The sequence below is a fragment of the Burkholderia sp. MSMB1588 genome, from assembly GCF_001546925.1.
Lineage (GTDB): Bacteria > Pseudomonadota > Gammaproteobacteria > Burkholderiales > Burkholderiaceae > Burkholderia > Burkholderia humptydooensis.
Genome location: NZ_LNJS01000001.1, coordinates 847,030 through 1,076,208, shown reverse-complemented (window position 1 = coordinate 1,076,208; position 229,179 = coordinate 847,030). Strand labels below are relative to the sequence as shown.

Below are 229,179 nucleotides of genomic sequence, written 5' to 3'. Positions count from 1 at the left end.
GTGGCTCGAACCGCTGCTCGACGGCGCGATCCGCTCGGCGTTCCTGATGACGGAGCCCGAAGTCGCGTCGTCGGATGCGACGAACATCCGCACGAGCATCGAGCGCGACGGCGAGAACTACGTGATCAACGGCCATAAATGGTGGTCGTCGGGCGCGGGCGACCCGCGCTGCAAGCTCTACATCGTGATGGGCAAGACGGACCCGGACGCGCCCCGCCACGCGCAACAGTCGATGATTCTCGTGCCGTCGGACGCGCACGGCGTCACCGTGCACCGGCCGCTGAACGTATTCGGCTACGACGACGCGCCGCACGGCCACATGGAGATCACGCTCGAGGACGTGCGCGTGCCCGCGTCGAACCTGCTGCTCGGCGAAGGACGCGGCTTCGAGATCGCGCAGGGCCGGCTCGGGCCGGGCCGCATCCATCACTGCATGCGGCTCGTCGGGCTCGCGGAGCGCGCGCTCGAGCTGATGTGCCGGCGCGCGTCGGAGCGCATCGCGTTCGGCAAGCCGGTCGCCGCGCAGACGGTCACGCAGGAACGGATCGCCGAGGCGCGCTGCATGATCGAGCAGGCGCGCCTGCTCACGCTGAAGACCGCGTACATGATGGACACCGTCGGTAACAAGGGGGCGCGCGGCGAGATCGCGATGATCAAGGTGGTCGCGCCGAGCATGGCGTGCCAGGTGATCGACTGGGCGATCCAGGCGCACGGCGGCGGCGGCGTCAGCGACGACTTCCCGCTCGCCTATGCGTACGCGAGCGCGCGCACGCTGCGCTTCGCGGACGGGCCGGACGAGGTCCACCGCAACGCGATCGCGAAACTCGAGCTCGCGCGTCACGCGCCGCGACCGGCCTGACGCGCGCTTCGCGCAGCGCACTCGCGGGGGCCGTCACGCGCCGGCCCCTCAAGAGCCCGATGCGGCGGCGCCCGCCTTCGCCGCGGACGACGTCGGCGCATGCCGCAAGTACTCCCGCACCTGCGGCATGCGCGCGACGTTCGCCCCGGTGATCGTCAAGCCGTCCGTCGCCGAGCAGCCTGCCGGCGACGCCAGCGCGGCGCCGTCCAGCGTATTCGACGCGCACACGATCTGGCCCGCCGCGCAGCTCGGCGCCTGTTGCAGCGCGATCGGCGTGCCGCCGACCGACGCGAGCGCATTGCGCGACACGCGCAACTGGCAGACGTTGCCGAGCGCTCGCACGCCGGCGTACTGAACTCGGGCAATCCGGTTGTCGGTCACGGACACGCCGGCCGCCTTGCCCGACCAGGTATTGACGTCGATCGCGGCCATGTAGGTCGGCGAACGCGTGTTGTTCGGATCGGGCAATTCGATGTCCGACACCGTGTTGTTCGACACGATGACGTTCCGCGCGTCGTAAGTGTTCGCGCCGTCCTCCTGCCCCACGAGGATTCCGGCCGCCTTCTGCACGTTCCGCACCGTGTTGCCGGTGATCGTCACGTCCGCGCCGCCGACCACGGTCGCACCGCGCCCCCAGTAGTTGCCGAGCAGCGTGTTGTTCTGGATCAGCACGTTGCTGCTGAGCTTGCCGTCCCCCTTGTAGCTGACGACCGCGACCATGTCGTCACCGGTGTGCTGCACCGTGTTGTCGCGCACCAGCACGTTGCGCGAGCCGTATGTCGTATGGATGCCGTCGGCGAGCGTGTCCTGAACCGTGTTGCCGACGATGGCGACGTCCGCGCCGCCGAACACGAAGATGCCCGCGCTCGCGCCGCCGCGCACCTTGACGTCGAGAACCTGGACGCCCGCGCCCGTCACCTCCACCTTCGTCGATTCCGGCGTCGTGAGCCGCGTCGTGCCCGCGCCGACCAGCGCGACGCCGACGAGCGTCGAATTCTGGCCGCGCATCTCGATGGTCTGGTCGGCATCGTTCGTCGCGACGAGCGTCGCGCCATAGCCGGACACCACGACCTGCGGATTCTTCACGAGCAGCGAACGCCCGACGACGTACTGCCCCGGCGCGAGCACGAGGCGCTGGCCGGTCTGCAACGCATCGAGCGCCCCTTGCAGCGCATCGGCCTGATCGCTGCCGTTGCCCGCCGGATAGACGGTGACGTCGGCAGGCGTGGCCCATGCCTGCGCCATGCCGCCGGCGGCGAGCGCGCACGCGGCGGCGAATGCGGCGAAAACTGGCTGTGATCGGTTCATCGTCGTCCCCTTCCGGTCGTTGTAAGGGCACGATAAGTTTCCGAAAGGTCGCGCGTCCGTGCGCGAGGCCACACATGCATCCGCCGCGCGAACCCCGCTCAGAAATAGTGCAGCGTGATGAACTCCGCCGAGCAGGCCGGCACCGGCTGGCCGCCCAGTTCGACCTCCACCGACACCGTCCAGACCGCCTGCACGCCGCCCTGCTTCGCTGGCCCCGTCTCCTTCACCGCGAACAGCGCACGCACGCGCGAGCCGACCGGCACCGGCTTCAGGAAGCGCACGCGATTCAGGCCGTAGTTCACGCCCATGCGCTGTTCGAAGCGCAGCGCGCCGGTCATCAGCGCCGGAATCAGCGACAGCGTGAGAAAACCATGCGCGATCGGTCCGCCGAACGGCGACTCGCGCGCGGCGCGCTCGGGATCGACGTGAATCCATTGACGATCGCCCGTCGCATCGGCGAACCGGTCGACGCGCGCCTGGTCGACGTCGATCCAGCCGCTCGCGAACGGCGCCGCGCCGACCCGCGCGCGCAGCGCGTCGGCCGACGCGACGACCGGCAGTTCGTTCGCGCTCGCCGTCATGCGCTCCCCTGCGGCGAACGCAGCCCGAAGATCACCTTCGAGCGCACGGTGATGACGATCTCGCCCTGCTCGTTGACGCCTTCCCATTCGGTCGTCACGATCCCGCGATCCGGTTTGCTCTCGGACAGCCGCTTGTCGAGGACCTTGTTGTACATCGTGATCGTGTCTCCCGCGCGCACCGGCTTGATCCAGCGAATTCCCTCGATGCCGGGCGAGCCCATGCTCGTCGAGCCCTGGAGCACGTTGCGCACGAGCATGCCCATGAACACCGAGCACGTATGCCAGCCGCTCGCGACGAGCCCGCCGAACATCGACGACCTCGCCGCTTCCGCGTCGACGTGGAAAGGTTGCGGATCGTAAGCCTGCGCGAACGTGACGATCTCGTCGGCCGTGAATCGATGCTTGCCGACTTCGGTTCTACCGCCGACTTCCAGGTCTTCGTAACTGATACCCATCGAGCTTCTCCGTGAAATGAAACGGGCGGGCGCCGCCCGCTCAGGCATCCTGCAGCGCCGCGAAATCCGGCAGCGACGCAAAACGTGCGAGGTGGTGATCGACGTCGCCGAGCGTGGTTTCGATGATCGACAGACGCTTGAACAGATGCGCGGCCGCGACCTCGTCGGTGACGCCCATCCCGCCGTGCAGTTGCACCGCCTGCTGGCCGACGAAGCGCGCGGCCTGCCCGACGCGAGCCTTCGCCGCCGACACCGCCTTGCGGCGCGCGTTCGCGTCGCCGCTCGCATAGCGCACCGCGGCGAGATAGGTAAGCGAGCGCGCCTGCTCGGCGTGGATCAGCATGTCGACCATCCGGTGCTGCAGCGCCTGGAAGCGCGCGATCGGCACGCCGAACTGCTCGCGCGTCTTCGTGTAGTCGAGCGTCGCGCGGTTGAGCGCGTCGAGCGCGCCGATCGCCTCGCCGCACAGCAGCACGACGCCGTAGTCGGCGATCTTCTCGAGCGCGGCGGCGTCGCGCTCGCCGCCCGCGAGCGCGCGAGCGGGCGTGTCCGAGAAGCGGATCGTCGCCGCGCGCTGGCCGTCGATCGTCCGGTAGTCGACAATATCCGCGCCCGCCGCGCCGCGCGCGATCGCGAAGAGGCCAATCGCGCCGTTCGGCAGCCGCGCGGGCGCGATCAGCACGTCCGCCTGCGCGCCGTGCCGGACGACCGACTTGACGCCCGTCAGCACGAATCCGTCGCCGCCTGGCCGCGCGAGCGTCTCGATCGCGAACAGATCATGGCGCGCGTGCGGCTCGTGGAACGCGACCGCGAGCTTCGCGTCGCCCTGCGCCACGCGCTCGAGGAGCGCCGCATCCTCGCCGCCGCCCGAGCCCGCGACGCGCAGCGCCTCGATCCCGACTGCCGTCGCCCAATAAGGCTCGACGACGAGCACGCGACCAAGCTCCTGCGTCGCGACGAGCATGTCGACGGCGCCGCCGCCGAAGCCGCCGTGCGCTTCGGGCACGGGCAGCGCGGTCAGGCCCAGCTCGGCCAACGCGCGCCACTGGTCGGCGGACACGCCCGCGTCCGAATGGACGATCGCGCGCCGCGCGTCGAAGCCGTAGCGCTCGTCGAGATAGCGGCGCAGCGCGTCGGCGAATTGCTGTTGTTCTTCGCTGAAGGTGAAGTTCATGGCGCCGCTCCTCACAGGCCGAGAATCATCTGCGCGATGATGTTCTTCTGGATTTCGTTCGAACCGCCGTAGATCGACGTCTTGCGGTAGTTGAAGTAATACGCGGCGAGCGGCGCCGCGTCGTCGTCGCCGGCGACGCTGTGCTCGCGCTCGCCTTCGAGGAACGCGGCGTCGAACGGCGCGGCGAGCGGCCCGATCGCGTCGACCATCAGCTCGGTCAGCGCCTGCTGGATCTCGGTACCCTTGATCTTCAGCATCGACGCCTCCGGCCCCGGCCCGCGCCCGCTCGCCTCGCTGCTGACGACGCGCAGCACCGTGACTTCGAGCGCCATCAGCTCGATCTCGAGCGCGGCGATCTTTGCGGCGAACACGGGATCGGCGATGAGCGGCTTGCCATTCTTGCGCTCGCGCGACGCGATGCGCTTCAGGAAATCGAGCTCGCGCTTCGATGCGCCGACACGCGCAATGCCGGTGCGCTCGTGCCCGAGCAGATACTTCGCGTAGGTCCAGCCGCGATTTTCGTCGCCGACGAGATTCTCGACGGGCACCTTCACGTCCTCGAAGAACACTTCGTTGACTTCACGATCCTCGTCGAGCGTGACGATCGGGCGCACCGTGATGCCGGGCGACGTCATGTCGATCAGCAGGAACGAGATCCCTTCCTGCTTCTTCGCGTCGGGATCGGTGCGCACGAGGCAGAACATCATGTCCGCGTACTGGCCGAGCGTCGTCCAGGTCTTCTGGCCGTTGACGACGTAATGATCGCCGCGGCGCTCGGCGCGCGTGCGCAGCGACGCGAGGTCCGAGCCCGAGCCGGGCTCCGAGTAGCCCTGGCACCACCAGTCGGTGCCGTCGAGGATGCGCGGCAGATAGCGGCGCTTTTGCGCGTCGCTGCCGTACTTCATCAGCACCGGCGCGACCATCGACACGCCGAACGGCAGCACGGGCGGCGCGCCGATCCGCGCGCACTCCTCTTCCCAGACATGGCGCTGCGTCGCGTTCCAGCCGGGCCCGCCGTACTCGGCGGGCCACGCGGGCGCGGACCATCCCCGCGTGCCGAGCAGCCGGTGCCAGCTCGCGAAGTCGTCGCGATTCAAACGCTTGTGGTTGAGAACCTTCTCGCGCAGCGCGCGAGGCAGATTCGCCTCGAGCCACGCGCGGACTTCGGCGCGGAACGCGTCGTCGGCGGGGGAATAATCGAGATCCATGCGCAGTGTCTCCTCTGACCGCGCCGGCCGCCCGCGGGCCGCGCAGCGATCAGCGATCAGCGGTCGATCACTGCAGAGGCTCTTTCAGCGCGGCGGGAACCGGCAGCGGCATCACGTCGATGCCCTCTTCGGCCAAGGCTTGCGCGTCTTCGGGCGTGGTCACGCCGCGAATACCGCGCGCGGGCGCTTCATTGTAGTGAATGCGCCGCGCTTCCTCGGCGAAGCGCTCGCCCACGTTCTCGGTCTTCGCCAGCACCTCGCGCAGCGCGCGCAGCGCCTGCGCCTGAAGCGCGCGCGGATCGGCCGGCTGCGCCCGCGTCGCGCCCGACAGATTCAGGCGCGGCGCGGACGGCATGCGGCTGACCTCGCTCGCCCCGCACACCGGACATTCGACCAGCTTGCGGGACAACTGCGCTTCGAACTCATCGGCCGACGCGAACCAGCCTTCGAACCGATGGCCATGCGGGCACTGTAAATCGAGGACCTTCATGCTGAATCAGGGCGTGCTGCCAGTGTATCGCAAATGGAAATTTTTTGAACGGTCGTGCTAAATTCAGTCGAAAAAAGTACACGACCGAGCCGACCGACGGCACCGATTGTATCCCTTCGCAAAACACCCCGCTCGGCGCGGCGCTACGGCCGGATCACGTCGCCGAGCGGCCACGCGCCCGACATCGCCTTCTCGAGCCACATCGTGCCGATAATCGTCTTGACGTCGCTGATCTGGCCGGCGCGCACCCATTCGAGCAAGTCCGGCAGCGTCGCCGTAAACGTCTCGAGAAACTCGCCGTCGTCGAGCTTGCGCTCGCCCGCCGTCAGGCCGCGCGCGAGATAGATGTCGATGAATTCGGTCGAATACGAAATGATCGGATGAATGCGCGTGAGGAACACGTATTCGCGCGCGGTGTAGCCGGTTTCCTCGCGCAGCTCGCGAACCGCGCAGGCGAGCGCGCCTTCGTCCGGATCGAGCTTGCCTGCCGGGAATTCGGCCATCACCTTGCCGATCGGATAGCGATACTGGCTCTCCATCAGCACGCGGCCGTCGTCGAAGAGCGGGATGACCATCACCGCGCCCGGATGCGTCACGTATTCGCGCGTCGCATGCTTGCCGTCCGGCAGGCGAACCGTGTCGCGCTTGACCTTCAGGAACGAGCCGTCGTAGACGGACGCGCTTTCGATGCAAGTTTCCGTGAGGGTGGCGTCGTGATTCGGCAAATCGGCCATCGGCGGCTCCGCAGTGGGGCGCGACGGCCTACGCCGTCAGCGCCGTTTGACGAGATACTGGAACGTGAAGCCGGGAAACGCGAACACCACGAAAAGACTGAAGGTGATCGCGTAAAACTGCCAGCCCTGTTCGAAGCGATTGCCGGCGCGCGATTCGAGCCAGAAGCCCAGCGCGCCGACGATGAAATACAGCACGATCATTTCGCCGATCCGGAGCCACGCGCTCTTTTTCGCCGTCGCTCCGCTCTTCAGCGGCACGACGGCGAACAGGCGCTGATTCAGGAACGGCAGGTTGGCGCCGACGAGCGCCAACAGCACGATGAACCAGCCGGCGGCCGACATTACAGCGGCAGCGTATGGCTGATCGCCTGCAGGCAGACCGTCATCAACGGGCCCGGCACGATGCCGAGCACGACGACCGCGAGGCCGTTGAGCACGAGGATCGTGCGCTTGCACGCATCGCCCGCGATCGGCGTCGTGTCCTGCGGCGCATCGAAGTACATCAGCTTGACGATGCGCAGATAGTAGAACGCGCCGAACAGCGACGTGATGACGGCGAGCACCGCGAGCCACGTGAGGCCGGCGTTGACCGTCGCCTCGAGGACCGCGAGCTTCGCGTAGAAGCCGACCGTCGGCGGAATGCCGGCGAGCGAGAACATCATCACCATCATCACGAACGCGAACACCGGGCTGCGCTTGTTGAGGCCCTTGAAGTCGTCGAGCGTTTCGGCTTCGAAGTCGCGGCGGGCGAGCAGCATCACGACGCCGAACGAGCCGAGCGTCGTCACGAGGTAGACGATCGTGTAGAACATCGCCGAACTGTACGCGCTCGCCGCCGACGACGGATTGCCGCCCACCACGCCCGCGAGCAGGCCGAGCAGCACGAAGCCCATGTTCGAGATCGCCGAGTACGCGAGCATCCGCTTGATGTTGCGCTGGACGATACCGGTGATGTTGCCGACGATCAGCGACAGCGCCGCGAGGATCACGAGCATTTCCTGCCAGTCGACCGCGAGCGGCAGCAGGCCCATCACGAGAAAGCGCAGGCCCCACGCGAATGCCGCGACCTTCGGGCCGCCGCCGACGAACAGCGTCATCGCGGTCGGCGCGCCCTGGTAGACGTCCGGCACCCACATGTGGAACGGCACGGCGCCGAGCTTGAACGCGACGCCCGCAACGATGAAGATCACGCCGAACAGCAGCACCGCGTCGTTGATGTGGCCCGATGCGACCGCCTTCAGCACTTCGTTCAGCTCGAGCGAGCCCGTCGCGCCGTACAGCATCGAGATCCCGTACAACACGAAGCCCGAGGCGAGCGCACCGAGCACGTAGTACTTCATCGCGGCTTCGCTCGACTGCGTCGCGTCGCGACGCAGCGCGATCACCGCGTACAGCGACAGCGACATCAGCTCGAGGCCGAGGTACAGCGTGAGGAAGTTGTTGCCCGAGATCATCACGAGCTGGCCGAGCAGCGAGAACATGCCGAGCAGGAACACGTCGCCGCGGAACAGGTCGCGATCCTCGAGGTACTTGCGCGAGTAGACGAGCGTCACCGCGAAGCCGAGCGACACGACCGCCTTCATCGCGCTCGCGAACGAATCGACCACGACCATTCGCGAGAAGACGTAGTACTGCTGCGGATCGAAGGCTTGCAGCGCGAACCACACGCCCGCCGCCGCCGATGCGACGACCGCGATCAGATACGTGAGGCGGCGGCCGGCTGCGCCGACGAAGGTGTCGTTCAGCCAGGCGACGACGATGGCGGCCATCACCAGCGCATCGGGCAACAGGACATTCATAGGTGCGTTTTGCATGATCTTTGTATCCTCCGCTCGGGCTTACTGGGCCAGCGGCAGTTTCGACTGCGCGACGTGGGAGAGGAGGTTTTCCACGGAAACGTGCATCACGTCGGTGAAGGGCTTCGGATAGAGGCCCATCAGCAGCGTGAACGCGGCGAGCACGGCGAGCATCGTGAATTCGCGACGGCTGATGTCCGACAGCTTCGCGACCTTGTCGCTCGTCACCGCGCCGAAGTACACGCGCTTGTACATCCACAGCGTGTACGCCGCGCCGAGAATCAGCGTGAACGCCGCGCCGAACGCGATCCAGAAGTTGTACTGGACCGACGCGAGGATCACCATGAACTCGCCGACGAAGCCCGACGTGCCCGGCAGGCCGCAGTTGGCCATCGAGAACAGCATCGCGAACGCGGCGAACTTCGGCATCACGTTGACGACGCCGCCGTAGTCGGCGATCTGGCGCGAGTGCAGGCGGTCGTACAGCACGCCGATGCAAAGGAACATCGCGCCCGACACGAAGCCGTGCGAGATCATCTGGACGATCGCGCCTTCGACGCCGAGCTGGTTGAAGATGAAGAAGCCGAGCGTGACGAAGCCCATGTGCGCGATCGACGAATACGCGACGAGCTTCTTCATGTCCGCCTGCACCATCGCGACGAGGCCGATGTAGATCACCGCGATCAGCGACAGCGCAATCACGACGGGCGCGAAGAAGTGGCTCGCGTCCGGCGTGATCGGCAGCGAGAAGCGCAGGAAGCCGTACGCGCCGAGCTTCAGCATGATCGCGGCCAGCACGACCGAGCCGCCCGTCGGCGCCTCGACGTGCGCATCCGGCAGCCAGGTGTGCACCGGCCACATCGGCACCTTCACCGCGAACGCGAGGAAGAACGCGATGAAGAGCAGCACCTGCGGCGTCATCGCGATCTTCGCGTTCTGCCACGTCGCGAGATCGAACGAATGCGTCTGCGTGTACAGGTAGATCAGCGCGACCAGCATCAGCAGCGAGCCGGCGAGCGTGTACAGGAAGAACTTGAACGCCGCGTACACACGGTTCGGGCCGCCCCACACGCCGATGATGATGTACATCGGGATCAGCGTCGCCTCGAAGAACACGTAGAACAAGAGGCCGTCAGCCGCCGAGAACACGCCGACCATGATCCCCGACAGGATCAGGAACGCGGCGAGATACTGCGACACGTGCTCGGTGATCACCTCCCAGCCGGCGATCACGACGATCACCGTGATGAGCGCGGTCAGCACGACGAACCACATCGAGATGCCGTCGACGCCGAGGTGATACGTGATGTTGAAACGTTCGATCCATGTCGATTGCTCGACGAACTGCAGCGCGGCGGTGCTCGAGTCGAAGCCCGTGATCAGCGGAATCGTGACGGCCAGGCTCGCGAGCGAGCCGATCAGCGCGATCCAGCGCGCCGCGCCCGGATTTTTATCGGAACCGACCGCGAGCACGACGAGGCCGAATACGATCGGCAACCAGATCGCGGTACTGAGAATCGGAAAAGAGTGCATTAGTCGTCCCCGCCTTATTTGCCGCCGAGCGTTACAAACAGGGTCAGGAGCCCCAGCATGCCGATGATCATGGCGAACGCGTAGTGATAGATGTAACCGGATTGGAGGAAGCGGATCACGCCGGCGAACCAGCCGATGAAGCGCGCGCTGCCGTTGACGAGGCCGTCGATCACCACGACGTCGCCTTCCTTCCACAGACCGCGGCCGATCGCGATCGAACCCTTCGCGAACACGACCTCGTTGATCTTGTCCATGTAGTACTTGTTGTCGAGCAGCGTGTAGATCGGGCCGAACGCGCGACGGATCGCTGCCGGCAGACCCGGGCGCTTCAGGTACAGGAACCACGCGACGACGACGCCCGCGAGCGCGAGCCAGAGCGGCAGCGACGAGATCGAGTGCAGGCCGAGCGCCGCCCAGCCGTGGAACTCCTCCGCCATCTCGGCGAGCGCCGGGTGGTTCTGGCCGATGAAGATCACCTTGTCGAACGCGACGCCGTGCTGGAAGAAATCGCCGTACAGCATCGGGCCGATCGCGATCGCGCCGATGATGACCGACGGAATCGCGAGCAGCACGAGCGGCACCCAGACGACCCACGGCGTTTCGTGCGGCTCGTGCGCGTGGCCGTGACCGTGGTCGTCGTCATGGCCGTGATGCGCGGCCGATTCGGCGCCGTGGTTGTTGCCGAATTCCTTCGGATGACGGAAGCGCTCTTCGCCGTGGAAGACGAGGAAGTACATCCGGAACGAGTACAGCGCGGTGACGAACACGCTCGCGACGACCGCGAAGTACGCGAAGCCCGAGCCCGGCAGGTGCGACAGCTTCACCGCGTCGATGATCGAGTCCTTCGAGTAGAAGCCCGAGAAGAACGGCGTGCCGATCAGCGCGAGCGAGCCGACGAGCGACGTGATCCACGTGATCGGCATGTACTTGCGCAGGCCGCCCATGTTGCGCATGTCCTGATCGTGGTGCATGCCGATGATCACCGAGCCCGCGCCGAGGAACAGCAGCGCCTTGAAGAACGCGTGCGTCATCAGATGGAACACGGCGACCGGGTACGCGGACACGCCGAGCGCGACCGTCATGTAGCCGAGCTGCGACAGCGTCGAATACGCGACGACGCGCTTGATGTCGTTTTGGACGATGCCGAGGAAGCCCATGAAGAGCGCCGTGATTGCGCCGATCACCGTGATGAACGACAGCGCGGCGTCGGACAGCTCGAACAGCGGCGACATGCGCGTGACCATGAAGATGCCGGCCGTCACCATCGTCGCCGCGTGAATCAGCGCGGAGATCGGCGTCGGGCCTTCCATCGAGTCGGGCAGCCACACGTGCAGCGGGAATTGCGCGGACTTGCCCATCGCGCCGATGAACAGGCAGATGCACGCGACGGTCAGCAGGCCCCACTGGGTGCCCGGGAAATTCAGCGACGCGAGCTCCGCGCGCTTCGCGAACACTTCGCCGTAGTTCATCGAGCCGGCGTACGCGAGGATGAGGCCGATGCCGAGCAGGAACCCGAAGTCGCCGACGCGGTTCACGAGGAACGCCTTCATGTTCGCGTAGATCGCGCTCTCACGCGTGAAGTAGAAGCCGATCAGCAGGTACGACACGAGACCCACCGCTTCCCAGCCGAAGAACAACTGCAGGAAGTTGTTGCTCATCACGAGCATCAGCATCGAGAACGTGAACAGCGAGATGTACGAGAAGAAGCGCTGGTAGCCGTCCTCTTCCGACATGTAGCCGATCGTGTAGATGTGCACCATCAGCGACACGAACGTGACGACGACCATCATCATCGCGGTCAGCGTGTCGACGAGGAAGCCCACCTCGAGCTTCAGCGAGCCGACGTTCATCCATTCGTAGACGGTCGCGTTGTAGCTCGCGCCGTCCAGCACCTGGAAGAACACCAGCGCGGAAAGAACGAACGAGACCGCGACGCCGAGAATCGTCACGCGATGCGCGCCCTTGCGCCCCACCGCGTTGCCGAACAGCCCCGCGATCAGCGAGCCCGCCAGCGGAGCGAGCGCAATCGCCAGCAGCAGGTTTTCATTGAGTGTCGTTGACATAACAGCGTTGCCTGAAATTAACCTTTGAGCTGATCGAGATCCTCGACATTGATCGTGTCGAGCTTACGGAACAGAGTCACCAGAATCGCGAGGCCGATTGCGGCCTCCGCCGCCGCGACCGTCAACACGAAGAACACGAAGATCTCGCCGTGGACGTCGCCCAGGTAATGCGAGAACGCGACGAAATTGGTATTCACCGCGAGCAGCATCAGTTCGATCGCCATCAGGATGATGATGATGTTCCGGCGGTTCAGGAAAATCCCGACGATCGCGATCGCAAACAGGATCGCGCCGAGCACGAGGTAATGAGCCAAGGTCAACATAGATTCTTCTCCTCTCGCTTAGCCGTTGTTCGAGCCCGACGCGGCGTCGCTCGCGGCGGTTTCCGGCTGCGGCTTGTCGGCTTGCATCTTCACGAGACGCACGCGATCCTCGCGGCGCACCTTCACCTGCTCGGACACGCGCTGGCGCTTGCTGTCCTTGCCCTTCTGCGCGGTCAACGCAACCGCGGCGATGATCGCAACGAGCAGCACGAGGCCCGCGATCTCGAACGCGAAGATGTAATCGGTGTAGATGACCTTGCCGATCAGCTTCGTGTTCGGCATGCCGGCCGCCGCGCCCGCGGCCATGTCGTGCACGGGCGAGCCCGTCGCGCCGTAGCCGCGCCACAGGATCAGCGCGGTCTCGACGACGATGATCGCGCCGACCACGGTGGCCATCGGCACGAAGCGCCTGAAGTCGCGGCGCAGCACGTCGATGTTGATGTCGAGCATCATCACGACGAAGAGGAACAGCACCATCACCGCGCCCACGTAGACGAGCACCAGCAGGATCGCGAGGAACTCGGCCTCGAGCAGCATCCAGATCGCGGCCGCGTTGAAGAACGCGAGCACGAGGAAGAGCGCAGACGCCACCGGGTTGCGCGATGTGATCACCTTCAGCCCCGACACCACGAGGAGCAGCGAGAAGATGTAGAAGAGTACGGTCGTGAAGTCCATGATTACCGGTTCATCATTAGGCCATTGTCAGGCGCGGTTGGCTGGCACCGCCGGGCGTGCCGCGGCGCTGCCGCGACTCGCCGGCCCGGCGAGCGGGCCGGCGCATCGGGTTATCGATACCGAGCATCGGCGGCCTTCGCGGCCGCGATCTCCTTCTCGTAGCGATCGCCCACCGCGAGCAGCATGTCCTTCGTGAAGTACAGGTCGCCGCGCTTCTCGCCGTGATATTCGAGGATCTGCGTCTCGACGATCGAATCGACCGGGCAGCTCTCTTCGCAGAAACCGCAGAAGATGCACTTCGTCAGGTCGATGTCGTAGCGCGTCGTGCGACGGGTGTTGTCCTCGCGCGTCTGCGACTCGATCGTGATCGCCATCGCCGGGCACACCGCTTCGCACAGCTTGCACGCGATGCACCGCTCTTCGCCGTTCTCGTAGCGGCGCAGCGCGTGCAGCCCGCGAAAGCGCGGCGAGATCGGCGTCTTTTCCTCGGGGAACTGCACGGTGAACTTGCGCTTGAACGTGTAGCGTCCGGTCAGCGCGAGCCCCTTGAGCAGCTCGGTCAGGAAGAAGGTCTTAAAGAAGTGTTGGATTGCCGTCATGATTTCGTCCGCCCTTTATTTCCAGATATTCAGCGGCGACATCATCCAGAAACCGACCACGATCACCCAGATCACGCAGACGGGCAGGAACACCTTCCAGCCGAGGCGCATGATCTGGTCGTAGCGGTAACGCGGGAACGTCGCACGGGCCCAAATGAACACCGACAGCAGCGCGAAGACTTTCAGCACCAGCCAGAAGATGCCCGGAATGAACGACAGGAATTCGAACGGCGCGTCCCAGCCGCCGAGGAACAGCGTCGCCGCGAGCGCCGAGATCACGATCATGTTGATGTACTCGGCGAGGAAGAACAGCGCGAACGCCATCCCCGAGTAGTCGATCATGTGACCCGCGACGATCTCCGACTCCCCTTCCACCACGTCGAACGGGTGGCGGTTCGTTTCGGCGATGCCCGAGATGAAGTAGATGACGAAGACGGGCAGCAGCGGCAGCCAGTTCCACGACAGGAAATTGACGCCGTGGCCCGCGAAGAAGCCATGCTGCTGCGAGCCGACGATCTCCGACAGGTTCAGGCTGCCCGCCGTCATCAGCACGAGCACGAGCGCGAAGCCCATCGAGATTTCGTACGACACCATCTGCGCGGCCGCGCGCATCGCGCCGAGGAACGCGTACTTCGAGTTCGACGCCCAGCCGGCGAGAATCACCGCGTAGACGCCGACCGACGAGATCGCCATCGCGTACAGCAGGCCGGCGTTGATGTTCGCGAGCACGGCGCCCGCCTGGAACGGGATCACCGCCCACACCGCGAACGCCGGCACGACCGTCATCACGGGCGCGATCAGATACAGCCAGCGGTTTGCCGCCGTCGGATGAATCACTTCCTTGAGCAGCAGCTTCAGCACGTCGGCGATCGGCTGCAGAAGACCCGCGGGGCCGACGCGGTTCGGACCGAGACGCACATGCATCCAGCCGATCAGCTTGCGCTCCCACAGAATCAGGTACGCGACGCACAGCAGGATCACGACGGCGACGACGAGGATGCGCACGAGCGCCCACACCGTCGGCCACGCGAAGCCGAGAAGCTGGGCTCCGCCCGAGTTGATCGTATCGAACAAGCTCATTTACGCCTTCTCCACCACCAGTTCACCGGACAGGCTGCCGAGCGCTGCGCCGGCAGGCGTGGCCGCCGACACGCGAACGACGGCTTCCGCAAGATTCTCCTCGCGCACGGCCGGCAACTGCACCGTGCGATCGCCCTGGCGCACGCGCACCGCGTCGCCGTTCTTCAGGCCGAGCTTGTCGAACAGCGCGGCGGGCAGGCCCGCCTTGTGCGCCGCCTTCGACGCGGCCGTCAGGTGCAGCGCGCCCGCGCGGCGCGACAGCGCGTCGGCATGATAGATCGGCACGTCGGCGAGACGCTCGAGCGCGCCGTTCGCGGCCCGCGCGGCTGCGCGCGCGGGCGCCGCCGCCGTCTTGTTCGACAGACGCGGCGCGATTTCGCCGTCGCCGAGCGCGGCGAGACGCACTTCTTCCGACGTCTCGTACTCGAAGTTCGGCAGGCCGAGCAGACTGCCGAGCACGCGCAGCACCTTCCATGCGGGACGCGTGTCGCCGAGCGGACGCACGACGCCGTTGAACGACTGGGCGCGGCCTTCCGCGTTCACGTATGTGCCGGCCGTCTCGGTGAACGGCGCGATCGGCAGCAGCACGTCCGCGTAGTCGAGGCCGTACTTGAACGGCGACAGCACGACGACCGTCTCCGCCTGCTTCAGCGCAGCGAGCGCCTGCGCCGGATCGGCGGTGTCGAATTCGGGCTCGACGTTCAGGAGCACGTAGCCCTTGCGCGGCTGCGCGAACGCGTCGCGTGCATTGAGGCCGTTCGCGCCCGGCAGCGCGCCGACGAGGTGCGCGCCCACCGTGTTCGCCGCTTCCGTCAGGAAGCCGAGCGTCGCGCCCGTGTTGTCGGCGATCCACTGCGCGATCGCGTGGATCTGCGCGAATTGCGGATGCTGGACGACACCGTTGCCGAGCAGCACGGCGCGGCGCTCGCCGTTCGCGAGCGATTGCGCAACCGCCCGTGCGGCGTCCGACGCTTCCACGCCCGCCAGCGCATCCGGCAGCGCCACGCCGCGCGCCTGCGCGACGGCGGCCGCGATGCCCGCGAGCGCGTCGAGCCATGCCGACGGCGCGGCGACGATGCGCTGCGCGGTCGGGATCAGCGCGTCGTCGCCCGTCGCGTGCAGGAAGTGCAGCTTCGCGCCGCCCTTCGCCGCCTGGCGCAGGCGCGCCGCGAAGAGCGGATGATCGCGGCGCAGGAACGAGCCGACGACGAGCGACGCGTCGACGGCCGACAAATCGGCGATCGGCATGCCGAGCCACGGCGCGCCTTGCGCGGCGGCGGAGAAATCGGCCTGGCGCAGACGGAAGTCGACGTTCGGCGTCTTCAGTTCGTGGGCGAGCTGCTTGAGCAGGAACAGTTCCTCGACCGTGCTGTGCGCGCTCGCGAGCGCGGCGATCGCAGCCGGGCCGTGCTCGTCGCCGATGCCCTTCAGGCCGCGCGCGACGTATTCGAGCGCCGTCTGCCAGTCGACTTCGCGCCACTCGCCGCCCTGCTTGATCATCGGCTTCGTCAGGCGCTCTTCGCTGTTCAGGCCTTCATACGAGAAGCGGTCCTTATCCGAGATCCAGCACTCGTTGACGGCTTCGTTCTCGAACGGCAGCACGCGCATCACGCGGTTGTTCTTCACTTGCACGACGAGGTTCGCGCCGACGGAATCGTGCGGGCTCACCGACTTGCGGCGCGACAGCTCCCACGTGCGGGCGCTGTAGCGGAACGGCTTGCTCGTCAGCGCGCCGACCGGGCACAGGTCGATCATGTTGCCCGACAGCTCGGAGTCGACCGTCTTGCCGACGAACGTCGTGATTTCCGAATGCTCGCCGCGGCCCAGCATGCCGAACTCCATCACGCCGGCGATTTCCTGGCCGAAGCGCACGCAGCGCGTGCAGTGGATGCAGCGCGACATCTCTTCCATCGAGATGAGCGGGCCGACTTCCTTGTGGAACACGACGCGCTTCTCTTCCGCATAGCGCGACGCCGACTTGCCGTAGCCGACCGCGAGATCCTGCAACTGGCATTCGCCGCCCTGATCGCAGATCGGGCAGTCGAGCGGATGGTTGATGAGCAGGAACTCCATCACCGACTGCTGCGCCTTCACGGCCTTGTCAGAGTTGGTGTGGACGATCATGCCGGCCGACACGGGCGTCGCGCACGCGGGCACGGCCTTCGGCATCTTCTCGACTTCGACGAGACACATCCGGCAGTTGGCCGCAACCGACAGCTTCTTGTGATAGCAGAAGTGAGGGATGTACGTATCCGCCTTGTGCGCAGCCTGGATCACCATGCTGCCTTCGGGCACCTCGACCTTCTTGCCGTCTATTTCAAGTTCAACCATGATGGTGAATGGTCCTTAACCTATTACCGCTCGCCCGCGTCCGCTCGACCGGGCGCTCGAATTCTGCAATCGGGTTGCGCCGTCAGGCCGCGGCCGCATGCGCGTGGCCGCCGACCATGCAGTGCTTGTGCTCGACGTGGTACGCGAATTCGTCCCAGTAGTGCTTGAGCATCCCGCGCACCGGCATCGCCGCCGCGTCGCCGAGCGCGCAGATCGTGCGGCCCATGATGTTCTCCGCAACCGAGTTCAGCAGGTCCAGGTCTTCCTGGCGGCCCTCGCCGTGCTCGATGCGGTTCACGACGCGATACAGCCAGCCCGTGCCTTCGCGGCACGGCGTGCACTGGCCGCACGACTCCTCGTAATAGAAGTACGACAGGCGCAGGAGCGAACGCACCATGCAGCGCGTCTCGTCCATCACGATCACCGCGCCGGAGCCGAGCATCGAGCCCGCCTTCGCGATCGAATCGTAGTCCATGTCGGTCTGCATCATGATGTCGCCCGGGATCACCGGCGCCGACGAGCCGCCCGGAATCACGGCCTTGATCTTCTTGCCGCCGCGCACCCCGCCCGCGAGCTCCATCAGCGTCGCGAACGGCGTGCCGAGCGGAATCTCGTAGTTGCCCGGGCGCTCGACGTCGCCCGACACCGAGAAGATCTTCGTGCCGCCGTTGTTCGGCTTGCCCATCTCGAGGTAGTTCTGCGGGCCGACGGCCAGCAGGAACGGCACCGCGGCGAACGTCTCGGTGTTGTTGATCGTGGTCGGCTTGCCGTACACGCCGAAGCTCGCCGGGAACGGCGGCTTGAAGCGCGGCTGGCCCTTCTTGCCCTCGAGCGATTCGAGCAGCGCCGTTTCCTCGCCGCAGATGTACGCGCCGTAACCGTGGTGCGCATGGAGCTGGAACGAGAAGTCCGAGCCCATGATCTTGTCGCCGAGGAAGCCCGCGCGGCGCGCTTCGTCGAGCGCCGCCTCGAAGCGGCGATACACTTCGAAGATCTCGCCATGAATGTAGTTGTAGCCGACGGTGATGCCCATCGCGTACGCGCCGATGGCCATGCCTTCGATCAGCGCGTGCGGGTTCCAGCGCAGGATGTCGCGATCCTTGAACGTGCCCGGCTCGCCCTCGTCCGAATTGCAGACGAGGTACTTCTGCCCCGGAAACTGGCGCGGCATGAAGCTCCACTTCAGGCCGGTCGGAAAGCCCGCGCCGCCGCGGCCGCGCAAGCCCGACGCCTTCACGTCGGCGATCACCTGCTCGGGCGGAATCTTTTCTTCGAGGATGCGGCGCAACTGCTTGTAGCCGCCGCGCGCGACGTAATCTTCGAGACGCCAGTTCTCGCCGGTGAGGCCGGCGAGGATCAGCGGTTTGATGTGACGATCGTGGAGGGACGTCATTTCGAGAGCTCCTCAAGCAGCTGGTCGATCTTCTCGCGGCTCATGAGGCTGCACATTTTATGGTTGTTGAGCAGCAGCACCGGCGCATCGCCGCACGCGCCGAAGCACTCGCCTTCCTTCAGCGTGAACTTGCCGTCCGGCGTGGTTTCGCCGAAATCGATGCCGAGCTTCTGCTTCAGATAGGCGGCCGTCGCCTCGGCGCCGCCGTGCGGCCCGAGCTGGCACGGCAGGTTCGTGCAGAGCGTGATCTTGTGCTTGCCGACGGGCGCGAGCTCGTACATCGTGTAGAACGTCGCGACTTCCTGGACCGCGATGGCCGGCATGCCGAGATAGTCCGCGACGAACTGCATCAGTTCGGGCGACAGCCAGCCATGCTCTTCCTGAGCGACGGCCAGCGCCGACATCACAGCGGACTGTTTCTGATCGGCGGGATACTTCGCGATCGCTCGATCGATTTCTTTCAGGCCTTCAGCTGAGATCATTTTCAGACACGACTCTTTCAATTCCTACCGCACGAACAACCTGCCGCATGACCGATGCGGCAGACCTGGCGCTCACTGTTGACAGCTTGTTGCGACGGCGCGCTCGAATGCGCGCCGCGTGTGACTCGCCGCTCGCCACCCGGCCGGGCCGGCGAGCGGCGCGACCGTCAGCGGTCGATTTCGCCGAACACGATGTCCTGCGTCCCGATGATCGTGACGGCGTCGGCGATCATGTGCCCGCGCGCCATTTCGTCGAGCGCGGACAAATGGGCGTAGCCCGGCGCGCGAATCTTGAGCCGGTACGGCTTGTTCGCGCCGTCCGACACCAGATAGATGCCGAACTCGCCCTTCGGATGCTCGACGGCGGCGTACGTTTCGCCCTCGGGCACGTGAAAACCTTCCGTGAAGAGCTTGAAATGGTGGATCAGATCCTCCATGTTCGTCTTCATGCCGACACGCGAGGGCGGCGCAACCTTGTGATTGTCGGTGATCACGGGGCCGGGATTCTTGCGAAGCCACTCAATACACTGTTTCGCGATACGCGTCGACTGGCGCATCTCCTCGACGCGCACCAGATAGCGGTCGTAGCAATCGCCGTTCACGCCGACGGGGATGTCGAAGTCGAGGCGGTCGTACACTTCGTACGGCTGCTTCTTGCGCAGATCCCACGCGATACCGGAGCCGCGGATCATCGGGCCCGTCAGGCCGAGTTGCAGCGCGCGCTCCGGCGACACGACGCCGATGCCGACGAGACGCTGCTTCCAGATCCGGTTGTCGGTCAGCAGCGTTTCGTATTCGTCGACGCACTTCGGGAAGCGCGTGAAGAAATCGTCGATGAAATCGAGCACCGAGCCCGAGCGCGCCTCGTTCATCTTCGCGAGCGCACGCTCATTGCGGATCTTCGACGCCTTGTATTGCGGCATCGCTTCCGGCAGATCGCGATAGACGCCGCCCGGACGGTAATACGCCGCGTGCATGCGCGCGCCGGACACCGCCTCGTACACGTCCATCAGGTCTTCGCGCTCGCGGAACGCATAAAGGAACACCGCCATCGCGCCGACGTCGAGCGCGTGCGCGCCGATCCACATCAGATGGTTCAGCACGCGCGTGATTTCGTCGAACAGCACGCGGATGTACTGCGCGCGCTCCGGAACGTCGATGCCGAGCAGTTTCTCGATCGCGAGCACGTAGCCGTGCTCGTTCACCATCATCGACACGTAGTCGAGACGGTCCATGTACGGCACGGACTGGATGAACGTCTTGTTCTCGGCGAGCTTCTCGGTCGCGCGGTGCAAGAGGCCGATGTGCGGATCGGCGCGCTGGATCACTTCGCCGTCGAGCTCGAGCACGAGGCGCAGCACGCCGTGCGCGGCGGGGTGCTGCGGACCGAAGTTGAGCGTGTAGTTCTTGATTTCAGCCATGACGCCCCCTTAATGTTTCAGACCGCCATAGCGATCCTCGCGGATCACGCGCGGCGTGATTTCGCGCGGCTCGATCGTCACCGGCTGGTACACGACGCGCTTCTCTTCCGGGTCGTAACGCATTTCGACGTAGCCGGAAACCGGGAAATCCTTGCGGAACGGGTGACCGATGAAGCCGTAGTCGGTGAGGATGCGGCGCAGGTCGGGGTGGCCTTCGAACACGATGCCGTAGAGGTCGAACGCTTCGCGCTCATACCAGTTCGCCGAGCTCCAGATGTCGACGACCGACGGCACGATCGGCAGATCGTCATCCGGCGCGAACACGCGCACGCGCAGGCGCCAGTTGTTCGCGACCGACAGCAGGTGCAGGACGGCGGCAAAGCGCGGGCCGTCGTAGGCGCCGTCGCCGTAGGTTTGATAGTCGATGCCGCAGAGGTCGATCAACTGCTCGAAGCCGAGCGAGCGATCGTCGCGCAGTTGCTTCGCGACTTCGAGGTAATCACTCGCCTTCACGACGAGCGTGAGCTCGCCAACCGCTTCGACGAGGCTCACCGCGCGCGCGCCGAGCGCGGCTTCGAGGTTCGCCTTGAGGGTCTCGATTTTGCTTGCCATGTTGTGGGGTGCTCGATGCTTTATTGACGGGCGATGGTGCTCGTGCGGCGGATCTTCGCCTGCAACTGGATCACGCCGTAGACGAGCGCCTCTGCGGTCGGCGGGCAGCCGGGAACGTAGACGTCGACGGGCACGATCCGGTCGCAGCCGCGAACCACCGAGTACGAGTAGTGGTAGTAGCCGCCGCCGTTCGCGCAGGACCCCATCGAGATCACCCAGCGCGGCTCGGCCATCTGGTCGTAGACGCGGCGCAGCGCGGGCGCCATCTTGTTGCAGAGCGTACCCGCGACGATCATCACGTCGGACTGGCGCGGGCTCGGACGGAACACGACACCGAACCGGTCGAGGTCGTAGCGGGCGGCGCCCGCATGCATCATTTCCACTGCGCAGCACGCGAGCCCGAACGTCATCGGCCATAGCGAGCCGGTACGCGTCCAGTTGATCAGCTTGTCAGCCGTGGTGGTGACAAACCCTTCCTTCAAGACCCCTTCGATACTCATTTGCTTTCCACTCCAGACAGGCGGCGACGCGTGGCCGCCCATGCAAACCGGCGATTAGCCCGTCACTCCCAGTCGAGGCCGCCCTTCTTCCAGATATAGGCAAAGCCGAGCAGGAATTCGAGCAGGAAAATCATCATTGCGACGAAACCGGGCCAGCCGATTTCGCGCAGGGCGACGCCCCACGGAAACAGGAATGCGGTTTCGAGATCGAAGATGATGAACAGAATCGCAACGAGGTAGTAGCGCACATCGAACTTCATGCGCGCGTCCTCGAACGCCTCGAAGCCGCACTCATAGGGCGCGTTCTTCTCGCTGTCGGGCTTGTTGGGACCGAGGATCTTGCCGATGCTGACCAGCGCTATACCTAAACCAGTGCCCACCAGGAGGAACAACAAGACGGGGTAATAGGCTGCGAGGTTCAAGGCTATCCTCTATTGGTTGGTTCCGAGCGTTCCGGAGAATAACACCGTTCCGGGGAAAGGATCATTTCGGACTACCGGAGAACCCAAGCTGAGCGCAAGGGTAGCCCAGAAATGAAAAATGCCAGCCACACGAAGCGGCTGGCATTAAGTAACTTTGGTGCCGACGGCGAGACTCGAACTCGCACAGCTTTCGCCACTACCCCCTCAAGATAGCGTGTCTACCAATTTCACCACGTCGGCACTGCATGCAACCCGGGAGGAAACTTCGTATCCCGCGAATCGCTTCAAGAACAAAATTCTAACCCGGTTCCCTGAATTGTTCAACGCACAAACGCGTTTTTTTTAAATTTATTTCGGCACGTCCTGACCCGGCGCAGACGCAGCCGACACGGCAGCCGGCGCGGATGCGGCAGGCGCCCGCGATGCGGCGGGCGCCGACGCGGCGGGCGCGGGCGCTGCGCCGAGCACGCCGACCGACGGCGCCGACTTGTACGAGCCGAGGTAGGTCAGCGCGAGCGTTGCGATGAAGAAGATCGTCGCCAGAACCGCCGTCGTGCGCGACAGAAAGTTCGCGGAGCCGGTCGCGCCGAAGAGGCTGCCCGAGGCGCCGCTGCCGAACGCCGCGCCCATGTCGGCGCCCTTGCCATGCTGCAGCAGCACGAGGCCGATCACGCCGAGCGCGGACAATAATTGAACCACAATGATCAAGACTTTCAGATACGGCATACATTCACCTGTTTGGTTTCAGGCAACCGGCGCATCTGCCGGCCACCCCGATATTCTTCGTTCTTCGCGCGCGGCCCGCGAACGCTTACTGCGCTGCCCGGCAGATCGCCAGGAAATCCCCGCTCTTCAACGACGCACCGCCGATCAGGCCGCCGTCGATGTCCGGCTGGCCGAACAGTTCGACCGCATTGTCGGCCTTCACGCTGCCGCCATACAACAGCGACACGTGCTCCGCGCCCTTCGCCGCGAGCCGTCCGCGCAGGAACGCATGTACCTGCTGCGCCTGCTCGGCCGTCGCGCTCCTGCCCGTGCCGATCGCCCATACGGGCTCGTACGCGACGACGATGCGCGCCGCCTCGTCCGACGACAGCACCGCGAGCACCGCGTCGAGCTGCGTGCCGACGACCTGCTCGGTCGCGCCCGCTTCGCGCTCGGCGAGCGTCTCGCCGACGCACACGACGGGCGTCAGCCCCGCGGCGAGCGCGCGCTGCGTCTTCGCCGCGACCGTCTCGTTCGATTCGCCGTGATACGCGCGGCGCTCCGAGTGCCCGACGATCGCATAGGCCGCGCCGAACTCCGCGACCATGCCGGCCGCGACTTCGCCGGTATAAGCGCCCTGCTCGTGCGCGGACACGTCCTGCGAGCCCCACGCGACACGCCCGCCGTGAAGCTGAGCCTGCGCCTGCGCGAGATACGGGAACGGCACGCACACGCCGATGCCGACGTGCTCGCGCACCGCTTCCGCGCCCTGCGCGACTTCGTTCAGCAATGCCTGGTTGCCGCTCAGGCGACCGTGCATCTTCCAGTTGCCGATCACCCGCTTGATTCTTTGTTTCGACATCGTATGTCTCGTCGTGGACGCGCCGAAGCCGGGCGTCGTGTTCATCTGGCGAAGCGAACCCGCGATTTTACTGCGACGCTAGAGAACCGGTCAAACGACCGATGTCAAGCGTTCGCACCCCAATCGAGCACGATCTTGCCGACGTGCTCGCTGCTTTCCATCAGCGCATGCGCGTCAGCGGCCTGCGCGGCCGGCAGCGCGCGATAGACGACGGGCTTCACGCGCCCGTCCTCGACGAGCGGCCACACGCGCGCCTTCAGTTGCGCGGCGATGCGCGCCTTGAATTCGACGGGGCGCGGCCGAAGCGTCGAGCCCGTGATCGTGAGGCGCCGCCGCAGGATCTCGGCCACGTTGATTTCCGACTTCGCGCCGCCGAGGAGTGCGATCACGACGAGCCGCCCGCCGTCCGCGAGCGCCGTCAGTTCGCGCGGCACGTACGCGCCCGCGACCATGTCGAGAATCACGTCGACGCCGCGATCGTGCGTGAGCGACTTCACGACCTCGACGAAATCCTCAGTCTTGTAGTTGATCGCGCGCTCCGCGCCAAGCGTTTCGCAGGCGCGGCACTTGTCGTCCGTGCCCGCAGTCGCGAACACGCGAAAGCCGAGTGCATGCGCGATCTGGATCGCCGCCACGCCGATGCCGCTCGAGCCGCCCTGCACGAGGAGCGTTTCCTGCGCGCCGCCCTCGCCCGCGCCCAGTTGCGCGCGATCGAACACGTTGCTCCAGACGGTGAAGAACGTCTCGGGCAGCGAAGCGGCCTCGATGTCGGTCAACCCCTTCGGCACCGGCAGACACTGCGCGAGCGGCGCCGCGACGTATTGCGCATAGCCGCCGCCCGCGAGCAGCGCGCAGACGCGGTCGCCGAGCTTCAGCCCGAACGGGTTCGCCGCGGGATCGGACAGATCGCCGCCGACGATCGCGCCCGCCACCTCGAGACCCGGCAGATCCGATGCGCCGGGAGGCGGCGCATAAGCGCCCTTTCGCTGGAACACGTCCGGGCGGTTGACGCCGGACGCCGCCACCTTGATCAGCACCTCGCCGCGCTTCGGCTCCGGCTGCGGCCGCTCCGTCAGCTTCAGCACGTCCGGCGCGCCGAATTCGGTGATTTCGATCGCTTTCATGCACGTCGCTCCAAGATCGTGACGGGTTTGCGCGTGCGATGCCGCACCCCGCAAACCGGTCCATCCTGTGAAAAACGGCCGGCGCGCGTTCGCGCTGCCGGCCGTCGCCTTGCCGCTTACTGCTGCGGCGGCGTGTCCGTCTGGGCGGCCGCTTCGTTCAGCAGCGCCTTCGCCGACAGGCGCACGCGCCCCTTCTCGTCCGTCTGGATCACCTTGACCTTCACCTGCTGGCCTTCCTTCAGGTAGTCGTTGATGTCCTTCACGCGCTCGTTGACGATCTCGGAGATGTGCAGCAGACCGTCCTTGCCCGGCAGCAGGTTCACGATCGCGCCGAAATCGAGGAGCTTCAGCACCGTGCCTTCGTACACCTGACCGACTTCGATCTCGGCCGTGATGTTCTCGATGCGCTTCTTCGCCTCGGCCATGCCTTCGCTGTTCGTGCTCGCGATCGTCACGACGCCGTCGTCCGAAATGTCGATCGTCGTGCCGGTTTCTTCCGTCAGCGCGCGAATCACCGAACCGCCCTTGCCGATCACGTCGCGGATCTTTTCCGGGTTGATCTTGATCGTGATCATGCGCGGCGCGAATTCGGACAGTTGCGTGTTCGCACCCGCGACCGCTTCCTTCATCTTGCCGAGGATATGCATGCGGCCTTCCTTCGCCTGCGCGAGCGCGACCTGCATGATTTCCTTCGTGATGCCCTGGATCTTGATGTCCATCTGCAGCGCGGTCACGCCTTCCGCCGTGCCCGCCACCTTGAAGTCCATGTCGCCGAGGTGATCTTCGTCGCCAAGGATGTCGGTCAGCACCGCGAACTTGTTGCCTTCGAGGATCAGACCCATCGCGATGCCCGCGACGTGCGCCTTCATCGGCACGCCGGCATCCATCAGCGCGAGGCAGCCGCCGCACACCGACGCCATCGACGACGAACCGTTCGACTCGGTGATTTCCGACACGACGCGGATCGAGTAGCCGAATTCGTCGGCGCTCGGCAGGCACGCGACGAGCGCGCGCTTCGCGAGCCGGCCGTGGCCGATTTCGCGGCGCTTCGGCGAGCCGACGCGGCCCGTTTCGCCGGTCGCGAACGGGGGCATGTTGTAGTGGAGCATGAAGCGGTCGCGGTACTCGCCTTCGAGCGCGTCGATGATCTGCTCGTCGCCCTTCGTGCCAAGCGTCGCGACCACCAGCGCCTGCGTCTCGCCGCGCGTGAACAGCGCCGAACCGTGGGTGCGCGGCAGCACGCCCGTGCGGATCTCGATCGGACGCACGGTGCGCGTGTCGCGGCCGTCGATGCGCGGCTCGCCGCCCAGGATCTGGCCGCGGACGATCTTCGCCTCGAGGTCGAACAGGATGTTGCCGACGGTTGCCTTGTCGGCCGCGACCGTGCCGGCCGCCAGCGCGTCTTCTTCCAGCTTCGCCGACGTCGCCGCGTACACTTCCTTCAGCTTCGTCGAGCGCGCCTGCTTGTCGCGGATCTGGTAGGCGGCGAGCAGTTCCGGCTGCGCGAGCTCGGTCACGCGCGCGTTCAGCGCCTCGTCCTTCGGCGCCGGCTGCCAGTCCCACTCGGGCTTGCCGCCTTCGCGCACGAGCTCATGGATCGCGTCGATCGCGGTCTGCATCTGCTCGTGGCCGAACACGACCGCGCCGAGCATCACGTCTTCCGGCAACTGATCCGCTTCGGATTCGACCATCAGCACCGCACGCTCCGTTCCCGCGACGACGAGGTCGAGGCGCGACGCCTTGATCTGCGCGCGCGTCGGGTTCAGCACGTATTCATTGTTCACGTACGCGACGCGCGCGGCGCCGACCGGGCCGTTGAACGGCAGGCCGGACACGGCGAGCGCAGCCGATGCGCCGATGAGCGCCGGGATGTCGGCCGGAATTTCCGGGTTCACCGACAGAACGTGAATCACGACCTGCACTTCGTTGTAGAAGCCCTCCGGGAAGAGCGGGCGCAGCGGCCGGTCGATGAGGCGCGAGGTCAGCGTCTCGTGCTCCGACGGACGGCCCTCGCGGCGGAAGAAGCCGCCCGGGATCTTGCCGGCCGAGTAGGTCTTCTCGATGTAGTCGACGGTGAGCGGGAAGAAATCCTGGCCCGGCTTCGCCGACTTCGCGCCGACGACGGTCGCGAGGACGACGGTGTCCTCGATGTCGACGACGACGGCGCCGCTAGCCTGGCGCGCGATTTCGCCGGTTTCGAGGCGCACCTTGTGCTGGCCCCATTGGAATTCCTTCACGACTTTATTGAACAGAGACATGGTCGCTCCTTTTCGTTCGTTATCGAACGCCGTGCGCGGACGAGGCCGGCGCGGCGATGGCGCGACCGGGCCACATGGGAAGAGGTGTGTTTTTTATGCCATTCCAGCGCCTTGCTCGCCGCCCGGCGTCGTGCGGGACGCGAACAGCGCGCTGGAATGACACAAAGCTCAACCCTTGTGCGCCTGGCCGGTTGTGGGCTTCGACAGCCCGGCGGCAAGCATCGTGCATGCCGCGAAAAAACAAAATGCCTGTATCAGCAGACTGACACAGGCATCTTGCTGGAGGCGAGCAACGCCCCGATTACTTGCGCAGACCCAGCTTCTCGATCAGCGCGCGGTAGCGGTCGGCATCCTTGCCCTTGAGGTAGTCGAGCAGCTTGCGGCGGCGGCTCACCATGCGCAGCAGGCCGCGGCGGCTGTGGTGGTCCTTCGCGTGGGTCTTGAAGTGACCCGTCAGTTCCGTGATGCGCGCCGTCAGCAGTGCGACCTGCACTTCGGGCGAGCCCGTATCGTTGGCGCCGCGCGCGAACTGAGCAACAACTTCCGACTTCTTGATATCAGCAACAGACATTTGATTTCCTTTCGACTGAACAGGCGGACACGGAAGAAAGGCCGTGCCGTGATTTGCAACCGGCGCGCATTGTAGCACAAGTCGCACGGCCGGCGAACCCCGCCTTCACGGGCGTTTCATGCGGCATGCAGCGGGCGCCGCGTCCCGCGCGGGAGGCAGCTCGTGCACCGTCCGGAACCCGTAGCCCGACCCCGCGTTGTCGAAACGCACGCCCGGCGCGCCGGCGCGATCCATCTCGATCACGTAAAGGGGTTGGATCAACTGGTGATCGGCCGCGCGCATCTGCGCCGGATGGAATCCGTCGTCGTATCGCATTCCTTCGAGCGCCTTCGCAACCGCGACCGGATCGGCCGAGCCCGCACGCGTCATCGCCGCCGCGACCATCTCGACCATCTCGCTCATCCGCCGCACCGGATAATCGTCCTGCGGCGCCGGAAAGCGCGCGCGGAACGCCCGGTAGAACGCATCGGACTGCGCGCCGCCCGCGTTTGGATGCCAGTCGGCGACCGCGAGCACGCGCTTCACGCCCGCGTCGCCGAGCGCGGCGGGCGCGTCCAGACTGTTGCCGTAGAACGTGTAGAACTTCGTCGCGAGCCCCTGCTCGCGCGCCGCCCGCACGAGCAGCGTCAGATCGTTGCCCCAGTTGCCCGTCACGACCGCGTCCGCGCCGCTCGCGCGAATCTTCGCGACATACGGCGCGAAGTCCTTCACGCGCCCGATCGGATGGAACTCGTCGCCGACGATCTCGATGTCCGGCCGGCGCGCCTTCAGCGCGGCGCGCGCGAGCGTGCTGACGTCGTGCCCGAAGCTGTAGTCCTGATTGAGCAGGTAGACCTTCCCCACCGCGCGGTCGCGCGCGAGCACGTCGGCGAGCGCGTCCATTCGCATGCCTGCGTGCGCGTCGAAGCGGAAGTGCCAGAAGCTGCAGTCCCGGCCCGTCAGCGCGGGATCGTCGGCCGAATAGTTGAGGAACAGCGCGCGGCGCCCAGGGTCGCGCGCGTTGTGCTTGTCGAGCGCGGCCACGAGCGCCGCCGCGACGGCCGAGCCGTTGCCCTGCGCGATGAAACCGATCCCCTTGTCGGTCGCCGCGCGCAACTGGACGAGCGCGTCCTCGACGCCGCCCCTGCTGTCGAGCACGACGAGCTCGAGCGGATGGGCGCCGTCGCGCAGCCGCACGCCGCCTTGCGCATTGACGCGCTCGACGCCGAAGCGCAGATTGCGCTCGACCGCCGCACCCGCGTTCGCGAACGGCCCCGACATCCCCTCGACAAGCGCGATCCGGATCGGCTCGGCCACCGCAGTGAGCGCCTCACCGGCCGCCGCGAGCGACGGCGGCATCGTCAGGGATAGCGCCGCCGAAGCGGCGGCGGCAAAACGCATCCAGTAGGAAGACATCGCGTGGTTTCCTGCGCAGTCCGTTCGTCGAGCGCAGGATCATAGGCGAGCGCACGCCGGACGGGCAAGCCGCGCGGCGCGCGGTCGCATCGGCGGACACGTCGCATGACGGGTGCTGGCGCGGATATCGGTCGCCCGGACGGCCGGCCAGCCGATTCGATCGGGTCTGCCGTTCCCGCCCCGCCCGCTCGCGATTACGATGCACGGCCCGCACCGGGCGCCGGGTCCGCCGAACCGCACCGGAGCACCCCGCCCCGCGAGCGCCGCGGCGCAAACTTTTCCGGGCCGGCACGCGCACGCGAACGTCCGCCGTGATAAAACGTCGCCATTCCCGCCTCATGGAGAAACGCATGTTCGCTCGTCTCCCGGTTCTGTTCGCTTGCGCGGCGGCGCTTCTCGCCGGCTGCGCGCAACCGTGGCAGCAATTTCGCGCCGGTGATGACTCGTCGGCGATCGTCGCCCGAATGGGGCCGCCGCGCGAAGTCTACGATCTGCCGAACGGCGGCAAGCGCCTGATGTGGCCGACGCAGCCGATGGGCGAAGTCACGACGGCCGCCGACATCGACGCCCACGACCGCATCGTCAACGTGCGGCAGGTGCTGCAGCCGCTCGAGTTCTATCGCGCCGAGATCGGCAAGTGGACCAGGACCGACGTGCTCGTGAACTTCGGCCGCCCTGTCGAGACGTCGTACTTTCCGCTGATGAAGCGCGAAGTGTGGACGTACCGCTACCTCGAAGACAACGTCTGGTACATGCTCTACAGCTTCTACTTCGACGACGACGGCATCCTGCGGCTCACGCAAAAGACACCCGACCCGCTGCACGACCCTGATCGCCGCACGCTGTTCTGAGATCTCCCGCCGCCGGCCGCCCGACCGGCGCATCCTTTCAGAAAGTCTACGGAAAGTCATTTGGCGCGCACGGATTCTCAAATGACTTTTTTATCATTTTCTCATTAGCTTTTTAAAATTCTTGTCATTTTTCCTGACGCGCCAATATCCATTCCGCCGCGTCGACGAAATCAAGAACAAAACATCCACCCCTCCCCGCCAGCCCCGCTGGATGGGCGTCTCACGCCCATTTCGGTGCGACATGCACCCTTTGCGGCAGCTCGACATTCATGATTGGTGCAATCGTCCGAGCCTCGAAAACAAATTGCAACAAAATATTTCAAGTTGAACTTCCGATTACGAGTTACCCCTAATATCACTCGCAACAACCTTTCAATCTAGAAAGCAATCAGTTCCGCGCCGATGCATCTTTGCGTCGCCGCCATCGCACGCATAGGAAGGAATCCTCAATGAATCGCCCGAAAAGCATGCTCGTCGCCAACATCGCCTGGGCCTGCGAGACGTCCGAGCGCTCGCCCGACTTCTTCGACGCGCTGTCGCGCGGCCAGAACCCGCGCGTGCTGTGGATCGGCTGCGCCGACAGCCGCGTGCCGGCGGAGGCCATCACGCAGAGTGCGCCAGGCGAACTATTCGTTCACCGAAACATCGCGAACATCTTCCAGCCCGACGACGACAACTGCGCAAGCGTGCTCGAGTACGCGGTCAAGGTGCTGAAGGTCGATCACGTGATCGTCTGCGGGCACTACGGCTGCGGCGGCGTGCGCGCGTCGCTCTTGCCTCCGTCGCCCGAGCTGCCGCACGTGAACCGCCGTATCGCGCCGCTGTGCGCGCTCGCCGCACGCCATCGCGCGGAACTCGACGGCGTGCCGCCCGACGAGGCCGCCGACCGGCTCGCCGAGCTCAACGTGCTCGAGCAGGTCCGCCTGCTGCGCAGCTCGCCGATCATCCGCGGCGCCGATCCCGCCCCGCTCGTGCACGGCTGGATCTTCTCGCTCGCCGACGGCCGCCTCAAGGAACTGGCGTCAGGCTACGCGGCGCCCGAACGGCCGCCGCGAGCCGAACGCGCAGAAGCCGCGGCCGCCTGACCGGCCGGCGCCGCGGCACCGCCACCCGGCCTCAACCCGTTTTTCCTCCGCTCACTATGAAGACTCTACGCGCTTCCTTGTCCACGTTTCCGCGCGATTTCGTGGCCGGCACCGTCGTGTTCCTCGTCGCGCTGCCGCTCTGCCTCGGAATCGCCAACGCATCCGGCGTCGAACCGTTCGCGGGCCTCGTGTCCGGCATCGTCGGCGGCCTCGTCGTCGCCGTGCTGAGCGGCTCGCCGCTGTCCGTCAGCGGCCCCGCGGCGGGCCTCGTCGTGATCGTCGTCGACGGCATCGCGCAGCTCGGCAGCTTCCAGGCGTTCCTGCTCGCCGTGCTGCTGTCGGGCGTCATCCAGTTCGGCTTCGGCCTGCTGAAGGCCGGCCGGTTCGCCGCGTACGTGCCGTCGCCCGTGATCAAAGGGATGCTCGCCGCGATCGGCATCCTGCTGATCGTCAAGCAAGCGCCGTTCGCGCTCGGCCTGTCCGGCGACGGCGACGCGCCGGGTCACGCGATGTTCGCGTCGGGCGCGATCGCGCTCGCGTCGCTCGCGCTCCTCGCCGTCTGGGAAACGCGCGCGATGCGCCGCTTCGCGTTCGTGCGCGTCGTGCCCGCGCCGCTCGCCGTCGTGATTCTCGGCATCGGCGCCACGGTCCTGCTCGGCTTCGTGTCGCCGAACTTCGCGCCGCCCGCCGAGCACCGGGTCGCGCTGCCCGAACTCGCGTCGCTCGCCGCGCTCGGCGACGCGCTGAAGACCGTCGACCTCGGCCCGAACTTCGCGTACCTGCTGAGCCCGGACGTGTGGCGCATCGCGATCACGATTGCCGTCATCGCAAGCCTCGAAACGCTCTTGAGCCTCGAAGCGGTCGAGCAGATCGACCCGAAGCGCCGGCCGTCGCAGCCGAATCGCGAGCTGAAGGCGCAAGGCGTCGGCAATCTCATTTCGGGCGTGATCGGCGGCCTGCCGATCACGTCGGTGATCGTGCGCAGCTCGGTCAACGTGAATGCGGGCGCGCAGAGCCGGATGTCGGCGATCGTGCACGGCGTGATGCTCGTCGTCAGCGTGTTCGCGCTCACCGGGCTCCTGAACCTGATCCCGCTCGCGAGCCTGGCGGCGATTCTAATCCACACGGGCTTCAAGCTCGCGAAGCCGGGGCTCTTCACGTCGGTCGCGAAACAGGGTCCGGGCGCATTCCTGCCGTTCGCGGCGACGATCGCGGGCGTGCTCGCGATCGATCTCCTCGCCGGCATCGCGCTCGGCCTCGCGTGCTCGGTGTTCGCGGTCGCATGCGCGAACCTGCGCAGCCCGGCGACGCTCGCGCAGCACGACGACCACTATCTGCTGTCGTTCCGCAAGGACGTATCGTTTCTCGGCAAGGTCCAGATCAAGCACTATCTCGCGCAAATCCCGGATCGGGCGGTCGTCATCATCGACGCGACCCGCGCCGACTACATCGATCACGACGTGCGCGAGCTGATCGACGCGTTCGTCGCGGAAGCGCCGCGGCGCGACATCACGGTCGACTATCGGCGCCAGGTTCATCACGTGCGCGGCGCGGGCTTGCGCTGGTTCTTCCGCAGCCCGACCGCGCAGTAAGCGGCGCAGCGTGCACATGAGCCGGCGCGCGCCGGCTCGTCACGCCGCAAGCAAAAACGCCCCGCGAGGCCTTCGGCCCGCGGGGCGTCGTTCATCGCGGCGCGGCGGCGATGCCCGCCGAGCACGCGCGGGCGCGACATGCGCTACGCGCGTTGCGGATTCAGCTTGTCTGCGTTCGAGTGCAGCTTGTTGAGCGCGGCGATATACGCCTTCGCCGACGCGGCGACGATGTCCGGATCGGTGCCGACGCCGTTGACGATCCGCCCGCTCTTCGACAGACGCACCGTCACCTCGCCCTGCGCCTGCGTGCCCGTCGTGATCGCGTTGACCGAATACAGCAGCAGCTCGGCGCCACTGCCGACCTCGGTCTCGATCGCGTTGAACGTCGCGTCGACGGGACCGTTGCCGCTCGCCTCGCCCGCCACCTCATCGCCGTCGACGGCGAACACGACCTTCGCCTGCGGCCGCTCGCCCGTCTCCGAGCGCTGCGCGAGCGACACGAACTTGTAGTGCTCGTGCTCCTGCGCGAGCGCCGATTCCTCTTCGGTGACGATCGCGATGATGTCCTCGTCGAAGATCTCGGCCTTGCGGTCGGCGAGATCCTTGAAGCGCGCGAACGCCGCGTTCAGCTCGGCTTCGCTGTCGAGCGACACGCCGAGCTCCTGCAGGCGCTGCTTGAACGCGTTGCGCCCCGACAGCTTGCCGAGCACGATCTTGTTCGCGGTCCAGCCGACATCTTCCGCGCGCATGATCTCGTACGTGTCGCGCGCCTTCAGCACGCCGTCCTGGTGGATGCCCGACGCGTGCGCGAACGCGTTCGCGCCGACCACCGCCTTGTTCGGCTGCACGACGAAGCCCGTGATCTGCGACACGAGCTTCGACGCCGGCACGATCTGCGTCGTGTCGATGCCGAGATCGAGGCCGAAGTAGTCCTTGCGGGTCTTCACGGCCATCACGATTTCCTCGAGCGACGTGTTGCCCGCGCGCTCGCCGAGGCCGTTGATCGTGCACTCGACCTGGCGCGCGCCGCCGATCTTCACGCCGGCGAGCGAGTTCGCGACCGCCATCCCCAGATCGTTGTGGCAGTGCACCGAGAAGATCGCCTTGTCCGAATTCGGGATGCGCTCGCGCAGCGTCTTCACGAGGTTGCCGTACAGCTCCGGCACGCCGTAGCCGACGGTGTCCGCGATGTTGATCGTCGTCGCGCCCTCGGCGATCACGGCCTCGAGCACGCGGCAGAGGAAATCCATGTCCGAGCGGCTGCCGTCTTCCGGCGAGAATTCGATGTTGTCGGTGAACTTGCGCGCGAAGCGCACCGCGAGGCGCGCCTGCTCGTACACCTGGTCCGGCGTCATCCGCAGCTTCTTCTCCATGTGCAGCGGCGACGTCGCGATGAACGTGTGGATCCGGAAGCTGTTCGCGGGCTTGAGCGCATCCGCCGCGCGCTGGATGTCCTTGTCGTTCGCGCGCGCGAGCGAGCAGATCGTGCTGTCCTTCACTTGCGACGCGATCGCATGGATCGCGTCGAAATCGCCGTTCGAGCTGGCCGCGAAGCCGGCTTCGATCACGTCGACCCTCATGCGCTCAAGGTGCTTCGCGATGCGGATTTTCTCTTCCTTCGTCATCGACGCACCGGGCGATTGCTCGCCGTCGCGCAACGTCGTGTCGAAAATGATCAGCTTGTCTGTCATGGGGACTCCAGGTGTCGAATGGGGAAACACACGTGATGAAGCTCGCGCCACCGCAGGCGACGCTAGACAACAGACGAAGCTCGACGGAGGGCGAAAACGGTCAGCGCGGCAGGCGCGCCAAGGCTAGCGCGCGTAGCGGCGCACCGGCTAGAAGAAGGAAGAGGCGGGAAAATGCGGTCATGCCGACGAATATAGCGGCATTCCCGGCCGCGCGCAATCGGCGCTTTTATCGAGGGCCGGAACGGCGCCCCGCGCGGCGGACGGGCAAGAAAAACGGCGGCCTTGCGGGCCGCCGTTCTCGGGACGTCCGGCGAGATCCGGACGCGCCTCCCGGCGCCGTTCCGGCCGGGAGGCGCCCGTCAGTGCTCGCGCTGCGACGAGCGCGCCGGATTCGCGCGGCCGCGCACCGCCATATAGGCCCAGAACACGTAGCCGGACAGCCCGTACAGCACGAAGAGGCCGAACAGCATCAACGGCGGATCGGACGACACGAGCACGAACGCGACAACGACGAGCAGGATCGCCGCGAACGGCACCCGGTGCCTGACGTCAAGCGCCTTGCCGCTGTAGAACGGCGCGTTCGACACCATCGTCACGCCCGCGTAGATCGTCAGCACGAATGCGACCCACGGCAGCCAGCCGAGCTTCATCGGCACGCGGTTGTCCGTCGCGAGCCACACGAAGCCCGCGATCAGCGCCGCGGCGGCCGGGCTCGGCAGCCCCTGGAAGAAGCGCTTGTCGACGACGCCGATGTTCGTGTTGAAGCGCGCGAGCCGCAGCGCGGCGCCCGAGCAGTAGACGAACGCGGCGAGCCAGCCCCAGCGCCCCAGATCCTTCAGCACCCACTCGTACATCACGAGCGCGGGCGCGACGCCGAACGACACCATGTCCGACAGGCTGTCGAACTGCTCGCCGAACGCGCTCTGCGTGTGCGTCATGCGCGCGACGCGGCCGTCCATCCCGTCGAGCACCATCGCGGCGAATATCGCGATCGCGGCGGTCTCGAAGCGCACGTTCATCGCCTGCACGACGGCGAAGAAGCCGCAGAAGAGCGCGGCCGTCGTGAACGCGTTCGGCAGCAGATAGATGCCGCGCGTCCTCAAAAACTGCTGGCGCGCGGCGCGCCGGCTCTCGACCGGCGCGACGTCCTGCGCGACCGATTTGTTGTGACGAAACGACCGCGGCCACGGGGCATTGCCGTTGCGCGGCCGGCGCGGTTTGAATGCGGCCATCGATACGTCTTCCCGATTACTGTTGTTCGGGCAGTTCGGCGAGGATCGTCGACGACGCGGACACCTTCTCGCCGATCGACACGCGCGCCCGGCTGCCCTTCGGCAGATACACGTCGACGCGCGAGCCGAAGCGGATGAAACCATAGCGCTGGCCGCGCGACAGCGGCTCGCCCGCGCGCACGTAGCAGAGGATCCGGCGCGCGACGAGGCCCGCGATCTGCACGGCCGTCACGGTGTGGCCCGAGCCTGTCTGGATCACGACCGCGTTGCGCTCGTTCTCGGCCGACGCCTTGTCGAGCGCGGCGTTCAGGAACGCGCCAGGGAAATATTCGACCTTCTGCACCGCGCCGTCGACGGGCGAGCGCTGCGAGTGCACATTGAACACGTTCATGAACACGCTGATCTTCAGCGCTTCGCGATTCGCGTACGGATCGTGCGCCATTTCGACCGCGACGATGCGCCCGTCGGCCGGGCACAGCACCGCGTTCGCCTGCGTCGGAATCGCGCGCGGCGGATCGCGGAAGAACTGGACCACGAAGACGAGCAGCAGCCAGAACGGCCACGCGAGGCCGAACCCGCCGACGGCGTGGATCAACAGCGCGACGACGGCCGCGATCGCGATGAACGGCCAGCCTTCGCGCGCGATGATCGGATGAGGATAGTTCATGGTTCGTTCTTCGATGAATTGCAAAGCCCGTAGGATAGCAAAAGCCGCCCTCGGCTCCGGTGCCTTCGGGCGGCTTTTTGACGCCGGCCCTCGATTCGAGGGCCGGATATCGATGCGCAGCTTAGTTCTTCGACTGGTCGACGAGCTTGTTCTTCGCGATCCACGGCATCATCGCGCGCAGCTTCGCGCCGACCTGCTCGATCTGGTGCTCGGCCGTCAGGCGGCGGCGCGACTGCAGCGTCGGCGCGCCCGCCTTGTTCTCGAGGATGAAGCTCTTCGCGTATTCGCCCGTCTGGATATCGGTCAGGCACTGCTTCATCGCCTTCTTCGTCTCTTCGGTGACGACGCGCGGGCCCGTCACGTACTCGCCGTATTCGGCGTTGTTCGAGATCGAGTAGTTCATGTTCGCGATGCCGCCTTCATAGATCAGGTCGACGATCAGCTTCAGCTCGTGCAGGCACTCGAAGTACGCCATTTCCGGCGCGTAGCCCGCTTCGACGAGCGTCTCGAAACCGGCCTTGATGAGCTCGACGGTACCGCCGCACAGCACGGCCTGCTCGCCGAACAGGTCGGTTTCCGTCTCCTCGCGGAAGTTCGTTTCGATGATGCCGGCACGGCCGCCGCCGTTGGCCGCCGCGTACGACAGCGCGATATCGCGCGCCGCGCCCGACTTGTCCTGCGCGACCGCGATCAGGTGCGGCACGCCGCCGCCCTGTGCGTACGTGCCGCGCACCGTGTGGCCCGGCGCCTTCGGCGCGACCATGATCACGTCGAGATCCGCGCGCGGGATCACCTGGCCGTAGTGGACGTTGAAGCCGTGGGCGAACGCGAGCGTCGCGCCTTCCTTGATGTTCGCGTGCACTTCCTGCGCGTAGACGGCGGCGATCTGCTCGTCGGGCAGCAGCATCATCACGACGTCCGCGCCCTTCACGGCTTCGGCGACTTCCTTGACCGCGAGGCCGGCGTTCTCGGCCTTGCTCCACGACGCGCCGCCGCGACGCAGACCGACCGTCACGTTCACGCCGCTGTCCTTCAGGTTCAGTGCGTGCGCATGGCCTTGCGAGCCGTAACCGATGATCGTCACCTGTTTGCCCTTGATGAGGGAGAGGTCGGCGTCCTTGTCGTAGAAAACTTTCATGATTGTTCCTTCGCTGATTCAGTGAAATTCGTAAGTGAGGCCGGGCTCTGACGGCGCACCCGGCGCGTTCGTCGCGGCGGCGTCAGACCTTCAGAATGCGCTCGCCGCGACCGATGCCCGAGCTGCCGGTGCGCACGGTTTCGAGAATCGAGCCCGCGTCCAGCGCCTGAATGAATGCGTCGAGCTTGTCGCTCGCACCCGTCAATTCGATCGTGTAGGTCTTCTCGGTCACGTCGATGATGCGGCCGCGGAAAATATCCGCCATCCGCTTCATTTCTTCGCGCTCCTTGCCCACTGCCCTCACCTTGATGAGCATCAGCTCCCGCTCGATGTGTGCACCGTCGGTCAGGTCCACCACTTTCACCACCTCGATCAGGCGGTTCAGATGCTTCGTGATCTGTTCGATCACGTCGTCGGAGCCGATGGAGACGATGGTCAGGCGCGACAGCGACTGGTCTTCGGTCGGCGCCACCGTCAAGGTTTCGATGTTGTAGCCGCGTGCCGAGAACAGACCGACGACGCGCGACAGCGCGCCCGGTTCGTTTTCCAGCAGGACGGAAATGATGTGTCTCATGTTCGCTTCTTCCAGAAATATCCCGTGTCGTTGCGTATCGCGCAGCACCCGCCGCGTGCCGCGCCGCCCTTCGTGAAGGCGGCCGCCCGCGGCCTCGGGCGCCTCGCGCCGTTACAGATCTTCCGATCCGAGCAGCATCTCGGTGATGCCCTTGCCGGCCTGGACCATCGGCCAGACGTTCTCGGTCGGGTCAGTCTGGAAGTCGAGAAACACGGTGCGGTCCTTCAGGCGCAGCGCTTCCTTGAGCGCCGGCTCGACGTCCGCGGATTTTTCGATGCGCATCCCGACGTGGCCATACGCCTGCGCGAGCTTCACGAAATCCGGCAGCGCATCCATGTACGAATGCGAATAGCGCTTGCTGTATTCGATCTGCTGCCACTGGCGGACCATGCCGAGATAGCGGTTGTTCAGCGAAATGATCTTCACCGGGGTGTCGTACTGCTTGCAGGTCGACAGCTCCTGGATGCACATCTGGATCGAGCCTTCGCCCGTGATGCAGACGACTTCGTCGTCCGGGTGCGCCATCTTGACGCCCATCGCGGCGGGCAGGCCGAAGCCCATCGTGCCGAGGCCGCCCGAATTGATCCAGCGGCGCGGCTTGTTGAAACGGTAGAACTGCGCGGCCCACATCTGATGCTGGCCGACGTCCGAGCAGACGAACGCGTTGCCGTCGGTGAGCTCCCAGAGCTTCTCGACGACGTATTGCGGCTTGATGATCTCGCTCTTGCGGTCGTATTTCAGGCAATCCTTCTCGCGCCAGCTCTCGATGTCCTTCCACCATTGCGCGAGCGCCTCGGTGTCCGGGCCGTGCTCGGCCGTCTGCAGTTGCTCGATCAGCTCCTTCAGCACTTCCTTCACGTCGCCGACGATCGGGATGTCGACCTTCACGCGCTTCGAAATCGACGACGGGTCGATGTCGATATGGATGATCTTGCGCGGACGCGACGCGAAGTGGCCCGGATCGCCGATCACGCGGTCGTCGAAGCGCGCGCCGATCGCGATCAGCACGTCGCAGTGCTGCATCGCCATGTTGGCTTCGTAGGTGCCGTGCATGCCGAGCATGCCGAGGAATTTCTTGTCCGACGCGCGATAGCCGCCCAGGCCCATCAGCGTGTTCGTGACCGGATAGCCGAGCAGGTCCGCGAACTGGTTCAGTTCGCGCGCCGCGTCGGCGAGGATGATGCCGCCGCCCGTGTAGATGTACGGACGCTTCGCGGACAGCAGCGACGACACCGCCTTGCGGATCTGCCCCGAGTGGCCTTTCGTGACCGGGTTGTACGAGCGCAGCGACACGCTCTTGACGGGCTCGTACTCGCACGGCGTCTTCGAGATGTCCTTCGGGATGTCGATGAGGACGGGACCCGGGCGCCCGGTGCGCGCGATGTAGAACGCCTTCTTGACGGTTTCCGCGAGCTCGCGCACGTCCTTCACGAGGAAGTTGTGCTTCACGCACGGCCGCGTGATGCCGACGGTGTCGCACTCCTGGAACGCGTCCTGGCCGATCGCCGCGGTCGGCACCTGGCCGCTGATCACGACGAGCGGGATCGAATCCATGTAGGCGGTGGCGATGCCCGTCACCGCGTTCGTCACGCCCGGGCCGGACGTGACGAGGCACACGCCGACCTTGCCCGTCGAGCGCGAGTACCCGTCCGCGGCGTGCACGGCGGCCTGCTCGTGGCGCACGAGCACGTGTTGAATCTTGTCTTGCTTGTACAGCTCGTCGTAGATGTAGAGGACCGAGCCGCCAGGGTAGCCCCAGATGAATTCGACGTTCTCGTCGGCCAGTGCCTTCATGAGCACGGTGGCGCCGATGGAGCCGGTTTTCTGAGGGGAAAGGGATTCCGACGTGGAGAATTCCGCGCTGGGCATGTTCATCTTGGACCTTTCGAATTTTCGGCAAAAAATTGATCGGGTGCTCTCTGCCGGGCTTGTGGCTCGGGTTCAAGCGGCGCGTCCAGTTGAAAGGCGGGCTTCATGGGCCAGCCTCAAATGTGACCATCACTCATGTTGCGAACTGGCAACGATAGCGGCTCGCCGGCGGGCGGTCAAGCGGAAAATCCCGCGGCGCATCAATCGCCTGCGAATCGCCTGCGAGTAGCGGCGGCGAACGCCCGGCCGGCGGCGGCGGCAAACCGCCGCGCACGCCCCTTCCGGCGGCCCAACCGCCCGAACTGGATGCCGTTCGCCGCGAAAATTTGTTAGCATCCGCGAGTTTTACGAATTTTTTCCGATCTTTTCACGCCGCAAGAACGCAGCGCAGACCTTTACGGAATGGCATCAGACAAGGAACTCGCGGACTTTCTGGCGGGCGTCGAAAGGCGCGCGTTCAAGCAGGCTGCGTACACGGTGCGCGACGACGACGCGTCGCTCGACATCGTGCAGGACGCGATGATTCGGCTCGCGGAGAAATACGGCGACCGCCCGGCCGCCGAATTGCCGCTGCTTTTTCAACGGATCCTTCAGAACGCGATCCACGACCATTTCCGCAGACAAAAGGTGCGCAACACCTGGGTCAGCCTGTTCTCGTCGCTGAACAACACCGACGACGACGAGTTCGACCCGCTCGAGACGCTCGAGTCGGCGGACGGCGACGGCGTCGAGAGCGGCGAGACGCGGCTCGAGCGCGAGCAGGTACTCGCCCTCATCGACGACGAAATCCAGAAACTTCCGGCGCGTCAACGGGAAGCCTTCCTGATGCGTTATTGGGAGGATATGGATGTCGCCGAGACAGCCGCCGCCATGGGGTGTTCGGAAGGCAGCGTCAAGACGCACTGCTCCCGGGCCACTCACACATTGGCGTTGGCGCTCAAGGCCAAAGGAATCACGCTATGAGCTCCGCTCCCGCAACGAAAGAAGAACTCGATTTCGCCCTCAAGGTGCGTCGCGCGCTCGACGAGCGCGCGGCCTCGCTGCCTGCCGCGACGACGGATCGGCTCGCCGCCGCGCGCCGCGCCGCGCTCGCGCGCAAGAAGCCCGACGCCGCGGTCGTGCTCGTGCCGGCGCTCGCCGGCAGCGCCGGCACGCTCGAGCTGCGCCCGCCCGGCGAGCCGCGCAAGTCGCTCGCGCGCCGGCTCGCGCGCGCGTGGCCGCTCGCGCTGCTGCTCGCGGGGCTCATCGGCATCGCGTACTGGGAAGACATGCAGCGCACGGCGGAGCTCGCGGACATCGACGCCGCGATGCTGAGCGACAACCTGCCTCTCACCGCGTACCTCGACCACGGGTTCAACGCGTACCTTTCGCACACTCACTAACGCCAACGCATCAAGAAGAGGAACGCACGGGTGAGTCAAAAACGGGGATTGGCTGTCTTTTTCGGTTGCGTGATCGCGCTCGTCGTCGCGTACGCCGCCACCTACCCGCGCTTTCACCCACAACCGGCCGCGGTGGCGGCGGCGAGTGCGCCCGCTATCGCATCGGCCGCGATCGCGCTGTCGACCGACTTCCCGCCGCTGCCGCCCTCGGGCCCGCTCTCCTGGGCGCGCCTCACGCCGCAGCAGCGTGTCGCGCTCGCGCCGTTCGCGAATCAATGGGATTCGTTCAGCGACGAGCGCAAGCGCAAATGGCTGAAGATCGCGGCGCGCTTCCCGAAAATGTCGCCTGATGCGCAAAAGCGTCTGCAGGAACGGATGACCGAGTGGGTCCGGATGACGCCCGAGCAGCGCCGCGTCGCGCGCGAGAACTATCTGGTGTCGAAGGACCTGTCCGCGCAGGCCCGCGAAAAAGCCTGGAAAGCTTACCAGCAGCTATCGCCCGAGCAGAAGGAAAAGCTCGCCGCGGCCGAGCGCCGGCGCCGGCCGACCGTCGTCAGCGCGCCGCCCACCGGCAAGACCGACCGCGACATCAACCGGCTCGTCAACGCGCACGACCGCCATCCGGCGAGCGCGCCCACCGCGAGCATCGCGCCGCCCGCAGCGAGCGCGCCGGCCGCGGCGCCCGTGCCGGCGTCGGCCGCAACGACGGGCGCCGCCACGCCGCCCGCGCCGACGCCCGTCTCGCCGTCCGAGGCGCCGTCGCTCTTCAACGGCTCGTAAGCCTCCTTCGTGACAGCGCCCGCGCTCCCGTCCGAGCCGCCGCCGCCGAGCGTGCGCCGCCGGCTTGCCGCCCTCGCGTACGAGGGCCTGCTGCTCTTCGGCGTCGTGTTCTTCGCGGGCCTCGCGTTCGGCGTGACGCTGCGGCAGCGCAACGGCCTCGATCATCACAACCTGCTCGCCGGATGGATCGCGCTCGTCGTCGGCGCGTACTTCGTCTGGTTCTGGACGCACGGCGGCCAGACACTGCCGATGAAGACGTGGAGGCTGCGCGTCGAGACCGCGCGCGGCGCGCCGCTGTCGGCGGGCCGCGCGCTCGTGCGCTACGCGCTCGGCTGGCTGTGGTTCCTGCCGCCCCTCGCGCTGCACCCGCTCGCGGGCTTCCCGGTGCCTCGCACGCTCGCCGCGACGGCCGTCTGGTTCGTGCTGTGGGCGCTCGCCGCGCGCCTGCACCCGAGCCGCCAGTTCCCGCACGACCGCCTCGCCGGCACCCGCATCGTCGACGCGCCCCGCCGCGGCTGAATCCCCGTAATAAGAACGTCTCGTGACTGTCACGGCACAGTCACGCCCGCATGGCGCAATGCCGATAACGTCAACCGGCGCGAGTCATGCATGGGCAAAAAAACGTCCGCGACCTCCTTCTTTCGTGATCCTGCTGGCCTGCACGCCGCCAGCGCTTTCCTGTCCGGCTCGGCGGCGAGCGACACGCTCGCGCCGGCCCGCCCTCCCGCCGCGAGCGCCACGCGGCACGACGACAACGAGCCCGCGTCGCACCGCTACCGGACGATCTGGCTGTCGGACATCCACCTCGGCACGAGCGGCTGCCAGGCTGGCTACCTGCTCGATTTTCTCAAGCACAACGAATCGGAGTACCTGTACCTCGTCGGCGACATCATCGACGGCTGGCAGCTCAGAAAAGGCTGGTACTGGCCGCAGGCGCACAACGACGTGGTGCAGAAGGTCCTGCGCAAGGCGAGGAAGGGCACGCAAGTCGTCTACATTCCCGGCAACCACGACGAAGCCGCGCGCCAGTTCTGCGATCTCGCGTTCGGCGAGATCCACGTGCGCGGCGAGGCGTTCCACACGACGCTCACGGGCAAACGTTTGTGGATCGTGCACGGCGATCTGTTCGACGGCGTGATCCAGCACGCGAAATGGCTCGCCTATCTCGGCGACACGCTGTACACGCTGATCCTCGTGCTGAACCGCTGGTTCAACCGGATCAGAAGCCGCTTCGGCTTCCAGTACTGGTCGCTGTCGCAATACCTGAAGCACCAGGTGAAGAACGCCGTGAACTTCATTTCGTCGTTCGAAGCAGTGATGACCGACGAAGCGCGCCGCCGCGGCTGCGACGGCGTCGTTTGCGGCCATATCCACAAGGCCGAGATCCGCGACATCGACGGCGTGCTGTACTGCAACGACGGCGACTGGGTCGAAAGCCTGTCCGCGCTCGTCGAGACGATGGAGGGCGAACTGAAGGTCGTCTACTGGACCGTGATGCGCACGCCGCCCGCCGCGCTGTCGCGCAAGACCAAAGCCGCCACCGCCTGATCCCCTCTAGGACTGCCTGCGATGAAAATCATGATCGTCACCGATGCGTGGGAGCCGCAAGTCAACGGCGTCGTGCGCACGCTCAAGAGCACCGCGCGCGAGCTCACCGCGCTCGGCCACCGCGTCGAGCTCGTCACGCCGCTCGAATTCCGCACGGTGCCCTGCCCGACCTATCCCGAAATCCGCCTGTCGATCCTGCCGTACCGGCGGCTGCGCGAGCGCCTGAGCGCGTTCGAGCCGGACGCGCTGCACATCGCGACGGAAGGCCCGCTCGGGCTCGCCGCGCGCCGCTACGCGCGCGCGCGCAAGCTGCCGTTCACGACCGCATACCACACGCGCTTTCCGGAGTACGTGCAGGCGCGCTTCGGCGTGCCGCTGTCGGCGACCTACCGCTTCCTGCGGTGGTTCCACGGCGCGTCGCTCGCGGTGATGGCGCCGACGCCCGTCGTCAAGGACGACCTCGAGCGCTTCGGCTTCGACAACGTCGTGCTGTGGACCCGCGGTGTCGATCTCGACGTCTTCCAGCCGATGGAATCGAAGGTGCTCAACACCGCGCGGCCGATCTTCCTGTATGTCGGCCGCGTCGCGATCGAGAAGAACGTCGAGGCGTTCCTGAAGCTCGACCTGCCCGGCTCGAAATGGGTCGCGGGCGAAGGGCCCGCGCTCGCCGAGCTCAAATCGCGCTATCCTGAGGCGAATTACCTCGGCGTGCTGACGCAGGCGGAGCTCGCCAAGGTATACGCGGCGGCCGACGTGTTCGTGTTCCCGAGCCGCACCGACACGTTCGGGCTCGTGCTGCTCGAGGCGCTCGCGTGCGGCACGCCCGTCGCTGCGTATCCGGTGACGGGGCCCGTCGACGTGCTCGGCAGCGGCGGCGCGGGCGCGATGAACGACGACCTGCGCGAAGCATGCCTCGAGGCGCTGAAGATCGCTCGGCCGCATGCGCGCGCGTGGGCCGAGCGCTTCTCGTGGCGCGCAGCGTCCGAGCAGTTCGCATCGCACCTGAAGCCGCTGCCGAAATCCGCCTGCCCACACACCGAAGGCGCAGCCGTTTGAAACCAGCCATGCGCGCGAAAGCGCCCCCTGCCGGCTCGTCGCGAAAGCCGGCCACATCTGCCGGCGCGACGCGTCCCGCCCACGTCCGCCTCGCGCCGTCTGAAACGCACGAGCCGCCCGAACCGCACGAGCCGCTCGGCCCGGACGATCCGCTCGCGCTGCCGCACAACCCGTACAAGGGCAATCGCGGCCTGATGCGCGCGTGGTACGCGCTCAAGAATTCATACAACGGCTTTCGCGTCGCGATCCGCGAAGAGAGCGCGTTCCGGCAGGAGCTCACGCTCGCGGCGATCATGCTGCCGATCGCCGCGTTCGTGCCCGTCGAGCCGGCGTCGCGTGCGCTCCTGATCGGCACCGTGCTGCTCGTGCTGATCGTCGAGCTGCTGAACTCGAGCGTCGAGACGGCGATCGACCGGATCTCGCTCGAGCGCCACGAGTTGTCGAAGCGCGCGAAGGATCTCGGCAGCGCGGCCGTCACGGTCGCGCTCTGCGCGTGCGTGGCCACCTGGGGCCTCATACTCGGCCCGCTCGTCTGGCACAAGCTCGCCGGCTAGACGGGGCGCGGCGTTTTGCGCTTGCGTGCGACGCAGCACCGCCGGGTATGCCCCGATGACGAAATACGCCGGACGCGCAAGGTAGCGGTTTATAATCGCCCGACAGCCTTCAAAACAGCAACCCGAGCCGGACTACGATTCACGCAGCAGTATTGGCAGCGCCCGCCTGTCCGGCAAACACAGGGCCGGACGACATGGAAGCGAAACCTCCCCGCCGCACGCGCGAACGGATACTTGAGTTGTCGTTGAAACTCTTCAACGAGATCGGCGAGCCGAACGTCACGACGACGACGATCGCCGAGGAAATGGAAATCAGCCCAGGCAACCTGTACTACCATTTCCGCAACAAGGACGACATCATCAACAGCATCTTCGCGCAGTTCGAACAGCAGATCGAACGGCGCCTGCGTTTTCCCGAAGATCATCGGCCGACGATCGACGAAACGTGGTCGTACCTGCAGTACATGGCCGACTTCATGTGGACCTATCGGTTCCTCTATCGCGATCTGAACGATCTGCTCGCGCGCAACCGCACGCTCGAAACGCACTTCAAGCAGATCATCAGCCACAAGGTCCGCTTCGCGCGCGAGATGTGCGAGCTGCTCGCGGCCGACGGCGAGCTCGTCGCGACGCCCGCCGAGATCGAGGTGATCGCGACCAACATGGCCGTGATCGCCACCTACTGGCTGTCGTATCAATACGTGATGCATCCGCGCAAGTACAACGATCAGGACGCGATTCGCGAGGAGCTGCATCAGGTCAGCATGCACGTGATCTCGGTGATCGCGCCGTATCTGCGCGGCCGCTCGCGGCAGATCTTCGACGATCTCGTATCGGGCAAGCTGCCGAAGCGCGAGTTCCACGACTACCTGCCGCCGCGCGACGGTTCGCCGCGCAAGGACGCGAAGCAATGAAGAGCGTCTGCGTCTATTGCGGTTCGGCCAACGGCGTGAAGCCCGTCTACACGGAAGCGGCGCGCGCGTTCGGCCGCGCGCTCGCGAACGCCGGCCTCACGCTCGTCTACGGCGGCGGGCGCGTCGGCCTGATGGGCGTGATCGCCGATGAAGTGATCGTGTCGGGCGGGCGCGCGATCGGCGTCATCACGGAGCTGCTCTACGACAAGGAAGTCGGCCACACCGGCTTGACCGAGCTGCACGTCGTGCCCGACATGCATCATCGCAAGAAGATGATGGCCGAGCTCGCGGACGCGTTCGTCGCGATGCCGGGCGGCGCGGGTACGCTCGAGGAGTTCTTCGAGGTCTACACGTGGGCGCAGCTCGGCTATCACCGCAAGCCCGTCGCGCTCTATAACGTCGACGCGTTCTACCAGCCGCTCATCGCGCTCCTCGAGCACACTGTCGACGAAGGCTTCATGCAGCGCACGTACTTCGACGCGCTGTGCATCGACGCCGCACCCGACGCGCTCATCGATCAGCTCGCCCGGTATCGTCCGCCCGCGCGCGACAAATGGACGTTCGTGTCGGAGCAGGACGCGTGAGCCGGCGCGACGCTTCGTGCACGCGCGAGGCGCCTGGGCCGAGGTCCAAGCAATGACGAATCCGTCCGCCAAAGTCGTTCTCATCACCGGCGCGAGCCGCGGCATCGGCCGCGCGACCGCGCTTCTCGCCGCCGCGCGCGGCTGGTCAGTCGGCATCAACTACGCACGTGACGCGGCAGCCGCCGACGCGACCGCCGACGCGGTGCGCGCCACGGGCGCGCAAGCGTGCGTCGTGCGCGGCGACGTCGCGAACGAAGCCGACGTGATCGCCATGTTCGACGCAGTGCAGTCCGCGTTCGGCCGGCTCGACGCGCTCGTCAACAATGCGGGAATCGTCGCGCCGTCGCTGCCGCTCGCCGACATGGACGCCGCGCGCCTGAAACGCGTGTTCGACACCAACGTGCTCGGCGCGTATCTGTGCGCGCGCGAGGCCGCGCGGCGGCTGTCGACCGATCGCGGCGGCGCGGGCGGCGCGATCGTCAACGTGTCGTCGATCGCCGCGCGGCTCGGCTCGCCGGACGAGTACGTCGACTATGCGGGGTCGAAGGGCGCGGTCGACACGTTGACGCTCGGCCTCGCGAAGGAACTCGGCCCGCACGGCGTGCGCGTGAATGCGGTGCGCCCGGGCCTCATCGCGACCGAGATCCATGCGAGCGGCGGCCAGCCCGGCCGTGCCGAGCGGCTCGGCGCGCAGACGCCGCTCGGACGCGCAGGCGACGCCGACGAGGTCGCCGAGTCGATCGTCTGGCTGCTGAGCGACGCGGCGTCGTACGTGACGGGCGCGCTGCTCGACGTCGGCGGCGGGCGCTGACGCGCAGGCGGCGGCGCGCCGCGCCCGCCGACGTCCGCCAGTCTTATCCTTTCCGGCAAGCCGCCGCGCCATCCGGGCCCGCAATGTTTCGCGCTACGAAAGTTCCTCGCGCCCGCATACAAAACTTCACAATTCTCTGCACTCTTTACAGATTTTCTCCACAATTTCCGTAAACGTTCGTAACAGTCCCGTGGTTTACTAACGGCGACTGCGGCGTATGCCGCGCACATCGCTCCCGCCCTCTCGCGGCCCGAAATCGGCCGGACCCACGCAGTCCGGCCGGCACACACGAAGAGATCACCCAGCATGCAGGGAAATGCCACGCCCGGCAGCCGGCGCGCGCCCGCTTCCGCACATCACGCCGGCCCGCCCGAAAATCACTCGCGCTCGCCGTCCGCCGTGGCGCTCGCCGCCGCCGCGCCCGGCGCCGCGGGAACAGCCGCCGGATCGCGCGGCGCGGCGGCGGACCGCACGCCGCTCGCCGGATTGCGCGCGTGGCTCGTCGCCGCGGCCGTGCTTTGCGCGTACTTGTTGCCGGGCGTCCTCGGCCACGATCCTTGGAAGCAGGACGAAACCTACACGTTCGGCATCATCCAGCACATGCTCGAAAGCGGCGACTTCGTCGTGCCGACCAACGCGGGGCAGCCGTTCCTCGAAAAACCGCCGCTGTACGACTGGGTCGCCACCGGCCTCGCGTGGCTCTTTTCCCGCTACCTGCCGCTGCACGACGCGGCACGGCTCGCGAGCGCGCTGTTCGCCGCACTCGCGTTCGGCTTCACCGCCCGCGCCGCGCGCATCGCGACGGGCGCTGCGCGCTGGCTCGAACTGCCGGTGGTCGGCGCCGTCGCGCTATGCGCGGGCTCGCTCGTCGTCATCAAGCATTCGCACGACCTGATGACCGACGTCGCGCTGATGGCGGGCACCGCGATGGGCTTTTGCGGGCTGCTCGAACTCGTGATCCGGCACGCCGGCGGCGCGAACGGCGCCGACGCCGCCCACCCGCCCGCGAACCGCTTCGCGGCCCCCCTCTTCGGCCTGGGCGTCGGCGTTGCGCTGATGTCGAAGGGCCTCTTCGTGCCGCTCGTGTTCGGCGCGACGCTCGCCGCGACGCTCGTTCTCTACCCGGCCTGCCGCAGCCGCGCGTTCTTTCGCTCGCTCGCGATCGCCGCGCTCGTGTGCGCGCCGTTTGCGCTGATCTGGCCGACCGCGCTGTTCCTGCGCTCCGAATCGCTGTTCCTCGTCTGGTTCTGGGAAAACAACGTCGGGCGCTTCTTCGGCTTCTCGGTGCCGACGCTCGGCGCCGAAAACGACAAACCGCTCTTCATCTGGCGCGCGCTGCTGACGCTCGGCTTTCCGGCCGCGCCGCTCGCGCTCGTCGCACTCGCGCGCGGCCTCTGGCGCGACTGGCGCGCGCCGCGCGTCGCGCTGCCGCTTGCGTTCACGGGCGTCGGAATGGTCGTGCTGCACATCTCCGCGACGTCGCGCCAGTTGTACATCCTGCCGTTCATCGCGCCGCTCGCGCTCGTCGCCGCGCAGGCGATCCCGCGCCTGCCGCAGCGGCTGCATACCGCGTGGGACTATGCGAGCCGGATGCTGTTCGGCATCGCCGCGGCGCTCGTGTGGATCGTCTGGTCGCTGATGTCCGATCACAATGGCCCGCGCGTCGGCTTGCAATCGCTCGGCCGCTGGCTGCCGCTCGACTGGACGATGCCGATCGAGCCCGCGCTCGTGCTGTCCGCGCTCGCGATCACGATCGGCTGGGTCGGCCTGCTGCCGTCGCTGCGGCTCGCTGGCAAATGGCGCGGCGCGCTGTCGTGGGCGATGGGCGCGCTCGTCGCGTGGGGGCTCGTCTACACGCTGCTGCTGCCGTGGCTCGACGTCGCGAAGAGCTATCGTTCGGTGTTCGAAGATTTGAATCGCCGGCTCGCGCTCGAATGGAACGACGGCGACTGCATGGCGAGCGTCAATCTCGGCGAATCGGAAGCACCGATGCTCTATTACTTCTCCGGCGTGCTTCACCAGCCTGTCGCGCAGCCGAATGCGAGCGCCTGCACGTGGCTCATCGTGCAGGGCACGCGCGCGAACCCGCCCGAGCTCGGCGCCGAATGGAAGCCGTTCTGGGCAGGCGCCCGGCCCGGCGACGATCAGGAAATGCTGCGTGTCTACGTGCGCACGCCGACCGCGGCAACCGTCGCCCATCCTTGATGCCCGCGGCGCGCGGCAGCCCATGCCGTCGCGCAGGATCGCCTCCCAGGCACGCGCGGCACGCGCCGACGCCGCACCGGCTAGGGCCTGCTCACGCTCATAACGGGCTTGCGCCTGCCCGGCCAGGTCTCGGCGGCAAGCCAGCCGGCCGCGATGCAGATCGCGTTCGCGACGAGCAGATAACCGGTCGGCGCCATCGGGTTGCCGGTGGTGCCGATGAGCCAGGCGACGATGCTCTGCGCGGTGCCGCCGAACAACGACACCGCGACGGCGTAGACGATCGAGAATCCCGTCGAGCGCACGCGCTGCGGGAAGCTCTCGGCGATCAGCACGATGAGCGCCGCGCCGCTCATGCCGTGCAGGCCGGACAGCACGGTCAGCGTGACGAGGAACACGGCGGGCGTCGGACGCGAGACGATCAATTGCAATGCCGGAAAGATCAGCAGCAACAGCAGCACGCGCGGCCAGATCAGGACCGCACGGCGGCCGACGCGATCCGACAGGCTGCCGCCCGCGAGCGAGCCCACGGCGAGCGCCGCGCCCGTCGCAAACGTCGCGAGCATCGCGACGCCGCCCGGCAAATGCAGTTCGGTCAACGCAAACGTCGTCATGTAGTTGAGGAAATACTGCGTGATCGTGCTGCCGAGCAGAATCATCAGGCCGACCGCGATCGGCCGCCGATGCCGCGCGCTCAGCTCGCGCAGGATGTCGCGCGTCGAGCCGTACGCGCGGTGCGCGTCGATCGTGTCGGACAGCCGGCGGCGGATGTAGACGCCAATCGGCAGCGCCAGCAGGCCGAGCGCGAACGGCACGCGCCAGCCCCACGCGTACAGGTCGGCTTCGGGCAGAGCGAGCGTCAGCGCATAGCCCGCGAGCCCCGCCGTGACCGCCGCGAAGCCCTGCGTCGCGACCTGCCAGCACACGTACGCGCCGCGCCGCCCAGGCGGCGCGGCTTCGAGAATGTAGGTCGTCGCGGGCCCCGCCTCGCCGCCCCATGCGAGCCCCTGGACCAGCCGCGTGACGACGAGCAGGATCGGCGCCGCGACGCCGATCGTCTCGTATCCCGGGAGCACGGCGATCGCGCCCGTGCCGACCGCCATCATCACGAGCGTCAGCATCATCGCGGGCTTGCGGCCCGCCCGGTCCGCATACGCGCCGATCACGAGCGCGCCGAGCGGCCGCACGACGAAGCCGAGCCCGAACACGGACACCGATAGCAGCAGGCTCACGAACGGGCTCTTCGCCGGAAAGAACGCGTGGCCGATCATCACCGCGAAAGTCGCGTAAGCGCCGAAGTCGAAGAATTCGACCGCATTGCCGAGCGCAACCGCCGCGACGTTGCGGCGGGCGCCGGCGCGCGTCGCGGCCGCGCCGGCCGCGTCGATCATGCCGGCCGGCCGCTCGGGTGCCGGTGGGCAAGCGGGTTCAAGCAGGTCTTCCATGAAGCGTCCTCGATCGAAGCGACGACGATACCGGCCGCGGGTGCGGCGCGAGCGGTGCGAGCGGCGCAAAAGGCATGGGCGTCAGAACCGCGGGCGGCATCACGATGAACAGGCGAAAAAACGAAAAAACGGCGCGGGAGCCGGCGAAAAGCGCGCGGCGGCACACGGCGCGTTCAGTCGCACCGTCGCGGCGGCGCCGGCCAGCGCGGCATCTCGCCGCGCCACGCCTCATACGCGCGGCCGAGCTGCAGCACGAGCCGGTCGGCGAAGCGCGGCCCGACGATCTGCAGGCCGATCGGCATCCCGTTGCGCGCGAAGCCGCAGTTGATCGACAGCGCCGGCTGCTCGCCCATGTTCCACGGAACCGTGAACGCGATGTGCTCGAACGGCCGCGCCGGATCGTCGGTCGGCCCTGCCCACTCGGCCGGGAAGCCGGCGACGACGTTGGTTGGCGACAGCACCGCGTCGACCGCCTGGAACAGGCGCGCGGCCGCCGCGCGCATCTCGAACGTCGCGCCGAAGCCGCGCACCGCATCGATGCCGGACACCGACGCGCCCTGCCCCGCCCACGCGACGATATACGGCAGGATGCGCTCGCGCGCCGCGGCCGGCAGCCGTTCGAGATCCGCCCATAGCCGCGCCTGCCAGAAACGGTCGAGGCCGTCGAGCATCGCGCGCGACAGCACGGGCGGCGCCGCGACGATCCGCGCGCCGTGCGCGGCGAAGTGCCCGGCCGCTGCTTCCACCGCGGCGACGATCTCCGGCTCCGGCGCGATTCCGCAGCCGGCGTCGAGCATCAGGCCGATCCGCATGCCCTTGACGTCCGCCGGCGCGATCGACCAGTCGATCGCCTCGGGCGGCAGGCTCGTCGCATCGCGCCAGTCCGGCCGCGACAGGAAGCGCATCAGCAGCGCGGCATCGTCGATCGTGCGCGTCATCGGCCCCGCGCAGCGGCCCGTGTAGTACGGATCGATCGGAATCCGCCCGTTCGACGGCTTGAAGCCGACGATCCCGCACCAGCCGGCCGGCAGACGGATCGACCCGCCGATGTCGGTGCCGACGTGCAGCGGCCCGTAGCCCGCGGCCGCCGCCGCGGCCGCGCCGCTGCTCGAGCCGCCCGGATTCAGATCGAGCCGCCACGGGTTGCGCGTGATGCCGTACAGGCTCGACAGCCCCGACGACAGCATTGCGTAATCGGGCACCGTCGTCTTGCCGATCACGATCGCGCCCGCCTCGCGCAGCCGCGCCGCGGCGGGCGCGTCGACAGTCGCGGGCGGTGCGTCGGCGGCCGCGGCCGAGCCATGCGCCACCCGATCGCCCTGCGTCGCGATCAGCTCCTTGATCGTCACCGGCACGCCGTCGATCTCGCTGAGCGGCGCGCCCGCGGCCCAGCGGCGCGTCGCCGCGAGCGCCTGCTCGCGCACTTGCGCCGGATCGAAGCGGCACAGCGCGTTCAGATGCGGCTCCCAACGGGCGATGTGGTCGAGCAGCGCGTCCGCGTAGTCGGCGGGCGTCGCGCTGCGGTTCTTGAACCGTTCGGAAAGCGAGCAAGCAGTCAGGTCGAGCAGCTCGGACATGGTATCGGCCTCGCAAGGTTGGAGGCGGGTGGTCGGGCCTTCGTCCGCGGCCGCCCGTCATCGGTGGAACTCACGATAGCAACGCAATAACGGCAATGAATCGCGCGATCGATGTCGAATCGCTCGCACATGCTTCGATCCCCCCGCCTCGCGGCGGACCGCGTCGTTCGCAGCGACAGCGGGCGGATCGAGTGCGCATCGGGCACGCGCCGCCGCGCTCGCGCTCACGGCGGCGCGCGCTCAGAATGACGAGCCGGGCTCCTTCAGGAACGCGACTTCCGCGTCGGTCGACGGCCGGCCGAGCAGCGCGTTCCGATGCGGAAAACGCCCGAAACGCTCGATCACGACCGCATGGCGCAGCGCGTAGCCGTGATAGCCGGCGCAGCCCGCTTCATCCTTGATCTGCGCGCAGAGCCGCACCGCCTCGCGCTGGCTGTCGGGCGACTCGTCGTGCTCGAACGGCAGATACGCGAACGCGCGGTGGTGCCCCGTCGGCAGCGCGCGGTCCCCGCCCGACGCGACGAGCGCCTTCGCATGCGCGAGCGCCGCGCGGTCGGCCGCGAACGCGAGCGGCGTGCCCCGATGGATGTTGCGCGAGAACTGGTCGAGCACGACGATGAGCGCGAGCGCGCCGAGCGGCGTGCGCGCCCATGCGTCGAGCTCGCCCGCCTTCGCCGCGTCGGTGAGCGCGCCGAATCGCTCGCGCAGTTGCGCGTCGAACGCCGGGCCGCCGCCGAACCACATCTTGCGCGCCGTGCCGAACGCCGGATCGTCGGGCGCGCCGAACCAGAAATCGAGCACGTCGCGCGCGCGGGGATCGAGCGACGCCCGATCGCGCGCCGCGGCTTCGCACACGCCGCCGCCCGCGTGCGGGGCCGTCATGCGAGCTCCAGCACGAGACGGCGCGTGCGCGCGCTTTTCTTCTCGAGCTTCGCGACGCGCAGCGCGCCGATCTCCGCCGTGTTGTGCACATGCGTGCCGCCGCAAGGCTGCAGATCGACGCCTTCGATCCGCAGCAGGCGCACGCGCCCGAGCCCCATCGGCGGCTTCACGCTCATCGTGCGCACGAGTTCCGGGCGCGCGGCCATTTCGTCGTCGGTGATCCATTCGGTCGTCACCGGATGCGCGCCGCCGACGAGTTCGGCAAGGCGCGCCTCCACGAGCTCGCGATCGATCGGCTCGACCGTCGCGAAATCGATCCGCACGTAATCGGCGGTCACGCTGCAGCCGTCGACCGGGTATGGCAGCACCGCGCACAGCAGATGGCTCGCCGTGTGCAGCCGCATCCGGCGGTGCCGCGGCGCCCAGTCGATTTCGGCGACGACCGCATCGCCCGGCCTCACGCCCGAAGCGAGCGGCGCCTGCCCCGGCGCGAGCACGTGCACCGCGTCGTCGGGCGTCGCGCCGTCGAACCTCGCCTTGCGCGTGTCGGCGACGGCAAGCGCCGCGCCGCCCGCGAGCGTCAGCGTGCCGGTATCGCCCGCCTGGCCGCCGCCGAGCGGATAGAACACGGTTCGATCGAGGTGGATGCCGGCTTCGTCGACGGCGGTGACCACCGCGTCGCAACGCGCCAAATAAGCGTCTTCGCGAAAGAGGGCTTGAGTAGCCATGGGGCGTCTCGGATGTCGTTATCGGTGATCGGGGCGATCAGTATGCGGTGCGCCGCGCGCGCCGCGACAGGCACAATTGCGCGCGGCGCGCACGGCAAGCGTACCGGAATTTCAACCGGGACGGTTTCGCATCCAGTCGGCCGTGTCGTGGAACGAGTGCATCAGCCGCTCGCGCAGCGGCTCGCCGAGCCCCACGTCCTGCATCGCCCACGCGATGCAGCGCAGCCACTGGTCGCGCTCGGCCGACGCGATCGGAAACGGCAGATGCCGCGCGCGCAGCCGAGGATGGCCGAAGCGCTCGATGTAGTGATCGGGCCCGCCGAGCCAGCCGCACAGGAACCAGAACAGCTTGTCGCGCGAGCCGTCGAGCGTCGGCGGATGCAGCGCGCGAATGCCGGCGAATTCGGGCTCGAGGTCCATCAGGTCGTAGAAGCGGTCGACGAGCTCGCGCACGCGCGCCTCGCCGCCCACGAGTTCGAACGCCGTCGGTTGCGACGGCGCGTCATCGGTGACATCGGTCATACGGAAATCGGTCGAATCGAAAAACAAATCAGGAAATGAACGAGCGGATCGCTCGAAGATACCGCGAGCGCGCGCTTCATGCATCGCGCAGCGACTGCAGCGCCGGCCTGCGCAGCACGCCGCGCAGGCCGAGCCACCCCGCCGCGCCCGCGCACGCGACGCCCGCCGCGATGCCGGCCGGCACGAGCCACGGGTCGGGCGCGAGCTGGAAATCGAACACGCGCGACGCGAGCACCGCGCCGACCGCGAGCGCGCCCGCCGCCGCCATCGCGCCCGCGAGCACGCCGACGACGGCGAACTCCGCGCGCTGCACGGCGGCGATCTGCCTGCGCGACGCGCCGAGCGCGCGCATCAGCGCGGCTTCACGCACGCGCTCGTCGCGCGAGCCGGCGAGCGCCGTATACAGCACGAGCACGCCCGCCGCGAGCGTGAAGCCGAACAGGAACTGCACCGCGCCGATCACCTGCAGCAGCACGCGCTCGAGCTGCGCGAGGATCGGCCCGACGTCGATCGCCGTCAGGTTCGGATACCGCGCGATCAGGCCGTCGAGCACGCGCTGCCGCGCGGCCGGCAGGTGGAAGCTCGTGATGTAGGTCGCCGGAAAATCGCGCAGCGCCGCGGGCGGCATCAGCACGAAGAAATTCACGCGGAACGTCCCCCAGTCGAGCTTGCGCACGCTCGTCACCGGCGCGTCGACGGTGAGGCCCGTCACGTCGAAGCGCAGCGTGTCGCCCGTCTTCACGCCGAGCGTCTTCGCGAGCCCCGCTTCGATCGAGATCTGCGGCACGCTCGATGCGCCGAACCAGTCGCCCGCGACGAGCCGGTTGTCCTCGGGCAGCCGTGTCGTGTACGACAGGTTGAACTCGCGGTCGACGAGGCGGCGCGCGTCGTCGCTCCGGTAATCGTCCGGATTCACCCGCTTGCCGTTCACCGACACGAGCCGCCCGCGCACCATCGGCGACAGCGCCGGATTCGCGATGCCGTTCGCCGCGAGATAGCGGACGACGTCGTCGCGCTGGTCGGGCTGGATGTCGATCAGGAACTGGTTCGGCGCGTCGGGCGGCGTCGACTGCCGCCAGCCGGCGACGAGATCGTTGCGCGTGATCGCGATGAGGAGCAGGCACATCAGCCCGAGCGCGAGCGCGGTGATCTGCAGCGCGCTCGCCGCGCCGCGCCGGTCGAGCGACGCGAGCGCGTAGCGCCAGCCGAGCCCCGCCGCGACGCGGCCGTCGCGCACGAGCCGCGCGAGCGCGAACAGCGCGAGCCGCGCGACGAGCGCGAACAGCACGAGGCTGCCCGCGAAGCCGCCCGCGACGATGAGGCCGAGCGTCAGGTTGCCCGCCGCCGCGATCAGGAGCGCCGCGAAGAGCGCGATGCCCACCGCGTAGCCCGCCCACGCGACGCGGCCGGCGTCGCCCCATTCGCGGCGCAGCACGCGCACGGGCGGCACGCGCGTCAACGGCGCGAGCGGCGGCAGCGCAAAGCCGAGCAGCAGCACGAGCCCCGTCGCGACGCCGATCGCCGCGGGCCACACCGAAGGCGGCGGCAGCACGACGTCGATCAGGCTGCCGAGCGCGCGCAGCAGCACGAGATGGCCGACGTAGCCGAGCGCCGCGCCCGCCGCGCCGCCCGCGACGCCGAGCAGCGCGAATTCGATCGCGAACAGCGCGGACAGCGTGCGCCGGCTCGCGCCGAGGCAACGCATCGCCGCGCAGCCGTCGAGATGGCGGCGCATGTAGCGCTGCGCGGCCATCGCGATCGCGACGGCCGCGAGCAGCGCCGTCAGCAGCGCGACGAGCGTGAGGAAATGGCGCGCGCGGTCGAGCGTCTGCCGCACCTGCGGCTGCCCTTCCTGCAGCGATTCGAGCGCGACGCCGCGCAGCTTGCCGCCGTCGACGCGCGCATGCGCGTAGCGCGCGAACCGCTCGACGGCCGCATCGTCGCCCGCGACGAGGAGCCGGTACGTGACGCGGCTGCCGTAGCCCGTGAGCCCCGTCGATTCGAGCTCGTCCGCGCGCAGCATCACGCGCGGCGAGAAATTGACGAACGAGAAGCCCCGGTCGAGCTCGCGGGTGATCGCCGCGCCGATCGTGAACGTGCGGCCGCCGACGCGCAGCGCGCCGCCGACCTTCAGATGCAGCGCGTCGAGCAGCGACGGGTCGACCCAGACGGTGCCGGGGGCCGGAATCGAACCGGCGGCGCGACCGGGCCCGTTCGCATCGGGCGCGATCTCGACCGCGCCGCGCAGCGGATAGCCCGTGGACACCGCCTTCACGGCCGCGAGCCGCACGGGCGGCGAGCCGCCGCTTGCGCCGGACGTACCGGACGCGGCGGCAGGAGAATCGGGCGGATTGGCCGCGCCGACCATGCTCGGGAAGATCGCGGTCGTCGCGGTCGCGAGGCTAAGCGATCGCGCCTCGCGCGCGAACGCCGGATCGACCGGATGATCGGCCCGCACGACGAAATCCGCGCCGAGCATCCGGCGCGCGTCGCGCTCGAGCCCCTGGCGCAGCCTGTCGGCGAGAAAGCCGACGCTCGTGAGCGCCGCGACGGCCAGCACGAGCGCGAGCGCGACGAGCGTCAGCTCGCCCGCGCGCCAGTCGCGCAGCGTCATCCGCCCCGCCTGGCGCAGCAGATCGGCGACGCCGAAGCGGCGGCCGGCCGGCATCGTTTTGCCCGCCGCCGTCAATCGCGCTTGCTCCCGATCGAATTCAGCCGCGACACCATGTGGTTCGCCATCCCGCGAAAGCCGCCCGACACGCCGCGCCAGAGGCGCGGCAGCGCCCACGCGGAGAACGCGAGAAAGCCGATCATCAGCGCGATGAACACGAGCGGCGCGAAGAACGCGAGCGCGAGGCCGCCGACCGTGAGCCCGTCTTCCGTCGTCGACGCGATCCAGTTCGAGATCGGCTCCGGCGACAGGTTGATGAGCGCGCGCGTGCCTGCCTTCGCGATGTGCGCTGAGCCGGCGAGCGTGCCGCCCGCGAGGCCCGCGGCCACGAGGAGCGCGGGATCGGCGTGGCCGAGCGACGCCGCCGCGAGCACGGCGCCCGCGGGAATCCGGATGAACGTGTGGACCGCGTCCCACAGCGAATCGAATGCGGGAATCTTGTCGGCGAGGAATTCGGCGACCGCGAGCACGGCGGCCGCGCCGATCACCCACGGCGACGTCAGCACCGCGAGCGCGTCGGGCAGGTGGATGAGGCCCGCGCGCGCGAACACGCCCGCGATCAGCACGGTGAGATAGAGGCGCAGGCCGCTCGCCCACGCGAGCCCCGCGCCGAGCGAAATGGCTTCGACCATGTGCCGCCTCCTTGCGCAATGCGCGCGGTTCGAGGGCGGACCGCGCCCGAGCCCGGGCGAAGCGGCCCATCGACCCGCCTGCCCCGCCGGTTCGCGCGCGGCGGCGGGACGTTGTCAAATGGATTTCGCTTCATTATAGACGCGCGCCGCGCGCAACCGCCGCAGCGCCGACGGCGGGGCAAACCCTGCGCTCAGCCCGCCGACGACAGCTTCAGGCCGACGAGCCCGACGACGATCAGCGAAGCGCTTGCAATCCGCGCGAACGTCGCCGCTTCGCCGAGCATCACGATCCCGAAAATGAACGCGCCGACGGCGCCGATGCCCGTCCAGACCGCGTATGCGGTGCCGAGCGGCAGCTCGCGCATCGCGACGGCGAGCAGGCCGAAGCTGCCGAGCGCGGTGACGATCGTGAAGACGGACGGGCCGACGCGCGTGAAGCCCTCGGACGATTTGAGACCGGCCGCCCACGCGATTTCGAGCAGACCGGCGATGAGAAGCCACAACCAAGGCATGCGGAGACTCTCCGTGAATCAAATGGGGTCGTCCCCGTTGGACATCGGCGGCCCAGGGTCGTCCCCGGGCCGCGAAAGTATAACAAGCGGCTTACAATCCTGCCGGCCGGGCCCGCGCCGGCCCGCTCCGTCACTTCGACGCGGGTTTCCTGTCGCGCTGCGCGATCGGCCAGCCGTGCGCATCGAGCTGCACGCAGCGGTCGTCGCGATAGAGCGCCCATTCCTCGCACTCGCGCCCGTCCCTGAACGCGCAGATTCCATACTGGCCGCGCGGGCCGTCGTGGATCACCACCTTGCCGCCCAGCTTTTCGCAATTCACCGACGCCGGATTCGCGAGCGTGGTCGACTGATTCGGCGGCAACGGCTGCGCGAGCGCCGTCGCGGCGGCGATGCCCAATGCGCAACCGAACAGTAGACGGACGAGCATGGCTGACCTCCTCATGTTGTTTGTCGAGCATTCAGCATAAGAGAAAAATGCTCGCCGCGGCGCCGGAAGAACGGGCGCGGCGGCGTCAGCCCGTGCCGACGAGCCGGTAGCCGACGCCCGTCTCGGTCACGATGTGCTGCGGCTGCGCGGGATCGGCCTCGAGCTTCTGCCGCAGATGCGCCATGTAGATCCGCAGGTAATGGTGGCTCTCGACGTGCGTCGGCCCCCAGACGTCGCGCAACAACTGGCGATGCGTGAGCACGCGGCCCGCGTGCCGCACGAGCGTCGCGAGCAGCCGGTACTCGAGCGGCGTCAGATGCACGATCTCGCCGCCGCGCCACACCCGCCGCAGCGCGAGATCGACGCTCACGTCGCCGAACCTCACGACCGGCGACTCGGCCGCGCCGCTCTGGTTGCGCCGCCGCAGGTGCGCGCGGATCCGCGCAAGCAGTTCGGAGACGCCGAACGGCTTCGTCAGGTAGTCGTCCGCGCCCGCGTCGAGCGCGGCCACCTTCTCCTCCTCGTGCGTGCGCGCCGACAGCACGATCACCGGCATCTCGGACCAGCCGCGCAGCTCGCGGATCACGTCGAGGCCGTCGCCGTCCGGCAGGCCGAGATCGACGATCGCGAGGTCGGGCTTGCGGGTCGCGGCCTCGATCAGGCCCTGGCGGCCCGTCTCGGCGTCGAATACCGCGATCCCCTCTTCCTCGAGCGCGCTGCGCACGAAACGGCGGATCTGTTTTTCGTCTTCGATCAGGACGACGGTAACGGTCGGTTCACTCATGGGCATGCGGATGTTCGTTGGCTACGGGTGCCGGTGCGCTGCCGTCGCATCGCGGCGCGGACGCAGGCGCGGCCTGGCCGGGCACAGCGCGGACGCGCGGGTCGGCGGGTTCGTCGGGCGCGCGATCGCCAGTTTCACGCGCATCGGCGGCGCGATCGCCGGGCGTGTGCTCGCCGGCGTCGTGCTCGCCGGCGGCCGCCTCGCCCGCACCGCCTGCCTCGTCCGCAGCTTCGCCCGCTTCGTCTTCCGGCACGTCTTCGCCGGCGCCGGGTTCGGGCGGCGGCGTGTCGACAGGCAGCGTGAACCAGAAGCGCGCGCCCTCGACCTTGCCATCCGGCCCGGGCCGGTTGAGCGCACCGATTTTACCGCCGTGCGCGTCGACGATCGCGCGGCAGATCGCGAGCCCGAGGCCGATGCCGGGCGTCGCCGATTCCTTCTCGCCGCGCGTGAATTTCTCGAAGATCCGCGCCTCCATGCCGGCCGGCAGCCCCGGGCCGTGGTCGTCGACGAACACGCGCACGAACGGCCGACTGTCGTCGATGATGCGCTCCGCGCCGATCTCGATCGGCGTGTCGAGCGGCGTGTACTTCGCCGCGTTCTCGAACAGGTTCGCGAAGAGCCGCTCCATCAGCACCGCGTCCATCTGCAGGAGCGGCAGGCCGGCGGGCAGCCGCACGCGCGCCGGATGACGCGCGAGCACGCGCTTGCACGCGGCGAGCGCCGCGCCGACCGTCTCCTCGAGCAGTGACCACTGGCGCTTCAGTTGCAGGCTGCCCGCCTGCAGCCGCGCCATGTCGAGCAGGTTCGTGACGATCCCCGTCATCCTGAGCGCCTCGTCGTGGATCGATTCGACGAGTTCGTCCTCGCGCGCGGACGAGGCGCCGCCGCCGCGCGCCGCGCCGCGCGCGTTCGCGAGCATCGACGACAAGCCGACGATCGCCGTGAGCGGCGTGCGCAGATCGTGCGAGATCGCCGACAGCAGCGAGTTGCGCAGCCGCTCCGATTCCATGTTGACGAGCGCGTCGCGCGCGATCTCGACGTAGTGAACGCGCTCGACCGCCAGCGCGATCTGCGCGGCGAACGCGTCGAGCATCCGCTGCTGCTCGGGCACCTCGAGCTCGCCCGGGTCCTTCGTGACGACGGCGAGCACGCCGCGCGTGCGCATCGGCGCCTTCAGCGGCAGATAGAGCGCGGTGGCCGCGGGCAGCGTGTCGGTGCCGTGCCCGGCCGGCTTCTGCTGGTCGTACACCCATTGGCCGACGTCGATGTCGAGCGCCGCGCCCGTGATCGTCACCGCCTCGTCGGGGTTCTCGATCTTCTGCTGGACCTTGTCGCCGCTGTCCGGCAGCAGGATCGCGACGCGCGCGCGGAACACCTCGGACACGTGCCGGCTGCCGATCTCGACGATCTGCTCGGCCGTGAGCGCGGCCCCGAGCTCGCGCGCCATCGCGTACATCGCGCCCGTGCGGCGCTCGCGCCGCTGCGCGAGCGCCGCGCCGCGCGTGAGGCTCGACGTCAGATGGCTGATCACGAGCGACGTGAGCAGCATCCCGAAGAAGGTCAGCAGGTACTGCGTGTCCGTCACGGAGAACGACATCCGCGGCGGCACGAAGAAGTAGTCGAACGCGGCGACCGACAGGAACGACTGCACGACGCCCGGCCCGCGCCCGAGGCGCACCGCCGAGAACACGACGCCGAGCAGGTACAGCATCACGAGGTTCGTCAGGTCGAGATGGTCCTGCAGCAGGTTCGCGACGCCCGTGATCAGCGCGCAGATCGCGGCCGCGTAGCCGTAGTTGCGCGGCGCCGAGCGGCCGACGACGACGCTCGAGAACGCGTCGCGCCACGCGCGCGCGCCCGGGTCGAGCGGCGTGCGCGCGTCCTCGCCTGCCGACGCGCGGATCAGCATCAGGTCGACGTCGCCCGCGCGCTCCGCGAGCTGCTCGCCGAACGGGCGCGAGAAACGGCGCAGGAAGCCCGCCTTCGACGAGCCGCCCGCGACGATCTTCGACACGTTGCGCACCTGCGCATAGCCGATCAGCGCGGCCACCGCGTCCGCGCCCGTGAGCGTCGCCGTCTCGGCGCCGAGCTCGGCCGCGAGCTTCAACGCGTTGAGCGTGCGCTGCCGGATCGCGTCGGGCAGCCGCGCGAGCCGCGGCGTCTCGACGTACACCGCGAGCCAGTCGGCCTTCAGGCTCGCCGCGAGGCGCGCGGCCGCGCGCACGAGCGTGGGCGCCTCGGGCCCCGCGCCCACGCACACGAGCAGGCGCTCGCGCGCCTGCCAGATCCGCTGGATCGAGCGGTCCGCGCGGTACTCGCGCATCTGCGCGTCGACGCGGTCGGCCGTGCGGCGCAGCGCGAGCTCGCGCAGCGCGATCAGGTTGCCCTTGCGGAAGAAGTTGCGCACCGCCCGCTCGGCCTGCTGCGCCATGTAGACCTTGCCTTCGCGCAGCCGGCTCAGCAGCTCCTCGGCGGGCAGGTCGACGAGCGTGACTTCGTCGGCGACGTCGAACACGCGGTCGGGCACGGTCTCCCACACGCGGATGCCCGTGATCGCGCCGACCACGTCGTTCAGGCTCTCGAGATGCTGGACATTGACGGTCGTGTAGACGTCGATGCCCGCGTCGAGCAGTTCGTACACGTCCTGCCAGCGCTTCAGGTGGCGCGCGCCCGGCACGTTCGAGTGCGCGAGCTCGTCGACGAGGACGAGCTGGGGGTGGCGCGCGAGCGCCGCGTCGAGATCGAACTCGCCGATCGTGCGGCCGCGATAGTCGATCTGCATGAGCGGCAGCACGTCGAGCCCGTCGAGCAGCGTCGCCGTCTCGCTGCGGCCGTGCGTCTCGACGATGCCGACGACGACGTCGACGCCCTCCTGCTTGCGCGCGCGCGCGGCGAGCAGCATCGCATAGGTCTTGCCGACGCCCGCCGACGCGCCGAAGAAGATCTTCAGCTTGCCGCGCTGCTGTTTTTCCTCTTCCCGCTGGATCTTGTCGAGAAGCTGGTCAGGATCGGGACGGTTCATGCGAGGCCGAGGTCTCCGGTTGGCGGCTGAATTTCATTGTCGTTCCAAAACGCCCCAAAAGGAAAGGACGGCGCGTCGAACGCGTCGTCCGGAACTCGGAACGGCGCGCGGCGGCGCGCCGCGCTTCTTCAATGCGCGGTCTGCGCGGCGTCGAGCGCGAGATTGAGCTTCAGCACGTTCACGCGCGGCTCGCCGAGCACGCCGAACTGGCGGCCCGCCGTATTGTCGGCGACGAGGCGGCGCACGTCGGCCTCCGGCAGCTTGCGCGCATGCGCGACGCGCGCGACCTGATAGTCGGCCGCGGCGGGGCTGATCTCCGGATCGAGGCCGCTCGCCGACGCCGTCACGAGATCGACGGGCACGGGCTGCGACAGATCGGTGCCCGCCGCCTTCAGCGCGTCGAGGCGGCCCTTCACCTGATCCTTCAGCGAAGGGTTCAGCGGCCCGAGATTCGAGCCGCCCGAGCCCGTCGCGTTGTACGGCATCGGGCTCGTCGCCGACAGGCGGCCCCAGAAGTACTGCGGCGCGTCGAACTGCTGGCCGATCAGCGCGGAGCCGACGACCTTGCCGCCCTTCTCGACGAGGCTGCCGTTCGCCTGCGACGGGAACACGGCCTGCCCGAAGACCGTCATCACGGCCGGATACGCGAGCCCCGTGACGGCGGCCAGCACGACGAACACGACGATGAGCGGACGAAACAGTGATTTCATGACGATGTTCCTTTAAACCCAGCCGAGCGCGGCGAGCACCACGTCGATCAGCTTGATGCCGACGAACGGCACGAGAATCCCGCCCAGCCCGTAGACGAACAGATTGCGGCGCAGCAGCGCCGCGGCGCCGAGCGGACGGTACTTCACGCCCTTCAGCGCAAGCGGAATCAGCAGCACGATGATCAGCGCGTTGAAGATCACGGCCGACATGATCGCCGACGCGGGCGTTGCGAGACGCATCACGTTCAGCGCGTTCAGTTGCGGATACGTGGTCGCGAACGCTGCCGGGATGATCGCGAAGTATTTCGCGATGTCGTTCGCGATCGAGAACGTCGTGAGCGAGCCGCGCGTCATCAGCATCTGCTTGCCGATCTCGACGATCTCGATCAGCTTGGTCGGATTCGAGTCGAGGTCGACCATGTTGCCCGCTTCCTTCGCGGCCTGCGTGCCGGTGTTCATCGCGACGGCGACGTCGGCCTGCGCGAGCGCCGGCGCGTCGTTCGTGCCGTCGCCCGTCATCGCGACGAGCCGGCCCGCCGCCTGGTGCTCGCGGATCGTCGAGAGCTTCGTCTCGGGCGTCGCTTCCGCGAGGAAATCGTCGACGCCCGCTTCCGCCGCGATCGCCGCGGCGGTGAGCCGGTTGTCGCCCGTCACCATCACGGTCTTGATGCCCATCTTGCGCAGCTCCGCGAAGCGCTCCTTGATGCCGCCCTTCACGATGTCCTTCAGCTCGATCACGCCGAGCACGCGCGCGGCCTCGCCCCGCTTCTCTGCGACGACGAGCGGCGTGCTGCCGCGGCGCGCGACGTCCGTCACCGCGCTCGACACCTCGGCCGGGAAGCGTCCGCCGTGGCTCTCGACGTACTTCTTCACCGCATCGGCCGCGCCCTTTCTGATTTCGCGGTCCGGCGCCCCGGCGGAAGTCCCCGTGGGGGACAGGTCGACGCCGCTCATGCGCGTCTGCGCGGAGAACGACAGGAACACCGCGTGCAGCGCGCCCATGTCGCGCTGGCGAATGTTGAAGCGCTCCTTCGCGAGCACGACGATGCTGCGGCCTTCCGGCGTCTCGTCGGCGAGCGACGACAGTTGCGCGGCGTCGGCGAGCATCACCTCCGTCACGTCGGGCGCGGGCAGGAACGCCGACGCCTGCCGGTTGCCGAGCGTGATCGTGCCCGTCTTGTCGAGCAGCAGCACGTCGACGTCGCCCGCCGCTTCCACCGCGCGGCCCGACGTCGCGATCACGTTCGCCTGCATCATCCGGCTCATGCCAGCCACGCCGATCGCGGACAGCAGGCCGCCGATCGTCGTCGGGATCAGGCACACAAGCAGCGCGACGAGCGCGGTGATCGTCACGACGTGGCCCGCCTTCATCGCGTCGACCGAGAACATCGAGAACGGCAGCAGCGTCGCGGTGGCGAGCAGCATCACGATCGTCAGCGCGACGAGCAGGATCGTGAGCGCGATCTCGTTGGGCGTCTTCTTGCGCTTCGCGCCTTCGACCATCGCGATCATCCGGTCGAGGAACGCCTCGCCGGGGTTCGCCGTCACCCTGACGACAATCCAGTCGGACAGCACGCGCGTGCCGCCCGTCACCGACGAGAAGTCGCCGCCCGATTCGCGGATCACGGGCGCCGATTCGCCGGTGATCGCCGATTCGTCGACCGACGCGACGCCTTCGATCACCTCGCCGTCGGCGGGAATCGTGTCGCCCGCCTCGATAAGCACGACGTCGCCGCGGCGCAGGTCCGACGCCGTCATGATGCGCACGGGCGACTTCGGATGCGGCTCGTTGAGCTTCTTGGCCATCACGTCCTTCTTCGCGCTGCGAAGCGACGCGGCCTGCGCCTTCGAGCGGCCCTCGGCGAGCGCCTCGGCGAAGTTCGCGAACAGCACCGTGAACCACAGCCACAGCGCGACCGCGAGAATGAAGCCCGCGGGCGCCTCGGCCTGCCCCATCAGCGCGGCGATCCAGAGGATCGTCGTCAGGATGCTGCCGACGTACACGCAGAACATCACCGGGTTGCGCAACTGCGTGCGCGGCGTGAGTTTCTTGAACGAATCGACGATCGCCGGGCGCACGAGCGCCGGGTCGAACATCGATCGCGTAGCGGAATGTTGAGTCATTGCAATCCTCAGATGCGCATCGCCAGTCCAGTGGCTTTGCGCGAGTCCTCTCGTGTCGTATGCGTGTTCAATGCGCGCCGACGAACAGCATCAGGTGTTCGACGCCCGGGCCGAGCGCGAGCGCCGGCACGTACGTGAGCGCGCCGACGAGCAGCACCGTGCCGAGCAGCAGCACGACGAAGAGCGGGCCGTGCGTCGGCAGCGTGCCGCTCGTCGCGGCGATGCGCTTTTTCGCGGCGAGCGAGCCCGCGATCGCGAGCACCGGCACGATCGTGCCGAAGCGGCCGAACCACATCGCGATCGCCGTCATCCAGTTGTAGAACGGCGTGTTCACCGAAAGCCCCGCGAACGCGCTGCCGTTGTTGTTCGCGGCCGAGCTGAACGCATACAGGATCTCCGAGAAGCCGTGCGGGCCGGGGTTCGCGATGCCCGCGCGGCCTGCGTCGGCGAGCACGGCGATCGACGTGCCGACGAGCACGAGCAACGGCGTGAGCAGCACGACGATCGACACCATCTTCATCTCGTACGACTCGATCTTCTTGCCGACGTACTCGGGCGTGCGGCCGATCATCAGGCCCGCGACGAACACCGCGAGGAGCGCGAACACGAGCATCCCGTAGAGACCGGAGCCGACGCCGCCGAAGATCACTTCGCCCAGTTGCATCAGCAGCATCGGCACGAGGCCGCCGACGGGCGTGAGCGAATCGTGCATCGCGTTCACGGCGCCGCACGACGCGGCCGTCGTCGCGACGACGAAGATGCCCGTCTGCGCGATGCCGAAGCGCGTTTCCTTGCCTTCCATGTTGCCGCCCGCCTGCAATGCGCTCGCCGTCTGATCGACGTTCAGCGATGCGAGCACGGGCGTGCCGCCCTGCTCGGCGCTCGTCTCGATGCCGATCGCCACCGCGAGCGCGACCGTCATCGCGGCGAGCACCGCGACGCCCTGCCGGCGGTCGCCGATCACGTTGCCGAACACGAGGCAAAGCGCGGCCGGAATGATCAGGATCGAGAAGATCTCGAGGAAGTTCGAGAACGGCGTCGGGTTCTCGTACGGATGCGCGGAGTTGCCGTTGAAGAAGCCGCCGCCGTTCGTGCCGAGCATCTTGATCGCTTCCTGAGAGGCGACCGGGCCCATCGCGAGCGTCTGCGACTTCACGGGCGTCGTCACCGTCACCGGGTTGCCCTGCGCGTCCTTGAGCGGATTGCCCTGCGCGTCGAGCTTCGGCGCCGCGTAGGTCGTCGCCTGCAGCGTCGGCACGTCCTGGTACGCCTTCATGTTCTGGATCACGCCCTGGCTCATCAGCAGCGCGGCGATGATCGCGGCCATCGGCACGAGCACGTACAGCGTCACGCGCGTCACGTCGACCCAGAAGTTGCCGATCGTTTGCGCGGTGTGGCGCGCGAAGCCGCGGATCAGCGCGATCACGACGACGATACCCGTCGCCGCCGACAGGAAGTTCTGCACGGTCAGGCCGAGCATCTGCGTGAGATAGCTGACGGTCTGCTCGGGCGTGTAGTCCTGCCAGTTCGTGTTCGTCACGAACGACACGGCGGTGTTGAACGCGCCGTCGACCGTCATCGGGCCGAAGCCTTGCGGATTGCCGGGCAGCAGGCCCTGCACGCGCAACAGCGCGTAGAGGAACAGCACGCCGAGCGCGTTGAACGCGATCGTCGCGAGCGCGTACTGCTTCCAGCTCATCTCGGTGCGCGGATCGACGCCCGCGATCCGGTAGAGCACGCGCTCGAGAGGGCCGAACACGCGCGCGACGGCCGACGAGCCGTCCATCACGCGCGTCAGATAGCGCGAGACCGGCACCGCCGCCGCGATCAGGACGACGATGAAGATCGCCGTCTGCAACAGGTTGTTCGCGTTCATTCGATGTCCTCCGCGCGCAACAGCGCGTAGACGAGATACGCGAACAGCAGGAACGTCGACGCCCCCGCCAACCACAACATCCAGCTCATGAACGCCCCCCGCGACCGTATTGCGCAAGCTTCTCGCAACCGGCGATCAGCGCGAGTATCAACCCCGTGAAAAGCGCCAGACCGCCTATGTAAACCGCATCCATTTTTGTTTCTCCGTGTTCCAGATCGGACCGGTGAAACGTTAGAGGATCGCGTGTAAAGGGCGGGTCAAAGGTTCGTGGAGGGATGTAAAAAACGCGTAAATACGGGAGAGCCGCGGCGCGCGGGCCCAGGTCGCGGGCGCGCCCGCGCGCCGCCTGTGGTCAGGGCAGCAGGATCGTCGAGCCCGTGGTGCGCCGCGCCTCGAGATCGCGATGCGCCTGCGCGACGTTCTCAAGCGCATAGCGCTGCTGGATGCTCGCCTTCACGCGCCCGGACGTGAGCACGTCGAACAGTTCGGCCGCGTTGCGGTCGAGATCCTCGCGCTTCGCGATGTACGAGAACAGCGTCGGCCGCGTGAAGAACAGCGAGCCGCGCGACGAGAATTCCTTCGAGTCGATCGGCGGCAGCGGCCCGGACGCGTTGCCGAAGCTGACGAACAGGCCGAGCGGCGCGAGGCAGTCGAGCGAGCCGATGTACGTGTCCTTGCCGATCGAGTCGTAGACGACCGGCACGCCCGCGCCGTTCGTGATCGCCTTCACGCGCTCGGTGAAGTTCTCGCGCGTGTAGACGATCGGATGGTCGCAGCCGTGCGCCTTCGCGAGCGCGGCCTTCTCGTCGGAGCCGACCGTGCCGATCACCGTCGCGCCGAGCACCTTCGCCCACTGGCAGACAAGGAGGCCGACGCCGCCCGCCGCCGCGTGGATCAGGATCGTGTCGCCCGGCTTGACCTCGTACGTGCGGCGCAGCAGATACTGCGCGGTCAGGCCCTGCAGCATCACCGACGCCGCGTCTTCGTAGCCGATGGCGTCCGGCAGCTTCACGAGCTTCGCGGCGGCCAGCACGCGCTCCTGCGCATACGCGCCCGGCGGCTGCGCGACGTACGCGACGCGGTCACCGGGCTTGAGCGTCGTCACGCCGTCGCCGACTTCGGCGACTTCGCCCGCCGCCTCCATGCCGAGACCGCCCGGCAGCGGCTGCGGGTAGAGGCCGGTGCGGAAATAGACGTCGATGTAGTTCAGACCGACCGCGTGCTGCTTGATGCGGACTTCGCCCGACTGCGGCGCGCCGACATCGACGTCGACCCATTTCATGACCTCCGGGCCGCCCGGCTGGTCGTAACGAATTGCCTTCGGCATGCTGGCTTCTCCTGGTTGCGATGCGCGTTGAGTTCGGATTCGGCTCGCGCGCCCAGGCGATGCGCGGGCGTCGCGACGCACGATTGTCGCGCGTTGGGGGAACTCTTGCAGGGAGCGGCTTCGACCGTGCGCGGAAGCGGCAAGGAAACAGGAAGAAAGCGGCGGGCCACGCTCACGCGCTCGCGGCAAGCCGGCGCACCAGATCGTCGAGCAGCACGCGCGCCGTGGCGACGTTCGTCGCGACCGGCACGTCGTGCACGTCGCAGGCGCGCACGAGCGCGGTGATGTCCGGATCGTGCGGCTGCGCGGTCATCGGGTCGCGCAGGAAGATCACGATGTCGACGCGCCCGTCGGCGAGCTCCGCGCCGATCTGCAGGTCGCCGCCGAGCGGCCCCGACAGCTTGCGCTCGACGTCGAGCCCGTGCGCCTGCGCGATCCGCCCGCCCGTCGTGCCCGTCGCGACGAGCCGGCATTGCGCGAGCGCAGCCCGGTACGCGCCCGCGAGCGCGACGATTTCGTCCTTCTTCGCATCGTGCGCGATCAGCGCAATGCGGGGTGTGCTCATCTGTGCATCCTTTTCTGCTGATCAATCGACGCGAGCGCGCCGCCCCGCTACTTTACGGGCTCCCGGTGACAGGCTCAAATCGGTTTCAAAACGTACCGGGATACGCGCCGCCGTCGAGCAGCCAGTTCTGCCCGGTGATGTAGCCCGCATGGACGCTGCACAGGAACGCGCACGCCGCGCCGAACTCGTCGGGCGTGCCGAGGCGCTTCGCCGGAATTTCCCTCGCGCGCCGCGCGCGCAGCTCGTCGACGGTCGCGCCTTGCGCGTTCGCCGCGGCGGCGAGCGTCGTCGCGATCCGGTCGGTGTCGAAGAGGCCCGGCAGCAGGTTGTTGATCGTCACGCCGTGCTCGGCGACCTTGCGCGCGAGCCCCGCGACGAAGCCCGTGAGCCCCGAGCGCGCGCCGTTCGACAGCGCGAGCACGTCGATCGGCGCCTTCACGGCCGAGCTCGTGATGTTGACGATGCGCCCGAAGCGGCGCGCGATCATCCCGTCGACAGTCGCGCGAATCAGCTCGATCGGCGTCAGCATGTTCGCCTCGAGCGCGCGAATCCAGTCGTCGTGCGAGAAATCGCGGAAGTCGCCCGGCGGCGGGCCGCCCGCGTTCGTTACGAGAATGTCCGGCTGCGGGCACGCGGCGAGCGCGGCCGCGCGGCCGTCGGGCGTCGTGATGTCGCAGGCGACGGCCGTCACGTCGGCGCCCGTCTTCGCGCGAATGTCGGCTGCGGCGGCCTCGAGCGTTTCGCGCGTGCGCGCGACGATCACGAGCCGCGCGCCCTCGGCGGCGAGCGCCTGCGCGCAGCCGCGCCCGAGCCCCTTGCTGGCCGCGCACACGAGCGCGGTCCGTCCTGCGATTCCCAGATCCATGAAGCGTGTCCCTTGTCGATGCCTGCGTGACGAAAACCGTCGCCGGCGGGGCGCGCGACGCCACACGCGCGCGGCCGAACCGCCTGCGGCCGAACGCGCGCCCGAAGCGCGCGTCGAAACGCCGATAATATCCGGATCGCGCGCGCCCATCTTCGGTAAACTTGCGGCTGTTGCGCGCGCAGCCTGCCGCCCCGGCACGCCCGCCGTCCCAGAATCCTTTGAGCCGCCGCCTCCATGAAACAGGACCGCCGTTTCCCGAATCTCTTCATCCTCGACCACCCGCTGATCCAGCACAAACTCACGCACATGCGCGACAAGGACACGTCGACGCGCACGTTCCGCGAGCTGCTGCGCGAGATCACGCTGCTGATGGGCTACGAGATCACCCGCAACCTGCCGATCACGACGAAGCGGGTCGAAACCCCGCTCGTCGAGGTCGACGCGCCCGTGATCGCGGGCAAGAAGCTCGCGATCGTGCCCGTGCTGCGCGCGGGCGTCGGGATGTCGGACGGCCTGCTCGAGCTGATTCCATCGGCGCGCGTCGGCCACATCGGCGTGTACCGCGCCGACGACCACCGCCCGGTCGAATACCTGGTGCGGCTGCCCGATCTCGAGGACCGGATCTTCATTCTGTGCGACCCGATGGTCGCCACGGGCTACTCGGCCGCGCATGCGATCGACGTGCTCAAGCGCCGCGGCGTGCCGGGCGAGCGGATCATGTTCCTCGCGCTCGTCGCCGCGCCCGAAGGCGTGCAGGTGTTCCAGGACGCGCACCCGGACGTGAAGCTCTATGTCGCGTCGCTCGATTCGCACCTCGACGACCACGCGTACATCGTCCCGGGCCTGGGCGACGCGGGCGACCGCCTGTTCGGCACGAAGAACTGACGAGCGAAACCGGCGACCGAAGCGCTCGCATGCCGCGCCCCGGCGCCCTCGCGCGCGGCCTTGCCCCGGCGCGCGGCGAGTCGTGGGCGATTCTCGGGTGAGTCGCAGGCAAGTCGGCGGCCGCGCGCCGGGCGTCGTCCGGCCGCCGTTCGGCGCATCGCCGCGTGATAAAATCTCGTTCCACTCGACAACGCGCGGCCCAAGCGGCACTTGCCCGCTCACGCGGCCGCCGGACTCAACGACAGACACATTGCTAGACGCCGGCGCGGGATGCGCGCGGGCGCACGGAGAAAGGTATGGCTGGTCATTCGAAATGGGCCAACATCAAGCATAAGAAAGCGGCAGCCGATGCGAAGCGCGGCAAGATCTGGACGCGCCTCATCAAGGAAATCCAGGTGGCCGCGCGTCTCGGCGGCGGCGACGCGAACTCGAACCCGCGCCTGCGTCTCGCGGTCGACAAGGCGGCCGACGCGAACATGCCGAAGGACAACGTGAAGCGCGCGATCGACCGCGGCGTCGGCGGCGCGGACGGCGCGAACTACGAAGAGATCCGCTACGAAGGCTACGGCATCGGCGGCGCGGCGATCATCGTCGACACGCTGACCGACAACCGCACCCGCACGGTCGCCGAAGTGCGCCACGCGTTCTCGAAGTTCGGCGGCAACATGGGCACTGACGGCTCGGTCGCGTTCATGTTCGATCACGTCGGCCAGTTCCTGTTCGCGCCGGGCACGTCGGAAGACGCGCTGATGGAAGCGGCGCTCGAGGCGGGCGCGAACGACGTGAGCACGAACGACGACGGCTCGATCGAAGTGCTGTGCGACTGGCAGGAATTCTCGAAGGTGAAGGACGCGCTCGAAGCCGCCGGCTTCAAGGCCGAACTCGCCGAAGTCACGATGAAGCCGCAGAACGAGATCGAGTTCACCGGCGAAGAGGCGGTGAAGATGCAAAAGCTCCTGGACGCGCTCGAGAATCTCGACGACGTGCAGGAGGTCTACACGAACGCCGTCGTCATCGAGGAATGAGCGTTGCGCGGCCGCCCTTTCGCGCGAAAGACGGCGGCCGCGGCCGTTTCTCGCGGCCGGCCCGCCTCGCGCGCGCCGGCCGCCCTATTTTCTAGTCTGCGGGGAATCCCATGAAACTACTCGTCGTCGGCTCCGGCGGCCGCGAACATGCGCTCGCCTGGAAGCTCGCCCAGTCGCCGCGCGTCCAGCTCGTCTACGTTGCCCCCGGCAACGGCGGCACCGCGCAGGACGAGCGCCTGAAGAACGTCGATCTGAGCTCGCCCGACGACCTGGCCGATTTCGCCGAATCCGAAGGCGTCGCGTTCACGCTCGTCGGCCCGGAAGCGCCGCTCGCGGCGGGCATCGTCAATCATTTCCGCGCGCGCGGCCTGAAGATCTTCGGCCCGACGAGGGAAGCGGCGCAGCTCGAGAGCTCGAAGGATTTCGCGAAGGCGTTCATGAAGCGCCACGGCATTCCGACCGCCGACTACGAAACGTTCACCGACGCGGCCGCCGCGCACGCGTACCTCGATTCGAAGGGCGCGCCGATCGTCGTGAAGGCCGACGGCCTCGCCGCGGGCAAGGGCGTCGTCGTCGCGATGACGCTGGACGAAGCGCACGCGGCCGTCGACATGATGCTGTCCGGCAACAAGCTCGGCGACGCCGGCGCGCGCGTCGTGATCGAGGAATTCCTCGACGGCGAGGAAGCGAGCTTCATCGTGATGGTCGACGGCAAGCACGCGCTCGCGCTCGCGTCGAGCCAGGATCACAAGCGCCTGCTCGACGAGGACCGCGGCCCGAACACGGGCGGCATGGGCGCGTACTCGCCCGCGCCGATCGTCACGCCGCAGATGCATGCGCGCGTGATGCGCGAGATCATCATGCCGACCGTGCGCGGGATGGAGAAGGACGGCATCCGCTTCACGGGCTTCCTGTACGCGGGCCTGATGATCGACAAGGAGGGCAATCCGCGCACGCTGGAATTCAACTGCCGGATGGGCGACCCCGAGACGCAGCCGATCATGGCGCGCCTGAAGAGCGATTTCTCGAAGGTCGTCGAGCAGGCGATCGCGGGCACGCTCGACACGGTCGAGCTCGACTGGGACCGCCGCACCGCGCTCGGCGTCGTGCTCGCCGCGCACGGCTACCCGGATGCGCCGAGGAAGGGCGACCGGATCAACGGCATCCCAGCCGAAACCGCGCACTCGGTGACGTTCCACGCGGGCACGACGTTCGACGGCGACAAGCTCGTCACGTCGGGCGGCCGCGTGCTGTGCGTCGTCGGCCTCGCGGATTCGGTGCGCGGCGCGCAGCAGGCCGCGTACGAGACGATCAACCAGATCAACTTCGAGGGCATGCAGTATCGCCGCGACATCGGCTACCGCGCGCTCAGCCGCAAGACGGTCTGACGCGCGCCCGCCGCCGTTCCTCGCGCGCCGGCTTTCGGGCGGCGCGCCCCCTCCTCTGCCGGGGTTCGCTAGAATGCCCGGCAGAAGCATTTTTCGACGGCGTCCGTCCCCCGGATGCCGCCCCACATCGATGACCGATTCGACTTACGACGTCAACCGAGTACGCGCCTACCTGCAAGGGCTGCAGACGCGCATCGCCGACGCGCTCGGCGCCTTCGACGGCACGCCGCTTTTGGCCGACACGTGGCGGCGCGGCCCCGACGAGCGGCTGCGCGGCGGCGGCTGCACGCGCATTGTCGAGGAAGGCGGCTTCTTCGAGCGCGCGGGCATCGGCTTTTCCGACGTCGCGGGCGACGCGCTGCCGCCGTCGGCGAGCGCGTCGCGCCCGCAGCTCGCGGGGCGCGGCTTCGAGGCGCTCGGCGTGTCGCTCGTGCTGCACCCGCGCAATCCGTACTGCCCGACCGTCCACATGAACGTGCGGATGCTGATCGCGACGAAGCCGGGCGAGGCGCCCGTGTTCTGGTTCGGCGGCGGCATGGATCTGACGCCGATTTACGGCTTCGAAGAGGACGCCCGGCACTTCCATCGCACGTGCCGCGCGGCGCTCGATCCGTTCGGCGCCGAGCTGTACCCGCGCTTCAAGCAGTGGTGCGACGACTATTTCTTTCTGAAGCACCGCAACGAAGCGCGCGGCGTCGGCGGCATCTTCTTCGACGACTTCTCGGCGCTCGGCTTCGAACGTTCGTTTGAAATGCTGCAGAGCGTCGGCGACGCGTTCCTGCCGTCGTACCTGCCGATCGTCGAGCGCCGCCGCGACACGCCGTACGGCGAGCGCGAGCGCGCGTTCCAGGCGTACCGGCGCGGCCGCTACGTCGAATTCAACCTGGTGTTCGACCGCGGCACGCTGTTCGGGCTGCAAAGCGGCGGCCGCACCGAGTCGATCCTGCTGTCGATGCCGCCGACGGCGGGCTGGCGCTACGACTGGCGTCCGGACCCGGGCACGCCGGAAGCGCGCCTCTACAGCGATTTCCTCGTGCCGCGCGACTGGGCATGAGCCGTTCCGTCACCGGCCGAGCCGCCGCCCCGCCAGGACACGCGCCGAATTCCGACCATGCGGGCCCGCCCGCGCTGGCGCGCCGCATCGGCATCCTCGGCGGCACGTTCGACCCGATCCACGACGGTCATCTCGCGCTCGCGCGCCGCTTCGCGGACGTGCTGCGCCTGACCGAGCTCGTGCTGATGCCGGCCGGCCAGCCGTATCAGAAGCAGGACGTATCGGCGGCCGAGCACCGGCTCGCGATGACCCGCGCGGCGGCGGGCGCGCTCGCGCTGCCGGGCGTGACCGTCAGCGTCGCGACCGACGAGATCGAGCACGCCGGCCCGACCTACACCGTCGAGACGCTCGCGCGCTGGCGCGAGCGGATCGGCGCGGACGCGTCGCTGTCGCTCCTGATCGGCGCGGATCAACTCGTGCGCCTCGACACGTGGCGCGACTGGCAGCACCTCTTCGATTACGCGCACGTCTGCGCGGCGACCCGGCCTGGCTTCGATTTCGCGGCGGCGTCGCCCGCCGTCGCGGCCGAGATCGCGAGCCGGCAGGCGAGCGCGGACGTGCTGCAGGCGACGCCCGCCGGGCGCCTTCTGATCGACACGACGCTCGCGCTCGACGTCGCCGCGACCGACATCCGCGCGCACCTGCGCGCCTGCATCGCGCGACGCGCGCAGGCGCCCGACGCGTCGGCCGAGCACGTGCCCGCCGCCGTGTGGGCCTATATTCTCCAACATCGTCTCTACCATCCCTGATTCCATGGATATCCGCAAACTCCAGCGCGTGATCGTCGACGCTCTCGAAGACGTCAAGGCGCAAGACATCAAAGTGTTCAACACGAGCCACCTGACCGAGCTGTTCGACCGCGTGATCGTCGCGTCCGGCACGTCGAACCGGCAAACGAAGGCGCTCGCGTCGAACGTGCGCGACAAGGTCAAGGAAGCCGGCGGCGACGTCGTCAGCTCCGAGGGCGAGGACACGGGCGAATGGGTGCTCGTCGATTGCGGCGACGCGGTCGTCCACATCCTGCAGCCGGCGCTGCGCCAGTACTACAACCTCGAGGAAATCTGGGGCGACAAGCCGGTGCGGATGAAGCTCGGCGGCCCGGCGGCGAACGCGCGCGGCGCGCGCGCGGCTGACGGCGCCGACGAGGACGAGCCGGACGAAGACGAGGCCCACACGGCCGCTACCGCAGCCCGCCCGGCCCGCAAGACGACGGCCGCGCGCCGCCGCTGAGCGCGCCGCCGCGCGCCGTTTTGTCGCTTTCCTTGTTGTCGCTCTCATTGCGTTCGCCGTCATGAAACTGCACATCGTCGCGGTCGGCCACAAGATGCCCGGCTGGATCGCAACCGGCTTCGACGAATATGCGAAGCGGATGCCGCCCGAGCTGCGGATCGAGCTGCGCGAGGTGAAGCCCGAGCTGCGCTCGGGTTCGCGCACGGCCGACAGCGTGATGGCCGCCGAGAAGCAGCGGATCGAGGCCGCGCTGCCGAAAAACGCGCGCGTCGTCGCGCTCGACGAGCGCGGCCGCGACTGGACCACGATGCAGCTCGCGCAGGCGTTGCCCGCGTGGCAGCAGGACGGACGCGACGTCGCGTTTGTGATCGGCGGCGCCGACGGGCTCGATCCGGAGCTGAAATCGCGCGCCGAGCTGCTGCTGCGCGTGTCGAGCCTCACGCTGCCGCACGGCATGGTCCGCGTGCTGCTCGCCGAGCAGCTTTACCGCGCGTGGAGCATCACGCAGAATCACCCCTACCATCGCGCGTAGCGGCCGTCGTCCCGACGCGCCGCGCACGCGCTCATCGAGACTATCGAGAAGATGCCCGACCGCGCCGCCGCCCCGTCCTACCCGTTCGTCTACCTCGCCTCGCAAAGCCCCCGGCGCCGCGAACTGCTCGACCAGCTCGGCGTGCGCTACGAACTGCTCGCGCCCGCGCCCGATGAGGATGCCGAAGCGCTCGAGGCCGTGCTGCCGGGCGAAGCGCCCGACCATTACGTGCTGCGCGTGTGCGTCGCGAAGGCGGAAGCGGCGCGCGCGAGGCTCATCGCGAGCGGCAAGCCGGCCGCGCCCGTGCTCGTCGCCGACACGACGGTGACGATCGACGGCGCGATCCTCGGCAAGCCCGCCGACGCCGCCGACGCGCTCGCGATGCTCGCGCGCCTCGCCGGCCGCACGCACGACGTGCTGACGGCGCTCGCCGTGATCGATGCGACAGGCGAGCTGATGCCGCCCGCGCTGTCGCGCTCGGAAGTCCGCTTCGGCCCCGCGACGCGCGACGCGCTCGCACGCTACGTCGAAACCGGCGAGCCGTTCGGCAAGGCGGGCGCGTACGCGATCCAGGGGCGCGCCGCGGAATTCGTCGAGCAAATCGATGGCTCCCATTCAGGTATCATGGGTCTGCCCCTTTTTGAGACCGCGGCGCTGCTGCGCGCGGCGCACGTCGCCTTCTGAATCGCACCATGAACGAAGAGATCCTGATCAACATCACGCCGCAGGAAACGCGGGTCGCGCTCGTCCAACAAGGCGCGGTGCAGGAGCTTCACGTCGAGCGCACGCTGTCGCGCGGACGCGTCGGCAACATCTATCTCGGCAAGGTCGTGCGCGTTTTGCCCGGCATGCAGTCGGCGTTCATCGACATCGGGCTCGAGCGCGCGGCATTCCTGCACGTCGCCGACATCTGGCAGCCGCGCGCGGGCGACGCGCCCGCCGCCGCGGCGCACCACCCGATCGAGAAGATCGTGTTCGAGGGCCAGACGCTGATGGTCCAGGTGATCAAGGACCCGATCGGCACGAAGGGCGCGCGGCTGTCGACGCAGATCAGCATCGCGGGGCGCACGCTCGTCTACCTGCCGCAGGAGCCGCACATCGGCATCTCGCAGAAGATCGAGAGCGAGGCCGAGCGCGAGGCCGTGCGCGCGCGGCTGACCGCGGTGATCCCGGCCGACGAGAAAGGCGGCTACATCGTGCGCACGATCGCCGAGGACGCGGGCTCCGACGAGCTCGCCGGCGACGTCGCGTATCTGCGCAAGACGTGGGCGACGATCGTCGGGCAGGGCCAGCGGCTGCCGCCGACGAGCCTGCTGTATCAGGATCTCGACCTCGCGCAGCGCGTGCTGCGCGACTTCGCGAACGACGACACGACGCGCATCCAGGTCGATTCGCGCGAGACGCACCAGCGGCTCGTCGATTTCGCGGCCGAGTTCACGCCGGCTGTGAGCCCGAAGCTGCACCACTACACCGGCGAGCGGCCGCTCTTCGACCTGTACAACATCGAGGCCGAAATCCAGCGCGCGCTGTCGAGGCGCGTCGATCTGAAGTCGGGCGGCTACCTGATGATCGACCAGACCGAGGCGATGACGACGATCGACGTGAACACGGGCGGCTACGTCGGCGCGCGCAATTTCGACGACACGATCTTCAAGACGAACCTCGAGGCGGCGCACACGATCGCGCGGCAGTTGCGGCTGCGCAATCTCGGCGGGATCATCATCATCGACTTCATCGACATGGAGAACGCCGAGCATCGCGACGCGGTGCTCGCCGAGCTGAAGAAGGCGCTCGCGCGCGACCGCACGCGCGTGACGGTGAACAGCTTCTCGCAACTGGGGCTCGTCGAGATGACGAGGAAGCGCACGCGCGAATCGCTCGCGCACGTGCTATGCGAGCCGTGCCCGACATGCCAGGGCAAGGGCCAGGTGAAGACGTCGCGCACCGTGTGCTACGACATCCTGCGCGAGATCCTGCGCGAGTCGCGGCAATTCAACCCGCGCGAGTTTCGCGTGATCGGATCGCAGCAGGTGATCGACCTCTTTCTCGACGAGGAATCGCAGCATCTCGCGATGCTGATCGACTTCATCGGCAAGCCGGTGTCGTTGCAGGTCGAGTCGAACCTGAGCCAGGAGCAGTACGACATCGTCTTGATGTAGGGTTCACCCTATATCACCCCGCATCATCCCCCGTTACTGACTTCACGCCCCGATAATCGGGGTTTTGGCCAGCCAGGCCCGGTCTCGCCGAGCTTGAGCGCTTGCCTCAGGGGCGATACTCGTAAAGCGCAAAGCTATCGGCAAGGCGGTGCGGGCTGGCACGCCATGAACCGGTGGATCTAATCGCGGTGCGGTGCCCGGTACTGAGCCACGCGCTCGATTGCATCCGTCTCCCATCGACCAAGGCGCATTGCCTCTTCCAACATGCCGAGCGTCAGCGGCACTCGTGACGGCTTACGAAACCGCTTGGAAAAGAGGGCGAGAAACGACGTCAACAGTTCCTGTCCCTCCGGGCCGAAATAACGGTCATACGGGAATCCTTCGGCCTGGACACCAAACGCCTCTGCCCACTTGTCGATATACTCGACCGCATCCGTGCCGGTCACGCCTAGGTCCTGCTCAAGGCGCGACGACGGTTCAAGTCGCAGTTCGCCGCCGAACAGCGGCCGCCCCAGTTCCTCGCGCGTAAACGCGGCCAACTTTTCCCATGTATCGGTCGGCATGGTCAGAACACCCTATCTTCCGGTTCGGCGACGGCGTTATACATGCGCACGGTGTTGAACATGATCATCGCCGCGTCCGTGGCCAGAAACACCTCTCCGACTACAAGAATAGTCCGGCCGACCCAAGCGCCAAGGTTCTTCGTGAACGCGATGCGCACACCCTGCACACCTACCGTCATGATCATCGGCAAGCGCCTTTTCAGCTCGAACGGCAGCAGCTTCCGGGCAGCGATCGATATAACCGACGTGCCTTTGGTCGCGTTGGCGAATTTCCCCGGCACTGGCACATCGGTCTGACCGAGTAGCGTAGCCGAGGCGGCGGCGAGATCGTAGAACCCGAGACGCTTTTGCGTCTCGTCGACGGCGACCCAGAAGAACAAGTCGACTGGTTGAAGATTAGTATGCCCGTTGTACGAATAGCGATTGTCCGCCATACGGCCCTCGGTGTTGTTTGAATGAGGCCGAGATTACCAGAATCGCAAACGCCGACTTACCCTGTATCATCCCGTCTCGCGCTCCAAACTGAATTTTCATCAACCCCGAGACAGTACGACATCGTCTTGATGTAGATTCGTCCGGCGGCGCTCGGGCGGCCGACGATCCGGGCGGCCGCGCATCGATCCGGCCGCCGGCATTGACCGGCTTTCCCGCGGCGTCGAACGATGCGAAAACCATCGCGCCGCGACGCCCGCTCGACCGCCAGGGTTCCGCATGAGAATCGACCACGCGCCGCATCTGAACTATCCGGGCGTCTCGCTTCGCCCACTCGAACGCGCCGACACGCACGCGTGGTATGCGTACCTGAAACTGCCGCACGTCGTCGAGCACACGAGCTGGAACCTGCGCGCCCGTGAAGACCTGCTGCCGCTATTCGACGATGACGAATCCACTTCGGCCGAATCGAATCGGCGTCTCGCGATCGTCGACGACGGCACGCGCGAATTGATCGGCACGATCGGCTTTCACACGATTTCAGCGACGAACCGTACCGCCGAGATCGCCTACGATCTCGCGCCTTCGCATTGGGGAAAAGGCATCGCGCGCGCCGCATGCGCGTGCGTCACCGCGTGGTCGTTCGAGCACTGCGGCTTCGTCCGCGTGCAAGGAACGGTATTGACGAGCAACGCGCGATCGGCGCGCGTGCTCGTCGCTTGCGGCTATCGATACGAAGGCCTGCTGCGTTCCTATCGCATGGTGCGAGGCACACCGGGCGACTTTGCGCTCTATTCGCGACTGGCAGCCGATTGACGATCGCCGGCCGCGCTCGCAGGCAAACGAACAGCCGGACAGCCTCAACCGGCCAGCCGCCGCCGTCGCTTCCGTTAAAATCCCGCCTTTCCACCCGGACCGGCTCTTTCGCGATGCAACCCGCCCCCCTCGCCCCACCCGCTTCCCAAGGCACCGACGGCGCCGAATCCGCCCACGATCTCGTCTACGGCCCCGACGACCGCCCCGCGCCGACGGTCGCCTTCGTCGCCGCCTTGCAGCACCTGCTCGCCATCCTCGTGCCGATCGTCACGCCCGGCCTGCTGATCTGCCAGGCGCTCGGCGTCGCGAGCCGCGACACCACGCTGATCGTGTCGATGTCGCTCGTCATCTCCGGCTTCGCGACCTTCGTCCAGTGCAAGCGCTTCGGCCCGCTCGGCGCCGGCCTGCTGATCGTCCAGGGCACGAGCTTCAACTTCGTCGGCCCGCTCATCGCGGGCGGCAGCCTGATGGTCAAGCAGGGCACGCCGGTCGAAACCGTGATGGCCGCGATCTTCGGCGTCGTCATCGCCGGCTCGTTCGTCGAAATGGCCGTGTCGCGCATCCTGCCCTTCGTCAAGCGCCTCATCACTCCGCTCGTCACCGGCATCGTGGTGCTGCTGATCGGCCTCACACTCATCAAGGTCGGCCTCGTCAGCATGGGCGGCGGCTATGGCGCGATCGCCAAGGGCAGCTTCGGCAGCGCCGAAAACCTGACGCTGTCGGGCCTCGTGCTCGGCACCATCATCGCGCTGAACCGCGTGCCCATCGTCTGGGTGCGCAGCACCGCGCTCGTCATCGCGCTCGCGCTCGGCTATCTCGCGGCCGCCGCGATGGGCCGTCTCGACTTCACCGGCGCGCGCGAAGCCGCGCTGTTCCAGATCCCCACGCCGCTGCACTTCGGCCTCGCGTTCTCGTGGCCGCTCTTCGTGCCGATGCTGATTATCTATCTCGTCACGTCGCTGGAAGCGATCGGCGACGTCACGGCCACGAGCAAGATCTCCCGGCAGCCCGTCGAGGGGCCGCAGTGGATGCGCCGCATCAGGGGCGGCGTGCTCGTCAACGGCGCGAACTCGCTGCTCGCCGGCGTCTTCAATACGTTCCCGAGCTCCGTCTTCGCGCAGAACAACGGCGTGATCCAGCTCACCGGCATCGCGAGCCGCCATGTCGGCATCTGGATCGCGGGCATGCTCGTGCTGCTCGGCCTGTTCCCCGTCGTCGCGGGCGTCCTGCAAGCGGTGCCCGAGCCCGTGCTGGGCGGCGCGGCGATGGTGATGTTCGGCGCGGTGGCCGCGTCCGGCATCAACATCCTCGCCGGCATCCGGCTCGACCGCCGCGCGCTGCTGATCATCGCCGTCTCGCTCGCCCTCGGGCTCGGCGTGTCCCAGGTGCCGGAGATCCTGACGAACCTGCCGCACGCGCTCAGGAACGTGCTCGAATCGGGCGTCGCGACGGGCGGCATCTGCGCGCTCGTGATGAACTGGTTCCTGCCCGGGGAAGGCATGACGCGCCCGCAAGACTCCTGAAAAGAATCGGCGGTCTGCGGACCGCCGTCAGGCTTCGTCAGGCTTCGGCAACGAACGACGCTCGCGAATCCGGATGAATTCGCGCCGCCCCGTCCGTTCAGGACCGATGTCCGGAAATCGGCCCTGCCTCGCCGGTCAGGTTGAAGATGCTGTCGATCCACGCAAGAAAGGTCGAGAACGTGAAGTCCGACCATTGTTCGGTACGGTATGCCTTCATGACGGGCACGTCCGCCGGGTCCTGCTGATTGAGCAGATCGGCGACGAACGTGCCGACGTCCGTGTCGATGCCGTTCTCGTGGATGCCCGATCCCGTGAAGCTGACCGCCGTCACCTGATGGTTGCCCATGAAATCGTCGCGCGCCCACGGGATGAAATAGCCGAAGTTCGGCAGCGGATTCAGCACCTGCTTCAGATTGCTCAGTTCGCGGTCGAACATCGCGAGCGACAGTTCGTCCTTCGTCGCGTCGTCCGGCGCCGCGATCACCGCGGGCACGAAAGGACGGTAATGATAGGCCGCGATGATCTTGTCGCGCCGGTACGTCGTATAGCCGAAGCGGTCGCGCGGATAGGTCGCCGATAGCGCCGCATACGCGCTGCCCATGTTGCCCGGATCGAAGTGGCGCGTCAGCCGGCTGTTGATCGTGATCATGCCGTCGGGCGCCGTCATCCCCCATTCGTCGCGCACCTTGTCGTACAGGCCGACGGACGGGTACGTCGCCGGGTCGGCGCCGAAGCGCGTATTGAAGACGGTGCCCGCATCGTCGAGCAGCGAGCTGTGCATTTGCGGCTGCAACGTGCTGCGCAACGTCGCGTAGTTGCCGAGGGTGCCGTAGCCGCCCGCACTCGTTCCATACACGAGCAGCCGGCCCGGCTTGCCGAATCCGTGGTCGACGAGCCACTGCGCGACCACCCGGACGTTTTTCAGGCCACTGTAGTGCTGAATCCGCCAGTCGCCCGACGGCGACACATAGCTGCGCACCGCGCTGCCCATATGGATGTCGCCCGTGCAGTACGGAACGAACACCTGCGTCCATTCCTGCGTCTCGACCTTCGGCTCGCCGACGAGGATATGCGCGAGATCCATCCGCGTCATCAGCGGCGACAGAAACGACGACTTCAGGCTCTGCTGCACGGTGCCGTTCACGTAGTTGTGCGGGATGCCGTCGGGATTGAACGCGCCGAGCCCCGCCTGCGCGCCGGTCGCGGTTTCGGTACAGGTGCCGTGATCCCAGCATGCGCCGCCCGGCTCCATCATGTAGAGCAGATTGTCCGATTGCGCGCGGTTGATATAGAAGCGCATCGGCGTGCCGTTGCCGCATGACGCGCCGCTGCTTTCCGGCAGCGTCACTTCGTACCACGAATAATAGGGAATCGACGGGTCCTGCATCGCAGCAGCAGCCTGCCCGCCGACGGCGGCTACGCTCAGCAGGCCGGCGACGCACAGGCGTTCGACACATTCGCGTACGGACATGCTCTCCTCCATCTCTATCTCTATCGATCGGTTTTCCACGACGCGCGTGCACTTTCGCGGCGATGCGGTCGCGGCTCGCTCAACGGGTATCGGATCGGGAAGTCTGGTCGAACAGTTGAACGCGCAGCGCCTGCAGGCGCTGCGCGATGACGGCCTGTTGCTGATCGGGATCGGGAACGCTCGCCTGAACCTGCCGGACGATGTCCCGGCTCTGCTGCGCGTAGGCCAGATAACGCGGATCGCGTGCGGGCGACGGCCCCACCGTCTGCCGGGCGTAGGCGTCCCACTGTTGCCGCATCGACTGGATGGCCGCGCCGCGCGTCTCGGGGTCCGCCGTCGCGTCCGCAAGCAATGCGGCGCTGAGCGCCTCGGCCTGCACGGGAACAATTTCGTTGCGCGCAACGTGCTCGGGCAGCTCGGCAAGAATCTGACGGGCCAGCCGCGCCCGCTCCGCAGCCGGCATGCTGCTTCTGCCCTCGCCGTATGCCGCGATCCGGTCGCGAAAGCGGGCGAATGCGACGATGCGCTGCAATTGCGCTTGCGCATCGTCGCTGCCAGCGAGACTCTTTCGCAGTGCGACGAGATCCAGCTTGCGCTCGGAGGGGCCGGCGTCGGCTCGCGTCTCGTCCGCCGCATCCACGGGCGGTTCGCCGCGCTCGTTGGGCGTCGCGTCGGATCGCACGGGATGGGCTACAGCCGTCTGTGACGGCGACACGTATCGCCATCCCGCAACCGCTGCGCCGATCATCGCCAACAGCAACGCGGTTCGCCAAAGCGCTTTCGATTTTTTCACGGCGTCTCCTCATCGGGCCGTCGCGACGCTTCACTGTCTGCTTTCGTGTAGGTTCTATGTCGAAACCCAACCGTGGTCAAAGCGCGCACTAGAAGCGATCTACTAATCGACAAAAGACGAATCGAACGCACGCATTGCCTGCATTTTTCGACACGCCGCGTTCGTCGACGACGGTCGTGTTTCAGTTGCGGTTCAGTTGGGCTTCGGTCGCGCTGCGGTCATGGATTCGACCGCGCGAACTCGTTCGCCCGAATGCGGCTGACGCTCGTTGCTCCGACGATGCGAATGCACGGCGAGTCGACATGCGCGATCGGCTCGCCGCATTGCGTCCGGAGCGCAATGGCCGTGCTCGTCGAATTCGAATCGACGAACCGCGCCGTCGGCGGATGCGCCCACATGGCGGCCGTCATGTGCGGCTAATCGGCGCGCCACGCGCGACGCCGTGGCGCGACTCGCTCAACGAAATGCAGGCAGGGGGGCGGCGGCGCAATCCGCGCGCGGCGGCACGCGTCGTCCGCCGCCGTCGCATTTTGCAATGGCCTTGTAAAAAAGCGCTCGCCGCCGTTCAGTCTTCGCCGCGCTTCGTCCGCGACACCCGCTCCGTGCGGTCCGGCACGATGTCCGCGCTGTCGTCGAACGTCAAATCGCCGTCCGCCGATGCGCGCTCGCCCATTCCGCCGCGGTCCGTGTCGCTTTCGAGTTCTTCGTCGCCCGTCTCGGGCGCGTGATGGTCGAACCCGGCGTCGACGTCGCACGGCCACCGCTTCGCCCCCGCAACGTCGCTACCGCAATCCGACTAATCGCTCGGGCCGAGCGAACGGCTGTCGTCGCTCGCCGACGGACGCTCGTCCGGTTGGTGCGGCTCGTCGTCCGGATTCGGCGTGCTGCTCATGTCGCGCCCTCTGTCGATCGGGCGAATCGTGCGCCGGCCCGGGCGCGCCGTGCGCCTTGCGTGCGCGTTGCCTGCGCCGCGCGCCCGGCCGACGCGCTTCGGTGGATCAACCTCCGCCGGATGCGCCGCCGGGCGCCGCACCGGAACTGCCGGACGGCGCCATCGGTGTGGGCTGCACGCCGCCCGTCGCGCCGCCCGTCGAGCTCGAATCGGTGTTCGAGCCGCCCTGCTTCGAGCACGAAGCCATCGTCATCGCCAGTCCGGCCGTCGTCACCCCGACGGCGACCACTCGCCACATGCTTCGATGAAATTCGGGTCGCATAGCACCTCCTGCAGTGAACGAATCCGTCGCGCAGCAAGCGACGTGCCGCGTGCTGCGGCGGCGGCCGGGGCGTGCGACCGGCCGGCCGCGCGGCGGCCGGACGGCAACCGGCGCGCGGCCAGCGACGCGTTCGCGGTGACAGCGCTCGCGGCCCATGCTGGCCTCGCGGCCTGCGCTGCCTCGTTGCCTTTCGCCTTCCTCGTCTCCTTCGCAGCACACGTCGCACACGCTGCGCCGCACACGCCGCCGCGCTGCGCATCGCCTAGAATTTCCTTCAAAGGACAACGACGAAAAAACGGCCGCGCGACGGGCGCAGTGCATGCCGAGCGCAGCCTGGGAGACAGCCATGTCCGAGCCGCCGCTTCCGTCTCGACAAGTCGATTACGAAGGCTTCGAGATCCACGTGTCGCCGGCCCCAACGCAAACCGACGCGAACCGCTACACGTACGCCGGCTACGTGTGCCATCCTGGCGCCGATCCGGCGCTGCCCGGCCACACGGTGCCGTTTCACGCGGACGGCGAAGAGAGCTTTCGCAGCGCCGACGAGGCGTTCCACGAGGCGGTGTCGATCGGCCGCAGCATCGTCGACGGCACGCATCCGGATCTGTCGGTGCTGTCGCTCGTCACTCACGGCTATTGATGCCGCGCGACAAGCGGCGCGGCGCGGCGGCAATGCCGGCGTCGCCGGCTTCTGGCGTCGGCGTTCGGTGACGGCTGACGCTTGACGTGCGGCGTTTGCGGATTCACCTTCGGCATCGGGCTGCCGGCATGGGGTCGCCCTTTGCGGTTCACCGTTCACTATCGGTCATCGATCACCCGCCGCGCGTCGCCGGCAAGCACCGCTCTTTCGTCAACCGCCCGCGACGACATCGCTTGCCCCCGGCTTCGCCGTTAAACCACGACGCCCGCCGGCCCCCAGCGCACGCTGCGCCACCAGGAACGAAAACGTCAGATGGCCCGCGATCCCGGACTCGAAGCGCTCGTCGAAGACGAACTGAAATTCGAACCCAACGTCGTCGCGCAAGCGATGTTCGGCGGTTGGGCGTGGCTGCTCGATGGCCATCTGCTGTGCGCCGCGCGCGACGACGGCATGCTCGTCAGGCTCGGCAAGGGCAACGACGGCTGGGCGCTGAAGCATCCGGGCATCGTCCGGATGATCTCGCGCGGCAGGCCGATGCTGGGCTGGGTGCGCGCCGCGCCCGACGCGTACGGCAACGACGCGTTGCGCCGCAGCCTGATCGACGCGGCGCTCACGTTCGTCCGCTCGCTGCCGCCGAAGTAGCATGCGCGCGCCGTCTCCCGCGCCGTTCTCAGGCGGCGATCCGTATCGCGGCACGCCCGCCGAATACGCGCAGGCGGGACGCACGTAGCGCGGCTCGTCTGGCGGCGCACGACGCCGAACGGATGACATCGCGCGACGAGCGGGGACCGTCAATGAATCCCAGCTCGCGCCGCCGCCGATTCGCCCGTCATCCGACAGCCCGCGTGCCCGCCGCGCGCGCGGCCGTACTCGCGCGCGGCACCACCGCATACCGCCGCGAAATGCCCAACGCAATCAGCGCGGCGACCGTCAGCGCCGCCGATGCCGGCGCGAGCAGGCCGACGCCCCACGTGTCGGCGACCCGCCCGCCGAGCGCCGAGCCGAGCGAGATGCCCGCGAAGATTCCCGACGAATTGAGCGCGAGCGCCATCCCCCGGTAATGCGGCTCGAGGCCGACGACGCGCCGCAGTTGCGACGGATAGAACAGATCCTGCATCAGCGCCCAGAGCGTGAGCAGCGCGAGCGCCGCGGCAAACCGCGCGTCGCCCCCGAAACCTGTCGCCGCGAGCGCGGCAAGGCCCGCGAACACCGCGAGCATCGCGCCCATCGCCGCGGCAAGCAGCGGCTCGGCGGACCAGCGCCGCGCGACGCGCTGCGCGACGAGATTGCCGAGCATGCCCGTCACGCCGAACACGAGGAGCGCGAACGCGCCCTCGCCCGCACTCGCGCCGAAGCGCCGATGCAACAGCGGCAGGATCAGCGTGTACGTGCAGAAGAACGCGCCCGTCTGCAGCACGACGACGGCGAGGCCCGCCGCCGTCGCGGGACGCGCGAGCAACGCAACGAGCCCGCCCGCTCGCATCCGTTCGCCGCGCGACGCGTCGCGGACCGTGCCGGCGATCCACGCGGCGCTGCCGAGCGCGACGGCGGCGAGCCAGCCGAACGTCGCACGCCAGCCGAGCGCCTGCGCGACCCACGCCGACAGCGGCGCGCTGACGACACTCGACAACGTCACGCCTACGAACACGATCGCGAGCGCCTTGCCCTGCCGCTCGGCCGGCGCGAGCCCGGCGCCGATCGCCGTCGCAACCGGGCTCACCGCGCCCGCGCCGACGCCCGCGACGATCCGCGCCGCAAGCAGCCAGCCGAAGCTCGGCGCGAACGCGCCGGCGAGCGTCGCGAGCGACGTCGTCAGCAGGCCGGCGATCAGCACGCCGCGCCGCCGCCGATGCCCGATCAGCATTTGCAGCACCGGCGCGCCGATCGCGAACGCGATCGAGAACGCCGCCATCAGGAGCGCCGCGCGCCCCGGCGCGATCCGCCAGTCGGCGGCCAGCGACGGCAGCGCGCCCACCACGCCGTACGACATGCTGCCCATCGCGAAATTGGCGCTCGCGAGCGCCCGTAGCGCATGACGCTCGGTTTCGTGTGTCTTCATCGAATGCCCTTCGAAAGTCCGGTCGCGGCCACCCAAGCCGCGTCTCGCGACAGTCTGCGCATCCCGTTGGTATATTTGAAATCGATTCTTCGTATTGGAGCCATTTACATGAAAAATATGTCGACCGAATGGCGCGGCGCCGACCTCGCGCTGCTCGCCGCGCTCGACGTACTGCTCGAAGAGGCGAACGTGACGCGCGCAGCCTCGCGGCTGCATTTGAGCCAGCCGGCGCTGTCCGCGCAGCTCGCGCGGCTGCGCGAGCTGATCGGCGATCCGCTGCTGCTGCCCGCGAAGAACGGCCGCGGAATGGTGCCGACCGCACGGGCCCTCGCGCTGCAAGGCCCGTTGCGCGGCGCGCTGCGCGAATTGCAGGCCGCGCTGCGCCACGGCGCCGCGTTCGATCCGGCGACCGACGAGCGCACGTTCCAGATCGTCGCGAGCGACAACGGCTTCGTGATGGCGGGCCTCGATCTCGTGCGGCACGTCGCGACGCACGCGCCGGGCGTGCGCCTCGCGTTCCGCAATGCGCCGGCCGACGCTGCGGGCGCGCTGCTCGAGCGCGGCGAGGCCGACCTGCTGATCGCGGCCGATTTCGCGGTGCCGCGCGCGACGATCGCGCGCCCGCTGCTGCGCGAGCGCTATGTGATGGCGCAGCGCAACGGACATCCGCGCGGCCTCGCGCCCCCCGATCTCGACGCGTACTGCGCGCTTCGCCACGTGATCGTATCGGGCGACGGCGGCGGCCTGCACGGCTTCATGGACGACCGCCTGCGCGCGCTCGGACGCTCACGGGCCGTCGCCGTGTCGGTGCAGCAGTACCATCTCGCGCCGCTCGTGCTCGAAGCGACCGACTATGTGTGCGCGCTGCCCGAGCGCTTCCTGCTGCGCTTCGCCGACCGGCTCGATCTGCTGCCGCTGCCCGTCGAAGTCGACGGCTTCACGCTCGCCGCCGCGTGGCACCCGCGGCTGCACGCCGATCCCGCGCATCGCTGGCTGCGCAGCGCGCTGTTCGCCGTCGCGGGCCGGCGCACGGAGGACGAGCCGCCCGCCGGGCCGGCCGCGGCATCGGACGACGACTCGCACGCGACATGACTGCCAGCGCCCTGCATACGCGAAACGGCGCGCCGAAGCCGTGCGCAGCAGTTCAAGGGCGACGGCCTTCGGGCATCGCCGCGCCTGCCGCTGTCACAAATACGCCGCCTGCTTCGTCTTGATCCTTCGAACGCTTCAAACCCTTCGAACCGCAAGTCTTTCAAGCAGCCCGTCCAGCAAACCCCAGGAACATGACCGAAACATGACCGAAACCTCCCGCCCGGCGCCGCCCGACGAACCGTTCACCGCGCTACGCCCGCGCCTCTTCTCGATCGCGTACCGGATGCTCGGCACGCGCGCCGACGCCGAAGACGTGCTGCAGGACACCTGGCTGCGCTGGCACCAGGCCGCCCGCGACGCGCTCGACTCGCCCGAGGCGTGGCTCGTCACGGTCGTCACCCGGCTGTCGATCGACCGGCTGCGCGCCGCGAAAGCGCAGCGCGACGCCTACGTCGGCTGGTGGCTTCCCGAGCCGCTCGTCGACGTCGACGAGCGCACGCCCGAGACCGCGGCCGAATTCGCCGACAACCTGTCGGTCGCGCTGCTGTGGGTACTCGAACGCCTGTCGCCCGAGGAACGCGCGGCGTTCCTGCTGCGCCAGGCGTTCGAGCGCGACTACGCGGAAATCGCGCAGTTGCTCGACAAGAGCGAGGCCGCCTGCCGCCAGCTCGTCCACCGCGCGTCGACGCGCGTGCAGCAGGAACACCGGCGCTTCGACGTGTCGCGCGACCGGCACCGGCAACTCGTCGAGCGCTTCGCGCAGGCGTCGGCAAGCGGCGAGCGCAGCGCGATCCAGGCGCTACTCGCGGACGATGTCGAGCTCGTCGGCGACGGCGGCGGCAAGGTGCCGTCGTTCTTCAAGGTATTGCGCGGCGCGTTCCGGATCGCGAATCTGTACTGGGTCGTCGGCAGGCGCCATGCCGGGCGGGTCGAGTACCGGCTCGCGCAGATCAACGGCGAGCCGGGCCTGCTGCGCTTCATCGACGGGCAGATCGAATCGGCGCAGGCGTTCGTCACCGATGGCGCACGGATCGTCGCGATCTACGCGGTGCGCAATCCGGACAAGCTCGCGCATATTCCGACCGGCCATGCGTGACGCGCGTGGCGCGGCGCGCGCTGCGACGGATCACATTCCGGCGCGCCACGGCCCGGCTCGGTACGACTCGCTCTGCCTGTCTCGCCCCTCCACGCAACGCTTGGTCTCGTCTCGTACTCAGCATGGTACGGCGTGCATCGGAAACCGCTCCATCGTCCGAACGGCCAACGATTTCGCTCCGCGCCACACCGACCAGCAACGCATGCTCGCGACACCCTGTCACAAACGCGCGACGCGCCACGTCTTGTAGGCGAGAGGGCCGCATCGGGCGGCCCCGCTTTCAGAGGAAACCGATCATGGCGCACGCCCCCCGCCTTCCGTACCCGAAGCTCGCATCGAAGCCGTTCAACGCGCTGCTCCATCTGTCCGAAACCGTGTGGAGCGGCTCGCTCGGCAAGCAACTCGTCGATCTGGTGTTCCTGCGCGTCTCGCAGATCAACGGCTGCGCGTACTGCATCGACATGCACTGGCGCGATCTCGTGAAGCTCGGCGTGAACGAGCGGCATCTGAACGCGGTCGCCGGCTGGCGCGAGGCCCCGTTCTTCGACGCACGCGAGCGCGCCGCGCTGCAATGGGCGGAAAGCGTCGCGCGGATTCCGCACACGGACCCGGGCGACGAGGCGTTCGCGCAGTTGCAGGCGCACTTCTCCGATGCCGAGATCGCCGAGCTCGGCTTCGCGATCGCGACAATCAACGCGTGGAATCTGCTGAACGTCAGCTTCAGGAATCCGATTCCGGAGACGACGTAAGCGGACGCCGGGCGACGCGTCGCCTCTACCCCGCCGGATGCCGGGCCCGGCCGCAGCGACGGCGGCCACCGCCGCGCCGCCCGCGCCCGCAACGCAACCGCCCGGCGGGATACGCCAAACGACGAGCGGCAAAGCGAACAAGAGGCAAAAAAAAATCTCCTGGCACCCGCCGTCCGCGGCGCTGACCGTCGCCAACCCAGCCATTCACTCCAACTGCCCCGCGCGGGCGTACCATTCGATTCGAACGTCCACCCCGGCCCGTCGCGCGGCGCCGTTTTCCGGCCCGTATTCTTCACAGGTTAAACTCTGTCCTCCCGCGATGCCCTTCGGGCGTCAGCCATCATCGCCAGCGGCGCGCCCATGCGGCCCGCCCCCGTCCATGGAGTATTTCTTGATGAGCGGCGGATTCCCGCGTTCTGCCTTCCGTCTCCCCAGTCCCGTCGCCACCGCGGCACCCGTCGTCCTCGCCACGCTCGCGCTGTCCGGCTGCGCGCTGTTCCGCGCGCCGCAGGCGCCCGCGCCCGTCGTCGAAGCGGTGGCCGTGCCCGTCGAGCCGGCGAGCGAGCCCGTCGCCGCGCCCGAGCCGGCGAGCGCGCCCGAGCCCGTCGAGACCACGCCGCCGAAGAAACCGCACCGCGAGGCCGCCCCGCCGAAAAAGCCCGCGCGCGCCGTGCCGCCGCCTCCTGCGCCCGCGCCGGCGCCCGCGCCGCTCGTGACGACGCGCGCGATCGAGCGCGGCCAGGTGCACGCGCTCCTCGACAGCGAGGTGCGACGCGGCGGCAAGGTGATCGGCCGCGCGGTCGACATGACGGCCGACGCGAACGGCGCGCCGCGCGAGATGCTCGTGAACCTGCAGGGCTTCATGGGCGTCGGCGACCGCAAGGTCAGCTTCCCGTGGAAGCTGTTCCGCTTCACGCCGGGCGGCAAGCAGGAGCCCATCGTCCTCGACATGCCGGCCACCGCGCGGCTGCAACCCGCCGACCGCCCGAAGACAGTGCCGCTCACGGGTTCGACGCGGGCAGGCGCCGAGCCCGGCCAGATGCGGATCATCGACGCCGACATCGAGCGCCCGAACGGCACGAAGGTCGGCCGCGTCGTCGACGTGCTGATCGGTCACGACGCGCAGCCGCAGGCGGTCGTGCTCGACGTCGGCGGCCTCGTCGATCCGGATCGGCACACGATCGCCGCGAACTGGTCGGCGCTGCGCTTCGCGCCGAAGGACAAATCGCTGCGCGCGCTGCTCGACCTGAACGACGCGCAACTGAGGGCGTCGCCGCCCTACGCCGGCGACAAGCCGATCCTCGCCGTCTCGCCCGCCACCCCAGCCGCCCCCGCCGCCGCGCCGGCAACCGCTCGAGCAGGTGCGAAACAATGACGGTCCGGCATGCGGTCAGCGCGCGTAGCCTGCGCGCCCTCGACTGGCTCAACTTCTTTGTCGCGAACGTGCAGACAGGCTTCGGTCCGTTCATCGCGTCGTATCTCGCGTCGCACAAGTGGACGCAGGGCGAAATCGGCATGGTGCTGTCGATCGGAACCATCAGCGCGATGGTGAGCCAGGTGCCGGGCGGCGCGGCCGTCGACGCGCTGAAGAACAAGAAAGGCGCGGCCGCGTGGGCGATCGCCGCGATCATCCTGTCCGCGGTGCTGCTCGCCGCGAGCCCGACCGTCGTGCCCGTGATCGCGGCCGAGGTGTTCCACGGGTTCGCGAGCTGCATGCTCGTGCCGGCGATGGCGGCGATCTCGTTCGCGCTCGTCGGCCGCGAGAGCCTCGGCGACCGGCTCGGCCGCAACGCGCGCTGGGCGTCGCTCGGCAGCGCGATCGCGGCGGGCCTGATGGGACTCACGGGCGAGTACTTCTCCGCGCGCGCGGTGTTCTGGCTGACGGCGGCGCTCGCGCTGCCCGCGCTCGTCGCGCTCGCGATGATCGAGCCGGCGCACCGCCATCATCACGCGGCGCCGCGCGCATCCGCGCCGCGCGACGACGCCGATGAAGACGAAGAGCACGAAACGCTGCGCGAGCTGCTGCGCGACAAGCGGATGCTGATCTTCGCCGCGTGCGTCGTGCTGTTCCACCTGTCGAACGCGGCGATGCTGAACCTCGCCGCGGGCGAAGTGACGGCGGGCATGGGCGAGAACGTGCAGCTCGTGATCGCCGCGTGCATCATCGTCCCGCAGGCGATCGTCGCGATGCTTTCGCCGTGGGTCGGACGCTCCGCGCAGCGCTGGGGCCGCCGGCCGATCCTGCTGCTCGGCTTCGCCGCGCTGCCGCTGCGCGCGCTGCTGTTCGCCGGCGTGTCGAGCCCGTACCTGCTCGTGCCCGTGCAAATGCTCGACGGCATCAGCGCCGCCGTGTTCGGCGTGATGCTGCCCCTCATCGCCGCCGATGTCGCGGGCGGCAAGGGGCACTACAACCTGTGCATCGGGCTCTTCGGACTCGCGGCGGGTGTCGGCGCGACGTTCAGCACGGCGCTCGCCGGCTTCGCGGCCGACCACTTCGGCAACGCGACGAGCTTCTTCGGGCTCGCCGCCGCGGGCGCGCTCGCGACGCTGCTCGTCTGGTTCGCGATGCCCGAGACGCGCGACGCGGCGCTCGCCGAAGACGCGCAGCGCTCGAGCGCCGAGCCGGCGCAGTGACGCGCCGACGGCCGCTGAACCGGCGTGCGGCGCGCTTTCCCCCCTCCTTGCCTGACCGAGATGGAAACGATCAAAGCATTCAACGACGCGCGCCGACAGATCCAGGAATCAGTGCTCGACCTGTTCAAGGGCTTGTCGCTCAAGGAGCGCCTGCTGCAAGGCGCGCTGATGGCCGTGCAGGCCGCGAGCGGCGCGTGCCTCGCGTATGGGATCGGCCGCGCGCTGCACACCGAGCAGGCCGTGTGGGCGGCGATCACCGCGATCGCGGTCACGCAGCACAACTACACGGACACGATCAACCTGTCGCGCGACCAGTTCATCGGCGCGATGGTGGGCGGACTGATCGGCTTCGCGGGCGCGGCGACGGGCGCCGGCCACTTCGTCGCGTACGCGGTCACGATCGTGGTCGCGATCATCTGCTGCTGGTGTCTGAACGTCGGCAGCGCAGCGCGGCTCGGCGCGATCACCGCGACGATCGTGCTGCTGTTTCCGGGCGAAGGCCCGCTGTGGGACATTCCGCTCGTGCGGCTCGGCGAAGTGACGCTCGGCACCGCGTGCGCGATGGCGGTCGGCTGGACGATGTCGCGGATCGAGCGGCGCTGGTTCGCGAAAGACTGAAGCCGCAGCGAACGGGCGAATGCGGCGGAAATGAAAACGGCGGTGGCGCGCGAAGAAAGCGCGGTGTCGAACGGTGCTGAACAGTGCCGAACGACACCGCCCCGCGCGACGCTCCGACAGACCGCCGCCCTCGCCGGCGCGGCGGCCGCGAGCCGCACCCGAGCCGGCCGGGAAACGGGATGTGCGCGGCCCCCCGTATCGGCCGCTGCGCCCGATTTCGCGGGAAACGGCGGTCGGCGTACCGCGCGTCGGCCGGCTTACGGTCCGATCTGCAGGATGACGCCCGTCGAGATGCGCACGAGCAGGTAGTCGCCGCCGATCCCGACCCAGTGATAGCCGCGCGGCGGCGGCGACAGGCGGTACCCGCGCCAGTCGTCGATCACGTACTGGCGGTCCCGGTATTCGTCCGGCAGGCGATCTCCGCGGCGCCACGCGGCGTTTTCGTCCCCGAGGTGCTCGCCGGGACGGGGGCCGCCGTCGTCGCCGTATCCGCCGTGATCGCGCCCGACATGCTTGCCGGGAGGCGGCCCGTGGCGTTCGTCGCCCGGTCCGCCCGGGCCGTGGGGTTGGGCGGCGGCGAGCGACGACACGAGCGCGCCGGCAGCGAGCATCGAAATCCACAGCGTACGATGTGCTTTCATCGAATCTCTCCGTGAAAAGGCGCAACCGGCTGTCGGCGCCGGGGCGCATAGAAAAAGGTAGCACATCGCGCCGAATCCGCCGGAAATTGCGGGTCGAGATCAAAAAAATCCGAGACAGCTCAAATCGCCGATTCGGCGACACTGCTGCTTGCTCGGACCGCGCCGTCCGGCCTTCTGGTCCAGCTCCATCGTCCGTCTCCGGCCATCCGCTCGTCTGCCCCATCGACCCTCCGATCTCTCCGGGTTGCCCCGTCCGAGTCGCCCGAGTCGCTCGAATCGTCGCTCGTCGCCGGGAGCCGGCGCGCTGATCACAACTGCCTTGCCGGACGCGCACCGCAAGCCGGCCCCCGTCCGCTTGCGCAATCGCGCCGGCCGCCCAGCGGCACGCGGGTATACTCGCGCTCACCGCTCAACGCCCCTCTCGCATTCAGACACCGCTTTCATGGCAGAACCCACTCTCGGCGTCGCCCTCATCGCCCACAACGCCGCGGCCCGGCTGGCCGAATGCCTCGACGCGCTGTCGTTCGCCGACGACATCGTCGTCGTCGACGGCGGCAGCACCGACACGACCGTCGGCATCGCGAAGACGCACGGCGCGCGCGTCATCGTCGCCGCCGACTGGCCGGGCTTCGGGCCGCAGAAGAATCGCGCAGTGGCCGCGCTCGACACCGACTGGATCCTGTCGATCGACACCGACGAGATCGTCACGCCCGAGCTCGCCGCATCGATTCGCGCGGCGATGCGCGCGCCGCGCGCGCCGGTCTATGCGCTCGACCGGCTATCGAGCTTCTGCGGCACCTGGGTGCGTCACAGCGGCTGGTACCCGGACTGGCTGCCGCGGCTTTTCAGGCGAGGCGCGGCACGCTTTTCCGATGATCTCGTCCACGAGCGCCTCGTATTCGACGGACCGTCCGCGAAGCTCGACGGCAAGCTGCTTCACTACTCATACGAAGATTTCGAAACCGTGCTGCGCAAGCTCGACGCATATTCGAGCGCGGGCGCCGCACAGCGTCGCGCGGCAGGCAAGCGCGGCGGGTTGGCGAAGGCGCTCGGACGCGGCGTGTGGGCATTCGTGCGCACCTATCTGCTGCGGCGCGGCTTCCTGGATGGACGGGCGGGCTTCATGATCGCCGTGTTCAATGCCGAAACGGTCTACTACCGCTTCCTGAAGCTCGGATTTTCGCGGCCGCAAAAGAGGCGCGACTGACGCGCGGAGAATCCGCGCCGGCACGGTCGCACGATGCACTCGCTGCACGCGTGATCCGCACCACGCCCGATCGATCACACGCAGCCGAACGAATCGCGTCGTCGAAGTCGAGGCACGCCGCGATACACCGGCCCGATCCGGGGGGCCGCCTTACTTGCGCGCCCCGAGCCGGCTGACGTCGACCGGCATCGCGACGTCCGCCTGCGTGCTCGCCGCATCGAGTCCGAGCATCGCGGCCGCGGCGCCGATCACGCGCGCCGACGACAATTCAGTCAAGCATCGGCTCCAACTGTCCAGATGCCGGTCGCAGCCTTCGAGCTTGCACGGCACGCAGTCGCCTTCTCCTTGCAGAAGTTGGACGTTGCCGTGCCGCCCGGAGCCGCGCAGCGGCCACGGCTCGTTGCCGGCCGGCCAGTGCGCGGGCCACGGGCCCCAGCGCGTCGGATTCGACGGCCCGAAGAGGGCGATCGTCGGAACGCCGCAAGCGGCGGCAACGTGGGTCGCGCCGGTGTCCGGGCCGATGAAGAGCCGCGCGCGCCGGAACATCTCGGCGCTCTCGCCGAACGACAGCTCGCCCGCCATGTTCAGCACGGGCTCGCCCGCCGCTTGCGCGATCCGCGCCGCATAGTCGCGCTCGGGCTGCGCGGGGCCGCCGCTCAACGCAACCGCGAAGCCCCGGCTGCGCGCCCAGCGCACGAGATCGACCCAGCCGTCCTCGTGCCACTGCTTGTAGCGAAACATCGGATACGGATGCAGCACGACATACGGCTCGTCGCGCGACAGCGCGGACGACCCGTACAGCTTCGCGTCGAAGCGCGCGCGCGCGGCGGGATCGTCGCCGATGCCGGGCGCGACGACGTCGGCGCACGGCGTCACGCCGAGCGCGCCGGCGAGCGACAGATTGCTCGTGACGGTATGGACGCCGCGGTGCTCATCGGGCACGATGCCGTTCAGGATGAGCCGCGTGAGCCGCGTGACCCGCTCAGGATCGACGAGTCCGATCCGCCAGCGGCCCGCGAAGAACGCGTAGAAGCGCGCGCGATCGGAACTGATCGCAGCGCACGCGAGATCGTACTTGCGCCAGATGCGCAGCGCGTCGGCGATGCGTTCCTTCGGCCGAGCGCGCGGCGCGACCGTGATCACACGCCGGATGTCGGGATTGTGCTCGAGCACGCCTTCGGTGCCGCGAAACACGATCATGTCGATCTGCGCGTCGGGCCAGCGCGCCTTCAGCGACCGAACGAGCGGCGTCGTCAGCAGCACGTCGCCGAGACGACGCGTGCAGGACACGAGGATGGTGCGCGGCGGCCGGGGAAGCGTCAACGGAACGGTCACGGTGAAAGCCTGAAGAACGGGCGACTGGACATTTTAGCGAATTCGCGCCGCGCACCCTGGCGGCGCGGGCGTGCTCACGCCGACTCGAGCAGTTGCGCGGCGAGCGCCTGCATGCGCGCGTTCGCCGCGCGGGGACCGAACGCCTCGATCTTGCGCGACGCATGGGCGACGAGCGCCGCGCGCAGCGCGTCGTCGGCGAGCATCCGCTCGATCGCGTCCGCGAGCGCCGCGGCATCGCCGAGCGGCACGAGCAGCCCGCCGCGACCGCCGTCGAGCTGATCGCGCGGCCCCGTCGGACAATCCGACGAGATTACCGGCGTGCCGAGCGCCATCGCCTCGCCGAGCACCATCGGCAAACCCTCGTAGCGGCTGCTCAGGATCAGCATGTCGGCCGCGCGCACGTATGGAAACGGATTCGCGCAAAAGCCCGCGAACTGCACCGCATCGCACAGCCCGAGCTCCGTCGCGAGCCGCTCGAGCGCGCCGCGGTCAGGACCGTCGCCCAAGAGCACGAGGCGCGGCGCGTCGGCACGGCGCGCACGCACTTTCGCATACGCACGCAGCAAGGTCCGATGGTCCTTCTGCCCTTCGTCGAGGCGCGCGACCGACACGATGAAACGCCCGGCTGGCAGTTCGGCCGGCTCGTCCGCACGCCCGCGCAGCGCCGCCGGATCGATCACGTTCGGCAGTGCGGTGACGACGACGCGGGTATTCGCGAAGAGCGGCTCGGCCTCGCGCTGCATACCGGGCGTGAGCACCGCGAGCGCCGCGTAGCGCTCGTACTGGCGAACGCGCCGCGCCATGTACGACGTGCTCTTGTCGCCGAACCGCGCGGCGAAGCTGTAATGGCTGACGCCGATCCACGGCATGCCGCCGCGCCCCGCAATACGGCGCAGCGAGAAATCGAAATCACAGACCACGTCGTAGCCGCGCGCGAGTTGCAGGAATCGGCGCGCGACGGCCGGCCGGATCAACGCATGCGTCGACGCCTTGTGCAACAGCTTCTCGCCGCCGCGCAGCTTGCGCACGCGCTCACGCTGGTGGAGCGCATGCATCCACCGCTCGGGCGCAAGCACCTGCAGCGCGACGTCGGGCGGAATCGCCTTCGCGCACCACGTCGTCAGATCCGGCGTCGGATACGTGACCGACAGTCCGATCTCGAACACGCGGCGATCGAGCGCGTTGAGCCACGCGAGCAGCGCAGTCTCCGTGCCGCCCCGGCCGAAGTCGTTGATGTGAAACAGGATGCGCACGTGCCGGGCGCCCGGGCGGGCGAAGCCGGCCGACGCGGCGGCCTGTTCGAGGAGCGTAAGGGGCGGCGCGTCGGGCGCGACGGGCGTCGTCATCGTGCGTCTCCGTCTTGCGACACGCGCGGCGCGCGCGCCTCGCGTTCGCCTTGGCCGAGCAGGAAACCCGCGAACGACCAGAACGCGAGCATCGTCGTCTGCCACATGAAATCGTCGACGGTGTTCTTCGCGATCATCCCGACGACGAGCGCGAGCCCCGCCGCGGACACAGCCGGCACGCCGCGCCTGAGCCGCCAGAACGCGGCCGCGAGACTCACGAACAGCATCGCCTCCAGCGCGACGCCGATATAGCCCGTCTGCAACCACGTGTTGAGGAACAGGTTGTGCGCATGCGTGAGCGCCTGCGGCTCGATCTGCAACAAGAGCGGCGGCGCGTCGGCCGCGTACGCGTGTCCGGGCAGCGGCTTGCCAAAGCCGACGCCGAGCCACGCATGCTGCTTACCCTGCTCGGCATAGAATGCCCAGAGCTTCGGGCGCGTGTCGGACGACAGCGTATCGCCGAGCGCGTTCAGCTCGCCCGGCACGTAGACCCGCTGGCCGGCGACCGTGATGTCGCGCGCGGCCGACGACGCCGAAGCGGTTGCGGCGGACGCGGACGGATCGCGCTCGCGCGCGCTGTATTCGAGCAACCCGAGCGCCGCGGCGCCGAGGACCATGATCGCAACGACGCTCATGCCGAGCCGGCGCCGATAGAGCGGATAGAACGCGACCACGAGCGTCGCCCCCGCCGCCGGCCAGAAGAAGCGGTTCAGGCTCGCGAGCCCGACGAAGCCGCACGCGAAGAGCCCGACCACGCCGATCGCGCGCCAGCGAACGCGCATCAGCAGCGCGGCGAAGAGCGGCATCGCGAACACGACGAGCGTGCTCGTGTGGCCGACGCGGTTGTAGAAGCGAACCGGGAAGATATCCGGCGTGGGCGGCTGCAGACGCCCCCAGTAGAACGCGCTGAGGAGCGCAAGCAGCACGCACGCGGCCCATACGACAAGCACCGGCCATTCGGGACGCTTCACGCGCGAGCCGAACAGCCAGAAGCCCCAGAACGTGACGAGCGGATACAGCACCTCGTCGAACCACGCGCGCAGACTGATGCGAGGATACAGCGACCAGCCGACCGACGCGAGGCTCCACGCAGCCCATGCGACGATCGGCAAAACGAGCGGCCATTGCCGGAACGGCGGCCGGCTCGCGGACAGGATGCCGGCAAGCGTGCCGACGCCGATCAACGCGAGCGTCGTGTTGACGACCCCGTTCATGTGGCCGAACATCACGCCGAACATCAGCGTGGGACACGCGATCCAAAGCACGCGCTCGACGCGCGATGTCGTAATCGTCATCGACTTGAACTTGACGGCGCAAGCGCCAAAACGTTTTGCAGCGCACGATGCACCGCATCCACTGAAAGACGTCCCATGCAGTCTGCATGGTCGTCGCGCCACGCGACGCAGGTCGTCGCATTCCGGTCGCAGCGCCGCACCCATGCGACGTGACGCCGGAAAATCGACGGCTGGTCGCGGCACGGCATGTCCGCGATCGTCAGCGCGACGAACGGCGCGTCCTGCCAATAGCGGCCCGCGCCATGAATACCGGCGTTGCCGGGGCCGAACAGCGCGACGGTCGGCACGCCGACGAGACGCGCGAGATGCGCGATGCCGGTATCGGGGCATACGACAGCCTGCGCGCCGGCGAGCACGTGCCACAGATCGGCAAGGCCGAGCCGCCCCGCGAGATTCGGCTGCGCGGGATCAGGACCGATCTCGGCGACGAGCTCGACTTCGCTCGGTCCACCGCTCCAGACGGGCAGATAGCCTTGCTCCTCGATGCGGCCCGCGAGATCGAGCCAGCGCGCGGACGGCCAGCGCTTGACCGCCGTGCTCGCGCCCGGATGGAGCACCACGTAGGGCCGCTCGCGCAACGCGGCGGGCAGCGGCGCGCTTGCCTGCGGCGCCGGCCAGTCGGACGGGCGATAGAGGCGCGGCGCGGGCCCGTCGACGAGCGCCGCAGCGAAATCGGCCCAAGCGGCGGGCGCTTCCGGATACGGAACCGGCTCGTCGACCGGCCAGTTCTTCCACGCGGGCGCATCGCCCGCATGCGCGACGATCCAGCGGCAGCCCGCGCCGAGCGCAAGCCAACTGTGGCGGTTGTCGCCCGCGACGATGCCGAGATCGTACGGTCCCGACGCGAGGAGACGCCTGACCGACGAGCCGTCGCGCGGATCGAACGCGAGCGCGTCGACGCCGAACGGCCGCTTCGCGTAAAGCGGCGCAATCGCCTTCGGGCACGCCAGCACGATCTGCGCATCCGGGTGCTGCTCGCGCAGCTTCGCGACGAGCGGCGTCAGCAGCAACGTGTCGCCGAGCAGCAGATGATGCGCGATCAGGATGCGCCGCAGACGAACGGGCCTGCGCCGCAACGGCTTGAGAGCGAGCCTCGGCAGCGCTCGCGAGAAGATGTGGATCCGGCCGTGAAGTCTGCTCATTCGATTAGATCAACGGCCGATCGATTCCGTCACTTGTGATGCGATGCGCCGGAGGCCGGCCGAAAGCCGTTTCGTCATGCAGAATTTCCACGATTCATATTGCGGGGGACAAACCGGAACGCGCCGGAACCCTCGTGAGACATCCGCAAAACCAACGCGCATTCCTCGTCACCGGGCCCAAGTACGCGGCTCGGCCCGCGACGCATTGCACATGCGCGCGGGGCCGAGCGGAACCCGCTGAGTATACCATTCGGCCCAGACGCTTCCGGAGCCAATATCCTGATGAAAGGCCGGGCCGGGCGACGCGCGAACGCGCGTCACCGCGGCCCGTCGCCCGCAGCCTCGGCGGCCAGATCGAGCAATTGCGCGACGTGGCGCGCGACGCCCGGATCGTACTGGATCGCTGCATGCGCCGCAGCGCCCGATTCGACGCGCACGGCGCCCGCCCTCGCCCGCCGCACGGCTTCATCGAGCACACCGCGTAGCCCGGCCGCGTCGCCGGGCGCGAACACGAGCTTCGCCGACGGCGCGATCGCGTCGCAGCAGCCGACGTTCGACGACAGAATGACGGGCGTGCCGCACATCACCGATTCGATGCCGACAAGCCCGAACGGCTCGTACTTCGACGCGAGGATCGTGAAATCGGCGGCACGGTAGCCGTCCTCGATGTCCTTCACGTAGCCGACGTAGCGCAGCCGCTCCGACGTTCGCTCGGGCGGCCGGCCGGCGACAGCGACGACGACGCCCGGCCCGGCGTCACGCAGCACCGCTTCGATGAGCGGCAGCCCCTTGCGCTCGTGGCTGCTCGACGGGAACAGCAGCACGACCTCGTCGCCGGCGAAGCCGAAGCGCGTGCGCAGCTCGGCACGGCGCACGGCGTCGACGGGCGTGAAGCGCGCGGCGTCGACGGGCGGGAACAACACGCGGATCTTGTCGTCGCCGAGCCCGTAGAAGCGGCGCAGTTCGTCGCGCATCAGCATCGAATGCGCGACGACAAAGCGCGCGCGCTCGTATTGACGGCGTTCGAGCGCGATCTGACGGCGATCGGAGCACGTCGGCGTGCGGCCGATCGCATCGAGAAAGCCGAGATGCGTGCCGCCGCAAATCGCGATGTCAGACGAATCGACGCGATTGCAGCCGATCAGCACGTCGACGGGTGACGCGCGGCGGGCCGCGCGCAGGCGCCATGAGAACCATGCGTCTCGGCACTTGCCGGGCAGGAACGAAACGTTGATCCGGTGCGGCTCGACGAACCGGTATTCCGGCACCGACGAATCGAACGATCGCGCAAAGATCGAAGGCCGGACCCCGACGGCGGCAAGACCGCGTGCGAGGTCGATCGCATAGCGCTCGAGCCCGCCGCCGTACTTGAGCGCGTTGCACGACAGGCCGATTTTCATCGGATCGCGACCATCGCGCTCGCCGGACGACCGCCCGGCCGGACGTGTGCCGCTCACCCTGCGTCCTGCTGGAACTGGATGCGATGCAGGTGCGCGTACAGTCCGCCCTGCTCGAGCAGTTCGCGGTGGCTGCCGCTTTCGACGATCTTGCCGCCTTCGAGCACGAGGATCCGGTCCGCGCGCTCGATCGTCGACAGGCGGTGCGCGATCACGAGCGTCGTGCGCCCCTTCATCAGCGTCTCGAGCGCCGCCTGCACGTGTCGCTCGGATTCGGAATCGAGCGCGGACGTCGCCTCGTCGAGAATCAGGATCGGCGCATCCTTGTAGATCGCGCGGGCGATCGCGAGACGCTGGCGCTGACCGCCCGACAGCCGCATCCCGTTGTCGCCGACGAGCGTGTCGATGCCGTCGGGCATCGCGGTGACGGTCTCCCACAGATTCGCCGCGCGCAGCGCCGCCTCGACGCGGTCGCGCTCGGGCGTCTGGCCGTAAGCGACGTTCGCGGCGATCGTGTCGTTGAAGAGCACGACGTCCTGGCTCACCATCGCGATCTGGTTGCGCAGGTCATGCAAGCTGTACTCGGGCAGCGCGACGCCGTCGACGCGCACCGCGCCCGACGACGGATCGAAGAAGCGCGGAAGCAGATTGACGAGCGTCGTCTTGCCGCTGCCCGACGGTCCCGCGAGCGCGACCATCTCGCCCGGCGCGACGGTAAACGACACGTCGTCGAGCGTTTGCCGGCCGTCGCGCGGCATGCCATACGAGAACGACACATGGCTGAACTCGATCGCGCCCGACGCGCGTGCGAGCGGCTTGCCCCCCCCTTCAGGCTCGCACGGCTCGTCGATCAGCCCGAAGATCAGCTCGGCCGCCGTCATCCCGCGCTGCAGCGGCTGGTTCACGTCCATCAGGTGCTTGAGCGGCGAAATGATGAGCAGCATCGCGGTCACGAATGCGACGAAGCCGCCGACCGTCGTCTGATCGTTCGCCGACTGGACGACCGCGATCGTCAGCACGACGGCGAGCGCGATCGACGCGAGAAACTGCGTGAGCGGCTGCGCAAGCCCGCCCGACACGGTCATCCGCATCGAATAGCCGCGCAGCTTGCGGCTCAGCTCGTTGAAGCGCCCGATCTCGTACGGCTCGCCGTTGTGGACCTTGACGACCTTGTAGCCGCCGACCGTCTCTTCGACGATGTACGCGAGCTGGTTCGTGAGCGTCTGATGCTCGCGGTTCAGGCGGCGCAGCCGCCGGTTGATCTTGCCGACGAGCCAGCCGATGCACGGCAACAGGATCGCGACAATGAGCGTCAGGCGCCAGTTCAGATAGAACAGATAGCCAAGCAGGAAGACAACCGTCAGCGAATCGCGCACGAGCGTGATCGTGACGCCCATCAGCACGCTCAGCACCTGGTTCACTTCGAACACGACCGCGTTGATCACCGTGCTCGCCGTCTCGCGCTGGAAGAACGATACGCCCGTGTGAATCATCCGCTCGAACATCTGGATCCGCAGATCGAGCAGGATGCGGTTCGACACGTACTGCAGCAGATAGCCGGACGCGTATTGCGCGAGCGCGCGCGCAAGCGCGAGGCCGACGACCGCCACGGGCACATACAGCTTCGTCGTCATGTCACCCTTCGAGCCGAAGCCGTGGTCGAGAAGCGGCTTGAGCAGCGCGGGAATCCCGGCTTCCGTCGCGGCAACCGCCGCCATCGCGAGCACGCCGGCGACGAGCACCCATACGAGCGGTTTCACGTACGGCCAAAGGCGGCGCATCACAACGGCGGGCGACGACGCGTCCTGGCCGCCGATCGGTTTGCTTAGGGTAGGCTTGACGCTCAAAATGTCCTCGGGAGAATCCGGAAAACGTGCAGGAGGATCAGTAGACGATCTCGACGACGCTGCCGCCGAACGCCGCGCGCAGGTCGGCGAGCAGCGCGTCGCTCGGCTTCACGCGCCACGCGTCGCCCAGGCGCATCTCGCCCTGCGCGCGCGCATTGCTGTAGGCGATCCGCACCACGAGGCCGTTCGGTATCACCACCTGCGCGCGCCGCCCGCCTTCGCGGCCGCCGCGCGGCGCCGGCGCCTCGGCGGGGGGCGTGTCGTCGGGTTTCGCGACGTGCGCTTCGAGCACGCGGCGCAGCGCCGCCGCATCCGCGTTGCCGTTCATCGTCATCCGCACCGCCTGCGCGTAGCGGCTGCGCGCGCGCTCGAGATCCATCACGGAATCGGCGGTGAAGCGGATCCCGCCCGTGAACGCGTCGTTGCGCGCCTGCCCCTGGACGATCAGCAGTTCGTCTTCCTTGAAGAGTGCGCGGTTCACGTCGAACTGCTCGTTGAACACGGTGACTTCGCACTGGCCAGTGCCGTCGTCGAGCAGTGCGATCACCATCTTGCCGCGCTGCGTCATCTGCGTGCGCAGCGACGCGATCACGCCGGCCACCACCTTGTCGCGCCCTTCCTTCAGCTCGCCAAGCTTCTGGCGCACGAAACGGCGCACCTCGTCGCGATACGCGTCGAACAGGTGGCCGGACAGATAGAAGCCGAGCGCGCTCTTCTCCTCCTGCAGGCGGCGCTTGTCGTCCCAGGCGGGCTCGTCGACGAGCGCGTGCTGGTGCGCGGGCACGCCGCCGATGTCGAAAAGGCCCGCCTGCAGCGCGTTCGCGGCCGCCTGCTCGGCGGCTTCCATCGCGAGCGGCACCGACGCGAGCAATTGCGCCCGGTTCGCGTGCAGCGAATCGAGCGCGCCCGCGCGGATCAGCGCCTCGATCGTGCGGCGGTTCACGATGCGCCGGTCGATCCGCTCGCAGAAATCGAACAGATCGGCGAACGGCTTTTCCTCGCGCGCGCGCAGGATCTCCTCGATCGCGTTCTGGCCGCTGCCCTTGATCGCGCCGAGGCCGTAGCGGATCGTGCACGAACGCTTGCCGTCGGCTTGCGCGACCGGCTCGAAGCGGTAATGCGATTGATTGATGTCGGGCGGCAGCACGGCGATGCCGTTGACGTCGCAATCGTCGAACAGGATCTTCACCTTGTCGGTGTCGTCCATCGCGAGCGTCATGTTGGCCGCCATGAATTCGGCCGGATGGTGCGCCTTCAGCCACGCGGTGTAGTACGCGAGCAGCGCGTACGCAGCCGCGTGCGACTTGTTGAAGCCGTAGCCCGCGAACTTCTCCATCAGGTCGAAGATCTCGTCGGACTTCTCGCGCGTGAGGCCGTTCTTCGCGGCGCCCTCCGCGAAGATCTCGCGATGCTGGGCCATCTCCTCGGGCTTCTTCTTGCCCATCGCGCGGCGCAGCAAGTCCGCGCCGCCGAGCGAGTAGCCGCCGATGATCTGCGCCATCTGCATCACCTGCTCCTGATAGACCATGATCCCGTAGGTCTCTTTCAGGACGGGTTCGACGCGCATGTCGGGATACTCGACCTTCTCGCGCCCGTGCTTGCGCGCGCAGAAGCTCGGAATCAGGTCCATCGGGCCCGGTCGGTACAACGACACGAGCGCGATGATGTCCTCGAAGCGGTCGGGCTGCGCATCCTTCAGCATGCCCTGCATGCCGCGGCTTTCCAACTGGAACACGGCGACCGTGTTGGCCTTCTTGAGGATCTGGAACGACGTCGGATCGTCGAGCGGCACCTGCGCGAGCGACCAGTCGGCCTTCGACGGATCGAGCCGGCGGATGTAGCGCTCGGCCCAGTCGAGGATCGTCAGCGTGGTCAGCCCCAGAAAGTCGAACTTCACGAGGCCGACGGCTTCGACGTCGTCCTTGTCGTACTGGCTGACGACGCCGCCGTCGTCGCCCTGCGTGTAGAGCGGGCAGAAGTCGGTCAGCTTGCCGGGCGCGATCAGCACGCCGCCCGCGTGCATCCCGACGTTGCGCGTCAAGCCCTCGACGCGCTGCGCGAGATCGAGCAACTGGTGGACTTCGTCCTCGTTGTCGTAGCGCTCCTGCAGGAGCGGCTCTTCCTTCATCGCATCGGCGATCGTCACGTGCTTGCCCGGCTTGAACGGGATCAGCTTCGCGACGCCGTCGGTGAACATGTAGCCCAAGTCGAGCACGCGGCCGATGTCGCGCACGGCCGCCTTCGCGGCCATCGTGCCGAAGGTGGCGATCTGCGACACCGCGTCCGCGCCGTACTTCTCCTTCACGTACTGGATCACGCGATCGCGCCCGTGCTGGCAGAAGTCGATGTCGAAGTCGGGCATCGACACCCGCTCCGGATTCAGGAAGCGCTCGAACAGCAGGTTGTAGCGCAGCGGATCGAGGTCCGTGATGCCGAGCGAATACGCGACGAGCGAGCCCGCGCCCGAGCCCCGGCCCGGCCCCACCGGCACGCCGTTGTTCTTCGCCCAGTTGATGAAGTCCGCAACGATCAGGAAGTAGCCCGGAAAGCCCATCTTCTTGATCGTGCCGCACTCGAAATCGAGACGTTGGCTGTACTTGTCGCGCTGCGCTTCGCGCTCGGCCTCGTCTGGATAGAGTTGCACGAGGCGTTTCTCGAGCCCTTCCTGCGACAGTTGCACGAGGTAGTCGTCGAGCGACATGCCGTCGGGCGTCGGGAAGAGCGGCAGCTTCGGCTTGCCGAGCTCGAGCGTCAGGTTGCAGCGCTTCGCGATCTCGACCGTGTTCGCGAGCGCCGAAGGCAGATCGGCGAACAACGCGACCATGTCGTCCTGCGTGCGGAAGAACTGCTCGGTCGTGAAGCGCTTCTGGCGGCGCGGATTCGCGAGGATGTCGCCTTCCGAGATGCACACGCGCGCCTCGTGCGCGGTGAAGTCGTCAGCCGTCATGTACTGCAGCGGATGCGTCGCGACGACGGGCAGCATCAGCTCGGCCGCGATCGTCACCGCCTGCTGGATGTACGCTTCCGCGCCCGGCTGGCCGTGGCGCTGCAATTCGATATAGAAGCCGCCCGGGAACACCTGCGACCAGCGCTGCGCGTGGCGGCGCGCGGCCGCCTCGTTGCCCGCCGCGAGCGCGAGGCCGATGTCGCCCTGCTGCGCGCCGGACAGCGCGAGCAGCCCTGCGGCGAGCTCGCCTTCGAGCCAGTTCGCGTCGAGCTCCGCGCGGCCGCGGTATTGGTTCGTGAGCCACGCCTTCGACAGCAGCTCGCAGAGGTTCAGGTAGCCGCGCTTGTCCTTGACGAGCAGCAGCAGCCGCGACGGCTTGTCGCGATCGTCGTGGTTGGTGATCCAGACGTCGCAGCCGGCGATCGGCTTGATGCCCGCGCCGCGGGCTTCCTTGTAGAAACGGACGAGACCGAACGCGTTGCCGAGATCGGTCAGGGCGAGCGCGCCCTGACCGTCTTCGGCCGCCGACTTGACGATATCGTCGAGACGCACGATGCCGTCGGCAATCGAGAATTCGGAGTGAACGCGGAGATGAACGAAACGGGGATCTGACATGGGCGCTATTGTAGCCGGCCCAGGGGCCCGGCATCGTTCGCGGCGGCCAAAAAATCGCCGCGTCGGCCGTTCGGCCGAGTGCCGGCACAAGGCCGCGGGCGGCAAAGCCGCGCGCGACGGCGATTCGCCGCGGCCCGCAGCGGCGCCGCGGCGCGACGCCGACGCATGTCGTCCATTCGGCCGACTGCGGAAAGCCGCGCGGTTTGCGGGATAATACGGTTTTTCCGTTTTCGCCCGCTTGGCGCCCGGCCGCCCCGCCGCGCCCCGCCGCGCCCGTTTCGCGCGGCCTCGCCGCCGGGCTGCAGCCGCCTTACTGTCCGAACCTCATGACCACCGTCAATCTCGCCGCCTACCGTTTCGTCTCGCTCGACTCGATCGAGCAATGGCGGCCGCTCATCGCCGAGCGCTGCAACGCGCTCGGGCTGCGCGGCACGATCCTGCTCGCGCCCGAAGGGATCAACCTGTTCATCGCGGGCCCGCGCGACGCGACCGGCGCGTTCGTCGATTACCTTCGCCACGATCCGCTCTTCGAAGGCAAGTTCGCCGATCTGGCGTTCAAGGAGAGCCTGTCCGATTCGCAGCCGTTTCGCCGGATGCTCGTGCGCCTGAAGCGCGAGATCATCACGATGAAGATGCCCGCGATCAAGCCGGAGCTCGGCCGCGCGCCGTCCGTCGACGCGCGCACGCTGAAGGCGTGGCTCGACCGGGGCCGCGACGACGCGGGCCGCCCCGTCGTGATGCTCGATACGCGCAATGCGTTCGAAGTCGACGTCGGCACGTTCGACAACGCGCTCGACTACCGGATCGACAAGTTCAGCCAGTTCCCCGGTGTGATCGAGGCGAACCGCGCGGACCTCGAAGGCAAGACCGTCGTGTCGTTCTGCACGGGCGGCATTCGCTGCGAGAAGGCGGCGATCCACATGAAGGACGCCGGCATCGAGAACGTCTACCAGCTCGAAGGCGGGATCCTCAAGTATTTCGAGGAGGTCGGCGGCGCGCATTACCACGGCGACTGCTTCGTGTTCGATTACCGCACCGCGCTCAACCCGCAGCTCGAGCCGACGGCCGACGTCACGTGCTTCGCATGCCGCGCGGTCGTGCCGGCCGACGCGCAACAGTCGCCGCTCTACGTGCCCGGCAAGTCCTGCCCCGCCTGCCATCACCCGGACAATTCGGGCAACCCGGGCGAGCGCGCGGACCGCCCCGCCGAACCGGCGCGCGCCCCTTGACCCGCTTCGCCGCGCGTCGCATCGGATGACACGCTATCGCGGGCGCTTCGCGCCGTCGCCCACCGGCCCGCTGCACTTCGGCTCGCTCGTCGGCGCGCTCGCGAGCTGGCTCGACGCGCGCGCGTGGGGCGGCGCGTGGCTCGTGCGGATCGAGGACATCGACGGGCCGCGCACGGTGCCCGGCGCGGCCGACGACATCCTCGCGACGCTGCGCAGCTTCGGCTTCATCGCCGACGAGCCGTCCGTCTGGCAAAGCGCGCGCATCGCGCGCTACGAAGCGGCGCTCGCGCGGCTCACCGCCGCAGGGCTCGTCTATCCGTGCGGCTGCACGCGCAAGGAGATCGCCGATTCGCTGCGCGCCGCGCACGAGCGGCACACGACGCTCGCGTATCCCGGCACGTGCCGAACGGGCCTGCACGGCAAGCCCGCGCGCGCATGGCGGCTGCGCGTGCCGGACGGCGCGGCGGCCGTCATCACGTTCGACGATCGCTGGCAGCGCGCGCAGACACAGAATCTCTCGACCGAAGTCGGCGACTTCGTGCTCAAGCGCGCGGACGGACAATGGGCGTATCAGCTCGCGGTCGTCGTCGACGATGGCGATGCGGACATCACGCACGTCGTGCGCGGCGCCGACCTGCTCGACTCGACCGCTCGCCAGATCTACCTGCAGCGCTGCCTCGGCCTGCCGACGCCGCGCTATCTGCACGTGCCCGTCGTCGTCGATGCGAACGGCGAAAAGCTCAGCAAGCAGACGGGCGCGACGGCGCTCGATCCCGCCGCGCCGCTGCCCGCGCTCGCCGCGGCCGCGCGGCATCTGGGACTCGCGCTCGACGATGCGGCGTGCGCGTCGCTCGACGCGTTCCAGTCAGCCGCGATCGCCGCGTGGGACACGCGCTTCGGGCCGAACGCGCGTCGCTGAGGGCGCCGGCCGGAATACGCGCCCTCGTCGCTTCGATAGTCACCCGGCCGCGCCGTTCGCGATTCACCAATCCGCCGATTCACCGATATCGCGCTCGCGCGCTCCGTCGCCGTGCCCCTCCCGGGCCTCGCCCTCGCCGAGCCGGGCGATTCCGCCGGCTCCCGGCCGCGACCGCAGCCCTTTTGCGTCACCGCCCCGATCGCCGTTCCCGCTCCGCTCGCCCGCAAAAAGAAAAGGCGGATGCTCGCGCGTCCGCCCTCTTCCCATCGGCCCGGCGCCGTTTCCGGCGCCCGATGTTCAATTCCGCGTCACGACGACGACGTCTTGCGCGGCATCCCGAACCCGCCCAGCAGCGCGGCGAGCGGCTGCTTGGGCGCCTTCTTCTCCGGCTGCACGGGCGTCGCCTCTTCCGGCTTGCTCGCGGACGGCGACGGCATGTACGGCTTCAGGAAGAAATCGTCGATCGGCGCTTCGCGGCGCGGATGATACGCGCGCTCGCCGCCCGCCGAACGGCGGCCGGCCGATGCGCCGCGGCGCTCGTCGCGGTCGCGCTCGCGGCGGCCGCCGCGCTCGTCATGGCGATGGCGCGGCAGGTCGAGCTCGAGCGTTTCGAGCGACAGCGTCCGCTTGATCAGCTTCTCGATGTCGGCAAGCTGCTTGCGCTCGTTCGGGCTGCACAGCGACAGCGCGTCGCCCGACGCGCCCGCGCGCCCCGTGCGGCCGATCCGGTGCACGTAGTCTTCCGCATTGAACGGCAGATCGAAGTTGATGACGGCCGGCAGTTCGACGATGTCGAGGCCGCGCGCCGCCACGTCGGTCGCGACGAGCGCTTCGATCTCGCCGCGCTTGAACGCGTCGAGCGCCTGCATCCGCTCGCTCTGCGAACGGTCGCCGTGAATCGCGGCCGCGACGATGCCGTCGCGCTCGATCTGGCGCGCAAGGCGGCTCGCGCCGATCTTGCTGTTGCAGAACACGATCACCTGCTTGAGCGAGCGGTCGCGGATCAGCTTGACGACGGCCGCCTGCTTGTCGCCCTCGGCGACGTCGTAGACGATCTGCGTGACGGTGGACGCGGCCGCGTTGCTGCGCGCGACCTCGATCGTCTGCGGATCGCGCAGGTAGGTGGACGCGAGCTTCTTGATCTCGGGCGAGAACGTCGCCGAGAAAAGCAGCGTCTGACGCTCTTTCGGCAGCAGGTTCAGGATGCGCTGCAGATCGGGCAGGAAGCCCATGTCGAGCATCCGGTCGGCCTCGTCGAGCACGAGGATCTGCACCTGACCGAGATTCGCGGTCTTCTGCTGGACGTGATCGAGCAGGCGCCCCGGCGTCGCGATCAGGATCTCGACGCCGCGGCGCAACTCGGCCATCTGCGGGTTCATGTCGACGCCGCCGAACACGACGGCGCTGCGCAGCGGCGTGTGCTTCGCGTACGCGTGCACGTTCGCGGCGACCTGATCGGCAAGCTCGCGGGTCGGCGTGAGGATCAGCGCACGCACCGGATGGCGGGCAGGCGACGCGCTCGTGTTCGCCTGCGGCAGCAGCCGCTGGATGATCGGCAGCGAAAAGCTCGCGGTCTTGCCGGTGCCGGTCTGCGCGGCGCCCATCACGTCGCGGCCGGACAGCACGACCGGAATCGCCTTCGCCTGGATCGGCGTCGGCGTCGTATAGCCCTGCTCGGCAATCGCTTTCAGGATCTCGGCGGCAAGGCCGAATTGATCGAACGTCGCGTCGACAGGCTTGGCAACAGAATCGGACATGGTGGCGTTTCGCTCAAAAGGCGCGGCGGGACATCTTGCGCACGGCCTGCTCGCTCGCGAGACAGGCGGCGCACCCCACTTCGGAATGAATACGAAGCCGCGGCGCGCCGCAGGGCGCCGCCGGCGCTTGAGGCCATCCGGGCCGCGCGCGAGGCTTCGTCCGGCAGGAGCGCCGGCAGAAAGGGGCGTATTGTAGCATCCCTCGCGAAACGGCTCGGTCGGCGGGCAAGCATCAGCGATCCGCGCGGCCGGGCCGCCGAAGCCGGCCCTGCGCGACGGCCCCCGCGACATGATGCGCGCCGCCGCGCGGCGGCGATATGACGCATTGGCGGATCCGTCGCCGGCGCACGCTCCGACGCTCAGCCCTTCCCGCGCTTCTTGCGGACCTCGCTGCAGCCGCCGAGCACGGGCGGCGCGTGCTCGCCCGCGATTTCGTCGTACAGGTCCGCGTCGCGCCCCTTCGTCCACCAGACGTAGCGGCCCGCCTGATAGCGCGCCCCCGACGCCGACACGGTGTCGACGAACAATAGCCGCGTGCCGTTGACGGGCACGAGCGCGAAGCTCTGGCCGTTGCCCGCGCGCCAGTACGACACCCGCACCGGCTTCGGCTCGTTCGCGCACTGATAGACGACGGTTTCGCGCGCGTCGGCGTCGATTTCCTCGACGGTCAGCCGCGCCGCGTGCGCGGCGCCCGCGGCGGCGGCGCACAGACCGGCGGCGCCGATCGCCGCCCGCGTTATCTTGTTCATGTCCTTCCTCGTCGAGCGATGGAGGCGAGCCGTGCGAGCGCCGCACGCCGCTCCGTCAATCCGGATCGATCACGCCCGCGCACGCGTCGGTCGGCGCGGCCGCGACGTGGCCCACGACGGGCACGACCTTCAGCCCCGCCGACGCGACCCGGCACGGCGCGGCGGCGAGCCCGCAGCCCGCCGTCGACGCACACAATGCAACGATCAACATCCACTTCATTGCCGCCTCCTCTCCCGGCCTCGCCGCGCGCGGGTGCGCGGCATCGGGCCGGAAACCACGACTGCCGAGGGCCCGGCGGCTCGCGGCGCGACCGGCACGATCCGGTTCCGGCGAGCGCATTCGCCGGCGCGCGCGATGCGCGCCCTCCTTCGTCAGCGCGCGGACACCGGACGCACCGCGGCGGCCGCCCGCTTCGCGCGCTCGCGCGCTTCGTCTACGTTCGCGCCCGTCGCGAGCGCGACGCCCATCCGGCGCTTCGCGAAGCTCTCCGGTTTGCCGAACAGGCGCAGGTCCGCGCCCGGCACCGCGAGCGCGTCGCGCACGCCCTCGAACGCGATGCCCGCCTCGTCGAGCCCGCCGTAGATCACGGCCGACGCGGCGGGCGTCGCGAGCGCGGGCTCGACCGGCAGGCCGAGGATCGCGCGCGCATGCAATTCGAATTCCGACTGGCGCTGCGACGCGAGCGTCACGAGCCCCGTGTCGTGCGGACGCGGGCTCACTTCGGAGAACCAGACGTCGTCGCCGCGCACGAACAGCTCGACGCCGAAGATCCCGCGGCCGCCGAGCGCGCTCGTCACGCGATGCGCGATGTCGCGCGAGCGCTCGAGCGCCTTCGCGCTCATCGGCTGCGGCTGCCACGATTCGACGTAGTCGCCCGCAACCTGCACGTGCCCGATCGGCTCGCAGAAATAGGTGTGCGTGTCGAGGCTCGCCGGATCGATCGCGCGCACCGTGAGCTGCGTGATCTCGTAATCGAACTGGACGAAGCCCTCGACGATCACTCGGCCGTGATTCACGCGGCCGCCCGCCATCGCGTACTGCCACGCGGGCTCGACGTCCGCGTCGCGCCTGAGGACCGACTGCCCCTTGCCGGACGACGACATCACGGGCTTCACCACGCACGGGAAACCGATCTGCGCGACGGCCGCCTTGAACGCGTCGAACGACTGCGCGAACGCGTACGGCGACGTCGGCAGCCCGAGCTCCTCGGCCGCGAGCCGGCGAATGCCCTCGCGATTCATCGTGAGCTGCGTCGCGCGCGCGGTCGGGATCACCTCGGCGACGCCGGCCGCTTCGATCGCGGCGAGCGCGTCGGTCGCGATCGCCTCGATTTCCGGCACGACGAGATGCGGGCGCTCGGCGTCGACGAGCGCGCGCAGCGCGTCCGGATCGGTCATGTCGATCACGTGCGCGCGATGCGCGAGCTGATGACCGGGCGCGTTCGAATAGCGATCGACGGCGATCACTTCGACGCCGAGCCGCTGCAACGCGATGATGACTTCCTTGCCCAACTCGCCCGCGCCGAGCAGCATGACGCGCGTGGCGGACGGCGAAAGCGGCGTGCCGAGCCGCTGACCGATCTGCATGAGATTTCCCGCTGGATGATGGATGGAGAAAACGACTTGCGATGCTAACACGCGGGGCTTGGGAGCCGGGATCGCGCGCTCGCGCGCCTCTTGCGTTCTCCACGCCTGTCGCGTCGCTCGGCGGTCATCGCGGCGTCGACGGCTTCAAGCGCGCCCGCCGCGATCCGTCGGCCCGCCGTCGGTCGACAGCGCCGCTCGCCTCGCGAACGCGAAGACATCCGCATCATCGATGCAATGCGCGGACCCGGCACGTCGGCGACACCCACGATAAGGCGCCGTGGGCAGGACGAGCGCGGGGAACGCAACGGGCACGCGTCATCCTTGCCTCCCGCACGCCCGCGTCTCGCAACCATCCCTTGTCAATCAGCCGCCAATCGGTCGCGACACCCCGCATTGCCGCCGAATCGCGCAAGAAACGCATCGCATCGTCGCCGCAAAACGCATGAACGAACGCGTGCGGCGACTGTCCGCTCGCGTCCGACGACACGAGTGCGTTACCCTTACGGCTTCGCCCGCAACATTGAAGATTCGAAGAGGAACGAGGTCATGTTCAATTCATCCGCAGCCGCGCACGTGCGCTTTCGCATCGTCCGCTCGCTGCGCGCGCCGCTCGGCGCGCTGACCGTCGCCGCGCTTCTCGCCGCCTGCACGATGCCGACTCATCCCGATTCGAGCGCCCCCGCCCCCGATCCGTTCAACCCCGCGACGATCCAGTTGATCGACGACACGAGCTGGGAGCTCGTCGGCTGGCGCAACGCCGACGGCTCGGCGCGCGACATCCCGCACGGCGACAACGGCGAGCCGATCAAGCTCGCGCTGTCGACCGAAACGGGCGTGCGGCGCGCGGCCGGCTTCTCGGGCTGCAACCGTTACATGGGCACCTACGACGTGAAGAACGGCGTGCTCGCGTTCGGCCCGCTCGCCGGCACGCGGATGGCGTGCGGCGCGCCCGCGCGCGCCACGCTCGAGCGCGACTACCTCGCCGCGCTCGGCCACATCTCGAAGGCCGGCGTGCAGATGCGCGCCCCGCAGCAACTGATCATCATCACCGACGACGGCGCGACGCTGACGTTCGCGCGACGCGACGGCAAGTAAGCGCCGCGCGGCGCGCGGCGGACGGCCCTGCCGGCGAACCGGACGGCGGGCGCCATCCGCCGGGCCGCGCGCACGACGGCGGCGCGACGGCGCGCCGTTCCTGAAAACATCTTCGTCGACCGGTTAAACTCGACGGCGTCGCGCGTCGCGCCCCGTCCTCCTCCTGTTTCTGAGCATGCAAACGGTAGTCCTCGGCTGGTTCGGCTTTTCGGCCGTCTGGTTCATTCCTCTTTTCTGGCGGCTCGCCAAGGCGTCGCTGCCGGGCGGCGGCGGCCTCGCGGGCCCCGGCTCGATCCGGCTATGGCTCGGCTTCTTCTGCGTGCTGATCGCGAGCTGCACGCTCGCGACCGCGCTGACGGGCGACGCGACGACGAACGCGCTCGGCCACGCGCTCGCGGGCGGCTTCGAGCGCGTGTTCGGCCACGTCGGCACGCCGTTCGCGATGGTCGCGCTGTTCGTCGTCGGGCTGCCGTGGCTCGTCGGCGTCCGCTGGCGGCAGGTGAACACGTGGCTCGACGCATCGTTCGGCATCCGCTTCGCGCGCGAGCGCGGCGACGAGGAATCGCGCGGCGTCGCGGACCTGCCGCGCGCCGCATTGCACCGCGACGACGACCGGCGCGTGCGCCGCGCGGCCGACGTGCAGCCGACGACCGCGCATACGGTCAACCCGATGGCGCCACGGCAGAACGGCCGTTATGCGCGGCCGACGCTCTGGAAGCCGAACGACGCGCAGCGCGGCGACCGGCGCAACGCGCCGGCGGGCGCCGCGGCGCGGGCCGCCGTCGAGCCGGCCGCGCCGGCCGGCTGGCTCAAGCCGGGCGCGCCGTCGCGGGGCGCGGCATCGACTGCGGCAGCGGGAACGGTGACGGCCGGCGTCGCGAAAACGGCCGGCGCCGGCACGTCGACGGCCGCATTCGCAAAGGCTGCCGGCACCGAGCCGGCGAAAACGGCCGGCATCGCCATGCCCGCCGACAACGCGCCGATGACGGTCGATCCGACGCCGTCGGCGAGCGGCATGCCGAAGACCGCCGGTCTTGCGATGCCGGGAAGCGGCATCGCGAAAACGCCGGCCCCCATTTCGGCCACGCCCGCGGCAACCGCCGCCGCGAAGCCTGCCGCCGCGAAGCCTGCCGGTGCGGCGATGGCGTCGGGCGGACTGCCGAAGGCGGCGAGCCACGCGGCATCGACGGGCGGGGCAGCCGCCTCGCTCGTTATGCCCGTTGCACCCGGTTCGTCGGCGACGTCGCCCGCCGCGTTCGCGCCGGCTGCGACCGGCGTCGCGAAGCCGATCGGATCGACCGCAGCCGTCGCAGCGATCGGCAAACGCGCGCAAGCGCGCCCGGCCCCGCCCGATCCGCGCTTCGCGCCGCGCCGGCCGGTGACGCAGGCCGCCGTGTCGGCGGCCCGCAATCGGCCGATGACGTTCACGCCGTCGCGGCAGGCAACCGTCGCGGCGCGCGACGGCGCCGCGACGCCCCCGCAACCCGCAGCCCGCGCGCAGACGGCGGCGGCGCCCGCCGAGATCGCGCGCAAGCGGCCGGCGGGCCCGGCGCGCGCGCCGCTCTATGCGTGGAACGAGAAGCCCGCGGAACGCATCGCGCCTGCGGCGAGCGTGCACGAGACACTGCGTTCGATCGAGGCCAGCGCCGCGCAATGGACGGCGCTGGCGGGCGCAACGGGCGCAGCCGCAGCACCTGGGACGGCGCGTGAATCGATGATTGCATCGGCTGCGCCGTCGCACGGCGCGGCGGTGACGGCCGCGTCGGGCAGGCACGCGCCGACGACCGCGGAAACGGCCGCCGTCGCGGCCCCTGAGGGCATCGCAACAGTTGCGCCGGCTGACGATGGAATCGCGCCGTGCGTCGCCGACGGCGTCACCTGCGCTGCCGAGGACGGCGTAATCGCTGCCGTCGAATCGACGACGGTATGCGCGGCGCCCGCAGCCGTCGGCTCCGGCGCGATCGCCGACGCTCGCGCGGCTGCGTCGGCCGTCGATCCCGCTTCCAGCGTCGGCATGGGCACATGTGTCGCGCACGGCCGAGAAACGGACATCGCCGTCGAGGCGGCGCTGACGGCGGCCGAAGAGACGCGTCCTGCTAACGCGTCCTTCGCACTCGACGCCGCCGACATGCCGCTGTCGACGGTGAAATCGATGAGCGCCGCCGCCTCGAACGGGAACGAACGGCAACCCGCCGCCGTCCCGGCAGGCGTCGCGCCTGCTTCGCCGTCCGCTGCCGCGACCGCCGCTGATGTCGGCTCACAAGCCGCGGCGATGAACGCCGGCGCGATGGATCGCCAGTCGATCGCGACCGCGAGCAACGAGACCGCCCAAGCCGTTGCGCGGCCGGCCGTCGCCGCCGATTCGCGCGCGGCGACGAGCGTGTCGCCCACGGTCGACGACATGCCACGCGCGCTCGCGCCACGGGAGGACGCGAGCGATACCGCCGCTGCGGCCGCTGCCTCCGCGACCACGCAAACCGAATCGCGCATGCATTTGCAATCGCAATCACAATCGCCGCGAGCCGCGACCGCAATCGGCGCGACCGCTTCGCAACCGGCGCCCATCGCGCCGCAATCGAGCGGCGCGGCCGCCCTCCTCCGATCGGGCGACGCCACTGCCCGTCCCACGACGGGCATTCAGCACAGCGAGGCGCAAGCCGCGACGCAAAGCGTGACAGCGCCCGCTCCGGACAAGACCGCGGCAGCCATATCGAACGACTCGAACGTCCAAAGCGCACCTGCTTCGGCCATGTCGCCGGCTGCGCCGGCGACGCCGGGCGCCGCGGCGGCCCCGGTCGTTTCGGCGCCTTCCACGGCGCAGACGTCGACAGGCCATGCAGCAGGCGCGATCGGCATCGTCGGCGCGGCATTCGGCATGCTCGACGCGGCCCGCGCGGCGGCCGCGACTGAGCCGGCCGCAACGGCAAGCGCGAACGCCACGACGCCTGCTGTCGGCGCACCCGCGTTCGATCGAGCCGCATCCGGTGCCACTGCCGCGCCGCCGAACGTGCCGAATGCGACGCTGCCCGGCAGCGCCAAGCCAAGCGCGGCCGTATCGAATTCGATCGCGTCGCTTACCGGCGCATCGGCCGTCGCATCGAGCGCGAGCACGCCGGCGATTGCGTCGACAGGTGTCGCAACCTCGGTCGCCTCCACGGCGGACAGCATTTCACCGAGCGTCGCTCCTGCGCTCGCCGCCGCGTCGAATGCGATCGTGTCGCCCGCCGGTGCATCGGCCGCCGCGCCGGACGTTGCGCAAGCCACGCGAGTCGCCGGCGCACCAGGCACACCAGAAACGCCCGCCCCATCGCCCGTCTCCGCCACATCGACGGCGCCCGCCCCCCAGCCGAACGCCGTCCCCGCCGAGCCCGCCCGCCCGACCCGCCCGCCCGCGCCGAACGCGTTCGAGTTCCACGCGCCCGCCGCGTCGAACGTCGAGCTGCCGACGCTCGACCTGCTCGAGCCCGCCTGCGACACGATCGAGGCGATCTCCGACGAGCATCTCGCGCAAACCGGCCAGATCATCGAGCAGCGCCTGCAGGAGTTCAAGGTGCCGGTGTCGGTCGTCGGCGCGTCGGCGGGCCCGGTGATCACGCGCTTCGAGATCGAGCCCGCGCTCGGCGTGCGCGGCAGCCAGATCGTCGGCCTGATGAAGGACCTGTCGCGCGGCCTCGGCCTCACGTCGATCCGCGTCGTCGAGACGATCCCCGGCAAGACCTGCATGGGCCTCGAACTGCCGAACGCGAAGCGCCAGATGATCCGCCTGTCCGAAATTCTCGCGTCGCGCCAATACCAGCACTCGGCATCGCAACTCACGATCGCGATGGGCAAGGACATCACCGGCAACCCGGTCGTCACCGATCTCGCGAAGGCGCCGCACATGCTCGTCGCCGGCACGACGGGCTCGGGCAAGTCGGTCGCGATCAACGCGATGATCCTGTCGCTGCTGTACAAGGCGACGCCCGAGGACGTGCGGCTCATCATGATCGACCCGAAGATGCTCGAGCTGTCGGTCTACGAAGGCATCCCGCATCTGCTCGCGCCCGTCGTCACCGACATGAAGCTCGCCGCGAACGCGCTCACCTGGTGCGTCGGCGAGATGGAGAAGCGCTACCGGCTGATGTCCGCGCTCGGCGTGCGCAACCTCGCGAGCTTCAACCAGAAGATCCGCGACGCCGTCGCGAAGGAAAAGAAGATCGGCAACCCGTTCTCGCTGACGCCCGACGATCCCGAGCCGCTGTCGACGCTGCCCCTCATCGTCGTCGTGATCGACGAGCTCGCCGATCTGATGATGGTCGCCGGCAAGAAGATCGAGGAGCTGATCGCGCGGCTCGCGCAGAAGGCGCGCGCGGCCGGCATCCATCTGATCCTCGCGACGCAGCGCCCGTCCGTCGACGTGATCACGGGCCTCATCAAGGCGAACATTCCGACGCGCGTCGCGTTCCAGGTGTCGTCGAAAATCGACTCGCGCACGATCCTCGACCAGATGGGCGCCGAATCGCTGCTCGGCCAGGGCGACATGCTGTTCCTGCCGCCCGGCACGGGCTACCCGCAGCGCGTGCACGGCGCGTTCGTCGCGGACGAGGAAGTGCACCGGATCGTCGAATACCTGAAGCAGTTCGGCGAGCCGCAGTACGAGGAAGGCATTCTCGACGGGCCGAGCGCGGAAGGCGGCGCACAGGATCTCTTCGGCGAAGCGCCGGACGCGGAAGCCGATCCGCTCTACGACGAGGCCGTCGCGTTCGTCGTGCGCACGCGGCGCGCGTCGATCTCGTCGGTGCAGCGGCAGTTGCGCATCGGCTACAACCGCGCGGCGCGGCTCGTCGAGCAGATGGAAGCGGCCGGCCTCGTATCGCCGATGGGCATCAACGGCAGCCGCGAAGTGCTCGCGCCGCCGCTGGCCGAGTAAGCGCGGCGGGACGCGGCGGCGCGAAGCGCGGCACGGCTTCGATGCCGGGCGGCGCGCCGCCCGGCGTCACCGCACCGGCACGAACTTGAAGTCGACCGGCTTGCCGATCCTGATCTGCGCCGGATTCGGCTCGAGGCGGCCGCTCGCGACATCGCGCCTGAACACGAACACGCTGTCGCTGTCCTGGTTGCCGACGATGAGCCACTTGCCGCTCGGATCGATCGCGAACTCGCGCGGCGTCTTGCCGAGGCTCGACTGCCGGCCGACGAGCTTCAATTTGCCGTCGGCCGCGTTCACCGCGTAGATCACGATGTCGTTCGCGTCGCCGCGATTGGTCGCGTACAGGAAGCGCCCGTCCGGCGACAGATGCAGCGCGCCGCCGCCGACCTTGCCCGCGAAGCCCGGCGCCGTCATCGGCACGGTCTCGACGTGCGCGAGCCGGCCGTCGTCGTAGCGGTACACGCCGACCGACGCGTTCAGCTCGTTGGTCACGTAAGCGAACCGCCCGCTTGCGCCGAACACGAGATGGCGCGGGCCCGAGCCCGCCTTCACGAGCGTGTAGCGCGACTCGGTCGGGCCGATGAGGCCGCGGCCGCCGTCCGGCGCGTAGCGGTACGAGTAGAGCTTGTCCGCGCCGAGGTCCTGCACGAACAGGTACTTGCCGTCCGGCGAGAACACGGTCGAATGGACATGCGCGCCGTCCTGCCGCCCCGTCACCGGGCCCGTGCCCTCGTGATGCACGTTCAGCACCGCTGCGCCGAGCGCGCCCGTCGCCTCGACCGGAAACACCGAGAAGCTGCCGCCCGGATCGGACGCGACCGAATAGTTCGCCGCGACGAGATAGCGCCCGTCCGGCGACAGGCTCAGGTAGCACGGATCGTTCCCTTGCGCCGACACGCGGTTGACGAACTGGAGGGCGCCCGTCTTCGCGTCGAAGGCGAATGCGCTGACGCCGCCGCGCACGCTCGCGGGGCCGGCGTCGCCCGGCAGTTCGTTGACCGCGTACACGTGGCGGCCGTCGCGGCTCGCGACGAGGTACGACGGGTTCTCGGCCTTCGCCGAAGACACGGGCGTCGCGCGGCCCGAGTCGGTATCGAAGCGATACACGTAGATGCCGTCGCCGCCCGCGCCCGTATAGGTGCCGACGAGCAGGTTGTACACGCCGCCCGCGGGGCCGCCGCTCGCATCCTGCGCGAACGAGGGATTGCCGAAAAGCGGCAGCGCGAGCGCGAAACCTTTCATCCAGTGACTCAGCCTAAGCGGGAAAGCGAACGACGAAGGCGCATGAGCGCGTCGGGTCATCGGAACCTCCTTGCATCGATCCGTCTCAAGTGATGTGATGTTGCGAAGCGCGGGCCCTTCGAACGCCCGCGCCGCGCAGTCCGCCGAGTATAAGGGCCCGTGCGCGCCGCCGTACAGCGCGGCGCGAAAATGCCCGGATCGTGAACGACAAGGATTGCTGGAGGATCGCCGCCCATGCCCGCCCTCATCGAAGACTACGCCCTCGTCGGCGACGGCCACACGGCCGCGCTGATCTCCCGGGACGGCTCGGTCGACTGGCTGTGCTGGCCCCGTTTCGATTCCGGCGCGTGCTTCGCCGCGCTCGTCGGCACGCCGGAGCACGGCCGCTGGCTCGTCGCGCCCGCCGACGACGTGCGCGTGAGCGCGACGTCGCGCCGCTACCGCGGCGACACGCTGATCCTCGAAACCGACTACGAGAGCGACGCCGGCGCCGTCACGGTGATCGACTTCATGCCGCCCGGCAGCGGCTGGTCGGAGCTCGTGCGGATCGTTGTCGGCCGGCGCGGCGAGATGAAGATGCAGATGCAGCTCGTGTTGCGTTTCGACTACGGCTTCTCGGTCCCGTGGGTCACGCGGCTGCCGCGCGAGGCGGGCGTGAAGGCGATCGCCGGCCCGGATACGGTCGTGCTGCGCACGCCCGTGCCGCTGTCGGGCGAGAACCTGCATACGGTCGCCGAATTCACGGTGAAGGCGGACGAGCGCGTGCCGTTCTCGCTGTCCTACGCGCCGTCGCACCTGCGGCTGCCGCCCGCGCGCGAGCCGCTGTCGATGCTCGCGCGCACCGAGAACCATTGGCTCGAATGGTCGGCGCGGTGCCCGTTGCGCGGCCGCTACGCGGCCGCCGTGCGCCGCTCGCTGATCACGCTGAAGGCGCTCGCGTACGAGCCGACGGGCGGCATCGTCGCCGCGCCGACGACGTCGCTGCCCGAGCAGTTGGGCGGCACCCGCAACTGGGACTACCGCTACTGCTGGCTGCGCGACGCGACGATCACGCTGCTCGCGTTGATGCGCGGCGGCTACTACGACGAGGCGCGCGCGTGGCGCACGTGGCTCGGCCGCGTGATGGCCGGCTCGCCCGAGCAGATCCAGATCATGTACGGAATCGCGGGCGAGCGGCGCCTGCCCGAGATGGAGCTCCACTGGCTGCCGGGCTACCACGATTCGCGCCCGGTGCGCATCGGCAACAACGCGGCGAACCAGTTGCAGCTCGACGTGTTCGGCGAAGTGATGGCCGCGCTGCACGTTGCGCGTGTGGGCGGCCTGCAGGCGGACGACACGGTCTGGTCGGTCCAGACGACGCTGCTCGCGCACCTCGAGAAGATCTGGCGCGAGCCGGATGAAGGCATCTGGGAGACGCGCGGCGGCCGCCGGCACTTCACGTTCTCGAAGGTGATGGCGTGGGTCGCGTTCGATCGCGCGATCAAGTCGGCCGAGATGTTCCGGCTGCCCGCGCCGCTCGAGCGCTGGCGCGCGGTGCGCGACGAGATCCACGCGGACGTCTGCGCGAACGGCTGGAATCCGCGGCTGCGCGCGTTCACGCAGAGCTACGGCAGCGACGCGCTCGACGCGAGCGTGCTGATGCTGCCGCTCGTCGGCTTCCTGCCGCCCACCGATTCGCGCGTCTCGGAGACCGTCGCCGCGATCGAGCGGGGCCTGATGCGCGACGGCCTCGTGCTGCGCTACCACACGAGCGAATACGACGACGGCCTGCCGCCCGGCGAAGGCACGTTTCTCGCATGCAGCTTCTGGCTCGTCGACAATCTCGCGCTCCTCGGCCGCATCGACGATGCGCACGCGCTGTTCCGCCGCCTGCTGTCGCTCACCAACGACCTCGGCCTGCTTGCCGAGGAATACGATCCCGTGACGCGTCGCCAGGTAGGGAATTTCCCGCAGGCGTTCTCGCACGTCGGGCTCGTGCACACCGCGTTCAACCTGATGCATCATGAAGAGGAAATGCTGCGCGCGGCCGGCCAGCCTACGGCGGCGGACGCCGTCGCCGGGCGCTAGCGCCGAACCACGTTTGCGCGACAAACGTAAGACAAGGTCAGATGTCGAAGCAACGCTCGGAAATGCGGGTATGCTGCGTTGCGACACCCCTGAATGTCCGATATGATCAGTCGCGACTGATTCGATCCGACGAGTGAATCGGTCCGATTGCTGACTGACACGGCACGCCGCGGCGCCCCGCGCCGCCTTCGCGCACCGTTCTCCCATCGGGAGCTCGCATGCTTTACCAATTGCACGAATTCCAGCGGGCGATGCTGAGCCCGCTGACCGCCTGGGCGCAAGCCGCCTCCAAATCGTTCGCGAATCCGTCGAGCCCGCTTTCGCTCGTGCCGGGCGCGACGCGCCTCGCGGCGGGCTACGAATTGCTGTACCGGCTCGGCAAGGATTACGAGAAGCCGGAGTTCGCGATTCACCAGATCGTCAAGGACGGGCACAACATTCCGATCGTCGAGCAGACGATCATCGAGAAGCCGTTCTGCCGGCTGCTGCGCTTCAAGCGCTACGCGGACGATTCGGGCGCCGTCGGGCAACTGAAGGACGAGCCCGTCGTGCTCGTGTGCGCGCCGCTGTCGGGCCACCACGCGACGCTTTTGCGCGACACCGTCCGCACGCTGCTGCAGGATCACAAGGTCTACATCACCGACTGGATCGACGCGCGGATGGTGCCCGCCGAAGTCGGCCCGTTCCATCTCGACGACTACGTCGACTACATCCAGGAATTCATCCGACATATCGGCGCGCGCAACCTGCACGTGATCTCGGTGTGCCAGCCGACCGTGCCCGTGCTCGCGGCGATCTCGCTGATGGCGAGCCGCGGCGAGGACACGCCGCTCACGATGACGATGATGGGCGGCCCGATCGACGCGCGCAAGAGCCCGACGTCGGTGAATTCGCTCGCGACGAACCGCTCGCATTCATGGTTCGAGAACAACGTGATCCACACGGTGCCGGCGAACTATCCGGGCGAAGGCCGCAAGGTCTATCCGGGCTTCCTGCAGCACACGGGCTTCGTCGCGATGAATCCGGAGCGCCACGCGCAATCGCACTGGGACTTCTACCAGAGCCTGTTGCGCGGCGACGAGGAAGACGCCGAAGCGCACCGCCGCTTCTACGACGAATACAACGCGGTGCTCGACATGGCGGCCGAATACTATCTGGACACGATCCGCATCGTGTTCCAGGAGTTCCGCCTCGCCGAAGGCACGTGGGACATCCACGGCGAGCGCGTGAAGCCGGCCGACATCCATTCGAGCGCGCTGATGACGATCGAAGGCGAGCTCGACGACATCTCGGGCAGCGGCCAGACGCACGTCGCGCACGAGCTTTGCACGGGCATCCCGCAGGCGCACCGCCGCAGCCTCACCGCCGAGAAGTGCGGCCACTACGGCATTTTCTCGGGCCGCCGCTGGCGCACGATCATCTATCCGCAACTGCGCGACTTCATCCGCGAGCATGCGTCGCAGCCGAAGAAGCCGACGCCGCAGGCCGGCTCCACGTCGACATCGCCTTCCACGCCGAGCCGGTCGACGGCGGGCAGCGAAACGATAAGCGCCGCGCCCGCGAAGGCGGCCGCGCTCAGGCTGACGGCCGCGAAGCGCCCCGCCGCGAAAACCCGTGCGGCGAAGCCGGCCGCCGCCAAGCGCGCCGCGACGAAAGCCGCATTGCCGCGCGCGCGCAAGGTCGCCTGACGCGCGCGCCCGTCCGGCTCAGCGCCTCAACAGAAACGCGAGCAGCAACTCGGTGTTCATCTTGATCATCTCGGTGCGCTCGTGCTGCGCGCTGAAATCGCGGCCGAAGATCGCGGCGAGCGTGAAGCGGTTCGACACCATGTAGTAGCCGAGCCCCGACAGCGTCACGTAGAACCGCAGCGAATCGATGTCCGTGCGGAAGAGCCCCGCCTTCTGGCCGCGATCGAGCACGCCGTCGAGCGTCTTGACGATCGGCGAGATCATCTCGCGAATGCGCGTCGATTTCTGCAGATAGCGCGCCTCGTGCAGGTTCTCGTTGTTGAGCAGGCGCAGCAAATCGGGATGATCGCGGTAGTAGTCCCACACGAAATGCGCGAGCCGCGTGATCGCTTCGACGGGCGCGACGCCTTCGAGATCGATCGCCCGCTCGGCCTCCATCAGCGCGGAAAACGCATATTCGAGCACCGCGGTGAACAATTGCTCCTTGCTGCCGAAGTAGTAATAGAGCATGCGCTCGTTGGTTTCGGCGCGGCGCGCGATCTGATCGACTCGCGCACCGAACAGCCCCCCTGTCGCGAATTCTTCGGCCGCCGCGAGCAGGATCCGGCGCCGGGTTCCCTCTGGGTCTCTTTTGATTTTTGGCTGATTCATAGTGGCGTTTTGCTATGTGAGCCGCGTAATCCGGCTCGCGCCGCCGGCGATCGACGCGGGGCCTGCGGCGATCGCCGGCGGCGTGAACGGGCGCGCCATCGTTAAGGGACACCCTGCTATAGTCACGCAAAAAAGCGTTTTGATTATGGCACATGCGTTGTTAAGCGCAATGCGAAAAATCGGCGATAATTGTTGTTTCCAGAAATATCCGGGCCGCGTTCGAACGCCCGGCCGCCGCGCCGGCCCACGTCGTCACTGTGACCGATTCCAAGACCCTCGCCGATCGCATCGAAGATCTGCTTCCCCAAACGCAATGCACGAAGTGCGGCTACGACGGCTGCCGTCCGTACGCGGAGGCAATCGCGGCCGGCACCGCCGGCTATGATCAATGCCCGCCAGGCGGCGCCGAGGGCGTCGCGCGGCTCGCGAAACTGCTCGGCAAGCCCGTGATACCGCTCAATCCGGAGCACGGCGTCGAGCGTGCGCGTCCCGTCGCGTTCATCGACGAGCAGCTTTGCATCGGCTGCACGCTGTGCATGCAGGCGTGCCCCGTCGACGCGATCGTCGGGGCGCCGAAGCAAATGCATACGATCGTCGCCGAACTCTGCACCGGCTGCGACCTGTGCGTGCCGCCGTGCCCCGTCGACTGCATCGCGATGATACCCGTGACAGGCGAGCAGACCGGCTGGGACGCGTGGTCGCAACAGCAGGCCGACGCCGCGCGCGCGCGGCACGATGCGCGCCTCGCGCGTCAGAAGCGCGAGCGCGAAGCAGCCGAGGCGCGGGCGGCGGCCCGCCGCGCGGCAAGCGCCGCCGCGGCGGCCACCGCCCCCACCACCGCCCCTGCCGCCGCCGAGCCCGCGGCGCCGGCCGACGACGATCCGCAAGCGAAGAAGCGTGCGATCATTGCAGCGGCGCTCGAACGCGCGCGCAAGAAGAAGGAAGAACTCGCCGCCCAGGGCGCGGGGCCGAAGAACACCGAAGGCGTGAGCGCCGCGGTGCAGGCGCAGATCGACGCGGCCGAAGCGCGGCGGCGCCGTCTCGCCGGGCAGCGCGACGCGGCCGGCAAGCCCGATCGCGAAGACGACGCGCCGCCGATCTCGAAACCGAAACCGTGACCGCATGAACGCCAACAAACGACGCGCGATCTTCGAAACGCTGCAAAGCCTCAACCCACATCCGACGACCGAGCTCGAATACACGACGCCGTTCGAGTTGCTGATCGCGGTGATGCTGTCGGCGCAGGCGACCGACGTGTCGGTCAACAAGGCGATGCGCAAGATGTTCCCGGTGGCGAACACACCGAAGAGGATCGTCGCGCTCGGCGAGGAAGGCGTCGCCGACTACATCAGGACGATCGGTCTCTACCGGACGAAGGCGAAGAACGTCGTCGCGGCGAGCCGGATCCTGCTCGAGCGCTACGACGGCGAAGTGCCCGCCGACCGCGAGGCGCTCGAGAGCCTGCCGGGCGTCGGCCGCAAGACCGCGAACGTCGTGCTGAACACCGCGTTCGGCCAGCCGACGATCGCCGTCGACACGCACATCTTCCGCGTCGCGAACCGCACGGGCCTCGCGCCCGGCAAGGACGTGCGCGCGGTCGAAGCGGCGCTCGAGAAGTTCACGCCGAAGGAATTCCTGCACGATGCGCATCATTGGCTGATCCTGCACGGACGCTACGTGTGCAAGGCGCGCAAGCCCGAATGCTGGCACTGCGCGATCGAGCCGCTTTGCGAGTACAAGCCGAAGACGCCTGCGCCCGTGCAGTGACGGGGGCGGGTCGCGCGCTGCGGCGCGCGGCGGGCGCGGATCGCTTCGGGCATCCGCGGGCCTGCCGGACCGGACCCGCGATTGCTGCAAAGCGGCACGTTCATCGCACGTTCGCGTTCCGCATTTCAATCGGCGAAGCCGGCCGCGGGCCGCACCCGATCCCGGCCGACACCTCCCACTACCCGCCCCGCGAGCCTCACGCGCTCGCGATCGTCGTCGGCTCCGCGTGGTCGGCCGGCGTGCCCGCGCGCACGAGCCACAGCACCGCCGCGAGGATCGCGACGCCGCCCGCCCATTGCAGCGGCGTCAGCGTCTCGCCGAACAGCGCGGCGGCCAGCGCGACCGTCACGACGGGCTCGAGCGTCGACAGCATCGACGTGCGGGCCGCGCCGAGCCGCGCGAGGCCGGCGAAGAACGCGAGCATCGCGGCGACGGTCGACACGAGCGCGATCGCGACGAGCGCGGCCCAGCCGGACGCCGCGCGCGGCCAGTGCGGCGGCGCGCCGAACGCCGCCGTGCGTGCGAGCGCGAGCGCGATGAGCATCGCCGCCGCGGCGCAACAAATGATCGCGACGGTCGCGAGCGGATCGACGCCGCGCGCCGCCTTCGCGCCGACGACGATGTACAGCGAATAGACCACCGCCGCGCCGAGCGCGAGCGCGATGCCGAGCGGCTCGCCGCGACCGCCGCCCACCATCAGCGCCGAGCCGGCGACGCACAGCGCGAGCGCGACCGCCTTCGCGCGCGTGAGCCGCTCGCCGAGCCACCAGGCGGCGAGCAGCGTGACGAACGCCGGATACAGATAGAGCAGCAGCGCGACGAGGCTCGCCTGCGCATGTTGCAGCGCGCTGAAATAGCACAGCGACTGTCCGACGTAGCCGAGCGCGCCCATGCAGACGATCGCGGCGAGCGCACGGCCGCGCGGCCAGCGCACGCGCCGCCGCCGCGCGACGGCGGCGAGCAGCGCGCCCGCGATCGAGAAACGGACGATCAAGAGGCCGAGCACGTCGGCGCCGCCCGCGTATGCGTAGCGACCGAAGATCGCCATCGCGCCGAACGCGGCGGCCGACAACGCGACGTACAGCGCGCCGCGTCGCGCGGCGCAAGAGGTTCCGGCGGTCAAGGCCATGGCTCGTGCGAGTAGTGAAAGCGCTCGATTCTAACGAGCTTCGAACGGCCGCATAAGCGGTGTTTATGCCGAATCCGTTGCGGACCGCGATGCGTGCCGTGACGGATCTCGCGTCGAACGGTGAGCGTGCCGCGCGCCCGAAATGCCGGGCAGCCCATCGCCGCGCGATTGCGTCGGCGCCCCGAAACCGGTGCATCACGCGCCTGAATGCCCGGATGCTGTTTCGCAGTTTCGCAGTTTCGCTGCTTCGCCGCTTCGTTACGCCGTCGCGCCGTCGCGCTTTCGGCAGCCCTGCCGCGGACAGCGTAAAATATGCGCTCGCGGGCCGCAGCGGCCTGTCACACGCCCTGCTTTACATCATGTTCAATCCGAGCCGCGACGACGTGCGTCGCTTCTTCATCGACACCTGGCGCAAGCAGCGCTCGGGCGAGATCCTCACGCCGCTCGAAGCGATGGCGGCCGACTGGATCGTCGAGCATCCCGAATATCACGCGGAACTCGAGGACGCCGGGCGCTCGGCCGCGCACGACTACACGCCCGACGAAGGGCGCACGAATCCGTTCCTGCATCTGTCGATGCATCTCGCGATCAGCGAGCAGTTGTCGATCGACCAGCCGCCCGGCATCCGGGCCGCGCACGAGAAACTCGCCGCCCGCTGCGATTGCGCGCACGACGCGCAGCACGCGATCATGGAATGTCTCGGCGAAACGATCTGGGAAGCGCAACGCACGAACACGCCGCCTGATTCCGACGCCTATCTGCAGCGGATCCTGCGACGCGCATCGCGCGGCTGACGCGGCCCTCGCGAAGGCATCACGCACCGCATGCCGCGCACGCGCGCAACGGACAAAAAAATGCCCCGCTCGAAGCGGGGCATTTTTCGGCGCGCGCGTCGCGCGAGCGGACACGCGCGACGCCGGCGTACCGGCGTTACTTCTTGAACACGAGGCTGCCTTGCAGCGACTCGAGGTACGCGGCGATGTCCTTCATGTCGGCAACGGACAGGCTCTGCACCTGCGCCTGCATGATCGCGTTGCTGCGGCCGAGGAGCGGGTTCGTCAGGCCCATCTGGTACTGGCGCATCGCCCAGACCAGGTAGTCGGCGTGCTGGCCCGCGAGGCGCGGATATTCGGCGTTGATCGGATTGTCGAGCTTCGCGCCGTGGCAGGCCGCGCAGTTGTGCGACTCGACGAGTTCCTTGCCCTTCGCGACGTCCGCCGCATGCGCGGTGCCGATCGCGAAGCCGGCTGCGAGCGCGAGCGCCGCCGCCGTCTTGAGTGCCGTCTGAGGCTTCTTCATGGATGCTCCTATCCCGGTGCTGAGGTCAGCAAGCGCGAGCTTACTTGTAGGGATTGTTCTTCGAATCGGGCTTTTGCGCGGCGTAGTAGGACGCGAGATCGGCGATGTCCTGATCCGTCAGCGATTCGGCGATCGCGTTCATCGACGGGAAATGGCGATCCTTCTTCCGGTAGGCCTTCAGCGCATTCTCGAGATAAACCTGGTTCTGGCCGCCGAGGAGCGGCACCCGGTAGACCTCCGGGTAGGCCACGCGGTAGCCGTCGATGCCGTGACAGCCGATGCACATCGCGGCCTTGCTTGCCCCGTCCTTCGGGTTGCCGACCACACCGGCCGCCTGCGCGCCGGCGGCGAGCGCCGCGAGCGCTGCTGCGACAACGACATGTTTGCCGAATTTATTCATAGCTCTTGTAACCTAGCTTGAGGGGAAACTGGCGCCCGCAAAGGCAACGGCCGGCGCCGTTTTACTTGTGAGGCCGCCACGCAGGCCAAAAAAACGGCCAGATTGTACCGCGTCGCCGGGGAACGCGTCCACCACGCGCGCCCACCGAATGCGCTTCGCACGATACGCCGGCCGCGCCAAGCCAGCGGCGCTTCTGACTTATACTGGGATTTTTTCGCCGGAAGCTCGCCGCCATGCGTTTCGAAGGTTCCTCGCACTACGTCGCGACAGACGATCTGAAGCTCGCCGTCAACGCCGCGCTCACGCTCGAGCGCCCGCTCCTCATCAAGGGCGAGCCCGGCACCGGCAAGACCATGCTCGCCGAGGAGGTCGCGGCGGCGCTTGGCATGCCGCTCCTGCAATGGCACATCAAGTCGACGACGAAGGCGCAGCAGGGCCTTTACGAATACGATGCGGTGTCGCGCCTGCGCGACTCGCAGCTCGGCGACGAGCGCGTGAAGGACATCGCGAACTACATCGTGAAGGGCGTGCTGTGGCAAGCGTTCGAGGCCGAACGCCCGAACGTGCTCCTCATCGACGAGATCGACAAGGCCGACATCGAATTCCCGAACGATCTGCTGCGCGAGCTCGACCGGATGGAGTTCCACGTGTACGAGACGCGCGAGACCGTGCGCGCGCGGCACCGCCCGCTCGTCATCATCACGTCGAACAACGAGAAGGAGCTGCCCGACGCATTCCTGCGCCGCTGCTTCTTCCACTACATCCAGTTCCCCGATCCGTCGACGATGCAGAAGATCGTCGAGGTCCACTACCCCGGCATCAAGCAGGACCTGCTGCGCGCGGCGCTCGAGAGCTTCTTCGAGCTGCGCGGCGTGTCGGGGCTGAAGAAGAAGCCGTCGACGTCCGAGCTGCTCGACTGGCTGAAGCTGCTGCTCGCCGAGGACATCCCGCCCGACGCGCTGCGCTCGAAGGACCAGAAGCAGATCGTGCCGCCGCTTGCGGGCGCGCTGCTCAAGAACGAGCAGGACGTGAGCCTGTTCGAGCGGCTCGTCTACATGAACCGCCACAACCGCTAGACGCACGGGCGCCGCGAGGAGACACGCGAGATGAGCCGCCGGAATCCAGCCGCCACGCCCGCGGGCACGCGCGCAATGCGTCGCGCGAACCCGAACCCGCTGCGCGCTTCGTCGCGCGGCGCATGCGCGCGCCGGCCCGCCGTCGCGCGGCGCGCCCGTGCGCCGCGCGGCCGCCCGGCTCGCCGCGGCGATGCGAGGGCCCGCCCATGCTGATCGATTTCTTCTACTCGCTGCGCGCGGCGAAGCTGCCGGTGTCGGTCAAGGAATACCTGGCGCTGCTGGAAGCGCTGAAGGCGCAGGTGATCGAGCCTTCGCTCGACGCGTTCTACTATCTCGCGCGGATGACGCTCGTGAAGGACGAGCAGTACTTCGACAAGTTCGACAAGGCATTCGGCGCGTACTTCCACGGCGTGTCCGCGCTGCCCTCGGATGCGTTCGACATTCCGCTCGACTGGCTCGAGAAACGCCTGCAGCGCGAGCTCACGCCCGAGGAGAAGGCGCAGATCCAGGCGCTCGGCGGCCTCGACAAGCTGATGGAGCGCCTCAAAGCATTGCTCGACGAGCAGAAGGCGCGCCACGAGGGCGGCAACAAGTGGATCGGCACGGGCGGCACGTCGCCGTTCGGGCACGGCGGCTACAACCCGGAAGGCATCCGGATCGGCGGGCCGTCGAACGGCAACCGCACCGCGGTCAAGGTGTGGGAGGCGCGCGCGTATCGCGATTACGACGATTCGGTCGAGATCGGCACGCGCAACATCAAGGTCGCGCTGCGGCGGCTGCGGCGCTTCGCGCGCGAAGGCGCGGCCGAGGAGCTCGACCTGCCCGGCACGATCCGCAGCACCGCCGCGAACGCCGGCTGGCTCGATCTGCGGATGGTGCCCGAGCGCCACAACAACGTGAAGGTGCTGATGCTGCTCGACGTCGGCGGCTCGATGGACGACCACATCAAGCGCACCGAGGAGCTCTTCTCCGCCGCGAAGGCCGAGTTCAAGCACCTCGAGTTCTACTACTTCCACAACTGCGTGTACGACCACCTGTGGAAGAACAACCGCCGCCGCCACGCAGAGCGCACGCCGACCTGGGACGTGCTGCACAAGTTCACGCCCGACTACAAGCTGATCTTCGTCGGCGACGCGACGATGAGCCCTTACGAAGTGCTGCAGCCGGGCGGCTCCGTCGAATACAACAATCCCGAGGCGGGCGCCGTGTGGCTGCGCCGTCTCACCGATCAGTTCCCGCACTACGCTTGGCTCAATCCGGAACCCGAGCGGCTATGGGAATACCGGCAGTCGATCGCGATCATTCGCGACGTGCTAGGCGACCGGATGTATCCGCTCACGCTCGCGGGCCTCGAATCCGCGATGCGCACGCTGAGCAAGTGACGCGCCGCCGCACCCGCCGAGCCCCCTGAATTCCGTCGTTTTCGACGCTTCACCTCAACGCTTCAGACACGACGTTTCACCGATGAGCAGTCAGCCACCCGCCTCCAATCTGTCGCCCGCCGTCGCGCGGCCGAATTTTTTCACCGACACGTCGCCGTCCGCGCTCGTCGCGGGCTTCGTCGCGATGATGACGGGCTACACGAGCTCGCTCGTGCTGATGTTTCAGGCGGGCCGCGCCGCGCACCTGAGCGACGCGCAGATCTCGTCGTGGATCTGGGCGCTGTCGCTCGGCATGGCCGTGACGACGATCGGGCTGTCGATGCGGTATCGCGCGCCGATCGTCGTCGCGTGGTCGACGCCCGGCGCGGCGCTCCTCGTCGCGTCGCTGCCGGGCGTCGTGTATGCGGACGCGATCGGCGCGTTCGTCGTCTGCGCGCTGCTGCTCGCCGCCGTCGGCGCGAGCGGCCTGTTCGACACGCTGATGCGCCGGATTCCGTCCGGCATCGCCGCGGCGCTGCTCGCCGGCATCCTGTTCGAGATCGGCATCGAGATCTTCCGCGCCGCGCAGTTCCAGACCGCGCTCGTGCTCGCGATGTTCTTCACGTACCTGATCGTCAAGCGCGCCGCGCCGCGCTATGCGATCGTCGCGACGCTCGCCGCGGGCATCGCGGCCGCGGGCGCGCTCGGCTTGCTCGACTTCAGCCGCTTTCACGTCGCGCTCGCGCGGCCCGTGTTCACGGCGCCGTCGTTCTCGATCTCGGCGATCGTGAGCATCGGCATTCCGCTGTTCGTTGTCGCGATGGCGTCGCAGAACGTGCCCGGCATCGCGGTGCTGCGCGCGGACGGCTACGGCACGCCCTCCTCGCCGCTCATCGCGACGACGGGCGTCGCATCGCTCGTGCTCGCGCCGTTCGGCTCGCACGGGATCAACCTCGCGGCGATCACGGCCGCGATCTGCACCGGCCCCGAGGCGCACGACGATCGCGCGAAGCGCTACACGGCGGCCGTCTGGTGCGGCACGTTCTATCTCGTCGCGGGCGTGTTCGGCGCGACGATCTCCGCGCTGTTCGGCGCGCTGCCGAAGGCGCTCGTCGTGTCGGTCGCCGCGCTCGCGCTGTTCGGCTCGATCATGAGCGGCCTCACCAACGCGATGCAGGACGCGCGCCAGCGCGAAGCGGCGCTCGTCACGTTCATGGTGACGGCGTCCGGCCTCACGCTGCTGTCGATCGGCTCGGCGTTCTGGGGGCTCGTCGCGGGCGTGCTCACGCAGGCGATTCTCAACGCGCGTCGCGCCGCCTGACGCCCGTCCGGCTCGCGGCCGGATCGGGCATGGTTCGTGCGCGATTCGCCCCTGGCGCGCGTCACACCCGCCGGCGCACGAGCGTTCGGCACCGGTTCCGCTTTCCGGCCTAGAATGGAGGGTCCGGCGGCGCGCGCCAAGCGCGCCGCCCAGCATCGCCCCGCGCCCTGCCGCGCGGTCGTCCTCACCGAACCGGCGCGCCGCGCCTCGCTTTCGACTCGTCATGACTACCGCACTCGACCAGCTCAAGCAGTACACGACCGTCGTCGCCGACACGGGCGACTTCCAGCAACTCGCGCAATACAAGCCGCGGGATGCGACGACGAACCCGTCGCTGATCCTGAAGGCCGTCCAGAAGGACGCGTATCGGCCGATCCTCGAGAAAACGGTCCGCGATCATGCGGGCGAATCGGTCGGCTTCATCATCGACCGCCTGCTGATCGCTTTCGGCACCGAGATCCTGAAGCTGATCCCGGGCCGCGTGTCGACCGAAGTCGACGCGCGCCTGTCGTTCGACACGCAGCGCTCGATCGACAAGGGCCGCGAAATCATCAAGCTCTACGAAGCAGCGGGCATCGGCCGCGAGCGCGTGCTGATCAAGCTCGCGTCGACGTGGGAAGGCATCCGCGCGGCCGAAGTGCTGCAACGCGAAGGCATCCGCTGCAACATGACGCTGCTGTTCTCGCTCGTGCAGGCGGCCGCGTGCGCGGAAGCGGGCGCGCAGTTGATCTCGCCGTTCGTCGGCCGGATCTACGACTGGTACAAGAAGCAAAAGGGCGCCGAGTGGGACGAGTCGAAGGACGGCGGCGCGAACGATCCGGGCGTGCAATCGGTGCGCCGCATCTATACGTACTACAAGCAATTCGGCTACCAGACCGAAGTGATGGGCGCGAGCTTCCGCACGACGAGCCAGATCACCGAGCTCGCCGGCTGCGACCTGCTGACGATCAGCCCCGACCTGCTGCAGAAGCTGCACGACAGCGCCGAGACGGTTGCGCGCAAGCTGTCGCCGGACGCGGCGAAAGATGCACGGCTCGAGCGCGTCGCGATCGACGAATCGTCGTTCCGCTTCCAGTTGAACGACGACGCGATGGCGACCGAGAAGCTCGCCGAAGGCATTCGCCTCTTCTCGGCAGACGCGGTGAAGCTGGAAAAGATGATCGACGCGCTGCGCTGACGCGCGCGGGCTCCGATTCGCGACGGGCGGTATGACAAACGTTCGTCCCGCGCTTCGGGGCCGCCATCTTTGGGGATCGGCATTTTTTTCGATGCGCGATTCGGCGGGCGCCGCCTTGCGAGGCGGTATCCGCCGAATCGCGCCCTTCCCCCGCGCGCATTCCCGGCCCGCTCGTTGCGGCCCTTTTCACGATTCCCGTTGCTGTCACCCGGACGCACTACAATCGTCAACATGGGCGCGGTTGCGCCCTATTCCCTCCCCAGGATCAAGGAGACGACGATGCAAGTACAACCGTATCTGTTTTTCGGCGGCCGCTGCGACGAGGCGCTGAAATTCTACGGCGACGCGCTCGGCGCACGGGTGAACTTCCTTGCGCGCTACAAGGACGCGCCGCCGAATCCCGAGCGGCCGACGCCGCCCGAGATGGCCGACAAGGTGATGCACGCGAATTTCCAGATCGGCGACTCGGTGCTGATGTGCTCGGACGGCGACTGCTCATCAGGCAACCAGCAGGTGCACAGCGGCTATTCGCTGTCGCTCGATCCGAAGAACGTCGAGGATGGCAAGCGGATGTTCGACGCGCTGCTCGCCGACGGCGGCGCGGTGACGATGCCGTTCGAGAAGACGTTCTGGGCGCTCGGCTTCGGCATGCTGCGCGACAAGTTCGGCGTGCACTGGATGATCAACGTCGAAGACCCGAACATGAAGAAGTGAACGCTTCGGAAGCCGAAGCGTTCGGGTTTGCTCCCGGTCGACCGATGCACGACGCCCGCGGCGCGATGCGCGCCGCGGGCGTTTTCATTCGCGCGCCCGGCCGGCGCGAAACCGCGCGTCAGCTCTCGACGACGTCGAGATAATCCTCCGGCCGCGTGCGGTCTTCCGCATGCGCGATCCCGAGCACGCGCACGAGCACGCTGACCGCGATCGACACGATGAGGTTCACGGCCAGCGCCCAGACGGCCGCATAGCCCGGAATCGCATAGCCGAACAGATGGACCGCGAAGATCGAGCTCGCGAGCTTCAGCGAGATCGCCATCCACGTGCCGCACACGAGCCCCGCCACCCAGCCGAGCAGCAGCCCGCGATAGTCGAGCACCCGCGTGTAGAGCCCGAGCACGATCGCGGGCAGCGTCTGGATGATCCAGATCCCGCCGAGCAGTTGGAGCTGGATCGCGTACGTGAGCGGCAGGCCGAGGATGAACGCGACCGCGCCGACCTTCACGATCAGCGACACGAGCTTCGCGACGTTTGTCTCCTGATCGTGCGTCATGTTGCGGTTGACGAACTCGCGATGGATGTTGCGCGTGTACAGGTTCGCGGCCGCGATCGACATGATCGCCGCCGGCACGAGCGCGCCAATGCCGATCGCGGCGAACGCGACGCCGACGAACCACGACGGGAAGAAATGCAGGAACAACGCCGGCACCGCGAAATTCGGCCCGAACGCCTTGAAGTACGGCGCGTATTCCGGCATGTCCTTCACGCCCGAGGCGAGCGCCATGTAGCCGAGCAGCGCGAGCAGGCCGAGCACGAACGAGTACGCGGGCAGCATCGCCATGTTGCGGCGGATCGTGTTGCCCGACGACGACGACAAAATTGCCGTCACCGAATGCGGATACAGGAACAGCGCGAGCGCCGAGCCGATCGCGAGCGTCGTATAGGCGCTGAAGCCGTTCAGGCCCGCTGCGTCGGGCGCCTTCAGGAGCAGCTTCGCGGGCGGCACCGCGCCGAAGATGTGCCCGAAGCCGCCGAGCTTCGCCGGAATCACGATCACGGCCGCGGCGATCGTGATGTAGATCAGGATGTCCTTGACGATCGCGATCATCGCGGGCGCGCGCAGCCCCGACGTGTACGTGTACGCGGCGAGGATCGCGAACGCGATGATGAGCGGCAGGTCGCCGACGAAGCCCTTCGTGTCGAAGCCGAGCCCGCCGATCACCACTTCGATGCCGACGAGCTGCAGCGCGATGTACGGCATCGTCGCGACGATGCCCGTCACCGCGACGGCGAGCGCGAGCGAGCGGCTGCCATAGCGCGCGCTGACGAAGTCGGCGGCCGTCACGTAGCCGTGACGCTTCGCGATGCTCCAGAGCTTCGGGAACACGACGAACGCAAACGGGTAGATGAGGATCGTGTACGGCAGCGCGAAGAAGCCCATCGCGCCCGCGCCGAACACGAGCGCCGGCACGGCAACGAACGTGTACGCGGTGTAGAGGTCGCCGCCGAGCAGGAACCACGTGACGATCGTGCCGAAGCGCCGGCCGCCGAGACCCCATTCGTCGAGATGCGCGAGGTTGCCGCGCCGCCAGTTCGCGGCGAGAAAGCCCATGATCGTCACGCCGACGAAGAACAGCACGAAGACGAAGGTCGCGGTCAGATTCATTTGCCGTCTCCCCGCGGAACGCCCTTCCAGCAGTTCTTGGTCTTCTGGTAGACGAATGCGGTGATCACGGCGCTAATGAACACCCACAGCAGTTGATACCAGTAGAAAAACGGGAATCCGAACCATTGCGGCTCGGTCCGGTTGTACGACGGCACCCAGACCATCGCGACGAGCGGCAGGACCAGCAACCAGAGCCAGCGTTTCGCGGCCCGGTTGGCGTCGGCATCGTGAGCCATGACGTCTCCTCTTCACATCCCGGTTATTGATATGTTCTGAACGGGTACGGCGGTGCAAGAGGAACGACACGACGGGCAGGTTGCGACTCCCCTGGCGTCGGCCAGTATAGGAGTCGAAAAAAACGGCGGCAAACGAGGGCGAACCCGGAGCCCGCGAGCGCTGCGGCGCGGGCGGCCTGCTCGGCCATCCCGCGCGCTTTGGCCTCAGATCGTGAAGACGCCGGCGCGCTCGCCGAACGACGCTTTCAATCCTTTCACCCACGAGCGGGCGGGCAGGCGCAGCTCGGCTTCGATCAGCTTCGCGCGCTCGGTCAGTTGAGCGAACGATACCGACAGCGCCGGCCCCGAGAACGCGAGCGCGATCCGGTTGCCGTCATGCACTTCGGGCAGTGCGATCACGCGTTGATCGAATGCGGCGTTCAGGTGCTTCATGTTGCGCACGAAGCTCGGGTGATCGCCGAACAGGTTGATCGTCGCGACGCCCGCGTCGGCGAGGCAGCCGCGCACCGCGCGGTAGAACGCGACGCTGTCGAGTACCGGGCCGCGCGCGGTCGCGTCGTACAGGTCGATCTGCAGCGCGCCGATCGTGCCGCGATTCTTCGGATCATTGACGAAATCCCACGCGTCCGTTTCGTGGACGGTCAGACGCCCGTCGTCGGGCGGCAGCTCGAACATCGAGCGCGCAGCGACGATCACGGCCGGATTCAGCTCGACCGCCTCGACGCGCGCACGCGGCAGGAAGCGATGCGCGAACTTCGTCAGCGCGCCCGTGCCGAGGCCGAGCTGGACGACGCGCTGCGGCGTTTCGAGGAAGAGCAGCCACGCCATCATCTGCTGCGCGTACTCGAGCTCGATGTGATACGGCTTCGACAGGCGCATCGCGCCCTGCACCCACTCGGTGCCGAAATGCAGATAGCGCACGCCGCGCTCTTCGGAAAACGTGACGGGCGCGAAGCGCGGCTTGCGCGGCTCGTCGAGGACGGCGACGCCGTCGAGGTCGTCGAACTCGGCGCGGCTGCGCTTCGCGCGGGACGGCTTGAGCTTCTCGGAGCCGTTGAACGGAGACGGCGTGGCGCGCCGGGACGCGCGCGCCTCGGCGGAGGCTCGCTTGATGAGTCGGGTCATGGATGAGTCTCTTGCTGACGTGGCTGTTTGAGCGAACGAGAGGATAGCACTCGCGGCGTCGCGCGCAGGCAAACCGCTTGCTTGTCGGACCCGCCGACCGGCCGACTTGCATCAACAAAGCGATGGACGGATATTGCATCGCAATTGCGATGCATCGAGAGACATCATGAAATCCGCCACCTTTCCATCCATGCGGGTTGAACCGGAACTGCGCGACGCCGCCGAAAGCGTCCTCGGCGAAGGAGAAACGCTGTCGGGTTTCGTCGAGCAATCGATCCGCGAGGGCATCGAGCGCCGTCGCAACCAAAGCGAATTCATTGCCCGCGGCATCGCGTCACGCGAAGCGGCCCGGCGCACCGGCGACTTCTGGACCGTCTTTATGGCTTCATCGCCGATCGCGAAGACGCCGACGTCGAACTCGCCGCCCGCGCGCTTGCCGCCATCACCACCGGGATCGCCACGCTGGAATCGTCGCCGTTCACTTGCCGCAAAGCTCATCCGTCGATGCCATTTCTGCGGGAGCTGCTCATTCAGTTCGGCGCATCGGGATATGTTGCGCTGTTCGAGATCGACGACGATCGAACGGTGACGATCCTTGCCGCGCGCCATCAGCGGGAAAGCGATTATCACTGAGCCGGAACCACCCCGACGACCGGTCGCTCAGGCTGCGGGCCGGCCCGCATGTGGCGCGTCGTTGCGCCGCCATCCATCGAATGCCGTCAGGAAAGCACCTCGCGCCAACACGAGAGCTTCTGCTCGAACGACAGCATTGCATTCGCCGGACTCGACGACGGCAGCACGAGCGTCTCGAACCCCGCCGCGCGTATCGTCGGCTCGAAGCGCCCCGCCGTCTTGCCGTTGAAACAGACCTTCCTGAGCTTCGGCGCGACTTCCCGCAACGAATCGAAGTCGTTCGGCTGCGCATGGCGAATCGCCGCGTCGAGGCTGCCTTCGCGATGGCACGCGGCGAGCACGTCCCAGATGCCGAAGTCGTGCGCGAGCACGCGCGAAAGCCGCGCGTCGTACGGCAGCGCCTGCAGTTCCGGCTCGCCGAGCACAGCGCCCAACAGCCGCCAGAACTGATTGCGCGGATGCGCGTAGTACTGCGCGGCCGCAAGCGACGCCTCGCCGGGGAAGCTGCCGAGAATCAGCGTGTGCGTGCCGGGCGACACGACGGGAGGAAAGCCGCGCAGCATCACGTCGCCTCGAAGTCGCGCGCGCGGCGCTCGCCGTGCGCGTCGAGATGCCGCCACAGCGCGGGCAGCATGCATTCGGTCACCATCAGCGGCGTGCCGCGCCGCTCGAACACCGAGCGGCGCGCGCCGAACGCGTGCGGCGCGGCATGCACGCGCGCGCGCGCGAGCGCGTGCGACGCGAGCGCGAACAGCGGATGCCCGGCGATCACGCGCCGGCTCACGAGCGGCGAGCGCGTCACCTCCGGATCGCTGTAGAGCAGCTCCGCGAGCGGCCGCGTGCGCAACCGCCGCATCGCCTGCCACACGCCCTTGCTCGCGGCAAGCGGCGCGATGCTGTGCGCGGCGACGAACGGCGTGCCGTCGACCGCGAGCACGACTTCGCGCACCCACACCGGCGCGCGCGACGCGCATGAAAGCGCGCCGTGCTCGTCGGCCCACGGCGTCGCGACCGTCTCGCGCGTCACGCGCACCGTCACGCGGCCGAGCCGGGCGAGGTGCGCGGTCAGCGAGCCGCCGCGCGTGAGCCAGTCCTTCTGCGCGCTCGACGCGCCGGGGCGCGGCGTCTCGCGCCAGTACGCATCGGCCGCGTCGAAACGCATCCGCGCCATCACGCCGCGCGCGACAGCAACAGCGCGTTGGTCCGCTTGACGAAGCTCGCCGGGTCTTCGAGCGCGCCGCCTTCGGCGAGCAGCGCCTGATCGAACAGCAGGTGGCACCAGTCGCCGAAATCCGCGCCGTCGGCCTTCAGCGCCTTGACGAGCGGATGCTCCGGATTGATCTCGAGAATCGGCTGGAACGACGGCGCATTCTGACCCGCCGCCTTCAGCATCCGCTGCAGGTAGCCGCTCATGTCGTTGTCGTCGGCGACGAGGCACGACGGCGAATCGGTCAGCCGGAACGTGACGCGCACGTCCTTCACCCTGTCGCCGAGCGTTTCCTTCATCTTGTCGACGACGGGCTTCATCGCCTCGCCCGTCTCTTCCTGCGCCTTCTTCTCGTCGTCGTTCAGCGCGCCGAGATCGAGATCGCCGCGCGCGACGCTCGCGAGCGGCTTGCCGTCGAACTCGTGCAGGAACGACAGCATCCATTCGTCGACGCGATCGGTGAGCAGCAGCACTTCGACGCCCTTCTTGCGGAACACTTCGAGATGCGGGCTGTTCTTCGCGGCCTGCCACGTGTCGGCCGTCACGTAGTAGATCTTCGATTGATCGGGCTTCATCCGCGCGACATAATCGGCGAGCGCCACGTTCTGCGCATCGGTGTCCCCATGCGTCGACGCGAAGCGCAGCAGCTTCGCGACGCGCTCGCGGTTCGCGTGATCCTCGCCGACGCCTTCCTTCAGCACTTGGCCGAACGCGCTCCAGAACGTCGCGTACTTCTCCTTGCCCGCGTCGTCCTCGGCGTTCGCGAGTTCTTCGAGCATCGAGAGGGCGCGCTTGGTCACGCCTTCGCGAATCGCCTTCACGTCGCGGCTTTCCTGCAGGATCTCGCGCGACACGTTCAGCGGCAGATCCGACGAATCGACGACGCCCTTGATGAAGCGCAGGTACTGCGGCAGCAGTTGCTCGGCGTCGTCCATGATGAACACGCGCTTCACGTACAGCTTCAGGCCGCCGCGATAGTCGCGGTTCCACAGGTCGAACGGCGCGTGCGACGGCACGAACAGCAGTTGCGTGTATTCGCTGCGGCCCTCGACGCGGTTGTGCGTCCACGCGAGCGGCTCCTGGTGATCGTGCGCGACGTGCTGGTAGAACTGCTTGTACTGCTCGTCGGTGACGTCGTTCTTCGCGCGCGTCCACAGCGCGCTCGCCTGGTTGACGGTCTCGTCCTCGTCCTTCTCGACCATCTCGCCCTTTTCCTGATCCCACTCTTCCTTCTTCATCAGGATCGGCAGCGCGACGTGGTCCGAATACTTCTGGACGATCGATTTCAGCCGGTACGACGACAGCAGCTCGTCCTCGCCGTCGCGCAGATGCAGCGTGATCGTCGTGCCGCGCGCGGCACGCTCGATCGTGTCGACCGAGAAATCCCCTTCGCCCGCGCTTTCCCAGCGCACGCCCTCGGACGCGGGCACGCCCGCGCGGCGCGTCTCGACCGTGATCCGGTCGGCGACGATGAAGCCCGAGTAGAAGCCGACGCCGAACTGGCCGATGAGCGCCGCGTCCTTCTGCTGGTCGCCGGAGAGCTTCGCGAAGAATTCCTTCGTGCCCGAGCGCGCGATCGTGCCGAGGTTCGAGATCGCCTCGTCGCGGCTCATGCCGATCCCGTTGTCGTCGATCGTGAGCGTGCGCGCGGCCTTGTCGAACGACAGGCGAATGCGCAGGTTCGGATCGCTCTCGTAGAGCGCGTTGTTTTCCAGAGCCTCGAAACGGAGCTTGTCAGCGGCGTCGGACGCGTTGGACACGAGTTCGCGCAGGAAGATTTCCTTGTTGCTGTAAAGCGAATGAATCATCAGGTGGAGGAGCTGCTTGACCTCTGCCTGAAAGCTCATGGTTTGCTGAGTCATCTTGATTTACCTGTTGATTGCGTCAATACGACAGACGGTTTCGATTCACGACCCCATAGGAGCCGGCGCGCGGCGTCATGCTGCTGCCGCGACGCCCGACCGCGCCCCAAGTTGGGGCGCTCGACGGAATTTCAAGAGGCGCGGCGGTTCACGCTGTCGAGATAGCGGCCGAGGAACGCGGGCAACGCGGGATCGCCGCAGTTCGCGACGTTAAAGCGCGTCCATGTCGAAGGCGACTGCTGCGGCGAGAAGAGGCTCCCCGGCGTGAGCAGGAAGCCCTCCTCGTGCGCGGCCGCGGCGAGCGCGTCCGAATCGACGCCCGTGTCGGCCCACAGGAACATCCCCGCCGCCGGCATCGTGAAGAGCCGCATCCCGGTGCGCTCGAGCATCCGCGCGGTCTTGTCGCGCACGCCGCCGAGCCGCGCGCGCAGCCGCTCGACGTGGCGCCGGTAATGCCCTTCCGTCAGCACCTTGTACAGCACGCGCTCGTTGAGCTCGGGCGTCGTCATCCCGACGAGCATCTTCTCGTCCGTCAGCGCCTTCGCGAGTTCCGGCGCGCACGCAATGTAGCCGACCCGCAGGTTCGCGGCGAGCGTCTTCGAGAAGCTGCCGAGGAAGATCACGCGCTTCAGTTGATCGAGGCTCGCCAGGCGCGTCGCCGGATAGCTCGGCGGGCACAGGTCGCCGTAGACGTCGTCCTCGACGACGAGGAAATCGTACGCCTCCGCGAGTTTCAGGATCCGGAACGCCTGCGCGGCCGACAGCGACGTGCCCGTCGGATTCTGCAGCACCGAGTTGATCACGAGCATCTTCGGGCGCCACATCTGCACGAGGTTCTCGAGCGCATCGAGATCGGGGCCGTCCGGCGTGTACGGCATCCCGACGAGCTGCGCGCCCTGCGACGCGAAGCGGCCGAACATCTGGAACCAGGCCGGATCGCCGACGATCACCGCGTCGCCCGGCCGCACGCAGTGGCGCGCGATCAGGTCGATCGCCTGCGTGATGCCGGACACGAGCACGAGCTGATCGGGCGTCGCGCCGATCTCGATTTCGGCGAGGCGCGTCTGAAGCTGCTGCCGCAGCGGCAGGAAGCCCTGCGCGCTGCCGAAGCCGAGCATCTGCGCGCCGGACTGCCGGCCGAGCGCGCGCAACGCGCTCGTGATCAGATCGCCGTCGAGCCAGCGGCTCGGCAGGTAGCCGAGCCCTGGCCCCTTTTCCGGGCTGACCGTGTGCAGCATGTTGCGCAAGAGCCAGACGACGTCGATCGTGTTGTGCACGGGCTGCGCCCGCCCGCCGCCGGACGCGCCGGCGGGCTGCGCCCCCGGCGCACGCTCGCGCACGTAGAAGCCGGAGCCGCGCCGCGAATCGAGATAGCCTTGCGCGACGAGCCGCTCGTACGCCTCGACGACCGTGAAGCGCGACACGCTCTTGTCGATCGCGAGCTTGCGGATCGACGGCATCCGCATGCCGGGCCGAAACACGCGCTCGTCGATCCGGCGGCGCGCCCACTGCACGAGCTGGTCGACGAGCGTGAGCGTCGCGGTATCGTGCGGCGCGGGAATCTGCGCAAGCGGGACGGTGGACATCGCGGGCCTCCAACTGTACCGAAGAGTATCGCGGCGATTGTACCGTTACTGTGCCGGTCGCCGCGATTACAGTTTTTCGGCGGCGATGCGGCGCAGCGGCGCACGCACGCCCGAAAACCGAAAACCGGTTCCGATTTCCCCTTCGCATTTCGTCCGATGGCAGCCCATTCGCTGAAACTCGATCATCTCGTCGTCGCCGCGCGCACGCTCGAAGAAGGCGTCGCGTACGTCGCCGACACCCTCGGCATCGAACCCGCGAACGGCGGCGCGCATCCGTCGATGCGCACCCACAATCGCCTGTTCGGCCTGTGGGGCGGCGCGTATCTCGAAGTGATCGCCGCCGACCCCGGCGCGCCGCCGCCCGCCGACGGCCAGCCGCGGCCGCGCCTGTTCGGCCTCGACGATCCGGCGACGCACGCGCGGCTCGAGCAGGGCCCGTACCTCGCGCACTGGGTCGCGCGCGTCGATCGCCCGCGCCAGCTCGACCTGTGGCAGCGCCAGTATCCGGCGCGGATTGCGCGCATCGTGCCGATGACGCGCGGCGATTTCGGCTGGCGGCTGACGGTGCCCGACGACGGCTCGCTGCCCGCGTGGCGCGGCGCGGGCGACGGCGTGCTGCCGTCGCTGATCCAGTGGAACGACGCGCGCCATCCGTCCGACGCGCTGCCGCACGGCGGCGTCGCGCTGAAGGCGCTGAAGGCGGCGCATCCGCACGCGGGCACGGTGCGCGAGCAGCTTGCCTGGCTGAACGCCGCGCACCTGCTCGACGTCGAGGCGGTCGAGGCGGGCGAAGCGCCCGCGCTCGCCGCCGAATTCGACACGCCGAACGGCGCGCGCACGCTGAGTTAGCGCGCGGCGATCCGGCGGCCCGGCGCACCGCCCCGCTTCCGACAGAAACCCGATATCGACGGAGACACTTCACTCATGGATTCGCGCGAAACCCGCGGCATGCTGCTCGGCCTGATCGGCGTGATGATCTTCAGCCTGACGCTGCCGATGACGCGCATCGTCGTCACCGAGCTCCATCCGCTCCTGAACGGCCTCGGGCGCGCGCTCGCCGCTGCGGTGCCCGCCGCTCTGCTGCTGTGGCTGCGCCGCGAGCGCGTGCCGACCCGCGCACAGTTGAAAAGCCTCGCCGTCGTGTCGGCGGGCGTGATCGTCGCGTTTCCGGTGTTCTCCGCCTGGGCGATGAAGACCGTGCCCGCCGCGCACGGCGCGGTCGTCAACGGATTGCAGCCGCTCCTCGTCGCGCTGTACGCGGCGTGGCTCGCGCGCGAGCGGCCGTCGAAGGCGTTCTGGGCGAGCGCCGCGCTCGGCAGCGCGCTCGTGATCGCGTTCGCGCTGCGCGACGGCGGCGGCGCGCTGCAGCCGGGCGACCTGCTGATGCTCGTCGCGGTCGGCATCGGCGCGCTCGGCTATGCGCAAGGCGCGCGCCTCGCGCGCGAGATCGGCGGCTGGCAGGTGATCTGCTGGGCGCTCGTCGTGTCCGCGCCGTTCCTCGTGCTGCCCGTCGGCTGGCTCGCGTGGGCGCACCACGCAGCGCATCCGGGCCCCGTGTCGCCGCGCGTGTGGCTCGCGTTCGGCTACGTGACGCTGTTCTCGCAGTTCATCGGCTTTTTCGCGTGGTACGCGGGCCTCGCGACCGGCGGCATCGCGCGCGTCGGTCAGGTGCAACTGCTGCAGATCTTCTTCACGATCGCGTTCTCGGCGCTGTTCTTCGGTGAAACCGTTTCGCCGTCGACCTGGCTGTTCGCCGCCGCCGTGATCGCGACCGTCGTGCTCGGCCGCCGCGCCGCCGTGCGCCTCACGCCGCAACCGGCTCGCGCCGCCTGATTTGACGAGCGATAATCGACGCTTTCATCCGAACGACCCATGACACCGACCGAGGAGACCATGAATCCGAGCGATCTCAAGCCGCCCCACTGGGCCCTGTCCGAACGCGCACGCAAGCTCACGAGCTCGGCGATCCGCGAAATCCTGAAAGTGACTGAGCGCCCCGAGGTGATCTCGTTCGCAGGCGGCCTGCCATCGCCCGCGACGTTCCCCGCCGAGCGGATGCGCGAGGCCGCCGACCGCGTGCTGCGCGATTCGCCCGCCGCCGCGCTGCAATACAGCGCGACGGAAGGCTTCCTGCCGCTGCGCGAGTGGATCGCCGAGCGCTATCGCGTGCGCGCGACGCAGGTGCTCGTCACGACGGGCTCGCAGCAGGCGCTCGATCTGCTCGGCAAGGTGCTGATCGATCCGCAAAGCCGCGTGCTCGTCGAGACGCCGACCTACCTCGGCGCGCTGCAGTCGTTCTCGCTCTACGAACCGGCCTACGCGCAGGTGCCGACCGACGACGCGGGCCTCCTGCCCGATGCGCTCACGCCCGAGCTGACGAAGGGCGCGCGGCTGTTGTACGCGCAACCGAATTTCCAGAATCCGACGGGCCGCCGCCTCCCCGTCGAGCGCCGCCGCGCGCTCGCCGCCTTCGCGCAGACGAGCCCGTTCCCGGTGCTCGAGGACGATCCGTACGGCGCGCTGAACTACGCGGGCGAGCCGCTGCCGACGATGCTGTCGATGGCGCCCGATCACGTCGTCCATCTCGGCACGTTCTCGAAGGTGCTCGCCCCCGGCCTGCGGATCGGCTATATCATTGCGCCCGAGGAGTTGCACTTCAAGCTCGTGCAGGCAAAGCAGGCGACGGACCTGCATACGCCGTCGATCACGCAGCGCATCGCATACGAGGTGATCCAGGACGGCTTCCTCGACGCGCACATCCCGACGATCCGCGCGCTCTACAGCGCGCAGTGCGAAGCGATGCTCGCGTCGCTCGCGCGGCACATGCCGGAAGGCGTGAGCTGGAACCGCCCGGAAGGCGGGATGTTCATCTGGGTGAAGCTGCCCGCGCAGATCGACAGCATGCAGCTCCTCGAGGCGGCGGTCGCGAACAACGTCGCGTTCGTGCCGGGCGCGCCGTTCTTCGCGGACGACGCGCAGAAGAACACGCTGCGGCTGTCGTTCGTCACGGTGCCGCCGGAGAAGATCGAGGAAGGCGTCGCGCGGCTCGGCAAGCTGTTGCGCGAGCGTCTGTGACGCTTTTCGTTCGTTCACGCATTCACGATTGATTGATTCACGCACTCACGAGGATATGAATCAGATGGCAAACGTCTACGACAAACTGAAGGAACTCGGCATCGAGCTGCCCGTCGCGGGTGCGCCCGCCGCCGCCTACGTGATGAGCGCGCAAAGCGGCAACACCGTCTACCTGTCGGGCCACATCGCGAAGAAGGACGGCAAGGTCTGGGCGGGCAAGCTCGGCCAGGACGTCACGACGGAGCAAGGCAAGGAGGCCGCGCGCGCGGTCGCGATCGATCTGCTCGCGACGCTGCACGCGCACACGGGCGACCTGAACAAGGTCAAGCGCATCGTCAAGGTGATGAGCCTCGTGAGCTCGACGCTCGAGTTCACCGAGCAGCATCTCGTGACGAACGGCGCGTCCGAGCTGATCGCCGAGGTGTTCGGCGACGCGGGCAAGCATGCGCGCTCGGCGTTCGGCGTCGCGCAGATCCCGCTCGGCGCGTGCGTCGAGATCGAGCTGATCGCCGAAGTCGCATAACGCGATGGCAACCGCGATGGCAACCGCGATGACCGTCGCGCCAGGCGCCGCGGGCGCGGTGCGCTTCAAGCAGGTCGACGTGTTCGCGTCGGCGCCGTTCAAGGGCAATCCGCTCGCCGTCGTATTCGACGCGGACGCGCTCTGCGACGCCGACATGCTCGCGATCGCGCGCTGGACCAACCTGTCCGAGACCGCGTTCCTCGTCGCGCCGACCGATCCCGCCGCCGACTACCGCGTGCGGATCTTCACGACGGGCGGCGAGTTGCCGTTCGCCGGCCATCCGACGCTCGGCGCCGCGCACGCGTTTCTCGACGCGGGCGCGCAGCCGAGAACGCCTGGGCGGCTCGTCCAGCAATGCGGCGCGGGGCTCGTCGAGCTCGCCGAGCGCGACGGCGGCTGGGCGTTCGCCGCGCCGCCCGCGCGCGTGACGCCGCTCGCGCAACGCGAGTGGCCCGCGCTCGCGGCCGCGCTGCGCACCGGCGCGATCGACTTCGGCGTGCCGCCGCAGGCGGTCGACAACGGCGCGCCGTGGCTCGTCGTGCAGTTCGCGTCGGCCGCCGACTGCCTCGCGCTCGATCCCGACCGCGCGGCGCTCGCGCCGATCGTCGCCGCGCTCGGCGCGGCCGGCCTCGCCGCATACGGCCCGCATCCGGCCGACGGCCCGGCGACGTTCGAAGTGCGCTGCCTGATGACGGGCGACGCGTTCGGCCCCGGCGAAGACCCGGTGACGGGCAGCGCGAACGCGGCGATCGCGGGCGTCCTCGCGCAAGCGGGACGCCGCCCGGGCCGCCGCTATACCGCGCGCCAGGGCACGGCGCTCGGCCGCGACGGCCGCATCTCGGTCGATTACGACGACGACGCCGGCAAGATCTGGATCGGCGGCGCGGCCGTCACGCTCGTCGACGGCGCCATCTGGCTGCGCTGAGCGGCGTTTGCGCCCGGTCGCGCTCGCCGCGCGGGCCGCGCATGGTGCCGCCCCTCCCGGCCCGGTTAGCGATATCCCGCTCACGCTAAATCAAAGACTGACCATTCAGTAATATCGGGCCTCGTCTATTGTCTTCTTTATCGGCCCGTTTACTCGGTTATCCTGTCGGATCGCCTATGCGCGCAAGGACACCTTTCGTCCGATGAGTTCGTCCCGGTCACACGCCGCCCGCGCCGCGCGGCCGGTGCGCGCGACACGCAAGTCGCGCCGCCGCCGCGCGCTGTTCGCGATCCCGCTCCTCGGCACGCTGGCGCTCGCGCTGCTGTGGGTGGCCATCATCGCGCGCCTGTCCGTCGAGAAGGACAGCGCGTTCCGCGACGCGGGCGCGTCGGCCGCGATCCTGTCGACGGCGCTCGAGCAGCACACGGTCAAGGCGATCCATCAGGTCGACCAGATCACCCGCTTCGTCAAATACGAGTTCGAGAAGTCGCCCGCCCGCTTCAATCTCGCGAGCACGGTCGAGAAAGGCGTCGTGCCGAGCGACACGCTGATCCAGGTGTCCATCCTCGACGCGCGCGGCCGGCTCGTCGCGAACACGGCCGAGTCGCATCCGAAGCCGATCGACCTGTCCGACCGCGAGCACTTCAAGGTGCACACGCAGCGCAACGACGACGAACTCTACATCAGCAAGCCGGTGTTCGGCCGCGTGTCGCGCCACTGGACGCTGCAGATGACGCGGCGCCTGAACCATCCGGACGGCTCGTTCGCCGGCGTGGTCGTCGTATCCGAGGATCCGACCTACTTCACGAACGACTTCTATAACAACGCGACGCTCGGCAAGGACGGCGTGATCGCCGTGATCTCGGATACGGGCGCCGTGCTCGCGCGCAGCACGGGCTCCACGCAGAAGGCGCCCGGCACGTTCTCGGCATCGGGCGTCTACCCCGTGTCGGAGCGCGCGTCGGGCACCTATGTCGATCCGATCGACGGCATCATGCGCATCGTGTCGTATCGCCATCTCGACGGCTATCCGCTCGGCGTGATGGTCGGCCTGTCGCAGGCGGAAGAATTCGCCGACTATCACCACACGCGCAACGTCTACCTGCTGATGACGAGCTTCATCACGCTCGCGATGCTCGCGTTCTTCGGCGTCGCGACGGGCCTGATCGGCAAGCTGCTCGGCCGCGAGCGCGAGATGACGCAGCTCGCCGAGTTCGACCTGCTGACGGGGCTCGCGAACCGCTACGCGACGCTGCGCAGCCTGCGCAACGACGTCGCGCTGCCGTCGAATCTGTCGCGCCTCGCGATCCTGTTCATCGACCTCGACAATTTCAAGACCGTCAACGACACGCTCGGCCACAATGCGGGCGACATCGTGCTGCAGATGACGGCCGCGCGCCTGTCCGACGCGGTGACGAACGAAGGCGCGCTCGCGCGGATCGGCGGCGACGAGTTCGTCGTCGTCGTGAAGGGCGAGAACGTCGAGCGGCGCGCCGAGCATCTCGCGGAGGCGATCGTGCGGATGTTCGCCGAGCCGTTCGACGTGCGCGGCAGTTCGTTCGTGCTGCACGCGAGCATCGGCATCGCGCTGCATTCGGTCGGGAACGAGAGCGAGATCGACCTGCTGAAGAAGGCCGATCTCGCGATGTACAGCGCCAAGGACGCCGGCAAGAACTGCTACCAGTTCTATGCGCCGCACCTGTCGCATCGCGCCGATCACCTGATGCGCTGGGAGCAGCAGTTGCGCGTCGCGCTGTCGGACGGGCAACTGTTCCTCGCGTACCAGCCGAAGATCGATCTCACGTACCGCTGCATCACCGGCTTCGAGGCGCTCGTGCGCTGGGACCATCCGGAGCACGGCGTGATCTCCGCGAACGAATTCATCTCGATCGCCGAATCGACGGGACTCATCGTGCCGATCGGCGACTTCGTGATCCGCACCGCGTGCGAGCAGCTCGCCCGCTGGCGCGACGAGGGCCACGACAAGCTCACGCTCGCCGTCAACATCTCGCCCGTTCAGTTCTGGCGCGGCGACCTGATCGACACGATCTCGCGCGCGCTCGTCGAGACCAGGATCGAGGCGCGCCGCCTCGAGCTCGAGATCACCGAGACCGCGATGATGGAATACCCCGAGCTCGTGTCGGAGAAGATCGTCGCGCTGAAAAGGCTCGGGATCCGTGTCGCGCTCGACGATTTCGGCACCGGCTATTCGTCGCTGTCGTACCTGCACCGCTTCTCGGTCGACACGCTGAAGGTCGACCGCTCGTTCATCCAGGCGATCCCGGCCGACCGCAGCGTTTGCGTGATGGTGTCGTCGATCGTGCACCTCGCGCGCTCGCTCGGGCTCACGGTCGTCGTCGAGGGGACGGAGACGGAAGAGCAGATCGCGTGGCTCGCCGCGCTCGGGCGCATCGAGGCGCAAGGCTTCCTGTTCTCGCGGCCGGTGCCCTCCGACGGCATTCCGGCCCTGCTTGCGCGCTTCGGCGTCTGCGGCGGCGACGACGCGCCCGCTACCCGCCGCGACGGCGCGAACGCCGCTAAACAGTCGCTCGGCAGCGACTAAACGACGCATCCTGACTAGCGCCGCATACTCGTTTTTGCTCATACAACGAACGGCTTTCGGAGTCCACAATGAATTGTGCGACGCACGCGTGGCCGCACGTGCGACCGCGAGCGCACTGGACACAAGCCATGACAATCGCAAGCGTGAATGCCGCCTGCTGCGGCGAACGGGAATCGCTGTGGGCGTTGTTCAAGACCGTGACGGGCATATCCGCCGTGTCGTGGGGCGGCCTGGCGATGATGGCTCAGCTCGAGCAGCATTACGTCGAGCATGAGCGGCGTATCGATGCGCTGTCGTTCGCCGATCTCGTCGCGCTCGCGTGGATGATGCCCGGCCCGGTCGGCTGCAACGTCGCGGTGCAGGTCGGCCACACGCTGCGCGGCCGCGCGGGCGCATGGATCGCCGGCGTCGCGAGCGTGCTGCCGTTCTTCGCGGCGATGACGGTCTTCGCGATCTTCTACCAAACCCCGCTCGTGCGCTCGCTCGCGTCGCCCGTGCTGCTGCATCACTTCGCGATGGTGCTCGCCGCGCTGATCGGGCTCACCTGGTTCAGGCAGGTTCGCGCGCTCGTTCACGCGCCGCTCGAGCGCGTGGTCGCCGCGCTCGCGACGGGGCTGCTCGCGCTCGCGCACAGCCCCGCCGCGTTCGTCGTGATCCTCGCCGCCGCGTTCGCGGTCGGCTGGCTCGCGAGCGGCCGGCGGCAAGGCGAAGCGCCGCGGCTCGCGCTGCCCGCGCGGGAATGGCGGCTGCTCGCATCGCTCGCGCTCCTGATCGCGCTGTTCGCCCTGCCGCTGCCGATCGAATACGAATCGCCGCTGCTCTGGCCTCGGCTCGCGGGCGCCGGCATGACGCTCTTCGGCGGCGGCTTCTCCGCGCTGCCCGTGCTGAAATCGCTGTTCGTCACGCGCGCGACGGGCATCACCGAGCAGGACTTCATGCTCGCGTTCACGCTGTCGCCCGTGTCGCCCGGGCCGCTTCTGAATGTCGTGCCGTTTCTCGGCTATCTCGAGGACGGCTGGCGCGGCGCGCTGCTGTCGACCGTCGCGCTGTTCGTGCCCTCCGGCTGTCTCGTCATCTTCGCGCGGCAGCACGTCGAGCGGCTGAAGCGGCATCCGCGCTTCGCGAGCGGCATGCGCGTGCTGCGCGCGGCCACCACCGCATTCCTCGTGATCGCAGCCTTGCGCCTCGTCGCGAAGACGCCTGCCGAGCCCGTGTATTGGGCGACGGGCGTGATCGCGTGGCTGTGTCTCGCGCGATTCAAGGTGCCCGTCTATGCGCTGTACGGCGCGGTTGCGGCGGCGTGCGGCGGCTGGCTGATCCTCGCGGCGCACGGGTGAGCGCGCTTTGCCCGCATTGCGGCGTTCCGGTTCGGCGCGCGCCGCTGGCTGCCCGCCCCCGCGCATCTCGCCCGCCGCCTCAGCCGCGCATTGCGCCGAATCCATCGAAGAACGACCGCGCGTTCGCCTCGAGGCTCTCGATGTGATAGCCGCCCTCCTGCACGATCACGGTCGGCAGCCGCAGCCCGCCGATCAGGCCGCCTAACCGTCCAAAGCCGTCCGTCGTCACCGCGACCTGCGATTGCGGATCGTCGCGATAGATGTCGAAGCCGAGCGACAGCACGAGCGCATCCGGCGCGAAGCGCCGCAGCTCGCGCAGCGCGTCGTCGACGCGCTCGAAGAACGCCGCCTCGCCCGATCCGTGCGGCATCGGCAGATTCACGTTGTAGCCGTGGCCGTCGCCCGCGCCGCGCTCGTCGTCGAAGCCCGCGACGGCCGGATAGAAGTTCGTCGGATCGCCATGGATCGACACATACAGCACGTCGCGTCGCGCGTAGAAGATTTCCTGGATGCCCTGTCCGTGGTGCATGTCGGTGTCGAGTATCGCGACGCGCGCATGGCGCGCGCGCAGCGCCTGCGCGGCGATCGCCGCGTTGTTCAGATAGCAGAAGCCGCCCGCGGCATCGACGCGCGCATGATGGCCGGGCGGCCGGCACAGCGCGTATGCTTCGGGCGCGCCGTCGCGCACCGCCGCCGCGGCGGCGAGCGCGCTCTGCGCGGACCAGTACGCGGCGCGCCACGTGTGCTCGCCGACCGGGCAGCTACCGTCCGCGAGATGACGGGCGGCTTGTGCGAGCACGCCGCGCAGCGCGTTCGGCTCGCGCACGAAAATGTTCGACATCACCTCGTCGCCCCAGTCCTCCGGCATCTTCTTCCATTCTCGATGCACGGTCTCGAGAAAGCGCAGGTAGTTCATGTCATGCACGGCCGCGATCGGCGCGATGCCGAAGTCGTCCGGCTCGCGCACGGAAAAACCCATCGCGAGCGCGGCCGCGACGAGCCGCGTCGCGCGCTCGGGCACCTCCTGCGGCGTGCGCATCCGGCCGCGCGAAAAGTACGTGCGTGGATGATGCAGCGATTGGTCGGGGTGGAAGTACGTCAGCATCTTGATTTCCTCGGGTCGAATGAACGGACGGCAAGGCGCCCGTTATCGGTTGCAGGGTGTGGGCTGCGTTCGGCATTCGGCATTTGACGTCGGCGACCGCATTCGATGCTCGATGCCGGAATACGCGTCGCCCCGGCATTCGTCGCACCGCCCCTCACCGGCCGGCGACGCCAGCACGATCGAGCACCGCGCCGAGCAGCACGTTCGCGCCGCGCGTCGCGTCGTCGGGCAACACGTCCTCGGCTGCGTTGTGCGACAGTCCGCCGACGCACGGAATGAACACCATCGCGCTCGGCGCATGCCTCGCCAGATGGATCGCGTCGTGCCCGGCGCCGCTCACGATCCGCTCATGCCGATAGCCGAAGCGGGCCGCCGCCGCCTCGACGCTCGCGACGCAAGCCGCGTCGAACGGCGTCGACGGACTCGCCCAATGCGTCGATACGTCGACGCGCAAGCCGCGCCGCGCGGCGATGCGCGCACACGCGTCAGTCGCCGCGCGCGCCATCGCGTCGAGCGTCGCATCGTCCGGATGGCGCAGGTCGAGCGTGAACTCGACCGCGCCCGCGATCGTGTTGCGCGACGCGTTCGGAACCCCGACGCAGCCGATCGTCGCGAGGCCGTGCGGCGCGAACTCGGCGAGCATCCGCTCGAGCGCGTCCGCGATCTGCGCGAAGCCGAACAGCGCGTCGCGGCGATGCGCGATCGGCGTCGTGCCCGCGTGCGCGGGCTGGCCCGCGATCGTCACGTCGAGCCAGCGGATCGCCTGCCCGCCCGTGACGACGCCGATCTCGGCGCCATTCGCCTCGAGCACCGGCCCCTGCTCGATATGCGCTTCGAAGTACGCGTCGATCGCCGGACGCACCGCGCGCCGCGCGCCGCGATAGCCGATCTGCTCGAGCGCGTCGCCAAGCGTCACGTGCGCGGCATCGCGCACCGCGAGCGCGCGGGCGAGCGGCATCGCGCCCGCGGCAACCGCCGAGCCGAGCATCGCTGGCGCGAAGCGCGCGCCCTCCTCGTTCGTCCACGACACGATCTCGATCGGCTTGCGCGTGACGATCGTCGCATCGTTCAGGCTGCGCACCACTTCGAGCGCGGCGAGCACGCCGTAGGCGCCGTCGAAGCGGCCGCCTTCCGGCTGCGTGTCGAGATGGCTGCCGATCAGCACGGGCGGCGCGCCGGCATCCGCGCCCGCGCGGCGCGCGAACAGATTGCCGATCTCGTCGACGCTGACCGCGAGGCCCGCATCGCGACACCACTGCGCAAACAGGTCGCGCCCGCGCCTGTCGTCGGCGGTCGCGGCAAGCCGCCGCACGCCGCCGTTCGCGGTGCCGCCGATCCGCGCCATCTCCATGAGCGAGCGCCACAGCCGCGCGCCGTCGATGGCGCGCGACCGCCCGTCGAATGCAGACGCAATCATGTCAGCGCGCCTCCAAAGCTTCGTTGCCCGAAGCGCCTCGGGCCGCGCGGCGCGCGTCGAGCGCGACGATGCTCGCGAGCGACAGCCCCGCAAGACACGTATAGAACAGCGCGAGCGGCAGCCACGCGCCCGCGTACCGGTGCGCGAGCCACGTGCCGGCGAGCGGCGTGAGCCCGCCCGCGAGCGCGCCGCACACCTGATAGGACAGCGAGATCGCCGAGTAGCGGATGCGCGCCGGAAACACGCCGGACACGAAGCCCGCGATCACCGAATAGAAGCCCGCCATGCAGACGACCGCGAGCGCAATGCCGGCGACGATCGCGCCGGGCCGCCCGCTCGTCACGAGCGCGAACATCGGATACGGCGACGCCATCGCGGCGACGGCCGCGAGCTTCAGGAAACGCGCGCCGCCGAGCTTCTCGGCGATCCACGCGGCGACGGGCTGCGCGAGGAACTGGATGATCGCGACCGCGAACAGGCAATCGAGGATCGTCGAGCGCGAGATGCCGAGCTGCTGCGTCGTGTACGCGATCATGAACGTGTTCGTGAAATACACGCCGGCGATGCCGATCGTATTCGCGCCGATGCACAGCAGCACGAGCCCCGACGCCGAACGGAACACGTCGGCGATCGGCAGCTTCGCGGTGGCGCGCGTGCGCTTGACCGCCTCGAATTCCGGCGATTCGTTGACGCCGAGCCGGATCACGATGCCGACGATCAGCAGCACCGCGCTCGCGAGAAACGGCAGACGCCAGCCCCACTCGAGAAAGTCGGCCTTCTCGAGCGACGTGACCGCGCGAAACGCGACGAGCGACAGGATGAGCCCGGCCGGGCTGCCCAGTTGCGCGAACGACGCGAAGAACGTGCGCCGCCCTTCGGGCGCGTGTTCGCCCGCCATCAGCACCGCGCCGCCCCATTCGCCGCCCACCGCGACGCCCTGCACGATCCGCAGCAGCACGAGCAGCACGGGCGCGAGCGCGCCGATCGACGCATGGCTCGGCAACAGGCCGATGCAGACGGTTGCTGCGCCCATCATCGCGAGCGTCGTCATCAGCGCCTTCTTGCGGCCGATCCGGTCGCCGAGATGGCCGAACACGATGCCGCCGAGCGGCCTTGCGAAGAAGCCGGCCGCGAACGTGCCGAACGACGCCATCGTGCTGACGAACGGGTCGCCGGACGGAAAGTACAACTCGCCGAACACGAGCGCGGCGGCGGTCGCATAGATGTAGAAGTCGTACCACTCGATCATCGTGCCGACGAACGCGGCGCCGGCGGCGCGCACCGGCTGGCGCGCACACGGTTGGGAAACAGTCATCGCAAGATCTCCTCTCTGCTCTCACGCGCGGCGCCCGGCGGGTTCGGCGGGCGCGCGCCCGATGTCGCGCGGCCCGCTGCTCCGGGGCCTGCGCCGCACGCAGGCGGCTCTCGCGCTGCACGTTTTATCGCCGTCCATTAACTATTAGTCAAATTTCGACTTATTATTCGCGACATAACTTTTGCTAATGTCGATCCGCTGGAGACCCGCCGCCATGCGCGCTGCCGCCGCCCGCTTCCTGAACGACCGCCTCGACTGGAATCTGCTGCGCACGTTCCTCGTCATCATGCAGGAGCGCAGCGTGAGCCGCGCGGCGGCGCGCCTGCACGTCACGCAGCCGGCCGTGAGCCAGGCGCTCAGGCGGCTCGAGGAAACGCTCGGGCACACGCTGATCCGGCGTCGCGGCCCGCACTTCGAGCCGACGCAGGCGGGCGCCGAGGTGTACCGGATCGCGAGCGACATCTACGGCACGATCTCGCGGCTCGACACCGAGCTCGACGACGCGGCGGCGGACCTGACGGGCACGATCCGGCTGCTTTCGGTGAGCCGCGTCGAATCGGGCGCCTACGATCTCTTTCTCGCCGACTTCCACCGGCAATATCCGCGCGTCGATCTGCAGATCGAGGTGATGCGCTCGTCCGACATCATTTCGTCGCTGTTGCAGAAAACCGCGACGGCGGGCCTCGGCCTCTGCCGCAACCCGGTCGACAAGCTCGCGCGCACGCCGTTCCTGCGCCAGCGCTACGCGATCTACTGCGGCCGCCACCATCGCCTGTTCGGCCAGACGCAACTGACGACGAACGATCTGCTCGCGGAGAACTTCGTGTCGTTCACGAGCGACCAGATCGGCGACAGCCTGTCGCCGCTCACCGTGTTCCGCGACCAGAAGGGCTTCACGGGACGCATCGTCGCGGCATCGCCGAGCCTCGACGAAGTGCGGCGCCTCATCTTCGCGGGCTACGGGATCGGCTGCCTGCCCGAGCACATCGTGCGCGACGATCTCGCTCGCCAGCGGCTCTGGCGATTGCCGCCCGACGAAGGGCTCGTCGACGTCGACATCTACCTGCTGTGGCACCGCGAACGAAAAATGAACGCGGCCGAGCTCGCGTTCCTCGAGGGCTTCGAGCGCGCGATGCAGCGCTACTCGTTCGACGAGCGGCTGTCGGTCAATCCTTGACGCGGGGCGGCGCGCGGTCGCGCCTCACGCCCGGCCGTGCCTGGACCGGCGGTACAAAAAACAAAAGCCGGTATCGCGCCGGCTTTCGAAAGGGACCATCGAAGAAGATCAGGACTCCGCTCATCGACAGGCCACCGCCCTTTGCGCGATCCAGCGCGCGCGCAGCCGGTCGTAGCCGAGATTGAACAGGAACGTGTACGGCAGGAAGAACAGCAGGATGCCGAAGTCGAGCAAGAGCGCTTCGAGCAGGCTGATCTCCAGCCACCACGCGGCGAGCGGCAGCGCCATCGCGATGAGGCCGAGCTCGAACGCGATCGCGTGCGCCGCGCGCACCGCGAGCGTACGCGTCAGCCGGTAGCGGCGCTCGATCCGCTCGAAGAGCGCATTGAACGTGACGTTCCACACCATCGCGATCACCGACACCGCCGCCGTCAGCGCCCCCACGTGCACGAGCGACAGGCCGAGCACCCAACTGACGATCGGCGCGCAGATCGCGATTGCGGTCGCTTCGAACGTGAGCGCGTGCGCGAGGCGCTCGGTCAGCGTCTTCCTCGGAACGAGTTTGGCCATTTGCATTTGCATGTTCAGCTCCATCAGTGGACGAAAGAGCCCCATTTTCATCGGATTAACCGTAACCATCCAGTTTGATATGATCGGTTTTTCCGATATATAGAAGGAGCACTCGCGATGCGCCACTCTCCGGAAGCGCTGCTCGCGTTCGCCGAGGCCGCGAACCTCGGTTCGTTCTCGGCCGCCGCGCGCAAGCTCGGCAAGCGCCAATCGACGGTCAGCGAAGCGATCGCGAACCTCGAGATCGATCTCGGCGTCACGCTGTTCGACCGCTCGACGCGCCAGCCGACGCTGACCGACGCCGCCCGCGCGCTGTTGCCCGAAGTCCAGCGCGTGCTCGAGGCGAGCGAGGCGATCGATCAGGTCGCCGCGCGTCTCGCGGGCGGCGAGGAGGCACGCCTCACGCTCGTCGTGTCGGACACCTATCAATCGAGCCGGTACGAGGAAACGCTCGCGGCGCTCGACCGCCGCTTTCCGACGCTCGAATTCGAATGCCAGATCGCCGAGCACGACGACGTGCTCGACCTGATCCAGCAAGGCCGCGCGCAGCTCGGGCTGATGGCGGCGCGCAGCACCTACCCGCCCGACATCGGCGCGGCGACGGTCGCCGAGCGCTCGGAAATCGGGCTCTACGTCGGCCCGCAGCACCCGCTCGCCGCGCACGGCAGCGCCGACGTGCCGCTCGCCGCGCTGCACGACGCGCGCGAGCTGCGCCTCAATACCTACGTCGCGCCGCGCGGCGAGCGGATCGAAACGGGGCTCGTCGCGGGCCGGCGGTGCTGGCTGGCGCCGAGCTATCTGCAGTTGCTGGAAATGGCGGTGGCGGGCTTCGGCTGGGCGGAACTGCCGCGCTGGATGGTCGAGCACTTCGCGCGCGAGCGGCTCGTCGAGCTCAATGCGCGCGGCTGGCCGCGGCGCGTGCCGGTGGATGCGGTGTGGTCGCGCGGCCGGCCGCTCGGGCCGGCCGGCTCATGGCTGCTGGAGACGATGCTTGCCGCGTGACGCGCGCCGCGAGACGCGCGTGGCAGCGATTGCAGTTGCGACCGGGGGCAAGATCGGCGGCGTGCGGCGCGTGTGTCCGCGCGAACGTCAGAAGCCGCGCGACAGCACGGCCGCGCCGATCGTCACGACGCCGAGCACGAGGTTGACGATCACGAGCAGGCGCACCGCATTGACCGCGCGCGCGCCGTCCGGCCAGTTCTGCGCCTGCACCGCGCGGCGGATGCGCGGAAACAGCGCGAAGCGGATATGCCCGTAGACCAGCATCATCACGACGCCTAGCCCCGCCATCGCGTGCAGCGGCCACGTCGCATGCGCGCCGCCGAATTGCGTGAGGAGGAAGCCGCCTGTGAGCAGGATCACGAGCACCGAACCCGCGACCCAGTTGAAGAAGCGGCCGAACACGGCTTCGACGAGCGGCAGGCGCAGTTGCGGCGACAGGTCCGACAGCGCGGGACGCAGGCAGAAGTTCGCGAACACCATGCCGCCGACCCACACGGCAACCGCCAGCAGATGGAGAAACAAGGCAACGGCGATAGCGTGGGACATGGTGGGGTTCCTTCATGGTTTTCGAATGACCGATGCGCTGCTGGAACGCACGGCGCGCGAGACGTTGAGCGCGTTCGACAGCCGCGGCGCGCAGCGGTTCAGCGCAATGTCCGCGGGTCATGTTTTGTGGGGGATGCCCGCCAGCGCCTGGCGCGCCGGCGATGCGCATGGTTCGCATGCCGGGCGATGCGCGTGTAAGCAGGTGTCGGCGCGCAGCACGCATTGCCCTCGCCCCGCTCGTTCGAAAAGGATAACGAACGAAGACCAGTGGCGGTTCGCCGTTCGCCCGCAACGTACTCGTCATTGCTGCGAACCACAAACTCAACCGATGCCAGCGATTCGACGAACGGCGCTCGAACCGCGGATCGACGAATCGCCGAATCGCCGAATCGCCTGCGTCCGGAAAATTCCGAACGCCTGTGCCGGCACTCGCTTCCCGACGCGCGCACATCGCGAAAAAGGCCCCGCCGCCGCGCCGCGCGCCCCGACGTCCGCGCGGCCGGCAGCCCGTTCGGGCCGCCCGCTCACGCCCGTCAGCGGGGCCCGGCGAGCCCGGCAAAGCTCAGTCGAGCACCGGACGCAGCCCGCTCACCTTCAGCCGGGTATCCGGCGCGCGGCCCTTGCGCGCCCGCTTGCCGACGTGCGGTTCGAGCGCGCGCCCCGCGAGCGCCTCTTCCTGCGCCTTGCCGCCGCGGCCCGCGCCCGTCAGCACGACGCCCGCCGCATTGATCGCGAGCGCCTGCATGAGCGTCTCCTTCGCGTCGAGCGCCATCAGGATCACGCCGCGCCCGCCGCCCGAAAGCGTCTTCATCTCGTCCATGCCGAACACGAGCAGGCGCCCGCCGCTCGACAGGCACGCGACCTGCGCAGCATCCGGCAGCACCGGCATCGGCGCGAGCGGCGCCGCGCCCGCATCGATCGTCATGAACGATTTGCCCGCCTTCACGCGGCTCACCATGTCGCCCACCTTCGCGACGAAGCCGAAGCCGTTGCTCGACGCGAGCAAGAGCGGCTGCTCGGCGGGCGCCGCGAAGTAGTGCAGCAGATGCGAGCCCGACTCGAGCTCGATCAGCGACGTGACGGGCACGCCGTCGCCGCGCCCGCCCGGCAGCACCTGGACGGACACCGAATACACGCGGCCCGTGCTGCCCCACGCGATCAGCGTGTCGGGCGTGCGGCACTGGAACGCCGCATACAGGCCGTCGCCCGCCTTGAACGAGAAGCTCGCCGGATCGAGCCCGTGGCCCTTCAGCGCGCGCACCCAGCCCTTCTGCGACACCACGACCGTCACCGGCTCGTCGACCACCTTCGCCTCGAACGTCGCGCGCTTTTCCTGCTGGATCAGCGTGCGGCGCTCGTCGCCGTACTGCTTCGCATCGGTCTCGATCTCCTTGATCATCAGCCGCTTCATCGCGCTTTCGTTCGCGAGCAGCTCTTCGAGCCTCGCCTTCTCCGCGCGCAGCTCTTCCAGCTCCTTCTCGATCTTGATCTTCTCGAGCCGCGCCAACTGGCGCAGCCGGATTTCGAGAATGTCGTCGGCCTGCCGCTCGGTGAGGCCGAACGCGCTGATGAGCGCGGCCTTCGGCTCGTCCGACTCGCGGATGATGCGGATCACCTCGTCGATGTTCAAAAAGACGATCATCCGCCCTTCGAGGATGTGGATCCGGTCGTTGACCTTGCCGAGCCGGTGACGGCAGCGCCGCGTGACGGTGGCCTGGCGGAACCGCACCCATTCGCCGAGGATCGACGCGAGCCCCTTCTGCGCGGGCCGCCCGTCCTCGCCGATCATCACGAGATTGAGCGCCGCGTTCGATTCGAGGCTCGTGTGCGCGAGCAGCGAATTGACGAATTCGGTCTGGTCGATCGTGCGCGTCTTCGGCTCGAACACGAGCCGCACGGGCGCGTCCTTGCCCGATTCGTCGCGCACCGCGTCGAGCAGGTCGAGCATCGCCTTCTTCGTGTTGATCTGCTCCTGCGTGAGCGTCTTCTTGCCCGCCTTGAGCTTCGGGTTCGTCAGCTCCTCGATCTCCTCGAGCACCTTCTGGCACGACGTGTTCGGCGGCAATTCGGTGACGACGAGCTGCCACTGGCCGCGCGCGAGATCCTCGATCTTCCAGCGCGCGCGCACCTTCAGGCTGCCGCGGCCGGTTTCGTATGCGGCGGAAATCTCCGCGTCGCTCGAGATGATCTGGCCGCCGCCCGGGAAGTCCGGCCCCGGCACGAGCCGCATCAGCTCCGCGTGCGGCAACGCAGGATGGCGGATCAGCGCGACCGCGGCGGCCGCGACTTCGCGCAGGTTGTGCGACGGGATCTCGGTCGCGAGACCGACCGCGATCCCCGACGCACCGTTCAGCAGCACGAACGGCAGCCGGCCCGGCAAGAGCTTCGGCTCGTCGAACGAGCCGTCGTAGTTCGGCATGAAGTCGACGGTGCCCTCGTCGATCTCGTCGAGGAGCAGCTTCGCGATCGGCGTGAGACGCGCTTCGGTGTAACGCATTGCCGCCGCGCCGTCGCCGTCGCGCGAGCCGAAGTTGCCCTGGCCGTCGATCAGCGGATAGCGCATCGAAAAGTCCTGCGCGAGACGCACGAGCGCGTCGTACGCGGACTGGTCGCCGTGCGGGTGGTACTTGCCGAGCACGTCGCCGACGACGCGCGCGGACTTCACGGGCTTCGCGTTGTCGCCGAGGCCCATCTCGTTCATCGCGTAGAGAATCCGGCGCTGCACGGGCTTCTGGCCGTCGCTGACGTCGGGCAGCGCGCGCCCCTTGACGACGCTCACCGCGTAGTCGAGATACTGGCGCTCCGCGTAGCGGCCGAGCGTCAGGAAATCGCCCTCGGGCGCCGCCGGCTCGGCGAAAAGATCGGGAGTGTTGTCGTCCATCTAGATTTCGTGTCCGTATATGCGATGCGTGCGTAGCCGGGCGCGCGCCCGGCCGCGCTCAGATATCCGCTTCGACTTCGTTGCCCTTTTCCTCGAGCCAGTTGCGGCGCGCGGCGGCTTCGCCCTTGCCCATCAGCATCGTCATCCGCGCGACCGTCGCCTCGAAGTCGAGTTCGCCGAGCGCGACGGGCATCAGGCGGCGCGTGTCGGGGTTCATCGTCGTGTCCCACAATTGCTCGGCGCTCATTTCGCCCAGGCCCTTGAAGCGGCTGATGGTCCATTGCGATTCGCGCACGCCGTCCTTGCGCAGCTTGTCGAGGATCGCCTCGAGCTCGCCGTCGTCGAGCGCGTAGAGCTTCTGCGCGGGCTTCTTGCCGCGCGCGGGCGCGTCGACCCGGAAGAGCGGCGGCCGCGCGACGAACACGTGGCCGCGCTCGATCAGTTGCGGGAAATGCTTGAAGAACAGCGTGAGCAGCAGCACCTGGATGTGCGCGCCGTCGACGTCCGCATCCGACAGGATGCAGATCTTGCCGTAGCGCAGGTTCGACACGTCCACGCTGTCGTCCGGGCCGTGCGGATCGACGCCGATCGCCACCGAGATGTCGTGCACCTCGTTGTTCGCGAACAGGCGGTCGCGCTCGGTCTCCCACGTGTTGAGCACCTTGCCGCGCAGCGGCAGGATCGCCTGGTATTCCTTGTCGCGGCCCATCTTCGCGGAGCCGCCCGCCGAATCGCCCTCGACGAGGAACAGCTCGTTGCGCGCGATGTCCTCGGTCTCGCAGTCGGTCAGCTTGCCGGGCAGCACCGCGACGCCGGAGCTCTTCTTCTTCTCGATCTTCTGGCCCGCGCGCGTGCGCGCCTGCGCCTGCTTGATCACGAGTTCGGCGAGCTTCTTGCCGTGCTCGACGTGCTGGTTCAGCCACAGCTCGAGCGCCGGGCGCGTGAACGACGACACGAGCTTCACAGCGTCGCGGCTGTTCAGGCGCTCCTTGATCTGCCCCTGGAACTGCGGATCGAGCACCTTCGCCGACAGCACGAAAGACACGCGCGCGAACACGTCCTCCGCGAGCAGCTTCACGCCCTTCGGCTGCAGGTTGTGCAGCTCGACGAAGCTCTTCACCGCCTGATAGAGGCCGTCGCGCAGGCCGGATTCGTGCGTGCCGCCCGCGGGCGTCGGAATCAGGTTCACGTACGACTCGCGCGCGAGCGAGCCTTCCTCGCTCCACGCGACGACCCACGACGCGCCCTCGCCCTCGGCGAACGTGTCGTCGCCCGTGCGCGAATCGGCAAAGCGCTCGCCCTCGAAGAGCGGGATCAGGAGCTCGCTGCCGTTCATCTCGTCGAGCAGGTAGCCGCGCAGGCCGTCGTCGTATTTCCAGCTCTGCCGCTCGCCCGTCTTCTCGTTGACGAGCACGACCTCGACGCCCGGCAGCAGCACCGCCTTCGAGCGCAGCAGCCGCTGCAGTTCTCCGAGCGGCAGGTTCGGCGAATCGAAGTATTTCGGATTCGGCCACACGGTCACGCGCGTGCCGGATTTCTTCTCGCCGCGGCCCGCGCCTTGCGTCGCGAGCGGCTTGACGACGTCGCCGTCGGCGAAGCCGAGCTGCGCGATCTTGCCGTCGCGCCAGACGGTCACGTCGAGGCGCGTCGCGAGCGCGTTCGTCACCGACACGCCGACGCCGTGCAGGCCGCCCGAGAACGTGTACGCGCCGCCCTTCGCCTTGTCGAACTTGCCGCCGGCGTGCAGCCGCGTGAACACGATCTCGACGACGGGCACCTTCTCCTCCGGATGCAGCCCGAACGGGATGCCGCGCCCGTCGTCCTCGACGGACACCGACTGGTCGGGGTGCAGCGTGACCGTGATCTGCCTGCCGAAGCCGCCCAACGCCTCGTCGGACGCGTTGTCGATCACTTCCTGGATGATGTGCAGCGGATTCTCGGTGCGCGTGTACATGCCGGGCCGCTGCTTGACGGGCTCGAGGCCCTTCAGCACCTTGATCGATGCTTCGCTATAGGCCGCTGCGGGCTTTTTCGTGGACATAGAAGCTCAGGTTCGTCATTCACCTTGACGTTATCCCCAGCTCGTGTGGATAACGTCGTGGACAAAACGTTGAATTCGATAAAAATCCGAGTCGAAACAATGGCGTGCTCGCACTGCTTCGAAAGTGGGCGGCGCGCCGCGCGCGACGGCTGCGCGGCACGCCGCCCGGAACGCGGCGTATTTTACTGGTTCCGCAACGGCGGGCTCATGAAGGCTTGCGTTTCGCTTCGAGCGCCTCCCAGCGCTCCAGCGCCGCGAGCAGCTCGTCGTCGAGCGCCGCGAAGCGCTCGGTCAGGCGCGCGCCCTCCTGCGCGTCCTTCGAGAAGATCGAGCCGTCCTCGAGCTGCGCGGAAATTGCCTTCTGCTCGGCCTCGAGCGCCGCGATCCGCTCAGGCAGCGCGTCGAGCTCGCGCTGCTCGTTGAACGACAGCTTGACCGTGCGCTGCGCGTTGCGGCCCGCCGCGCCCTTCGGCGCATCGTCCGCCGCGCTCGCGGGCTCCTTCGCCGCGCGCTTGGCCGCCTCCTCGTCCGCGATCCGCTGCGCGCGCTCGCGCTGGATCTGCCAGTCGGTGAAGCCGCCGACGTATTCGCGCCACCGGCCGTTGCCCTCCGACGCGATCACCGACGTGACGACATTGTCGAGAAACGCGCGGTCGTGGCTGACGAGCAGCACCGTGCCGTCGTAGTCGGTCAGCAATTCTTCGAGCAGCTCGAGCGTCGGGATGTCGAGGTCGTTGGTCGGCTCGTCGAGCACGAGCACGTTCGCCGGCCGCGCGAACAGGCGCGCGAGCAGCAGCCGGTTGCGCTCGCCGCCCGACAGCGACTTGACGGGCGAGCGCGCGCGCTCGGGCGCGAACAGGAAGTCGCCGAGGTAGCTCATCACGTGCTTGCGCACGCCGCCGATCTCGACCCATTCGCTGCCGGGGCTGATCGTGTCGCCGAGGCTTTTTTCCGGATCGAGCTGCGCGCGCATCTGGTCGAAGTACGCGACCTGCAGGTTCGTGCCGGTGCGCACCGTGCCCGCATCGGGCTTCAGCTCGCCGAGGATCAGCTTGAGCAGCGTCGTCTTGCCCGCGCCGTTCGGGCCGATGAAGCCGATCTTGTCGCCGCGCATCACTGTCGTCGAGAAGCGGTCGACGACCGTGCGCTCGCCATAGCGCTTCGTCACGTCGGTCAGCTCCGCGACGATCCGGCCCGACTTCTCGCCCTGCGCGACGTCGAGCCTCACGTTGCCCTGCGCGTTGCGGCGCTCCGCGCGCTCGCGGCGCATCTGCTCGAGCCGCGCGACGCGGCCGACGCTTCGCGTGCGCCGCGCCTCGACGCCCTTGCGGATCCACACCTCCTCCTGCGCGAGCAGCTTGTCGAACTTCTCGTTCTCGACGCGCTCGACTTCGAGCTGCTGCGCCTTGCGCGTCTGATACGCGGAGAAGTTGCCCGGATACGACAGCAGGCGGCCGCGGTCGAGCTCGACGATGCGCGTTGCGACGCGATCGAGGAACGCGCGGTCGTGCGTGATGAAGAAGAGGCCCGCGCGCTGCGAGACGAGCAGTTCCTCGAGCCACCGGATGCCGTCGAAATCGAGATGGTTGGTCGGCTCGTCGAGGAGCAGCACGTCCGGCTGCACGACGAGCGCGCGCGCGAGCGCCACGCGCTTCTGCATCCCGCCCGACAGCGCATCGATCTTCGAGTCGCCGTCGAGCCCGATCTGCGCGAGCGTCGTGGCGACGCGCGTGCGCCAGTTCCATGCGTCCGCCGCGTCGAGCGACGATTGCAGCGCGTTCATCCGCGCGAGCAGCGCGTCGTGCTCGGCGCCTTCGGGCGTATCCGCGAGCCGGTGCGCGATCTCGTCGTATTCGGCGAGCAGCGCGCGCGTGCCGGTCAGCCCCGACGCGACGGCATCGAACACCGTCTGCCCGGCAACGAATTCCGGCTCCTGCGGCACGTAGACCGTCACGAGATTCTGCTGCCGCGTGACGAGCCCGTCGTCGGGCTTCGCCAGGTCGGCGACGATCTTGAGCAGCGACGACTTGCCGGCGCCGTTGCGGCCGATGAGCCCGACGCGCTCGCCGGCTTCGAGCGAGAAATCCGCGTGATCGAGCAGCGCGACGTGGCCGAACGCGAGTTGCGCGCCGGTGATGGAATAAAGCGACATGGGGAAGACGGCGGAGAAAAAAACGGAAGCGCTCATTGTACCGGGGGCGGCGCACGACGCCGATACGGCACAATGGCCTGACGCGAAACACGAGACGCCGGGCCCGCGCGAGACGGCCGGCGGCGCGGGCTGGCGGGAACCTTGCGCGGTCCTCGCCAGCCCAATGACCTACTTGACGTTGACCGTAATGGTCCGGCTCATCTCCGGGCCGTACGAGCGGTGCGCGCCATCGCCGAACTGCAGCGTCAGCGTGTGCTGACCGGGCGGCAGCCTCACATCCGTCTCGGTCTGGGGCTTGCCGAAATGCAGCGAGTGATCGTTGGCGGGAATCACGTCGCCCCTCGCCACCGGCTCGCGGTCGATCAGCAGGTGGTGATGGCCGGTGTGGGGCGTCATGTCGCCCGCGGGCCGAAGCACGATGTCGCCTTCGAGACCGAATTTCACGTGGACGGGGTTCGTGACGGACGCGCCGTCGGTCGGCTCGACGAAGTACACCCTCGCTTCCGCGTGCGCCGAGGCGGACGCGAAAAGCGCGGCCGCGGCGAACACGCCGGCCAGCCATTTGTTGTAGAACATCGCTCTCTCCTTTTGGGTTGAAAGGCCATCGAAGCATACACTGCGAGCGGGCGGCGCGTCGTGGGTTGTGGGTTTGGAGCGGGCGGCGGGGGCGCGGGAAAGCGGGCGGACGCGACAAATCCGGTACCATTGCGCCTTTCGCCGCTCGATGTGCCGCGTTCGCGCGATCGGGCGACGCCGATTGCAATGGTTCCTCAAGAGCGCAACATGAGCGAAGTGGTCGAATACAAGAGCTGGGTCTGCCTGATTTGCGGCTGGGTCTATAACGAAGCAGAAGGTTTGCCCGACGAAGGCATCGCGGCCGGCACCCGCTTCGCCGACATTCCGGACGGCTGGCGCTGCCCGCTGTGCGATGTCGGCAAGGAAGATTTCGTCGTCGTGGAGTTCTGAGGCAGGCGATTCCGAGGCCGGCGATCCGGTCGCCGCGACGCGAAGGCGGACGTTGCGCAAAACGTCTTTGCTATACTCTGCCCTCGCCATGCGTCGACCGACGGGCGGCGCGCTCGAATCGCATCGAAGTAAGATCGAATCGAGCGGCCGGACAAGCTCGATAAAGCGATTCCGATTCGAAGCTTGTTTCCGTTTGGCGAATCCTATCCGCTCCCCGTAGTTCAGGGGATGGAATGATAAGCGCGAGGATTATCCAGCAAGGCTCCCGCCCTGTGCTGTAGCAAATCTGTAGCGCATAAAAAAACGCTCGCAGCAGCAATGCCGCTCAGGTTTAGTCAGCAGTTGCCTAAACTCGACCGGAAGTAGGCATTGACGAGATCAAAACGGCCCCACATGACGTCCGGTGACCGTCGAAGGTAACCGCACGTCCGTCGATCCGGACGTGCTCGTCACCCTCAAGAATTTCGCATTCGCCAAGTCCCGCCTGACAGGTACAGCGATCGCCGACCCGAGCAACTGGACGCTCTATCACCACGGATCGTTCGCTGCCAGTCTTGACCTGACAACCTCGGTCCGTCGAGTCACCCACTCGAATCACACCTCGCATCGATTCCCCTCCAAAGTTATTCAAGATCAAACGCAGCTACGACTATATCGGGTCACGTCGCGATTACTGAAACGGATTCGCCCCGTTGTTCTTCTGAGCCCACGCCGCTTTACTCGTGGCGTCAGGTGGACTAACCATGACGATGCTCGCTGTACCGTTGGGCCGTCGGTTCACCGTCGCACTGGCGCCATCATCCTGATAGCCTGCAATCAGCCCCAAACCGATTTGAACAAGTGGTGAACTCACCCCCGTGTTACCTATGCGCGCACCGATGTCGTAGCCATCCTTGACATCGCTCAGGCTCGGGGCCACCCCGCCTACTTGCGCGAGCGCTTGATTCAGCGGCACCGCCCACAGCCGATCGCCAGTCGTATCGTAAAACACGCGTTTCGGCCCCTTCCCGTCTGGCAACGTTGCGACGGCCTGCTCCCAACCCGCTTTCAGCGCTGCCGCCTGAGCCGCAGTCTTGAGTGGTTGTCCGTGATCGTCGGTCAGCTTTACGTCAACCGGGCGATGGAGATAGCCGAGCAAGGGTGCATCATCGAATTGCTTGACCTGCCACGTCGTCCAGCGCACTGGAATATACGGTGTTGGCGTGAACTGGCCCGGCCCCTTGTTGTCGATGGTTTTCCAGAACGCCGGCAATTGCGCCTGCCACCACGTAGACGACATGACGCCAATTGCTCCCGGATATTGGACGCCGGCCTGCTTTTCCTGTTCGATGAAATGAGCAGTGAAACTATCGGGACCGCGATCGTCGTTCTGCTCCCAAAAGAAATTCCACAACTTGATAACGTCGTATTCGGTATTGTTCCGGTTGATCCGTCCTGTCTGTTCGACGGCGTATGGGCGAATGAGTTTGTCGACTCGATCAGAACGGGAAACGAGGATGGCCCCCATACTGTCCGGAAGCTCGGGGATTATGTGTCCCGCGAATGACGGACCACCGCTACCCGGTGCAACGAGAAGCGAGCGCAGCATCGACCCGTCCTGACTGACTACCAACGTCGACGGAACATCCGGGTGCGCGTCAAAAAATGCGAACAGCTTCTCGATCATCCCCGCACCGTCAGAAGTATTGGCATCCTCCTGCCACAAGAATAGTGTGACACCGAGACTTGCCTTCTGACGAAGGTCGGCAATCTCCGCAGCGGCTCTGCCATCATTCTTCTTGTCTTTGGGCGGCCCCCAAATGATCACTGGTACCGGCCAGTATTCAACGGCATGACGAGCAGCAAGTTCAAAGCTCGTACCGATAACGACACCAAAATTGGTCATTCTCTCGTCATCGCTCGCCGGATAATCGGCCGGATTCTGCGACATATACGTCATATGGTTATCGTTCTTGATCTCGATTTTTTTCCATATTTCCGCGTTAGTTTCCCATCCCGTCACAACCCCTAGGCCGCGCACCTCGAGCACGTACTTCTGCCCGGTCTGCGACAGCATCGTAGGCGAACCGTTGAAGCCATGTGCTACAACTGCTTCGCTCCTTTGATCACCCGGCACCGGGAGATCGGACGCTGCAGTAGCCGGCACCGAAGACCGATGCAGCCACGCGACGCTCACGCCATACGCCAGAGCTACCAACGCCAAGACCACCAACACCCCATTCCGAATACTACTTCCCATATGCGGCATCTCCTGCCCGGTCGTTTGCCAATAACTGTAGTGTCGCGCCATCACAAGAATGGTCCAGATTATCGCCACCGCCACAAACGCGGTGGCGTACGGCCAAATTCGCGGTCTCGCGATCATCGAGGCATCCCCTGGAAAACTTCCCCGAGCGTCTTATTCCCATACATCATCTGGGCCTTCTGCGCCTCCTGCTTGTAGTATTCCGCCTGAGCCTGCTCCTGCGCCGCGACGGCCGCTGGCGTCAACTCACTGGTTACCAGCGGAGGTATGGTCGCGGATACGTGCTCATCCGGGAAGGTACCGGAGATGTAATAATTGGAACAGGCTAGAATGAATTCTTGTGTCTTTGGCGGAAGACGGCCGAAGTTTGCATTGCCTTTGATCTTGATAACCGCGGCGCGGTCCATTTTCCAGTCTGCCATCAGGATCAGCAATTCGCGCCAAACCGGATCATCGAGCGTCACCGCCTGACCAATCGCGACGTCCATCGCGGTCACCCACCGATGATTCTCCGTGCTGTGCAGCACACCCGAATGGTAATTGTTGGGTTCTCGAGCGTCCGGATTCTGCTGCATGTCCAGACGAGCTTCATTCGGGGTTTGCTCTCGTTGAATGAGATACTGCGGCGGAACGATCGGAAGCAATGCGTTCTTGACCATTGAGGTCACCGATGTGTCCGGGACCACCCGCCAATTCTGCGACTGACCGTCGATCGCCTTGCCCTGATTGAAAGCAGTCTTGTAAGACTCGATGCTAGTCAGCGGATTACGCGTCGTCTCAACGGTAATCCATTTGAATGACGCATATTGATTGCCCAACGAAACATTCTTCGTGACGTCGTCTGGCGTCATCATCCCCGCCACGTCGGCGTGGCCGGGACGTGGGCCACCTTTCACGATTTCACCACCGTACAAGTCGGGTTCGCACGGCGGCTTCAGTTCCTCACCGTTAATAAAGCGGATATCGTTACGAGTAAATGACGCCTGTAGAGCAGCATTCTTGCTCGATTCAAGCACCGTGCCCAACATGGATCCGTCCGTATCAGGTCCAGGTGTAAGTCGCTCGAACCGGTCGCGCACGGGCACCCGCGCAGGTGATGTGCCGACCAGCACCTTCTTGAACTTGCCATTGCCGTTATCATCACGCTCCATCCGCGTCCACATGCGCTGGTGGAAACGCTTGGGCGCAAGGGCGGTCATGGCCTGCATGGTCTTACCATGTTTGGCGGCAACCCCATCAGATGGCACCTCATCAGGCACACCAAACGTCCCGATCCCGCGCACTTTCTTGAGGCCTACCACCGTGTCTTCAGGGCAAAAGTACAGATACACCTTACCGCGATTGTCTCGCTCGTCGAACGTAATCCAACTCTTGCCGTTCTTGTCCAGCCGCTTTCCGCAGGTCTTGCTCCAGTTTGTGCCTGCCCGGCCACCTGATCGCTCCGCAGTAATCAGCAGATCTGCCAGATCGGGAACGGTATGCGGCTCGCTCGTGACCACATTGACGATATCGATCAGGGTTTTCAGCTTTCCGTGGCCGGTCTGGTTGCCATCGTCTTCCGTCGCATAGAGGCTGTATGGCGTATCCACCATGATGATGCAGTCGACGCAGCGCTGTCCCTGCTGCTTGAGAATCGCCTGTGCCAGCAGGGTAATGATCGTCCCCTGACTGTGGCCCATCACGGTAATGGTTTCATGCTGAGGATCTATGCCGTGTGCCAAGGCCAGCGCCTTTGGCTGGATCGTGCGAATCGTCTTGATGAGGTTCGCCAGTCGCGTCGCTGCCAGTACGAAATAGCGCCGGTCAGGCGCTTTGCCCGCAAACACGCTGTTCCCAGCCACTGCGTTGTACATCACACGGCGCGTTTTCCAGTCCGGCTCGAAACCTCGACCGTACATCTGCGGGATGTTGTTGGTTGCGTTGGCAAAGAATCCGCCAGCCTTTGCAAAGTGTGCATCGAGCCGATTGCCGTTGACATCCTGATACTGGCCACGTGTCATGAGGTTGCCGCGATCGTCTGCCACACGGCTTTCGATGATGCCGGGGTTATCCAATTTGGCAATGTCCCGGTTGTCGGCACGCAGTCCCCAATAGAAAGGAATGAAAAAACTCTTCGTGACGGTTGGGATTTCGGCGCGCTGATACAAGTACATATCAGGATCTTTCAGAATTCGCGCATCGTTTATCGATCTATCATTCTTGGGCTTCTTTGCCGCGGCCCGATATGCGCTCCCATAACTCCCGGCCTTCAAATCAGTCCGCGACAGGCGCTCGTTGAGCCCTTGACACAAGCCCTGCTCGACAACGGAATACACGGCACCCGGATCGTTCACCCCGTGAATAAAGATCACAATGCCCGGCAGATCACCCGGCAACTGCACGTTGCGGGCATCGGGGCGATCCGTAGTCGTGACGCCAGCGCCCTGCGCATGCACACGATAGTCGTTGTTGGTCTCGGCCACAGAATTCTCCCCTGTCGTTTCAGAGCGACGGCTTCAAGATATCGATCTTGGCGATGCGCATTACGTCGTCCTTCACCAGATCCGTCAGCCCACTGGCATCCGACTTCCCTTCGATGATCCGACCGTCGTTGAGCGCGATGCGATATTGCTGGTTAGCCGCCAGCGCCGGCGTTTCCGGCGTATGCCCAGGGAAGTGCAAACGGAACTGCTGGTCGGTCGGCTGGTTCGTGAAGGATGTTTTCGAAGCCTGCTCCGTCGACGGCCCGCCCCACTGGTGCGACGCCGACAGCAACTTAATGTCACCGTTCGTGCCGAGCGTCACGCCACCGCCGATCTTGATATAACTGCCGTCTTCGGCAACGAACCGGATCGTCGGTGCGGTGACAAGCACCTCGTTCTCATTCGTCGCGATCTTGACGCCCTTCTGAGCATTCGCCGTCAGGGTGTCGGCCTGCGCCTGCAGCAACATCGGCCCCTCACCGGCCACGGCCTGTACGCCAGTGCCGCGCGCGAACAACTGCATTCCCTGTCCGGCCGTCGCATTAAAGCGCTGACCGCTCATCAACTGAAGATGCTGCTGCGCGACCTGATCAATGTTCTCGCCCGCGTAAGTAACATGTGTCTTCGGCGTCACGTTCACTGAACCGGCCTGCGCACCGAACGCCATCAACGCCTGCGAACCGCCTGCGACGCTACTCGATTCCGATGCGCCGCTACCCGACGTCCAGCCCTTGAACGCCTGCGCGACGGCGGTCTGGCCTGCCGTATCTGCCGCCTGCCCGCCGTGCTGTCCCGCGTAGTCGCCGAGCGACTTGAAGAGTTCGGTGCACTCGCCGAGCAATTGCAGCAATTCATCGCGATCGAGCTGGCCGCCGCTCGCCTGCGAGCGCGCATAGGTCGTCAGCAGAATGCCCTGCGCTGCCCGCAGTGCCGCGGCCGCGTCCGTGCGCAGTTCCGCGCCTTCGCCGCGATCCTGCCCGACGCCGTTGTTGCGCGGCTGAGTCAGGTAACCCAAATTCAATTGCGTATGCGCATGTTCGCTCGCAAGTTGGGCACTTATCTGCTGCGGCGTATCGTCGAGACGGAGCTGGTTATATTTCCGGCCCTTGATTTCCTGCGTCTTGATTCCCGACACGAAACGGTTGCCCGGCAGCGAGCCGGTATGAGTGAACGTCGCGGGCGTGTTCACGCCGTTTCCGAGCACACAGAGAATCACCAAACGGTCGGGATCGCCCGCGATACAGCCCAGCAGAACCTCCATGCCGGCGCGCGGCAAGAACGTTACGCCGAAGCCCGCCCCGGCCAAACTGGATGCCACCCGGATCGGGGCGCTGTCGCCCGCATTGCCGTTGGTGCCTGCGCCCTGCGCATGCGCGTGATCGCCCGCATCGAGTCCCTGTATCTGCACGTAGACCCGGCCAAGTTCGTCGCACACGACTTCCTCGCCGTTGCGCGTCACAATCACGCCCGTGAGCAGATGGACGGGCGGCAGGTCGATCTTCGGATCGTACGCGGGCGTGAGCGGAACGCCGCGCCGCACGCAGGTGAACGCGTTCTCGTAGCGGGTATCCGATTCCGCCTCGAGCGCGGCCGGCAATGCGGGGGCGGCCTGCGTCAGATTGCGGCTCGCGGCGAATAACGCGTGCACGCGACCCGTCAAGCCCTTCGGCAGATTGTTCCAGACCTCGTGATGCACCGACGTGATCATGAACTGCCGTTTCTCGGCCGGCTGCATGTCGAGATCGACATCGCCGGTCAGCGTGAACCAGTGGCCGACCGGCATATCCCGCACACTGCTTACGCCGTCGTAGCGCTCGGCGTCGAATTGATGCGCGAGCATCCGGTCGCGCGTAATGCGATCGTGATCGTCCCACGAATCGCCGACATGCGGAATGTCGATCGCCACGTCCGTCAGCAGGTTCGCAAGGTCGTTGCCGGCTTCGCCCTGATCGATACTCGCGGTCGCTGCCGAATCGTGGACGCGCCCCTGCTTGTAGTCCCACGACGGCCGGCTCGTCTGCCCGGAAATCAGTTGCTGATGCAGAGCAAACAGCGTGATCGTGTCGCGCTGCTCGGTCGCGGCGTCGCGCGGGTGCAGGCGCACCGTGCCCGCCGGGGCCTCCGGCAATTGCAGCGGGTTGTCGCAAAAAACAAGCGTATGGACGGGCGTCTCGTCGTGAATGTTGCGTGGCGGCTTCGCGGAACCGGCTTTCGCGAACACGTTGATGCCCTCGCGGCGCAGCAGCCGGCGCACGAACTTCGCGTCCGACTCGTTGACCTGCCGGGTCAGCTCGCGCGCCGGATAACGGCTCCGGTCGAGGCCGGACAGGTCGAACTCGAACGCCGCCGCGAGCGCCGGGCTACGACGCCGCCATTCGTTCAACAGGACCGCCAGCACGTCGACGACGCTCGTCTTGCGGAACACGCGCGAATTGGTGCGCTTGTCCATCAGCGACAGCGCGTCACACACCGTAAGCTGGTAGATGCACAGCTCGCCGTCGCTCTGGCCGATCTGCACGTCCTTGACAATCGCGTTGATGAAGCGGAGCTGGCCGCGATCGGTGACAAGCCGCAGAGAGACGGGCACGCCAAGGAACAGCCGGGGCGACAGGTCGTGACGCGTCGACACACAGGTCAGGTGCCCGTGGATGCCAGTCATCAGCGCTTCGCGAATGCCCGCGTGCTGAAGGGCCAAGAGCGGCCCCAAGGTACTTTGCAGTCGGCCGAAATTCAGCGCGGCCGGCCGATTGTTCCAGTCGACGGCCCCCGCCGCGAAACTGCGTAGTGTTCCATTTAATGACACAACCGCCCTCTCAATTCTTATTGAATACGTATTGGATTCAGGCGATCGGGCCGCGTGTCGGGACGGGCAAACCGCCGAGTTGTCGCTGCAAGGATATCAAATCCGCAGACGAAAACTGGAAAACGGCGGATGTGTGGCGCGCCGAACGGTGCACATTTAACCCAGATTGACATGCAGCGGCCACCGATTTTGTCGTATCTTTCGCGGTGGAAGGATTTGTAACGTCTGGTCCTTCCGCATGCAGTCAATCGGCCCATGCAGCACGGGGCAACGTCGATCCGCCGGCCGATGTAGTTCAACAACACTCCATCCGTCCACGCGACCTGCGCCGACTTCATGCACACGACCTTCTGCACGGCCGGATCGTCGAGCGCCGCGTGCATGCCGAACACCCATGGCGTGATGTTCGGGTTATAACGGCCGGGGCTCGCCGTCGCCTTCGCGCTCATCCGGCGGAGCTTCCTCGCCCACTCCGTCGTCCCAATCCGTTCCGGCGGACGCAGCAAATGCGCGAGCCGGCGAATCACCGCGTTCACGCTCTGGGTCGTATTCAGAAAGCTGTTCAAGACATCCATGAATATGCTCGTTCAACCATTCGACGTCGACCTCGATGTCGTACAGCGTACGCATCTCCTGCACGAGTTTGTCGGGCAGCGACAGCAATTCCGTTTGAAATGCGCCGACCATCTGGCCGTACGCCTGTTCGAGCTGCGCCACGTTCACGAGCAGCCCTTTCTTTTCCGCCCCCCTTGAAAGCAACAGCGCTTCGAAAGCGAAGGAAATGGCAAGCGTTCGGCGTTGGCTCGACAAGCTGTGCACGATGCCCGCCCCGGACTGGACGCCCGAAATGGCACGGGAGGCCGCTCAATGACCCCACGCCCGGCCCTTTCTACCCCACGCCCGCTGCCGCGAAAGCGGAAACGCGCGGACAAGCGCCCGGCTATCACACTGGCGAGCGTCGACGGCAATGCAGTTTCAAAGCGTGTGCGCGGGCTTACGCCCGCAAAGGCAATCCAGAAGAACGAAACGCCGCGTGCGCGGCGAAAAGCGAGCTTGAGCCTGGAATGGTTTCGAACGCGCATGGAAGCAAAGGTTGTGATCGAGCAGTAGCGACGTCACTACAATGCCATCCGGCCGCATTCGAGCCTCGCCTATCTGACGCCCAACGAGTTCAAGCAACGGTCTTGTTCAACTGAAGCAACTGAGGCCGTTCTCCAAGATTGAAATGGCCCGAAAAAATCAGGCAGATCAACGCCGGAATGCGCTTTTCATCGCGATGCGGATTACGTCCGGCACCGCCTGTTTACGCTCCGGATGTTCGGCGAACCATTCGAAGATCTTCACGATCTCTTCGCATGTCGGCCGCCGGTCGCGGTGCTTCCCCGGACCGATGGGCTGGAGGTGATCGAGCCTCGGCCGTGCGATGCTCGGCGCGTGTGGCAGCCTCAGATCGAGCAGCGAAGCCATGTGCTTATAGACAGTTCCGAGCTTGGAAATGTCCATGTCGATCGCGTACTGCTCCGCCCCCCTCTTTCTTGCGCTCCTGCGCAAACTTGACCAGCCGCTTGGTCGACAGCTTCGCCGCCACCTCATCACAAAGTGACTTTCCAACCGCTTGAGCATGTAGTCTTCATTCGACTTCTCGTCGACGGCACCCTGCCCCTTGTCGATACCGCCTTCGATCTCACGCGCCCATGCTTCAGCCGCGCCCTTAGTTCGAAACGTCTTTGATATACTCTGTCCCCGCTGGCGGACTTGAGCCCGCCAGCGGTCGCCGATCGTGAGGATCGAAGCCATGAAACACCCCGTTTGTGGACTGTAGCAATGCGTCATCCACATACGCTGCTACAGGGTCGATTTGCAGCAGAGTTGTAGCAGGCGGGGCGTTGAACTATGCTTCACGGCTTGTCATTTCGCGTCATACGCGGACAGGCGAAAATCCCGGAAAGGCAAGCTGGACAAGGCTAAGAACCTGATTCACAAGGGTTCGATCCATCCCGCTCAGGCTATCCGCTCCCCGTAGTTCAATGGATAGAACAAGCGCCTCCTAAGCGCTAGATACAGGTTCGATTCCTGTCGGGGGGACCAGTGGGACAAGGGTTTCAGGGATCGGCGTGATACGTTTGTGATAAATCGCCTTCCCTACTCCCCATCCGGAATCACCGCGTCATCGCCCGTCGTCGATGTCAGAGCGTTGTCGCAGTGCCCCTTAGCGTGTACTGTCCGGGCCCCGTCTGCGTGGCTGTGCGGAAAAGCACGATCTCGCCACCGACGTGAGCCAGACAGAAAGCCATGCCGCACTGCTGGCGCGCATCCAGAAGCTCGAATCCCAGGTCGGGCAGTTGCAGGAAACGCTCGACGCGCAAGTCGAGACGAGCCTGCGCAAGCAGATGTTCGTGCCGCGATTCGACATCGCCGACGCAGCCGATTCGCATCGCTTCATGTCGGCCTCGACCTGCAGCGCATCCGATCTTCTGCACCCCCAATATCGGCGAATCTGCGGGCGCCTCAACATCGAGCGGCGCTTCCATCGCAAGGTCTGGGAGTGGGCGTTCATCGTCCACAAGCTCGAACAGGCCGGCGTGCGACGGAGGGCAAGCGCGGCCTCGTATTCGGCGTCGGACGCGAGCGGCTGCCGGCCTATTTCGCGAGCCGCGGCGTGTCGATCGTCGCAACCGACGCGCCCGCGGAAATCAGCGAGCAGGTCGGCTGGACGAAGTCGCTCGAGCACAGCAGCTCGCGCGACCAGTTGCGCTATCCGGACTTCGTCTCCAACGAACAGTTCGACCGCCACGTGTCGTACCGCACCTGCGACATGACCGCGATCGACAAGGATCTCGCCGGCTTCGACTTCACGTGGTCGTCATGCCGCTTCGAGCACATCGGGCCGCTGCAAGCGGGCCTGCAGTTCGTCATCGACAGCGTCGAGCAGACACTGAACGACGGCGGCATCGCCTGCCACACGACCGAATTCAATCTGTCGTCGAACGAAGGCACGCTCGATCACGGGCCCGTCGTCTTCTATCGGAAGCGCGACATGCAGGCTCTCGTCGAGCGTCTGCAAGACCTCGGGCACGAAGTGCAGCCGTTCGTCGTCGCGCCGGATTCGCATTATCTCGATTCGTATGTCGATCTGCCGCCGTACCGGCAGAACCCGCATCTGAAGCTGCTGATGGCCACGCACGTCGTGACGTCGGCGGGCATCGTCATACGAAAGAACGGGCTGCGCGATAGGCGCAAATGGCTGGCGACGCTTGCGGTGCGCGCGTCATGGACGCATAGGCCGTCGCACGGGCATTACCGTGCGCGGCATCCGCATTCGGGACCCGCTTGGCGCTTGCACGTTCGGCCGCGCGCGCTCGACGGTGCGCGCTCGACGGTACGCCCTTGGCGGCACGCGCCGGACGGCGTGCCCGGCGGCTCGCGCTTCGCAACGAATCGGGCGCGGCTGCGTGCGCATCGAAAGCTCGCCGGGCTGCGGCATCGATCGCGGTCGCCGGGATCGCATCGATGAAGCAGCGCCGGAACGAATCCGCCGACGCGCCCGTATCGCGCGCCGTCCGGGCCGCCATCGACGTCCGCTCTTTCCGCTGGCACGCGCGATGCGTGCCTTGCAACGCCGCGGGCTTTGCTGCGATGATTGCCGTTGACCGGCGTTTCGATGCAGCAGACGCAGATACACATGAGAAGCCGATGGCGACCAGCCAGCGTCCACAGCGATACGCGGCCGCATTTGCCGCCGACACGTCGATCGCCGCCCGGCCGCCGCGCATCGTCCGCATGCGGCCGACCATGAAGTTTTCCGACTTGCGATGAAAGCCGCCCCGCCCGATCCTGCCGCCAGAAAACGCCGACGCCCGTCGCCCCTCGTGCTCAACCTCTTCGCCGTGCTGATCGGCGTCGTCACGTTCGGCCTCGGCGCGGCCTGGGTGATCTACACGTGGCTCGTCGACCGCGAAGCGCCGTACTTCGCCATCCCGCTCGTCTTCTCGGTACCGGTGATCGTCGCGGTCGCCGTGCGCGGCATCTGGGAGTGACGCGCGTTCGCTCGCGCGGGCTGCGCATCGCACCCACCGGCCTTCGCCCCCCTTCGCCGCCGTTCACCATTGTTCACCCCGCGTCGTCCGTCGACGCCGTCGAAGCAACCGACATCGCCGCCTCCGCGAATTTCCCGGCCGGACTGCTGTCCTACCGCGCAACACGCTCGTCCGATTCCCTCCCGTTTACCGCCCGACCGCCATGCCATCCAAGCCGCATCGCCCAAGCCTCAGTTTGTTCTCCGTCCGTCTGCTGTTCGCCGCCTGTGTCGTCTGGATCGCGTCCGTTGCGGGTGTCGCATTCGCGTCGCCCGCCCACGCGGCGGGCAAGGCCTGCGCGCGCACGTCGGCCGCACACGGCCACGCCTGCCGCGTTGCGCGCCACGTTCATGCGAAGCACGCCAAGCGCGCCGCCCGCGCGCGGCATCATGCGCCGCACATCAAGCATGAGCGCAGGGCCATTCCGGGAAAGAGCGGGCATCGCGCGCGGGCGAGCGCGCATCAGCCTCATCCGAAACGCAAGCGTCCGCGCACGTCGCGCGACGCCGTCATCGCGGCCGCGAAGCCGCAGTTGCTCGCGAGCTGCGGCTACACCGCCGCGTCGCGCCGCCTGCTGCGCTCGCGCGCGATCTACGTCGTCGACGAGCGCACGGGCACCGCGCTGATCGAAAAGAACGCGAATCGCGTCGTGCCGATCGCGTCGGTGACGAAGCTGATGATGTCGATGGTCGCGCTCGACACGCGCGCGCCGATGTCGCGCTCGCTGCGCGTCAGCGCGCAAGACCGCGACTACGAGAAGTTCACGGGATCGCGCCTGAAGGTCGGCTCTGTGCTGTCGCGCCGCGACATGCTGCACATCGCGCTGATGTCGTCGGAAAACCGCGCGGCGGCGGCGCTGTCGCGCGACTATCCGGGCGGGCGGCCCGCGTTCGTCGCCGCGATGAACCGCAAGGCGCGCACGCTCGGCATGAAGCGCACGCATTTCGTCAACGCGACCGGGCTCTCGCCGCGCAACGTGTCGACGGCGCGCGATCTGTCGCGGCTCGTCGCCGCGGCGAACCGCTATCCGCACATCAAGACGTTCTCGACCGATACGTCGAAAACGGTCTTCCCCAGCCGCGGCGAGCTGCGCTACGTGAATTCGAACGCACTCGTGCGCGCCGGCGACTCGAGCATCGTGCTGCAGAAGACCGGCTTCATCAACGAAGCGGGCCACTGCGTGGTGCTACGCTACGCGGTGCGCGGACGGCTGGTCGACATCGTGCTGCTCGGCGCGCCCGGGCCGCACGACCATGTCGCCGACGCGGCGAAGATCCGCCGCTGGCTCACATGCTCGATGCAGTGACGCCGCCCGGGCGCGCCCGCTGCCCGGTGGGCGCCGCCGCGCGATCCGCGCACGGCGGCCATACCGCAACCGCCGCGGATCGCGGCGAGCGGCTGCGCCGCTTACTTCTCGATCGCGCGCGCCACTTCGTTTGATCCGTACCACAGCCGGTAGCGGACCTCGAACTCCTTCGGCACGTACACGACGATCGGCAGACGGCTGTTGTAGCGCAACAGGTAGCCGCTGCCGCGCACCGGCACGAACGCCTGCTGCGGTTCCTGGCCCGGGCAGGCCATCAGCGTGGCGGCCGGCCCCTTCGCATTGGCGAGCACGTAATACGGATAGCCCCAGCCCTGCACCGTTTCGTGCTTGAGGTCGCCGCCGAACCAGTGCTGATTGCAATCGACGTTGATCGTCTTGCCGACGACGAGTTCGACGCGAATGTCTTCTTCCAGCTTTTCGGCGGGCAGCACGATGACCTCGCGCTTCTGCCCCGCCTGGGCGGCCGGGAACATCTTGATGTCTTCCGCGGACGGCTTCGGCAACGATGCGGCGTCGGCGCCCGCGGCGGGCGTCGACGTGCTCGCCGCCGACGCGGCGGCGGAGAAGCCGGCGAATGCGACGCACGCCGCCCAGGCTGCCAGGCGAGAGGCTGATTTCATACGGTGCTCCTGAAGAAGAGTGATGAATTGAACGAAAAGCGCGACGCGCAGCCGGCTTCCGTCCTTCGACCGCTTACGTGATTGTAATGTGCAGACACAATTCGCTTCGCACGGAGCCGGTCCGCACACATCACAATGAAAACGACAGGAAATCAGGGAGAAGGAGAAAGCCATGCTGAAACTCGTCGCTTCGCTCGGAGCCGCTGCGCTCCTGGCCGGCTGCGTCGCGGTGCCGGACGACGGGTACGGCTATGGCTACGCGCAGCCGTACTCGTACTATCCGGGCGGCTATGCGTATGGGCCGGGCTACGCGCCCGTGTACGGAACGGTGAATATCTGGGGCGGCGGCGGATGGCGCGACCGCGACCACTGGCGCGGCGGCGACGACCGCTGGCGTGGAGGCTGGCGCGGCAGCGACAACTGGCGCGGCGACCAGTGGCGCGGCGGCGGGCGCGGCAACGGCTGGCAAGGCGGCCGGGGCCCGGCCGGCGGCCGCAACGTCCGCGGCGGCAACGATTGGCCGGGCGGCGGCGACAGCGGCAGCCGGGGCGGGCGGCACTGATCGACGCGGGCCGCGGATTTGCAACGAGTTGTATCGCACGATGCGCTCGTGCCCCGGCGCGCGCATGTGGCACATGCGTCACGCGTCGCGTCTTCGGCGCCGTCCCGTCGAACCGCTGCGGTTCTCATCTCCACAAGATCATCGAGGCCGCGAGGTCGCGCCCGATCGATTCGGCATGATCCCATGCGCGTTGCGCCGAGGCGATGCGCCGCCGGCCCACCACCCGGCCGAGCGCGTCGATACGCATATCCGCGCACGGGCTCGTCGGCTCGTCATGACAGCGCGCCGCTCACGCTCACCATCCGGCCGGCTGCGGCTGCGCGTAGCCGTATCCGCGATAGCCATCGTCGTCGTACGCTTGCGCGCCACAACCGACGTATGCGCGTCGATACGAGTCATAGCAATAGCCCGAGGGTTGACCGCCGTATGGGGGGGCCGGCTGATATTGTGCCGGCTGATAGGCAGGCGCCTGATACACGGGAGCCTGATAGGCGGGCGCCGTATACGCGACTGCCGGCGCGGGATTCAGCGCGGACGTCACGATCGCGCCCAGCACCGCGCCACCGATCAGCGCGCCGACGATGTCGCCGCCGCGATCGTGCGCGCTCGCGGGCCCGGCGAGCAAGAGACTGCCCGCCGTCAACAGAACTGCCGCGATCTTCTTCATGATGGACTCCGCCGAACGTGGTGTATGACGAAGCCCATTGTGGGTGCCGCCCGCCGTAATAGATGCAGCAAGTGGTAACGCGGAATTACGCGTGTTGCGCCCTCGCTCGCGCACGCCTGGGCCGTGCTACGATTTTCGGCACAAAGGAGACGCCGTCGATGAGCCCAGACACTGCCCGCCGATTCGATACCGAGTTCGCGCCGCGCATCGCGCGCGCCATCGCCGATTTGCTGACCCAACGGGCGGACACCGAGGTCGTCGGCTACGGCGGCCACGGCCATCCGACGCAGGTGCGGATCGTCGCGCCGCACACCGAGCATGTGCGCGGCTACGCGCACCCGCTCAACATCGCGCTCACGTGGGACACCGACGAGATCGAGCGCCTGATGGCGGAGGATGGCGCCGCGCGCTTCGAGCGCTATCTGGCGGCACTGCCGCACAAGCTGCCGGCCTGGGAAAACGCGCGCGGCATCGACTTCGGCTCGCGCACGCAGACCGACGCGCTCGTGCTGCTCGGCGGGCTCGACTTCGAGGCGTAAAGGTGGCGGCGGGCGGCTGCGGGCAAGCCGCGTCGCACGATGCGTCGACCGGATTCGGTCCGGCATGCGGCGGCGAGGCGATCCGTCGCGATCCGTCACGATGCGCCGCTTGGCCGGCCGACGGACGCCGCACCCGATCGGCATCGGCGCATGATCGCGTTGCCGAGGCGTCCCCCGAATGCCCGGCTGCGCGATCGCCCGATTCGCGCAGCCCTCGCACCGCTCGCGCATGCGCCCGCGCAACGCCCGACACGGCCGGCCCGCGCGTTCCCCCGCCACATGCCCGACTTCACGATTCAAGCGCCGGTGATACACTCGACCGGTTCACGCCGATGCTCGCGCGCGTTCGTCGCCGCGACGCGCAGGCGCCACTCTGTCGAACTTCACAAGGAGGCCCCCATGGCTGATTTCCGGCTTTGGACTGACGAGTTTCCGGCCAACGGCTTCATGCCGAAGGCGCAAGAGTACAAGCACGAAGGCTTCGGCGTCGACGGCGGCAACCGCTCGCCCGCGCTCCACTGGGAAGGCGTGCCCGCCGATGCGAAGAGCCTCGCGCTCACGGTCTACGATCCCGACGCGCCGACGGGCAGCGGCTTCTGGCACTGGACCGTCGTCAACATCCCGGCCGACGCGACGGGCCTGCCGCAGGACGCGGGCGCGGCCGGCAGCGCGGCGCTGCCCGCAAGCGCCGTGCAGGTGCGCAACGACTACGGCGACGAAGGCTTCGGCGGCGCCGCGCCGCCTCGCGGCGACAAGCCGCATCGCTACGTCTTCCGGCTGCACGCGCTGAAGGTCGACTCGCTGCCCGTCACGAAGGACACGACCAACGCGGTCGCCCGCTTCATGATCCATCTGAACGAGATCGATTCGGCGACTTACACCGGCCTCTACGAATTGAAGTAAGCCGTCCCGGCCGGGCGCACCGCCCGGCCCTTCGCCGCCGGCGCGCGCGACTCGGCGCGCGCGCCGCCGCTTGCGCCTGCCACGAACCCGCCGCCCCTCGCCTCGCCATCGCTTCCGTCATGAACGCCGATTCCGGACTGCCGTTCCCGCAACGCTACTGGGCGATCGTCTGCGTCGCGCTGGGCATCACGCTCGCCGTGCTCGACGGCGCGATCGCGAACGTCGCGCTGCCGACGATCGCCCGCGATCTGCGCGCCTCCGACGCCGCGTCGATCTGGATCGTCAACGCGTACCAGCTCGCCGTCACGATCTCGCTGCTGCCGCTCGCGTCGCTCGGCGACCGGATCGGCTACCGGCGCGTCTACATCGCGGGGCTCGCGCTCTTCACGGCGGCGTCGCTCGGCTGCGCGCTGTCGAGCTCGCTGCCCGCGCTCGCGACGCTGCGCGTGATCCAGGGCTTCGGCGCGGCCGGCATCATGAGCGTCAACACCGCGCTCGTGCGGATGATCTATCCGTCGTCGCAGCTCGGGCGCGGCGTCGCGATCAACGCGATGGTCGTCGCGCTGTCGTCGGCCGTCGGGCCGACCGTCGCGTCCGCCGTGCTCGCCGTCGCGCCGTGGCCGTGGCTCTTCGCGATCAACGTGCCGATCGGCATCGCCGCCGTATACGGCAGCCTGCGCGCGCTGCCCGTGAATCCAGGCCGCGACGCGCCGTACGACTTCGTCAGCGCCGTGATGAACGCATGCGTGTTCGGGTTGCTGATCGTGTCCGTCGACGGGCTCGGCTATGGCGAAAATCGCGCGAACGTCGCGGTCACCGCGCTCGCGGCCGCCGTGATCGGCTACTTCTTCGTCAAGCGGCAACTGACGCAGCCCGCGCCGCTCTTGCCCGTCGATCTGCTGCGCATCCCGATCTTCGCGCTGTCGATCGGCACGTCGGTCGCGTCGTTCACGTCGCAGATGCTCGCGTTCGTCGCGCTGCCGTTCTGGCTGCAGAACACGCTCGGCTTCTCGCAAGTGCAGACGGGGCTCTACATGACGCCGTGGCCGCTCGTGATCGTGGTCGCCGCACCGCTCGCGGGCATGCTGTCCGACCGCTATTCGGCGGGCGCGCTGGGCGGCATCGGCCTCGTCCTCTTCGCGTCGGGCCTCCTCACTCTCGCGACGATCGGCGCGCACCCGGCGCCCGTCGACATCGTCTGGCGGATGGCGCTGTGCGGCGCGGGCTTCGGGCTTTTCCAGTCGCCGAACAACCGCGCGATCCTGTCGTCCGCGCCGCGCGAGCGCGCGGGCGGCGCGAGCGGGATGCTCGGCACCGCGCGGCTCACCGGGCAAACGCTCGGCGCCGCGCTCGTCGCGCTGATCTTCGGCGTCGCGCCGCAGCACGGGCCGACGATCGCGCTCTACACCGCAACCGCGTTCGCCGCCGTCGCGGCAGCCGTGAGCCTGCTGAGACTCCGGGCGCGGCGCGACACCACCGCCGCGGCGGGTTGAGCGCCGCAGAATCGCCCGCGCGCGCCCACCCCGTGTTCGCGGCGGCGGCCGATCGCGGGCGGCCGCATGTCATGCCTCCATGCCGGCCCAGATACCGTTCGCCGAAGTCTCGCCGGCCCGCATGCATCGCGTGATGCGTCTCGCGTTGCCACCCGGCAATCCGCCGGGACGCAGCGTCCGGAATACCCCACCACTTTCGCAGCATCGCGCGGCCGCGTCGACTCGGCCATTCGGGCGACCCGCCCGCCGCGTCCACCCACCGGTTCTGCGCTTCCGCCCCGTTATTCCCCGCCCGTCGCCGTCCTCCGCTCCGCGCCGGGATCCGCACGCGCCTCCCTCTTCGCCAGCACTCCGCCCCCCACCGGCTGTCCAATACATGCCCGCGCCGCAAGCCGAGCGCATCCGCCGTTCGGGCGACGGGCTTCGGATGGCCTTCACGCCACCGTCAGGAGGGCGCCATGTCATTGATCGTCGCAGCACGCTTCACGACGCAGCCCGCCGCCGAGGCCGCTGCCCAGCGGCTTCTCGACAGCGGTTTCGTCGCCGAGGACGTCAGCCTGTTCTTCGTCAATCCGCGCGGCCAGCACGCGCCACGATGGTCCGAACACCTGCCACGCGCCGAACACGCGGCTGCGCATCCGATCGACGCGATGCAGCACGCGCGACACGGCACGACGATCGGCGCGGTCGCCGGCGCGATCTTCGGCGTCGCGCTGTTTTCGCTCGTCACGCCGTCGCTCGTCGTCGCGATCTGTGCGGCCGGCGTCGGCGCGTTTCTCGGCGGATGGGTCGGCGGGATGATGCACAAGGAAGACTTCACGCGCATGCACGTGCGCGAGCTCGCGCACGACGCGATCCATCACGAGACGCGCGCGTCGGGGATGCTCGTCGCCGTGCACGTGACGGCCGATTCGCAGGCCGATGCCGCGCGCGTGCTCGCCGATGCCGGCGGCGCCGACATCGAGCGCGCGACGGGCCGCTGGCAGTCGGGCCACTGGGCGGACTTCGATCCGACCCGCCCGCCCGAACCGTTCAACGGCGCGCAGTCGCCGACGCACCGTCACGCGTGAGCGGCGCCGGCCGCATCGAACGAAAGACCGGGATGACGGCAGCGATCAGGAAGGAACGCGCAGCCGGAACGGGCAAAGCGCCGGGCCGATGCGATATCGGCCGGCGCCTTCAACGTGCGATGCCCGAGAAAAAAGCGAGGAGCAATGCGGAGGCGGTCACGCCTCCGCCGTCACGGCATCGAGAACGAAGCGGCAGCGCTCGTCGACGCTCGCACGCGGCAATTCGATCAGCCGATAGCCGCAGGCCGCATACGTATCGACCATCGCGTCCCAGGTGCGCACGGCCTCCGCGTAGTCCTGCTTGCGTTCGGTGTCCTGCGCATAGATCTCCGGCCACGGCGGCGCGATGAACACGTCGCGGCGGTAGCGGAACCGCTCGGCGGCCGCGACGAGATGCGCGGGCACGGGCAGCGCGGACAGTTTCAGATAGCCGATCACGTCCGGCACGCCGCGATCGAAGAACACCGGCCCGTGCGCGCGCCGCGCGAGGTGGTGCGAGCGCATCTCCCAGCCGAGCATCAACTCGGCGAACGCAGCGCGGTCGCACCACGGCAGCGCATGGCCGCCGATCGCCATCTGATCCTGGATCACGCCGCGCCCGGCTTCGTGCGAGCGCGCGTAGCCGCGCGCCTCGAGCGCATCGATCAACGTGCTCTTGCCCGAACCGGGCCCGCCCGTGATCACGACGAAGCGCGCGACCGCCGCGTCGGCATCGGCGTCGGGGTCGCCCGCGCGGGCATCGGCGCCCGCGTCAAGCATTCGCGACGCGCCGTCCCGCGCGCTGCGTGACGGACGCGGCCGTCGCGACACTGCGCAGATCCGCGAGAAACGAATCGCGCCACACCGACAGATCGTTCTTGCGCAGCCGCTCGATGTTCTCCGCGTGGCGCGCCTGGCGCTCCTCGAGCGGCATCGCGAGCGCGCGCTCGAGCGATTCGGCCATCTGCGACAGGTCGAACGGATTCACGAGCAGCGCGCCCGGCAGCTCGGCCGCGGCGCCCGCGAATTCGGACAGCACGAGCACGCCGGGATCGTTCGGATCCTGTGACGCGACGTACTCCTTCGCGACGAGGTTCATCCCGTCGCGCAGCGGCGTCACGTAGCCCACCTGCGACAGCCGGAACAGCGCCATCAGCAGATTGCGCTCGTACTTGCGGTTCAGGTACTGGATCGGCGTCCAGTCGAGCTGCGCGAAACGGCCGTTGATCCGCCCCGCCTCGCCTTCTAGCGTCTGGCGGATTCGCTGATAGGTCTGCACGTCGGAGCGGGTCGGCGGCGCGATCTGCACGAGCGACACGCGCCCCTGCCAGCCGGGCGCGTTCGCGAGCATCCGCTCGAACGCCTGGAAGCGCTCGACGAGGCCCTTCGAGTAATCGAGGCGATCGACGCTGATCACGAGCCTGCGCTCGCGCATCGTGTCGCGCAGCGCCTTCACCGCCTTGCGCGAGCCGTATTCGACAGCCGCCTTGCCGATCGCATCCGGATAGATGCCGATCGGATACGCGGCGACCTTCACGACGCGGCCGTGCGCGTGCAGGATTCCATCCTCGCTCGAGGTGCCGAGCCCGCGGCGCTCGACGTAATCGACGAACGCCTGCTTGTCGCTTTCCGTCTGCAAGCCGACGACGTCATACGCGCACATGAACTTCATCAGCTCTTCGTGCGGCGGCACGGTCCGCAGGACCTCGGGCGACGGGAAAGGAATGTGCAGGAAGAAGCCGATCGGGTTCTTCACGCCGAGCTCGCGCAGGCAATGCGCGAACGGCAGCAGGTGATAGTCGTGCACCCAGATGATGTCGTCGGGCTGCACGAGCTCGCGCAACTGCTTCGCGAGCGCGCAGTTCACGCGCAGATAGCCCGCATATTCCTGGCGATCGAAACGCGCGAGATCCCCGCGATAGTGGAACACGGGCCAGAGCGTGGCGTTCGAGAAGCCGCGATAGTACTGGTCGTAGTCGCGGCGGGTCAGGCCGACGGTCGCGTAGGTCACGTTGCCGGCCCGCTCGACCACGGGCTCCTCGGGCGCGCCGGCGATCTCGCCGTTCCAGCCGAACCAGACGCCGCCCGTCTCCTTCAGCGCGTCGAGCACGCCGACCGCCAGCCCGCCCGCCGTCGGACGCGCATCCTGGCCGGCCGCCACGCGATTCGATACCACGATCAATCTGCTCATTACGGCTTACCCTCCTGTATCAGATCGCCCGGCGAGCGGGAAAGCAGCACTCCCGTCAAATCAGGCAAGTCGCATGCCATCTCGCGACGTTTCGAACGTTAAAAATGCAAGAAGTTGTAACAAGGACGTCTTCATGCGTCCTGCTCCGAACCGAGATCGCGCTGATAGTCGAGCCCTTCCGGGCGGGCGCCGCCCTGGTTGTGATCGCCGTCCGAAGGTGTATCGGGCGTGGAGCCGGCAGGCGCGGGAGAGGTCGGAGCATTGGCCGGCCGAGACGGGCCGGTGCCGGCGTCGCGCCCGCGATGCTCGGGGCGCTTGGAACGGCGCATGGCAGGGTGTCTCATGATCGGAGCGGCGCGGGGCCGTCGGTGAAACAGTCCATAGCTGTTTAGTTTAGGATCGCCGCGCAAGGTTCACGGTAACAATTACATTCAATTTGTAACGATTCGACCCCGGACCGCCGCTTTGCACCACAATGTTGCCGCTCGCGCGCGCCCGGCGGACGTTTTGTCAATTGTTTGCATTGCTCGTCGGACAATTGCAGAACAATGGCGCTCTACGTACGCTCGCTGCGCGACGCGCGGCGCACGAAGACAGGACCGCATTCAGGGATGAATCAACGCATCGCACGGCCGACGCGCCGTTGGGCCGCATGGGCCACGCTCGGCGCCGCCGCCTTCTCGACGCTGCTGTCCGGCTGCAATTCGCTGTATAGCGAAGGCGCGACGGCAGGTGCCGGCATCGCCGGCGCGGCCGTCGCCTCGAAAGTCACCAACAACGCCGCTGTCGCGACCGGCATCGGCCTGGGCGCCGTCGCGGGCGCGCGGGCGGGCGTCCAGTACACGCAGCGCGTCGCGCACCGCTATTCGCAGGCGCAGATCGCCGCGGCGGCGGGCCCGCTCGACGTCGGCGGCGTCGCGCCGTGGGCGACGCATCACTCGTTTCCGATCGAGGATGACGAGCACGGCCGCGTGACCGTGAGCCGGCTCATCAGCGTCGGGCCGCTCGACTGCAAGGAAATCGTGTTCTCGGTCGACACCGACGCGAAGGGGAACGCCCCCGCGCAATCGGGCTTCTACGTCGCGACGATCTGCCGGGACGGCCCCGCGTGGAAGTGGGCGTCGGCGGAACCCGCGACCGGCCGCTGGGGAGCGCTGCAATGAACGTGAACGCGCGCGCGGCGCTGCCGCTCGCGACGGCGCTCGCGCTCGCCGCAGCGGCGCTAGGCCTTTCCGGCTGCGGCTCGGTCGGCGCGGCGAGCGGCGCGCTCGCAGGCGCGGCGACGGGCCTCGTCACCGCGAATCCGGCCGTCGGCGTCGGCGTCGGCATCGCGGTGCAGGCGGCGACCGACGAGGCCGTCAACCGGACGATGAAGCAGCTCCACAAGAATCAGCAGGACGCGATCGCACAGGCGGCGGGCGGACTCGCCGTCGGCGAGACGCGCGCGTGGCAGGTGAAGAACCGGGTGCCGCTCGAAAACGGCGAAGGCGACGTGCGCGTGACACGCGCGTTCCAGACGCCGCTCGCGCTCTGCAAGGAATTCGCGTTTTCGGTGAAGGACGGCGCGCGCGCCGACTGGTATCTCGCGAGCGCGTGCCAGGATGCGCAGGGCTGGCAATGGGCGTCGGCGGAGCCGGCCGTCGAGCGCTGGGGCAATCTGCAGTGAGGCGGGCGCGAGCCGAATGCCGCCGCGCGCACGCCCCTCGCCCCCTCCTCCGATCGGCGACCACGGGCCGCAACGGCCCGCCCGCCGCTCAGGACTCGACGTCCTCGAGGCTGAAGATCTCGGTCTGGTCGTTGTACGAGAAGATCTCGCCGTAACGGCCCCAGTCGATCACCGCGTCGAGCGTTTCCTCGGCCGCGCCGTCCGACAGGAAGTCCTCGAGCTCCTGCTCGAAGCGCACGCGCGGCGCGCGGTGCCCGGGCCGCTCGTTCAGCACCTTCTTGATTCGCGCGGCAAGCGGCACGTGGCGCAGCAGATGCTCGGCGAACATCATCTTGCGCTCCTGCGTGCCGAATTCGGCGAACACGCGCCCCGGCGGCGTCAGGAACACGTCGCCCTCGCGCACGTCGGCGAAGCCCAGGTACTGCAACACTTCGGCGATCGGGAACAGATCGTCGACCTCGAGATGCAGCGTGCGCGCGATTTCCGGCATGTCCGCGCGGCCGTGGTACGGCGGCGCGGCGAGCGTCTCGATGAGACCCGCCATCAGGTTCGTCGACACCTGCGGCAGCCAACTGCCGAGCTCGAGCCCCTTCTTCGTCGCCTCGCCGACCTGGCGCGCGGTCATCTTCGCGTAGATGTCGTCGACCAGGCGCCGGAACGCGGGGTCGAGCCGGTTGCGCGGATGCTTGAACGGCACCTTGATCTCGGCGATCACGCGGCCCGGATTCGACGACAGCACGAGAATCCGGTCGCACATGAACACCGCCTCCTCGATGTTGTGCGTGACGATCAGCACCGATTTGATCGGCATCCGGCCCTGCGTCCACAGATCGAGCAGGTCGGTGCGCAGCGTCTCGGCCGTCAGCACGTCGAGCGCGGAGAACGGCTCGTCCATCAGGAGCAGCGTCGGATCGACGACGAGCGCGCGCGCAAAGCCGACGCGCTGGCGCATGCCGCCCGACAGCTCGCGCGGATACGCGTTCTCGAAGCCGTCGAGACCGATCAGGTCGATCGCGGCGAGCGCGCGCTCGCGCCGCTCGCGCGCGCCGACGCCGAGCGCCTCGAGCCCCGCCTCGACATTCTGCAGCACGGTGAGCCACGGAAACAGCGCGAAGGTCTGGAACACCATCGCGACGCCCGCGGCCGGGCCGGAGAGCGGCTTGCCGAGATAGCTGACCTCGCCGCCCGTCGGCTCGATCAGCCCGGCGATGATGCGCAGGAGCGTCGATTTTCCGGAGCCCGAGCGGCCGAGCAGGCCGACGATCTCGCCTTCGCGCAGCGACAGGTTCGCGCCGTCGAGCACGAGCAGCTCGCCCTGCGTCTTGTTGAAGCCGCGGCTCACGTTCTCGACGCGCAGGATTTCCTCGCCGACCCGCGGCGGCACGGGCGGCGTGTGGACGGGGGCGTTGACAGCATTCGGGTTTTGCATCGCGTTTCGCTCTCGGTCGGTCTCAATCGGCTGACATCAGTCTCAAATCAGTCTCAATCGAGACGCAGCTTCGCTTCGGCGTACGCGTACAGCGGACGCCACAACAGGCGGTTGAACAAGGTGACGAACAGGGACATCACGGCGATGCCCAGGATGATCTTCGGGTAGTCGCCCGCGGCCGTCGTCTGTGCGATGTACGCGCCGAGGCCGTGCGCCTGGATCCTGGTGTCGCCCCACTGGACGAGCTCCGACACGATGCTCGCGTTCCACGCGCCGCCCGACGCGGTGATCGCGCCCGTCACGTAGTACGGAAAGATGCCGGGCAGGATCGCCTGCCGCCACCACTGCCAGCCGCGGATGCGGAAATTGGTGGCCGCTTCGCGATAGTCGTTCGGATAGGCGGTCGCGCCCGCGATCACGTTGAACAGGATATACCACTGGGTGCCGAGCACGATGAGGGGCGACAGCCAGATGTCCGCGTTCAGGCGATAGCGCGCGATCACGATCACGAACACCGGGAACAGCAGGTTCGCCGGGAACGCCGCGAGGAACTGCGCGAGCGGCTGCACCTTCTCGGCGATCGCGGGCCGCAGGCCGATCCACACGCCGATCGGCACCCAGACGACGGACGCGAGCGCGATCAGGAGCACCACGCGCAGCAGCGTGATGAGCCCCAGCACGAATACGTGGCCCACCTCGGCCATCGTCACGCCGGTCGACACGAAGCCGACCACGCGCCACACGACATAGGCCGTGCCGGCCAGCACGAGAATCGCCCACACGATATCGGCGGCGAACGACGCCTTCTTCTCGACCCGCGGCAACGTGAAGCGCACCGCTCCGGACAACGGCAGGCGCAACGGAATCCGCGCGGCCTTCGCGAAGAACCAGCCGGCCGGCACCAGCAGTTGGTGGATCAGGCGCGTGCGGCGCACGAGGTCGAGCAGCCACGACTCGGGCGCGTTGCCGGAGCTGGTGGTTTCCATCCGGAACTTGTCGGCCCAGGCGACGAGCGGGCGGAACAGCAGTTGGTCGTACGCGAGGATCACGACCGTCATCGCGAGAATCACCCAGCCGACCGCGCCGAGATTCTTCTCGGCGATCGCCTGCGCAAGATAAGCGCCGATGCCGGGCAGCGTGATCGTGTGATTGCCGACCGTGATCGCCTCGGACGCGACGACGAAGAACCAGCCGCCCGACATCGACATCATCATGTTCCAGATGAGGCCCGGCATCGAGAACGGCACTTCGAGCTTCCAGAACCGCTGCCAGGACGTCAGATGGAAGCCGCGCGAGACCTCGTCGAGATCGCGCGGCACCGTGCGCAGCGACTGGTAGAAGCTGAACGTCATGTTCCACGCCTGGCTCGTGAAGATCGCGAAGATCGCGGCGAGCTCGGCGCCCAGCACGCGGCTCGGGAAGAGCGCGAGGAAGAACGTGACCGTAAACGAGATGTAGCCGAGCACGGGCACCGATTGCAGGATGTCGAGGATCGGCACGAGCACGATCCCCGCGCGGCGGCTCTTCGCGGCAAGCGTGCCGTAGACGAGCGTGAACGCGAGCGACGCGACCATCGCCGCGAGCATCCGCAGCGTCGTGCGCAGCGCGTACTCGGGCAGGTTCGCCGGATCGAGCGAAATTTTCTGCGTCTCGAGCGTCGCGATCGGCGCCATCGTCTCGTGAAAGCCGATCGCCGCCATCGCGATCACGCAGATGATGAGCGGGAACGCAACGAAATCCCAGCGGTTCGGCAGGACGCGCCACGCGGATGCGTTGGCGGTCCGGTTCGGATCGAAGAATCCGAGATCCATCAGGCGCCCTCCCCGGCAAGGCCGTGCGAAACGATAAATGAGGCCAGAAAGCGAATGTGACTCATGGCAAGGCGCGCTTACGCGGTAAATCGTTTTAACTGCAAGTGCCGCGAAAGCCGCGGCGCACCCGGCCGCCGGCATTTCGCTCGCGAAGCGGGGATCGCCCGGCCTCGCGACGGCAAGACACTACTACATCCTGTATTTCAGGCACAACCTTCCGGACGACGAACGATGGAATTCCGGCCCGGCCGCGAGCGCATCGTGTCTGGAACGGGCGCGCGGCGGGCGCATCTGCGGGGTGCGGCGGTGCGCCGGCCGGCCGCTGCTGCGCCGCAACGCCGAATTATGCCGCGATCCGGCCCCGCCGTGAACCCGCGTTCGCGCAAGCGCCGCGCGCCCGCAGGCGAGGCTTTCGTCGACGAATGGACACGCCGATGCGGGTATGATCGGTATTTGCCCCGAGCGGGGCCGATGGTCAATCAGGAGGAGTGAATGGCAGGAAATCTGGTTATCGTGTGCCGGGACCAGGACGCCGACGCGTTCGATCAACTGATGCAGGAGTATGGCTCGTTCCAGACGCGGCTGTCGTCGACGGCCTGGTATCTGAACATGAACATCGTGCCCGAGACGCTGCAGGAGGACATCCTCGAGCGTCTCGGCAAGTACACGACGCTTTACATCTTCGAGGCGACGAGCGTCACCTACAACACGATCGACAGCAACGCCGCCGAGACGCTCAGCACGCTCTTCGGCGAGTGACCCGCGGCACGCCGGCGCGCGCGCGCCGGGCGCCGCGATTCCCGCGATTCCCGCGCCGCCCGTGCTGCGGCGCGTCAGGACGCCTCAGCCTGCGGTTCCGTCTTCGGCACGACGTCGAACGCAAACGTCATCGCGACCCGCAGGCCCCCTTCTTCCCGGTTGCCGATCTCGCATGTGCCGCCCGTGCGCTGCACGAGCCGCTCGACGATCGCGAGCCCGAGGCCGCTGTGGCCGTTGCCGCCGCGCGCCGGATCGAGCCGCACGAACGGGCGCGTCGCGTCCGCGAGATCGCGCGGCGCGATGCCCTTGCCGTGATCGCTGACGGTGAGCGTGTAGCCCGTTGCGGTGCGCGCGGTCGCGATCACGACGGGCGGCGCGCCGTATGCGTGCGCATTGTCGAGCAGGTTCGACAGCACCCGGTCGAGCGTCGCCGTCGGCAGGCGAAAGCCCGGCCCCGCCGCGAGCTCGGTCCGCACGGTCGGCGCGTTCGGCGACACCGCGCGGTACGTGCGCGCGATCCGCTCGCACGCCTGGTCGACCGGCACGGCCTCGCTGCGGTCGGCGTCGCCGTGCGCGAACACGAGGAATTGATCGACGATGTGCGTCATCGAATCGACGTCGCGCACGACGCCGTCGCGCAGCCGCGCGTCGTCCATCATCTCGGCGCGCAGCCGCATCCGCGCGAGCGGCGTGCGCAGGTCGTGCGCGACGCCCGCGAGCATCACCGCGCGGTCGTTCTCCGCACGCGACACCTGCTTGACCATCTGATTGAAGCCGTGCGTGAGCTGGCGCAGCTCGCGCGGCCCGCGCTCGGGCAGCGGCGGCACCGCCATCCCGCGGCCGAAGCGCGCGACCGCGCGCGCGAGCGAGCTGAGCGGCTGCTGCAACTGCCACGCGGCGAAGAGCGCCGCCATCACTGCGGCCGAGAAGATCATCACGAGCCAGAGCACCATCCGGTCGAGCGAGCGCGGCGGCCGCAGCGGCTGAACCGGCACGACGATCCAGTCGCGGTCGGTCGGCTGCCTGACCCACAGCACGGGCGGATGGCCCGGCCTGCCGATGCGCACCTGCGTGCCGGCCGGCAGGCGCTCGCGCAGGTCGTCGGCGAAGCGCTTGAGCGGGGGCGGCAGATCCGGGTTCGCAGCCGGCACGTCGCCGCTGCCCGGCGCAACGAGCCGCACCCGCGACGGCAGCGGCTGGTCGGGCGAGCGCTCCGCGTGCTGGCGCACCGCGTCGACGAGGAACGCCGCCTCCTCGACCGCGTAGCGCGTCTGGAACTGGTTGCGCTCGAGCCGGATCGCGAAGTACCAGGCGAAGTGCGACAGCAGCAGCACGCAGACGACGAGGAGCGCGAGCCGCCCGAACAGCGAATCAATGGGCTTGCGCATGAGCCTCGCCGTTCGGCACGAACACGTAGCCGCGCCCGCGCACCGTCTGGATGAAGCGCGGCGTCGACGGATCGGTTTCGAGAATCCGGCGCAGGCGCCAGACCTGCACGTCGATCCCGCGGTCGGTGCCGTCGTACTCGGGGCCGTGCAGCAGTTCGAGCAGGCGCTCGCGGGTCAGCGTGCGCAGCGCATGGTTGACGAAGATCTTCAAGAGCGCGAATTCGCTGCTCGACAGCGTCGCCGGCTTGCTGTCGACCGACAGCGTGCGCGCCTGGAAGTCGAGCACGAAGCGGCCGAACGCGTACGGCTCGCGCTGCTCGGGCGCCGCCGCCGACGGCGTCGCGCGACGGCGGCGCAGCACCGCCTGCGCGCGCGCGAGCAGCTCGCGCGGGTTGAACGGCTTGCCGAGATAATCGTCCGCGCCGAGCTCGAGGCCGACGATCCGGTCGACGTCGTCCGCGCGCGCGGTCAGCATGATCACCGGGATGTCGTCGCCCGCCGCGCGCAGTTGGCGCAGCGCGGTGAGGCCGTCGACGCCCGGCATCATCAGGTCGAGCACGATGAGATCGGGGCGCTCGCGTTCGAGGCGCTTTTCGAGCGAGGCGGCGTCGTGCAGCACCGACACCTCGATGCCCTGCCGCACGAGGTAGTCGCGCAGCAGGTCGCGCAGTTCTTGGTCGTCGTCGACGATGAGGATCTGTGTAGTCATGGCGTGAAGTTTACCGTGCGGGTTCTCGGGGCTGAGCGAAACAAATCCCTGAAAGGGTTACTGCGGATTACCGCGCAAGCAGAGTGTAATGCGCGGTAATCGCGGCGGCGGCGCGCGTAACACGGGGGCGGGAGCGCTTGGCTACGCTGCGCATTACCGGATGCCGCCTCACGCCGGGGCGCGAACGCCCAGGCGCCGAGCCGGCCGCAGCACCGGATTTTTCAATACAGGAGTTGCTCAATGTATAAGAAGACTTCCCGCCTCGCCATCGCCGCCGCCGTGCTCGCCCTGTCGTTCAGCGCCGTCTCGCGCGCCGCGCCGCCCGACATGCCGCCGCCGGGCGGCCCGGGCGAGCATCATCATAGGGAAGGCGGCCCGTTCATGATGATGCAGCGAATCCACGACAAGCTGAACCTGAGCGCCGCGCAGGAGCAGCAATGGCAGGCCGCCGTCAATACGATGAAGCAGAACCGCGACGCGATGCGCAAGAGCCACGACGCGCTGCGCCAGCAGTTCCAGACCCAGCAGAACCAGCCGATCCTCGATCTGAACGCGCTGCACGCGGCGCGCCAGCAGGCCGAGCAGCAGAACGCGCAGTTGCGCGAGCAGACGGCTTCCGCGTGGCTCGCGTTCTATAACGGCCTGAACGACCAGCAGAAGACGACGGTCAGCACCGCGCTCAAGCAGCAATTCGCGAAGATGGACGAGCGTCGCGCGAAGATGCACGAGCGCTGGGAGCAGCGGCGCGCGGCGAAGGGCGCGTCGGCGCCTGCGCCGCAGCAGTGACGCCGGGCGGTGGGCGAGCGGCGCGGCCGGGCAGCGCCGCGACCCGACGCTCGTCCGGTCGCAGTGTTTTCACGTCGACGCGGCCCCGCCCGCCGCGTCACGCAAGATCGAACAGCAACACCTCCGCGTGCTCGCCGCGCTCGAACACGACGGTCTCGATTCCGGCAATCCGCGCGCCGTCGCCCGCCGCGAGCGCCTCGCCGTTCACCGCCACGCTGCCGCGCGCGACGTGCACGTACGCGCGCCGGCCGGCCGGCAGCGCGAACTCGGCGCGCTCGTCGCCGTCGATGAGGCCCGCGTAGATCGACGCGTCCGAGCGCACCGACACCGCCCCGTCGCGCCCGTCGGGCGACGCGACGAGCCTCAGCCGGCCGCGCTTGTCGGCGTCGGCGAAGCGCGCTTCCTGGTAGCCGGGCCGGCCGCCCGGCTCGGTCGGCAGCAGCCAGATCTGCAGCAGATGCAGCGTCGCGTCCCGCGACGCGTTGTATTCGCTGTGCACGATCCCCGTGCCCGCGCTCATCCGCTGCACGTCGCCCGCTCGGACGATCGAGCCGTTGCCCATGCTGTCGCGGTGCGCGAGCGCGCCTTCGAGCACGTACGTGACGATCTCCATGTCGCGATGCGGATGCATGCCGAAGCCGCGCGTCGGCGCGATACGATCGTCGTTCAGCACGCGCAGCGCGCCGAAATGCACGTGCTCGGGATCGCGATAGTCGGCAAACGAAAAGCTGTGATAGGTATCGAGCCAGCCATGATCTGCATGGCCGCGGTCGCCCGCGCGGCGGATCTCGAACATGGCGCTTCCCCCTGAGAAATATCGACAGCCTCGAATGTAGAGGTCGCGCACGCCTGCAACAATCCGGCGCGAATGCACCGGTTCGTTGCGCCGATCCGCGCAATCGTCCACACGATTCGCGCACTATTCGCACACGACGCCGCGCCGACGAGCGAAGCGATGCCGACGCGCGGCACGCTCGCTTGCATCGTTTCTGCTGGGCCGCGGCCGGCGTTCGGGTAAAATACCGCGCTTTTGGCCGCCGTCGACGGTGCCTGGCCCGTTGGGCAAGCCGCGCCGACATCGACGAACGCGAATTTTGGCCACCTAGAATACGCCCGGCGCACGCATGCCCGGGCGAATCCGGCCGCGCGGCCGGGGAAGTCAGGAAGAGGAACGACATGAAGAAGCTCGCCTTGTGCGCGGCCCTCGCCCTTGCGGCGGGCGGCGCCTTCGCGAAGGAATGGAAGACCGTGCGGATCGGCGTCGACGCCAGCTATCCGCCGTTCGAATCGACCGCGCCGAGCGGCGAGATCGTCGGATTCGACGTCGATCTCGCGAAGGAAGTCTGCAAGCGGATCAACGCGAAGTGCGTCTGGACGCCGCAGGATCTCGACGGAATCATCCCCGCGCTGAAGGCGAAAAAGTTCGACGTGATCGTGTCATCGCTGACCGTCACCGACAAGCGCCGCGAGCAGATCGATTTCTCCGACAAGCTGTACGACGCGCCCGCGCGCATGATCGCGAAGGCGGGCTCGCCGCTCGCGCCGACCATCGAGTCGCTGAAGGGCAAGCGCGTCGGCGTCGAGCAGGGCTCGACCCAGGAGACCTTCGCGAAGGCGCACTGGGAGCCGAAGGGCGTGACGATCGTGTCGTACCAGAACCAGGATCAGGTGTACGCCGATCTCGGCTCGGGCCGCCTCGACGCGACGCTGCAAGACGAGTTGCAGGCCGACTACGGCTTCCTGCGCACGCCGCGCGGCAAGGGCTTCGCATGGGCGGGCCCGGCCGTGAAGGACCCGAAGACGCTCGGCGACGGCACCGCGATGGGGCTGCGCAAGGACGACGCGGACCTGAAGGACGCGATCAACCGCGCGCTCGCGTCAATGCACAAGGACGGCACGTACGACAGGCTGTCGCGCAAGTACTTCCCGTACAGCGTCTATTCGGCGAAGTAAGCGCCGGGCGGGCCACGCCGAGCGACCGGCGCGCGGCCCGCGCAGCACCAGCGGTCGACACCACGCGCCGCAATGCGCCGCCGCCCTGCCCGATCGCAGGCGACGGCGCGGCCCGCGAAAGCGGAGCGGCGATGATACGCACGGGGCGTTCCGCGCAACACGCGGGGCGCGTCTTTCGCGGCGCGCACGACGCGCCGTCAAGGACTACATATGTTTCTTCAAGGCTACGGCCCGCTGATATTCTCCGGCACCTGGCAGACCGTCAAGCTCTCGGTGCTGTCGCTCGCGCTGTCGTTCCTGCTCGGCCTCGTCGGCGCGGCGGCGAAGCTGTCGAGGAACCGCGTCTCGAACGGGATCGGCACGCTCTACACGACGCTCATCCGCGGCGTGCCGGACCTCGTGCTGATGCTGCTCCTCTTCTACAGCCTGCAGATCTGGCTCAACCAGCTCACCGACGTGATGAACTGGGATCAGATCGACATCGATCCGTTCGCGGCCGGCGTGCTCGTGCTCGGCTTCATCTACGGCGCGTACTTCACCGAGACGTTCCGCGGCGCGTTCCTGTCGGTGCCGCGCGGCCAGCTCGAGGCGGGCAGCGCATACGGGATGACGAACTGGCAGGTGTTCGCGCGGATCATGTTCCCGCAGATGATGCGCTTCGCGCTGCCCGGCATCGGCAACAACTGGCAGGTGCTCGTGAAATCGACGGCGCTCGTGTCGATCATCGGTCTCGCCGACGTCGTGAAGGCGTCGCAGGACGCGGGCAAGGGCACGCTGCGGTTCTTCTTCTTCACGCTGCTCGCGGGCGCGATCTATCTCGCGATCACGACGATCTCGAACTTCGTGCTGATGTGGCTCGAGAAGCGTTATTCGACGGGCGTACGCAAGGCTGACCTATGATCGAGCTGATCCAAGAATACTGGCGCAACTACCTGTATACGGACGGGTATCGCTTCACCGGCCTCGCGATCACGATGTGGCTGCTCGTCGTGTCGATCGGGATCGGCTTCTGCCTGTCGGTGCCGCTCGCGGTCGCGCGCGTGTCGAAGAGGAAGTGGCTCGCGGGCGCCGTCTGGCTCTACACGTACGTGTTCCGCGGCACGCCGCTCTACGTGCAGCTTCTCCTCTGCTACACGGGCCTCTACAGCCTGCAGGCCGTGCGCGGCACGCCGATGCTCGACGCGTTCTTCCGCGACGGGATGAACTGCACGCTGCTCGCGTTCACGCTGAACACCTGCGCGTACACGACCGAAATCTTCGCGGGCGCGATCAAGTCGACGTCGTACGGCGAGATCGAGGCGGCCCGCGCCTACGGGATGTCGACCTTCACGCTGTATCGCCGGATCGTGCTGCCGTCGGCGCTGCGCCGCGCGCTGCCGCTCTACAGCAACGAAGTGATCCTGATGCTGCACGCGACGACGGTCGCGTTCACGGCGACCGTGCCCGATATCCTGAAGATCGCGCGCGACGTCAATTCGGCGACCTACATGTCGTTCCATGCATTCGGCATCGCCGCCCTCCTCTACCTCGCGATCTCGTTCACGCTCGTGTGGCTGTTCCGCCGCGCCGAGCGCCGCTGGCTCGCGTATCTGCGCCCGCAAGGCAAATGAGTTTCGCCCGGACATGCCTCAGATGAACACCCAGATGCACAAGCTCTTCGTCGACGATCTCCACAAGCGCTACGACAACAACGAAGTTTTGAAGGGCGTCTCGCTGCGCGCGAACGCGGGCGACGTGATCAGCGTGATCGGCTCGTCCGGCTCGGGCAAGAGCACGATGCTACGCTGCATCAACTTCCTCGAGCAGCCCAACGCGGGCCGCATCTTCGTCGACGGCGAGGAAGTGCGCACCGCGCAGGACAAGACGGGCGCGCTCAAGGCCGCCGATTCGAAGCAGCTCCAGCGCGTGCGCACGAAGCTCGCGATGGTGTTCCAGCACTTCAATCTGTGGTCGCACATGAACGTGCTGGAGAACGTGATGGAAGCGCCCGTGCACGTGCTGGGGATTTCGAGGCGGGAGGCGGAGGAGCGCGCGCGCGAATATCTGGAGAAGGTCGGTCTCGCGCCGCGGGTGGAGAAGCAGTATCCGTCGCATTTGTCGGGCGGCCAGCAGCAGCGCGTCGCGATTGCGCGTGCGCTGGCGATGCACCCGGACGTGATGCTGTTCGACGAGCCGACGTCGGCGCTCGATCCGGAGCTGGTCGGCGAAGTGCTGAAGGTGATGCAGAAGCTCGCGGAGGAAGGGCGGACGATGATCGTCGTCACGCACGAGATGGGCTTTGCGCGCAACGTGTCGAATCACGTGATGTTTCTGCACCAGGGTCGCGTCGAGGAGGAAGGCGCGCCTGCCGAGGTGTTCGGCGGCACGAAGAGCGAGCGCCTGAAGCAGTTCCTGTCGGGCAGCCTCAAGTAAGCCATCGGGCGCCGGTGCGGGCGCCGTCGCATCGTCGAACCACGTTCGCGGGCGCTTCGCTCGCGAGCCGGTAGCGTACCCATTGCGCTCCACGTCCGCGCCGATCGCCTCATGGAAACGAATCGCGGGCTCGTTCCAGTCGAGCACACTCCATTCGAAGCGCCCGCAGCGAAGCGGCACGCGCGTGCGCTCCGCCTGCCGCCGTTTTTCATTACGGATTCCTGACACAACCGACGCAAACGCGCCTACCCGCACGATTTCCCAGCGTCAATAGTGGCAATCCTTGATCCACCTCGCCCGATTCCGTGCGTGCCTTGCCCATCAAGGCATCCGACCGTTTCCGCGAAGGCCGTCCGGCACGGCTTCGCGCATGTTTATGGCAATTTGGCGACACGTGCTAGTCAAACAACGATTTTCGTCGCCACAAAAGTGTATTTTTGCTAAATTAGTAACCAAAGTAGCAAAACGAAAGTCATGAAATGTAGTTTTACTTCATGACGGCAGGAGACCCCGGCAAGCCGTCACCGGCCACACGGGCCCGCAAAACGGTACTCCCGTCCGCTCGCTCACGTGCTTCGCCGAACCGGCTGCACGCGGTCTCTCTGGTTATCCCAATTTTGTCCGGCACACGAAGCCGGACATCTTGCGCAGTTCTGGGTTGACTTTTTGACAGGGTATGGAGGAGATGATGAAGAAAGTTATGCTCGCGGCGGTACTGGCGACTGCCGGAGTGGCGGCTCACGCTCAAAGCAGCGTGACGCTGTACGGCCGTCTGGACGCCGGCATCGAATACATGAACGGCCTGCCGAGCGCGAACGGCGGCAGCACGAGCCGCTGGCGCGCGGAAAGCGGCAACTGGGGCACGAGTCTCTGGGGCTTGAAGGGCTCCGAGGACATCGGCGGCGGCAACAAGATCGTGTTCCAGTTGGAAGGCAGCTTCGACACGATGAACGGCAACGGCCCGGGCGCCGGCAGCATCTGGAATCGCTGGGCGACGGTCGGCATCTCCAACGACACGTACGGTACCCTGCTGCTCGGCCGCGAGCTCGCGATCGCGAACGGCGTGTGGGACTTCGATCCGTTCGGCCAGTCGTCGTGGTCGACGGCCTCGCTCGTGCGCGGCCGCAACTGGAACAAGACCAGCAACAACATTTCGTATCAATCGCCGAAGCTTTACGGCTTCGACGTCTACGGCCAGTACGCGCTGTCGAACGCGACGAACTGGAACGGCAACGGCTCGACGAGCCAGGGCCGCAGCGCGGGCCTGCAGCTCACCTACACGACGTCGCTCTTCCAGGTCCGCGGCCTCTATGACGAAGCGCGCGATCCGGCGAACGGCAAGCTCGACGACGTGTTCAACTACTCGCGCGAATATTTCGCCGGCGTGAACGTGTTCCTCGGCCAGTTCAAGATTCAGGCGGCATATCAGACGTCGCACGCCGACAGCGCGCCCGTCGTGAACAGCGGCATCACGTCGACGCAGCAAGTCTGGGGCGGCGTGACGTGGCAGGCAACGCCCGCCGCCGCGCTGATCGCGGCCGCCTATCACGTGAACGCGAACCACGGCGGCGGCAACGCGAACATCTTCACGGTCGGCGGCACGTACAACCTGTCGAAGCGCACGCTGCTCGACATGCAGGTCGCGACGGTTCGCAACAGCAAGACCGCGAACTTCGGCCTGAACGCGAACCCGGCCGGCACCGACATCTCGACCGGCAATCCGAAGTTCGGCGGCAGCCAGACGGGCGTGTACGCCGGCATCCAGCACCTGTTCTGATCACTCACGCCTGATCATTTGAACCGATAGTCTTTTCACGCTGCTGCGAGAGGCGCGTACCGGTGCGATACCCCTGGGTGTCGCACCGTTTTTTTATTCTTCGCGGCCTGCCTCAGACGGCCGCTTCGTTCTCCTCGCCCGTGCGAATCCGGATCACGCGCTCGACGTCCGACACGAAGATCTTGCCGTCGCCGATCTTGCCGGTGCGCGCGGCGCCGATCACCGCGTCGATCACCTGATCGACGAGATTGTTCGCAACCACCACTTCGATCTTCATCTTCGGCAGGAAATCGACCACGTACTCGGCGCCGCGGTAGAGCTCCGTGTGCCCCTTCTGGCGGCCGAAGCCCTTCACTTCCGTGACGGTGAGCCCCGTCAGGCCGACTTCGGCGAGCGCTTCGCGCACTTCGTCCAGCTTGAACGGCTTGATGATGGCGGTGATGCGTTTCATGATGTGCCCCTTGCTTCGAATGAGTAAAAATCGTCGGCCGATTCTACGCCGCGCGCCGCGTCAGTCGATGCTCTCGGTGAAGCGCGACGTGATCGGATAGCGCCAGTCGCGCCCGAACGCGCGGTGCGTGACGCGAATGCCGACGGGCGCCTGCCGGCGCTTGTACTCGTTGATCTTGATGAGCCGCGTGACGCGCTTCACGTCCGCCTCCGAATAGCCCGCCGCGACGATCTCCGAAAGCGGCCGGTCCTCCTCCATGTACATCCGCATGATCGCGTCGAGCACGTCGTACGGGGGCAGGCTGTCCTGGTCGGTCTGGTTCTCGCGCAGCTCGGCCGACGGCGCGCGCGTGAGGATCCGCTCGGGAATGATGCCGAGCGCGCCATATTCGGCCGCCGCGTTGCGGTAATGGCAGAGCCGGTAGACGAGCGTCTTCGCGATGTCCTTGATCACCGCGAAGCCGCCCGCCATGTCGCCGTACAGCGTGCAATAGCCGACCGCCATCTCGCTCTTGTTGCCCGTCGTCAGCACAATCGAGCCGAACTTGTTCGACAGCGCCATCAGCAGCGTGCCGCGGATGCGCGCCTGGATGTTCTCCTCGGTCGCGTCTTCCGCGCGGCCCGTGAATTCGCCCGCGAGCGACGCGCGGAACGCGTCGAACATCGGCGCGATCGCGATCTCGTCGTAGCGCACGCCGACGCGCGCCGCCATGTCGGCCGCGTCGGTCGTCGAGATGTCGGCCGTGTAGCGCGACGGCATCATCACCGCGCGCACGCGCTCGGCGCCGAGCGCGTCGACGGCGACCGCGAGCACGAGCGCCGAATCGACGCCGCCCGACAGCCCGATGATCGCGCCCGGGAAGCCGTTCTTGCCGATGTAGTCGCGCACGCCGAGCACGAGCGCGCGATACACCTGCGCCTCGACGGACAGCGCCGGCGCGATAGCGGCGGGCAGCGGGTGCGCGCCGTCGAACTCGACGATCGCGTTGCCTTCCTCGAACTGCGGCATCTTCGCGACGAGTTCGCCCGCGCCGTCGAGCACGAACGAGCCGCCGTCGAACACGAGCTCGTCCTGGCCGCCGACGAGGTTCACGTAGACCATCGGCAGGCCCGTTTCGCGAATCCGCGCGCGCAGGATATCGATGCGCACCGTGTCCTTGTTCATGTGATACGGCGAGCCGTTCGGCACGATCAGCACCTGCGCGCCCGCCGCCTTCGCGAGTTGCGCGGCCGACGCGTGCCACACGTCCTCGCAGATCACGACGCCGAACGTCACGCCGTTCAATTCGAACACGTACGGCGCGGCGTCGGTCGCGAAATAGCGCTTCTCGTCGAACACCTCGGTGTTCGGCAAGTCCTGCTTCCGGTACGTGCCGGCCACCTCGCCGCCCACGATCAGCGACGCCGCGTTGTAGGTGTCGGCGGGCGCGGCGCCGCGCTCGATCGGGCGGTTTGCATTACCATCGGCGCTTGGCGCGCTTGGCGCGCCTGCGTCGCCCGCGCGCAGCGGATGGCCGACGAGCACCGCGAGCCCGGCGAGCGGCTTCAATTGCGCGGCGAGCTCGTCGAGCGCCGCGTCGGACGCCGCGTAGAACGCGGGGCGCAGCAGCAGATCCTCGGGCGGGTAGCCTGACAGCGCGAGCTCCGGCGCGATCAGGAGCTGCGCGCCGGCATCGTGCGCGGCTTGCGCGGCGGCGACGATCTTGGCGGCGTTGCCGGTGAAATCGCCGACGGTGACGTTGAGTTGGGCGAGTGCGATACGGGTCTTCATCACGGGATCAGCGCGGCCTCCTCGGGCCGTGGCGCGAACGCCTTGGATCAAACGCACGGCCGGGGCGGCGCGGCAACACGCGCGACCGGCCCGCCGTGCAAACGGGTACGAACGAAACGGATTCGAATCGTTGAAACACGAACGTTACGATTATCGCATGGGCATCCTCACGTCTGCCCTCGACGCAAGCGCCGCCGAGTGGGACGCGCTCGTCGCGCGCGCGCCGCGCCCGACGCCCTTCCTGAAGCACGCGTTCCTGAGCGCGCTGCACCGCGCGGGCTGCGCGGTCGACGACACCGGCTGGGCGCCGCGCTTCGTCACGCTCGCGGACGGCGCGACGGGCGCGCTCGTCGCGGCCGCGCCCGTCTATGCGAAGCGCCATTCGTATGGCGAATACGTGTTCGACTGGGCGTGGGCCGACGCGTACCAGCGCAACGGGCTGCCGTACTACCCGAAGCTGCTGTGCGCGGTGCCGTTCACGCCCGTGCAGGGCAGCCGCCTGCTCGCCGTCGACGACGACGCGCGCCGCCAGCTCGCCGCCACGCTCGTCGCGCTCGCCGAGCAGAGCGACGTGTCGTCGCTGCACGTGCTGTTTCCGACCGGCGAAGAGGCGCGCACGCTCGCCGACATGGGGATGATGCTGCGCGAAGGCGTGCAGTTCCACTGGCTGAACGACGGCTATCGCGACTTCGACGCGTTCCTCGGCACGCTCGAGCAGAAGAAGCGCAAGAACATCCGCGCGGAGCGCCGCAAGGTCGCGGACGCGGGCGTCACGTTGCGCCGCGTGCGCGGCGAGGACGCGACCGACGCCGACTGGCGCTTCTTCGCGCGCTGCTACCGGCAGACGTACCGCGAGCACTTTTCGAGCCCGTATCTGAATCTCGAATTCTTCCGCGAGATCGGCGCGACAATGCCGGAGAACCTGCTGCTCGTGATCGCCGAGCGCGAAGGACGGCCGATCGCGAGCGCGCTCGCCGTCTACCAGCGCGGCGCGTCGGGGGGCGGCGTGCTGTACGGCCGCTACTGGGGCGCGCTCGAACACGTGCCCTGCCTGCATTTCGAGACCGCGTACTACCAGTTGCTCGAATTCTGCATCGACGAGCGGCTCGACGCGTTCGAAGGCGGCGCGCAGGGCGAGCACAAGCTCGCACGCGGCTTCATGCCGACCGTCACGCACTCCGCGCACTGGCTCGCGCATCCGGCGTTCGCCGATGCGGTCGGGCGCTTCCTCGCGCAGGAGACGAACCAGATTCACGCGTATGTCGACGAACTGCACGAGCACAATCCGTTCAGGGACGGCGGGCGCTGACCCAACCCGCTGACCCAACCCGCCGACCAAGCCTTGACGCCCCGGCGCCGAACCCGCGATCGGGCGCGGCGGCAGGACCGGACTACAGACGCGCGCCGCTCAACGACACCGGCTGCGACAGCGCATTCGGATCGCGCGACGACGCGGCGACGCTCAGCCGATAGCTGCCCGCGTTCAAGCGCCACGCGTGCGCGCCCGCATCCCAGGTCGCGAAGCGTTTCGCCGGAATCGTGACGGCGACGCGCTGCGCCTGCCCCGGCTGCAGCGCGACCTTCGCCCAGCCGACGAGCCGCTGCGGCGGCTCGCCGAGCCCGGCGGGCAGCGCCGCATAGACTTGCGCGGCCTCCGCGCCCGCGCGCGCGCCGGTGTTCGTCACCGTGAAGCCGACCGTCACGCTGCCGGACGCGTCCGCCTGCGCGCTCATCCCCGAGTAGGCGAACGTCGTGTACGACAGCCCGAAGCCGAACGGAAAGAGCGGCTGAACGTGCTTCGCGTCATACCAGCGATAGCCGATCATCAGCCCTTCGCCGTACACAGTGCGCTGGCTCGCCGGATCGATCTCGGGCTGCGGCAGATCCGCCTCCTTCTGCGGGAACGTGACCGGCAGCTTGCCGGACGGGTTCGCATCGCCGAACAGCAGATCCGCGATCGCCTCGCCGCCCTTCACGCCCGGATACCACGCCTCCAGCACGCCGTGCACGTTCGCGAGCCACGGCATCAGTACCGGGCTGCCGCTCTCGAGCACGACGACCACCCGCTTCGCCTTCGCCGCGACCGCCGCGATCAGCGCGTTCTGGTCGTATTGCTGGTTGTACGGATCGGCCGCGGCGTCGGGCAGCGACAGGCTCGGCAGATCGAGCCCCTCGGTCTGCCATTGCGTCGCGAACACGATCGCGACGTCGGCCTGCGCGGCCGCGTTGGCCGCCGCGTTCGCATCGGCGCCGTCAAGGTAGCTGACCGCCGCGTGCGGCGCCTTCGCGCGGATCGCCGCGAGCGGCGCCGATTTGTACCAGGTCGCGCAGCCGCCGAACAGCATGCCCGCCGGCTGCCGGCAGCGCGTCACCGCATTGCCGTCGATCGCGGGCGCGGCGCCCGAGCCGCCGCCCGACAGCACCCCCGCGTCCGCGTGGCCGCCGATCACGACGACCGACGCGAGCGATGCGGCCGCGAGCGGCAGCACCGGCCGCGCATCGCCCGCCGCGGCCGCGTTCTTCAGCAGCACCGCGGACTGCCGCGCGATCGCGAGCGCGTCGGCGTTGCCGGCCGCTTCGTCGATCGCGCCGCCCGGCTTCGGCGGATCGTCCATCACGCCGATCCGGATCAGCGTGCGCAGCTTGCGCCGCACCATGTCGTCGAGCCGCGCGACGGACACCGTGCCCGCGTCGAGCGCCGCACGCAGCTTCGCATTGAAGTACGAGCCGAGCGGCGCGTCGTTGTCGTCGGCCGCGCCGGGCTCCTCTTCGTCGAGCCCCGCCAGCACGGAGGCGACTGTCGAGTGCGCCGCGCCCCAGTCGGACTGCACGACGCCCTTGAAGCCCCATTCGTTCTTCAGCACGGTCGTCAGCAGATACGGGTTCTCGCACGCGGCGATGCCGTTGACCTTGTTGTACGAGCACATCACATTGCCAGGCCGGCCGTCGAGAATGCCGATCTCGAACGCGAGCAGCTCGGTCTCGCGCATCGTCCGCTCGTCAACGACCGAATCGTCGGTCGTGCGGTTCGTTTCCTGATCGTTGAACGCGAAGTGCTTGATCGTCGCGATCACCTTCTGCGATTGCGTGCCGTCCGTGCGCGCGGCGCTCATCACGCCCGCGAGCACCGGGTCCTCGCCCATGTATTCGAACGTGCGGCCGTTGCGCGGCTCGCGCGCGAGGTTGATCCCGCCGCCGAGCCCTTGCGCGAAGCCGAGCGCGCGCAGCTCGGCCGCGATGCGCACGCCGTACGCGCGCGCGAGCGCCGGGTCCCAGCTCGCCGCGAGCGCGACGCTCGCGGGCAGCGCGGTGATCCGCGCGTTCTTCACGTTGACGCCGCCCGCCGAATCCGCGCTGTTGACGGCCGGGATGCCGAGCCGCGGCACGCCGGGAATGTAGCTCGCGCCGTTCAGCGCATCGGCGGGAAACGGCCCGCCGATGTCGAAGGCCGGCATGCCCGTGCCGTGCACGAGCCGGATCTTCTCGTCGGTCGTCAGTTGCGCGACGAGCGCGGACGCCCGCGCGTCAGCGGCCGCCTCCGGATCGGCGGGGCGATTCACGTCGTCGCCGCCGCACGAAGCGAGCAGCACCGACAGCGCGATCGTCGACAGCCCAAACAGCGATTTTTCCATTGCTCCTCCAAGGGGGTTTCTGTTGTACTTACCAGCGCTCGACAGTCTATGAAGCCGCCGGCAGCGCGGTTTGACCGCAAGGAGCAGCGCTTGACCCATCGAGGCGGGGACAAACCCGATGGTCGCGACGACATGGAGAGAGACATGGAGTTACGGCAGAAATCCGTTTCCGCCCGCATCCACCGCGGGCTGTTCGACGCAGCCCGCGCGAACGGCTTCGACACGGCCCGCGTCGCCGATCTGCTCGGGCTCGCCGAAGCCGATCTCGACGAGCCGCACCGCCGCGTGCCGGGCGACCGGCACGTCGCGGCGATGCGGCTCGCGAGCGGCTGGACGCACGGCTGGCTGCGGCCGCCGCCCGATATCGTCCAGTGGCTCACGCCGTTTCCGGAATTCGCGGGCGTCGTCTGCAATGCCGCGACGCTGCGCGACGCGCTGCGGCAATACGCGGCGTATCGCCCGCTCGTCGGCGACGTCGACTGGCTGCTGCCCGCCGAGACCCGTGACGCGATCGCATTCGAATACGTGATCGAAGGCGACGGGCGGCGCGCGATCTGCGCGTTCGCGAACCTGGCGATCCTCGCGGCGCTCGCGCGGCTCTACGATCCCGCCGCGCAGATGCGCGAGCCCGAATTCACGGGCAGCGCGTTCGCGCCCGCTTCCACGCTCGCCGGCATGCTGCTCGCGCGCCCCGCGTTCGACGCGCCGCGCAACCGGATCGTGATCGCGTCGACGCGGCTCGACGCGCCGTTCGAGCGCTTCAACGGCGCGCTCGCCGCGATCCAGCGCCACGCGGCCGACGACGCGCGCGAACGGCTGCGCGCGCGAGTGTCGTTCGGCGCGGCGGTCGAGCGCTGCCTGCGCGACTGGCTGCGCGCGACGGGCGACGGCGACGCGCCGCCCGAGCGGCTGCTCGGGCACGTGTGCGAGCGCTTCGCGATCTCGCGCTGGACGCTGCGCCGGCGCCTGCATCACGAGGCGCTGACGTTCCACGCGCTCGTCACGCGCGCGCGTATCGGGGAGGCGGAGCGGCTGCTGCTGCACACGCGGCTGCCGATCGGCGAAATAGGCGCGCGGGTCGGCTTCGGCTCGACGAGCGCGTTCAGCCGCTTCTTCGCGCGCGAGCATGGCGCGGCGCCGAGCCGCTATCGCGAAGACCGCCGCGACAAATGGCATTGAGCCGCGCAATTTCTGCGACACTGGCGGCTTCGCGTCACGCCGCCCTTATATGTCCTGGTATCTGTATCTGATCGAATGCGCGGACGGCAGCGTCTACACCGGCATCACGACCGACGTCGCCGCCCGCTTCGACAAGCACGCGCAAGGCGTGGGCGCGCGCTACACACGCGCGCGCAAGCCGCGGGCGGTGCTCGCGTCGTTCGAGCTCGCCGATCGCTCGAGCGCGTCGCGCGCGGAATATTGGGTGAAGCGGCTCACCGCCGCGCAAAAGCGCGAGCTGGCGGCGGGCGCGCGCACGCTCGAGTCGGTGCTGCCGGTAGTGGCGGCGGTCGCGCCGGGCGACGCCGATGAAGATCGCGGCGCGGCTGCGGTGGCGACGACGGACGTGGAGGCGCATGACGCCGCGGGGCGCATGACGCTCGTCGACGCGGATCGAGCGGCGGGCATGTTGGATACGCCGGGTATGGCGACGCCGCGGTCTCGCCGCGATGCCGCTCGGGCCTCGCCCGAGACGCCCGATGCAGGCGCGCCGGCCGACACGCGTGATACGACGGAGCCAACGAAGCCTTCGGGCGCTTCCCACGGAGCAAAAACCATTCGCGCGACCGCATCCGCCGCGCCGCCGAGGCGCGCGCGCGCAAAACAAAACCGCGCGGCCTCGTGACGAGACACGCGCGGTTTCGCGTAACCGATGGGCGCCGCAGCGGGCACCCCCGGCTGCTTACTTCTTGAAGTTCGCGATGCCGTCGGTGATTTCCTTGTGCGCGGCGTCGATGCCGTCCCAGCCCTCGACCTTCACCCACTTGCCCTTCTCGAGCGCCTTGTACTGTTCGAAGAAGTGCTTGATCTGATCCTTCAGATACGCGGGCACGTCGTCGATCGACTTGATGTTCGCCGTCATCGGGCAGACCTTGTCGTGCGGCACCGCGACGAGCTTCGCGTCGACGCCCGATTCGTCGGTCATCTTCAGCATGCCGAGCGCGCGCGCGCGAACGACCGAGCCCGCGAGCAGCGGAAACGGCGTGATGACGAGCACGTCGACGGGGTCCCCGTCGCCCGACAGCGTCTGCGGAATGAAGCCGTAGTTCACCGGGTAGCGCATGCCGGTGCCGATGAAGCGGTCGACGACGAGGAGGCCGAGTTCCTTGTCGGCTTCGTACTTGACCGGCTCGCTTTGCGCCGGGATCTCGATGATCACGTTGAAGTCTTGCGGCAGATCCTTGCCGGCCGGAACATTGCTGAAGCTCATGAGCGTTCTCTGAAGTTCGGATGGGAATCGGGACGGATGGCGGCCTTGCGGGCGCCTCCGATGGAAAGCGCATTATAGCCAATCGCCCGATGGCGCTTGCGCCGCGTTCGGCCGATAATCGGGCGACGATCAGACAACGCGCGAACGGCCGGGAGCGGGCATGGAAGAAGCGAAGCACTTCATCGCGGGCGCATGGGCGGCGCCCGCGGGCGGCGAGACGATCGCCGTGATCGATCCGTCCGACGGCGAGCCGTTCGCGCGGCTCGCGCGCGGCACCGCGCCCGACGTCGACGCGGCCGTGCGCGCGGCCCGCGCGGCGTTCGACGGCCCGTGGGGCTCGGTCGGCGCGGCCGAGCGCGGGCGCGTGCTGTACCGGCTGTCGATGCTCGTCGCCGCGTGCCGCGAGGAGCTCGCGCTCATCGAGTCGCGCGACACCGGCAAGCCGCTCGCGCAGGCGCGCGCGGACGCCGACGCGCTCGCCCGCTACTTCGAGTTCTACGCGGGCGCGGCGGACAAGCTGCACGGGCAAACGCTGCCGTACCGCGACGGCTACACGGTGCTCACGCTGCGCGAGCCGCACGGCGTGACAGGCCACATCGTGCCGTGGAACTACCCGATGCAGATCCTCGGGCGCAGCGTCGGCGCGGCGCTCGCCGCGGGCAACGCGTGCGTCGTCAAGCCATCGGAGGACGCGTGCCTGTCGATCCTGCGCGTTGCGACGCTCGCCGCCGAAGCCGGGCTTCCCGCGGGCACGCTCAACGTCGTGACGGGCTACGGCCACGAGGCGGGCGCGGCGCTCGCGCGGCATCCGGGCGTCGACCACGTATCGTTCACCGGCTCGCCCGACACGGGCCGCCTCGTCGCGCAGATGGCGGCCGAGCACCACGCGAGCGCTACGCTCGAGCTCGGCGGCAAGTCGCCGCAGATCGTGTTCGCCGACGCGGACCTCGACGCCGCGCTGCCCGTGCTCGTGTCGGCGATCGTCCAGAACGCCGGCCAGACCTGCTCGGCCGGCAGCCGCGTGCTGATCGACAAGGCGGTCTACGAGCCGCTCGTCGAGCGGCTCGCAACCGCGTTCAACGGGCTGAAGGTCGGCCCCGGCCACGCCGATCTCGATTGCGGGCCGCTCATCAACGCGAAGCAGCAGCAACGCGTGTGGGACTTCCTGTCCGACGCGCAGCACGACGGCATCCCGATGGCCGCGCATGGCGAGGTCGTGCCGGACGCGCCCGAAACGGGCTTCTACCAGGCGCCCGCGCTGCTGCGCGACGTGCCGTACACGCACCGGCTCGCGCAGGAGGAGGTGTTCGGCCCGGTGCTCGCCGCGATGAAGTTCGCCGACGAGGACGAAGCGCTCGCGCTCGCGAACGGCACGCCCTACGGGCTCGTCGCCGGCATATGGACGCGCGACGGCGCGCGGCAGATGCGGCTCGCGCGCAAGCTGCGCGCGGGGCAGGTGTTCGTCAACAACTACGGCGCGGGCGGCGGCGTCGAGCTGCCGTTCGGCGGCACCGGCCGCTCCGGCTACGGCCGCGAGAAGGGTTTCGAGGCGCTGTACGGCTTCACCGTGCTCAAGACGATCGCGCTCAGACACGGCTGAGCCGGGCGGCGGCGCGCATGCGTGCCGCGGCGGCGTTCCGGCATTCGCATTCACAACAAGACTCAGGAGACAACCGATGCGGCTCAGCGGCAAGACGGCCGTCGTCACGGGCGCAGGCTCGGGCTTCGGCGAAGGCATTGCAAGAACGTTCGCGCGCGAAGGCGCGTGCGTCGTCGTCAACGATCTGAACGCGGCGGCGGCCGAGCGCGTCGCGAGCGAAATCGCGCTCTCGGGCGGCCGCGCGCTCGCCGTCGCGGGCGACGTGTCGCGCGGCGAAGACTGGCATGCGCTGCGCGGCGCCGCGCTCGACGCGTTCGGCAGCGTGCAGGTCGTCGTCAACAACGCCGGCACCACGCACCGCAACAAGCCGGTGCTCGACATCACCGAAGCCGAATACGACCGCGTGTACGCGGTCAACATGAAGAGCCTCTTCTGGAGCGTGCAGACGTTCGTCCCGTATTTCCGCGGCGCGGGCGGCGGCGCGTTCGTCAACATCGCGTCGACGGCGGGCGTGCGGCCGCGCCCCGGCCTCGTCTGGTACAACAGCACGAAGGGCGCGATGATCACCGCGAGCAAGACGCTCGCCGTCGAGCTCGGAGCCGACCGGATCCGCGTGAACTGCGTGAACCCGGTGCTCGGCGAGACCGGCCTCACGAGCGAGTTCATGGGCGTGCCCGACACGCCGGAGAACCGCGCGCGCTTCGTCGCGACGATCCCGCTCGGCCGGCTGTCGACGCCGCAGGACATCGCGAACGCGGCGCTCTATCTCGCGTCCGACGAAGCCGCGTTCGTCACCGGCGTGTGCGTCGAAGTCGACGGCGGCCGCTGCGTCTGAACGCCGCGCGCCGGCCAACCGTACAGCCAAACAACCGGACGACACACAAGAGGAGACGATCATGGCCAGCACCATGCCCGCGACCACGCCGAACGCGCCGCCCGCCTTCGAGGCGGCCACCTATCGCAAGGTTTCGTGGCGGCTCGCGCCGCTGTTGCTGCTCTGCTACGTGGTCGCGTATCTCGACCGCGTCAACGTCGGCTTCGCGAAGCTGCAGATGGCGGCCGACCTGCACCTGTCCGACGCGGTCTACGGCCTCGGCGCCGGGATCTTCTTCGTCGGCTATTTTCTGTTCGAAGTGCCGAGCAACGTGATCCTGCACAAGGTGGGCGCACGCATATGGATCGCGCGGATCATGGTCACGTGGGGCATCATCTCGGCGCTGACGATGTTCGTGTCGACGCCTGCGATGTTCTACACGATGCGCTTTCTGCTCGGCGTCGCGGAAGCCGGCTTCTTCCCCGGCGTGATCCTCTACCTGACCTACTGGTATCCGGCGCACCGCCGCGGCCGCATGACGACGCTCTTCATGACGGCCGTCGCGCTGTCGGGCGTCGTCGGCGGGCCGATCTCCGGCTACATCCTGAAGACGTTCGACGGCGCGAACGGCTGGCACGGCTGGCAGTGGCTGTTCCTGCTCGAAGGCGTGCCGTCGGTGCTCGTCGGCATCCTGCTGCTGTTCGCGCTCGACGACCGGATCGCGAAGGCGAAATGGCTCGACGACGACGAAAAGGCGCTGCTGTCGCGCAACATCGCAGCCGAAGAGGCGCGCAAGGAGGACCTGCCGCTTTCCGTCGTGTTCACGAGCCCGCGCGTCTGGCTGATGGGCCTCATCTACTTCTCGTTCGTGATGGGGCTCTACGGCGTCGGCTTCTGGCTGCCGACGATCATCAAATCGACGGGCGTGACCGACGCGTTCGCGATCGGCCTTTTGTCCGCCGTGCCGTACGCGGCGGCCGTCGTCGCGATGCTCGCGATCGCGCACAGCGCGGACCGCCGCCGCGAGCGGCGCTGGCACCTCGCGATTCCCGCGGCGGCGGGCGCGCTCGGGCTCGTGCTGTCGGTCGCCTGGGCGCACGACACGGCGCTCGCGATGCTCGGCCTGACGCTCGGGACGATAGGCATCCTGACGACGCTGCCGCTCTTCTGGAGCCTGCCGACCGCGTTCCTCGGCGGCACGGCCGCCGCCGCGGGCATCGCGATCATCAATTCGGTCGGCAACCTCGCGGGCTTCCTGAGCCCCTACCTCGTCGGCTGGCTCAGGCAGGCGACCGCGTCGAACGACGCGGGAATGTACATGCTCGCCGGGTTCCTCGTGCTGGGCGGTCTGCTCACGCTGTCGGTGCCTAAATCGCTCGTCGACGTCTGATTCGACGCTCGATCCTCGGTATTCGATGCGCGATGCACGTTGCGCATCGCGGCGCCTCAACGAACACGGCAGCCATCGAGGCTGCCGTTCTCGGGTTCCACCGTTCTGCCGTTCGGCGTCGGGCGCGCCGGAAAGCGCCCGCCGCCCGAGCGCTCAGACTCAGACGACCGTGATTGCAAGCGCGCTTTCGCGATAGTGCTGCGCGGCCTTGTCGGTCTCGCCGAGGTGCTCGAACAGGCGCGCGAGCGCGCGATGCGCGCGAATCCTGAGCGGCTCGTCGTCGGCAAGCTTCAGCGCCGATTCGAGGAACGATTGCGCCTTGCCCCACAGTTGCTGCTGCTGGCACAGGCGGCCAAGCGCGAACAGCAGGTCCGCGTCGTCCGGGCGCTCGCGACGCCAGCCCTCGGCCTTCTGGATCAGCGGCAGCGCGTCGGCGCCCGCCGTGTCCGGATAGCGGCGCAGCAGGCGCGCGTTCCAGTTGTGCGCGAGCGCGTCCTCGATGATCCGCCGCGCTTCCTGGCGGCGCTCGAGCGCGATCAGCAACTCGGCGGCGAGATCCGCGAGGCGCGGCGATTGCCGCTCGGCGGCCGACAGCGTCTGCCACACTTCGAGGAGCGCGTCGGCGTCGTGCCGGCGGTCGCGCAGCAGATGCTCGGCCGCCTGCTGGCGCAGACGCACGGCCGCGGCCGGATGCAGCGCCTCGCGCTTTTCGAGCGCCTTCGCGATCTTCAGCACCTCGACCCAGTTCTTGTTCTGCTGCTGCGCGCGCAGCGCGATCTGCTGCGCGTGGATGCGCTTGCCGCCCGACGCCTGCATCTCGGCGAGCGCGGCGAGCGCGCCCTCGGCGTCGCGGCCGTCCGCGCGCATGTCGGCCGTCGCGAGCAGGCGCGCGTCCTGCCATTCCTGGCCGCTCACCTTCGCGAGCCATTCGTCGCGCCGCGCATACTCGTGCATCCGGTGCGTCGCGGCCGCGGCGATGAGGCTCGCCGCGCCCTGGTTCGAGCCGACCGCGAGCGCATCGCGCGCGGCCTTCTCCGCACGCGAGAAGCGGCCCGCGTAGAGGTTCGCGAGCGCGTCGCGCAGCGAAGCCTGCGCGCGCTCGTTGCGCATCCGCGCGCGATACGCGGCCACGCGCTGCGGCATCCGCCACAGGTTGCGCACGATCCGCATCAGCGCGTACAGCACGATGAACGCGACGATGATCGCGAGCACGAAGAAGTTCAGCGACACGTCGATGCGATACGGCGGATAGACGATCAGCACCTGGCCGGCATCGAAGCGCCCGACCGTCGCGAGCGCCGCGGCGATCGCGAACAGCACGGCGAGCCAAATGATTCCACGCAGCGTCATGGCGTCAACCCCGGCTCTTGAACTGTTGAACCGCGTTCAGGCTCGCGTTGAGGTTCGGCACCGCAACCGTCAGCGACGCGGCGTCGACCTGCTTGAGCAGATCCTGAACGATCCGGGTGTCCTTCGACGCACCGTCGAAGTAGCGCGCGACGGCCGCCTGCGCGGCATGCAGATCGGATTTCATCGCGCTGTCGTCGCGCGCGAGCAGCGAAAGCCGCGCGCTCAGAAGACGCAGCTTCACGTTCTCGCGCACGAAGTAGCCCTGTTCGGGCGACGCGAGCATCGCGTCAGCGTGATCGATGCGGCGCACTTCGACGAGCGACTTCAGTTGCGCGCCGATGCCCGCCGAGAAGCCGCGCCACCACGCCTTCCAGCGCGGCTCGCCCGCCGCCGCGGCCGCGTGCTCGGCGCTCGCGGCAACCTCGGGCTTCGCCTGCGCGTGCGGCGCGAGCACTTCGCCCGCGAGCGGCAGCGTGTCGACCTTCGCGATCGCATCGTCGAGCTTGATCGCGAGCCCGGTGAGGTCCGCCGTCGGCGCGGCCTTCAACCGTTCGATGTCCTGCGCGACTGCCTTGCGCACGACGACGGCCTGCGCGCTCTGCGACGCCGCGAGCCGCGAATCGGCGTTCTGCAGCGCGATCAGCGCGAGCTGCGTGTTGCCCGTCAGCAGGAGCTGCTGGCTCGCGCTCGACAGCATCTGGCCGACTTCCTCGATCATCCACGCGTCGCGGTTGCGCGACAGATCCTGATATTGCTGCTGCAGCGCGGTCTGCGCGGTCTGCGCGTCGGCGAGCTTGCCTTCGAGCTGCGACAACTGCGAATCCGCCTGACGCACGCTCGCGAGCGCCTGATCGGTCTTCGTGCGGATCTCGGCCGTCTGCGCGTCGAGCGCCTTCTGACGCTCGAGCGCGTGCTGGTCGAGGCGGTCGACCTTGCGGTTCAGCGCGTAGCCGCCGGCGCCCGCCGCGGCCGCGATCACGACGACCACGAACCACAGCGCCGCGCTCGAGCCGCTGCGCCGCTCTTTCGTTTCAAACGGCGTAAACGGTTGATTCGGCGGCGGAACAGGAGCCGCGGCCGGTTTGGAAGAGACGTCTTTGGTATCGTTGGTGTCTGTCATGCGAGAAGGCATCGGTGCGGCTGTCGCCGGTTGATCGGCCTGGTCGGCCAACGTGCGAAATGCGCGGACGATACGCTCATCGCCCGCGCCGGACAGCGTAATCCTATCAAAACCGAGTGCGCGCGCGGTCTCGACGATCCTCGGATGCGGCGCGACGAACTGCGCGCGCTTGAGCGCATCGATCTCGGCCTCGTTCAAATGCTCGTGCGCGAGCTCCTGCAGATTGCGCACGCCTTCCGAGCTCGTCACGAGCCATGCGTGCGGCGCGCCCGACAGCAACGCGTGCACGCGCTCCCACGCGCCGATCGAAGGTTCCGGGCTCACGCGCCGGTACGCGGCGACGAGCTCGACGTCGGCGCCCGCTTCGCGCAGGCGCTCGGCGAGCCATTCGCGGCCGCCGTCGCCGCGCACGATCAGCGCGCGCTTGCCGGCGAGCGTCGCCTCGCCGTCGAACGCGCGGACGATCTCGGCGAAGAGGCTTTCGGAATCGTAGTGCGGCTCGCCGCCGTCGTCGGGCGCGCGCGGCGCGATCACGCGATGCGCGCCCGGCGCGACCCCGTGCCGGGCGAGCGCGGCGACGCTGCCCGGCCCGACGACGCCGATCGGCAGCGAATGCGGCCAGATCGCGCCGAGCCGCGCGAGCGCGTGATCGATCGCGTTCGGCGACACGAACACGACGAGCGCATACGCGTCGAGCCGCGCGAACGCCTCGGCGAGCGGCGCGTCGTCCGCAAGCGGCGCGATGTCGATGAGCGGGAAGTCGAGCACGTCGATGCCCGCTGCGGCGAGTTGCGCCGCGAGCGCCGCCGACTGCCCGTCGGGGCGCGTGAGCACCGCGGTGAACGTCGTGCGCGGCGCGCCCGCCATCACGCGCCGTCCTGTTGCGGTTGCGCGCTCGCCGCGACGAGCGCGTCGACGATCGCGCGCGCGCCCTGCCGCTCGAGCTCGTCGGACACCGCGCGGCCGAGCGCGAGCGCATCGGCGGCCGTCGCGGCGCGCGACCGCGCGTGCGCGGCGAGCACGCGCGCGCCGTCCGTCGTCGACACGCTGCCCGTCAGATGCAGCTCGTCGCCGCGCCACACCGCATGCGCGGCGAGCGGCACCTCGCAACTGCCGCCGAGCGCACGCGACACCGCGCGTTCGGCCTCGACCGCGAGCGCGGTCGCATGATCGTGCAGCGGCGCGAGCCACGCGGCGACGTCCGCGCGGCGCGCGGCGATCTCGATGCCGAGCGCGCCCTGACCCGCGGCGGGCAGGCTGTCGTCGACGTCGAGCAGCGCGCGGATCCGCGCGGCGAGGCCGAGGCGCTTCAAGCCCGCGGCGGCGAGAATGATCGCCGCGTAGTCGCCGCGGTCGAGCTTCGCGAGCCGCGTGTCGAGATTGCCGCGCAGCGGCCGCACGTCGAGCCGCGGATGGCGCGCGCGCAGCATCGCCTCGCGGCGCAGGCTCGACGTGCCGACGACGGCGCCCGCCGGCAGCGCGTCGAGCGACGCGTAATCGTTCGACACGAACGCGTCGCGCGGGTCCTCGCGGCTCATCACTGCCGCGAGCGCGAAGCCTTCGGGCAGCGCCATCGGCACGTCCTTCAGCGAATGCACGGCGAGATCCGCGCGGCCGTCGGCGAGCGCGCTCTCGAGCTCCTTCACGAACAGGCCCTTGCCGCCGACCTTCGACAGCGTGCGATCGAGAATTTGATCGCCGCGCGTCGTCATCCCGAGGATTTTCACGTCGCAAGCTGGATATAATTTGCGCAGCGCATCACGCACGTGCTCGGCTTGCCACATGGCGAGGCGGCTCTCGCGCGACGCGATCGTCAGCGTCGCGGGCAGCTCGGCCGGAAGAGTCTCGGAGTTCATTGCAGGGACATCGAGGGACGGGGTTAGGAACAGACTATGGTAGCACGCGCATCTTGCGCGGCCGCCCGCCGGACGGGCTGCGCGAGCGGCCCGCCCGGTCTGCGTCAAGATCCCGAACGGTCGTTCGGTTCGAGAAGGAGTCCGGCGTCCGCCGGGCGGGTCCGGTCCGCCGTCGTCGCGTCGTCCGCCGCGTCACTCGCCGCGTCGCCCGGTCGCGTCGTCCGCCGCGCCGCTTGATCGCCCTCGCTGTTGCTGGACCGCAGTTCCCGTTCACTCGTGCTTTCCCAAGGAAATCGATCGTGAAGTCTTCCGGATCGGCGCGCGCGACGCGCCGCAATGCTGTCTCGTCCTCCTCCGCCCCGGCGAACGCCGAGCTTCCCGTCCGCCGCGCCGCGAAACCCGCGCGCACGATCGCGCCGACGAACGCCGCATCCGCGAAGCCCCAGGGCCGCACGCGCGAGGACAAGGACCGCCCGCTCTTCGAGGACATCCGCTATCTCGGCCGCCTGCTCGGCGACGTCGTTCGCGAGCAGGAAGGCGACGCCGTGTTCGACATCGTCGAGACGATCCGCCAGACCGCCGTCAAGTTCCGCCGCGAGGACGACAAGGCCGCCGCGCAGACGCTCGAAAAAATGCTGCGCAAGCTCACGCCCGACCAGACGGTGAGCGTCGTGCGCGCGTTCAGCTATTTCTCGCACCTCGCGAACATCGCCGAGGACCGCCATCACAACCGCCGCCGCCGGATCCACGCGCTCGCGGGCTCCGCGCCGCAGGCGGGCACCGTCGCGTATGCGCTCGACAGGCTCCGGCAGGCGGGCGACGCGTCGCCGAAGACGATCAAGCAGTTCTTCGAAGGCGCGCTGATCGTGCCCGTGCTGACCGCGCACCCGACCGAAGTGCAGCGCAAGAGCATTCTCGACGCGCAGCACGACATCGCACGCCTGCTCGCCGAGCGCGACCAGCCGCTGACCGCTCGCGAGCTCGCGCACAACGAGGCGCTGCTGCGCGCGCGCGTGACGACGCTCTGGCAGACCCGGATGCTGCGCGACGCGCGCCTGACGGTCGCCGACGAGATCGAGAACGCGCTGTCGTACTACCGCGCGACGTTCCTCGACGAGCTGCCCGCGCTCTACGCGGACATCGAGGAGGCGCTCGCCGAGCACGGCCTGCCCGCGCGCGTGCCGGCGTTCTTCCAGATGGGTAGCTGGATCGGCGGCGACCGCGACGGCAACCCGAACGTCACCGCCACGACGCTCGACGAGGCGATCACCCGCCAGGCGGCGGTGATCTTCGAGCATTACCTGGAGCAGGTGCACAAGCTGGGCGCGGAGCTCTCCGCGTCGAACCTGCTCGTCGGCGCGAGCGATGCGCTGAAGGCGCTCGCGGCCGCGTCGCCGGACCAGTCGCCGCACCGCGTCGACGAGCCGTACCGCCGCGCGCTGATCGGCGTCTACACGCGGCTCGCGGCAAGCGCGCGCGTGCGGCTGGGCGAAGGCGCGGTGCCCGTGCGGAGCGCGGGCCGCGGCGCCGCGCCCGTGCGCGCGACGCCGTATGCGGACGCGGAGGAATTCGTCGCCGATCTGCGCGTGCTGACCGATTCGCTCGCGCTGCATCACGGCGAATCGCTTGCGACGCCGCGCCTCGCGCCGCTCACGCGCGCGGCCGAGGTGTTCGGCTTCCATCTCGCAAGCATCGACTTGCGGCAGAGCTCGGACATCCATGAAACCGTGATCGCCGAGCTGCTCGCGCGCGGCGGCGTCGAGCCCGACTACGCGGCGCTGCCCGAAGCGGACAAGCTGCGCGTGCTGCTCGCGGCGCTCGCGGACCCGCGGCCGCTGCGCTCGCCGTATCTCGACTATTCGGACCTCGCGAAGAGCGAGCTCGGCGTGCTCGAGCGCGCACGCGCGATCCGCGCGCAGTTCGGCGCGCGCGCGGTGCGCAACTACATCATCTCGCACACCGAGACGGTGAGCGACCTCGTCGAAGTGCTGCTGCTGCAGAAGGAGACGGGCCTCTTCGAAGGCACGCTCGGCACGCCGCACGCCAACGCGCGCAACGGCCTGATGGCGATTCCGCTCTTCGAGACGATCGCCGATCTGCGCAACGCGTCCGACATCATGCGCGAATTCTTCGCGCTGCCGGGCGTGAGCGAGCTGCTCGCGCACCAAGGCCACGAGCAGGAAGTGATGCTCGGCTATTCGGACAGCAACAAGGACGGCGGCTTCCTCACGTCGAACTGGGAGCTCTATCGCGGGGAACTGGCGCTCGTCGACCTGTTCCACGAGCGCGGGATCAAGCTGCGCCTGTTCCACGGCCGCGGCGGCACGGTGGGCCGCGGCGGCGGTCCCACCTATCAGGCGATCCTGTCGCAGCCGCCCGGCACGGTGAACGGCCAGATCCGGCTGACCGAGCAGGGCGAGGTGATCGCGAGCAAGTTCTCGAACCCGGAGATCGGCCGGCGCAATCTGGAGACGGTCGTCGCCGCGACGCTCGAGGCGACGCTCGCGCCGCACAGCAACGCGCCGAAGCAATTGCCTGCGTTCGAAGCGACGATGCAGGCGCTGTCGGATGCGGCGATGGCGTCGTACCGCGCGCTCGTCTACGAGACGCCCGGCTTCACCGACTACTTCTTCTCGTCGACGCCGATCACCGAGATCGCCGAGCTGAACATCGGCAGCCGGCCCGCTTCGCGCAAGCTGCAGGATCCGAAGAATCGCAGGATCGAGGATCTGCGCGCGATTCCGTGGGGCTTCTCGTGGGGCCAGTGCCGGCTGCTGCTGACTGGCTGGTACGGCTTCGGCAGCGCGGTCGCCGCGTATCTCGACGGCGCGCCGGACGCGGCCGAGCGCGGCAAGCGCGTCGCGCTGCTCAAGAAGATGAACAAGACCTGGCCGTTCTTCGCGAACCTGCTGTCGAACATGGACATGGTGCTCGCGAAGACCGATCTCGCGGTCGCATCGCGCTATGCGCAGCTCGTCGCCGACAAGAAGCTGCGCAAGCACGTGTTCGAGCGGATCGTCGCCGAATGGCACCGCACGGCGGACGCGCTCGCCGAGATCACCGGCACCGAGGCGCGGCTCGCCGCGAATCCGCTCCTCGCGCGCTCGATCAAGAACCGCTTCCCGTACCTCGATCCGCTGAACCACCTGCAAGTCGAGCTGATCAAGCGGCACCGCGCGGGAGACTCGAACGCGCGGCTGCGGCGCGGGATCCACCTGACGATCAACGGGATCGCGGCCGGCCTGCGCAATACGGGTTGAGCGTCGCGCGCGGGCGGCGACGCGCGCCTTCCTGCCCGCCCGCGCGCCCCGCCACCCTCGCCGCCGCATCAACGCGCGTCGATCATCACCGCGTCGAGCTCGAATGAGCCGTCCGGCTGCACGTCGAAATACGCGCGCACCTCGTCGGGCGCGTCCGCCCACAGCGCGCGGATCGCGTTCGCGCGCACGTCGGGCGTCCTCATCCGCGCGACCCAGCCGTCGAACCCGATCGGCAGGCGCCAGCGCTCGCGCACCCGCGCGACGAAGCCCGCCTGCGCGAAAAATGCGAGCCATTCGTCCGCGCGGTAATCGCGCACGTGCGACGCGTCGCGCAACAACTCGACCGTCTGCAGATGCGTGTCGACGAGCGGATGATCGGCGCCCGCGATGTCGACGAACAGCACGCGGCCGCCCGGCTTCAGCACGCGGCGCGCCTCGCCGAGCGCGCGCGGCACGTCGTGCCAGTGGTGCGCGCTCATCCGGCTCACGATCCAGTCGAACGACACATCGGCGAACGGCAGCCGCTCGGCCGCGCCCTGCTCGATTCGCACGTCCGCGAGGCCGCGCTCGCGCGCCGCCGCCTCGACCGTCGCGAGCATCTGCGGCGCGAGGTCGTAAGCGATCACCTCCTGCGCGCCGCCGCGCGCGGCGGCAAAGCTCGCATGGCCCGCGCCGCAGCCGAGATCCAGCACGCGCGCGCCGGGCGTCGCGCCGATCTCGGCGGCAAGCGTGTCGAGATCCGCGCCGCTCGCATGGACGGCGCTCGTCAAATAGGCGGAGGCGGTCGTGCCGAACGCGTCGGCGACTCGATCGTGATGCTTCATCGGCGGATTCCTTGTCACGTGGGGATCGAAGGCGGCCGGCCAACTGCATCGGCCGCCATGAGCCGCTACAATAGAGCCCGATTGGTACTGGTACAAGCCAAGCAATTATCCTGGTATCCGTTCCACCAGCCTGCCTGCCGGAGCGCCGCCGTCCCGTTCGTTCTCACGCATCGCCCGATCCGCCCCAGATGAGCCGCCCGTCCGCCCCGCCGCCGTCCCTCGATTCCACGCCCGCCCGCGCGCTCGGCGAGTTCATCCGCGCGCACCGCGAGCGGCTGTCGCCGCAGGCGCTCGGCCTGCCGCCCGGCCCGCGGCGCAGGACGCCCGGGCTGCGCCGCGAGGAAGTCGCGCAGCTCTGCGGCGTGAGTCCGACCTGGTACACGTGGATCGAGCAGGGCCGCGAAGTGTCGGCATCGGCCGACGCGCTCGCGCGCATCGCGGTCGCGCTGCGGCTGTCGCGCGCCGAGCGTGCATATCTGTTCGAGCTCGCCGCGCAGCGCGACCCGGCCGAGCCCGAATTCGCGGCGAGCGACGTGCCGGACACGCTCGTCGCCGCCGTGAAGCTGATCGCGACGCCCGCGTACGTGCTCGACCGCCAATGGAACGCGCTCGCGTGGAACGACGCGGCCGCCGCGCTCTTCACCGGCTGGCTCGACGGCGAGCGCGGCGAGCGCAACCTGCTGCGCTTCACGTTCACGTCGCCCGCGGCACGCGCGCTGATCGTCGATTGGGAAACGCGTGCGCGGCGGCTCGTCGCCGAATTCCGCGCGGACACGATCCGCCATCTGAACGACGCGCCCACCCGCGCGCTGATCGATTCGCTGCTCGCCGACAGCGAGGCGTTCGCGCATTACTGGGCGTCGCAGGACGTGGGCGAGCGCGAAGGCGGCGAACGCGCGTTCGACCATCCGCGCGAGGGCCGCGCCGTCTATCAGCAAATGACGCTCAAGCCCGCGCACCGCGAGGACCTGAAGCTCGTCCTGCTGGTTCGGGAGGACGTCTGACGGCGCGAAACCGCGCCCGCGTTCGGCCGCACGCGTCAATCCGCCGTGCCGCGCCAAGCTGGCCGAAGCCGGGCAAGACCGCGTCAGAACATGATCGTCGCGGTGAAAGCGCATGCGGAAGCGACGCCCGGCATCTACAACGCGGGCGTCGCGAGAGCGGCGCCGCCGCCCCGGCGCGCGCCTTTTTCGCCGCGCGCGCCTCGCCGCTCCGGCCCCGCCGGCGTCGGTCGGCCGGCCCGCGAATGCTAGAATCCGCGTTGTCCATTCGCGGCGCGCGCCGCTCCACTCCCCTGCTAAGAATCGCCATGACGTCCCAACTGCACAAAAAGGGCGAGGCCTGGTCGGCCCGCTTTTCGGAACCGATGTCCGAGCTCGTCAAGCGCTATACGTCGTCGGTCTTCTTCGACAAGCGGCTCGCGCTCGTCGACATCGCCGGCTCGCTCGCGCACGCGGGCATGCTCGCCGCGCAGAAGATCATCAGCGCCGACGACCTCGCCGCGATCGAGCGCGGGATGGCGCAGATCAGGGGCGAGATCGAGCGCGGCGAATTCGAGTGGCAGCTCGATCTCGAAGATGTGCACCTGAACATCGAGGCGCGCCTGACCGCGCTCATCGGCGACGCGGGCAAGCGCCTGCACACAGGCCGCTCGCGCAACGATCAGGTCGCGACCGACATCCGCCTGTGGCTGCGCGGCGAGATCGACCGCATCGGCGGCCTCTTGACCGACCTGCGCGGCGCGCTGATCGATCTCGCCGAAAAGAACGCGGACACGATCCTGCCGGGCTTCACGCACCTGCAGGTCGCGCAGCCCGTCACGTTCGGCCATCACCTGCTCGCCTACGTCGAGATGTTCTCGCGCGACGCCGAGCGCATGCGCGACTGCCGCGCGCGCGTGAACCGCCTGCCGCTCGGCGCGGCGGCGCTCGCGGGCACGAGCTATCCGATCGACCGCCACGCTGTGGCGAAGACGCTCGGCTTCGACGGCATCTGCGCGAACTCGCTCGACGCGGTGTCCGACCGCGACTTCGCGATCGAATTCACGGCCGCGGCCGCGCTCGTGATGACGCACGTATCGCGCTTCTCGGAAGAGCTCGTGCTGTGGATGAGCCCGCGCGTCGGCTTCATCGACATCGCCGACCGCTTCTGCACCGGCAGCTCGATCATGCCGCAGAAGAAGAACCCGGACGTGCCCGAGCTCGCGCGCGGCAAGACGGGCCGCGTGAACGGCCACCTGATGGCGCTCCTCACGCTGATGAAGGGCCAGCCGCTCGCGTACAACAAGGACAACCAGGAAGACAAGGAGCCGCTGTTCGACACGGTCGACACCGTCGCCGACACGCTGCGGATCTTCGCGGAGATGGCCGCGGGCATCACCGTGAAGCCGGATGCGATGCGCTCGGCCGCGCAGCAGGGCTTCTCGACGGCGACCGACCTCGCCGACTATCTGGTGAAGCGCGGGCTGCCGTTCCGCGACGCGCACGAAGCGGTCGCGCACGCGGTGAAGATCTGCGATGCGCGCGGCATCGACCTCGCGGACCTGACGCTCGACGAAATGAAGCAGGAGCTGCCGAACGTCGCGCATCTGATCGGCGACGACGTGTTCGGCTACCTGACGCTCGAAGGCTCGGTCGCGAGCCGCAACCACCCGGGCGGCACCGCGCCGGATCAGGTGCGCGCGGCGGCGAAGGCCGCGCGCGCGGCGCTCGGCAAGTAAGCGGGAGCGGCGCCCGCGTCACGGACGATCCCATGTTCATAGCGGCAATCTTCGACATGGACGGCCTGCTCGTCGATTCCGAGCGGACCATCATGAACGCGTGGATCGACGTCGCGCATGCGCACGGCGCCGCGCTGTCGGCCGCCGACTATCTGCAGATCGTCGGCCGCTCGTTCCGCGAAGGCCAGACGATTCTCGCCGGCCTGCTCGGCGACGACACGTTCCACGCGGTGTCCGCGCAGGTGCGCGCGCGGCTCGCGGCGCCGCAGCCGCATCCGAAATTTCCGCTGAAGGCGGGCGCGCGCGCGTTGCTGGCCGCGCTCGCCGGCGCGGGCGTGCCGTGCGCGGTCGCATCGTCGTCCGCGCGCGACGTGATCCGCACGCGGCTTCACGCGGTCGGCGTGCTCGGGCATTTCGCCGCGATCGCGGGCGGCGACGAAGTGGCGCGCGGCAAGCCCGATCCGGCCGTCTACCGGCTCGCTGCCGAGCGGCTGAACGTGCCCGCGCACGCGTGCGTCGCGTTCGAGGACAGCGATTTCGGCGCGCTCGCCGCGACGCGCGCGGGCGCGTCCGTCGTCACCGTGCCCGATCTGAAGGCGCCGACGCCCGAGATCGTCGCGCTGAGCCTGCGCGTGCTCGATTCGCTCGACGATGCGGTCGCGCTCGTGCCGGCGTGGTTCGGCCCGCGCGCCGCGCGGCTCGCGTGAACCCTCGCGGCGCTCAGCGATTGTTGACGGTCTCGGAGAAGCGCTTGAGCGTCGCGACGCGCGCGCCGATCAGATCGACGCGCTCGCCCTCGCCGACGAGCGGCGTCGTCGCGTCGCGGAACGCCGCCCACTCGCGCTGCGCGGCGACGAGCGTCGGCAGCGAATCGACGGGCATCCGCGCGCGCAATTTCTCGTAATAGCGGTTCATGTCGAAGAGCGCGTGCTCGCACGCCGCATCGCGCATGCAGGGCCGCACCCGATGCACGGCGCCCTTGCCGCCGCCCGGCTGCGCGTAGCGTTCGGCCGCGCCGCGCAGCGCGAGCGCGCGGTCGCGCACCGGCTGCAGCCGCATGTCGGCGCTCGCCATCGCGTACATCGTCCCCTGCGTCGTCTCGTAGACCGCGCGCACGAGATGCGCCTCGTCCTTGCGCCACGCGAGCCAGCGGCGCTGGCTCTCCTGCCAGCCGCGCCGCGCGTCGGCGGGCGCGGTCTTCACGAGCCGCTGGTACGCGGCGTCGGCCTCGCCCTGCCACTGCTGCCGCGCCTCGTCCATGCACTGGATCTGGCCCGCCGTCGACGAGCGGTCGCGCCGCGCGAGACATTGGCGCATCGCGACGTCGATCGGGTCGGCCGCCGCGACCTCGGCGCGCGCCGCGCCCGCCGCCGCGAGCCATCCGGCGAGCGCGGCGGCGGCGAAGCGCACGAGCGTCTTGCGGACTTGCGTCATCGTCAGTCGCGCACGCAGTCGACGTAGTACTCGATGCGCCCGTTCATCTCTTCCGCGACGAGACCGTGAATGTCCGTGTGGAAGCCCGGGAAGCGCTCGTTGAAGTCGCGCGCGAACCGCAGGTAGTTGACGATCGTCTTGTTGAAGCGCTCGCCCGGGATCAGGAGCGGAATGCCCGGCGGATACGGCGTGAGCAGGATGCTCGTCACGCGCCCTTCGAGCTCGTCGAGCGGCACGCGGTCGATCTCGCGGTGCGCGAGCTTCGCGAACGCGTCGGACGGCTTCATCGCGGGCTCCATGTTCGACAGGTACATCTCCGTCGTGAGACGCGCGATGTCGTTCGCGCGGTACACGTCGTGGATCTGTGTGCAGAGATCGCGCAGGCCGACGCGCTCGTAGATCGGATACTGCGCGACGAACTCGGGCAGCACGCGCCAGAGCGGCTGGTTGTTGTCGTAGTCGTCCTTGAACTGCTGCAGCTCGGTGACCATCGAGTTCCAGCGGCCCTTCGTGATGCCGATCGTGAACATGATGAAGAACGAGTACAGGCCCGTCTTCTCGACGATGATCCCGTGCTCCGCCAGATATTTGGTGACGATCGCGGCCGGAATGCCGGTCTCGCCGAATTCGCCGTCCACGTCGAGCCCCGGCGTGATGATCGTCGCCTTGATCGGGTCGAGCATGTTGAAGCCCTGCGCGAGCGGGCCGAAACCGTGCCAGCGGTCGTTCGGCTTCAGCATCCAGTCTTCGCGCGAGCCGATGCCTTCTTGCGCCAGGTTGTCCGGCCCCCACACGCTGAAGAACCAGTCGTCGCCGTATTCGGCGTCCACCTTGCGCATCGCGCGGCGGAAATCGATCGCCTCGGCGATCGATTCCTCGACGAGCGCGGTGCCGCCCGGCGGCTCCATCATCGCGGCCGCGACGTCGCACGACGCGATGATCGCGTACTGCGGGCT

At 68.1% G+C, this 229,179-nt stretch carries 205 protein-coding genes, 2 tRNA genes and 6 pseudogenes (2 of these 213 cut by a window edge); 93 read left to right on the top strand and 120 right to left on the bottom strand.

Annotated features, from left to right (window positions below):
• Positions 1–859 carry the 3' portion of an acyl-CoA dehydrogenase family protein gene (locus WS92_RS16645; protein ID WP_059934742.1) on the top strand. 368 nt of this gene lie to the left of the window's left edge, so 859 of the gene's 1,227 nt are visible here — the last part of the coding sequence; the start codon falls outside the window, past its left edge; its stop codon occupies positions 857–859.
• 48 nt (positions 860–907) lie between these two features.
• Here WS92_RS16645 and WS92_RS16640 read toward each other — a convergent pair whose 3' ends face one another.
• From WS92_RS16640 to WS92_RS16500, 29 genes are all read right to left on the bottom strand, one after another.
• Positions 908–2,167 (bottom strand): right-handed parallel beta-helix repeat-containing protein, encoded by a 1,260-nt coding sequence (locus WS92_RS16640; protein ID WP_015600582.1) that lies wholly within the window; start codon positions 2,165–2,167, stop codon positions 908–910.
• Between the two features lie 98 nt (positions 2,168–2,265).
• Positions 2,266–2,748 carry a MaoC family dehydratase gene (locus WS92_RS16635; RefSeq protein WP_059934741.1) on the bottom strand — a complete coding sequence of 161 codons (483 nt, stop codon included), beginning with the start codon at positions 2,746–2,748 and terminating at the stop codon, positions 2,266–2,268.
• Positions 2,745–3,203, bottom strand: a complete 459-nt coding sequence (locus WS92_RS16630) for a MaoC family dehydratase (protein ID WP_006025121.1) — start codon at positions 3,201–3,203, stop codon at positions 2,745–2,747. The genes WS92_RS16635 and WS92_RS16630 overlap by 4 nt, the downstream gene beginning before the upstream one ends.
• A gap of 40 nt (positions 3,204–3,243) precedes the next feature.
• Entirely contained in the window at positions 3,244–4,377 is a 1,134-nt protein-coding gene (locus tag WS92_RS16625; protein WP_059934740.1) for an acyl-CoA dehydrogenase family protein, read from the bottom strand.
• Positions 4,378–4,388: 11 nt separating this feature from the next.
• Positions 4,389–5,585 carry an acyl-CoA dehydrogenase family protein gene (locus WS92_RS16620; RefSeq protein WP_059934739.1) on the bottom strand — a complete coding sequence of 399 codons (1,197 nt, stop codon included), beginning with the start codon at positions 5,583–5,585 and terminating at the stop codon, positions 4,389–4,391.
• A 67-nt stretch (positions 5,586–5,652) separates the two neighbouring features.
• A complete protein-coding gene (locus WS92_RS16615) occupies positions 5,653–6,075 on the bottom strand; it encodes a DUF1178 family protein (protein ID WP_059934738.1) in 423 nt (140 codons plus the stop codon).
• Between the two features lie 143 nt (positions 6,076–6,218).
• Complete coding sequence (locus tag WS92_RS16610) at positions 6,219–6,809, bottom strand: NUDIX domain-containing protein (RefSeq protein WP_006025116.1); 591 nt, start codon at positions 6,807–6,809, stop codon at positions 6,219–6,221.
• A 36-nt stretch (positions 6,810–6,845) separates the two neighbouring features.
• Positions 6,846–7,151, bottom strand: a complete 306-nt coding sequence (locus WS92_RS16605) for a DUF2818 family protein (protein ID WP_015601582.1) — start codon at positions 7,149–7,151, stop codon at positions 6,846–6,848.
• Positions 7,151–8,608, bottom strand: a complete 1,458-nt coding sequence (gene nuoN, locus WS92_RS16600; protein ID WP_006025114.1) for an NADH-quinone oxidoreductase subunit NuoN — start codon at positions 8,606–8,608, stop codon at positions 7,151–7,153. The genes WS92_RS16605 and nuoN overlap by 1 nt, the downstream gene beginning before the upstream one ends.
• 39 nt (positions 8,609–8,647) lie before the next feature.
• Positions 8,648–10,138: an NADH-quinone oxidoreductase subunit M gene (locus tag WS92_RS16595; RefSeq protein WP_015600700.1), complete on the bottom strand. Its 1,491-nt coding sequence runs from the start codon at positions 10,136–10,138 to the stop codon at positions 8,648–8,650.
• 14 nt (positions 10,139–10,152) lie between these two features.
• Entirely contained in the window at positions 10,153–12,201 is a 2,049-nt protein-coding gene (gene nuoL, locus WS92_RS16590) for an NADH-quinone oxidoreductase subunit L (protein WP_015600586.1), read from the bottom strand.
• 17 nt (positions 12,202–12,218) lie between these two features.
• Positions 12,219–12,524: an NADH-quinone oxidoreductase subunit NuoK gene (nuoK, locus tag WS92_RS16585; RefSeq protein WP_059934737.1), complete on the bottom strand. Its 306-nt coding sequence runs from the start codon at positions 12,522–12,524 to the stop codon at positions 12,219–12,221.
• An 18-nt stretch (positions 12,525–12,542) separates the two neighbouring features.
• A complete protein-coding gene (locus WS92_RS16580) occupies positions 12,543–13,199 on the bottom strand; it encodes an NADH-quinone oxidoreductase subunit J (RefSeq protein ID WP_006025111.1) in 657 nt (218 codons plus the stop codon).
• A gap of 110 nt (positions 13,200–13,309) precedes the next feature.
• Positions 13,310–13,798 (bottom strand): NADH-quinone oxidoreductase subunit NuoI, encoded by a 489-nt coding sequence (gene nuoI / locus WS92_RS16575; protein WP_006025110.1) that lies wholly within the window; start codon positions 13,796–13,798, stop codon positions 13,310–13,312.
• Between the two features lie 15 nt (positions 13,799–13,813).
• Entirely contained in the window at positions 13,814–14,878 is a 1,065-nt protein-coding gene (gene nuoH, locus WS92_RS16570) for an NADH-quinone oxidoreductase subunit NuoH (protein ID WP_009911792.1), read from the bottom strand.
• A complete protein-coding gene (gene nuoG / locus WS92_RS16565) occupies positions 14,879–17,209 on the bottom strand; it encodes an NADH-quinone oxidoreductase subunit NuoG (RefSeq protein WP_006025108.1) in 2,331 nt (776 codons plus the stop codon). It abuts the gene before it with no gap.
• 82 nt (positions 17,210–17,291) lie between these two features.
• Positions 17,292–18,602 (bottom strand): NADH-quinone oxidoreductase subunit NuoF, encoded by a 1,311-nt coding sequence (nuoF, locus tag WS92_RS16560; RefSeq protein WP_006025107.1) that lies wholly within the window; start codon positions 18,600–18,602, stop codon positions 17,292–17,294.
• Positions 18,599–19,084, bottom strand: coding sequence for an NADH-quinone oxidoreductase subunit NuoE (nuoE, locus tag WS92_RS16555; protein ID WP_006025106.1), 486 nt, complete (start codon positions 19,082–19,084; stop codon positions 18,599–18,601). Before nuoE ends, nuoF begins: the two co-directional genes overlap by 4 nt.
• A gap of 167 nt (positions 19,085–19,251) precedes the next feature.
• Positions 19,252–20,505 carry an NADH-quinone oxidoreductase subunit D gene (locus WS92_RS16550; RefSeq protein ID WP_006025105.1) on the bottom strand — a complete coding sequence of 418 codons (1,254 nt, stop codon included), beginning with the start codon at positions 20,503–20,505 and terminating at the stop codon, positions 19,252–19,254.
• Positions 20,506–20,514: 9 nt separating this feature from the next.
• Positions 20,515–21,117, bottom strand: a complete 603-nt coding sequence (locus WS92_RS16545; protein WP_006025104.1) for an NADH-quinone oxidoreductase subunit C — start codon at positions 21,115–21,117, stop codon at positions 20,515–20,517.
• Between the two features lie 20 nt (positions 21,118–21,137).
• Complete coding sequence (locus tag WS92_RS16540) at positions 21,138–21,617, bottom strand: NuoB/complex I 20 kDa subunit family protein (RefSeq protein ID WP_004186402.1); 480 nt, start codon at positions 21,615–21,617, stop codon at positions 21,138–21,140.
• A 62-nt stretch (positions 21,618–21,679) separates the two neighbouring features.
• A complete protein-coding gene (locus WS92_RS16535; protein ID WP_009911791.1) occupies positions 21,680–22,039 on the bottom strand; it encodes an NADH-quinone oxidoreductase subunit A in 360 nt (119 codons plus the stop codon).
• A gap of 155 nt (positions 22,040–22,194) precedes the next feature.
• Positions 22,195–22,279: transfer RNA gene (locus WS92_RS16530), tRNA-Leu, on the bottom strand.
• Positions 22,280–22,387: 108 nt separating this feature from the next.
• Positions 22,388–22,765, bottom strand: coding sequence for a preprotein translocase subunit SecG (secG, locus tag WS92_RS16525; protein ID WP_015600349.1), 378 nt, complete (start codon positions 22,763–22,765; stop codon positions 22,388–22,390).
• A gap of 85 nt (positions 22,766–22,850) precedes the next feature.
• Positions 22,851–23,651, bottom strand: a complete 801-nt coding sequence (gene tpiA, locus WS92_RS16520) for a triose-phosphate isomerase (protein ID WP_171845224.1) — start codon at positions 23,649–23,651, stop codon at positions 22,851–22,853.
• Positions 23,652–23,710: 59 nt separating this feature from the next.
• A complete protein-coding gene (locus WS92_RS16515) occupies positions 23,711–24,730 on the bottom strand; it encodes an NAD(P)H-quinone oxidoreductase (protein ID WP_059934736.1) in 1,020 nt (339 codons plus the stop codon).
• A 116-nt stretch (positions 24,731–24,846) separates the two neighbouring features.
• On the bottom strand, positions 24,847–26,988 hold the full coding sequence (gene pnp / locus WS92_RS16510; protein ID WP_006025098.1) for a polyribonucleotide nucleotidyltransferase: 2,142 nt from the start codon (positions 26,986–26,988) through the stop codon (positions 24,847–24,849).
• Between the two features lie 301 nt (positions 26,989–27,289).
• A complete protein-coding gene (gene rpsO / locus WS92_RS16505) occupies positions 27,290–27,559 on the bottom strand; it encodes a 30S ribosomal protein S15 (protein ID WP_004185828.1) in 270 nt (89 codons plus the stop codon).
• 105 nt (positions 27,560–27,664) lie between these two features.
• Positions 27,665–28,954 carry a branched-chain amino acid ABC transporter substrate-binding protein gene (locus tag WS92_RS16500; RefSeq protein WP_059934735.1) on the bottom strand — a complete coding sequence of 430 codons (1,290 nt, stop codon included), beginning with the start codon at positions 28,952–28,954 and terminating at the stop codon, positions 27,665–27,667.
• A 350-nt stretch (positions 28,955–29,304) separates the two neighbouring features.
• Between WS92_RS16500 and WS92_RS16495 the strand changes: the two genes are divergently transcribed.
• From WS92_RS16495 to WS92_RS16485, 3 genes are all read left to right on the top strand, one after another.
• Positions 29,305–29,805 carry a hypothetical protein gene (locus tag WS92_RS16495; RefSeq protein WP_009911785.1) on the top strand — a complete coding sequence of 167 codons (501 nt, stop codon included), beginning with the start codon at positions 29,305–29,307 and terminating at the stop codon, positions 29,803–29,805.
• Positions 29,806–30,254: 449 nt separating this feature from the next.
• The gene (locus WS92_RS16490; protein ID WP_059934734.1) at positions 30,255–30,890 is read left to right on the top strand and encodes a carbonic anhydrase; all 636 of its coding nucleotides are present in this window, start codon (positions 30,255–30,257) and stop codon (positions 30,888–30,890) included.
• Positions 30,891–30,946: 56 nt separating this feature from the next.
• Entirely contained in the window at positions 30,947–32,482 is a 1,536-nt protein-coding gene (locus WS92_RS16485; RefSeq protein ID WP_059934733.1) for a SulP family inorganic anion transporter, read from the top strand.
• A gap of 143 nt (positions 32,483–32,625) precedes the next feature.
• Here WS92_RS16485 and WS92_RS16475 read toward each other — a convergent pair whose 3' ends face one another.
• The 6 genes from WS92_RS16475 to WS92_RS16450 form a co-directional block, all read right to left on the bottom strand.
• On the bottom strand, positions 32,626–34,173 hold the full coding sequence (locus WS92_RS16475; protein WP_006025093.1) for a 2-isopropylmalate synthase: 1,548 nt from the start codon (positions 34,171–34,173) through the stop codon (positions 32,626–32,628).
• Between the two features lie 359 nt (positions 34,174–34,532).
• The gene (gene pssA / locus WS92_RS16470) at positions 34,533–35,405 is read right to left on the bottom strand and encodes a CDP-diacylglycerol--serine O-phosphatidyltransferase (RefSeq protein WP_009892204.1); all 873 of its coding nucleotides are present in this window, start codon (positions 35,403–35,405) and stop codon (positions 34,533–34,535) included.
• Positions 35,406–35,421: 16 nt separating this feature from the next.
• The gene (locus WS92_RS16465; protein WP_006025091.1) at positions 35,422–36,072 is read right to left on the bottom strand and encodes a phosphatidylserine decarboxylase; all 651 of its coding nucleotides are present in this window, start codon (positions 36,070–36,072) and stop codon (positions 35,422–35,424) included.
• Between the two features lie 121 nt (positions 36,073–36,193).
• Positions 36,194–37,210 carry a ketol-acid reductoisomerase gene (ilvC, locus tag WS92_RS16460; protein WP_006025090.1) on the bottom strand — a complete coding sequence of 339 codons (1,017 nt, stop codon included), beginning with the start codon at positions 37,208–37,210 and terminating at the stop codon, positions 36,194–36,196.
• A gap of 82 nt (positions 37,211–37,292) precedes the next feature.
• Entirely contained in the window at positions 37,293–37,784 is a 492-nt protein-coding gene (gene ilvN / locus WS92_RS16455; RefSeq protein ID WP_004186134.1) for an acetolactate synthase small subunit, read from the bottom strand.
• 111 nt (positions 37,785–37,895) lie between these two features.
• On the bottom strand, positions 37,896–39,659 hold the full coding sequence (locus WS92_RS16450) for an acetolactate synthase 3 catalytic subunit (RefSeq protein ID WP_006025089.1): 1,764 nt from the start codon (positions 39,657–39,659) through the stop codon (positions 37,896–37,898).
• 396 nt (positions 39,660–40,055) lie between these two features.
• Here WS92_RS16450 and WS92_RS16445 point away from each other — a divergent pair, with 396 nt between their 5' ends.
• The 11 genes from WS92_RS16445 to WS92_RS16395 all read left to right on the top strand — a co-directional run bounded on the left by WS92_RS16445 (position 40,056) and on the right by WS92_RS16395 (position 49,487).
• Entirely contained in the window at positions 40,056–40,616 is a 561-nt protein-coding gene (locus WS92_RS16445; protein ID WP_015601210.1) for an RNA polymerase sigma factor, read from the top strand.
• Positions 40,613–41,035: a DUF3619 family protein gene (locus WS92_RS16440; RefSeq protein ID WP_006025087.1), complete on the top strand. Its 423-nt coding sequence runs from the start codon at positions 40,613–40,615 to the stop codon at positions 41,033–41,035. The genes WS92_RS16445 and WS92_RS16440 overlap by 4 nt, the downstream gene beginning before the upstream one ends.
• Before the next feature lie 30 nt (positions 41,036–41,065).
• On the top strand, positions 41,066–41,815 hold the full coding sequence (locus WS92_RS16435) for a DUF3106 domain-containing protein (protein ID WP_015601828.1): 750 nt from the start codon (positions 41,066–41,068) through the stop codon (positions 41,813–41,815).
• Between the two features lie 9 nt (positions 41,816–41,824).
• Complete coding sequence (locus tag WS92_RS16430) at positions 41,825–42,334, top strand: RDD family protein (protein ID WP_059934731.1); 510 nt, start codon at positions 41,825–41,827, stop codon at positions 42,332–42,334.
• A 90-nt stretch (positions 42,335–42,424) separates the two neighbouring features.
• Entirely contained in the window at positions 42,425–43,363 is a 939-nt protein-coding gene (locus WS92_RS16425) for a UDP-2,3-diacylglucosamine diphosphatase (RefSeq protein ID WP_006025084.1), read from the top strand.
• Positions 43,364–43,384: 21 nt separating this feature from the next.
• Complete coding sequence (locus WS92_RS16420; protein WP_015601507.1) at positions 43,385–44,419, top strand: glycosyltransferase family 4 protein; 1,035 nt, start codon at positions 43,385–43,387, stop codon at positions 44,417–44,419.
• A gap of 8 nt (positions 44,420–44,427) precedes the next feature.
• Entirely contained in the window at positions 44,428–44,973 is a 546-nt protein-coding gene (locus WS92_RS16415) for a diacylglycerol kinase (RefSeq protein ID WP_059934730.1), read from the top strand.
• A gap of 194 nt (positions 44,974–45,167) precedes the next feature.
• A complete protein-coding gene (locus WS92_RS16410; protein ID WP_006025081.1) occupies positions 45,168–45,887 on the top strand; it encodes a TetR/AcrR family transcriptional regulator in 720 nt (239 codons plus the stop codon).
• Complete coding sequence (locus WS92_RS16405) at positions 45,884–46,471, top strand: LOG family protein (RefSeq protein ID WP_006025080.1); 588 nt, start codon at positions 45,884–45,886, stop codon at positions 46,469–46,471. The genes WS92_RS16410 and WS92_RS16405 overlap by 4 nt, the downstream gene beginning before the upstream one ends.
• A 52-nt stretch (positions 46,472–46,523) precedes the next feature.
• Positions 46,524–47,282: an SDR family oxidoreductase gene (locus WS92_RS16400; RefSeq protein ID WP_015600657.1), complete on the top strand. Its 759-nt coding sequence runs from the start codon at positions 46,524–46,526 to the stop codon at positions 47,280–47,282.
• A gap of 306 nt (positions 47,283–47,588) precedes the next feature.
• A complete protein-coding gene (locus WS92_RS16395; protein ID WP_059934729.1) occupies positions 47,589–49,487 on the top strand; it encodes an ArnT family glycosyltransferase in 1,899 nt (632 codons plus the stop codon).
• Between the two features lie 80 nt (positions 49,488–49,567).
• Here WS92_RS16395 and WS92_RS16390 read toward each other — a convergent pair whose 3' ends face one another.
• From WS92_RS16390 to WS92_RS16305, 18 genes are all read right to left on the bottom strand, one after another.
• Complete coding sequence (locus WS92_RS16390; protein ID WP_082744134.1) at positions 49,568–50,875, bottom strand: MFS transporter; 1,308 nt, start codon at positions 50,873–50,875, stop codon at positions 49,568–49,570.
• Between the two features lie 227 nt (positions 50,876–51,102).
• Positions 51,103–52,506 (bottom strand): amidase, encoded by a 1,404-nt coding sequence (locus WS92_RS16385; RefSeq protein WP_006025076.1) that lies wholly within the window; start codon positions 52,504–52,506, stop codon positions 51,103–51,105.
• Between the two features lie 240 nt (positions 52,507–52,746).
• Positions 52,747–53,388 (bottom strand): DUF924 family protein, encoded by a 642-nt coding sequence (locus WS92_RS16380; RefSeq protein WP_009911768.1) that lies wholly within the window; start codon positions 53,386–53,388, stop codon positions 52,747–52,749.
• Positions 53,385–54,116, bottom strand: coding sequence for an alanyl-tRNA editing protein (locus WS92_RS16375; protein ID WP_059934727.1), 732 nt, complete (start codon positions 54,114–54,116; stop codon positions 53,385–53,387). Before WS92_RS16375 ends, WS92_RS16380 begins: the two co-directional genes overlap by 4 nt.
• 111 nt (positions 54,117–54,227) lie before the next feature.
• On the bottom strand, positions 54,228–54,638 hold the full coding sequence (locus WS92_RS16370; protein ID WP_059934751.1) for a group II truncated hemoglobin: 411 nt from the start codon (positions 54,636–54,638) through the stop codon (positions 54,228–54,230).
• Between the two features lie 76 nt (positions 54,639–54,714).
• Positions 54,715–57,327 (bottom strand): ABC transporter permease, encoded by a 2,613-nt coding sequence (locus tag WS92_RS16365; protein WP_059934726.1) that lies wholly within the window; start codon positions 57,325–57,327, stop codon positions 54,715–54,717.
• Complete coding sequence (locus tag WS92_RS16360; protein WP_006025071.1) at positions 57,324–57,941, bottom strand: DUF4126 domain-containing protein; 618 nt, start codon at positions 57,939–57,941, stop codon at positions 57,324–57,326. The genes WS92_RS16365 and WS92_RS16360 overlap by 4 nt, the downstream gene beginning before the upstream one ends.
• 191 nt (positions 57,942–58,132) lie before the next feature.
• Positions 58,133–58,453: a quaternary ammonium compound efflux SMR transporter SugE gene (sugE, locus tag WS92_RS16355; protein WP_009911759.1), complete on the bottom strand. Its 321-nt coding sequence runs from the start codon at positions 58,451–58,453 to the stop codon at positions 58,133–58,135.
• A gap of 130 nt (positions 58,454–58,583) precedes the next feature.
• On the bottom strand, positions 58,584–58,880 hold the full coding sequence (locus tag WS92_RS16350) for a putative hemolysin (protein WP_009911758.1): 297 nt from the start codon (positions 58,878–58,880) through the stop codon (positions 58,584–58,586).
• 85 nt (positions 58,881–58,965) lie between these two features.
• Positions 58,966–59,664, bottom strand: a complete 699-nt coding sequence (gene kdpE, locus WS92_RS16345; RefSeq protein WP_009911757.1) for a two-component system response regulator KdpE — start codon at positions 59,662–59,664, stop codon at positions 58,966–58,968.
• Entirely contained in the window at positions 59,657–62,686 is a 3,030-nt protein-coding gene (locus WS92_RS16340) for a sensor histidine kinase (protein ID WP_059934725.1), read from the bottom strand. The genes kdpE and WS92_RS16340 overlap by 8 nt, the downstream gene beginning before the upstream one ends.
• Positions 62,687–62,814: 128 nt before the next feature.
• Positions 62,815–63,396 carry a potassium-transporting ATPase subunit KdpC gene (gene kdpC / locus WS92_RS16335; protein ID WP_015602432.1) on the bottom strand — a complete coding sequence of 194 codons (582 nt, stop codon included), beginning with the start codon at positions 63,394–63,396 and terminating at the stop codon, positions 62,815–62,817.
• Positions 63,397–63,408: 12 nt separating this feature from the next.
• Positions 63,409–65,520, bottom strand: a complete 2,112-nt coding sequence (kdpB, locus tag WS92_RS16330; RefSeq protein WP_061083865.1) for a potassium-transporting ATPase subunit KdpB — start codon at positions 65,518–65,520, stop codon at positions 63,409–63,411.
• Positions 65,521–65,587: 67 nt separating this feature from the next.
• Positions 65,588–67,396, bottom strand: coding sequence for a potassium-transporting ATPase subunit KdpA (kdpA, locus tag WS92_RS16325; protein ID WP_059934723.1), 1,809 nt, complete (start codon positions 67,394–67,396; stop codon positions 65,588–65,590).
• Positions 67,393–67,485 carry a K(+)-transporting ATPase subunit F gene (gene kdpF, locus WS92_RS16320; protein ID WP_004550719.1) on the bottom strand — a complete coding sequence of 31 codons (93 nt, stop codon included), beginning with the start codon at positions 67,483–67,485 and terminating at the stop codon, positions 67,393–67,395. Before kdpF ends, kdpA begins: the two co-directional genes overlap by 4 nt.
• A gap of 263 nt (positions 67,486–67,748) precedes the next feature.
• On the bottom strand, positions 67,749–68,723 hold the full coding sequence (locus tag WS92_RS16315; protein ID WP_059934722.1) for a quinone oxidoreductase family protein: 975 nt from the start codon (positions 68,721–68,723) through the stop codon (positions 67,749–67,751).
• A 172-nt stretch (positions 68,724–68,895) separates the two neighbouring features.
• Positions 68,896–69,288 (bottom strand): methylglyoxal synthase, encoded by a 393-nt coding sequence (locus tag WS92_RS16310; RefSeq protein ID WP_006025061.1) that lies wholly within the window; start codon positions 69,286–69,288, stop codon positions 68,896–68,898.
• Positions 69,289–69,373: 85 nt separating this feature from the next.
• A complete protein-coding gene (locus WS92_RS16305; protein ID WP_009911741.1) occupies positions 69,374–70,153 on the bottom strand; it encodes an SDR family oxidoreductase in 780 nt (259 codons plus the stop codon).
• A 234-nt stretch (positions 70,154–70,387) separates the two neighbouring features.
• Here WS92_RS16305 and upp point away from each other — a divergent pair, with 234 nt between their 5' ends.
• The 9 genes from upp (at position 70,388) to rng (ending at position 78,426) form a co-directional block, all read left to right on the top strand.
• Entirely contained in the window at positions 70,388–71,038 is a 651-nt protein-coding gene (gene upp / locus WS92_RS16300) for a uracil phosphoribosyltransferase (protein ID WP_006025059.1), read from the top strand.
• 296 nt (positions 71,039–71,334) lie between these two features.
• Positions 71,335–72,063: a YebC/PmpR family DNA-binding transcriptional regulator gene (locus WS92_RS16295; protein ID WP_006025058.1), complete on the top strand. Its 729-nt coding sequence runs from the start codon at positions 71,335–71,337 to the stop codon at positions 72,061–72,063.
• 110 nt (positions 72,064–72,173) lie between these two features.
• Positions 72,174–73,451 (top strand): phosphoribosylamine--glycine ligase, encoded by a 1,278-nt coding sequence (gene purD / locus WS92_RS16290; RefSeq protein WP_059934721.1) that lies wholly within the window; start codon positions 72,174–72,176, stop codon positions 73,449–73,451.
• A 130-nt stretch (positions 73,452–73,581) separates the two neighbouring features.
• Complete coding sequence (gene hemF, locus WS92_RS16285) at positions 73,582–74,505, top strand: oxygen-dependent coproporphyrinogen oxidase (protein ID WP_006025056.1); 924 nt, start codon at positions 73,582–73,584, stop codon at positions 74,503–74,505.
• A complete protein-coding gene (locus WS92_RS16280; RefSeq protein WP_041861732.1) occupies positions 74,502–75,254 on the top strand; it encodes a nicotinate-nucleotide adenylyltransferase in 753 nt (250 codons plus the stop codon). The genes hemF and WS92_RS16280 overlap by 4 nt, the downstream gene beginning before the upstream one ends.
• Before the next feature lie 4 nt (positions 75,255–75,258).
• Positions 75,259–75,735: a ribosome silencing factor gene (gene rsfS / locus WS92_RS16275; protein ID WP_015601569.1), complete on the top strand. Its 477-nt coding sequence runs from the start codon at positions 75,259–75,261 to the stop codon at positions 75,733–75,735.
• A 61-nt stretch (positions 75,736–75,796) separates the two neighbouring features.
• Positions 75,797–76,267 carry a 23S rRNA (pseudouridine(1915)-N(3))-methyltransferase RlmH gene (rlmH, locus tag WS92_RS16270; protein ID WP_015601304.1) on the top strand — a complete coding sequence of 157 codons (471 nt, stop codon included), beginning with the start codon at positions 75,797–75,799 and terminating at the stop codon, positions 76,265–76,267.
• A 51-nt stretch (positions 76,268–76,318) separates the two neighbouring features.
• Entirely contained in the window at positions 76,319–76,951 is a 633-nt protein-coding gene (locus tag WS92_RS16265) for a Maf family protein (RefSeq protein WP_006025052.1), read from the top strand.
• A gap of 8 nt (positions 76,952–76,959) precedes the next feature.
• The gene (gene rng / locus WS92_RS16260) at positions 76,960–78,426 is read left to right on the top strand and encodes a ribonuclease G (protein WP_059934720.1); all 1,467 of its coding nucleotides are present in this window, start codon (positions 76,960–76,962) and stop codon (positions 78,424–78,426) included.
• A gap of 179 nt (positions 78,427–78,605) precedes the next feature.
• Here the strand turns inward: rng and WS92_RS16255 are convergent, their stop codons facing one another.
• On the bottom strand, positions 78,606–78,989 hold the full coding sequence (locus tag WS92_RS16255; protein WP_006025050.1) for a DUF1493 family protein: 384 nt from the start codon (positions 78,987–78,989) through the stop codon (positions 78,606–78,608).
• A gap of 2 nt (positions 78,990–78,991) precedes the next feature.
• Entirely contained in the window at positions 78,992–79,423 is a 432-nt protein-coding gene (locus WS92_RS16250) for an STM2901 family protein (RefSeq protein ID WP_059934719.1), read from the bottom strand.
• A 277-nt stretch (positions 79,424–79,700) separates the two neighbouring features.
• On the opposite strand from WS92_RS16250, the gene WS92_RS16245 reads away from it, so the two are divergent.
• Both WS92_RS16245 and WS92_RS16240 read left to right on the top strand, forming a co-directional pair.
• Positions 79,701–80,237 carry a GNAT family N-acetyltransferase gene (locus tag WS92_RS16245; RefSeq protein WP_006025048.1) on the top strand — a complete coding sequence of 179 codons (537 nt, stop codon included), beginning with the start codon at positions 79,701–79,703 and terminating at the stop codon, positions 80,235–80,237.
• Positions 80,238–80,350: 113 nt separating this feature from the next.
• Complete coding sequence (locus WS92_RS16240; protein ID WP_009911738.1) at positions 80,351–81,760, top strand: nucleobase:cation symporter-2 family protein; 1,410 nt, start codon at positions 80,351–80,353, stop codon at positions 81,758–81,760.
• Between the two features lie 97 nt (positions 81,761–81,857).
• Here the strand turns inward: WS92_RS16240 and WS92_RS16235 are convergent, their stop codons facing one another.
• From WS92_RS16235 to WS92_RS36145, 3 genes and pseudogenes are all read right to left on the bottom strand, one after another.
• A complete protein-coding gene (locus WS92_RS16235; RefSeq protein ID WP_059934750.1) occupies positions 81,858–83,231 on the bottom strand; it encodes a pectin acetylesterase-family hydrolase in 1,374 nt (457 codons plus the stop codon).
• Positions 83,232–83,310: 79 nt separating this feature from the next.
• A complete protein-coding gene (gene plcR / locus WS92_RS16230) occupies positions 83,311–84,024 on the bottom strand; it encodes a phospholipase C accessory protein PlcR (protein WP_015601020.1) in 714 nt (237 codons plus the stop codon).
• A 565-nt stretch (positions 84,025–84,589) separates the two neighbouring features.
• Positions 84,590–84,916: pseudogene (locus tag WS92_RS36145) on the bottom strand (chemotaxis protein).
• Positions 84,917–85,017: 101 nt separating this feature from the next.
• Here WS92_RS36145 and WS92_RS35855 point away from each other — a divergent pair.
• The 3 genes from WS92_RS35855 (at position 85,018) to WS92_RS16215 (ending at position 86,520) form a co-directional block, all read left to right on the top strand.
• Positions 85,018–85,224, top strand: coding sequence for a hypothetical protein (locus tag WS92_RS35855; RefSeq protein ID WP_156436725.1), 207 nt, complete (start codon positions 85,018–85,020; stop codon positions 85,222–85,224).
• A 360-nt stretch (positions 85,225–85,584) separates the two neighbouring features.
• A complete protein-coding gene (locus WS92_RS16220; protein WP_059934718.1) occupies positions 85,585–85,878 on the top strand; it encodes a hypothetical protein in 294 nt (97 codons plus the stop codon).
• A gap of 312 nt (positions 85,879–86,190) precedes the next feature.
• Positions 86,191–86,520, top strand: a complete 330-nt coding sequence (locus tag WS92_RS16215; protein ID WP_059934717.1) for a TfoX/Sxy family protein — start codon at positions 86,191–86,193, stop codon at positions 86,518–86,520.
• Positions 86,521–86,707: 187 nt separating this feature from the next.
• On the opposite strand, the gene WS92_RS16210 is transcribed toward WS92_RS16215, so the two are convergent.
• On the bottom strand, positions 86,708–87,937 hold the full coding sequence (locus WS92_RS16210; RefSeq protein ID WP_059934716.1) for an MFS transporter: 1,230 nt from the start codon (positions 87,935–87,937) through the stop codon (positions 86,708–86,710).
• Positions 87,938–88,045: 108 nt separating this feature from the next.
• Here WS92_RS16210 and WS92_RS16205 point away from each other — a divergent pair, with 108 nt between their 5' ends.
• From WS92_RS16205 to WS92_RS16180, 6 genes are all read left to right on the top strand, one after another.
• Entirely contained in the window at positions 88,046–89,029 is a 984-nt protein-coding gene (locus WS92_RS16205; protein WP_059934715.1) for a LysR family transcriptional regulator, read from the top strand.
• Between the two features lie 202 nt (positions 89,030–89,231).
• Positions 89,232–90,125 (top strand): RNA polymerase sigma-70 factor, encoded by an 894-nt coding sequence (locus WS92_RS16200; RefSeq protein WP_015600752.1) that lies wholly within the window; start codon positions 89,232–89,234, stop codon positions 90,123–90,125.
• Positions 90,126–90,421: 296 nt separating this feature from the next.
• Positions 90,422–90,874, top strand: coding sequence for a carboxymuconolactone decarboxylase family protein (locus WS92_RS16195; protein ID WP_006025036.1), 453 nt, complete (start codon positions 90,422–90,424; stop codon positions 90,872–90,874).
• 394 nt (positions 90,875–91,268) lie between these two features.
• Entirely contained in the window at positions 91,269–92,249 is a 981-nt protein-coding gene (locus WS92_RS16190; protein ID WP_043282187.1) for a hypothetical protein, read from the top strand.
• On the top strand, positions 92,246–93,508 hold the full coding sequence (locus tag WS92_RS16185; RefSeq protein ID WP_006025034.1) for an MFS transporter: 1,263 nt from the start codon (positions 92,246–92,248) through the stop codon (positions 93,506–93,508). Before WS92_RS16190 ends, WS92_RS16185 begins: the two co-directional genes overlap by 4 nt.
• Before the next feature lie 24 nt (positions 93,509–93,532).
• Entirely contained in the window at positions 93,533–94,126 is a 594-nt protein-coding gene (locus tag WS92_RS16180) for an FUSC family protein (RefSeq protein ID WP_009911728.1), read from the top strand.
• Positions 94,127–94,383: 257 nt separating this feature from the next.
• Here WS92_RS16180 and WS92_RS16175 read toward each other — a convergent pair whose 3' ends face one another.
• Positions 94,384–94,767 carry an RcnB family protein gene (locus tag WS92_RS16175; RefSeq protein WP_059934714.1) on the bottom strand — a complete coding sequence of 128 codons (384 nt, stop codon included), beginning with the start codon at positions 94,765–94,767 and terminating at the stop codon, positions 94,384–94,386.
• Positions 94,768–95,209: 442 nt separating this feature from the next.
• Between WS92_RS16175 and WS92_RS16170 the strand changes: the two genes are divergently transcribed.
• Complete coding sequence (locus tag WS92_RS16170) at positions 95,210–95,974, top strand: glycosyltransferase family 2 protein (RefSeq protein WP_059934713.1); 765 nt, start codon at positions 95,210–95,212, stop codon at positions 95,972–95,974.
• A 150-nt stretch (positions 95,975–96,124) separates the two neighbouring features.
• Here WS92_RS16170 and WS92_RS16165 read toward each other — a convergent pair whose 3' ends face one another.
• The 7 genes from WS92_RS16165 to dnaE all read right to left on the bottom strand — a co-directional run bounded on the left by WS92_RS16165 (position 96,125) and on the right by dnaE (position 107,898).
• A complete protein-coding gene (locus WS92_RS16165; protein WP_059934712.1) occupies positions 96,125–97,297 on the bottom strand; it encodes a glycosyltransferase family 9 protein in 1,173 nt (390 codons plus the stop codon).
• A gap of 86 nt (positions 97,298–97,383) precedes the next feature.
• Complete coding sequence (locus WS92_RS16160) at positions 97,384–98,655, bottom strand: glycosyltransferase (protein WP_006025029.1); 1,272 nt, start codon at positions 98,653–98,655, stop codon at positions 97,384–97,386.
• Positions 98,652–99,950 carry an O-antigen ligase family protein gene (locus tag WS92_RS16155; protein WP_015601990.1) on the bottom strand — a complete coding sequence of 433 codons (1,299 nt, stop codon included), beginning with the start codon at positions 99,948–99,950 and terminating at the stop codon, positions 98,652–98,654. The genes WS92_RS16160 and WS92_RS16155 overlap by 4 nt, the downstream gene beginning before the upstream one ends.
• Positions 99,947–101,092 (bottom strand): glycosyltransferase family 9 protein, encoded by a 1,146-nt coding sequence (locus WS92_RS16150; RefSeq protein ID WP_009911721.1) that lies wholly within the window; start codon positions 101,090–101,092, stop codon positions 99,947–99,949. The genes WS92_RS16155 and WS92_RS16150 overlap by 4 nt, the downstream gene beginning before the upstream one ends.
• Before the next feature lie 317 nt (positions 101,093–101,409).
• Complete coding sequence (locus WS92_RS16145) at positions 101,410–102,492, bottom strand: glycosyltransferase family 4 protein (protein ID WP_059934749.1); 1,083 nt, start codon at positions 102,490–102,492, stop codon at positions 101,410–101,412.
• Positions 102,493–102,545: 53 nt separating this feature from the next.
• Complete coding sequence (gene msbA / locus WS92_RS16140; RefSeq protein ID WP_043282092.1) at positions 102,546–104,336, bottom strand: lipid A export permease/ATP-binding protein MsbA; 1,791 nt, start codon at positions 104,334–104,336, stop codon at positions 102,546–102,548.
• Between the two features lie 37 nt (positions 104,337–104,373).
• A complete protein-coding gene (gene dnaE / locus WS92_RS16135; protein ID WP_059934711.1) occupies positions 104,374–107,898 on the bottom strand; it encodes a DNA polymerase III subunit alpha in 3,525 nt (1,174 codons plus the stop codon).
• 326 nt (positions 107,899–108,224) lie between these two features.
• Between dnaE and WS92_RS16130 the strand changes: the two genes are divergently transcribed.
• Entirely contained in the window at positions 108,225–109,127 is a 903-nt protein-coding gene (locus WS92_RS16130) for a sulfurtransferase (RefSeq protein WP_059934710.1), read from the top strand.
• 25 nt (positions 109,128–109,152) lie between these two features.
• Positions 109,153–110,046 (top strand): tRNA glutamyl-Q(34) synthetase GluQRS, encoded by an 894-nt coding sequence (gene gluQRS / locus WS92_RS16125; RefSeq protein WP_015600715.1) that lies wholly within the window; start codon positions 109,153–109,155, stop codon positions 110,044–110,046.
• Positions 110,047–110,354: 308 nt separating this feature from the next.
• On the opposite strand, the gene WS92_RS16120 is transcribed toward gluQRS, so the two are convergent.
• From WS92_RS16120 to purT, 4 genes are all read right to left on the bottom strand, one after another.
• Complete coding sequence (locus WS92_RS16120; RefSeq protein WP_059934709.1) at positions 110,355–111,803, bottom strand: DEAD/DEAH box helicase; 1,449 nt, start codon at positions 111,801–111,803, stop codon at positions 110,355–110,357.
• 359 nt (positions 111,804–112,162) lie between these two features.
• Positions 112,163–112,552: an MliC family protein gene (locus WS92_RS16115; RefSeq protein WP_006025019.1), complete on the bottom strand. Its 390-nt coding sequence runs from the start codon at positions 112,550–112,552 to the stop codon at positions 112,163–112,165.
• A 55-nt stretch (positions 112,553–112,607) separates the two neighbouring features.
• A complete protein-coding gene (locus WS92_RS34835; protein WP_015602246.1) occupies positions 112,608–112,772 on the bottom strand; it encodes a DUF6726 family protein in 165 nt (54 codons plus the stop codon).
• 152 nt (positions 112,773–112,924) lie between these two features.
• The gene (gene purT / locus WS92_RS16110) at positions 112,925–114,139 is read right to left on the bottom strand and encodes a formate-dependent phosphoribosylglycinamide formyltransferase (RefSeq protein WP_059934708.1); all 1,215 of its coding nucleotides are present in this window, start codon (positions 114,137–114,139) and stop codon (positions 112,925–112,927) included.
• A 546-nt stretch (positions 114,140–114,685) separates the two neighbouring features.
• Between purT and WS92_RS16105 the strand changes: the two genes are divergently transcribed.
• Complete coding sequence (locus tag WS92_RS16105; RefSeq protein ID WP_059934707.1) at positions 114,686–115,234, top strand: META domain-containing protein; 549 nt, start codon at positions 114,686–114,688, stop codon at positions 115,232–115,234.
• Between the two features lie 175 nt (positions 115,235–115,409).
• Positions 115,410–120,143: a DNA translocase FtsK gene (locus tag WS92_RS36625; RefSeq protein WP_059934706.1), complete on the top strand. Its 4,734-nt coding sequence runs from the start codon at positions 115,410–115,412 to the stop codon at positions 120,141–120,143.
• A gap of 66 nt (positions 120,144–120,209) precedes the next feature.
• On the opposite strand, the gene WS92_RS16095 is transcribed toward WS92_RS36625, so the two are convergent.
• Positions 120,210–121,385, bottom strand: a complete 1,176-nt coding sequence (locus WS92_RS16095; RefSeq protein WP_231756010.1) for a lactonase family protein — start codon at positions 121,383–121,385, stop codon at positions 120,210–120,212.
• A gap of 234 nt (positions 121,386–121,619) precedes the next feature.
• On the opposite strand from WS92_RS16095, the gene WS92_RS16090 reads away from it, so the two are divergent.
• Both WS92_RS16090 and phaZ read left to right on the top strand, forming a co-directional pair.
• Positions 121,620–123,452 carry a glycoside hydrolase family 15 protein gene (locus tag WS92_RS16090; RefSeq protein WP_059934704.1) on the top strand — a complete coding sequence of 611 codons (1,833 nt, stop codon included), beginning with the start codon at positions 121,620–121,622 and terminating at the stop codon, positions 123,450–123,452.
• A gap of 218 nt (positions 123,453–123,670) precedes the next feature.
• Positions 123,671–125,140 carry a polyhydroxyalkanoate depolymerase gene (gene phaZ / locus WS92_RS16085; protein WP_059934703.1) on the top strand — a complete coding sequence of 490 codons (1,470 nt, stop codon included), beginning with the start codon at positions 123,671–123,673 and terminating at the stop codon, positions 125,138–125,140.
• A gap of 18 nt (positions 125,141–125,158) precedes the next feature.
• On the opposite strand, the gene bspR is transcribed toward phaZ, so the two are convergent.
• Positions 125,159–125,791: a T3SS transcriptional regulator BspR gene (gene bspR / locus WS92_RS16080; RefSeq protein ID WP_006025009.1), complete on the bottom strand. Its 633-nt coding sequence runs from the start codon at positions 125,789–125,791 to the stop codon at positions 125,159–125,161.
• Positions 125,792–126,048: 257 nt separating this feature from the next.
• Here bspR and rsxB point away from each other — a divergent pair, with 257 nt between their 5' ends.
• Both rsxB and nth read left to right on the top strand, forming a co-directional pair.
• Positions 126,049–126,909 carry an electron transport complex subunit RsxB gene (gene rsxB, locus WS92_RS16075; protein ID WP_015600730.1) on the top strand — a complete coding sequence of 287 codons (861 nt, stop codon included), beginning with the start codon at positions 126,049–126,051 and terminating at the stop codon, positions 126,907–126,909.
• A gap of 4 nt (positions 126,910–126,913) precedes the next feature.
• Positions 126,914–127,558, top strand: coding sequence for an endonuclease III (gene nth / locus WS92_RS16070; protein WP_006025007.1), 645 nt, complete (start codon positions 126,914–126,916; stop codon positions 127,556–127,558).
• 196 nt (positions 127,559–127,754) lie between these two features.
• On the opposite strand, the gene WS92_RS16065 is transcribed toward nth, so the two are convergent.
• Complete coding sequence (locus WS92_RS16065; protein WP_059932218.1) at positions 127,755–128,687, bottom strand: DMT family transporter; 933 nt, start codon at positions 128,685–128,687, stop codon at positions 127,755–127,757.
• A 242-nt stretch (positions 128,688–128,929) separates the two neighbouring features.
• Between WS92_RS16065 and WS92_RS16060 the strand changes: the two genes are divergently transcribed.
• A complete protein-coding gene (locus WS92_RS16060; RefSeq protein WP_006025004.1) occupies positions 128,930–129,481 on the top strand; it encodes a DUF1841 family protein in 552 nt (183 codons plus the stop codon).
• Positions 129,482–129,617: 136 nt separating this feature from the next.
• On the opposite strand, the gene WS92_RS16055 is transcribed toward WS92_RS16060, so the two are convergent.
• Together WS92_RS16055 and WS92_RS16050 are read right to left on the bottom strand one after the other, a co-directional pair.
• Positions 129,618–129,986, bottom strand: coding sequence for a c-type cytochrome (locus tag WS92_RS16055; RefSeq protein ID WP_006025003.1), 369 nt, complete (start codon positions 129,984–129,986; stop codon positions 129,618–129,620).
• A gap of 40 nt (positions 129,987–130,026) precedes the next feature.
• Positions 130,027–130,386, bottom strand: coding sequence for a c-type cytochrome (locus tag WS92_RS16050; RefSeq protein WP_004185759.1), 360 nt, complete (start codon positions 130,384–130,386; stop codon positions 130,027–130,029).
• A gap of 233 nt (positions 130,387–130,619) precedes the next feature.
• Between WS92_RS16050 and WS92_RS16045 the strand changes: the two genes are divergently transcribed.
• The 5 genes from WS92_RS16045 (at position 130,620) to WS92_RS16025 (ending at position 136,035) form a co-directional block, all read left to right on the top strand.
• Complete coding sequence (locus WS92_RS16045; protein ID WP_006025002.1) at positions 130,620–131,462, top strand: AAA family ATPase; 843 nt, start codon at positions 130,620–130,622, stop codon at positions 131,460–131,462.
• 206 nt (positions 131,463–131,668) lie between these two features.
• Entirely contained in the window at positions 131,669–132,844 is a 1,176-nt protein-coding gene (locus tag WS92_RS16040; protein ID WP_059932247.1) for a vWA domain-containing protein, read from the top strand.
• A gap of 82 nt (positions 132,845–132,926) precedes the next feature.
• On the top strand, positions 132,927–134,144 hold the full coding sequence (locus tag WS92_RS16035) for a benzoate/H(+) symporter BenE family transporter (protein ID WP_059932217.1): 1,218 nt from the start codon (positions 132,927–132,929) through the stop codon (positions 134,142–134,144).
• Positions 134,145–134,367: 223 nt separating this feature from the next.
• On the top strand, positions 134,368–135,321 hold the full coding sequence (gene tal, locus WS92_RS16030; protein WP_006024999.1) for a transaldolase: 954 nt from the start codon (positions 134,368–134,370) through the stop codon (positions 135,319–135,321).
• A gap of 279 nt (positions 135,322–135,600) precedes the next feature.
• A complete protein-coding gene (locus WS92_RS16025; protein ID WP_006024998.1) occupies positions 135,601–136,035 on the top strand; it encodes a VOC family protein in 435 nt (144 codons plus the stop codon).
• A gap of 118 nt (positions 136,036–136,153) precedes the next feature.
• On the opposite strand, the gene WS92_RS16020 is transcribed toward WS92_RS16025, so the two are convergent.
• The 3 genes from WS92_RS16020 to WS92_RS16010 form a co-directional block, all read right to left on the bottom strand.
• The gene (locus WS92_RS16020) at positions 136,154–137,704 is read right to left on the bottom strand and encodes a monocarboxylate uptake permease MctP (protein ID WP_006024997.1); all 1,551 of its coding nucleotides are present in this window, start codon (positions 137,702–137,704) and stop codon (positions 136,154–136,156) included.
• Positions 137,701–137,940: a DUF3311 domain-containing protein gene (locus tag WS92_RS16015; RefSeq protein WP_009911690.1), complete on the bottom strand. Its 240-nt coding sequence runs from the start codon at positions 137,938–137,940 to the stop codon at positions 137,701–137,703. The genes WS92_RS16020 and WS92_RS16015 overlap by 4 nt, the downstream gene beginning before the upstream one ends.
• A gap of 204 nt (positions 137,941–138,144) precedes the next feature.
• Positions 138,145–139,065: a class I SAM-dependent methyltransferase gene (locus tag WS92_RS16010; protein ID WP_059932215.1), complete on the bottom strand. Its 921-nt coding sequence runs from the start codon at positions 139,063–139,065 to the stop codon at positions 138,145–138,147.
• Between the two features lie 166 nt (positions 139,066–139,231).
• Here WS92_RS16010 and WS92_RS37200 point away from each other — a divergent pair.
• Both WS92_RS37200 and WS92_RS16005 read left to right on the top strand, forming a co-directional pair.
• Positions 139,232–139,305 (top strand): annotated as a pseudogene (locus tag WS92_RS37200) (prevent-host-death protein); the annotation flags it as partial.
• A gap of 126 nt (positions 139,306–139,431) precedes the next feature.
• Complete coding sequence (locus WS92_RS16005; protein ID WP_141668098.1) at positions 139,432–139,698, top strand: type II toxin-antitoxin system RelE/ParE family toxin; 267 nt, start codon at positions 139,432–139,434, stop codon at positions 139,696–139,698.
• 86 nt (positions 139,699–139,784) lie between these two features.
• On the opposite strand, the gene WS92_RS16000 is transcribed toward WS92_RS16005, so the two are convergent.
• The 4 genes from WS92_RS16000 to WS92_RS15985 form a co-directional block, all read right to left on the bottom strand.
• Positions 139,785–140,261, bottom strand: coding sequence for a DNA-deoxyinosine glycosylase (locus tag WS92_RS16000; RefSeq protein ID WP_015600927.1), 477 nt, complete (start codon positions 140,259–140,261; stop codon positions 139,785–139,787).
• Positions 140,261–140,869, bottom strand: a complete 609-nt coding sequence (locus WS92_RS15995; RefSeq protein WP_170963087.1) for a chorismate--pyruvate lyase family protein — start codon at positions 140,867–140,869, stop codon at positions 140,261–140,263. The genes WS92_RS16000 and WS92_RS15995 overlap by 1 nt, the downstream gene beginning before the upstream one ends.
• On the bottom strand, positions 140,869–142,767 hold the full coding sequence (gene htpG, locus WS92_RS15990) for a molecular chaperone HtpG (protein ID WP_009911687.1): 1,899 nt from the start codon (positions 142,765–142,767) through the stop codon (positions 140,869–140,871). The genes WS92_RS15995 and htpG overlap by 1 nt, the downstream gene beginning before the upstream one ends.
• 131 nt (positions 142,768–142,898) lie before the next feature.
• On the bottom strand, positions 142,899–144,353 hold the full coding sequence (locus WS92_RS15985) for an aminotransferase-like domain-containing protein (RefSeq protein WP_006024989.1): 1,455 nt from the start codon (positions 144,351–144,353) through the stop codon (positions 142,899–142,901).
• Positions 144,354–144,509: 156 nt separating this feature from the next.
• On the opposite strand from WS92_RS15985, the gene WS92_RS15980 reads away from it, so the two are divergent.
• From WS92_RS15980 to WS92_RS15950, 7 genes are all read left to right on the top strand, one after another.
• A complete protein-coding gene (locus WS92_RS15980) occupies positions 144,510–145,202 on the top strand; it encodes a VOC family protein (RefSeq protein ID WP_059932210.1) in 693 nt (230 codons plus the stop codon).
• Positions 145,203–145,277: 75 nt separating this feature from the next.
• A complete protein-coding gene (locus tag WS92_RS15975) occupies positions 145,278–146,186 on the top strand; it encodes a DMT family transporter (RefSeq protein WP_059932208.1) in 909 nt (302 codons plus the stop codon).
• Between the two features lie 60 nt (positions 146,187–146,246).
• Positions 146,247–147,428: an aminotransferase-like domain-containing protein gene (locus tag WS92_RS15970; protein ID WP_009911682.1), complete on the top strand. Its 1,182-nt coding sequence runs from the start codon at positions 146,247–146,249 to the stop codon at positions 147,426–147,428.
• A 64-nt stretch (positions 147,429–147,492) separates the two neighbouring features.
• On the top strand, positions 147,493–147,951 hold the full coding sequence (locus WS92_RS15965) for a RidA family protein (protein WP_059932245.1): 459 nt from the start codon (positions 147,493–147,495) through the stop codon (positions 147,949–147,951).
• Positions 147,952–147,967: 16 nt separating this feature from the next.
• Positions 147,968–148,876 carry a PhzF family phenazine biosynthesis protein gene (locus WS92_RS15960; RefSeq protein WP_231755944.1) on the top strand — a complete coding sequence of 303 codons (909 nt, stop codon included), beginning with the start codon at positions 147,968–147,970 and terminating at the stop codon, positions 148,874–148,876.
• A 202-nt stretch (positions 148,877–149,078) separates the two neighbouring features.
• Complete coding sequence (locus WS92_RS15955) at positions 149,079–151,439, top strand: bifunctional diguanylate cyclase/phosphodiesterase (RefSeq protein ID WP_015600202.1); 2,361 nt, start codon at positions 149,079–149,081, stop codon at positions 151,437–151,439.
• 128 nt (positions 151,440–151,567) lie between these two features.
• Positions 151,568–152,776: a chromate transporter gene (locus tag WS92_RS15950; protein ID WP_059932206.1), complete on the top strand. Its 1,209-nt coding sequence runs from the start codon at positions 151,568–151,570 to the stop codon at positions 152,774–152,776.
• A 79-nt stretch (positions 152,777–152,855) separates the two neighbouring features.
• Here the strand turns inward: WS92_RS15950 and WS92_RS15945 are convergent, their stop codons facing one another.
• The 3 genes from WS92_RS15945 to WS92_RS15935 form a co-directional block, all read right to left on the bottom strand.
• Positions 152,856–153,881, bottom strand: coding sequence for a histone deacetylase family protein (locus WS92_RS15945; protein ID WP_059932204.1), 1,026 nt, complete (start codon positions 153,879–153,881; stop codon positions 152,856–152,858).
• Between the two features lie 154 nt (positions 153,882–154,035).
• A complete protein-coding gene (locus WS92_RS15940) occupies positions 154,036–155,298 on the bottom strand; it encodes a Zn-dependent hydrolase (RefSeq protein ID WP_059932202.1) in 1,263 nt (420 codons plus the stop codon).
• 1 nt (position 155,299) lies between these two features.
• Positions 155,300–156,613: an MFS transporter gene (locus WS92_RS15935; RefSeq protein ID WP_059932200.1), complete on the bottom strand. Its 1,314-nt coding sequence runs from the start codon at positions 156,611–156,613 to the stop codon at positions 155,300–155,302.
• Between the two features lie 214 nt (positions 156,614–156,827).
• Here WS92_RS15935 and WS92_RS15930 point away from each other — a divergent pair, with 214 nt between their 5' ends.
• Positions 156,828–157,790, top strand: coding sequence for a LysR family transcriptional regulator (locus WS92_RS15930; RefSeq protein WP_015600177.1), 963 nt, complete (start codon positions 156,828–156,830; stop codon positions 157,788–157,790).
• Positions 157,791–157,910: 120 nt separating this feature from the next.
• On the opposite strand, the gene WS92_RS15925 is transcribed toward WS92_RS15930, so the two are convergent.
• Entirely contained in the window at positions 157,911–158,372 is a 462-nt protein-coding gene (locus WS92_RS15925; protein ID WP_059932241.1) for a multidrug/biocide efflux PACE transporter, read from the bottom strand.
• Positions 158,373–158,477: 105 nt separating this feature from the next.
• Between WS92_RS15925 and WS92_RS15920 the strand changes: the two genes are divergently transcribed.
• Positions 158,478–159,362 carry a LysR family transcriptional regulator gene (locus WS92_RS15920; RefSeq protein WP_006024975.1) on the top strand — a complete coding sequence of 295 codons (885 nt, stop codon included), beginning with the start codon at positions 158,478–158,480 and terminating at the stop codon, positions 159,360–159,362.
• Positions 159,363–159,449: 87 nt separating this feature from the next.
• Here the strand turns inward: WS92_RS15920 and WS92_RS15915 are convergent, their stop codons facing one another.
• The 5 genes from WS92_RS15915 to WS92_RS15895 all read right to left on the bottom strand — a co-directional run bounded on the left by WS92_RS15915 (position 159,450) and on the right by WS92_RS15895 (position 167,558).
• Positions 159,450–159,908 (bottom strand): CopD family protein, encoded by a 459-nt coding sequence (locus tag WS92_RS15915; RefSeq protein WP_059932198.1) that lies wholly within the window; start codon positions 159,906–159,908, stop codon positions 159,450–159,452.
• Between the two features lie 562 nt (positions 159,909–160,470).
• Positions 160,471–162,789 carry a DNA topoisomerase IV subunit A gene (gene parC / locus WS92_RS15910; RefSeq protein ID WP_059932196.1) on the bottom strand — a complete coding sequence of 773 codons (2,319 nt, stop codon included), beginning with the start codon at positions 162,787–162,789 and terminating at the stop codon, positions 160,471–160,473.
• A 58-nt stretch (positions 162,790–162,847) separates the two neighbouring features.
• The gene (gene parE / locus WS92_RS15905) at positions 162,848–164,830 is read right to left on the bottom strand and encodes a DNA topoisomerase IV subunit B (protein ID WP_006024972.1); all 1,983 of its coding nucleotides are present in this window, start codon (positions 164,828–164,830) and stop codon (positions 162,848–162,850) included.
• 205 nt (positions 164,831–165,035) lie between these two features.
• Positions 165,036–166,982 carry an ATP-binding cassette domain-containing protein gene (locus WS92_RS15900; protein ID WP_059932195.1) on the bottom strand — a complete coding sequence of 649 codons (1,947 nt, stop codon included), beginning with the start codon at positions 166,980–166,982 and terminating at the stop codon, positions 165,036–165,038.
• 168 nt (positions 166,983–167,150) lie between these two features.
• The gene (locus WS92_RS15895) at positions 167,151–167,558 is read right to left on the bottom strand and encodes a DUF4399 domain-containing protein (RefSeq protein ID WP_059932193.1); all 408 of its coding nucleotides are present in this window, start codon (positions 167,556–167,558) and stop codon (positions 167,151–167,153) included.
• A 207-nt stretch (positions 167,559–167,765) separates the two neighbouring features.
• On the opposite strand from WS92_RS15895, the gene WS92_RS15890 reads away from it, so the two are divergent.
• Positions 167,766–167,948 carry a rubredoxin gene (locus tag WS92_RS15890; RefSeq protein WP_006024969.1) on the top strand — a complete coding sequence of 61 codons (183 nt, stop codon included), beginning with the start codon at positions 167,766–167,768 and terminating at the stop codon, positions 167,946–167,948.
• 346 nt (positions 167,949–168,294) lie between these two features.
• Here the strand turns inward: WS92_RS15890 and WS92_RS15885 are convergent, their stop codons facing one another.
• From WS92_RS15885 to WS92_RS36615, 6 genes and pseudogenes are all read right to left on the bottom strand, one after another.
• Positions 168,295–168,555, bottom strand: a complete 261-nt coding sequence (locus WS92_RS15885) for a PAAR domain-containing protein (protein ID WP_061083895.1) — start codon at positions 168,553–168,555, stop codon at positions 168,295–168,297.
• A 63-nt stretch (positions 168,556–168,618) separates the two neighbouring features.
• Positions 168,619–170,313 (bottom strand): type VI lipase adapter Tla3 domain-containing protein, encoded by a 1,695-nt coding sequence (locus WS92_RS15880; protein ID WP_059932190.1) that lies wholly within the window; start codon positions 170,311–170,313, stop codon positions 168,619–168,621.
• Entirely contained in the window at positions 170,310–172,655 is a 2,346-nt protein-coding gene (locus WS92_RS15875) for a DUF3274 domain-containing protein (RefSeq protein WP_059932188.1), read from the bottom strand. Before WS92_RS15875 ends, WS92_RS15880 begins: the two co-directional genes overlap by 4 nt.
• A 19-nt stretch (positions 172,656–172,674) precedes the next feature.
• A complete protein-coding gene (locus tag WS92_RS15870; RefSeq protein WP_059932186.1) occupies positions 172,675–175,458 on the bottom strand; it encodes a type VI secretion system Vgr family protein in 2,784 nt (927 codons plus the stop codon).
• 17 nt (positions 175,459–175,475) lie between these two features.
• A complete protein-coding gene (locus WS92_RS37195; RefSeq protein ID WP_331457921.1) occupies positions 175,476–175,907 on the bottom strand; it encodes a phage terminase large subunit family protein in 432 nt (143 codons plus the stop codon).
• Positions 175,870–176,202 (bottom strand): annotated as a pseudogene (locus tag WS92_RS36615) (MarR family transcriptional regulator); the annotation flags it as partial. The gene WS92_RS37195 and the pseudogene WS92_RS36615, both read right to left, overlap by 38 nt.
• A 123-nt stretch (positions 176,203–176,325) precedes the next feature.
• Here WS92_RS36615 and WS92_RS36610 point away from each other — a divergent pair.
• Together WS92_RS36610 and WS92_RS34825 are read left to right on the top strand one after the other, a co-directional pair.
• Positions 176,326–176,508: pseudogene (locus tag WS92_RS36610) on the top strand (hypothetical protein); the annotation flags it as partial.
• A 3-nt stretch (positions 176,509–176,511) separates the two neighbouring features.
• Positions 176,512–176,682, top strand: a pseudogene (locus WS92_RS34825) (integrase core domain-containing protein); the annotation flags it as partial.
• 27 nt (positions 176,683–176,709) lie between these two features.
• Here the strand turns inward: WS92_RS34825 and WS92_RS15860 are convergent.
• A pseudogene (locus tag WS92_RS15860) lies at positions 176,710–177,297 on the bottom strand (site-specific integrase); the annotation flags it as partial.
• Between the two features lie 174 nt (positions 177,298–177,471).
• Between WS92_RS15860 and WS92_RS15855 the strand changes: the two are divergent.
• Positions 177,472–177,546, top strand: a tRNA-Arg gene (locus WS92_RS15855).
• A 98-nt stretch (positions 177,547–177,644) separates the two neighbouring features.
• Here the strand turns inward: WS92_RS15855 and WS92_RS35845 are convergent.
• Complete coding sequence (locus WS92_RS35845) at positions 177,645–177,989, bottom strand: hypothetical protein (RefSeq protein WP_144411952.1); 345 nt, start codon at positions 177,987–177,989, stop codon at positions 177,645–177,647.
• A gap of 128 nt (positions 177,990–178,117) precedes the next feature.
• Between WS92_RS35845 and WS92_RS36605 the strand changes: the two genes are divergently transcribed.
• The 4 genes from WS92_RS36605 (at position 178,118) to WS92_RS15830 (ending at position 180,840) form a co-directional block, all read left to right on the top strand.
• Positions 178,118–178,972, top strand: coding sequence for a hypothetical protein (locus tag WS92_RS36605; RefSeq protein WP_231755942.1), 855 nt, complete (start codon positions 178,118–178,120; stop codon positions 178,970–178,972).
• Positions 178,969–179,274 carry a hypothetical protein gene (locus WS92_RS35840; RefSeq protein WP_009911641.1) on the top strand — a complete coding sequence of 102 codons (306 nt, stop codon included), beginning with the start codon at positions 178,969–178,971 and terminating at the stop codon, positions 179,272–179,274. The genes WS92_RS36605 and WS92_RS35840 overlap by 4 nt, the downstream gene beginning before the upstream one ends.
• Positions 179,271–179,495 carry a hypothetical protein gene (locus tag WS92_RS15835; RefSeq protein ID WP_043282178.1) on the top strand — a complete coding sequence of 75 codons (225 nt, stop codon included), beginning with the start codon at positions 179,271–179,273 and terminating at the stop codon, positions 179,493–179,495. The genes WS92_RS35840 and WS92_RS15835 overlap by 4 nt, the downstream gene beginning before the upstream one ends.
• A 202-nt stretch (positions 179,496–179,697) precedes the next feature.
• Entirely contained in the window at positions 179,698–180,840 is a 1,143-nt protein-coding gene (locus WS92_RS15830; RefSeq protein WP_059932184.1) for a serine hydrolase, read from the top strand.
• 101 nt (positions 180,841–180,941) lie between these two features.
• Here the strand turns inward: WS92_RS15830 and eco are convergent, their stop codons facing one another.
• On the bottom strand, positions 180,942–181,481 hold the full coding sequence (gene eco / locus WS92_RS15825) for a serine protease inhibitor ecotin (protein ID WP_059932182.1): 540 nt from the start codon (positions 181,479–181,481) through the stop codon (positions 180,942–180,944).
• Positions 181,482–181,653: 172 nt separating this feature from the next.
• Between eco and WS92_RS15820 the strand changes: the two genes are divergently transcribed.
• Positions 181,654–182,043: a hypothetical protein gene (locus WS92_RS15820; RefSeq protein ID WP_059932180.1), complete on the top strand. Its 390-nt coding sequence runs from the start codon at positions 181,654–181,656 to the stop codon at positions 182,041–182,043.
• Between the two features lie 295 nt (positions 182,044–182,338).
• On the opposite strand, the gene WS92_RS34820 is transcribed toward WS92_RS15820, so the two are convergent.
• Positions 182,339–182,710, bottom strand: coding sequence for a hypothetical protein (locus WS92_RS34820; RefSeq protein WP_059932178.1), 372 nt, complete (start codon positions 182,708–182,710; stop codon positions 182,339–182,341).
• 158 nt (positions 182,711–182,868) lie between these two features.
• Between WS92_RS34820 and WS92_RS15810 the strand changes: the two genes are divergently transcribed.
• From WS92_RS15810 to WS92_RS15795, 4 genes are all read left to right on the top strand, one after another.
• Positions 182,869–183,249 carry a DUF5594 family protein gene (locus WS92_RS15810; protein WP_015600936.1) on the top strand — a complete coding sequence of 127 codons (381 nt, stop codon included), beginning with the start codon at positions 182,869–182,871 and terminating at the stop codon, positions 183,247–183,249.
• Between the two features lie 399 nt (positions 183,250–183,648).
• Positions 183,649–184,152 (top strand): YbhB/YbcL family Raf kinase inhibitor-like protein, encoded by a 504-nt coding sequence (locus tag WS92_RS15805; protein ID WP_009911637.1) that lies wholly within the window; start codon positions 183,649–183,651, stop codon positions 184,150–184,152.
• Between the two features lie 119 nt (positions 184,153–184,271).
• Positions 184,272–185,645, top strand: coding sequence for an MFS transporter (locus tag WS92_RS15800; RefSeq protein ID WP_059932176.1), 1,374 nt, complete (start codon positions 184,272–184,274; stop codon positions 185,643–185,645).
• Between the two features lie 458 nt (positions 185,646–186,103).
• Positions 186,104–186,715 carry a glycine zipper domain-containing protein gene (locus WS92_RS15795; RefSeq protein WP_009911634.1) on the top strand — a complete coding sequence of 204 codons (612 nt, stop codon included), beginning with the start codon at positions 186,104–186,106 and terminating at the stop codon, positions 186,713–186,715.
• 156 nt (positions 186,716–186,871) lie between these two features.
• Here the strand turns inward: WS92_RS15795 and WS92_RS15790 are convergent, their stop codons facing one another.
• From WS92_RS15790 to WS92_RS32315, 3 genes are all read right to left on the bottom strand, one after another.
• The gene (locus WS92_RS15790) at positions 186,872–187,474 is read right to left on the bottom strand and encodes an AAA family ATPase (protein ID WP_006024938.1); all 603 of its coding nucleotides are present in this window, start codon (positions 187,472–187,474) and stop codon (positions 186,872–186,874) included.
• Positions 187,467–188,885 (bottom strand): alpha,alpha-trehalose-phosphate synthase (UDP-forming), encoded by a 1,419-nt coding sequence (gene otsA / locus WS92_RS15785; protein ID WP_059932174.1) that lies wholly within the window; start codon positions 188,883–188,885, stop codon positions 187,467–187,469. Before otsA ends, WS92_RS15790 begins: the two co-directional genes overlap by 8 nt.
• A gap of 131 nt (positions 188,886–189,016) precedes the next feature.
• Positions 189,017–189,214, bottom strand: coding sequence for a hypothetical protein (locus tag WS92_RS32315; protein ID WP_006024936.1), 198 nt, complete (start codon positions 189,212–189,214; stop codon positions 189,017–189,019).
• 282 nt (positions 189,215–189,496) lie between these two features.
• Between WS92_RS32315 and WS92_RS15780 the strand changes: the two genes are divergently transcribed.
• Together WS92_RS15780 and WS92_RS15775 are read left to right on the top strand one after the other, a co-directional pair.
• Positions 189,497–190,048 carry a hypothetical protein gene (locus WS92_RS15780; RefSeq protein WP_043282176.1) on the top strand — a complete coding sequence of 184 codons (552 nt, stop codon included), beginning with the start codon at positions 189,497–189,499 and terminating at the stop codon, positions 190,046–190,048.
• Positions 190,045–190,551, top strand: coding sequence for a hypothetical protein (locus tag WS92_RS15775; RefSeq protein WP_006024934.1), 507 nt, complete (start codon positions 190,045–190,047; stop codon positions 190,549–190,551). The genes WS92_RS15780 and WS92_RS15775 overlap by 4 nt, the downstream gene beginning before the upstream one ends.
• 88 nt (positions 190,552–190,639) lie before the next feature.
• Here the strand turns inward: WS92_RS15775 and WS92_RS15770 are convergent, their stop codons facing one another.
• Complete coding sequence (locus WS92_RS15770; RefSeq protein WP_006024933.1) at positions 190,640–191,980, bottom strand: ABC transporter ATP-binding protein; 1,341 nt, start codon at positions 191,978–191,980, stop codon at positions 190,640–190,642.
• A 53-nt stretch (positions 191,981–192,033) separates the two neighbouring features.
• Positions 192,034–193,791, bottom strand: a complete 1,758-nt coding sequence (locus WS92_RS15765; protein WP_006024932.1) for an ABC transporter permease — start codon at positions 193,789–193,791, stop codon at positions 192,034–192,036.
• A 492-nt stretch (positions 193,792–194,283) separates the two neighbouring features.
• Between WS92_RS15765 and WS92_RS15760 the strand changes: the two genes are divergently transcribed.
• Complete coding sequence (locus tag WS92_RS15760) at positions 194,284–194,550, top strand: double-stranded DNA-specific endonuclease (RefSeq protein WP_006024930.1); 267 nt, start codon at positions 194,284–194,286, stop codon at positions 194,548–194,550.
• Positions 194,551–194,624: 74 nt separating this feature from the next.
• Here the strand turns inward: WS92_RS15760 and WS92_RS15755 are convergent, their stop codons facing one another.
• On the bottom strand, positions 194,625–195,938 hold the full coding sequence (locus WS92_RS15755; protein ID WP_015602027.1) for an ATP-binding protein: 1,314 nt from the start codon (positions 195,936–195,938) through the stop codon (positions 194,625–194,627).
• Complete coding sequence (locus WS92_RS15750; RefSeq protein ID WP_006024928.1) at positions 195,922–196,647, bottom strand: response regulator; 726 nt, start codon at positions 196,645–196,647, stop codon at positions 195,922–195,924. Before WS92_RS15750 ends, WS92_RS15755 begins: the two co-directional genes overlap by 17 nt.
• Before the next feature lie 240 nt (positions 196,648–196,887).
• On the opposite strand from WS92_RS15750, the gene WS92_RS15745 reads away from it, so the two are divergent.
• Entirely contained in the window at positions 196,888–197,433 is a 546-nt protein-coding gene (locus tag WS92_RS15745) for a Spy/CpxP family protein refolding chaperone (RefSeq protein WP_009916750.1), read from the top strand.
• A gap of 97 nt (positions 197,434–197,530) precedes the next feature.
• Here the strand turns inward: WS92_RS15745 and WS92_RS15740 are convergent, their stop codons facing one another.
• Positions 197,531–198,229, bottom strand: a complete 699-nt coding sequence (locus WS92_RS15740; protein WP_009916748.1) for a pirin family protein — start codon at positions 198,227–198,229, stop codon at positions 197,531–197,533.
• Positions 198,230–198,609: 380 nt separating this feature from the next.
• Here WS92_RS15740 and WS92_RS15730 point away from each other — a divergent pair, with 380 nt between their 5' ends.
• From WS92_RS15730 to WS92_RS15710, 5 genes are all read left to right on the top strand, one after another.
• On the top strand, positions 198,610–199,386 hold the full coding sequence (locus tag WS92_RS15730) for an ABC transporter substrate-binding protein (RefSeq protein ID WP_006024925.1): 777 nt from the start codon (positions 198,610–198,612) through the stop codon (positions 199,384–199,386).
• A 210-nt stretch (positions 199,387–199,596) separates the two neighbouring features.
• Positions 199,597–200,286, top strand: a complete 690-nt coding sequence (gene hisQ / locus WS92_RS15725) for an ABC transporter permease (RefSeq protein ID WP_006024924.1) — start codon at positions 199,597–199,599, stop codon at positions 200,284–200,286.
• On the top strand, positions 200,283–200,996 hold the full coding sequence (locus WS92_RS15720) for an ABC transporter permease (RefSeq protein WP_006024923.1): 714 nt from the start codon (positions 200,283–200,285) through the stop codon (positions 200,994–200,996). The genes hisQ and WS92_RS15720 overlap by 4 nt, the downstream gene beginning before the upstream one ends.
• A gap of 22 nt (positions 200,997–201,018) precedes the next feature.
• Positions 201,019–201,798, top strand: a complete 780-nt coding sequence (locus tag WS92_RS15715; protein ID WP_059932172.1) for an ABC transporter ATP-binding protein — start codon at positions 201,019–201,021, stop codon at positions 201,796–201,798.
• Between the two features lie 688 nt (positions 201,799–202,486).
• The gene (locus WS92_RS15710; RefSeq protein WP_009911629.1) at positions 202,487–203,575 is read left to right on the top strand and encodes a porin; all 1,089 of its coding nucleotides are present in this window, start codon (positions 202,487–202,489) and stop codon (positions 203,573–203,575) included.
• A gap of 112 nt (positions 203,576–203,687) precedes the next feature.
• On the opposite strand, the gene WS92_RS15705 is transcribed toward WS92_RS15710, so the two are convergent.
• On the bottom strand, positions 203,688–204,026 hold the full coding sequence (locus WS92_RS15705) for a P-II family nitrogen regulator (RefSeq protein ID WP_004193987.1): 339 nt from the start codon (positions 204,024–204,026) through the stop codon (positions 203,688–203,690).
• A gap of 60 nt (positions 204,027–204,086) precedes the next feature.
• Complete coding sequence (locus WS92_RS15700; protein WP_059932170.1) at positions 204,087–205,796, bottom strand: NAD+ synthase; 1,710 nt, start codon at positions 205,794–205,796, stop codon at positions 204,087–204,089.
• A gap of 130 nt (positions 205,797–205,926) precedes the next feature.
• On the opposite strand from WS92_RS15700, the gene WS92_RS15695 reads away from it, so the two are divergent.
• Complete coding sequence (locus WS92_RS15695) at positions 205,927–207,105, top strand: GNAT family N-acetyltransferase (RefSeq protein ID WP_059932168.1); 1,179 nt, start codon at positions 205,927–205,929, stop codon at positions 207,103–207,105.
• Between the two features lie 82 nt (positions 207,106–207,187).
• Here the strand turns inward: WS92_RS15695 and WS92_RS15690 are convergent, their stop codons facing one another.
• Entirely contained in the window at positions 207,188–209,428 is a 2,241-nt protein-coding gene (locus tag WS92_RS15690) for a glycoside hydrolase family 3 protein (protein ID WP_059932166.1), read from the bottom strand.
• A gap of 144 nt (positions 209,429–209,572) precedes the next feature.
• Between WS92_RS15690 and WS92_RS36125 the strand changes: the two genes are divergently transcribed.
• Both WS92_RS36125 and WS92_RS15680 read left to right on the top strand, forming a co-directional pair.
• The gene (locus tag WS92_RS36125) at positions 209,573–210,607 is read left to right on the top strand and encodes a helix-turn-helix transcriptional regulator (protein ID WP_059932164.1); all 1,035 of its coding nucleotides are present in this window, start codon (positions 209,573–209,575) and stop codon (positions 210,605–210,607) included.
• A 49-nt stretch (positions 210,608–210,656) separates the two neighbouring features.
• Positions 210,657–211,271 carry a GIY-YIG nuclease family protein gene (locus WS92_RS15680; RefSeq protein WP_015600850.1) on the top strand — a complete coding sequence of 205 codons (615 nt, stop codon included), beginning with the start codon at positions 210,657–210,659 and terminating at the stop codon, positions 211,269–211,271.
• A 57-nt stretch (positions 211,272–211,328) separates the two neighbouring features.
• Here WS92_RS15680 and ppa read toward each other — a convergent pair whose 3' ends face one another.
• Positions 211,329–211,856, bottom strand: a complete 528-nt coding sequence (gene ppa, locus WS92_RS15675) for an inorganic diphosphatase (RefSeq protein WP_006024915.1) — start codon at positions 211,854–211,856, stop codon at positions 211,329–211,331.
• A 160-nt stretch (positions 211,857–212,016) separates the two neighbouring features.
• Here ppa and WS92_RS15670 point away from each other — a divergent pair, with 160 nt between their 5' ends.
• The 3 genes from WS92_RS15670 (at position 212,017) to WS92_RS15660 (ending at position 215,660) form a co-directional block, all read left to right on the top strand.
• Entirely contained in the window at positions 212,017–213,456 is a 1,440-nt protein-coding gene (locus WS92_RS15670) for an aldehyde dehydrogenase family protein (protein WP_059932162.1), read from the top strand.
• Between the two features lie 76 nt (positions 213,457–213,532).
• On the top strand, positions 213,533–214,291 hold the full coding sequence (locus WS92_RS15665; RefSeq protein WP_006024913.1) for an SDR family oxidoreductase: 759 nt from the start codon (positions 213,533–213,535) through the stop codon (positions 214,289–214,291).
• 61 nt (positions 214,292–214,352) lie between these two features.
• Positions 214,353–215,660, top strand: coding sequence for an MFS transporter (locus tag WS92_RS15660; protein ID WP_059932161.1), 1,308 nt, complete (start codon positions 214,353–214,355; stop codon positions 215,658–215,660).
• Positions 215,661–215,819: 159 nt separating this feature from the next.
• Here WS92_RS15660 and WS92_RS15655 read toward each other — a convergent pair whose 3' ends face one another.
• From WS92_RS15655 to hemC, 3 genes are read right to left on the bottom strand one after another with little or no spacing between them, the layout of a single operon-like run.
• Positions 215,820–217,010: a heme biosynthesis protein HemY gene (locus WS92_RS15655; RefSeq protein ID WP_015601378.1), complete on the bottom strand. Its 1,191-nt coding sequence runs from the start codon at positions 217,008–217,010 to the stop codon at positions 215,820–215,822.
• Positions 217,011–217,014: 4 nt separating this feature from the next.
• Positions 217,015–218,997, bottom strand: a complete 1,983-nt coding sequence (gene hemDX, locus WS92_RS15650; protein WP_059932158.1) for a fused uroporphyrinogen-III synthase HemD/membrane protein HemX — start codon at positions 218,995–218,997, stop codon at positions 217,015–217,017.
• Entirely contained in the window at positions 218,997–219,986 is a 990-nt protein-coding gene (gene hemC / locus WS92_RS15645; protein ID WP_059932156.1) for a hydroxymethylbilane synthase, read from the bottom strand. Before hemC ends, hemDX begins: the two co-directional genes overlap by 1 nt.
• A gap of 299 nt (positions 219,987–220,285) precedes the next feature.
• Here hemC and ppc point away from each other — a divergent pair, with 299 nt between their 5' ends.
• On the top strand, positions 220,286–223,246 hold the full coding sequence (gene ppc, locus WS92_RS15635) for a phosphoenolpyruvate carboxylase (protein WP_059932155.1): 2,961 nt from the start codon (positions 220,286–220,288) through the stop codon (positions 223,244–223,246).
• Positions 223,247–223,314: 68 nt separating this feature from the next.
• Here ppc and WS92_RS15630 read toward each other — a convergent pair whose 3' ends face one another.
• Positions 223,315–224,070 carry a class I SAM-dependent methyltransferase gene (locus WS92_RS15630; RefSeq protein ID WP_059932152.1) on the bottom strand — a complete coding sequence of 252 codons (756 nt, stop codon included), beginning with the start codon at positions 224,068–224,070 and terminating at the stop codon, positions 223,315–223,317.
• 188 nt (positions 224,071–224,258) lie between these two features.
• On the opposite strand from WS92_RS15630, the gene WS92_RS15625 reads away from it, so the two are divergent.
• The 3 genes from WS92_RS15625 (at position 224,259) to WS92_RS15615 (ending at position 227,496) form a co-directional block, all read left to right on the top strand.
• Entirely contained in the window at positions 224,259–225,074 is an 816-nt protein-coding gene (locus tag WS92_RS15625; RefSeq protein ID WP_006024906.1) for a helix-turn-helix transcriptional regulator, read from the top strand.
• 305 nt (positions 225,075–225,379) lie between these two features.
• Positions 225,380–226,789, top strand: a complete 1,410-nt coding sequence (gene argH, locus WS92_RS15620; RefSeq protein WP_059932150.1) for an argininosuccinate lyase — start codon at positions 225,380–225,382, stop codon at positions 226,787–226,789.
• Between the two features lie 32 nt (positions 226,790–226,821).
• A complete protein-coding gene (locus WS92_RS15615) occupies positions 226,822–227,496 on the top strand; it encodes an HAD family hydrolase (protein ID WP_015600318.1) in 675 nt (224 codons plus the stop codon).
• A 13-nt stretch (positions 227,497–227,509) separates the two neighbouring features.
• On the opposite strand, the gene WS92_RS15610 is transcribed toward WS92_RS15615, so the two are convergent.
• Entirely contained in the window at positions 227,510–228,223 is a 714-nt protein-coding gene (locus WS92_RS15610) for a lysozyme inhibitor LprI family protein (RefSeq protein ID WP_006024903.1), read from the bottom strand.
• Positions 228,224–228,225: 2 nt separating this feature from the next.
• Positions 228,226–229,179: the 3' end of an arginine/lysine/ornithine decarboxylase gene (locus tag WS92_RS15605; RefSeq protein ID WP_015602470.1), read on the bottom strand. It continues 1,326 nt past the right edge of the window; the window shows 954 of its 2,280 coding nt (coding positions 1,327–2,280); its start codon lies beyond the right edge, outside the window; its stop codon occupies positions 228,226–228,228.

Coding starts and splice junctions, on each gene's coding strand:
- WS92_RS16640 (WP_015600582.1), bottom strand. CDS start 2,167: ATGAACCGATCACAGCCAGTTTTCGCCGCATTCGCCGCCGCGTGCGCG.
- WS92_RS16635 (WP_059934741.1), bottom strand. CDS start 2,748: ATGACGGCGAGCGCGAACGAACTGCCGGTCGTCGCGTCGGCCGACGCG.
- WS92_RS16630 (WP_006025121.1), bottom strand. CDS start 3,203: ATGGGTATCAGTTACGAAGACCTGGAAGTCGGCGGTAGAACCGAAGTC.
- WS92_RS16625 (WP_059934740.1), bottom strand. CDS start 4,377: ATGAACTTCACCTTCAGCGAAGAACAACAGCAATTCGCCGACGCGCTG.
- WS92_RS16620 (WP_059934739.1), bottom strand. CDS start 5,585: ATGGATCTCGATTATTCCCCCGCCGACGACGCGTTCCGCGCCGAAGTC.
- WS92_RS16615 (WP_059934738.1), bottom strand. CDS start 6,075: ATGAAGGTCCTCGATTTACAGTGCCCGCATGGCCATCGGTTCGAAGGC.
- WS92_RS16610 (WP_006025116.1), bottom strand. CDS start 6,809: ATGGCCGATTTGCCGAATCACGACGCCACCCTCACGGAAACTTGCATC.
- WS92_RS16605 (WP_015601582.1), bottom strand. CDS start 7,151: ATGTCGGCCGCCGGCTGGTTCATCGTGCTGTTGGCGCTCGTCGGCGCC.
- nuoN (WP_006025114.1), bottom strand. CDS start 8,608: ATGAATGTCCTGTTGCCCGATGCGCTGGTGATGGCCGCCATCGTCGTC.
- WS92_RS16595 (WP_015600700.1), bottom strand. CDS start 10,138: ATGCACTCTTTTCCGATTCTCAGTACCGCGATCTGGTTGCCGATCGTA.
- nuoL (WP_015600586.1), bottom strand. CDS start 12,201: ATGTCAACGACACTCAATGAAAACCTGCTGCTGGCGATTGCGCTCGCT.
- nuoK (WP_059934737.1), bottom strand. CDS start 12,524: ATGTTGACCTTGGCTCATTACCTCGTGCTCGGCGCGATCCTGTTTGCG.
- WS92_RS16580 (WP_006025111.1), bottom strand. CDS start 13,199: ATGGACTTCACGACCGTACTCTTCTACATCTTCTCGCTGCTCCTCGTG.
- nuoI (WP_006025110.1), bottom strand. CDS start 13,798: ATGACGGCAATCCAACACTTCTTTAAGACCTTCTTCCTGACCGAGCTG.
- nuoH (WP_009911792.1), bottom strand. CDS start 14,878: ATGAGCTTGTTCGATACGATCAACTCGGGCGGAGCCCAGCTTCTCGGC.
- nuoG (WP_006025108.1), bottom strand. CDS start 17,209: ATGGTTGAACTTGAAATAGACGGCAAGAAGGTCGAGGTGCCCGAAGGC.
- nuoF (WP_006025107.1), bottom strand. CDS start 18,602: ATGACGTCCCTCCACGATCGTCACATCAAACCGCTGATCCTCGCCGGC.
- nuoE (WP_006025106.1), bottom strand. CDS start 19,084: ATGATCTCAGCTGAAGGCCTGAAAGAAATCGATCGAGCGATCGCGAAG.
- WS92_RS16550 (WP_006025105.1), bottom strand. CDS start 20,505: ATGGCTGAAATCAAGAACTACACGCTCAACTTCGGTCCGCAGCACCCC.
- WS92_RS16545 (WP_006025104.1), bottom strand. CDS start 21,117: ATGGCAAGCAAAATCGAGACCCTCAAGGCGAACCTCGAAGCCGCGCTC.
- WS92_RS16540 (WP_004186402.1), bottom strand. CDS start 21,617: ATGAGTATCGAAGGGGTCTTGAAGGAAGGGTTTGTCACCACCACGGCT.
- secG (WP_015600349.1), bottom strand. CDS start 22,765: ATGCCGTATCTGAAAGTCTTGATCATTGTGGTTCAATTATTGTCCGCG.
- tpiA (WP_171845224.1), bottom strand. CDS start 23,651: ATGAACACGACGCCCGGCTTCGGCGCGTCCACGACGAGACATACGATG.
- WS92_RS16515 (WP_059934736.1), bottom strand. CDS start 24,730: ATGAAAGCGATCGAAATCACCGAATTCGGCGCGCCGGACGTGCTGAAG.
- pnp (WP_006025098.1), bottom strand. CDS start 26,988: ATGTCTCTGTTCAATAAAGTCGTGAAGGAATTCCAATGGGGCCAGCAC.
- rpsO (WP_004185828.1), bottom strand. CDS start 27,559: ATGTCTGTTGCTGATATCAAGAAGTCGGAAGTTGTTGCTCAGTTCGCG.
- WS92_RS16500 (WP_059934735.1), bottom strand. CDS start 28,954: ATGTCTTCCTACTGGATGCGTTTTGCCGCCGCCGCTTCGGCGGCGCTA.
- WS92_RS16495 (WP_009911785.1), top strand. CDS start 29,305: ATGTTCGCTCGTCTCCCGGTTCTGTTCGCTTGCGCGGCGGCGCTTCTC.
- WS92_RS16490 (WP_059934734.1), top strand. CDS start 30,255: ATGAATCGCCCGAAAAGCATGCTCGTCGCCAACATCGCCTGGGCCTGC.
- WS92_RS16485 (WP_059934733.1), top strand. CDS start 30,947: ATGAAGACTCTACGCGCTTCCTTGTCCACGTTTCCGCGCGATTTCGTG.
- WS92_RS16475 (WP_006025093.1), bottom strand. CDS start 34,173: ATGACAGACAAGCTGATCATTTTCGACACGACGTTGCGCGACGGCGAG.
- pssA (WP_009892204.1), bottom strand. CDS start 35,405: ATGGCCGCATTCAAACCGCGCCGGCCGCGCAACGGCAATGCCCCGTGG.
- WS92_RS16465 (WP_006025091.1), bottom strand. CDS start 36,072: ATGAACTATCCTCATCCGATCATCGCGCGCGAAGGCTGGCCGTTCATC.
- ilvC (WP_006025090.1), bottom strand. CDS start 37,210: ATGAAAGTTTTCTACGACAAGGACGCCGACCTCTCCCTCATCAAGGGC.
- ilvN (WP_004186134.1), bottom strand. CDS start 37,784: ATGAGACACATCATTTCCGTCCTGCTGGAAAACGAACCGGGCGCGCTG.
- WS92_RS16450 (WP_006025089.1), bottom strand. CDS start 39,659: ATGAACATGCCCAGCGCGGAATTCTCCACGTCGGAATCCCTTTCCCCT.
- WS92_RS16445 (WP_015601210.1), top strand. CDS start 40,056: ATGGCATCAGACAAGGAACTCGCGGACTTTCTGGCGGGCGTCGAAAGG.
- WS92_RS16440 (WP_006025087.1), top strand. CDS start 40,613: ATGAGCTCCGCTCCCGCAACGAAAGAAGAACTCGATTTCGCCCTCAAG.
- WS92_RS16425 (WP_006025084.1), top strand. CDS start 42,425: ATGGGCAAAAAAACGTCCGCGACCTCCTTCTTTCGTGATCCTGCTGGC.
- WS92_RS16420 (WP_015601507.1), top strand. CDS start 43,385: ATGAAAATCATGATCGTCACCGATGCGTGGGAGCCGCAAGTCAACGGC.
- WS92_RS16415 (WP_059934730.1), top strand. CDS start 44,428: ATGCGCGCGAAAGCGCCCCCTGCCGGCTCGTCGCGAAAGCCGGCCACA.
- WS92_RS16410 (WP_006025081.1), top strand. CDS start 45,168: ATGGAAGCGAAACCTCCCCGCCGCACGCGCGAACGGATACTTGAGTTG.
- WS92_RS16405 (WP_006025080.1), top strand. CDS start 45,884: ATGAAGAGCGTCTGCGTCTATTGCGGTTCGGCCAACGGCGTGAAGCCC.
- WS92_RS16400 (WP_015600657.1), top strand. CDS start 46,524: ATGACGAATCCGTCCGCCAAAGTCGTTCTCATCACCGGCGCGAGCCGC.
- WS92_RS16395 (WP_059934729.1), top strand. CDS start 47,589: ATGCAGGGAAATGCCACGCCCGGCAGCCGGCGCGCGCCCGCTTCCGCA.
- WS92_RS16390 (WP_082744134.1), bottom strand. CDS start 50,875: ATGATCGACGCGGCCGGCGCGGCCGCGACGCGCGCCGGCGCCCGCCGC.
- WS92_RS16385 (WP_006025076.1), bottom strand. CDS start 52,506: ATGTCCGAGCTGCTCGACCTGACTGCTTGCTCGCTTTCCGAACGGTTC.
- WS92_RS16380 (WP_009911768.1), bottom strand. CDS start 53,388: ATGACGGCCCCGCACGCGGGCGGCGGCGTGTGCGAAGCCGCGGCGCGC.
- WS92_RS16375 (WP_059934727.1), bottom strand. CDS start 54,116: ATGGCTACTCAAGCCCTCTTTCGCGAAGACGCTTATTTGGCGCGTTGC.
- WS92_RS16370 (WP_059934751.1), bottom strand. CDS start 54,638: ATGACCGATGTCACCGATGACGCGCCGTCGCAACCGACGGCGTTCGAA.
- WS92_RS16360 (WP_006025071.1), bottom strand. CDS start 57,941: ATGGTCGAAGCCATTTCGCTCGGCGCGGGGCTCGCGTGGGCGAGCGGC.
- sugE (WP_009911759.1), bottom strand. CDS start 58,453: ATGCCTTGGTTGTGGCTTCTCATCGCCGGTCTGCTCGAAATCGCGTGG.
- WS92_RS16350 (WP_009911758.1), bottom strand. CDS start 58,880: ATGCTCGTCCGTCTACTGTTCGGTTGCGCATTGGGCATCGCCGCCGCG.
- kdpE (WP_009911757.1), bottom strand. CDS start 59,664: ATGAGTGAACCGACCGTTACCGTCGTCCTGATCGAAGACGAAAAACAG.
- WS92_RS16340 (WP_059934725.1), bottom strand. CDS start 62,686: ATGAACCGTCCCGATCCTGACCAGCTTCTCGACAAGATCCAGCGGGAA.
- kdpC (WP_015602432.1), bottom strand. CDS start 63,396: ATGAAATCACTGTTTCGTCCGCTCATCGTCGTGTTCGTCGTGCTGGCC.
- kdpB (WP_061083865.1), bottom strand. CDS start 65,520: ATGACTCAACATTCCGCTACGCGATCGATGTTCGACCCGGCGCTCGTG.
- kdpA (WP_059934723.1), bottom strand. CDS start 67,396: ATGAACGCGAACAACCTGTTGCAGACGGCGATCTTCATCGTCGTCCTG.
- kdpF (WP_004550719.1), bottom strand. CDS start 67,485: ATGAGCTGGATGTTGTGGTTGGCGGGGGCGTCGACGTTCCTGCTGTTC.
- WS92_RS16315 (WP_059934722.1), bottom strand. CDS start 68,723: ATGCCGAAGGCAATTCGTTACGACCAGCCGGGCGGCCCGGAGGTCATG.
- WS92_RS16310 (WP_006025061.1), bottom strand. CDS start 69,288: ATGAGCACACCCCGCATTGCGCTGATCGCGCACGATGCGAAGAAGGAC.
- WS92_RS16305 (WP_009911741.1), bottom strand. CDS start 70,153: ATGGATCTGGGAATCGCAGGACGGACCGCGCTCGTGTGCGCGGCCAGC.
- upp (WP_006025059.1), top strand. CDS start 70,388: ATGAAACAGGACCGCCGTTTCCCGAATCTCTTCATCCTCGACCACCCG.
- WS92_RS16295 (WP_006025058.1), top strand. CDS start 71,335: ATGGCTGGTCATTCGAAATGGGCCAACATCAAGCATAAGAAAGCGGCA.
- purD (WP_059934721.1), top strand. CDS start 72,174: ATGAAACTACTCGTCGTCGGCTCCGGCGGCCGCGAACATGCGCTCGCC.
- hemF (WP_006025056.1), top strand. CDS start 73,582: ATGACCGATTCGACTTACGACGTCAACCGAGTACGCGCCTACCTGCAA.
- WS92_RS16280 (WP_041861732.1), top strand. CDS start 74,502: ATGAGCCGTTCCGTCACCGGCCGAGCCGCCGCCCCGCCAGGACACGCG.
- rsfS (WP_015601569.1), top strand. CDS start 75,259: ATGGATATCCGCAAACTCCAGCGCGTGATCGTCGACGCTCTCGAAGAC.
- rlmH (WP_015601304.1), top strand. CDS start 75,797: ATGAAACTGCACATCGTCGCGGTCGGCCACAAGATGCCCGGCTGGATC.
- WS92_RS16265 (WP_006025052.1), top strand. CDS start 76,319: ATGCCCGACCGCGCCGCCGCCCCGTCCTACCCGTTCGTCTACCTCGCC.
- rng (WP_059934720.1), top strand. CDS start 76,960: ATGAACGAAGAGATCCTGATCAACATCACGCCGCAGGAAACGCGGGTC.
- WS92_RS16255 (WP_006025050.1), bottom strand. CDS start 78,989: ATGCCGACCGATACATGGGAAAAGTTGGCCGCGTTTACGCGCGAGGAA.
- WS92_RS16250 (WP_059934719.1), bottom strand. CDS start 79,423: ATGGCGGACAATCGCTATTCGTACAACGGGCATACTAATCTTCAACCA.
- WS92_RS16245 (WP_006025048.1), top strand. CDS start 79,701: ATGAGAATCGACCACGCGCCGCATCTGAACTATCCGGGCGTCTCGCTT.
- WS92_RS16240 (WP_009911738.1), top strand. CDS start 80,351: ATGCAACCCGCCCCCCTCGCCCCACCCGCTTCCCAAGGCACCGACGGC.
- WS92_RS16235 (WP_059934750.1), bottom strand. CDS start 83,231: ATGTCCGTACGCGAATGTGTCGAACGCCTGTGCGTCGCCGGCCTGCTG.
- WS92_RS16220 (WP_059934718.1), top strand. CDS start 85,585: ATGTCCGAGCCGCCGCTTCCGTCTCGACAAGTCGATTACGAAGGCTTC.
- WS92_RS16215 (WP_059934717.1), top strand. CDS start 86,191: ATGGCCCGCGATCCCGGACTCGAAGCGCTCGTCGAAGACGAACTGAAA.
- WS92_RS16210 (WP_059934716.1), bottom strand. CDS start 87,937: ATGAAGACACACGAAACCGAGCGTCATGCGCTACGGGCGCTCGCGAGC.
- WS92_RS16205 (WP_059934715.1), top strand. CDS start 88,046: ATGAAAAATATGTCGACCGAATGGCGCGGCGCCGACCTCGCGCTGCTC.
- WS92_RS16200 (WP_015600752.1), top strand. CDS start 89,232: ATGACCGAAACCTCCCGCCCGGCGCCGCCCGACGAACCGTTCACCGCG.
- WS92_RS16195 (WP_006025036.1), top strand. CDS start 90,422: ATGGCGCACGCCCCCCGCCTTCCGTACCCGAAGCTCGCATCGAAGCCG.
- WS92_RS16190 (WP_043282187.1), top strand. CDS start 91,269: ATGAGCGGCGGATTCCCGCGTTCTGCCTTCCGTCTCCCCAGTCCCGTC.
- WS92_RS16185 (WP_006025034.1), top strand. CDS start 92,246: ATGACGGTCCGGCATGCGGTCAGCGCGCGTAGCCTGCGCGCCCTCGAC.
- WS92_RS16175 (WP_059934714.1), bottom strand. CDS start 94,767: ATGAAAGCACATCGTACGCTGTGGATTTCGATGCTCGCTGCCGGCGCG.
- WS92_RS16170 (WP_059934713.1), top strand. CDS start 95,210: ATGGCAGAACCCACTCTCGGCGTCGCCCTCATCGCCCACAACGCCGCG.
- WS92_RS16160 (WP_006025029.1), bottom strand. CDS start 98,655: ATGACGACGCCCGTCGCGCCCGACGCGCCGCCCCTTACGCTCCTCGAA.
- WS92_RS16155 (WP_015601990.1), bottom strand. CDS start 99,950: ATGACGATTACGACATCGCGCGTCGAGCGCGTGCTTTGGATCGCGTGT.
- WS92_RS16150 (WP_009911721.1), bottom strand. CDS start 101,092: ATGAGCAGACTTCACGGCCGGATCCACATCTTCTCGCGAGCGCTGCCG.
- WS92_RS16145 (WP_059934749.1), bottom strand. CDS start 102,492: ATGAAAATCGGCCTGTCGTGCAACGCGCTCAAGTACGGCGGCGGGCTC.
- dnaE (WP_059934711.1), bottom strand. CDS start 107,898: ATGTCAGATCCCCGTTTCGTTCATCTCCGCGTTCACTCCGAATTCTCG.
- WS92_RS16130 (WP_059934710.1), top strand. CDS start 108,225: ATGACCACCGTCAATCTCGCCGCCTACCGTTTCGTCTCGCTCGACTCG.
- gluQRS (WP_015600715.1), top strand. CDS start 109,153: ATGACACGCTATCGCGGGCGCTTCGCGCCGTCGCCCACCGGCCCGCTG.
- WS92_RS16120 (WP_059934709.1), bottom strand. CDS start 111,803: ATGTCCGATTCTGTTGCCAAGCCTGTCGACGCGACGTTCGATCAATTC.
- WS92_RS16115 (WP_006025019.1), bottom strand. CDS start 112,552: ATGAACAAGATAACGCGGGCGGCGATCGGCGCCGCCGGTCTGTGCGCC.
- WS92_RS34835 (WP_015602246.1), bottom strand. CDS start 112,772: ATGAAGTGGATGTTGATCGTTGCATTGTGTGCGTCGACGGCGGGCTGC.
- purT (WP_059934708.1), bottom strand. CDS start 114,139: ATGCAGATCGGTCAGCGGCTCGGCACGCCGCTTTCGCCGTCCGCCACG.
- WS92_RS16105 (WP_059934707.1), top strand. CDS start 114,686: ATGTTCAATTCATCCGCAGCCGCGCACGTGCGCTTTCGCATCGTCCGC.
- WS92_RS36625 (WP_059934706.1), top strand. CDS start 115,410: ATGCAAACGGTAGTCCTCGGCTGGTTCGGCTTTTCGGCCGTCTGGTTC.
- WS92_RS16095 (WP_231756010.1), bottom strand. CDS start 121,385: ATGAAAGGTTTCGCGCTCGCGCTGCCGCTTTTCGGCAATCCCTCGTTC.
- WS92_RS16090 (WP_059934704.1), top strand. CDS start 121,620: ATGCCCGCCCTCATCGAAGACTACGCCCTCGTCGGCGACGGCCACACG.
- phaZ (WP_059934703.1), top strand. CDS start 123,671: ATGCTTTACCAATTGCACGAATTCCAGCGGGCGATGCTGAGCCCGCTG.
- bspR (WP_006025009.1), bottom strand. CDS start 125,791: ATGAATCAGCCAAAAATCAAAAGAGACCCAGAGGGAACCCGGCGCCGG.
- nth (WP_006025007.1), top strand. CDS start 126,914: ATGAACGCCAACAAACGACGCGCGATCTTCGAAACGCTGCAAAGCCTC.
- WS92_RS16065 (WP_059932218.1), bottom strand. CDS start 128,687: ATGGCCTTGACCGCCGGAACCTCTTGCGCCGCGCGACGCGGCGCGCTG.
- WS92_RS16055 (WP_006025003.1), bottom strand. CDS start 129,986: ATGAAGAAGCCTCAGACGGCACTCAAGACGGCGGCGGCGCTCGCGCTC.
- WS92_RS16050 (WP_004185759.1), bottom strand. CDS start 130,386: ATGAATAAATTCGGCAAACATGTCGTTGTCGCAGCAGCGCTCGCGGCG.
- WS92_RS16045 (WP_006025002.1), top strand. CDS start 130,620: ATGCGTTTCGAAGGTTCCTCGCACTACGTCGCGACAGACGATCTGAAG.
- WS92_RS16040 (WP_059932247.1), top strand. CDS start 131,669: ATGCTGATCGATTTCTTCTACTCGCTGCGCGCGGCGAAGCTGCCGGTG.
- WS92_RS16035 (WP_059932217.1), top strand. CDS start 132,927: ATGAGCAGTCAGCCACCCGCCTCCAATCTGTCGCCCGCCGTCGCGCGG.
- tal (WP_006024999.1), top strand. CDS start 134,368: ATGACTACCGCACTCGACCAGCTCAAGCAGTACACGACCGTCGTCGCC.
- WS92_RS16025 (WP_006024998.1), top strand. CDS start 135,601: ATGCAAGTACAACCGTATCTGTTTTTCGGCGGCCGCTGCGACGAGGCG.
- WS92_RS16020 (WP_006024997.1), bottom strand. CDS start 137,704: ATGAATCTGACCGCGACCTTCGTCTTCGTGCTGTTCTTCGTCGGCGTG.
- WS92_RS16015 (WP_009911690.1), bottom strand. CDS start 137,940: ATGGCTCACGATGCCGACGCCAACCGGGCCGCGAAACGCTGGCTCTGG.
- WS92_RS16010 (WP_059932215.1), bottom strand. CDS start 139,065: ATGACCCGACTCATCAAGCGAGCCTCCGCCGAGGCGCGCGCGTCCCGG.
- WS92_RS16000 (WP_015600927.1), bottom strand. CDS start 140,261: ATGCTGCGCGGCTTTCCTCCCGTCGTGTCGCCCGGCACGCACACGCTG.
- WS92_RS15995 (WP_170963087.1), bottom strand. CDS start 140,869: ATGGCGCGGATGCGTTTCGACGCGGCCGATGCGTACTGGCGCGAGACG.
- htpG (WP_009911687.1), bottom strand. CDS start 142,767: ATGACTCAGCAAACCATGAGCTTTCAGGCAGAGGTCAAGCAGCTCCTC.
- WS92_RS15985 (WP_006024989.1), bottom strand. CDS start 144,353: ATGTCCACCGTCCCGCTTGCGCAGATTCCCGCGCCGCACGATACCGCG.
- WS92_RS15980 (WP_059932210.1), top strand. CDS start 144,510: ATGGCAGCCCATTCGCTGAAACTCGATCATCTCGTCGTCGCCGCGCGC.
- WS92_RS15975 (WP_059932208.1), top strand. CDS start 145,278: ATGGATTCGCGCGAAACCCGCGGCATGCTGCTCGGCCTGATCGGCGTG.
- WS92_RS15970 (WP_009911682.1), top strand. CDS start 146,247: ATGAATCCGAGCGATCTCAAGCCGCCCCACTGGGCCCTGTCCGAACGC.
- WS92_RS15965 (WP_059932245.1), top strand. CDS start 147,493: ATGGCAAACGTCTACGACAAACTGAAGGAACTCGGCATCGAGCTGCCC.
- WS92_RS15960 (WP_231755944.1), top strand. CDS start 147,968: ATGGCAACCGCGATGACCGTCGCGCCAGGCGCCGCGGGCGCGGTGCGC.
- WS92_RS15955 (WP_015600202.1), top strand. CDS start 149,079: ATGAGTTCGTCCCGGTCACACGCCGCCCGCGCCGCGCGGCCGGTGCGC.
- WS92_RS15950 (WP_059932206.1), top strand. CDS start 151,568: ATGACAATCGCAAGCGTGAATGCCGCCTGCTGCGGCGAACGGGAATCG.
- WS92_RS15945 (WP_059932204.1), bottom strand. CDS start 153,881: ATGCTGACGTACTTCCACCCCGACCAATCGCTGCATCATCCACGCACG.
- WS92_RS15940 (WP_059932202.1), bottom strand. CDS start 155,298: ATGATTGCGTCTGCATTCGACGGGCGGTCGCGCGCCATCGACGGCGCG.
- WS92_RS15935 (WP_059932200.1), bottom strand. CDS start 156,613: ATGACTGTTTCCCAACCGTGTGCGCGCCAGCCGGTGCGCGCCGCCGGC.
- WS92_RS15930 (WP_015600177.1), top strand. CDS start 156,828: ATGCGCGCTGCCGCCGCCCGCTTCCTGAACGACCGCCTCGACTGGAAT.
- WS92_RS15925 (WP_059932241.1), bottom strand. CDS start 158,372: ATGCAAATGCAAATGGCCAAACTCGTTCCGAGGAAGACGCTGACCGAG.
- WS92_RS15920 (WP_006024975.1), top strand. CDS start 158,478: ATGCGCCACTCTCCGGAAGCGCTGCTCGCGTTCGCCGAGGCCGCGAAC.
- WS92_RS15915 (WP_059932198.1), bottom strand. CDS start 159,908: ATGTCCCACGCTATCGCCGTTGCCTTGTTTCTCCATCTGCTGGCGGTT.
- parC (WP_059932196.1), bottom strand. CDS start 162,789: ATGGACGACAACACTCCCGATCTTTTCGCCGAGCCGGCGGCGCCCGAG.
- parE (WP_006024972.1), bottom strand. CDS start 164,830: ATGTCCACGAAAAAGCCCGCAGCGGCCTATAGCGAAGCATCGATCAAG.
- WS92_RS15900 (WP_059932195.1), bottom strand. CDS start 166,982: ATGTCGCTTTATTCCATCACCGGCGCGCAACTCGCGTTCGGCCACGTC.
- WS92_RS15895 (WP_059932193.1), bottom strand. CDS start 167,558: ATGTTCTACAACAAATGGCTGGCCGGCGTGTTCGCCGCGGCCGCGCTT.
- WS92_RS15890 (WP_006024969.1), top strand. CDS start 167,766: ATGAGCGAAGTGGTCGAATACAAGAGCTGGGTCTGCCTGATTTGCGGC.
- WS92_RS15885 (WP_061083895.1), bottom strand. CDS start 168,555: ATGCGAGGTGTGATTCGAGTGGGTGACTCGACGGACCGAGGTTGTCAG.
- WS92_RS15880 (WP_059932190.1), bottom strand. CDS start 170,313: ATGATCGCGAGACCGCGAATTTGGCCGTACGCCACCGCGTTTGTGGCG.
- WS92_RS37195 (WP_331457921.1), bottom strand. CDS start 175,907: ATGAGCGCGAAGGCGACGGCGAGCCCCGGCCGTTATAACCCGAACATC.
- WS92_RS35845 (WP_144411952.1), bottom strand. CDS start 177,989: ATGGAAGCGCCGCTCGATGTTGAGGCGCCCGCAGATTCGCCGATATTG.
- WS92_RS35840 (WP_009911641.1), top strand. CDS start 178,969: ATGAAGCAGCGCCGGAACGAATCCGCCGACGCGCCCGTATCGCGCGCC.
- WS92_RS15835 (WP_043282178.1), top strand. CDS start 179,271: ATGAAAGCCGCCCCGCCCGATCCTGCCGCCAGAAAACGCCGACGCCCG.
- WS92_RS15830 (WP_059932184.1), top strand. CDS start 179,698: ATGCCATCCAAGCCGCATCGCCCAAGCCTCAGTTTGTTCTCCGTCCGT.
- eco (WP_059932182.1), bottom strand. CDS start 181,481: ATGAAATCAGCCTCTCGCCTGGCAGCCTGGGCGGCGTGCGTCGCATTC.
- WS92_RS15820 (WP_059932180.1), top strand. CDS start 181,654: ATGCTGAAACTCGTCGCTTCGCTCGGAGCCGCTGCGCTCCTGGCCGGC.
- WS92_RS34820 (WP_059932178.1), bottom strand. CDS start 182,710: ATGAAGAAGATCGCGGCAGTTCTGTTGACGGCGGGCAGTCTCTTGCTC.
- WS92_RS15810 (WP_015600936.1), top strand. CDS start 182,869: ATGAGCCCAGACACTGCCCGCCGATTCGATACCGAGTTCGCGCCGCGC.
- WS92_RS15805 (WP_009911637.1), top strand. CDS start 183,649: ATGGCTGATTTCCGGCTTTGGACTGACGAGTTTCCGGCCAACGGCTTC.
- WS92_RS15800 (WP_059932176.1), top strand. CDS start 184,272: ATGAACGCCGATTCCGGACTGCCGTTCCCGCAACGCTACTGGGCGATC.
- WS92_RS15795 (WP_009911634.1), top strand. CDS start 186,104: ATGTCATTGATCGTCGCAGCACGCTTCACGACGCAGCCCGCCGCCGAG.
- WS92_RS15790 (WP_006024938.1), bottom strand. CDS start 187,474: ATGCTTGACGCGGGCGCCGATGCCCGCGCGGGCGACCCCGACGCCGAT.
- otsA (WP_059932174.1), bottom strand. CDS start 188,885: ATGAGCAGATTGATCGTGGTATCGAATCGCGTGGCGGCCGGCCAGGAT.
- WS92_RS32315 (WP_006024936.1), bottom strand. CDS start 189,214: ATGCGCCGTTCCAAGCGCCCCGAGCATCGCGGGCGCGACGCCGGCACC.
- WS92_RS15780 (WP_043282176.1), top strand. CDS start 189,497: ATGAATCAACGCATCGCACGGCCGACGCGCCGTTGGGCCGCATGGGCC.
- WS92_RS15775 (WP_006024934.1), top strand. CDS start 190,045: ATGAACGTGAACGCGCGCGCGGCGCTGCCGCTCGCGACGGCGCTCGCG.
- WS92_RS15770 (WP_006024933.1), bottom strand. CDS start 191,980: ATGCAAAACCCGAATGCTGTCAACGCCCCCGTCCACACGCCGCCCGTG.
- WS92_RS15765 (WP_006024932.1), bottom strand. CDS start 193,791: ATGGATCTCGGATTCTTCGATCCGAACCGGACCGCCAACGCATCCGCG.
- WS92_RS15760 (WP_006024930.1), top strand. CDS start 194,284: ATGGCAGGAAATCTGGTTATCGTGTGCCGGGACCAGGACGCCGACGCG.
- WS92_RS15755 (WP_015602027.1), bottom strand. CDS start 195,938: ATGCGCAAGCCCATTGATTCGCTGTTCGGGCGGCTCGCGCTCCTCGTC.
- WS92_RS15750 (WP_006024928.1), bottom strand. CDS start 196,647: ATGACTACACAGATCCTCATCGTCGACGACGACCAAGAACTGCGCGAC.
- WS92_RS15745 (WP_009916750.1), top strand. CDS start 196,888: ATGTATAAGAAGACTTCCCGCCTCGCCATCGCCGCCGCCGTGCTCGCC.
- WS92_RS15740 (WP_009916748.1), bottom strand. CDS start 198,229: ATGTTCGAGATCCGCCGCGCGGGCGACCGCGGCCATGCAGATCATGGC.
- WS92_RS15730 (WP_006024925.1), top strand. CDS start 198,610: ATGAAGAAGCTCGCCTTGTGCGCGGCCCTCGCCCTTGCGGCGGGCGGC.
- hisQ (WP_006024924.1), top strand. CDS start 199,597: ATGTTTCTTCAAGGCTACGGCCCGCTGATATTCTCCGGCACCTGGCAG.
- WS92_RS15720 (WP_006024923.1), top strand. CDS start 200,283: ATGATCGAGCTGATCCAAGAATACTGGCGCAACTACCTGTATACGGAC.
- WS92_RS15715 (WP_059932172.1), top strand. CDS start 201,019: ATGAACACCCAGATGCACAAGCTCTTCGTCGACGATCTCCACAAGCGC.
- WS92_RS15710 (WP_009911629.1), top strand. CDS start 202,487: ATGAAGAAAGTTATGCTCGCGGCGGTACTGGCGACTGCCGGAGTGGCG.
- WS92_RS15705 (WP_004193987.1), bottom strand. CDS start 204,026: ATGAAACGCATCACCGCCATCATCAAGCCGTTCAAGCTGGACGAAGTG.
- WS92_RS15700 (WP_059932170.1), bottom strand. CDS start 205,796: ATGAAGACCCGTATCGCACTCGCCCAACTCAACGTCACCGTCGGCGAT.
- WS92_RS15690 (WP_059932166.1), bottom strand. CDS start 209,428: ATGGAAAAATCGCTGTTTGGGCTGTCGACGATCGCGCTGTCGGTGCTG.
- WS92_RS36125 (WP_059932164.1), top strand. CDS start 209,573: ATGGAGTTACGGCAGAAATCCGTTTCCGCCCGCATCCACCGCGGGCTG.
- WS92_RS15680 (WP_015600850.1), top strand. CDS start 210,657: ATGTCCTGGTATCTGTATCTGATCGAATGCGCGGACGGCAGCGTCTAC.
- ppa (WP_006024915.1), bottom strand. CDS start 211,856: ATGAGCTTCAGCAATGTTCCGGCCGGCAAGGATCTGCCGCAAGACTTC.
- WS92_RS15670 (WP_059932162.1), top strand. CDS start 212,017: ATGGAAGAAGCGAAGCACTTCATCGCGGGCGCATGGGCGGCGCCCGCG.
- WS92_RS15665 (WP_006024913.1), top strand. CDS start 213,533: ATGCGGCTCAGCGGCAAGACGGCCGTCGTCACGGGCGCAGGCTCGGGC.
- WS92_RS15660 (WP_059932161.1), top strand. CDS start 214,353: ATGGCCAGCACCATGCCCGCGACCACGCCGAACGCGCCGCCCGCCTTC.
- WS92_RS15655 (WP_015601378.1), bottom strand. CDS start 217,010: ATGACGCTGCGTGGAATCATTTGGCTCGCCGTGCTGTTCGCGATCGCC.
- hemDX (WP_059932158.1), bottom strand. CDS start 218,997: ATGGCGGGCGCGCCGCGCACGACGTTCACCGCGGTGCTCACGCGCCCC.
- hemC (WP_059932156.1), bottom strand. CDS start 219,986: ATGAACTCCGAGACTCTTCCGGCCGAGCTGCCCGCGACGCTGACGATC.
- WS92_RS15630 (WP_059932152.1), bottom strand. CDS start 224,070: ATGAAGCATCACGATCGAGTCGCCGACGCGTTCGGCACGACCGCCTCC.
- WS92_RS15625 (WP_006024906.1), top strand. CDS start 224,259: ATGAGCCGCCCGTCCGCCCCGCCGCCGTCCCTCGATTCCACGCCCGCC.
- argH (WP_059932150.1), top strand. CDS start 225,380: ATGACGTCCCAACTGCACAAAAAGGGCGAGGCCTGGTCGGCCCGCTTT.
- WS92_RS15615 (WP_015600318.1), top strand. CDS start 226,822: ATGTTCATAGCGGCAATCTTCGACATGGACGGCCTGCTCGTCGATTCC.
- WS92_RS15610 (WP_006024903.1), bottom strand. CDS start 228,223: ATGACGCAAGTCCGCAAGACGCTCGTGCGCTTCGCCGCCGCCGCGCTC.